199 protein-coding genes, 4 tRNA genes, 3 rRNA genes, 1 other RNA gene and 4 pseudogenes (2 of these 211 cut by a window edge) are annotated in these 230,686 nt (G+C 71.9%); 140 read left to right on the top strand and 71 right to left on the bottom strand.

The window, feature by feature from the left end; all coding sequences use genetic code 11:
• Positions 1-961: the 3' portion of a hypothetical protein gene (locus tag LCG91_RS10250; RefSeq protein WP_224441309.1), read on the top strand. 1,136 nt of this gene lie to the left of the window's left edge; 961 of the gene's 2,097 nt are visible here — the last part of the coding sequence; its start codon lies beyond the left edge, outside the window; its stop codon occupies positions 959-961.
• Between the two features lie 136 nt (positions 962-1,097).
• Positions 1,098-3,200 carry a hypothetical protein gene (locus tag LCG91_RS10245; RefSeq protein WP_224441308.1) on the top strand — a complete coding sequence of 701 codons (2,103 nt, stop codon included), beginning with the start codon at positions 1,098-1,100 and terminating at the stop codon, positions 3,198-3,200.
• Positions 3,201-3,284: 84 nt separating this feature from the next.
• Here LCG91_RS10245 and LCG91_RS10240 read toward each other — a convergent pair whose 3' ends face one another.
• Positions 3,285-3,602, bottom strand: a complete 318-nt coding sequence (locus LCG91_RS10240) for a GtrA family protein (RefSeq protein WP_263480160.1) — start codon at positions 3,600-3,602, stop codon at positions 3,285-3,287.
• Between the two features lie 282 nt (positions 3,603-3,884).
• On the opposite strand from LCG91_RS10240, the gene LCG91_RS10235 reads away from it, so the two are divergent.
• A complete protein-coding gene (locus LCG91_RS10235) occupies positions 3,885-4,925 on the top strand; it encodes a glycosyltransferase (RefSeq protein WP_082687755.1) in 1,041 nt (346 codons plus the stop codon).
• 93 nt (positions 4,926-5,018) lie between these two features.
• Here the strand turns inward: LCG91_RS10235 and LCG91_RS10230 are convergent, their stop codons facing one another.
• Both LCG91_RS10230 and LCG91_RS10225 read right to left on the bottom strand, forming a co-directional pair.
• Positions 5,019-6,869: a hypothetical protein gene (locus tag LCG91_RS10230; protein ID WP_224441306.1), complete on the bottom strand. Its 1,851-nt coding sequence runs from the start codon at positions 6,867-6,869 to the stop codon at positions 5,019-5,021.
• Between the two features lie 164 nt (positions 6,870-7,033).
• Positions 7,034-8,341 (bottom strand): hypothetical protein, encoded by a 1,308-nt coding sequence (locus LCG91_RS10225; protein WP_058729594.1) that lies wholly within the window; start codon positions 8,339-8,341, stop codon positions 7,034-7,036.
• 93 nt (positions 8,342-8,434) lie between these two features.
• Between LCG91_RS10225 and LCG91_RS10220 the strand changes: the two genes are divergently transcribed.
• The gene (locus tag LCG91_RS10220; RefSeq protein ID WP_224441305.1) at positions 8,435-9,892 is read left to right on the top strand and encodes a hypothetical protein; all 1,458 of its coding nucleotides are present in this window, start codon (positions 8,435-8,437) and stop codon (positions 9,890-9,892) included.
• An 83-nt stretch (positions 9,893-9,975) separates the two neighbouring features.
• Here LCG91_RS10220 and LCG91_RS10215 read toward each other — a convergent pair whose 3' ends face one another.
• Positions 9,976-11,355 (bottom strand): O-antigen ligase family protein, encoded by a 1,380-nt coding sequence (locus LCG91_RS10215; protein WP_224441304.1) that lies wholly within the window; start codon positions 11,353-11,355, stop codon positions 9,976-9,978.
• Positions 11,356-11,430: 75 nt separating this feature from the next.
• Here LCG91_RS10215 and manA point away from each other — a divergent pair, with 75 nt between their 5' ends.
• The 5 genes from manA (at position 11,431) to LCG91_RS10190 (ending at position 18,610) form a co-directional block, all read left to right on the top strand.
• Positions 11,431-12,639: a mannose-6-phosphate isomerase, class I gene (gene manA / locus LCG91_RS10210; protein WP_058750193.1), complete on the top strand. Its 1,209-nt coding sequence runs from the start codon at positions 11,431-11,433 to the stop codon at positions 12,637-12,639.
• 54 nt (positions 12,640-12,693) lie between these two features.
• The gene (galE, locus tag LCG91_RS10205) at positions 12,694-13,656 is read left to right on the top strand and encodes a UDP-glucose 4-epimerase GalE (RefSeq protein WP_058729607.1); all 963 of its coding nucleotides are present in this window, start codon (positions 12,694-12,696) and stop codon (positions 13,654-13,656) included.
• 190 nt (positions 13,657-13,846) lie between these two features.
• Positions 13,847-14,185, top strand: a complete 339-nt coding sequence (locus LCG91_RS10200) for a WhiB family transcriptional regulator (RefSeq protein WP_411955804.1) — start codon at positions 13,847-13,849, stop codon at positions 14,183-14,185.
• 145 nt (positions 14,186-14,330) lie between these two features.
• Positions 14,331-17,210, top strand: coding sequence for a glycosyltransferase family 2 protein (locus LCG91_RS10195; RefSeq protein WP_152999115.1), 2,880 nt, complete (start codon positions 14,331-14,333; stop codon positions 17,208-17,210).
• Complete coding sequence (locus LCG91_RS10190; protein ID WP_224441302.1) at positions 17,207-18,610, top strand: DUF5719 family protein; 1,404 nt, start codon at positions 17,207-17,209, stop codon at positions 18,608-18,610. The genes LCG91_RS10195 and LCG91_RS10190 overlap by 4 nt, the downstream gene beginning before the upstream one ends.
• A 33-nt stretch (positions 18,611-18,643) precedes the next feature.
• Here the strand turns inward: LCG91_RS10190 and LCG91_RS10185 are convergent, their stop codons facing one another.
• Positions 18,644-19,084 carry a metallopeptidase family protein gene (locus LCG91_RS10185; protein WP_058729600.1) on the bottom strand — a complete coding sequence of 147 codons (441 nt, stop codon included), beginning with the start codon at positions 19,082-19,084 and terminating at the stop codon, positions 18,644-18,646.
• Positions 19,085-19,175: 91 nt separating this feature from the next.
• Here LCG91_RS10185 and LCG91_RS10180 point away from each other — a divergent pair, with 91 nt between their 5' ends.
• Entirely contained in the window at positions 19,176-19,400 is a 225-nt protein-coding gene (locus LCG91_RS10180) for a DUF3499 family protein (protein ID WP_058729601.1), read from the top strand.
• A gap of 151 nt (positions 19,401-19,551) precedes the next feature.
• Positions 19,552-21,030 carry an adenosylhomocysteinase gene (gene ahcY, locus LCG91_RS10175; protein ID WP_224441301.1) on the top strand — a complete coding sequence of 493 codons (1,479 nt, stop codon included), beginning with the start codon at positions 19,552-19,554 and terminating at the stop codon, positions 21,028-21,030.
• A 123-nt stretch (positions 21,031-21,153) separates the two neighbouring features.
• Here the strand turns inward: ahcY and LCG91_RS10170 are convergent, their stop codons facing one another.
• A complete protein-coding gene (locus LCG91_RS10170) occupies positions 21,154-22,023 on the bottom strand; it encodes an RDD family protein (protein WP_058750197.1) in 870 nt (289 codons plus the stop codon).
• A gap of 61 nt (positions 22,024-22,084) precedes the next feature.
• Between LCG91_RS10170 and LCG91_RS10165 the strand changes: the two genes are divergently transcribed.
• Positions 22,085-23,080 (top strand): stage II sporulation protein M, encoded by a 996-nt coding sequence (locus LCG91_RS10165; protein ID WP_058729604.1) that lies wholly within the window; start codon positions 22,085-22,087, stop codon positions 23,078-23,080.
• A 15-nt stretch (positions 23,081-23,095) separates the two neighbouring features.
• Here LCG91_RS10165 and LCG91_RS10160 read toward each other — a convergent pair whose 3' ends face one another.
• The 5 genes from LCG91_RS10160 to LCG91_RS10140 are packed head-to-tail and all read right to left on the bottom strand — an operon-like array spanning position 23,096 to position 28,826.
• A complete protein-coding gene (locus tag LCG91_RS10160) occupies positions 23,096-24,454 on the bottom strand; it encodes a DUF58 domain-containing protein (protein WP_224441300.1) in 1,359 nt (452 codons plus the stop codon).
• Positions 24,454-25,491, bottom strand: coding sequence for an AAA family ATPase (locus LCG91_RS10155; protein ID WP_224441299.1), 1,038 nt, complete (start codon positions 25,489-25,491; stop codon positions 24,454-24,456). The genes LCG91_RS10160 and LCG91_RS10155 overlap by 1 nt, the downstream gene beginning before the upstream one ends.
• Entirely contained in the window at positions 25,488-26,741 is a 1,254-nt protein-coding gene (locus LCG91_RS10150; RefSeq protein ID WP_224441298.1) for a DUF4350 domain-containing protein, read from the bottom strand. The genes LCG91_RS10155 and LCG91_RS10150 overlap by 4 nt, the downstream gene beginning before the upstream one ends.
• Positions 26,738-27,007 carry a DUF4129 domain-containing protein gene (locus tag LCG91_RS10145; RefSeq protein ID WP_224441297.1) on the bottom strand — a complete coding sequence of 90 codons (270 nt, stop codon included), beginning with the start codon at positions 27,005-27,007 and terminating at the stop codon, positions 26,738-26,740. Before LCG91_RS10145 ends, LCG91_RS10150 begins: the two co-directional genes overlap by 4 nt.
• Before the next feature lie 13 nt (positions 27,008-27,020).
• Positions 27,021-28,826: a glycerophosphoryl diester phosphodiesterase membrane domain-containing protein gene (locus LCG91_RS10140; protein WP_224441296.1), complete on the bottom strand. Its 1,806-nt coding sequence runs from the start codon at positions 28,824-28,826 to the stop codon at positions 27,021-27,023.
• Positions 28,827-28,976: 150 nt separating this feature from the next.
• On the opposite strand from LCG91_RS10140, the gene mtrA reads away from it, so the two are divergent.
• From mtrA to secA, 6 genes are all read left to right on the top strand, one after another.
• The gene (mtrA, locus tag LCG91_RS10135) at positions 28,977-29,651 is read left to right on the top strand and encodes an MtrAB system response regulator MtrA (protein ID WP_058730147.1); all 675 of its coding nucleotides are present in this window, start codon (positions 28,977-28,979) and stop codon (positions 29,649-29,651) included.
• Between the two features lie 182 nt (positions 29,652-29,833).
• The gene (gene mtrB, locus LCG91_RS10130) at positions 29,834-31,555 is read left to right on the top strand and encodes an MtrAB system histidine kinase MtrB (protein WP_224441295.1); all 1,722 of its coding nucleotides are present in this window, start codon (positions 29,834-29,836) and stop codon (positions 31,553-31,555) included.
• The gene (locus LCG91_RS10125; protein WP_224441294.1) at positions 31,555-33,234 is read left to right on the top strand and encodes an LpqB family beta-propeller domain-containing protein; all 1,680 of its coding nucleotides are present in this window, start codon (positions 31,555-31,557) and stop codon (positions 33,232-33,234) included. The genes mtrB and LCG91_RS10125 overlap by 1 nt, the downstream gene beginning before the upstream one ends.
• A gap of 96 nt (positions 33,235-33,330) precedes the next feature.
• Positions 33,331-34,083, top strand: coding sequence for a ComF family protein (locus LCG91_RS10120; protein WP_224441293.1), 753 nt, complete (start codon positions 33,331-33,333; stop codon positions 34,081-34,083).
• A gap of 196 nt (positions 34,084-34,279) precedes the next feature.
• Positions 34,280-35,017, top strand: a complete 738-nt coding sequence (gene hpf / locus LCG91_RS10115) for a ribosome hibernation-promoting factor, HPF/YfiA family (RefSeq protein WP_224441292.1) — start codon at positions 34,280-34,282, stop codon at positions 35,015-35,017.
• 162 nt (positions 35,018-35,179) lie between these two features.
• Positions 35,180-37,966 carry a preprotein translocase subunit SecA gene (gene secA / locus LCG91_RS10110; RefSeq protein WP_058730031.1) on the top strand — a complete coding sequence of 929 codons (2,787 nt, stop codon included), beginning with the start codon at positions 35,180-35,182 and terminating at the stop codon, positions 37,964-37,966.
• A gap of 96 nt (positions 37,967-38,062) precedes the next feature.
• Here the strand turns inward: secA and LCG91_RS16515 are convergent, their stop codons facing one another.
• Positions 38,063-38,605, bottom strand: a complete 543-nt coding sequence (locus LCG91_RS16515; RefSeq protein ID WP_224441291.1) for an Rv3235 family protein — start codon at positions 38,603-38,605, stop codon at positions 38,063-38,065.
• Positions 38,606-38,714: 109 nt separating this feature from the next.
• Between LCG91_RS16515 and LCG91_RS10100 the strand changes: the two genes are divergently transcribed.
• The gene (locus tag LCG91_RS10100) at positions 38,715-40,220 is read left to right on the top strand and encodes a sensor histidine kinase (protein ID WP_058730029.1); all 1,506 of its coding nucleotides are present in this window, start codon (positions 38,715-38,717) and stop codon (positions 40,218-40,220) included.
• A 249-nt stretch (positions 40,221-40,469) separates the two neighbouring features.
• On the opposite strand, the gene LCG91_RS10095 is transcribed toward LCG91_RS10100, so the two are convergent.
• Positions 40,470-40,718: a WhiB family transcriptional regulator gene (locus tag LCG91_RS10095; protein ID WP_022904217.1), complete on the bottom strand. Its 249-nt coding sequence runs from the start codon at positions 40,716-40,718 to the stop codon at positions 40,470-40,472.
• A 257-nt stretch (positions 40,719-40,975) separates the two neighbouring features.
• Between LCG91_RS10095 and LCG91_RS10090 the strand changes: the two genes are divergently transcribed.
• Positions 40,976-41,407 (top strand): hypothetical protein, encoded by a 432-nt coding sequence (locus LCG91_RS10090; RefSeq protein ID WP_058730028.1) that lies wholly within the window; start codon positions 40,976-40,978, stop codon positions 41,405-41,407.
• A 73-nt stretch (positions 41,408-41,480) separates the two neighbouring features.
• Here the strand turns inward: LCG91_RS10090 and bcp are convergent, their stop codons facing one another.
• Positions 41,481-41,951 (bottom strand): thioredoxin-dependent thiol peroxidase, encoded by a 471-nt coding sequence (gene bcp, locus LCG91_RS10085; RefSeq protein ID WP_058730027.1) that lies wholly within the window; start codon positions 41,949-41,951, stop codon positions 41,481-41,483.
• A gap of 113 nt (positions 41,952-42,064) precedes the next feature.
• Between bcp and LCG91_RS10080 the strand changes: the two genes are divergently transcribed.
• Positions 42,065-42,140 (top strand) — tRNA-Lys (locus LCG91_RS10080).
• 162 nt (positions 42,141-42,302) lie between these two features.
• Here LCG91_RS10080 and LCG91_RS10075 read toward each other — a convergent pair.
• Entirely contained in the window at positions 42,303-42,953 is a 651-nt protein-coding gene (locus LCG91_RS10075) for a YigZ family protein (protein WP_318010433.1), read from the bottom strand.
• A gap of 520 nt (positions 42,954-43,473) precedes the next feature.
• On the opposite strand from LCG91_RS10075, the gene LCG91_RS10070 reads away from it, so the two are divergent.
• The 3 genes from LCG91_RS10070 to LCG91_RS10060 all read left to right on the top strand — a co-directional run bounded on the left by LCG91_RS10070 (position 43,474) and on the right by LCG91_RS10060 (position 45,319).
• A complete protein-coding gene (locus tag LCG91_RS10070) occupies positions 43,474-43,935 on the top strand; it encodes an ImmA/IrrE family metallo-endopeptidase (protein WP_058730025.1) in 462 nt (153 codons plus the stop codon).
• Positions 43,932-44,882, top strand: coding sequence for a hypothetical protein (locus LCG91_RS10065; protein ID WP_224441290.1), 951 nt, complete (start codon positions 43,932-43,934; stop codon positions 44,880-44,882). Before LCG91_RS10070 ends, LCG91_RS10065 begins: the two co-directional genes overlap by 4 nt.
• A 224-nt stretch (positions 44,883-45,106) precedes the next feature.
• Positions 45,107-45,319: an SCO4848 family membrane protein gene (locus tag LCG91_RS10060; protein WP_224441289.1), complete on the top strand. Its 213-nt coding sequence runs from the start codon at positions 45,107-45,109 to the stop codon at positions 45,317-45,319.
• 389 nt (positions 45,320-45,708) lie between these two features.
• Here the strand turns inward: LCG91_RS10060 and LCG91_RS10055 are convergent, their stop codons facing one another.
• Together LCG91_RS10055 and LCG91_RS10050 are read right to left on the bottom strand one after the other, a co-directional pair.
• Complete coding sequence (locus LCG91_RS10055) at positions 45,709-46,014, bottom strand: hypothetical protein (protein ID WP_058730022.1); 306 nt, start codon at positions 46,012-46,014, stop codon at positions 45,709-45,711.
• A gap of 46 nt (positions 46,015-46,060) precedes the next feature.
• Positions 46,061-47,608: an amino acid permease gene (locus LCG91_RS10050; RefSeq protein ID WP_058750016.1), complete on the bottom strand. Its 1,548-nt coding sequence runs from the start codon at positions 47,606-47,608 to the stop codon at positions 46,061-46,063.
• A gap of 115 nt (positions 47,609-47,723) precedes the next feature.
• Here LCG91_RS10050 and LCG91_RS10045 point away from each other — a divergent pair, with 115 nt between their 5' ends.
• On the top strand, positions 47,724-48,902 hold the full coding sequence (locus tag LCG91_RS10045; protein ID WP_058750017.1) for a mechanosensitive ion channel family protein: 1,179 nt from the start codon (positions 47,724-47,726) through the stop codon (positions 48,900-48,902).
• Positions 48,903-49,003: 101 nt separating this feature from the next.
• Here the strand turns inward: LCG91_RS10045 and LCG91_RS10040 are convergent, their stop codons facing one another.
• Entirely contained in the window at positions 49,004-49,195 is a 192-nt protein-coding gene (locus LCG91_RS10040) for a hypothetical protein (RefSeq protein ID WP_224441288.1), read from the bottom strand.
• A 93-nt stretch (positions 49,196-49,288) separates the two neighbouring features.
• Here LCG91_RS10040 and LCG91_RS10035 point away from each other — a divergent pair, with 93 nt between their 5' ends.
• A complete protein-coding gene (locus LCG91_RS10035) occupies positions 49,289-50,440 on the top strand; it encodes an SLC13 family permease (RefSeq protein WP_058728988.1) in 1,152 nt (383 codons plus the stop codon).
• A 70-nt stretch (positions 50,441-50,510) separates the two neighbouring features.
• Here the strand turns inward: LCG91_RS10035 and LCG91_RS10030 are convergent, their stop codons facing one another.
• Positions 50,511-51,485, bottom strand: coding sequence for a magnesium transporter CorA family protein (locus LCG91_RS10030; RefSeq protein ID WP_224441287.1), 975 nt, complete (start codon positions 51,483-51,485; stop codon positions 50,511-50,513).
• A 107-nt stretch (positions 51,486-51,592) separates the two neighbouring features.
• Here LCG91_RS10030 and otsA point away from each other — a divergent pair, with 107 nt between their 5' ends.
• The 19 genes from otsA to LCG91_RS09935 all read left to right on the top strand — a co-directional run bounded on the left by otsA (position 51,593) and on the right by LCG91_RS09935 (position 75,031).
• Positions 51,593-53,182 carry an alpha,alpha-trehalose-phosphate synthase (UDP-forming) gene (gene otsA / locus LCG91_RS10025; RefSeq protein ID WP_058728990.1) on the top strand — a complete coding sequence of 530 codons (1,590 nt, stop codon included), beginning with the start codon at positions 51,593-51,595 and terminating at the stop codon, positions 53,180-53,182.
• A gap of 4 nt (positions 53,183-53,186) precedes the next feature.
• Positions 53,187-53,957 carry a trehalose-phosphatase gene (otsB, locus tag LCG91_RS10020; RefSeq protein WP_224441286.1) on the top strand — a complete coding sequence of 257 codons (771 nt, stop codon included), beginning with the start codon at positions 53,187-53,189 and terminating at the stop codon, positions 53,955-53,957.
• A gap of 164 nt (positions 53,958-54,121) precedes the next feature.
• Positions 54,122-55,816, top strand: a complete 1,695-nt coding sequence (gene ilvD, locus LCG91_RS10015; RefSeq protein ID WP_224441285.1) for a dihydroxy-acid dehydratase — start codon at positions 54,122-54,124, stop codon at positions 55,814-55,816.
• Between the two features lie 45 nt (positions 55,817-55,861).
• Positions 55,862-57,682, top strand: coding sequence for an acetolactate synthase large subunit (locus LCG91_RS10010; RefSeq protein WP_224441284.1), 1,821 nt, complete (start codon positions 55,862-55,864; stop codon positions 57,680-57,682).
• A complete protein-coding gene (gene ilvN, locus LCG91_RS10005; protein ID WP_058728994.1) occupies positions 57,679-58,179 on the top strand; it encodes an acetolactate synthase small subunit in 501 nt (166 codons plus the stop codon). The genes LCG91_RS10010 and ilvN overlap by 4 nt, the downstream gene beginning before the upstream one ends.
• A gap of 95 nt (positions 58,180-58,274) precedes the next feature.
• Positions 58,275-59,300, top strand: coding sequence for a ketol-acid reductoisomerase (ilvC, locus tag LCG91_RS10000; protein ID WP_058728995.1), 1,026 nt, complete (start codon positions 58,275-58,277; stop codon positions 59,298-59,300).
• A 273-nt stretch (positions 59,301-59,573) separates the two neighbouring features.
• Complete coding sequence (locus LCG91_RS09995; protein ID WP_058750024.1) at positions 59,574-60,764, top strand: mannitol-1-phosphate 5-dehydrogenase; 1,191 nt, start codon at positions 59,574-59,576, stop codon at positions 60,762-60,764.
• A gap of 50 nt (positions 60,765-60,814) precedes the next feature.
• Positions 60,815-61,258 carry a hypothetical protein gene (locus tag LCG91_RS09990; RefSeq protein ID WP_058728997.1) on the top strand — a complete coding sequence of 148 codons (444 nt, stop codon included), beginning with the start codon at positions 60,815-60,817 and terminating at the stop codon, positions 61,256-61,258.
• Positions 61,255-61,635 carry a hypothetical protein gene (locus LCG91_RS09985; RefSeq protein ID WP_224441283.1) on the top strand — a complete coding sequence of 127 codons (381 nt, stop codon included), beginning with the start codon at positions 61,255-61,257 and terminating at the stop codon, positions 61,633-61,635. Before LCG91_RS09990 ends, LCG91_RS09985 begins: the two co-directional genes overlap by 4 nt.
• 235 nt (positions 61,636-61,870) lie before the next feature.
• Positions 61,871-63,460 (top strand): phosphoglycerate dehydrogenase, encoded by a 1,590-nt coding sequence (gene serA / locus LCG91_RS09980; protein WP_058750025.1) that lies wholly within the window; start codon positions 61,871-61,873, stop codon positions 63,458-63,460.
• An 11-nt stretch (positions 63,461-63,471) separates the two neighbouring features.
• Positions 63,472-64,539 (top strand): 3-isopropylmalate dehydrogenase, encoded by a 1,068-nt coding sequence (locus LCG91_RS09975; RefSeq protein ID WP_224441282.1) that lies wholly within the window; start codon positions 63,472-63,474, stop codon positions 64,537-64,539.
• Between the two features lie 15 nt (positions 64,540-64,554).
• Complete coding sequence (locus tag LCG91_RS09970) at positions 64,555-65,709, top strand: branched-chain amino acid aminotransferase (protein ID WP_058750026.1); 1,155 nt, start codon at positions 64,555-64,557, stop codon at positions 65,707-65,709.
• 24 nt (positions 65,710-65,733) lie between these two features.
• Positions 65,734-66,504, top strand: a complete 771-nt coding sequence (locus LCG91_RS09965; protein ID WP_058729002.1) for a fumarylacetoacetate hydrolase family protein — start codon at positions 65,734-65,736, stop codon at positions 66,502-66,504.
• A gap of 470 nt (positions 66,505-66,974) precedes the next feature.
• Positions 66,975-68,496, top strand: a 16S ribosomal RNA gene (locus LCG91_RS09960).
• A 425-nt stretch (positions 68,497-68,921) separates the two neighbouring features.
• A 23S ribosomal RNA gene (locus tag LCG91_RS09955) occupies positions 68,922-72,050 on the top strand.
• Between the two features lie 142 nt (positions 72,051-72,192).
• Positions 72,193-72,309: ribosomal RNA gene (gene rrf / locus LCG91_RS09950) — 5S ribosomal RNA — on the top strand.
• Together the 16S, 23S and 5S rRNA genes form the textbook arrangement of a ribosomal RNA operon.
• 143 nt (positions 72,310-72,452) lie before the next feature.
• Positions 72,453-73,940 (top strand): glutamate--tRNA ligase, encoded by a 1,488-nt coding sequence (gene gltX, locus LCG91_RS09945; RefSeq protein ID WP_224441281.1) that lies wholly within the window; start codon positions 72,453-72,455, stop codon positions 73,938-73,940.
• Positions 73,941-73,950: 10 nt separating this feature from the next.
• On the top strand, positions 73,951-74,913 hold the full coding sequence (locus LCG91_RS09940; RefSeq protein ID WP_224441280.1) for an NAD(P)/FAD-dependent oxidoreductase: 963 nt from the start codon (positions 73,951-73,953) through the stop codon (positions 74,911-74,913).
• Positions 74,914-74,959: 46 nt separating this feature from the next.
• Positions 74,960-75,031 (top strand) — tRNA-Gln (locus LCG91_RS09935).
• Positions 75,032-75,163: 132 nt separating this feature from the next.
• On the opposite strand, the gene LCG91_RS09930 is transcribed toward LCG91_RS09935, so the two are convergent.
• On the bottom strand, positions 75,164-76,042 hold the full coding sequence (locus tag LCG91_RS09930) for a glycoside hydrolase family 16 protein (protein WP_224441279.1): 879 nt from the start codon (positions 76,040-76,042) through the stop codon (positions 75,164-75,166).
• Positions 76,032-78,239: a hypothetical protein gene (locus LCG91_RS09925; RefSeq protein ID WP_224441278.1), complete on the bottom strand. Its 2,208-nt coding sequence runs from the start codon at positions 78,237-78,239 to the stop codon at positions 76,032-76,034. The genes LCG91_RS09930 and LCG91_RS09925 overlap by 11 nt, the downstream gene beginning before the upstream one ends.
• 230 nt (positions 78,240-78,469) lie before the next feature.
• Between LCG91_RS09925 and LCG91_RS09920 the strand changes: the two genes are divergently transcribed.
• Both LCG91_RS09920 and LCG91_RS16465 read left to right on the top strand, forming a co-directional pair.
• Complete coding sequence (locus LCG91_RS09920; RefSeq protein ID WP_224441277.1) at positions 78,470-79,810, top strand: glycosyltransferase family 2 protein; 1,341 nt, start codon at positions 78,470-78,472, stop codon at positions 79,808-79,810.
• 45 nt (positions 79,811-79,855) lie between these two features.
• A pseudogene (locus tag LCG91_RS16465) lies at positions 79,856-80,581 on the top strand (glycosyltransferase family 2 protein); the annotation flags it as partial.
• A gap of 131 nt (positions 80,582-80,712) precedes the next feature.
• On the opposite strand, the gene LCG91_RS09910 reads toward LCG91_RS16465, so the two are convergent.
• On the bottom strand, positions 80,713-80,946 hold the full coding sequence (locus tag LCG91_RS09910) for a hypothetical protein (RefSeq protein ID WP_224441276.1): 234 nt from the start codon (positions 80,944-80,946) through the stop codon (positions 80,713-80,715).
• Positions 80,947-81,059: 113 nt separating this feature from the next.
• Here LCG91_RS09910 and LCG91_RS09905 point away from each other — a divergent pair, with 113 nt between their 5' ends.
• Positions 81,060-82,037: a glycosyltransferase family 2 protein gene (locus LCG91_RS09905; RefSeq protein ID WP_224441275.1), complete on the top strand. Its 978-nt coding sequence runs from the start codon at positions 81,060-81,062 to the stop codon at positions 82,035-82,037.
• Positions 82,038-82,134: 97 nt separating this feature from the next.
• Here the strand turns inward: LCG91_RS09905 and LCG91_RS09900 are convergent, their stop codons facing one another.
• The 4 genes from LCG91_RS09900 to LCG91_RS09885 form a co-directional block, all read right to left on the bottom strand.
• A complete protein-coding gene (locus tag LCG91_RS09900) occupies positions 82,135-83,649 on the bottom strand; it encodes a lipopolysaccharide biosynthesis protein (RefSeq protein ID WP_224441274.1) in 1,515 nt (504 codons plus the stop codon).
• Positions 83,646-84,551: a beta-1,6-N-acetylglucosaminyltransferase gene (locus LCG91_RS09895; RefSeq protein ID WP_224441273.1), complete on the bottom strand. Its 906-nt coding sequence runs from the start codon at positions 84,549-84,551 to the stop codon at positions 83,646-83,648. Before LCG91_RS09895 ends, LCG91_RS09900 begins: the two co-directional genes overlap by 4 nt.
• A gap of 127 nt (positions 84,552-84,678) precedes the next feature.
• On the bottom strand, positions 84,679-84,900 hold the full coding sequence (locus LCG91_RS09890) for a hypothetical protein (RefSeq protein WP_224441272.1): 222 nt from the start codon (positions 84,898-84,900) through the stop codon (positions 84,679-84,681).
• A gap of 76 nt (positions 84,901-84,976) precedes the next feature.
• On the bottom strand, positions 84,977-86,299 hold the full coding sequence (locus tag LCG91_RS09885) for a glycosyltransferase (RefSeq protein ID WP_224441271.1): 1,323 nt from the start codon (positions 86,297-86,299) through the stop codon (positions 84,977-84,979).
• A gap of 125 nt (positions 86,300-86,424) precedes the next feature.
• Here LCG91_RS09885 and LCG91_RS09880 point away from each other — a divergent pair, with 125 nt between their 5' ends.
• The 3 genes from LCG91_RS09880 (at position 86,425) to LCG91_RS09870 (ending at position 87,365) form a co-directional block, all read left to right on the top strand.
• A complete protein-coding gene (locus tag LCG91_RS09880; RefSeq protein WP_058728182.1) occupies positions 86,425-87,057 on the top strand; it encodes an MBL fold metallo-hydrolase in 633 nt (210 codons plus the stop codon).
• 98 nt (positions 87,058-87,155) lie between these two features.
• Positions 87,156-87,231 (top strand) — tRNA-Glu (locus LCG91_RS09875).
• Between the two features lie 58 nt (positions 87,232-87,289).
• Positions 87,290-87,365: transfer RNA gene (locus tag LCG91_RS09870), tRNA-Glu, on the top strand.
• Positions 87,366-87,504: 139 nt separating this feature from the next.
• On the opposite strand, the gene LCG91_RS09865 is transcribed toward LCG91_RS09870, so the two are convergent.
• Positions 87,505-88,014: a MarR family winged helix-turn-helix transcriptional regulator gene (locus tag LCG91_RS09865; protein ID WP_224441270.1), complete on the bottom strand. Its 510-nt coding sequence runs from the start codon at positions 88,012-88,014 to the stop codon at positions 87,505-87,507.
• Between the two features lie 85 nt (positions 88,015-88,099).
• On the opposite strand from LCG91_RS09865, the gene LCG91_RS09860 reads away from it, so the two are divergent.
• Positions 88,100-89,305 carry an FAD-dependent monooxygenase gene (locus LCG91_RS09860; RefSeq protein ID WP_224441269.1) on the top strand — a complete coding sequence of 402 codons (1,206 nt, stop codon included), beginning with the start codon at positions 88,100-88,102 and terminating at the stop codon, positions 89,303-89,305.
• A 47-nt stretch (positions 89,306-89,352) separates the two neighbouring features.
• On the opposite strand, the gene LCG91_RS09855 is transcribed toward LCG91_RS09860, so the two are convergent.
• Positions 89,353-90,468, bottom strand: coding sequence for an NAD(P)-binding domain-containing protein (locus LCG91_RS09855; RefSeq protein ID WP_224441268.1), 1,116 nt, complete (start codon positions 90,466-90,468; stop codon positions 89,353-89,355).
• 103 nt (positions 90,469-90,571) lie between these two features.
• Between LCG91_RS09855 and LCG91_RS09850 the strand changes: the two genes are divergently transcribed.
• From LCG91_RS09850 to LCG91_RS09820, 7 genes are all read left to right on the top strand, one after another.
• A complete protein-coding gene (locus tag LCG91_RS09850; protein WP_224441267.1) occupies positions 90,572-92,065 on the top strand; it encodes a pyridoxal phosphate-dependent decarboxylase family protein in 1,494 nt (497 codons plus the stop codon).
• A complete protein-coding gene (locus LCG91_RS09845; protein WP_224441266.1) occupies positions 92,062-93,537 on the top strand; it encodes a lysine N(6)-hydroxylase/L-ornithine N(5)-oxygenase family protein in 1,476 nt (491 codons plus the stop codon). The genes LCG91_RS09850 and LCG91_RS09845 overlap by 4 nt, the downstream gene beginning before the upstream one ends.
• Positions 93,534-95,885 (top strand): GNAT family N-acetyltransferase, encoded by a 2,352-nt coding sequence (locus tag LCG91_RS09840; protein ID WP_224441265.1) that lies wholly within the window; start codon positions 93,534-93,536, stop codon positions 95,883-95,885. The genes LCG91_RS09845 and LCG91_RS09840 overlap by 4 nt, the downstream gene beginning before the upstream one ends.
• Positions 95,886-95,969: 84 nt before the next feature.
• Positions 95,970-96,377 carry a RidA family protein gene (locus tag LCG91_RS09835; RefSeq protein WP_058728166.1) on the top strand — a complete coding sequence of 136 codons (408 nt, stop codon included), beginning with the start codon at positions 95,970-95,972 and terminating at the stop codon, positions 96,375-96,377.
• A gap of 5 nt (positions 96,378-96,382) precedes the next feature.
• On the top strand, positions 96,383-96,841 hold the full coding sequence (locus tag LCG91_RS09830; protein WP_058728167.1) for a fluoride efflux transporter FluC: 459 nt from the start codon (positions 96,383-96,385) through the stop codon (positions 96,839-96,841).
• Entirely contained in the window at positions 96,838-97,227 is a 390-nt protein-coding gene (crcB, locus tag LCG91_RS09825) for a fluoride efflux transporter CrcB (RefSeq protein ID WP_224441264.1), read from the top strand. Before LCG91_RS09830 ends, crcB begins: the two co-directional genes overlap by 4 nt.
• A complete protein-coding gene (locus tag LCG91_RS09820) occupies positions 97,224-97,829 on the top strand; it encodes a histidine phosphatase family protein (protein ID WP_224441263.1) in 606 nt (201 codons plus the stop codon). Before crcB ends, LCG91_RS09820 begins: the two co-directional genes overlap by 4 nt.
• 271 nt (positions 97,830-98,100) lie before the next feature.
• Here LCG91_RS09820 and LCG91_RS09815 read toward each other — a convergent pair whose 3' ends face one another.
• A complete protein-coding gene (locus tag LCG91_RS09815; protein ID WP_058748744.1) occupies positions 98,101-99,168 on the bottom strand; it encodes an FUSC family protein in 1,068 nt (355 codons plus the stop codon).
• A gap of 215 nt (positions 99,169-99,383) precedes the next feature.
• Between LCG91_RS09815 and leuC the strand changes: the two genes are divergently transcribed.
• From leuC to LCG91_RS09785, 6 genes are all read left to right on the top strand, one after another.
• A complete protein-coding gene (gene leuC, locus LCG91_RS09810) occupies positions 99,384-100,841 on the top strand; it encodes a 3-isopropylmalate dehydratase large subunit (RefSeq protein WP_224441262.1) in 1,458 nt (485 codons plus the stop codon).
• On the top strand, positions 100,841-101,437 hold the full coding sequence (gene leuD, locus LCG91_RS09805; protein WP_224441261.1) for a 3-isopropylmalate dehydratase small subunit: 597 nt from the start codon (positions 100,841-100,843) through the stop codon (positions 101,435-101,437). Before leuC ends, leuD begins: the two co-directional genes overlap by 1 nt.
• The gene (murA, locus tag LCG91_RS09800) at positions 101,437-102,804 is read left to right on the top strand and encodes a UDP-N-acetylglucosamine 1-carboxyvinyltransferase (protein ID WP_058728173.1); all 1,368 of its coding nucleotides are present in this window, start codon (positions 101,437-101,439) and stop codon (positions 102,802-102,804) included. The genes leuD and murA overlap by 1 nt, the downstream gene beginning before the upstream one ends.
• A 4-nt stretch (positions 102,805-102,808) precedes the next feature.
• Positions 102,809-103,657 (top strand): lysophospholipid acyltransferase family protein, encoded by an 849-nt coding sequence (locus tag LCG91_RS09795; RefSeq protein WP_224441260.1) that lies wholly within the window; start codon positions 102,809-102,811, stop codon positions 103,655-103,657.
• Positions 103,658-103,748: 91 nt separating this feature from the next.
• Positions 103,749-104,762 carry an NAD(P)H-dependent glycerol-3-phosphate dehydrogenase gene (locus LCG91_RS09790; RefSeq protein WP_058728185.1) on the top strand — a complete coding sequence of 338 codons (1,014 nt, stop codon included), beginning with the start codon at positions 103,749-103,751 and terminating at the stop codon, positions 104,760-104,762.
• A gap of 32 nt (positions 104,763-104,794) precedes the next feature.
• Positions 104,795-105,892 (top strand): D-alanine--D-alanine ligase family protein, encoded by a 1,098-nt coding sequence (locus tag LCG91_RS09785; RefSeq protein WP_224441259.1) that lies wholly within the window; start codon positions 104,795-104,797, stop codon positions 105,890-105,892.
• A 33-nt stretch (positions 105,893-105,925) separates the two neighbouring features.
• Here the strand turns inward: LCG91_RS09785 and LCG91_RS09780 are convergent, their stop codons facing one another.
• Positions 105,926-106,411, bottom strand: coding sequence for a DUF3515 family protein (locus tag LCG91_RS09780; protein WP_224441258.1), 486 nt, complete (start codon positions 106,409-106,411; stop codon positions 105,926-105,928).
• A 34-nt stretch (positions 106,412-106,445) separates the two neighbouring features.
• Between LCG91_RS09780 and thiL the strand changes: the two are divergent.
• A pseudogene (gene thiL, locus LCG91_RS09775) lies at positions 106,446-107,431 on the top strand (thiamine-phosphate kinase).
• A 251-nt stretch (positions 107,432-107,682) separates the two neighbouring features.
• Here thiL and LCG91_RS09770 read toward each other — a convergent pair.
• The gene (locus LCG91_RS09770) at positions 107,683-108,243 is read right to left on the bottom strand and encodes an RsmD family RNA methyltransferase (protein WP_058728188.1); all 561 of its coding nucleotides are present in this window, start codon (positions 108,241-108,243) and stop codon (positions 107,683-107,685) included.
• 124 nt (positions 108,244-108,367) lie between these two features.
• On the opposite strand from LCG91_RS09770, the gene LCG91_RS09765 reads away from it, so the two are divergent.
• The 7 genes from LCG91_RS09765 (at position 108,368) to LCG91_RS09735 (ending at position 117,506) form a co-directional block, all read left to right on the top strand.
• Positions 108,368-110,560, top strand: a complete 2,193-nt coding sequence (locus LCG91_RS09765; protein ID WP_224443127.1) for an ATP-dependent DNA helicase RecG — start codon at positions 108,368-108,370, stop codon at positions 110,558-110,560.
• Positions 110,561-110,586: 26 nt separating this feature from the next.
• On the top strand, positions 110,587-111,081 hold the full coding sequence (coaD, locus tag LCG91_RS09760; protein ID WP_058728175.1) for a pantetheine-phosphate adenylyltransferase: 495 nt from the start codon (positions 110,587-110,589) through the stop codon (positions 111,079-111,081).
• A gap of 87 nt (positions 111,082-111,168) precedes the next feature.
• Positions 111,169-111,750, top strand: coding sequence for a YceD family protein (locus LCG91_RS09755; protein WP_058748739.1), 582 nt, complete (start codon positions 111,169-111,171; stop codon positions 111,748-111,750).
• 43 nt (positions 111,751-111,793) lie between these two features.
• Positions 111,794-111,997 (top strand): 50S ribosomal protein L32, encoded by a 204-nt coding sequence (rpmF, locus tag LCG91_RS09750; RefSeq protein WP_058728177.1) that lies wholly within the window; start codon positions 111,794-111,796, stop codon positions 111,995-111,997.
• A 13-nt stretch (positions 111,998-112,010) separates the two neighbouring features.
• A complete protein-coding gene (rnc, locus tag LCG91_RS09745; protein ID WP_082687375.1) occupies positions 112,011-112,736 on the top strand; it encodes a ribonuclease III in 726 nt (241 codons plus the stop codon).
• A 4-nt stretch (positions 112,737-112,740) separates the two neighbouring features.
• Positions 112,741-113,712, top strand: coding sequence for a bifunctional DNA-formamidopyrimidine glycosylase/DNA-(apurinic or apyrimidinic site) lyase (gene mutM, locus LCG91_RS09740; protein ID WP_224441257.1), 972 nt, complete (start codon positions 112,741-112,743; stop codon positions 113,710-113,712).
• A gap of 32 nt (positions 113,713-113,744) precedes the next feature.
• Positions 113,745-117,506 carry a chromosome segregation SMC family protein gene (locus tag LCG91_RS09735; protein ID WP_224441256.1) on the top strand — a complete coding sequence of 1,254 codons (3,762 nt, stop codon included), beginning with the start codon at positions 113,745-113,747 and terminating at the stop codon, positions 117,504-117,506.
• Positions 117,507-117,696: 190 nt separating this feature from the next.
• Here LCG91_RS09735 and LCG91_RS09730 read toward each other — a convergent pair whose 3' ends face one another.
• The gene (locus LCG91_RS09730; protein ID WP_224441255.1) at positions 117,697-118,722 is read right to left on the bottom strand and encodes a TerC family protein; all 1,026 of its coding nucleotides are present in this window, start codon (positions 118,720-118,722) and stop codon (positions 117,697-117,699) included.
• Between the two features lie 215 nt (positions 118,723-118,937).
• Between LCG91_RS09730 and ftsY the strand changes: the two genes are divergently transcribed.
• Both ftsY and LCG91_RS09720 read left to right on the top strand, forming a co-directional pair.
• The gene (ftsY, locus tag LCG91_RS09725; RefSeq protein ID WP_058748735.1) at positions 118,938-119,807 is read left to right on the top strand and encodes a signal recognition particle-docking protein FtsY; all 870 of its coding nucleotides are present in this window, start codon (positions 118,938-118,940) and stop codon (positions 119,805-119,807) included.
• 111 nt (positions 119,808-119,918) lie between these two features.
• Entirely contained in the window at positions 119,919-120,077 is a 159-nt protein-coding gene (locus tag LCG91_RS09720) for a DUF4175 domain-containing protein (RefSeq protein WP_137767577.1), read from the top strand.
• 79 nt (positions 120,078-120,156) lie between these two features.
• On the opposite strand, the gene lipA is transcribed toward LCG91_RS09720, so the two are convergent.
• A complete protein-coding gene (gene lipA, locus LCG91_RS09715; RefSeq protein ID WP_058748734.1) occupies positions 120,157-121,140 on the bottom strand; it encodes a lipoyl synthase in 984 nt (327 codons plus the stop codon).
• Entirely contained in the window at positions 121,137-121,826 is a 690-nt protein-coding gene (gene lipB, locus LCG91_RS09710; RefSeq protein WP_152999084.1) for a lipoyl(octanoyl) transferase LipB, read from the bottom strand. The genes lipA and lipB overlap by 4 nt, the downstream gene beginning before the upstream one ends.
• 95 nt (positions 121,827-121,921) lie before the next feature.
• Between lipB and ffh the strand changes: the two genes are divergently transcribed.
• Complete coding sequence (gene ffh / locus LCG91_RS09705; RefSeq protein ID WP_224441254.1) at positions 121,922-123,478, top strand: signal recognition particle protein; 1,557 nt, start codon at positions 121,922-121,924, stop codon at positions 123,476-123,478.
• A 72-nt stretch (positions 123,479-123,550) separates the two neighbouring features.
• Here ffh and LCG91_RS09700 read toward each other — a convergent pair whose 3' ends face one another.
• On the bottom strand, positions 123,551-124,681 hold the full coding sequence (locus tag LCG91_RS09700; protein WP_224441253.1) for a glutamate--cysteine ligase: 1,131 nt from the start codon (positions 124,679-124,681) through the stop codon (positions 123,551-123,553).
• Positions 124,682-124,759: 78 nt separating this feature from the next.
• Between LCG91_RS09700 and LCG91_RS09695 the strand changes: the two genes are divergently transcribed.
• The 5 genes from LCG91_RS09695 (at position 124,760) to trmD (ending at position 129,038) form a co-directional block, all read left to right on the top strand.
• Positions 124,760-126,922 carry an FAD-dependent oxidoreductase gene (locus LCG91_RS09695; RefSeq protein WP_224441252.1) on the top strand — a complete coding sequence of 721 codons (2,163 nt, stop codon included), beginning with the start codon at positions 124,760-124,762 and terminating at the stop codon, positions 126,920-126,922.
• Between the two features lie 183 nt (positions 126,923-127,105).
• Positions 127,106-127,522 carry a 30S ribosomal protein S16 gene (gene rpsP, locus LCG91_RS09690; RefSeq protein WP_058730105.1) on the top strand — a complete coding sequence of 139 codons (417 nt, stop codon included), beginning with the start codon at positions 127,106-127,108 and terminating at the stop codon, positions 127,520-127,522.
• Positions 127,523-127,526: 4 nt separating this feature from the next.
• Positions 127,527-127,763 carry an RNA-binding protein gene (locus LCG91_RS09685; RefSeq protein ID WP_058730104.1) on the top strand — a complete coding sequence of 79 codons (237 nt, stop codon included), beginning with the start codon at positions 127,527-127,529 and terminating at the stop codon, positions 127,761-127,763.
• A 19-nt stretch (positions 127,764-127,782) separates the two neighbouring features.
• Positions 127,783-128,343 carry a ribosome maturation factor RimM gene (gene rimM / locus LCG91_RS09680; RefSeq protein ID WP_318010431.1) on the top strand — a complete coding sequence of 187 codons (561 nt, stop codon included), beginning with the start codon at positions 127,783-127,785 and terminating at the stop codon, positions 128,341-128,343.
• A 2-nt stretch (positions 128,344-128,345) separates the two neighbouring features.
• On the top strand, positions 128,346-129,038 hold the full coding sequence (gene trmD, locus LCG91_RS09675; protein ID WP_224441251.1) for a tRNA (guanosine(37)-N1)-methyltransferase TrmD: 693 nt from the start codon (positions 128,346-128,348) through the stop codon (positions 129,036-129,038).
• 197 nt (positions 129,039-129,235) lie between these two features.
• On the opposite strand, the gene map is transcribed toward trmD, so the two are convergent.
• Entirely contained in the window at positions 129,236-130,027 is a 792-nt protein-coding gene (map, locus tag LCG91_RS09670) for a type I methionyl aminopeptidase (protein WP_224441250.1), read from the bottom strand.
• A 165-nt stretch (positions 130,028-130,192) separates the two neighbouring features.
• On the opposite strand from map, the gene rplS reads away from it, so the two are divergent.
• The 9 genes from rplS to LCG91_RS09625 all read left to right on the top strand — a co-directional run bounded on the left by rplS (position 130,193) and on the right by LCG91_RS09625 (position 137,319).
• Positions 130,193-130,546, top strand: a complete 354-nt coding sequence (gene rplS / locus LCG91_RS09665; RefSeq protein WP_058730094.1) for a 50S ribosomal protein L19 — start codon at positions 130,193-130,195, stop codon at positions 130,544-130,546.
• 182 nt (positions 130,547-130,728) lie between these two features.
• Positions 130,729-131,472: a signal peptidase I gene (gene lepB, locus LCG91_RS09660; RefSeq protein ID WP_058730093.1), complete on the top strand. Its 744-nt coding sequence runs from the start codon at positions 130,729-130,731 to the stop codon at positions 131,470-131,472.
• Positions 131,469-132,173: a ribonuclease HII gene (locus LCG91_RS09655; RefSeq protein WP_224441249.1), complete on the top strand. Its 705-nt coding sequence runs from the start codon at positions 131,469-131,471 to the stop codon at positions 132,171-132,173. The genes lepB and LCG91_RS09655 overlap by 4 nt, the downstream gene beginning before the upstream one ends.
• Positions 132,174-132,219: 46 nt before the next feature.
• Positions 132,220-132,543, top strand: coding sequence for a DUF2469 family protein (locus LCG91_RS09650; protein ID WP_058730091.1), 324 nt, complete (start codon positions 132,220-132,222; stop codon positions 132,541-132,543).
• 134 nt (positions 132,544-132,677) lie between these two features.
• Positions 132,678-133,034, top strand: a complete 357-nt coding sequence (locus LCG91_RS09645) for a histone-like nucleoid-structuring protein Lsr2 (protein WP_058730090.1) — start codon at positions 132,678-132,680, stop codon at positions 133,032-133,034.
• A 152-nt stretch (positions 133,035-133,186) separates the two neighbouring features.
• Positions 133,187-133,540: a YraN family protein gene (locus tag LCG91_RS09640; protein ID WP_058730089.1), complete on the top strand. Its 354-nt coding sequence runs from the start codon at positions 133,187-133,189 to the stop codon at positions 133,538-133,540.
• On the top strand, positions 133,537-135,057 hold the full coding sequence (locus tag LCG91_RS09635) for a YifB family Mg chelatase-like AAA ATPase (RefSeq protein ID WP_224441248.1): 1,521 nt from the start codon (positions 133,537-133,539) through the stop codon (positions 135,055-135,057). The genes LCG91_RS09640 and LCG91_RS09635 overlap by 4 nt, the downstream gene beginning before the upstream one ends.
• The gene (dprA, locus tag LCG91_RS09630; protein WP_224441247.1) at positions 135,054-136,325 is read left to right on the top strand and encodes a DNA-processing protein DprA; all 1,272 of its coding nucleotides are present in this window, start codon (positions 135,054-135,056) and stop codon (positions 136,323-136,325) included. The genes LCG91_RS09635 and dprA overlap by 4 nt, the downstream gene beginning before the upstream one ends.
• 25 nt (positions 136,326-136,350) lie before the next feature.
• Positions 136,351-137,319: a tyrosine recombinase XerC gene (locus LCG91_RS09625; protein WP_224441246.1), complete on the top strand. Its 969-nt coding sequence runs from the start codon at positions 136,351-136,353 to the stop codon at positions 137,317-137,319.
• A gap of 38 nt (positions 137,320-137,357) precedes the next feature.
• Here the strand turns inward: LCG91_RS09625 and LCG91_RS09620 are convergent, their stop codons facing one another.
• Positions 137,358-137,957: a M23 family metallopeptidase gene (locus LCG91_RS09620; RefSeq protein ID WP_224441245.1), complete on the bottom strand. Its 600-nt coding sequence runs from the start codon at positions 137,955-137,957 to the stop codon at positions 137,358-137,360.
• 381 nt (positions 137,958-138,338) lie between these two features.
• Here LCG91_RS09620 and LCG91_RS09615 point away from each other — a divergent pair, with 381 nt between their 5' ends.
• From LCG91_RS09615 to LCG91_RS09570, 10 genes are all read left to right on the top strand, one after another.
• Positions 138,339-139,778: a sugar porter family MFS transporter gene (locus tag LCG91_RS09615; protein WP_224441244.1), complete on the top strand. Its 1,440-nt coding sequence runs from the start codon at positions 138,339-138,341 to the stop codon at positions 139,776-139,778.
• A 344-nt stretch (positions 139,779-140,122) separates the two neighbouring features.
• Positions 140,123-141,025: a 30S ribosomal protein S2 gene (rpsB, locus tag LCG91_RS09610; protein ID WP_058750600.1), complete on the top strand. Its 903-nt coding sequence runs from the start codon at positions 140,123-140,125 to the stop codon at positions 141,023-141,025.
• A gap of 80 nt (positions 141,026-141,105) precedes the next feature.
• Entirely contained in the window at positions 141,106-141,933 is an 828-nt protein-coding gene (tsf, locus tag LCG91_RS09605) for a translation elongation factor Ts (RefSeq protein WP_058729968.1), read from the top strand.
• A gap of 155 nt (positions 141,934-142,088) precedes the next feature.
• Positions 142,089-142,808 carry a UMP kinase gene (pyrH, locus tag LCG91_RS09600; protein ID WP_058729969.1) on the top strand — a complete coding sequence of 240 codons (720 nt, stop codon included), beginning with the start codon at positions 142,089-142,091 and terminating at the stop codon, positions 142,806-142,808.
• 45 nt (positions 142,809-142,853) lie between these two features.
• On the top strand, positions 142,854-143,408 hold the full coding sequence (gene frr / locus LCG91_RS09595) for a ribosome recycling factor (protein WP_058750599.1): 555 nt from the start codon (positions 142,854-142,856) through the stop codon (positions 143,406-143,408).
• Positions 143,408-144,418, top strand: coding sequence for a phosphatidate cytidylyltransferase (locus LCG91_RS09590; protein WP_224441243.1), 1,011 nt, complete (start codon positions 143,408-143,410; stop codon positions 144,416-144,418). Before frr ends, LCG91_RS09590 begins: the two co-directional genes overlap by 1 nt.
• 67 nt (positions 144,419-144,485) lie before the next feature.
• A complete protein-coding gene (locus LCG91_RS09585; protein WP_202596870.1) occupies positions 144,486-145,034 on the top strand; it encodes a DivIVA domain-containing protein in 549 nt (182 codons plus the stop codon).
• A 60-nt stretch (positions 145,035-145,094) separates the two neighbouring features.
• Entirely contained in the window at positions 145,095-146,075 is a 981-nt protein-coding gene (locus tag LCG91_RS09580) for a transglycosylase SLT domain-containing protein (RefSeq protein ID WP_224441242.1), read from the top strand.
• A gap of 14 nt (positions 146,076-146,089) precedes the next feature.
• On the top strand, positions 146,090-146,395 hold the full coding sequence (locus LCG91_RS09575; RefSeq protein WP_411955803.1) for a hypothetical protein: 306 nt from the start codon (positions 146,090-146,092) through the stop codon (positions 146,393-146,395).
• Positions 146,392-147,120 carry an alpha/beta hydrolase gene (locus LCG91_RS09570; protein WP_058750596.1) on the top strand — a complete coding sequence of 243 codons (729 nt, stop codon included), beginning with the start codon at positions 146,392-146,394 and terminating at the stop codon, positions 147,118-147,120. The genes LCG91_RS09575 and LCG91_RS09570 overlap by 4 nt, the downstream gene beginning before the upstream one ends.
• 118 nt (positions 147,121-147,238) lie before the next feature.
• Here the strand turns inward: LCG91_RS09570 and LCG91_RS09565 are convergent, their stop codons facing one another.
• Positions 147,239-149,068, bottom strand: a complete 1,830-nt coding sequence (locus LCG91_RS09565; RefSeq protein WP_224441241.1) for a hypothetical protein — start codon at positions 149,066-149,068, stop codon at positions 147,239-147,241.
• 185 nt (positions 149,069-149,253) lie between these two features.
• Here LCG91_RS09565 and LCG91_RS09560 point away from each other — a divergent pair, with 185 nt between their 5' ends.
• From LCG91_RS09560 to LCG91_RS09550, 3 genes are read left to right on the top strand one after another with little or no spacing between them, the layout of a single operon-like run.
• Positions 149,254-150,516, top strand: a complete 1,263-nt coding sequence (locus tag LCG91_RS09560; protein WP_224441240.1) for a hypothetical protein — start codon at positions 149,254-149,256, stop codon at positions 150,514-150,516.
• Positions 150,401-150,994, top strand: a complete 594-nt coding sequence (locus LCG91_RS09555; RefSeq protein ID WP_224441239.1) for a hypothetical protein — start codon at positions 150,401-150,403, stop codon at positions 150,992-150,994. Before LCG91_RS09560 ends, LCG91_RS09555 begins: the two co-directional genes overlap by 116 nt.
• Positions 150,991-152,010: a tetratricopeptide repeat protein gene (locus LCG91_RS09550; protein WP_224441238.1), complete on the top strand. Its 1,020-nt coding sequence runs from the start codon at positions 150,991-150,993 to the stop codon at positions 152,008-152,010. The genes LCG91_RS09555 and LCG91_RS09550 overlap by 4 nt, the downstream gene beginning before the upstream one ends.
• A 262-nt stretch (positions 152,011-152,272) precedes the next feature.
• Here LCG91_RS09550 and glgB read toward each other — a convergent pair whose 3' ends face one another.
• The 3 genes from glgB to glgX all read right to left on the bottom strand — a co-directional run bounded on the left by glgB (position 152,273) and on the right by glgX (position 159,175).
• A complete protein-coding gene (glgB, locus tag LCG91_RS09545) occupies positions 152,273-154,960 on the bottom strand; it encodes a 1,4-alpha-glucan branching protein GlgB (protein ID WP_224443124.1) in 2,688 nt (895 codons plus the stop codon).
• 29 nt (positions 154,961-154,989) lie between these two features.
• Positions 154,990-156,990: an alpha-1,4-glucan--maltose-1-phosphate maltosyltransferase gene (locus LCG91_RS09540; protein WP_224441237.1), complete on the bottom strand. Its 2,001-nt coding sequence runs from the start codon at positions 156,988-156,990 to the stop codon at positions 154,990-154,992.
• A 115-nt stretch (positions 156,991-157,105) separates the two neighbouring features.
• A complete protein-coding gene (gene glgX, locus LCG91_RS09535; RefSeq protein WP_224441236.1) occupies positions 157,106-159,175 on the bottom strand; it encodes a glycogen debranching protein GlgX in 2,070 nt (689 codons plus the stop codon).
• 61 nt (positions 159,176-159,236) lie between these two features.
• On the opposite strand from glgX, the gene LCG91_RS09530 reads away from it, so the two are divergent.
• The 7 genes from LCG91_RS09530 to LCG91_RS09500 all read left to right on the top strand — a co-directional run bounded on the left by LCG91_RS09530 (position 159,237) and on the right by LCG91_RS09500 (position 165,544).
• A complete protein-coding gene (locus tag LCG91_RS09530) occupies positions 159,237-160,400 on the top strand; it encodes a cysteine desulfurase family protein (RefSeq protein WP_224441235.1) in 1,164 nt (387 codons plus the stop codon).
• 113 nt (positions 160,401-160,513) lie between these two features.
• Positions 160,514-161,623, top strand: a complete 1,110-nt coding sequence (gene prfB / locus LCG91_RS09525; RefSeq protein WP_224441234.1) for a peptide chain release factor 2 — start codon at positions 160,514-160,516, stop codon at positions 161,621-161,623.
• Between the two features lie 72 nt (positions 161,624-161,695).
• On the top strand, positions 161,696-162,454 hold the full coding sequence (gene ftsE / locus LCG91_RS09520; RefSeq protein ID WP_058729501.1) for a cell division ATP-binding protein FtsE: 759 nt from the start codon (positions 161,696-161,698) through the stop codon (positions 162,452-162,454).
• Complete coding sequence (gene ftsX / locus LCG91_RS09515) at positions 162,451-163,365, top strand: permease-like cell division protein FtsX (RefSeq protein WP_224441233.1); 915 nt, start codon at positions 162,451-162,453, stop codon at positions 163,363-163,365. The genes ftsE and ftsX overlap by 4 nt, the downstream gene beginning before the upstream one ends.
• 220 nt (positions 163,366-163,585) lie before the next feature.
• Positions 163,586-164,062 carry an SsrA-binding protein SmpB gene (smpB, locus tag LCG91_RS09510; RefSeq protein WP_058729499.1) on the top strand — a complete coding sequence of 159 codons (477 nt, stop codon included), beginning with the start codon at positions 163,586-163,588 and terminating at the stop codon, positions 164,060-164,062.
• 132 nt (positions 164,063-164,194) lie between these two features.
• Positions 164,195-164,571, top strand: a transfer-messenger RNA (tmRNA) gene (gene ssrA / locus LCG91_RS09505).
• Positions 164,572-164,797: 226 nt separating this feature from the next.
• Positions 164,798-165,544, top strand: a complete 747-nt coding sequence (locus LCG91_RS09500; RefSeq protein ID WP_224441232.1) for a hypothetical protein — start codon at positions 164,798-164,800, stop codon at positions 165,542-165,544.
• Between the two features lie 17 nt (positions 165,545-165,561).
• On the opposite strand, the gene LCG91_RS09495 is transcribed toward LCG91_RS09500, so the two are convergent.
• The 9 genes from LCG91_RS09495 to aroA form a co-directional block, all read right to left on the bottom strand.
• Positions 165,562-166,866, bottom strand: a complete 1,305-nt coding sequence (locus LCG91_RS09495; protein ID WP_058729497.1) for an LLM class flavin-dependent oxidoreductase — start codon at positions 166,864-166,866, stop codon at positions 165,562-165,564.
• Positions 166,867-166,868: 2 nt separating this feature from the next.
• Complete coding sequence (locus tag LCG91_RS09490; RefSeq protein ID WP_224441231.1) at positions 166,869-168,272, bottom strand: O-acetylhomoserine aminocarboxypropyltransferase/cysteine synthase family protein; 1,404 nt, start codon at positions 168,270-168,272, stop codon at positions 166,869-166,871.
• 288 nt (positions 168,273-168,560) lie between these two features.
• Positions 168,561-169,274, bottom strand: coding sequence for a M50 family metallopeptidase (locus LCG91_RS09485; RefSeq protein ID WP_058729495.1), 714 nt, complete (start codon positions 169,272-169,274; stop codon positions 168,561-168,563).
• Positions 169,275-169,424: 150 nt separating this feature from the next.
• Positions 169,425-171,290, bottom strand: a complete 1,866-nt coding sequence (gene glmS / locus LCG91_RS09480) for a glutamine--fructose-6-phosphate transaminase (isomerizing) (protein ID WP_224441230.1) — start codon at positions 171,288-171,290, stop codon at positions 169,425-169,427.
• A 422-nt stretch (positions 171,291-171,712) separates the two neighbouring features.
• Positions 171,713-174,430 carry an ATP-binding protein gene (locus LCG91_RS09475; RefSeq protein WP_224441229.1) on the bottom strand — a complete coding sequence of 906 codons (2,718 nt, stop codon included), beginning with the start codon at positions 174,428-174,430 and terminating at the stop codon, positions 171,713-171,715.
• Between the two features lie 509 nt (positions 174,431-174,939).
• Entirely contained in the window at positions 174,940-175,725 is a 786-nt protein-coding gene (locus tag LCG91_RS09470; RefSeq protein WP_175415983.1) for an inositol monophosphatase family protein, read from the bottom strand.
• An 18-nt stretch (positions 175,726-175,743) separates the two neighbouring features.
• On the bottom strand, positions 175,744-176,886 hold the full coding sequence (locus tag LCG91_RS09465; RefSeq protein ID WP_224441228.1) for a hypothetical protein: 1,143 nt from the start codon (positions 176,884-176,886) through the stop codon (positions 175,744-175,746).
• A 91-nt stretch (positions 176,887-176,977) separates the two neighbouring features.
• On the bottom strand, positions 176,978-178,036 hold the full coding sequence (rsgA, locus tag LCG91_RS09460; RefSeq protein WP_224441227.1) for a ribosome small subunit-dependent GTPase A: 1,059 nt from the start codon (positions 178,034-178,036) through the stop codon (positions 176,978-176,980).
• Positions 178,033-179,433: a 3-phosphoshikimate 1-carboxyvinyltransferase gene (aroA, locus tag LCG91_RS09455; protein WP_224441226.1), complete on the bottom strand. Its 1,401-nt coding sequence runs from the start codon at positions 179,431-179,433 to the stop codon at positions 178,033-178,035. The genes rsgA and aroA overlap by 4 nt, the downstream gene beginning before the upstream one ends.
• Before the next feature lie 120 nt (positions 179,434-179,553).
• Between aroA and LCG91_RS09450 the strand changes: the two genes are divergently transcribed.
• The 3 genes from LCG91_RS09450 to LCG91_RS09440 are packed head-to-tail and all read left to right on the top strand — an operon-like array spanning position 179,554 to position 181,059.
• On the top strand, positions 179,554-180,324 hold the full coding sequence (locus tag LCG91_RS09450; RefSeq protein WP_058750546.1) for a sigma-70 family RNA polymerase sigma factor: 771 nt from the start codon (positions 179,554-179,556) through the stop codon (positions 180,322-180,324).
• The gene (locus LCG91_RS09445) at positions 180,321-180,563 is read left to right on the top strand and encodes a zf-HC2 domain-containing protein (protein ID WP_058729987.1); all 243 of its coding nucleotides are present in this window, start codon (positions 180,321-180,323) and stop codon (positions 180,561-180,563) included. The genes LCG91_RS09450 and LCG91_RS09445 overlap by 4 nt, the downstream gene beginning before the upstream one ends.
• Positions 180,564-180,618: 55 nt before the next feature.
• Positions 180,619-181,059: a GNAT family N-acetyltransferase gene (locus LCG91_RS09440; protein ID WP_058729986.1), complete on the top strand. Its 441-nt coding sequence runs from the start codon at positions 180,619-180,621 to the stop codon at positions 181,057-181,059.
• 105 nt (positions 181,060-181,164) lie between these two features.
• Here the strand turns inward: LCG91_RS09440 and LCG91_RS09435 are convergent, their stop codons facing one another.
• Complete coding sequence (locus LCG91_RS09435) at positions 181,165-184,947, bottom strand: multifunctional oxoglutarate decarboxylase/oxoglutarate dehydrogenase thiamine pyrophosphate-binding subunit/dihydrolipoyllysine-residue succinyltransferase subunit (RefSeq protein ID WP_224441225.1); 3,783 nt, start codon at positions 184,945-184,947, stop codon at positions 181,165-181,167.
• A gap of 355 nt (positions 184,948-185,302) precedes the next feature.
• Between LCG91_RS09435 and LCG91_RS09430 the strand changes: the two genes are divergently transcribed.
• Positions 185,303-186,742 (top strand): GuaB1 family IMP dehydrogenase-related protein, encoded by a 1,440-nt coding sequence (locus tag LCG91_RS09430; RefSeq protein ID WP_058750754.1) that lies wholly within the window; start codon positions 185,303-185,305, stop codon positions 186,740-186,742.
• A gap of 204 nt (positions 186,743-186,946) precedes the next feature.
• Here LCG91_RS09430 and LCG91_RS09425 read toward each other — a convergent pair whose 3' ends face one another.
• From LCG91_RS09425 to LCG91_RS09410, 4 genes are all read right to left on the bottom strand, one after another.
• Positions 186,947-188,017: a hemolysin family protein gene (locus tag LCG91_RS09425; protein ID WP_058729955.1), complete on the bottom strand. Its 1,071-nt coding sequence runs from the start codon at positions 188,015-188,017 to the stop codon at positions 186,947-186,949.
• Positions 188,018-188,040: 23 nt separating this feature from the next.
• A complete protein-coding gene (locus LCG91_RS09420; RefSeq protein ID WP_224441224.1) occupies positions 188,041-189,444 on the bottom strand; it encodes a hemolysin family protein in 1,404 nt (467 codons plus the stop codon).
• Positions 189,445-189,660: 216 nt separating this feature from the next.
• Entirely contained in the window at positions 189,661-190,743 is a 1,083-nt protein-coding gene (locus tag LCG91_RS09415; RefSeq protein ID WP_224441223.1) for an NADH:flavin oxidoreductase/NADH oxidase, read from the bottom strand.
• Complete coding sequence (locus LCG91_RS09410) at positions 190,740-191,378, bottom strand: HAD family hydrolase (protein WP_224441222.1); 639 nt, start codon at positions 191,376-191,378, stop codon at positions 190,740-190,742. The genes LCG91_RS09415 and LCG91_RS09410 overlap by 4 nt, the downstream gene beginning before the upstream one ends.
• Positions 191,379-191,402: 24 nt before the next feature.
• On the opposite strand from LCG91_RS09410, the gene LCG91_RS09405 reads away from it, so the two are divergent.
• Positions 191,403-192,263: an NAD(P)H-hydrate dehydratase gene (locus LCG91_RS09405; RefSeq protein WP_224441221.1), complete on the top strand. Its 861-nt coding sequence runs from the start codon at positions 191,403-191,405 to the stop codon at positions 192,261-192,263.
• Between the two features lie 270 nt (positions 192,264-192,533).
• On the opposite strand, the gene LCG91_RS09400 is transcribed toward LCG91_RS09405, so the two are convergent.
• Complete coding sequence (locus tag LCG91_RS09400; RefSeq protein WP_224441220.1) at positions 192,534-193,250, bottom strand: YceI family protein; 717 nt, start codon at positions 193,248-193,250, stop codon at positions 192,534-192,536.
• A gap of 61 nt (positions 193,251-193,311) precedes the next feature.
• Between LCG91_RS09400 and LCG91_RS09395 the strand changes: the two genes are divergently transcribed.
• Together LCG91_RS09395 and LCG91_RS09390 are read left to right on the top strand one after the other, a co-directional pair.
• Complete coding sequence (locus LCG91_RS09395; protein WP_224441219.1) at positions 193,312-194,643, top strand: DUF2029 domain-containing protein; 1,332 nt, start codon at positions 193,312-193,314, stop codon at positions 194,641-194,643.
• Complete coding sequence (locus LCG91_RS09390) at positions 194,640-194,948, top strand: MTH1187 family thiamine-binding protein (protein WP_058750006.1); 309 nt, start codon at positions 194,640-194,642, stop codon at positions 194,946-194,948. Before LCG91_RS09395 ends, LCG91_RS09390 begins: the two co-directional genes overlap by 4 nt.
• Positions 194,949-194,958: 10 nt before the next feature.
• Here LCG91_RS09390 and LCG91_RS09385 read toward each other — a convergent pair whose 3' ends face one another.
• The gene (locus LCG91_RS09385; protein ID WP_137767535.1) at positions 194,959-195,138 is read right to left on the bottom strand and encodes a hypothetical protein; all 180 of its coding nucleotides are present in this window, start codon (positions 195,136-195,138) and stop codon (positions 194,959-194,961) included.
• A gap of 137 nt (positions 195,139-195,275) precedes the next feature.
• On the opposite strand from LCG91_RS09385, the gene LCG91_RS09380 reads away from it, so the two are divergent.
• Together LCG91_RS09380 and LCG91_RS09375 are read left to right on the top strand one after the other, a co-directional pair.
• A complete protein-coding gene (locus tag LCG91_RS09380; RefSeq protein WP_058729884.1) occupies positions 195,276-195,455 on the top strand; it encodes a hypothetical protein in 180 nt (59 codons plus the stop codon).
• A gap of 338 nt (positions 195,456-195,793) precedes the next feature.
• Positions 195,794-197,059, top strand: coding sequence for an MFS transporter (locus LCG91_RS09375; protein WP_058750003.1), 1,266 nt, complete (start codon positions 195,794-195,796; stop codon positions 197,057-197,059).
• Between the two features lie 55 nt (positions 197,060-197,114).
• On the opposite strand, the gene LCG91_RS09370 is transcribed toward LCG91_RS09375, so the two are convergent.
• The 6 genes from LCG91_RS09370 to LCG91_RS09345 form a co-directional block, all read right to left on the bottom strand.
• On the bottom strand, positions 197,115-197,684 hold the full coding sequence (locus LCG91_RS09370; protein WP_224441218.1) for a hypothetical protein: 570 nt from the start codon (positions 197,682-197,684) through the stop codon (positions 197,115-197,117).
• Between the two features lie 268 nt (positions 197,685-197,952).
• Complete coding sequence (locus tag LCG91_RS09365) at positions 197,953-198,624, bottom strand: response regulator (protein ID WP_058729881.1); 672 nt, start codon at positions 198,622-198,624, stop codon at positions 197,953-197,955.
• 96 nt (positions 198,625-198,720) lie between these two features.
• A complete protein-coding gene (locus LCG91_RS09360; RefSeq protein ID WP_224441217.1) occupies positions 198,721-200,043 on the bottom strand; it encodes a hypothetical protein in 1,323 nt (440 codons plus the stop codon).
• Positions 200,040-201,197: a sensor histidine kinase gene (locus tag LCG91_RS09355; RefSeq protein WP_224441216.1), complete on the bottom strand. Its 1,158-nt coding sequence runs from the start codon at positions 201,195-201,197 to the stop codon at positions 200,040-200,042. The genes LCG91_RS09360 and LCG91_RS09355 overlap by 4 nt, the downstream gene beginning before the upstream one ends.
• 225 nt (positions 201,198-201,422) lie before the next feature.
• Entirely contained in the window at positions 201,423-202,622 is a 1,200-nt protein-coding gene (gene metX / locus LCG91_RS09350) for a homoserine O-acetyltransferase MetX (RefSeq protein ID WP_224441215.1), read from the bottom strand.
• A 178-nt stretch (positions 202,623-202,800) separates the two neighbouring features.
• Positions 202,801-204,147, bottom strand: a complete 1,347-nt coding sequence (locus LCG91_RS09345) for a bifunctional o-acetylhomoserine/o-acetylserine sulfhydrylase (RefSeq protein ID WP_224441214.1) — start codon at positions 204,145-204,147, stop codon at positions 202,801-202,803.
• Between LCG91_RS09345 and LCG91_RS16510 the strand changes: the two are divergent.
• Both LCG91_RS16510 and LCG91_RS09335 read left to right on the top strand, forming a co-directional pair.
• Positions 204,087-204,521, top strand: a pseudogene (locus LCG91_RS16510) (DivIVA domain-containing protein); the annotation flags it as partial. The gene LCG91_RS09345 and the pseudogene LCG91_RS16510 overlap by 61 nt on opposite strands.
• Positions 204,522-204,587: 66 nt before the next feature.
• Positions 204,588-204,710 (top strand): annotated as a pseudogene (locus LCG91_RS09335) (DivIVA domain-containing protein); the annotation flags it as partial.
• Between the two features lie 22 nt (positions 204,711-204,732).
• Here LCG91_RS09335 and LCG91_RS09330 read toward each other — a convergent pair.
• Entirely contained in the window at positions 204,733-205,830 is a 1,098-nt protein-coding gene (locus LCG91_RS09330) for an acyltransferase family protein (RefSeq protein WP_224441213.1), read from the bottom strand.
• Between the two features lie 71 nt (positions 205,831-205,901).
• On the opposite strand from LCG91_RS09330, the gene LCG91_RS09325 reads away from it, so the two are divergent.
• The 5 genes from LCG91_RS09325 to LCG91_RS09305 all read left to right on the top strand — a co-directional run bounded on the left by LCG91_RS09325 (position 205,902) and on the right by LCG91_RS09305 (position 209,471).
• Complete coding sequence (locus LCG91_RS09325) at positions 205,902-206,741, top strand: SDR family oxidoreductase (protein WP_082687613.1); 840 nt, start codon at positions 205,902-205,904, stop codon at positions 206,739-206,741.
• 120 nt (positions 206,742-206,861) lie between these two features.
• Positions 206,862-207,395, top strand: a complete 534-nt coding sequence (locus LCG91_RS09320; protein WP_174234737.1) for a phosphoribosyltransferase — start codon at positions 206,862-206,864, stop codon at positions 207,393-207,395.
• Positions 207,392-208,111: a Type 1 glutamine amidotransferase-like domain-containing protein gene (locus LCG91_RS09315; protein ID WP_224441212.1), complete on the top strand. Its 720-nt coding sequence runs from the start codon at positions 207,392-207,394 to the stop codon at positions 208,109-208,111. The genes LCG91_RS09320 and LCG91_RS09315 overlap by 4 nt, the downstream gene beginning before the upstream one ends.
• A 5-nt stretch (positions 208,112-208,116) precedes the next feature.
• Positions 208,117-208,797 (top strand): uracil-DNA glycosylase, encoded by a 681-nt coding sequence (locus LCG91_RS09310; RefSeq protein WP_224441211.1) that lies wholly within the window; start codon positions 208,117-208,119, stop codon positions 208,795-208,797.
• 65 nt (positions 208,798-208,862) lie between these two features.
• The gene (locus LCG91_RS09305; RefSeq protein ID WP_058729872.1) at positions 208,863-209,471 is read left to right on the top strand and encodes a GNAT family N-acetyltransferase; all 609 of its coding nucleotides are present in this window, start codon (positions 208,863-208,865) and stop codon (positions 209,469-209,471) included.
• Between the two features lie 477 nt (positions 209,472-209,948).
• Here LCG91_RS09305 and LCG91_RS09300 read toward each other — a convergent pair whose 3' ends face one another.
• A complete protein-coding gene (locus LCG91_RS09300; RefSeq protein WP_224441210.1) occupies positions 209,949-210,659 on the bottom strand; it encodes a FadR/GntR family transcriptional regulator in 711 nt (236 codons plus the stop codon).
• Positions 210,660-210,913: 254 nt separating this feature from the next.
• Here LCG91_RS09300 and LCG91_RS09295 point away from each other — a divergent pair, with 254 nt between their 5' ends.
• Together LCG91_RS09295 and LCG91_RS09290 are read left to right on the top strand one after the other, a co-directional pair.
• The gene (locus LCG91_RS09295) at positions 210,914-212,473 is read left to right on the top strand and encodes a GntP family permease (protein WP_224441209.1); all 1,560 of its coding nucleotides are present in this window, start codon (positions 210,914-210,916) and stop codon (positions 212,471-212,473) included.
• Entirely contained in the window at positions 212,473-212,991 is a 519-nt protein-coding gene (locus LCG91_RS09290; RefSeq protein ID WP_224441208.1) for a gluconokinase, read from the top strand. Before LCG91_RS09295 ends, LCG91_RS09290 begins: the two co-directional genes overlap by 1 nt.
• A gap of 6 nt (positions 212,992-212,997) precedes the next feature.
• On the opposite strand, the gene LCG91_RS09285 is transcribed toward LCG91_RS09290, so the two are convergent.
• Positions 212,998-213,912 (bottom strand): L,D-transpeptidase, encoded by a 915-nt coding sequence (locus LCG91_RS09285; protein ID WP_224441207.1) that lies wholly within the window; start codon positions 213,910-213,912, stop codon positions 212,998-213,000.
• 72 nt (positions 213,913-213,984) lie between these two features.
• Between LCG91_RS09285 and LCG91_RS09280 the strand changes: the two genes are divergently transcribed.
• From LCG91_RS09280 to LCG91_RS09270, 3 genes are read left to right on the top strand one after another with little or no spacing between them, the layout of a single operon-like run.
• Positions 213,985-215,301, top strand: a complete 1,317-nt coding sequence (locus tag LCG91_RS09280) for a cytochrome P450 (RefSeq protein ID WP_224441206.1) — start codon at positions 213,985-213,987, stop codon at positions 215,299-215,301.
• Positions 215,302-215,359: 58 nt separating this feature from the next.
• Positions 215,360-215,938: a hypothetical protein gene (locus tag LCG91_RS09275; protein WP_224441205.1), complete on the top strand. Its 579-nt coding sequence runs from the start codon at positions 215,360-215,362 to the stop codon at positions 215,936-215,938.
• 19 nt (positions 215,939-215,957) lie between these two features.
• A complete protein-coding gene (locus LCG91_RS09270; protein ID WP_224441204.1) occupies positions 215,958-216,377 on the top strand; it encodes a DUF4304 domain-containing protein in 420 nt (139 codons plus the stop codon).
• 181 nt (positions 216,378-216,558) lie between these two features.
• On the opposite strand, the gene LCG91_RS09265 is transcribed toward LCG91_RS09270, so the two are convergent.
• The gene (locus tag LCG91_RS09265; protein ID WP_224441203.1) at positions 216,559-217,299 is read right to left on the bottom strand and encodes a hypothetical protein; all 741 of its coding nucleotides are present in this window, start codon (positions 217,297-217,299) and stop codon (positions 216,559-216,561) included.
• An 89-nt stretch (positions 217,300-217,388) separates the two neighbouring features.
• On the opposite strand from LCG91_RS09265, the gene LCG91_RS09260 reads away from it, so the two are divergent.
• Positions 217,389-218,105 carry a DUF6584 family protein gene (locus LCG91_RS09260; protein ID WP_224441202.1) on the top strand — a complete coding sequence of 239 codons (717 nt, stop codon included), beginning with the start codon at positions 217,389-217,391 and terminating at the stop codon, positions 218,103-218,105.
• 57 nt (positions 218,106-218,162) lie between these two features.
• Here the strand turns inward: LCG91_RS09260 and LCG91_RS09255 are convergent, their stop codons facing one another.
• The 3 genes from LCG91_RS09255 to LCG91_RS09245 all read right to left on the bottom strand — a co-directional run bounded on the left by LCG91_RS09255 (position 218,163) and on the right by LCG91_RS09245 (position 221,315).
• Positions 218,163-219,827: an ABC-F family ATP-binding cassette domain-containing protein gene (locus LCG91_RS09255; protein ID WP_224441201.1), complete on the bottom strand. Its 1,665-nt coding sequence runs from the start codon at positions 219,825-219,827 to the stop codon at positions 218,163-218,165.
• Positions 219,828-219,899: 72 nt separating this feature from the next.
• Positions 219,900-220,553 (bottom strand): TetR/AcrR family transcriptional regulator, encoded by a 654-nt coding sequence (locus LCG91_RS09250; protein WP_224441200.1) that lies wholly within the window; start codon positions 220,551-220,553, stop codon positions 219,900-219,902.
• Between the two features lie 9 nt (positions 220,554-220,562).
• Entirely contained in the window at positions 220,563-221,315 is a 753-nt protein-coding gene (locus LCG91_RS09245; protein ID WP_224441199.1) for an acetoacetate decarboxylase, read from the bottom strand.
• Between the two features lie 77 nt (positions 221,316-221,392).
• Here LCG91_RS09245 and LCG91_RS09240 point away from each other — a divergent pair, with 77 nt between their 5' ends.
• A complete protein-coding gene (locus LCG91_RS09240) occupies positions 221,393-222,256 on the top strand; it encodes a 3-hydroxyacyl-CoA dehydrogenase family protein (RefSeq protein ID WP_224441198.1) in 864 nt (287 codons plus the stop codon).
• Between the two features lie 367 nt (positions 222,257-222,623).
• Positions 222,624-223,085, top strand: a complete 462-nt coding sequence (locus LCG91_RS09235) for a hypothetical protein (RefSeq protein WP_224441197.1) — start codon at positions 222,624-222,626, stop codon at positions 223,083-223,085.
• A gap of 69 nt (positions 223,086-223,154) precedes the next feature.
• On the opposite strand, the gene LCG91_RS09230 is transcribed toward LCG91_RS09235, so the two are convergent.
• Positions 223,155-224,177, bottom strand: coding sequence for a LacI family DNA-binding transcriptional regulator (locus LCG91_RS09230; RefSeq protein ID WP_224441196.1), 1,023 nt, complete (start codon positions 224,175-224,177; stop codon positions 223,155-223,157).
• Positions 224,178-224,404: 227 nt separating this feature from the next.
• On the opposite strand from LCG91_RS09230, the gene LCG91_RS09225 reads away from it, so the two are divergent.
• The 6 genes from LCG91_RS09225 to LCG91_RS09200 all read left to right on the top strand — a co-directional run.
• Positions 224,405-225,397, top strand: a complete 993-nt coding sequence (locus tag LCG91_RS09225; protein WP_224441195.1) for a glycosyl hydrolase family 32 — start codon at positions 224,405-224,407, stop codon at positions 225,395-225,397.
• Between the two features lie 97 nt (positions 225,398-225,494).
• Positions 225,495-226,820: an ABC transporter substrate-binding protein gene (locus LCG91_RS09220; RefSeq protein WP_224441194.1), complete on the top strand. Its 1,326-nt coding sequence runs from the start codon at positions 225,495-225,497 to the stop codon at positions 226,818-226,820.
• A 66-nt stretch (positions 226,821-226,886) separates the two neighbouring features.
• Positions 226,887-227,873: a carbohydrate ABC transporter permease gene (locus LCG91_RS09215; RefSeq protein WP_224441193.1), complete on the top strand. Its 987-nt coding sequence runs from the start codon at positions 226,887-226,889 to the stop codon at positions 227,871-227,873.
• On the top strand, positions 227,870-228,718 hold the full coding sequence (locus LCG91_RS09210) for a carbohydrate ABC transporter permease (RefSeq protein ID WP_224441192.1): 849 nt from the start codon (positions 227,870-227,872) through the stop codon (positions 228,716-228,718). The genes LCG91_RS09215 and LCG91_RS09210 overlap by 4 nt, the downstream gene beginning before the upstream one ends.
• Entirely contained in the window at positions 228,715-229,695 is a 981-nt protein-coding gene (locus LCG91_RS09205; RefSeq protein WP_224441191.1) for an alpha/beta hydrolase, read from the top strand. The genes LCG91_RS09210 and LCG91_RS09205 overlap by 4 nt, the downstream gene beginning before the upstream one ends.
• A 323-nt stretch (positions 229,696-230,018) precedes the next feature.
• Positions 230,019-230,686 (top strand): IS3 family transposase gene (locus tag LCG91_RS09200; protein WP_411955802.1). Its coding sequence is split into 2 segments (ribosomal slippage): positions 230,019-230,310 and positions 230,310-230,686, totalling 1,173 coding nucleotides; it runs 504 nt beyond the window's last position; the frame shifts between segments, so codons are not numbered across the junction.

Genomic DNA, 230,686 nt, shown 5'->3' with positions numbered 1-230,686 from the left:
CGTCCGGACCGGGTCGCCGTTCGGCGGGATGGACGCCTCCTCCAACGCGGCTGGACAGGTCACCGTCCGGGGGTGGGCCATCGACCCCGACACGCAGCGGTCGGTCACGATCGACACCTACGTCGACGACGTGCTCGGCTCCCGCTCGGTCGCGAACGCCAGCCGTCCCGACGTCGGTCGTGCCTACCTCAACTACGGTGACCAGCACGGCATCGACACCACGTTCCAGGCCACGGGTGGCACGCACCGCGTCTGCGCCTACGCCCTCGACGAGGTCGCGCCGGGCGGTGTCACGGGCCTCGGGTGCGAGACGGTCACCGTCGCCGGCACCTCGCCCTTCGGCGGCATGGACGTCACGACGAACGGATCGACCGCGACGGTGAACGGCTGGACGATCGACCCGGACACGAAGAACGCCGTGCAGCTGCGCATGTCGATCGACGGCGTCCAGGTGGGCACCGCGACCGCGAACGCCCCGCGCGCCGACGTCGGCCGTGCCTACCCGGCCTTCGGCCCGAACCACGGCATCGCGACGAAGTACGACCTGACCGCCGGCTCGCACCGGATCTGCGTCACCGCGGTGAACGTCGGCGGTGGCACGGACACCGAGCTCGGCTGCCAGTCGTTCACGATCGCGGCCAACCCGTCGCCCTTCGGCGGGATGGACGCGTCGTCGCCCACGGCGGGTCGCGTGCAGGTGAACGGGTGGACGATCGACCCCGACCAGCAGCAGACCGCGATCCGGGTCGACACCTACCTCGACGGCGTGGGCGTCGCCTCCGGCCCGGCGAACCAGTCGCGGCCGGACGTCGGTCGTGCCTACCCGGCGGCCGGCGCGCTGCACGGCATCAACCAGTCGTTCGCCGCGCGAGCCGGTTCGCACACGGTCTGCTCCTATGGGATAAATGTCGGGGCCGGGACGAACGTCCTCCTCGGCTGCCAGGCCGTCACCGTCCGGTGACGCCGACGGCCGGACCGGGCCGCCTGGCCGTCACCGTCCGGTGACGCCGGCGGCCGGACCGGCCCGCCTGGCCGTCACCGTCCGGTGACGCCGGCGGCCGGAGCGGCCGTCCCACCCGATCCGAGAGAACCGCCGCGTGACCAGTCCCACCGCCGTCCGACCGCGACCCGAATCCCGAGCCACGGCAGCGTGGATCCGCGCCGGCGCCGCGTGGCAGCGGGCCGTCGCCCCCCGGCCGTCCGGGCTGCCGAACCTGCTCGTGCTGGTCGGCTTCCCGGTGGTCGCGCTGCTCGTCGTGGTGGTGCTCGTCGCACTCGGGATCTCCGGGAACTCGAGCGGCGTCTACTGGCAGTCGTTCGGCACCGGGGCGGACCCGGACCTGCTCGCCGGGCGACCGCAGGGCATCCGGAGCGACGAGTGGCTCGTCCAGTCGAGCTGGATCATCTCGCAGGTCCGCGAGGGCTTCCCCGTGGTCAACCAGTCCTTCCCCGGCGGGATGGACGCGACGATCCAGAACGACCTGCCGACGTGGGACTGGTCGAGCGTCTTCCGCCCGCACGTGGTCGGCTTCCTCTTCCTGCCGCTCGACCAGGGCATGGCCGTCCGCTGGTGGCTGCCCGTCCTCGCCGCGCTCGTCGCCGCCTACGTCTTCGCGGTCACCGTGATGCCTCGTCGCCCGGTCACGGCCGGTGCGCTCGCGATCGCGCTCTGCCTGTCCCCGATGATCCAGTGGTGGTTCCTGCCGACCACGATCTGGCCGGTCGCCTGGGCCTTCACCGGGCTCACCGCCGTGCTGTGGGCGTTCCGGTCGTCGCGGCGCTGGCCCGGCATCGTCGCAGCGGCGGCGACCGGCTACCTCACCGTGACGATGGTGATGAGCATCTACGTGCCGTACATGGTGCCGGCCGCCGTCGTGCTCGTCGCGATCGCGATCGGGTTCCTGGTCGAGCGCCTGCGCACGCCCGCGGTCCCGTGGCGGCGAACGCTGCTCCGCCTGGTGCCCCTCGCGGTCGCCGCAGTCGGCGCGGTCGCGGTGATCGGGGTGTGGGCGCTCACCCGGATCGACACCATCCGGGCCGTCCTCGGCACCGTCTACCCCGGGCAGCGGCTCGAGGCCACCGGGGCGTCCGACTTCGGGGCCGTCGTCTCGCTGTTCAGCGCGCCGTTCCAGCGGGCGTCCCAGTTCGGGGTCGTCCAGGGGCTCTCCGTCAACCAGTCCGAGGCGGCGGCGCCGCTGATGATCGCCCTGTTCCTCGTGCCGGCGCTGGTCTGGGTCTTCGTGGTGCAGCTCCGCCGCGAGCGCAGGACGGACTGGCCCGTGCTCGCGACCGGTGCGGTGCTCGTCGTGCTCTTCGCGTTCCTGCTCGTGCCGCACTGGGACGCCCTCGCGCACCTGCTGCTGCTCGACCGGAGCACCGACGCGCGGCTGCGGCTGGCGTTCGACCTGCTCGGGGTCGTCGCCGTCGCGCTCCTGGCCGCCCGCCTCGACGCCGGCGTCGGTCGGCGCAGGCCCCTGGGAGAGATGACCGTCGACGAGGTCCCGGCGCCGACCAGGGTGCCGTGGGTGGTCGCCGGGTACGGCGCGGCCCTGGTCCTCGGCTCGGTCGTGGTCGTCTACAGCAGCCTGCACGCGCAGTCCTCGCCGGTGCTCGGTGCCTCACACGCCTGGCGGTACGTCGCGGTGCTGCTCGCGGTCGCGGTCGTCGCCCTGGCCCGACGGTGGCTGGCGGCCGGAGCCGTCTTGGTGCTCGCCGCGGCGGTCGTCGTCGGCGGTGGCGTGAACCCGCTCTACCGCGGGGTCTTCGACCTCGCCACGCAGACGACGGCCGGTCGCGCCGTGTCCGACATCGTCGACGAGCACCCCGACGCACGGTGGGTGGGGATCGGCGGGTACGTCCCGACCGCGATGCTGCTCGAGACCGGCGCGCACTCCTACAACGGCGTGCAGACCTACCCGCCGGAGGAGATGTGGCAGGAGATCGACCCGAGCGGCTCCCAGGAGCAGATCTGGAACCGTCTCGCGAACGTCAACTGGCTCGACGGCGACGGGGACCCGAAGCTCTTCCTGCCGGTCCGCGACCAGATCCAGGTCGGGTTCGACGGCTGCAGCAGCTTCGCGCAGCGGAACGTGCAGTACGTGCTCGCCGACCAGCAGGTGACCGACCAGTGCCTCACCCAGGTGCGGAAGGTCACGCAGGGAGCGGAGTCGCTCTGGATCTACCAGGTGGAGCGGCGCTGACCGCGTCCCAACGTGACGGACGGGAGGCACGGTGCGGATCCGCACCGTGCCTCCCGTCCGTCGGGTGGTCCGTCAGGGGGTGGGTCAGCTGATCTCCGCAATCGCCTTCGCGCCGCCCTCGCGGTCGTCCTTGAACACGAACTTCCCGTAGGCGAAGTACCGGAAGACCGTCGCGACGGCCTGTCCGACCAGGGTGCCGGCGACGTTGTCGGCCAGCGGGGAGTCGAGGTGCAGGACGTAGCGCGAGAAGGCGAGACAGCCGAGCTGCAGCAGGATCGCGGCCACGTTGATGGCCGCGAACACCAGGAAGCTCCGCAGCGTCTGCGAGCCGGCGCGGTCGCGGAAGGTCCACAGTCGGCTGCCGAAGTAGGTGACGACGCTGGCCACCGCGATCGCGATCACCTTGCCGAGCAGGGGGGACCGCGAAGAGGGGGCCGGACCCGCCCCAGAACACCAGTGCGTTGTACACGGCGGCGTCGACGAGGAACCCGACGCCCCCGACGACGAGGAACGACCCCCGCGTCGGAGGTGTCCCAGGAACCAGCCGGTGGCGTTCGTCACGTGTCCTCTTCCCGGTCGCGGACGGCCTCGGCCGAGTCCGCGCACCTGTTAGCCTCTCGCAGGGGATTCGTGCTCACGTCCCCGCCGCTCGACGGATCCAAGACCACTGAAGGACCCTACCCCGTGACTCACGACGACCTCGTCATCGCCGCCATCGTGCCCTGCCACAACGAGGCACCGGCTATCCACAAGGTCGTCACCGACCTCAAGGCAGCCGTGCCCGGCATCCACGTGTACGTCTACGACAACAACAGCACGGACGGCACCGACGAGGTCGCGCGCCGGGCGGGGGCCGAGGTCCGGTACGAGCACACCAAGGGCAAGGGCAACGTCATCCGCCGTGCGTTCGGTGACATCGACGCGGACGTCTACCTGATGATCGACGGCGACGACACCTACGACACCGCAGCCGCGCCCGAGATGATCCGAACCCTGCTCGAGGGGCCGTACGACCACGTCCTCGGTGTCCGGCAGGACGACCCCGACGCGACCGCGTACCGGCCGGGGCACGAGGCCGGCAACCGGATGTTCAACCGGGTCGTGGGCAAGCTCTTCGGCACGCCGGTGTCCGACATGCTCAGCGGGTACCGCGTCATGTCCCGGCGCTTCGTGAAGTCCTTCCCCGCGCTGTCCCGGGAGTTCGAGACCGAGACCGAGCTCACGGTGCACGTGATGAACCTGCGCGTGCCGCACACCGAGGTCCCGGTCGGCTTCAAGGACCGGGCCGAGGGCACCGAGTCGAAGCTCAACACCTACAGCGACGGCTTCAAGATCCTGTCGCTCATCGCGCACCTCATCCGGTTCGAGCGTCCCGTGCTGTTCCACGGGATCATGGGCGCGATCTTCGCCGTGGTCGCGATCGTCCTCGCGATCCCGCTGTTCATCGAGTACGGACGCACCGGGCTGGTCCCGCGCTTCCCGACCGCGTTCCTCGCCGCATCGCTCATGGTGATCGCGTTCCTGACGTGGATCCTCGGCTTCATCCTCGAGGGCGTCACGCGGCTGCGTCGGGAGACGAGCCGGCTGAACTACCTGACCTACTCGGCGCCGGGCACGTCGACGCGGCGCCTGCCGGTCGACCACCCGAGCCAGGCGGTCGACCACCCCGCAGAGGCACCGCAGACGCTCCGTCACGAGCAGGGCGGCGACGCCACCGGGCGCTGATCCGCAGGGGGCCGGACGGCACCACACGACGACGGCGCGGGACCCGGTGGGTCCCGCGCCGTCGTCGTGTCGGGGTGTGTCCCGCCCGCCTGGTCAGACGCAGGACGCGTTGCGGTCGAACCCGCCGACGACGTACTGCGTCACCTCGATCCGGCCCCCGCCGGTGAGGGGTGTGCCGGAGCAGGCCTGCTGTGCGGCGGCCAGCGTCGGCGCACCGGTCGCGATCCAGCTCGGCAGCCGGTACAGCGGGCTCGACGTCGGGACGGACCCGACGATGGTGTTCCACTGGTAGGCGGTCGAGTACAGACCGACCTGCGCGCCACGCGAGGCCAGGTACGTCGCCATGCCCTCGAGGTCCGCGCGGTTCTGCGTGCGGTCCGCCTGCCACGTCCCCTCGGTCTCCACGTCGAGCCACCAGCGGTAGGCCGCCGGGTCGGAGATGCCGCGGACGGTCGCGTCCTCGACCGCGCGGGTCCAGCCGTACACGTAGGAGCAGGCCGCGTCGTACCCGCCGGTGCAGGTCCCGTACGGGTTCGGCACGGTCCCACCACCGTTCGGCAGCGTGTTGCTCGTCGGCCAGACCGAGGCCCGGCTCCCCGGGTTCGCGGTGTTCACGTAGAGCTGGACGGTCGGCTGGGAGGTCCCGCCCGATGCCTGCGCGGCCCAGTCAAGCTGCGACGACAGGCACGGGTTGGTGTTGTTGGCCAGTCCGCCGTTGACGCCGACGACCGCGAAGGCGGCGTCGCCGGGCAACGCGGACCCGCACTGCGGCCACGACACGTCGACGCCGGTGCCCGATGCCGAGGTGCCGTCGAGGAAGTACCCGGAGACGTCGACGTAGTCGACCGCGGTCCCGCGCGAGACCTTGGCCTGGAACGCGCGCGCGGCGGACGACCCGGTCACCTTCGTGATGACGGCGGCGGAGACCTCCTCGCCCGCCCGGAACACCTGGGCCGCGACGGACGCGTCCTGTCCCGCCGGCGTGACTCGGAGGTAGCCGTCGGACGACGTGGCCTGCACCTCGACGTTCGCGACGACCGCGGTGGCCGTCCCGGGGACGCCGCCGGTGCCCGTCGCACGCACCGTGCGCGGGGTGTTGCCCAGGGTGCCCGTCTCGATCCGCGTGGTGTCGATCGGGACGAACACGGAGCCGGTCGACGACGCGGAGTAGTAGCCGGCGACGTCCATGAACACGGTCGCCGTCCCACGCGACAGGCGGACCTGGGCGGAACCGTCGACGAGGCGCACGATGGCTAGGTTCGACACCGTGCGCCCGGCCGTGAACTCCTGGGTCGCCACCGACGCATCGCGGCCGAGCGGGGTCAGGCGGGTGTACCCGTCGGCGGTCGGGGCGTTCGTCTCGACGTTGACGACCACGGCGGTCGCGTCGTCCGGCACCCCGCCCCTGCCGGCGAGCTGCACGGGAACCGGCGTCGTGCCGACGGTCGGCGACGCGACGCGGACGGTCGGCAGCGGGGTGAAGGTCGATCCGCTGCCGGCGGCGTAGTACCCGGAGACGTCGAGGTAGACCCGCGCAGTACCCGCCGACACCTTCACCTGCACGCCGCCCGAGGCGAGCTTCACGGTCGCGAGGTTCGAGATCGTCCGGCCCGCGGGGAATTCCTGCAGGGCCACGCGGGCGTCGGTGCCGGCGGGCGTGATCCGAACGTAGCCGGCGGCCGTCGGCGCCTCGGTCTCGACGTTGACCACGACCGCGGTGGCGTCCGCCGGGACCCCGGCGCGGCCGCTGATCGGGACGACGACCGGGGTCGTGCCGACGGTCCCGGCGAACACCCGGGCGGTGTCGAGCGGTGTGTACCGGGAGCCGGACGCGGTCGCGGTCGGCGCGGCGCTCGCGGTGTCGGCCGGCACGAGGCCCACGGCGGCGGTGGTCAGGGCCGAGACCGCGAGCAGTGCGGTGACGACGCGGGAGACGAAGGGCATGCGAGCTCCTGTCGGTGACGGGCCGCCCCCTGCGACCCGAGGCGATGCTAGTGGCCGGGGCGTCACCACCGCGAGCCCCCGGGCCGTCGTCGCGGTCGGACCTGGTCGAGCCCTCAGACCCTGCAAGGGGTCGGGCCCCGTCGCGGGTCGGGCCTGGTCGCGGGTCAGGCCTGGTCGCGCGGCAGGTGCCGTCGCCACGACCGCCGTCGGGCCGCGACGACGATCACGGTCGCGAAGAGCATCAGGCCCGCACCGTGCAGCAGGTAGCTCTCCGCGGTGCTCGTGACCGCGAGGAGCACGAGCACCGCGGCCGGCCAGACGTAGGCGACACCGGGGAAGGTCGTCGCGGTCACCCAGGCGCGGGCGAACGCCAGCCCGCCCGCGACCGCGAGCAGGAGCGCGCCCGCGAGCCCGACCTGCAGGTACGCGTCGACGAAGGCGGAGAGGCCGGAGGTGAACCGCACCCCGGACGGGTCGACGAGGGTGGTGAAGGGGAAGACGTCCTCGGTCGGCCAGGTGCCGACCCAGCCGCGGCCCTGCATCGGGTCCTGTTCGCCGAGCAGCCGGATCTGCGACCAGAGGCCGAGCCGTGTCGCGGTCCCGCCGGCGGCACCGATCTCGGCGAGGACCCGGTGCCGGAACAGCACGGCCAGCACGAGCATGCCCAGGACCGCGCCGCCGAGCACGGTGTTGACGACGGGCCGCGTCGTCGGGGCCGCGTGCCGGAGCGCCCAGATCGCCAGGGCGGTCACGGCCAGCGCGATCATCGCGATCCCGGTGATGGGGGACTGCACGAGCATGAGCGCGATCACGGCCAGGGCGGTGGAGGCGACGGCCCGCCAGGTCGTCACCGAGCGGGTGAGGAACTCGACCACGAACGTGACCAGGGCGGTCGCGGCCACGAAGCCCATGAAGTTGCGGTTGCCGCCGATCCCCTGGATGGGTCCGCCGTAGGCGATGTTCCCCTGGATGCCGAACGCGGGGATCGGCACGTCGAGGACGAGCCCGGAGAGCACCTCGAGGCCGAGCGCCACGACGAGCAGGATGCGGAAGGCGTCGCCGGCCGCGCGGATGACCTGCACGAGGTCGCGGCCGAGCGCCAGGTAGAGCCCGAGTCCCACGAAGCAGAGCGTCTCGACCACGCCCCGGAGCGCGTACCAGGAGTACTCGCTCCAGACCACGCTGAGCGCGCAGAAGCCGACGAAGGCGAGCAGCGAGAGGGGCAGGACCCCGTGCCACTCGATCCGGTAGCGCTGCCCGAGCAGGCTGAGGCCGGCGAGGACCACGAGGGTGACGAGCGCGGCCCAGGTGCCGGCCGCACCGACCATCGCGTGGACGGCGGGCTCGCCGAAGGCGAAGAGCAGGATCGCCGTCGCGAGGGCCTGGCTGAACCGACCACCCGCCGAGAAGCCGATCCAGGCAGACAGGTAGCGCCGAGCGAGCGCCCGCCTGCTCACCCCGTGGTCCGTCACGCACCCATCCTCTCGCACCGTGCCGGGAGACTTCGACGTATCACGGAGCGTCGATATCGCGGAATGCGATGGTCCGGCTAGCTTCAACCGTCGATGGAGCGCCGAGCCGGCCGGTCACCGACGCCACCGTCGGGGCGCAGGTCGTCCGGACGGTCGGTCCGTCGTGCACCCGGGCCGCGCTGGTCCGAGCCGGTCCTCGCCCTGGTCGTGCTGATCGGTGCCGTCGCGACGACGTGGTGGCGGCTCGGTCCGGTGTCGCGGGGGACCGTCTGGGCCGAGGACGGGGGCGTGTTCCTGCGCGAGCGTCTCGCCTCCGGCGTCGACGGGACGCTCCTGCGGCCCTACGCCGGCTACCTGCACCTGGTCCCGCGCCTGGTCGTCGACGTCGCGGTGCACCGTCCCGTCGAGCAGTACGCGCTGACGGTGACCGCAGCGTGCTGCGTGGTCGTGGCCGCAGTCGCCGCGGCCGTGTTCCTGCTCTCCCGCGACGTCGTGCCGCGCCGGTGGTTGCGGCTGCTGCTCGCCGCGGTTCCGGTCGTCCTACCGATGGCCCCGGTCGAGATCGCGGGCAACGCGGCGAACCTGCACTGGTACGCGCTCGTGCTCGTCCCGTGGCTGTTCGCGCACCGGGTCCGGTCCTGGCCGGGCGCCGCGGTCGTCGCGGTGCTCGCCCTGGCGGCGACGCTCACCGAGCTCCAGTCCGTCGTCTTCCTGCCGCTCCTCGTGCTCGCCTGGCAGCCGCTCGCCTCGACGGGACCGGGGCGGCACGTCCGTCGCGTCCGATCGATCGGCGCGGCGGCGCGGTTGCGCGCCCTCCCGGTCACGGTCGCGGCGGTCGTCGGGTGCACGGCACAGGTGGTGACGGCGTCGACGACCGAGCGCCCGTCCGAGCGCGGGCACCCGTCCCCGGCCGACGTCGTCGCCGGGTACCTGCTCCAGCCGTTGGCCGGTCTGTGGGACCGACGGGTCGCGCCGGTGGGCGGGGCGGTCGCCGACCACGGCGGGTGGGTCCTGGTCGTGCCGGCGCTCGCCGTCCTCGTGGTGCTCGTACTCGCCTTCCTCGTCGGGCCGTGGCGTGCCCGGGCCCTGCTCGTCGCGTTCGCCGGCGGCTCGGTCGCGGTCTGGACGGCCGCCCTGCTCGCCAACCTGTCGGCGAACGGCCGGTGGGGCACACTCGACGCCGCCGGGCTCGCTGCCGTGGGGCCGAGCCGCTACGCCGCGGCAGCCGGCATGCTCCTGCTGTCCGCGCTGGTGGTGGCCGGCGCCCTGCTGGTCGAGCGTGGGACCGCTCGGTCGGGCGAGACGCGGCCGGGAGGCGCGGTGCACGTCCCCCGGTCGGCCCTCGGCAGGTGCGTGGTCGCGCTGGTGGTCACGACGAGCGTCACGAACGCCGCGCCCGGCGCGTCGACGCGGAGCGACGGTCCGGAGTGGGCGCCGCAGGTGCGGGACGCCGAGCCGGCGTGCCGCGCCGACCCGACGCGGGTGCTCGAGGTCCGGACGGCACCGTGGTCGGCCCAGGTGCCCTGCGTCCTGGTGCTGCGGGACCGCTGACGACGGAGCACGGGACGAGGATGTCGGCCCGGCAACGACGCACCGGCGCCCGGTCTGCTGCGGCGTCGGCGGTCGGTCCGGGGTCAGTCCGCGGTCGTGCCCCGGAACGCCCGGGCGGCGACGGGGATCCGCGGTCCGTCACCCGTCGACGCGGGCTCCTCGCCGACGAGCACCGTGCGTGTCTTGATGGCGACCACCGCGAAGAGGACCCAGTTGCCCTGGTAGAGCAGGCGGGACTCGGCGACCGCCTGCACGAGGAGCGCGACGACGACCAGGAGCGGGAAGAGCGACACCGGGTCGAATCCGCGGGGCCGCAGGTCGGGACCGTACGGGGTCCGCGTCGCGCACCACCAGGAGCGCACGAGCGTCGACACCACGTACAGGGCGAAGAGGACCAGCCCGACGACGCCGGTCTGCATGAGGACGTCGAGGGCGGCGTCGTGCGCCTGCAGGTACGTCACGCCGTTGCGGTGGGCGATGCCCGCGAGCGTCGGGATGTCCGGCCACCAGTAGCCGATCCAGCCCCAGCCGAGCACCGGGTGCCGGTCGACGAGCCCGAGCACCGCCGTCCAGATGTCGCCCCGTCCGGTGAGGTCGGACGACCTGCCGAGGAGCCCCGTCAACGTGCTGCGAGTCAGGACGCCGACGACCGCGACGACGACGGCGACGACCGCGACCGCCAGGTAGCGAGGAGCCCGCTGTCCGCTCGGCACGCGCCGGACCAGGACCGCGACCCCGGCCGCGAGGACGACCACGACGGCGGCGACGAGGACGGTCGACGATCGGGTGAGCGCCAGCACGAGGACACCGACCACGAGCCAGGCCACCGCACGGCCCCGGTGCAGCCGACCCTCGGCGAGCTGCACGGCGACCGCGACGAGTGCGAGCAGGGCGACCATCGCGAGCAGGTTCGCGTTGCCGGGGAGCCCCTGGATCCGACCACCGGTGAGCAGCTCGGCGCGCGAGAAGTAGAAGGCGTCCGGGATCTTCCGGTCGCCGTAGTCGGTCCAGATCGGTGCGATCGGGTGCCGCACGAGCACGGCGACGATCGCCTCGAACACCATCGAGAGCCCGAGCACCCACCGGAGTGCGGCCGACACGGCGTCGAGCAGGCGCCGCCAGCTCAGCGTCGAGGCGATCGCGAACGCGACGAGCACGCAGAGCAGCTGGGCGACCATGCTGGCCAGGGTCGCGGCACGCCAGTGCGACCACGTGACGCTGAGCAGGCACCAGGCGAGGAACAGCCAGAGCGCACGCGGCGTGCGGGTGAGCGGTGGACGGGCGCGCACCACGACCGCGATGCCCCATCCGGCCAGGGCCGCCCACACCGCGGCGGCGCCGTACCAGGTGATCGTGTTCGGCACGGCGTCGCCGGCGAACAGCACGCCGACGACCGCGGTCGCGAAGGCGAACGCCTCGCGCTCGGGCACGGTCCCGCGGGCCAGCGGCCAGGTGTTCGTCACGGCGTCCAGGCTACCGCCGGTCCGTGTCCGCGCGGGTCGGACGGGGCGGTCGGCCCGGGCCGGTACGCTCGCCCCATGTTCCTCGGCATCACGAACACCCCGCGCGACTACGCCTGGGGCTCGGTCACCGCGATCCCCGAACTGCTCGGCCGCACGGTCACCGGCGCGCCCCAGGCGGAGCTCTGGCTCGGTGCGCACGCGGGCAGCCCGAGCGTCGTCGTCAACCCGGCGATGGTGGGCGGCGCCGACACCCTGCGCGACTGGATCGAGGCCGAGCCCGAGGCCGCCCTCGGGCCGGACCGCTCCGGGCTGCCGTTCCTGCTCAAGCTCCTCGCGGCGGCAGCGCCCCTGTCGCTGCAGGCGCACCCGACCCCGGAGCAGGCCCGCGAGGGCTTCGCGCGTGAAGAGGCAGCGGGCATCCCGCTCGACGATCCCGCGCGGAACTACAAGGACCCGTTCCCGAAGCCCGAGCTCGTCGTCGCGCTGAGCGACCGCTTCGAGGCACTCAGCGGCTTCCGCCCGGTCACCGACACCGTGGCCGAGGTCGAGGCGCTCGACGCCGGGAGCGGACGACTCGGTCCGCTCCGGGCACACCTGGCGCAGGGGCTCGAGGACACCGTGCGCTGGCTGGAGACCGCCGACGCGTCGGCGCTCGCCGTGGTGCAGGCGGCGTCCGACCTCGCGGCCGCGGTGCCGGAGGACGACCGCACCCCGAACGTGCAGACCGTCGTCGACCTGGCCGACGCCTACCCGGGCGACCCCGGCGTGGTCGTGTCGCTGCTCATGCACCGCGTCACGCTCCGGACCGGCGAGGCGATGTACCTGCCCGCGGGCAACGTGCACGCCTACCTCGACGGGCTCGGCATCGAGCTCATGGCTCCCTCGGACAACGTGCTCCGGGGCGGCCTGACCGCGAAGCACGTCGACGTCCCCGAACTGCTCCGGGTGCTCGACTTCGCCGCGTACCCGGCCCCGGTCCTCGTGCCGGAGCACCTCGAGCCGGGCGTCGACCGCTTCGCGCCGGAGGGCGTCGGCTTCGCCCTCGTCCGCGTGACCGGAGACGGCCGCCCGGTCGGTCTCGGCACGGGCGGCGTCGCCCCGCTGCACGGCCCGAGCATCGCGGTCTGCACGACCGGAGCGGTGACCCTGGTCGGTGCGCACTCCGCGACCCTGCTGCGCCAGGGGGAGTCCTGCTACGTCACGCCGGACGAGGGTGACGTGACCGTCGAGGCCGACGCCGCGGCGGGGCTGACGTCCACGGTCTTCATCGCGACGGGTGCGTGAACACGCAGCAGGCCGCGCCCCGACGGGACGGTGCGGTCCGCTAGCGTGACGAGCATGAGTTGGCTGGTCACCGGCGGTGCCGGGTACATCGGGTCCCACGTCGTCCGCGCCCTGCGCGCCGCAGGGATCGACACCGTCGCGTTCGACGACCTGTCGAGCGGGTTCCGCGGGTTCGTGCCCGAGGACGTGCCGTTCGTCGAGGGCACGATCCTGGACGGCGAGCTGCTCGCGGCGACCCTGCGCGAGCACGCGGTGACCGGTGTCGTGCACGTCGCCGGCTTCAAGTACGCCGGGGTCTCGGTCGAGCGCCCGCTGCACACGTACGAGCAGAACGTCACCGGCACCGCGACCCTGCTCCGGGCCATGGCGGAGAACGGCGTCACGAAGGCCGTGTTCTCGTCGAGCGCGGCCGTGTACGGGACCCCGGACGTGGACGTCGTGGTCGAGGACACCCCGAAGGCGCCGGAGTCGCCCTACGGCGAGTCGAAGCTCATCGGCGAGTGGCTGCTCCGCGACATGGAGGTCGCCGCCGGCTTCGCCACCACCTCGCTCCGCTACTTCAACGTCGTCGGGTCGGGCGAGCCGGACCTCTACGACGCGAGCCCGCACAACCTGTTCCCGCTCGTGTTCGACGCGCTGCTCGCCGGTCGGGTCCCGCGGATCAACGGCGACGACTACGACACCCCGGACGGCACCTGCGTCCGCGACTACATCCACGTCGCCGACCTCGCGCACTCGCACGCCGTCGCGGCGCGGAAGCTCGAGGCGGGGGAGCAGCTCGAGCGCGCCTACAACCTCGGCAGCGGCGACGGCGTCAGCGTCCGGCAGATCATGGACGCCATGGCGTCGGGCACCGGCATCGCGTTCGAGCCCGAGGTTGCTCCGCGTCGCCCCGGCGACCCGGCTCGTATCGTCGCGACCGGCGAGGCTGCGGCGCGCGACCTCGAGTGGGCGATGCGGCACTCGCTCGACGAGATGGTCACCAGCGCGTGGGAGGCCCGTCGCCGCGTCGGCTGACGCTCCAGGCCGGCAGTCGGCGGGCTCGCCGTGTCCCCCGATAGGCCGACAGACGGCCTGCGACACGCCCGTACGGGGGACATGACACGCCGCACCGGTCAGCACCTCCTATGATCCGCGACTTGACGGAACGGAATCACACCGCTGTAATTACAGGCAGCGGCTTCGGTCGTTGCAGGCCGTCGTCGACATGTCAGGGGTGATCAGGGTGAACGGTTCCGACTTCCACGCCGGCGTGCCGGAGGACTGGCACGTCGATCCCGTGTCGCTCGGCGTCCCCGGCGTCCGTCGGCCCCAGGTCGACGAGGACGACCCGCTGTCGTGGCAGGTCGACTCGCTCTGCGCGCAGACCGACCCCGAGGCGTTCTTCCCCGAGAAGGGCGGCTCCACCCGCGAGGCCAAGAAGATCTGCGGCTCGTGCGAGGTCCGGTCGCAGTGCCTCGAGTACGCGCTCGAGAACGACGAGCGCTTCGGCATCTGGGGCGGGCTCTCCGAGCGCGAGCGCCGGAAGCTCCGCCGCCGCGCCTAGCGACCCGGCGCAGCGCCGTCGTGGCCCGGTCGGGAGGCACGCTGCACGCCCGGCGTGCACCGTGCGCTGATCGCTCGCACAGGTTCACGGCGCGCCGCTCCCGGAGCCGGGAGGCGCGCCTCCAGACCGTAGAGTGACGCGCGTCATGCAGCCCAGTCCCGCGCAGCCCCGGTCCGCCCAGCCCCGCGTCACCGCGGTCCTCGTGACCGCGAACGGCGGCGAGCACCTCGACCGGACCCTGGACGCCCTCGTCGCCCAGACCCGACACCCCGACAACCTGGTCGTCGTCGACGTCGGGTCCACCGACGGGTCGACCGCCGAGCTCGCCCTGGGTGGATCCGCCGGCCTCGTCCGCCTGCCCGCCGGCCGCCCCTTCGGCGAGGCCGTCGCGGCGGGGGAGCGCGAGGCGCCGACCGCCGAGGTCGGCGACGGCAGCGAGACAGCACCCGACGAGTGGCTCTGGCTGCTCGGACACGACAACGCACCGGCGCCGACCGCACTCGCCGAGATGCTCTCCGCGGTCGAGATCGCGCCCTCCGTCGTCGTCGCCGGTCCGAAGCTCGTGGACACCGACGACCCGTCGCGCATCCGCGCCTTCGGCGAGACCACGACGCGCGGCGGCCGCTCGCTCGCCCTGGTGCAGGACGAGCTCGACCAGGGCCAGCACGACCGGCACACCGACGTGATGGGTGTGTCGGCGGCCGGCATGCTCGTGCGTCGCTCGGTGTGGCGCGAGCTGCGCGGCTTCGACCCGGCGCTGCCGGACGTCGACGCCGCGCTCGACCTCTGCATCCGCGCGCGCCTGGCCGGACACCGCGTCGCCGTCGTGCCCGAGGCCCGCGTGACGAGTGCCGGTCCGATCGAGGAGTTCGGTCGCAAGCGGGTGTCCGAGGGCCGCCGTGTGCGCCTGCACCGCCAGGCCGAGCTGCACCGACGGCTCACCTACGCGCCCGCCGGACTGCTGTGGCTGCACTGGCTCCTGCTCGTGCCGACGGCCGTCGTGCGCGCCCTCGGCCACCTCGTCGCGAAGCACCCCGCCGCGGTGACCGGCGAGCTCGCCGCCGCCCTCGCCGTGGCCTTCGGCGGCGGCGTCCGCCGCGCCCGAGCGAACGCCGCTCGGACGCGACGCGTCGGCTGGGCCGCGATCGAGCCCCTGCGCGTCAGCTGGCGCCGGGTGCACGAGCACCGCACCACGTCACGCGACGTCGAGCTCGCCCGCGTCGAGGACGCCCCGATCGCACGCGCGTCGTTCCTGGGGGACGGCGGCGTGTGGGTCGTGCTCGCGGCCGCCGTGCTCAGCGTCGTCACGCTGTACCCGCTGCTCGGCAGCCCGGCGGTCACCGGCGGCGGTCTCCTGCCGCTGAGCACCTCCGTCGGGCGGCTGTGGCAGAACGTCGGCTACGGCTGGCACTCGATCGGCACCGGCTCCACCGGACCGAGCGACCCGTTCGCGGCCGTGCTCGCCGTGCTGGGGTCGATCACCGCCTGGTCGCCGTCCACGTCGGTGGTGGTCGTGCTCCTGCTCGCGTTCCCGCTGTCGGCGCTCGGCGCGTGGTTCGTGGTGCGCAAGGTCACCACCCGCACCTGGGTGCCCGTCGTCGGCGCAGCGCTGTACACGATCGCCCCGACGCTCGTCGGTGCCGTCACGACCGGCCACCTCGGGGCCGTCATCGCCCACGTGCTGCTCCCGTGGCTCGTGCTCGCGGTGCTCGAGGCGCACCGCTCGTGGGCCTGGGCGTCGGGCGCGTCGCTGCTCTTCGCGGTCGTCGCGGCCTCGGCTCCGTCGCTGCTGCCGGTGCTCCTGGTCGGGTGGGTCGTCTCCCTCGCCGTCGGTTGGCGGCGCGCGCACCGTCGGGTCTTCATCCCGGTGCCGGCCGCCGTGCTCTTCCTCCCGCTCGTCCTGGCGCAGGTCGCCCGGGGCAACCCCCTCGCGGTGTTCGCCGATCCGGGCGTCCCGTCGGCCACGCGCGCTCCCTCGGCACTGCAACTCGCGATCGGCCAGCCGCTGCCCGACTGGAGCGGCTGGCTCCCCGCGACCTCCCCCCTCGGGCTCGCCGCGACCGTGCTGCCGGTCGCGATGGCCGTGCTCGCGCTGCCGGTCGTCCTGCTGGCGGTGGGGGCGCTCCTCGGGCACCGCTGGGCCGTCGCCGGCGCGGCGCTCCTGCTGGCGCTCCTCGGCTACGCGACCGCCTTCGGTGCCACGCACCTCACCGTCACCGGGGTCGGGTCGACCTCGACGATCGTCTGGCCCGGCAGCGCACTCTCCGTGATGGCCCTCGGCATCGTGCTCGCCGCGTCGATCGGCATCGACGTCCTCCCGCGGACCGCCCCGGCCGCCGCACTCGTCGCCGCGGTGTTCGCCGGGGTCGCGGTCACGCCGGCCTTCGCCGCGTCCACCCTCGGCGACACCCTCCTGCAGCCCACCACGGGACGGGTCCTGAGCGCCTACGTGAACGCGGAGGCGCAGGCCAACCCGGACGTCGGCACGATCGTGGTCGAACCGCAGACCGACGGCTCGCTCGCGGTGTCGCTCGAGCGGGGGCAGGGCTCGACGCTCGACGACCAGACGACCCTCGACTCCACCGCGCTGCGTCTCAGTCGGTCGGGCGCGCAGCTGGCCACCCTGGCCGGCAACCTCGCCAGCCGCAGCGGCTACGACCCCGAGCCGGCGCTGCGCGAGCTCGGCATCTCGTTCGTGCTGCTCGACGACGGCCCGAGCGCCGACGCCGCGCAGCAGGTCCACGACCGGGCCGCCGGGGCGATCGGGCAGGACGCCCGCTTCACGAGCATCGGTGAGACCACGTCCGGCCGGCTCTTCCACTACGAGGGCGACGTCGACCGGGTGTCCACCGGCTCCGCCGCGACGCAGGCGACGCACGTGCTGTACCTCGTCGTGCTCGGCGTGGTCTTCGGCGCAGCGGCCCTGCTCGCCGTGCCCACCGCACCGCGCCGACGCCGCGCGACCTCGAACGTGATCGAGGCCGAGGAGCCCGCCACCACCTTCGACGAGGAGCGCGACGAATGAGCACCGAGCACCGGTCCGTCCGACGGTGGGTCGTCCGCGGCACCGCCACCGCGGTCGCCGTGGTGGTGGCCGCCGGCGCCGTGACCGCCGCGCACGCCATCGGGACCGAGAGCACCCCCGTGCGCCCGGCCGGTCGGCTCGTGACGCCCGTCCCCGCCGACGCCGAACGCGTGTGCGCCGGCAGCGCGCTGCGGTTGTCCGACGAGTCCGGCAACGACGCGACGACGGCGAGCACCGTCGGGTCGTCGCAGGTCGCGACGGGCACCACCGGCAGCACCGTCGACCGGTCGACGCTCGGACCGTCCACCACCGGTGGCAGCGACCCGCAGCTGCTCACCGCGCCGGCGGGCGACCGCACGCCGCAGGTGGCCGGCAGCACGTCGCAGAGCGTCTCCTCGGGCGATCTCGTCGGCTTCGGCGCGGCGTCCTGCGACGACCCGGGTCAGTCGACGTGGCTGGTCGGCGGTTCGACCGAGACCGGACGGACGAGCCTGGTCACGCTGTCGAACCCGACCGACGTCAACGCGACGGTGGACCTCGACGTCTTCGACGCTTCCGGCACCGTGCAGGCGCCCGGGACGACCGGCATCGTGGTGGCGCCGAACACGCAGAAGGTCGTGCCGCTGTCCGGGTTCGTCTCCGACCAGGGCTCGACGGTGGTGCACGTGACCTCGTCCGGCGGACAGATCGTCGCCCACATGCAGGAGAGCATCGTGCGGACGCTGACCCCGGGCGGCTACGACGTCGTCTCCGGCGGTGCCGCACCCTCGCGGACGCAGGTGATCCCCGCGGTCGTGCTGCGCGGTGCCGAGGAGGCGCAGCGCGGCGACGACACCGAGGACGCCGCTCCGGTGCTCCGCCTGTTCGTGCCGGGCGACCGCGCAGCGCGGGTGACCGTCGGGATCACGACCGCGGACGGCGGCGGGTCGACCGTCAACGCGACGGCCGAGCCGGGCGTCGTCACGGACGTCTCCCTCGACGACTTCCCGGACGGGCGGTACTCGTTCACGGTGACGTCGACCGAACCGCTCGTCGCCGGTGCCCGCACCACGAAGCCGACCGACGACGGCCGGAGCGACCTCGGCTGGTTCGCGTCGGCGGAGCCGCTCGGCGACCGGGTCGTCACGGCGGTCGCGCCGGGCGGCGGCGCGCGGATGAACCTGGTCAACCCGACCCGGACGGACGCGACCGTCACGATCACGTCCGGGGACCGCGAGCAGGAGGTCGACGTGGCCTCCGGCAGCACGGCCACCGTGCAGGTACCGGTGTCGACGCAGCTCGTGCTGACGGGCGCCGAGGGGCTCGTCGCGGGCGTCAGCTACGACGCGGACGACGGCATCGGCGGGTTCCCCGTCCGACCGGCGACCGAGGTGTCCACGCCGCTGCGCGTCTACCCCTGACGCTGGATCACCACCAGCGGGGGCAACGGTCGGTCACCAGTGGCGGTAGCGGTCCGGCGCCAGGTCCCACGGATCCTTGTCGATCAGCTCGCCCACCGCGCGGAACACCGCGGTCTCGACGATGACCCGGCGATCGGTGTCGTCCTTCTCCGGGCTCCGCGTGACCCGCTCGACGGGGACGCGGAACAGGGTGACCCGTCGACCGTCGCGGTCCACCCGCCACCGGGGCAGCCGGTCCGGCAGCGTCTGGTCGGTGGGCATGTCGGCCACCTGGAACACGACGCCCGCGAGCTCGTCCGGCCACAGCCCGACGAGGTAGTGCGCGGTGTCCCCGACGATCCGGTCGAAGGTCTCGGCGCGGGTGATCACCGGTGCCAGGTCCGGTCCGGTCACGCTCGAGCGGCCACCGCGTCCGTGCCGGGAACGACCGCGGGCACGGTCGACGGGGGTCACGGTGGGGTGCTTCCGGCGCATCCCGCCATCGTACGCGGCGGGCGCGCGACGGAGCGCGGCACCGGGCCCGTCCGGCGGCCGCGTCCCTCCGACCGGTAGGGTCGGTGCCGGTATGGACGTACGGATCTGCAGCAAGGTCGCCTGTGGCGCGAGCGCGTCGGCGACCCTGACGTACGACTACGGCGACTCGATGGTGGTCGTCGGGCCCCTGTCGACGCGGGTGGAGCCGCACGGCTACGACCTCTGCGCCCGGCACGCGGCCCGCCTGCGGGTGCCCCGTGGTTGGGACGTCGTCCGTCGCGAGCCGATCCGACGGGACGCGGCTCCGTCCGACTGACCGGGACCGCGATCGCACCCTGTCCGGGGCACGATCCGTCCGACGGGCGTGAGCCGGTCCGGTCGTCGGGACGCGGTGCGGTCTGGAGGCCCACCCCGCGTCCGTGACGTCGGCTGACGATCCGCGCCTCCCGGCGTGCGAGACTGGCGCCATGTCGACCGAGACCAGCACCGTCGCCCCGTTCCGCGTCGCCGACCTCGCCCTCGCCGAGGCGGGTCGCCACCAGATCCGCCTGGCCGAGAACGAGATGCCGGGGCTGATGGCCCTGCGTGAGGAGTTCGGTGCGTCGCAGCCGCTCGCCGGTGCGCGCATCGCTGGTTCCCTGCACATGACGGTGCAGACCGCGGTCCTCATCGAGACCCTCGTCGCCCTCGGGGCGCAGGTCCGCTGGGCGAGCTGCAACATCTTCTCCACGCAGGACGAGGCCGCCGCGGCCGTCGCAGTGGGTCCGACGGGGACGCCGGCGTCACCAGCGGGCGTGCCGGTCTTCGCGTGGAAGGGCGAGACGCTCGACGAGTACTGGTGGTGCACCGACCGCATCTTCGACTGGAGCGCCGAGGCCGCGGCCGCGGGGGAGTCGTGGACGGGACCGAACCTGATCCTGGACGACGGCGGTGACGCGACGATGCTGCTGCACACCGGTGCCGACGCCGAGGCGGCGGGCCGCGCGCCGGAGCCCGGTGCCGACGCGAGCGCCGAGTGGCGCATCGTGCTCGGGACCGTCGCCGCGTCGCTCGAGCGGTCCTCCGACCGGTGGACCCGCATCGCGGCCGAGGTGCAGGGCGTCACCGAGGAGACGACGACCGGCGTGCACCGCCTGTACGAGCTCGCGCGGAAGGGCGAGCTGCGCTTCCCGGCGATCAACGTGAACGACTCGGTGACGAAGTCGAAGTTCGACAACAAGTACGGCATCCGACACTCGCTGCCCGACGGCCTGAACCGTGCGACGGACGTGCTCATCGGGGGCAAGGTCGCGTTCGTCGTGGGGTACGGCGACGTCGGCAAGGGCGCGGCGGAGGCGCTGCGGGGTCAGGGAGCCCGGGTGATCGTGTCCGAGGTCGACCCGATCTGCGCACTGCAGGCGGCGATGGACGGCTACCAGGTGGCGCGCCTCGCGGACGTCGCCGGCGAGGTCGACGTGGTCGTGACCTGCACCGGCAACCTGGGGGTCGTCGGGGTTGACGAGGTGCTCGCGCTGAAGCACCTCGCGGTGGTCGCCAACGTCGGGCACTTCGACAACGAGATCGACATGGCGGGGCTCGAGACGCTGCCGGGGGTCGAGAAGGTCGAGATCAAGCCGCAGGTGCACGAGTGGCGACTGCCGAACGGCCGCTCCGTCCTGGTGCTCAGCGAGGGGCGGCTGATGAACCTCGGCAACGCGACCGGGCACCCGTCGTTCGTGATGAGCACCTCGTTCACGAACCAGGTGCTGGCGCAGATCGAGCTGCACACGAAGCGCGAGGAGTACCCGACGGGGGTGTCCGTGCTGCCGAAGCACCTGGACGAGAAGGTCGCACGTCTGCACCTCGACGCGCTCGGGGTGCGGCTGACCGCGCTCCGGCCGGAGCAGGCGGCGTACATCGGCGTCCCCGTCGAGGGCCCGTACAAGCCGGACCACTACCGCTACTGAGACGGCCGGGGGCGTCGAACCACGCTTCCGACACCGAACCAGGGCCGGGTGCCGGTTCGATGTCGGATCCCTGGTTCGTCGCCGTCGCCGTTGCCGTCGCTGCGGTGGGAGCGCGGCGGCGCGTCAGCGCGGGAAGCCCGGCGGCCGCGCCCCCGCGACCGCCGCCGCGCCGTCGAGCAGCGCCGCCCGGGCCCGCAGTGCCCGCACGTCGCGCTCCCGCCGTACCGCGACCACGCCGGCGAGGAACACCTCGGGGTGGACGTCGGGCACCGGCGACGCGTACTCCGCCGCGGCCGCAGCGAGCGTGCGCGCCGTGGCCTCGCGGGCCTCGGGACGCAGGTCGCCGACCGACCGGAAGAACGCGCCGAGCCGGTCCTCCAACCGCTGCGGGAGCGCCGACACGTCCGCCACCGCCGCCCACGGCACGAGCTCGACCGGCAGGAGCACCTCCACGTCCCGCCGCCGTGCTCCGCGTTCGTGCTGCACGAAGGTCCCGGCGAGCAGGTCGCCGAGACGCCGGGGCCGTGAACCGAAGAGCGCGACGACGAGCGCCACGGACCCCAGGGTGGACCAGAGCTCGAGCAGCCCGACCAGCGCGCGCGTGAAGGCGTGCCGGAAGCCGATCGCCCCGCCGTCCACCCGCACGACCCGGGTGCCGGCGGCCCAACGCCCGACGCTCTTGCCCCGCGTGACCGCCTCGACGCCCGCCGGGACGAGCACGAGCACGGTGACGCCGGAGACGATCCCGACGGGCAGGATCCACACCGCGTCGGTGCCGGCCGGCAACGAGCGCAGGAGCCCGAAGAGCAGCATGGCGAGCAGCACCACGAGGCACGCGCCGTCGAGCAGCGCCGCCGCGAGCCGCAGCGCGATGCCGGCCGGCTGCACGTCGAGCGCGACGGCCTCGCCGACGACGAGCTCGTCGGTGGTCTCGTCGAGCGCCCCGCCGAAGCGGGCGTCGGACAGGTCGCGTGGCACGCGCGTCTTCCCCATGGGATCATTCTGTCGTGACCGGGTCCCGACGGGGCGCGGTGTGCACGATCGGGGGAGGCACGTGGACCTGGAGGCCTACAGCGCGGTGCACGGCGACCGCTGGGACGAGGTCGACCGGCTCGCCCGGGCCCGGCACGGGTCGGGTGCGGACGCGGACCGGCTCGTCAGCGGCTACCAGGAGGTGGCGACCGACCTCGCGCGGATCCGCGGCGTGGCACCGGGCTCCCCGGCGGGCGACCGGCTGTCCCGCACGCTGTTCCGCGCGCGCCTCCGCTTCACCGGCACACCGGTCGACCCACTGACCGCCGTCACGACCTTCTTCGCACGGCACCTGCCGGCGGCGCTGTACCGCATCCGCTGGGTGACGATCTGGGTGGCGGCGGCGACCGTGGCGATCAGCGCGATCGTCGGCGTGTGGATCGCCTCGACCCCGGGCGCCGTCGCGACGTTCGGCACGCCCGAGGCCCTGCGGCAGTACGCGACCGAGGACTTCCAGGCGTACTACTCGGACCACGGCCTGGGAGCCTTCACCGCGCAGGTGTGGTCGAACAACGCGTTCATCGCCGCCCGCATGGTGGCCTTCGGCATCACCGGGCTCTACGTGCCCGTGTCGATCATCCAGAACGCGGTGAGCCTCGGGGTGTCCGCCGCGATCATGCACTCGCAGGGGCGGCTCGGCGACTTCTTCCTCTGGATCGCTCCGCACGGTCAGCTCGAGCTGTACTCGGTGTTCCTCGCCGGTGCCGCCGGGCTGATGATCTGCTGGTCGTGGATCGCCCCCGGTGCACGCACCCGGGCGCAGGCCCTGGCCGAGGACGGCCGGGCGCTCCTCACGGTCGCGGTCGGCCTCGCACTCACCCTGCTGCTCTCCGGCCTGGTCGAGGGCGTGGTGACCCGCCAGGACTGGCCGTGGCCGGTGAAGATCGGCATCGGCACGGTCGCACTGGCCGCGGTGCTCTGGTACCAGTGGGTGCTCGGCGGCCGCGCGTACCGCGCGGGTGAGCGGGGCGACGTTGAGGAGTTCGAGCGCGGCGCGACCGCCCTCACCGCCGGCTGAGCCGCCGCCCGCGATTCAGAGTCGCCCGCCGGCCTTGGCGCGGATGTAGGCGTCGGCGACGGCCGGCGGCACCGCCGTGGGGTCACCGCGGACGACCTCGGCACCGGCCCGGCGCGCGACGTCCCCGACGCCGTCGGCGTCGAGCAGGGTGCGTTCCGCGGCCGCCCGTCGGTACACGTCGCGTTCGGCACCCGATCCGACCGGGAGGCGTGACACCCGCCCGCCCCGCCGCTCCGGTCCGTCGTGGTCCGGCTCCGGCTTCCCGCTCGCCATCCGCTCGACGGCCGGATCGGCGATGCTCGTCACGACGACGGCGTGCCGCCGCGTCAGCCGGGGGAGCACCGCGAGCAGGTCGGCGGACGCCCCGACCGAGTCCAGGCTCGACAGGAGCACGACGAACGCTCGTGAGGTCGTCACCTGGTCGACGACGCCCGGCACCGCGGACCAGTCCGTCGCGGCGAGCCCGGGTTCGGCGAGCGCGAGCCGTTCACCGAAGCGCCGCACGACGTCGGTCCGCGTCGCGCCGTGCACCCGGTCGCGGACGGTGTCGTCGAGCACGACCAGGTCGACCCGGTCACCGGCGGCGGTGGCGAGGGCGCCGAGGAGCAGGGCGGACTCGATGGCGGTGTCGAGTCGCGGTTCGTCCTCCACGCGTCCGGCACCGGCACGCCCAGCGTCGACCACGACGACGACGCGCCGGTCGCGCTCGGGTCGCCAGGTCCGGACGACCAGGTCCTGCCGCCGGGCGGTCGCCCGCCAGTCGATCGAGCGGACGTCGTCGCCGCGCACGTAGTCGCGCAGGGAGTCGAACTCGGTACCGTGCCCGCGGAGCTGCAGGGTGGTCTCGCCGTCGAGCTCGCGGAGTCGGGCGAGCCGCGAGGGCAGGTGCCGCCGCGACCGGAAGGGCGGTGTGACGACCAGCTCGCCGGGCGCGACCAGGACGGCCTGCCGGGCGGCGAGCCCGAGCGGACCGGTGGAGCGGACGGCGACCCCGGTGCTGGCGCGACGACCGCGGCGGAAGGGCGTGAAGCGGACCCGGGCGACCCGGCGCTCCCCGGCCGGGACGGTCATCCGGATCCGGTTCGGCTCGTGACCGGCGGAGGGCTCCCACATGTCCCGGACGAGGGCGCGCAGCGGCCGCCGCCCCTCGTTCGCCAGGACGAGGGTCCCCTCGGTGGTGCTGCCCCGACGGGCCAGGTGCGGCATCCGTCGTTCGATGCGGACCGCTCGCGGGTCGGCGGCGAGCAGGACGTCGAGGCCGGCGGCGAGCACCACGACGACGACCCAGGCCACGCCGGCCCGGGCGCTGCCGAGCAGCACCGTGGGGACGATCGCGACGGCCAGGAGTGCGACGAACCTCCCGGAGACCGCCACTAGAACGGCACCCGGACCTGCTCGACGACCTGCTGCAGCACGCCGTCCGCCCCGACGCCCTCGAGCTCGGCGTCCGCGGCCACGCGCAGCCGGTGCCGCCAGACCGGCAGGAGTATCGCCTGCACGTGGTCGGGCGTGATCGCGTCGTAGCCGGTGAGCCACGCCCAGGCCTTCGCGGCGGCGAGGAGCGCCGTCGCACCGCGGGGGCTCACGCCGACACGGACGGACGGGGCCTGCCGGGTGGCGCGGGCGAGGTCGACCACGTAGGCCAGGACGTCGTCGCGTGCGCCCACCGCACGGACGGCCCGCTGCGCCGCCAGGACCTCGTCGACGCCGAGCACCGGTCGGACGCCGGCGGACCGGACGTCCCGCGGGACGAAGCCGTCCGCGTGGCGGCGGAGCACCTGCCACTCGACGTCCCGCGGGGGCACGTCGAGCGTGAGCTTCATCAGGAAGCGGTCGAGCTGCGCCTCCGGCAGCGTGTACGTGCCCTCGAACTCGATCGGGTTCATCGTCGCGGCGACGAAGAACGGGTCGGGCAGCGGGCGTGCCGCGCCGTCCACGCTGACCTGCCGTTCCTCCATGGCCTCGAGCAGGGCGGACTGCGTCTTCGGCGGCGTGCGGTTGACCTCGTCGGCGAGGAGCACGTTCGTGAAGATGGGGCCCTCGCGGAACGGGAACGTGCCGGTGGACGCGTCGAACACCAGCGACCCGGTGACGTCGCCGGGCATCAGGTCGGGGGTGAACTGGATGCGCTTGGTGTCGAGCGACATCGCCGCCGCGAGGCTGCGCACGAGCAGCGTCTTCGCGACGCCGGGGACGCCCTCCAGCAGCACGTGGCCCTGCGCGAGGATCCCGACGATCATGCCGGAGACGGCGCCCTCCTGACCGACGACGGCCTTGCCGACCTCGGCGCGGAGCCGACCGAAGGCGTCCCGGAGCGCGTCCGAGCTGCCGGTCGGCTGCGCCGTGCCGGTCGGGGCCGTCCCGTCCGGGTCGTGTCCGGTCGGTTCCTGAGCGGGTGACGGATCGGTCACGATCGTGCTCCTCGTCTGTTGCGGTGGGGCGTGCGGGTGGTGGGGTGCGGGTCGGGGGCGCCGGTCGCGGTGCGGACGGCCCGCTCCAGCTCGTCGAGGGCCGTCGCGCCGTCGCGGAGTGCCCGGTCGTCGGTCGTCGGACCGCCGACCAGGACGGCGCCGACGGCGGCGGGGGGACGGCCGGTCGCACGGGCCGCGGCGCGCACCACCTCGTCGACGTGGGTCCCGCGGGGGAGGCCGAGTCGGTGCCCGATCCGACGGAGTGCGGCGAGCCGGAGGGTGTCGAGCGCGTGGGTCCGGTCACGCGTCCTGGCGTAGAGCCGTGCGCGTCCCTCGGTCGTCTCGGAGGCACGGACGACGACGGGCATCCGCTCGACGACGAGCGGCCCGAGTCGACGCCCTCGCCAGACGCCGGCCGCGACCGCGACGAGGCCGAGCAGCAGCAGGGCGCCGGGCACCCACGGCGGGGCGAGCGAGCCGATGGTGGGCGCAGCGTCGGCCGAGGTGCGTGTCGGCGTGTACCAGACGAGCCGGTCACCGGACCCGAGCAGGTCGAGCGCGAAGGCGGCGTTGCCCGCGGTCGTGATGGTGTCGTTCCGCAGCGCGCCCGTCGTGCCGACCAGCGTGACGTCCCCGGCCGGGGTGGCGGTCCGGACGATGCCGGCGACGCGGTCGTCCCCGCTGCCGGTCGTCACGCAGAGGTCCGTGCCCGTCGGGGCCGGTCCGTCCGACGACGTCCGGTAGCCCTGGCCGGTCACGGTGAGGCGCCCCGCGGCGGCCACGGCCGGGACGGCGCACCCGCTCGTCGCTACGGTGGCGTCCCCGAGGACGGGCCCGGCGGGGACCACGTCGAGGCCCAGCGCGTCGAGCGCGGCCCGGTCGGTGGTCAGCAGCACGACGTGCTCGGCCGACCGACCGAGGCGACGTGCGACCGCGGCGTCGAGGGCGCCGGCCGAGTCGTCGACCAGGACCGTCGCACCGTCCAGCTCGGACCGGTCGAGGTCGTCGACGCGGTCGACCACGTCCACCCGGGTGCCGCGCTGCTCGAGCACGCGCACGAGTGCCCGCGCGCCGCTCGCTGTCGTCGACCCGGGATCGAGCGGCTCACGGGTCGGTCCGGTGGACGACTGCACCGCGGCCGTGAGCCCGGCGAGCAGCAGGCACACGAGGACGATGACGATCCAGAAGACCACGCGACCGGTGCGCCCGGGGGAGCGGACGACGGAGGTCGGGGTCGTGGCGGTGCTCACGTCGGGACCGCGGGCTCGGTCGCGGGACGTGTGGTGCGGACCGATGCCTCGGTGTCGAGGACCGAGCGGGCGGTGGTCTCGTCGGCCGCGGCTCCGAGGTACCGGACGTCGTCGAAGGACCGTGCCGCCCGGTCGATGCGGTCCGCGTGCTCCGGGAACCACGGGCCCGCGCGTCCGGCGACGGCGCGTGCGGTGGCACCGGGTACCTCGTGGACGAGATCGCGTTCGGCGAGTCCGCGAGCGATGGCACGGTAGCCGTCGAGCACCGCGGCGGACCACTCACCGGCGCGCAGGGCGGACCGGGCGGCGTCGCCGAGTTCGCGGGCGGAGCGCAGGTCGTCGTCGTCGAAGACGCTGCCGTCGTTCGACCGGGCGGTGCGGGCGCGCCGCCGGGGCAGCCCCCTGGCGACGACCACGACGACCACGACCGCGACGAGCACCACGACCGCGATCCAGAGCACGGACTGTCCGAACGCGGGGGAGTCCAGGCCGCCGCCCGGGCGGAACGACCCGAGCCACTCGAGCAGCTGTCGGGACGCCCGGTCCCACCAGGTCGCCCGCGCTCCGTCGTAGTCGGGGCGTTCGAGCTCGCGTTCGAGCAGCCGGCGTGCCTCGTCGGGGCCGAGCGTCACGAGCCGCCCGGCCACTGCTGCTGCCCGGGCCACTGCTGCTGCCCCGGCGACTCCTGCTGCGGCTGCCCGGGCCGCTGTCGGGGCTGCGCTGACCACTGCTGCTGGGGCTGCGCTGGCCACTGCTGCTGGGGCTGCGCTGGCCACTGCTGCTGCGTCGGCCACTGCTGACCGGGACCCGGTCGTCCCGGCCACGGAGCGCGGGGACCGCGGGTGCCGGTGCGAACGGGTCCGTCGGCTCGCCGGTCTCCAGGTGGGACGCGATGCGCTGGTCGAGCGCCTCGGTGCGGATGCGGCGGTCGACCGCGAGGAAGGTCAGGACCGAGGCGCTGAGCACGTCGGTGACGCACTGCACGGCGATCGACAGCAGCGCGCCGAGCACGACGGCGACGACGGCGCCGGCGCCGACACCGCCGGCGGTGCCGGTCTGCCCGAGTGGGTCGAAGGCGCCGACGGCGAGCGCGGTGCCGAACGTCAGCGGGATCGACGCGATCGAGCCCGCGATGCCGAAGGCGACCTGCACGAGCAGCACGATGCCGAACGTGCGCCAGAAGGTCCCGCGGGTGAGCCGCCACGACTGCGCGGCGGCGGAGAACACGCTGCGACCCTCGAGCGCGATCGTGGGGACTGTGAAGGCGAACCGTGTCCCGAGCCAGACGATCAGGACGAGGGCACCGAGTGCGAACAGGAAGAACGCGCCGACGTACCCGCCGACGCCGGCGCGACCCGCGGCCAGGCCGACCACCATGCCGACGGCGATCGACACGAAGACCGCCCCGAGGACCAGACCCGCGGCGAGCTGCAGCAGGATCCACGCCAGGACGGGCCACCGACGACCGGCGAGGAGCGCCCAGAGGCCGCGGAGGCTCGCCCGCCGTCCGAGGATGCGCTGCCCGGTGTCGGCCGCGACCGGCGCGACGAGGAACGCCCGACCCAGGTACGCGAGGAAGGGCAGTCCGACGGAGAGGACGACGAAGAGCGTGACGGACCCGGCGACGACGTCCTCGGCACCGCTGCCGCCAGCGTCGACCGCCGACGTCAGTCGGCCCTGCAGCGCCTGCTGGCCGAAGGTGCTCGCCAGCGTCGCGAGGAGTCCGAGCACACCGCTGAGGAGCAGGCTCCAGAGGAGCAGGACGCGCGGGTTGCGGCGGAACACCGTGAAGGCGCCGGCGAGCACGTCCCCGAGGCCGAGCGGTCGGAGCGGCACGACCGGACGCTGCGGACCGGACCCGGGACGCCCCGGACCGGCCTGCTGCTGCCACCCCTGCTGCGACCAGCCCTGCGGAGCCGGACCGTCCTGCGGACCCGGACCGGCCTGCGGACCCGGACCGGCCTGCGCACCCGGCCACGGCTGCTGGGCCGGCCACCCACCGGGCGACGGCTGCCCCGTGGGGTGGGACGGGCCTCCCGTCCGGTCGTCGCCCCCGCCGGAACCCGGAACCTGCCAGTCGGCCATCGCCGCCCCCCTCGATCGTGCTCGGGCCGCGCAGCGGAACGCGCGACCACCCCCATCATGGCGCACGGACCCTGCTCGACGGGTGCTCGGCTATCGTGACCAGTGGGTGCCGGTCCGGCACCTCCCGCCCGCCACACGGAGTCCACGCACATGACACCGCGCATCCTCGTCGTCGACGACGACCAGGCCCTCGCCGAGATGATCGGCATCGTCCTCCGTTCCGAGGGCTACGAGCCGGAGTTCAGCGCCGACGGCAACGACGCCGTCGAGACGTTCCACAGCACGAAGCCCGACCTCGTGCTGCTCGACGTGATGCTCCCCGGGATCGACGGCATCGAGGTGTGCAAGCGGATCCGTGCGGACAGCGGTACCCCGATCATCATGCTGACGGCGAAGGGCGACACCGCCGACGTCGTCGCGGGCCTCGAGAACGGTGCCGACGACTACGTCGTGAAGCCGTTCAACCCGAAGGAGCTCGTCGCGCGCATCAAGACGCGACTCCGTCCGACGGCCGGCGACGCCTCGGTGCTGCACGCGGGCGACCTGACCGTCGACGTCGCCGCGCACGAGGTCCGTCGCGGTGACACCGTGATCGCGCTCACGCCGCTCGAGTTCGACCTGCTCCGCGCGCTCGCCGAGAAGCCGAACCAGGTGTTCACGCGGGAGATGCTGCTCGACCAGGTCTGGGGCTACCACTACAAGGCGGACACCCGGCTCGTGAACGTGCACGTGCAGCGGCTCCGCGCCAAGATCGAGCACGACCCGGACAACCCGAAGATCGTCACGACCGTGCGCGGTGTCGGCTACCGGGCCGGAGGGGCCTGAGCACCGTGCCGCCGGTGTCGTCGGACCCGGACGCCACCGGGCCGGACCCGGACGCGACCGGGCTGGATCCGGCCGTGACCGGGTCGGATGCGGCTGCCACGCGGCCCGGGGACGGCGGCCGGTCGGACGGCGACCGGTCGGACGGCCCGTCGGTCCGTCCGTCGGCTGCGCAGGAGCGGTCGGTGCACGGTTCCTCCGTACAGGGTTCGTCGGCGCAGGTCCCGACCTCGAAGGGGTCGTCCGGCCGGCGCCGCCCGTACGGTCGTGCCGCCTGGCTCCGGCGTCGGCTCCGCCGGTGGATCCGTCGCGGCTGGTACGCCGTCGCGTGGCTGTGGCGCCGATCGCTCATGGTCCGGAGCGTCGCGATCACGGTCGCGACGACCGGCCTGGCGGTCGCGGTCATCGGGACCGCGGTCATGATCAGCATCTCGAACAACGTCTACGCGCAGCGTCGCGACCAGATCGAGTCGGAGTCAGCACGGGCGACCATCGTCGCGCAGGGCATCTTCGACGCCGCGACCGCGGCCGAGGACAACAACCAGACCGAGCTCGAGACCCTGCAGAGCGAGGCGCAGCAGGCGATCCTGTCGAACACGACGAGCCCGGGCGGCACGAGCATCGCCATCGAGCGGACACCGGGTCAGTCGACGCCGCAGACGCTGCAGAACCTGGCGAGCCAGGGCTTCCCGGACGCCGTCATCACCGACGACCTCCGGCGCGAGGTCGCGAAGGACACCGGCCGGCTCAGCCTGCAGCCCGTGCAGCTCGACGACGGGGGCCGACGCGAGCCCGGCCTGGCGGTGGGGTCCGTGCTCCAGGTGCCGAGCGCCGGCCAGTACGAGCTCTACATCGTGTACGACCTGTCCGACGCGCAGCAGACCCTCGACTTCGTGTCGCAGACGCTCTCGGTCGGTGGCGTCGCCCTCATCGTCCTCATCGCGCTCGTCACCTCGCTCGTGGTGCGGCTCGTCGTCGTGCCCATCCGCGGCGCCGCCGAGACCAGTCGCAAGATCGCCGCCGGACGGCTCGACGAACGCATCCCGGTCCGCGGTCACGACGACATCGCGATCCTGGCGCGCAGCTTCAACGACATGGCGGACGCCGTCAGTCGGCAGATCACCCAGCTCGCCGAGCTCTCGCGCGTGCAGCAGCGCTTCGTGTCCGACGTCTCCCACGAGCTCCGCACCCCGCTCACCACGATCCGGCTCGCCGGCGACATGCTCTACGACTCGCGGCACGCCTTCGAGCCGTCGGTGAGCCGGTCCGCCGAGCTCCTGCACACCCAGGTCGAACGTTTCGAGCTGCTGCTCGCCGACCTGCTCGAGATCTCCCGCTACGACGCCCAGGCCGTGCAGCTCGACACCGAGCCGGTCGTGCCCGCCGCGCTCGCCGCCGACATCGTCGAGGAGTTCCGCCCGCTCGCCGAGCGCGCCGGCGTCGACCTGCAGCTCGTCACCCCCGGCGGGCACACCACGATGCAGCTCGACGCGAAGCGCATCCGGCGGATCCTCCGCAACCTGGTCGGCAACGCGATCGAGCACGGTGACGCGAAGCCCGTCCAGGTCGTCGTCGACAGCGACTCACGCTCCGTCGCGATCGCCGTGCGCGACCAGGGCGTCGGCATGCCGCCGGAGGACGCTGCGCGAGTCTTCGACCGCTTCTGGCGTGCCGACCCCAGCCGCAAGCGCACCATCGGCGGGACCGGGCTGGGTCTCGCGATCTCCCTCGGCGACGCCAACCTGCACGGCGGGCGGATCGACGTCTGGTCGCGGCCGGGCGAGGGCTCGACCTTCGTGCTGACGCTCCCTCGCGGCGAGTCGCTCGGCACCGCGACCTCGGCGATCCCGCTGCCCGAACTCGACGAGACCTACGACGGACCACGGGCCGTGCGGGAGGACCACTGATGCGTGCACGACTGCGGACCCTCGTCGCGACGACGCTCGCGGCCCTCACCGTCGTCGCCCTGACGGCCTGCGCGGCGATCCCCACCGGCGGCGGCGTGCGCACCGGGCAGTCGGTGAAGGACGAGGCGATCTCCGGCTTCGAGCTCCGCCCGGACCGTCCGGTCGCCGGCGCCGACCAGACCGCGATCCTGCGCGGCTTCGTCGCGGCCGGCACGGGAGCACAGGACGACTACGGCACCGCCCGGGAGTTCCTGGCGAAGGGCTTCGCGCAGAAGTGGAACCCCCGGCGCGGCGTCACCGTCCTGCAGGGGAGCGGTGCGATCGACCGCGTCGCCGACCGCGAGCTCACCTACACGCTGACCGCCAGCGCGACCGTCGACGCCGACGGCGAGTACACCCAGGCGGTCCGGCCGACGACGTCGACCCTGACCTTCCAGTTCGTCCGCGAGGACGGCGAGTGGCGCATCGCCTACGCCCCCGACGGCATCATCCTCACGCCCGTGAGCTTCGAGTCGCAGTTCCAGCAGCACGCGCTCTACTTCTTCGACCCCACGTACCGGTACCTCGTGCCGGACGAGCGCTGGTTCCTCGCCCGGTCCTCCACGAGCACGCGCATCGCGAGCGCGCTGCTCGCCGGGCCGTCCGACTGGCTCAAGGGCGCCGTCGTGTCCGCCTTCCCGGAGGGCACGCAGCTCTCGCTCAACGCGGTCACGATCGAGAACGGCTCGGCGCTCGTCGACCTGTCGAGCGACGCCCTGCGCGCCAGCAACGACGACCGGCTGCGCATGCGCGAGCAGCTGACCCGCTCCCTCGCGTCGGTCGCCTCCGTGTCGTCCGTCTCGATCACCATCGAGGGCGCCACGTTCTCCCTGCCGGAGCAGCAGGGCACGCAGGCTCGGCTCAACCCCGACGTCGACCCGCGGCCGCTCGTCGACCGCGACGACGAGGTCGGGTACGCGACCTCGAACGGGCGGGTCGCCGAGCTCGGCGGGGACGCGAGCGCGACGATCGCCGCGCTCGACCCGCAGTCGTTCTCGCTGTCCGCCTCGGGCGCGGTCGCCGCGGTCGGCAACGCCAGCGGTGTGGTCGTCGTCCGGGGTCGGGACGCACTGCGCGTCGATGCGACCGAGGGGCTCGTCCCGCCGACCCTGGACGACCTCGGGTTCGTCTGGGTCGGTCAGGGCGGTGACACCAGCCGGGTCACCGCGTACGGACTCGGCGGGGACCCGCACCAGGTCACCACGACGCTGCCGCGCGGTCGCCTGGTCGCGTTCCAGGTCTCCCGCGACTCCACCCGGGCACTCGCGCTCATCGACACGTCCGACGGGCCGGCCCTGTACGTGATGGCGATCGTCCGCAGCGGTGACCGCACGCCCACCGGGCTCGGTCCACCGGTCCGCGTGCAGGCTGCCACCGGCGACGCCGTCGGCGCCGCTTGGGTCAACGACAGCGACGTGGTGTCGGTCGGGCAGACGGAGACCGGTCCCGAGGTCGTCCGGTCGACGGTCGGCGGCCAGTCCACGACGCTGCCGAAGCCCGACGGGACGGCCGCGTCCGTCACCGGCGGCAGCGGCGGATCGGTGCTGCTGCGGATGTCGGACGGCACGGTCCTGCAGTCCACCGGCGGCCGCTGGGACACCACGGGGGTCACCGCGGACGTGCTCGGAACGCAGCGCTGACCGCACGTCCCTGCACAGGCGGCCCGGCCTGGAGGCTCCTCCACCGCCCGCCCCGTCGGCCCACCCCGGACGACGGCCGGTCCCGAGGATGGACGCATGTCCCCGACGAGCCCCCGGTCCCCGTGCCCCGCACCTCCGACGCAGGGGTGGGCGGACGCCCTCCTCACCCTGCTCGGGCTCGTGCTCCCGGTCGCCTGCGTCGGGTGCGGCGCACCGGACCGTGCGGTGTGCCTGCGCTGTCGTTCGGCCCTCGCCGCGGAACCCCAGCGGCGACGGCTGGTCGCCGGGGTCAGGCTCGACGCGGCCTTCGCCTACCGCGACACGGTCCGGGCACTCGTCCTCGAGCTGAAGCTGCGGGGCCGGACCGACCTCGTCCCCGTGCTCGCGCCCCGTTTCGGCGCGCTCGTCGACCGCGCCCTGGCCGACGTACCGGGCGCGCTGCTCGTCCGGGTGCCCCCGTCGCGGACCGGTGCCCGGCGACGCGGGTTCGACCCGGTCGTCCTGCTGCTGCGCCGGGCACACGGGGCCGACTCGGCAGACCGGGCACGACGGCGGTCCTGCCGTGCACCCCGCGGAGCGCTCCGTCGGGTCCGCGCGCCGACACGGGCGACCGGACTCCCGGGGCCCGCCGCCGGGCACCGTGCCCACGGGCAGAAGGAACGGACCGCGCTCGAACGGGTCGAGGCCACGGTGGGCACCCTCCGCGCCGCACACGTCACGGGCCGCGAGGTGGTGGTGGTCGACGACGTCGTGACGACCGGCGTCACGATGGCCGAGGCCATGCGGGCGGTCCGGGCGGCCGGCGGACGTGTGGTGCGCTGCGTCGCGCTCGCCGAGGTCGAGGAGTGACACCCGCGACCGGGTCGACGACCGGTGCACGTGGCCGCCGGGTGGACGGGCGGTGACGCCTGAGCGTCCGGTGGGTGTCCGGTGCGACCCGCCGGTCGGTCGTGACGCCGCCCGGGTCGGGGGTCTAGCCTCGCGGCAAGGCGTTCGGGATCGCCGGATGGAGGCGACGCGCCGAAGTACGGATGGGAGCCGCCACATGGACGTGACGATCACGGGCCGGAACGTCGGGGTCACCGATCGATTCCGCACCTACGTCGAACAGAAGTCCGAGAAGATCGACGTGCTCGCCGACCGCGCCCTCGCCTTCGAGGTGCGCCTCAGCCGCCACAACGAGAAGTCCGGCGGTGCCCAGGGCGAGGACCGCGTCGAGCTCACCCTGATCGGCCCCGGACCCCTGGTGCGAGCCGAGTCCGCGGCGTCGGACAAGTACGCGGCGTTCGACCTCGCCTTCGCCCGCATCACCGAACGGCTGCGCCGGGCCCGCGACCGCCGCAAGGTGCACCGCGGACGCCACCGCCCGACGTCGGTGGCCGAGGCCGCCGGGACCGGGTTCGAGCACATGGGCGTGACACCGGCCGACGGACGGCTGATCGAGACCGTCGCGACCGGAGCGGTCCCCGTGGTCGAGGAGGCGCACGACGACGACACCGAGGTGTACTCGCCCGTGGTCATCCGGCACAAGGTCTTCGCCGAGGCGCCGATGACCGTCGACGACGCGCTCTACCGGATGGAGCTCGTCGGCCACGACTTCTACCTGTTCGTCGACGCCGAGACGAAGCGTCCGAGCGTCGTCTACCGCCGCAAGGGCTGGGACTACGGCGTGATCGGCATCGACGAGGGCGGTGCGGACGGCAGCGACGCCGGAGCAGCAGCTGTCGACACCGCGAACGCGGGTGCCGACGACGAGCGCAGTCGCTCGGCCGCAGTAGCGTGACCTGCCGCGTGACCAGCCCCGAGGCCTGATGCGCGGGTGTGCGCGGTCCGGTGGACCGCGCACGCCCGTCGGCCTCCCAGCGCACGGCTCCGCCGGGTTGCTAGCATGACTGGCTGTTCGGATCGCGCAGGTCGCGCGCGACGACCCCCGTAAGGAGCTCACGTGGCAAACGTGCTGGAGAAGGTCCTCCGCATCGGCGAAGGACGCACCCTCCGACGGCTGAAGGCGTACGCCTCGGCCATCAACGACCTCGAGGACGACTTCGCGAGCCTCACGGACGAGGAGCTCCAGGACGAGACGAAGGAACTCCGCGAGCGCTACGCCAACGGGGAGTCCCTCGACGACCTGCTGCCGGAGGCGTTCGCCGCCGTCCGCGAGGCAGCCAAGCGCACCCTCGGCATGCGGCACTTCGACGTGCAGCTGATGGGTGGCGCGGCCCTGCACCTCGGCAACATCGCCGAGATGAAGACCGGTGAGGGCAAGACCCTCGTCGCGACGACCGCCGCGTACCTCAACGCGATCCCGTCGCGCGGCGTGCACGTCATCACCGTCAACGACTTCCTCGCGTCGTACCAGTCCGAGATCATGGGCCGCGTCTTCCGTGCGCTCGGCATGACCACCGGCTGCATCATCGCGAACCAGTCGCCGGCCGAGCGCCGCGAGCAGTACGCGGCAGACATCACGTACGGCACGAACAACGAGTTCGGCTTCGACTACCTGCGCGACAACATGGCGTGGCAGGCGTCGGACATGGTGCAGCGCGGTCACTACTTCGCGATCGTCGACGAGGTCGACTCGATCCTCATCGACGAGGCACGCACGCCGCTCATCATCTCCGGGCCGTCCTCGGGCGAGGCGAACCGCTGGTTCACCGAGTTCGCGTCGATCGCCACCCGCCTGATCCCGGGCGAGGACTACGAGGTCGACGAGAAGAAGCGCACCGTGGGTGTCCTCGAGCCCGGCATCGAGAAGGTCGAGGACTACCTCGGCATCGACAACCTGTACGAGTCGGCGAACACGCCGCTGATCTCCTTCCTGAACAACTCGATCAAGGCCGTGGCCCTGTTCAAGAAGGACAAGGACTACGTCGTGATGAACGGCGAGGTGCTCATCGTCGACGAGCACACCGGCCGCATCCTCATGGGTCGTCGCTACAACGAGGGCATCCACCAGGCGATCGAGGCGAAGGAGGGCGTCGAGGTCAAGGCCGAGAACCAGACGCTCGCGACCGTCACGCTGCAGAACTACTTCCGCCTGTACCAGAAGCTCTCCGGCATGACCGGTACCGCCGAGACCGAGGCGGCCGAGTTCATGTCGACCTACAAGCTCGGCGTCGTCCCGATCCCGACGAACAAGCCGATGCAGCGCATCGACCAGACCGACCTCGTCTACAAGAACGAGAAGGCGAAGTTCGAGCAGGTCGCGGTCGACATCGCCGAGCGCCACGAGAAGGGTCAGCCCGTCCTCGTCGGCACCACGAGCGTCGAGAAGTCCGAGTACCTGTCGAAGCTCCTCGCGAAGAAGGGCGTCAAGCACGAGGTCCTCAACGCGAAGAACCACGCGCGTGAAGCCGCGATCGTCGCCCAGGCCGGTCGACTCGGCGCGGTGACCGTCGCCACGAACATGGCCGGCCGCGGTACCGACATCATGCTCGGCGGCAACTCCGAGTTCCTCGCCGTGCAGGAGATGCACGACAAGGGCCTGTCCCCGACGGAGACGCCGGAGGAGTACGAGGCCGCGTGGGACGATGTCTTCGCCGCGGTCAAGAAGAAGGTCGAGGAAGAGGGCGACAAGGTCCGCGAGGCCGGTGGGCTCTACGTCCTCGGCACCGAGCGCCACGAGTCCCGCCGCATCGACAACCAGCTCCGCGGTCGGTCCGGCCGTCAGGGCGACCCCGGCGAGAGCCGCTTCTACCTGTCGCTGACCGACGACCTCATGCGCCTGTTCAACTCCGGTGCCGCCGAGAGCCTGATGGGCCGCTCGAACGTGCCGGACGACATGGCGATCGAGAACAAGCTCGTCAGCCGCGCGATCCGCTCGGCCCAGGCGCAGGTCGAGGGCCGCAACGCCGAGATCCGCAAGAACGTCCTGAAGTACGACGACGTCCTGAACCGCCAGCGCGAGGCGATCTACAGCGACCGTCGCCACATCCTCGAGGGCGACGACATCAACGACCGCGCACAGTCGTTCCTCAAGGCCGTCATCGACGACGTGATCGACACCCACACCGGCGAGGGCTCCCCGGACGACTGGGACCTCGATGCCATGTGGACCGAGCTCGGCACGCTGTACCCGATCTCGATCTCCATCGACGAGGTCATCACCGAGGCCGGGTCGAAGGGCAAGGCGACGCGGGAGTTCCTCGGGCGCGAGATCCTCTCCGACGCCAAGCTCGCGTACCAGAAGCGCGAGGAGGTGCTCGGTGACGAGGCCATGCGCGAGCTCGAGCGCCGTGTGGTCCTGTCGGTGATCGACCGCCGCTGGCGGGACCACCTGTACGAGATGGACTACCTGAAGGACGGCATCGGCCTCCGTGCCATGGCGCAGCGCGACCCGCTGGTCGAGTACCAGCGCGAGGGCTACGCGCTCTTCCAGAGCATGATGGGCCAGATCCGCGAGGAGTCGGTCGGCTACCTGTTCAACCTCGAGGTCCAGGTGCAGTCGGACGGCGACAACGCGGTCATCGAGGCGAAGGGGCTCGGCGAGTCCGAGGCCACCGGGCTCGAGTACTCGGCACCGTCCATCGACGGCGAGGTCGAGGTGCGCGACGAGCGTGGTCGCCTCGAGCAGGCGGCCACGGCGCGGGCGCAGCGCGCGCAGGCCGAGGCCGAGGCAGAAGCCACCGGACCGGAGCAGGGCTCCGCCTTCGGCAACGCGGCGACGGCGTCCGGCCAGGCCGCGGCCGCGGGCAACCGGGCCGAGCGTCGTCAGGCCGCCAAGAAGGGCTGATCCACCGTCACGACGGACGGGAGGCGCGGTGCCGGCTGGCACCGCGCCTCCCGTCCGTCGTCGGCCCTCCGTCCACCGTCCGTCCGTCGTCGGCCGTCATCCGCCGTCCGTACGCCGACCCGACGTCCTCGTCGCTCGGTCAGAGCACGCCGACCGCGGTCGCGCGCCAGCGCCCTGCCGGAGCTCCAGTCGCAGCGCGACGGCGCGCGCGTGACTGCGGGTGTGTACCACCACCGCCGCCTCCGCGACGCCGGGCGCCGGTTCGCAGATCCGGACGCTCCCGACCTGCACGAGCGGCCGGGCCCGAGAGCGTCTCCCGACGGATCGTGCGCGTGCCGCCACCGCGGCGCGGTGCAGCAGGTGCCGCTGCACGTCCTCGGTGATCCACCGCGCGATGCTGTCGACCTCGCGTCCGCCGGTCAGGACCTCGACCACGCACAGCCCGAGCGCGCGTGCGGTGTCGGCCGCGTCCGGCACGGGCGCCGGAGCAGCGTCGTCCCCGGTCACGCCCGCCGACCCGGGCGCGCTCACGGTGCTCGGTGGGGTGCACGGTGTGACCCCCGCCACGGGGACGAGTGCCCTCCGGACCGGCTCGTCCTGCTCGTCGTCCGTCGCCGGACGCGCTTCTCCTGCCGCCATGTCCCCTCCGCCCCCGAGCGTACGGACGAATGGAACATCTGAAATGTTCATGACTCACTGCTGTGGAGGAGCGTCGTTCTCCACACATCGGCGCACCTAGACTGGCCGGGTGTCGACCCTCAGTGACCTCGTCCTCGCGCAAGGCCGATCCTCGGAAGCGGACGTGGAGTGGCTCCACCTGCTCGTGGGGGACTGGCAGCTCCTCGCCGACCTCTCCTTCGCGGACATGGTCCTCTGGGTGCCGACCGCCGAGGACGGCTCGTTCGTCGCCGTCGCCCACGCCCGCCCGAGTTCGGCGGCGACGCTGTTCTACCGCGACATCGTCGGGCAGGAGATGCGCGAGGAGTGGCGTGACCAGGTCACCCAGTGCTTCGCGAGCGCCACGGTCGTCGACTCGGCCGAGCCGGACTGGTACGAGGACACCCCGACCCGCGTCCGCGCGATCCCGGTGCTCCGCCGACTGAACACGAACAGCACCGAGACGACCGACCGGCCGATCGCCGTCGTCACGCGCCACTCGAACCAGGACGAGATGCGGACGCCGAGCCGCCAGGAGCTCAACTTCACGGCGAGCGCGAACGACCTGTTCGGCATGATCGCCACCGGGGACTTCCCGGACCTCGGCGCACCCGCGGGCCCGCGTCGAGGAGCGCCCCGCGCCAGCGACGGTCTGCTGCGCCTCGACACCAACGGCACCGTGACCTTCGCCAGCCCGAACGGTCTCAGCGCCTTCAACCGGATGGGCTTCGAGGGGGAGCTCGAGCGCAAGTCCCTCGCCGAGGTCACCACCGAGCTCATCGGCTCGAAGCTCGACGTCGACGAGTCCCTCCCGCTCGTCGTGACCGGTCGTGCGCCGTGGCGTGCCGACGTCGAGGCGAAGGGGGTGACCGTGTCGCTCCGGTCCATCCCGCTGCGCGACCACGGTGAGCGCATCGGTGCCATCGTGCTCTGCCGCGACGTGACCGAGCTGCGCCACCAGGAGCGCGAACTCATCACCAAGGACGCGACGATCCGCGAGATCCACCACCGCGTCAAGAACAACCTGCAGACGGTCGCGTCGCTGCTCCGGATCCAGGCGCGTCGGACCCACTCCGACGAGGCCCGCACCTCGCTGCAGAACGCCATGCGCCGCGTCGCCGCGATCGCCGTCGTGCACGACACGCTGTCGACCGGGCTCAGCCAGAACGTCGACTTCGACGAGGTGTTCGACTCCGTGCTCAAGCTCGTCACCGAGGTCGCCGCGTCGCACAACACGACCGTGCGCCCGAAGAAGACCGGCGAGTTCGGCGTGCTGCCCTCCGAGGCCGCGACGCCCCTCGCGCTCGGACTCACCGAGCTCGTCACGAACGCGGTGGAGCACGGGCTCGACGGCCGTGACGGCGAGGTCGAGATCGTCGCGAACCGCGGTGACGACCACCTCGACATCGAGGTCCGCGACAACGGGGTCGGCTTGCCGGAGGGCAAGGTCGGCTCGGGCCTCGGCACGCAGATCGTCCGCACCCTCATCCAGGGCGAGCTCGGCGGCACCATCGACTGGCACACGCTCACCGGCAGCGGGACCGAGGTCACGATCACGATCCCGTTCCGCTGGCTGACCGCGTCCGGCGCCGCCTGACCGGACCCGTCGCCGGCGGCAGCGCCGCACCGAACCACGGATCCGACATCGAACCAGCCCGAGGTGCTGGTTCGGTGTCGGATCGCTGGTTCGACACCGGGCGGGCACCGCACCGACGGCCACGGGCGGGCACCGCACCGACGCCGACCGGTGGGCGCCGCTCCGACGCACCGTGCCGCCCGCCGCGCACACGACGACGCCCGCCGCTCCACGGGGAGCGACGGGCGTCGTCGTGTCAGCGGTGCTGCGTCAGGAGGCGCGGCGGGCGCGCGCGGCGCGACGCTTCAGCGCACGGCGCTCGTCCTCGCTGAGGCCGCCCCAGACACCGGAGTCCTGGTTGTTCTCGAGCGCGTACTGCAGGCACATCTCGGTGACGGTGCAGCGCGCGCACACCGACTTCGCCTTCTCGATCTGGTCGACGGCCGGTCCGGTGTTCCCAACGGGGAAGAAGAGCTCGGGGTCCGCGGTGAGGCAGGCTGCCTGGTCACGCCAGTCCATGTGTGGTGCTCCTTGATGTCGATGCTCGAACGGCAGGCCGGGGCCGCGGCTCGGGGATCGGAACGCTGGCATGCACAGGGCACGAGGGGAACCTGTGGGGGAGGCTTCCGCTGGGAGCGAGTCTGACGCCCGCTGGACGCTCGGGGGAGAAGCGTCGAACCGCGGGAGACGCACACCACATCGTGCCGTCCAAACGACCTCGAATATCGTTCCATACTGGGATGGCCAAATCAAGGGTCCCGATCTGGAGGCTTGCTGTGCCCGACACCACCCCGACCGCTCCGGACCGCACCCCGGATCGCCCGCCCGCCGTCACGACCCTGCTCGTCGTCGTGGGGCTCGAGGCGCTCGCGCTCGTCGTCACCACCGTCGTCCTGCTCGTGGAGTCGATCGTCGCCCCGTCGTCGAGCATCGCCTCGGCGATCGCGCTCACGCTGCTCTGCGCGGTCGCCGCACTCTGGCTGGTCTCGCTCGTCGTCGGCCTCCGCAACCGGCGCGCGTGGGTGCGCGCCGGCATCCTCGTCTGGCAGGTGATGCAGGGCGCCCTGGCCATCGGCGCGTTCCAGGGTGTCTTCCGCGTCGCCTGGGTCGGCTGGGTGCTCCTGATCCCCGCGCTGCTGGGGCTCACCCTGGTGCTGTCCCGCGCGGTGACGGGCTGGCTCGTCCCGCGCGACGCACGCGACGAGTAGACGCGACCCCACGACGGACGGGAGGCGCGGTGCCAGCTGGCACCGCGCCTCCCGTCCGTCCCGGGGCCGGGTCTCAGACCAGGCCGAGCTTCTTCCGCAGGCTCGCGACGTGGCCGGTCGCCTTGACGTTGTAGAGCGGCAGCTGCACGACGCCGTCCTCGTCGACGACGATCGTGGACCGGATCGTCCCGGTGACGATCTTCCCGTAGTTGTTCTTCTCGCCCCAGGCGGCGTACGCCCGGTGGACGGCGAGGTCGGGGTCGCTGAGCAGGGGGAAGGTGAGCGCCTGCTCGTGCTGGAAGGTCTTGAGCTTCGCAGGCTCGTCCTTCGAGATGCCGAGCACCTCGTAGCCGGCCGCCTGCAGCGACGACATGTTGTCGCGGAAGTCGCATGCCTCCGTCGTGCAGCCCGGGGTCGACGCGGCCGGGTAGAAGTACACGATCACCTTGCGGCCACGGAGGTCGGCGAGGCTGTGCTGCACGCCGTCCTGGTCCGGGAGGGTGAAGTCGGGGGCGGTGTCGCCGGCTGCGAGACGGTCGGTCATGGTGCTCCTGTTCGATCGCGGTGCCCGAGTGGTCGTGAGCACCCGAAAGTCATGCTAATGTTGTTTCCCGTTGCAGCACGGAAGTGCGAGAGCGACAGACAACTGAACAGCATGCGCCTCTAGCTCAATTGGCAGAGCAACTGACTCTTAATCAGTGGGTTCTCGGTTCAAGTCCGAGGGGGCGCACCAGCAAGGCCCGGTCGGATCACTCCGACCGGGCCTTCGTCGTTCCCCGCGCGTGGGCCTCGGCAGGTCGATCGCGGCTCCGGAGCGGCGACACGCGCGAGGTGCGAGCGTGCCCCGGATCCGTCGGACGGATCTGGTTCGCCGACCGCGGCGCACGAGGAGCCGTCAGGCGACCGGCACGTCGACCACCCGGGTCCCGCCGACCACCGGTGCCAGCGCGCCACCCGACGTCGCTGCCAGCTCCGCGCGCAGGAGGTCGACGGCGTCCTCGGGGACCCAGAGCGTGAAGCCCACCGCCTCGCCGTACTCCGGGTCGTCGAACGTCGCCCCGTGGTGCTGCGCCCACTGCCGCAGCGCGTTGTCGATCCGGCCGGCGTCCGCGTGCGGCGCGCTGACGTCCACACGGGTCAGTTCCGCACGGTGCACGAGGGTGGCGCGGTCGAGCGTCTCGGACACCGAGGTCGAGTACGCGCGGACGAGCCCGCCCGCGCCGAGCTTCACGCCGCCGAAGTACCGCGTCACCACGACCACCACGTCGGTCAGGTCCCGACGACGCAGGACCTCGAGCATCGGCACCCCGGCGGTACCGGACGGCTCCCCGTCGTCGGAGGACCGCGCCTGGTCGCCGAGCACCCCCGTGACCATCGCGGAGCAGTTGTGCCTGGCGTCCCAGTAGCGCCGCCGCACGTCGGCGACGATGCGCTCCGCGTCCGCGACCCCGGTCACGGGGGCGACGGTCGTGATGAAGCGCGACCGCGTGACGACCATCTCGTGCTCGACGGTGCCGGCGACGGTCGACGGGAAGTGGCGGGGCACGTCGTCGAGGGTAGCCGCGTGTCGTCGGCCGCCCGCGCTAGCATGGCAGTGCACAACCGACGACTGGGGAGGAGTCCGATCGACATGACGACCGTGGATCCCAGGGGTGGCGCGCTCGACGCAGCCGAGCTCGCCCGTCGGCTCAACCTGCTGCTCGACTTCGAGGAGTCGCAGCGCGGCGCTCCGGTGCCCTTCGCGGCGATCGAGGAGTACGTCGCGGCACAGGGCGGTTCGCTCTCCCGCGCGAAGTGGACCTACATGCTCTCCGGCGACGGCCGCCGCAACCGCGACACCGACCTGCTGCGCCTGCTCGCCGGGTTCTTCGAGGTCGACGAGCGGTTCCTGCTCGAGGACAGCGCCGTGCCCGAGCGCATCGGCGCACAGATCGAGCTCGTCCGTGCGCTCCGGTCGGCACGCGTGAGCGGGTTCGCCGCCCGGACCTTCCCGGGGAGCTCTCGCCCGAGGCGCTGCGGCGCATCGCCCGTGTGCTGGAAGAGGAGTCGGCACGAGGGGGTGTCGCGTGACGGACGCCTCGGTCGAGGCCTTCTGGGCCCGCGGGGCGGCCGAGGGCTGGTCGGACATCGACCAGGCCGTCGCCGCTGCCGCCGACCACGTCGGCAAGCCGGTCGTCGTGCGCGAGGAGTCGTTCCTCAGCGCCGAACCGGTCTGCGGCTTCGTGGCGACGCTCGAGCACCAGCACCTGGTGATGATCTCGCCGACGAACTCGGCGACGTTCCGCTCGTTCGTCATCGGCCACGAGCTCGGGCACGTGCTGCACCGGCACTCGGAGCACGCGGCGCAGTCGGCGTACGTGCGTGACGTGATCCCGGACGTGCCCGAGTACAAGGTCGAGCGTGCCCTCGCCCGGGGGCTGTTCTCGAACGTCTACGAGCACGAGGCCGAGCTCTTCGCCGACCGCCTCGCCGCGCTGATCCGGTCGAACCGCGGCCGTCCGAGCGCCTTCCGCGGGGTCTTCGGGTGATCGTCTCCGTCGCGATGGCGGTGGTGCTCGTCGTCGGGACGGTGGTGTTGTTCCGGCTGCAGCGCGGCCAGGACCGCACGCTCGCGGTGACGTTCCTGCTCTTCACCGCGACGATCGTCACCAACGTCGATCCGCTCTACCGCTGGCTGGACCCGCTCGTCGGCGGCCGCAACGTCGTCACGGTGGTCAGCGACTGCCTGATGGTCGCCGGGACGAGCACGCTCCTGTGGGGGGTCGCGAAGGCCGTCGGCGCTGCGTGGCGGTGGCTCCGGACGGCGATCGTCGTCGCGTTCGTGGTCGTGGTGGTGGTGGTCGTGGCGGCCTTCCTCGCGCTCGAGAAGCCGTCGACGACCACGACGTTCATGCTCGTCGCGGGGGACCAGCCGGCAGCGGCGGTGTACTCGATCGCGCAGACCACGTACCTCGGCACCGCGGTCGGCGCGACGGGCGTGATCTGCACCATGCGCCTCCGCGAGGCCCGCACGGCCGCCGACCTGGTCGGCCTCTGGGTGATCGTGCTCGGCGGTGTGCTCGGGGTCGTGCGCATGGTCGTCGTCGCCGTGATGGACGTCGCGCACGTCGTCGGCCGCCTCGACGTCACCCGTGCGCTCACGCCGCCGTACGACGTCACGACGCCGGGTGCGGTGCTCTGCATGGCATCGGGGATGCTGCTGCTCGTCATCGGCCACCAGCTCGCACGCCGGCGCCGTGCACGTCGACTGGACGCCGCGCTCGCGTCGCTGGTGCACCTGCACGACCGGATCGGCACCGACAACGCGTACCCGGCCACCGAGGACACGGCGACACGGCTCAGCCGCACGATCGTGGAGATCAACGACGGTGCGCGGCGTTCACGTCGGCCGCTGGACGCCGACGAGCGCGCGGTGCTCGCGGATGCGGAGTCGGCGCTCGACGACGTGCTCGACACCTCCGCCGACCGAGCCTGAGGTCCGCTCGACTACATCGGTCCGATCACGTTCCCGAGCAGCGCTCGACGTTCTGCCGTGGTCCCGTGTAAGGTCTGTAGCACGTGCTACACGAGGGGTGCCTCGTGCTCGGCACGCCGGGGAGGTCTCGGCCGCGTTGGGGGCGGCCGAGCACCCCCGGGTCCTCCGGTCGCAGGCACCGGCTCGGGACGGGCCGACTCGCCGCCGCTGTCTAGAATTCTGGTGTGACCGTCTTCGCCGCCATCGTCCTGTTCGTCGCCGCCGTCTTCAACGTCATCACCTGGCCGCGCTTCTTCCAGCGGGTCGCGAAGGACAGCCGGGCGCGCGACGCCGCGGGGAAGCCGACGACGTTCTACACGGTGCACCTGGTGCTGCTGCTCATCGCGCTGGTGATCGCCCTCGCGGCCGTGGTGGCGGGGATCCTGCTGCTGCTCTGACGCGCGCCGCGCACGACCACCGGACGGGAGGCGCGGTGCCGGCTGGCGCCGCGCCTCCCGTCCGTCCGTGGTCACCACGTGCCCGTCCGCGCGACCGCGAGACGCCGCCGTGCCGGTGAGACGCCGCCGTGCCGGTGAGACGCCCCCGGATCCGGCGGCGTCTCGGCTCGGAGACGGCGTCTCGCGCCGACGCCGGCGTCTCGCCCGCTCCGCTCGACCCCGGAACGGCGGCGTCCCGCATCGACGCCGGCGTCTCGATCGCCAGGGCGACGCAGCGCCGTCCGCCGTCCGCCGTCCGCCGTTCGCGCCCGCTGCGTCGCAGACCCGAAGGTTTGCCCTGGGAAGCCGACGCCCGCGCCCGCCGGCACGGCGACCGTGACGGGCCCGCCTCAGGAAGCCGGCGGCAGCGGCGCCCCGAGCGCCCGCTCGAGCCCGAGCCGCGCGACCTGCTCGTCACCGGTGTCGAGCAGCACGCGGAAGGTCTCGTCGGCGCACACGAACTCCACGCACACGGCGTCGAAGTCGCACGGCTCGATGCGCCATCCGGAGACGCGCTCCATCGGCACCGACGTCAGTCCGTCGCGCTCGAAGCTCGTCTCCGCCCGGACCGTGCCGTCGTAGACCCGGATCCGGCCGACGGTCCCGCGCCAGGTCAGGCGCAGGTCGAGCGTGGGGGAGACAGAAGGGTCCGGCACGCGCCGATCGTACCGGCGCGCACCGGACCCTGTCCGGAAGGCGCGATCAGCCGCGGGTGCTGCCCGAGCCGTCCTGCCCGTCGCGGCGCACCTGGTTCCCGGGGTCACGGACGCCGATCGGGAACGGCCCGGTGACGCCCTCGCGGAGTGCTGCGATGCGCAGGATCCGGTCGCGCTGCAGGAACCAGCCGACGATCAGCAGCGGGATGATCACCACGAGCGAGGCGATCGTCCACGTGCCGACCGGGTAGTCGATCGCCATGAGCACGACCACCGACGCCAGGAACGCCAGCGTCAGCCACGAGGTCACCGGAGCGCCGGGCAGCTTGAACGACGGCTCCTTCGCGAGCCCCTGCTTCGCCCACTGCCGCAGCTTCATCTGACAGAGGATGATCGTTCCCCAGGCGGTGATGATGCCGAGGCTCGCGACGTTCAGCGCGATCTCGAACGCCTGCGCCGGGACGAAGTAGTTGAGCGCCACACCCGCGACGGTGAACGCCGCGGTCAGCAGGATGCCCGCGTAGGGCACGCCGCCCTTCGACATCTTCGTGGTCCACTTCGGGGCGGACCCGTTCATGCCCATCGAGTGCAGCGCGCGACCGGTCGAGTAGAGGCCGGCGTTGAGCGACGAGAGCGCTGCGGTGAGCACCACGAAGTTCATGATCGATCCGGCGACGACACCGACCTGCGGGTTGCCGAGCGACGAGAAGAACGTCACGAACGGGCTCTCGCCCTCCTTGTACGAGGTGTACGGCAGGAGCAGGGAGAGCAGGACGACCGAGCCGACGTAGAAGACCGCGATGCGGAAGACGACGGAGTTGATGGCGCGGGGGATGACCTTCTCGGTGTCCTGGGTCTCGCCGGACGCGGTGCCGACGAGCTCGATCGCGGCGTAGGCGAAGACGACGCCCTGGATCACGAGGACCGCGGGCAGCACGCCGTTCGGGATGAGCCCGCCGTTGTCCGCCCAGATCGAGAAGCCCGTGCGGACCGCCTCGCCGCCGGTCTCCACCGGGAACGCGAAGACCAGCCAGACGAGCGCGATCACGAGGAACGCGACGAGCGCGGCCACCTTGATGAGGGCGAACCAGAACTCGAGCTCGCCGAACACCTTGACGGCGACCATGTTGGCGGCGAGCACGACGACGAGCGCGATGAGCGCGAGGAGCCACTGCGGTGCCGCAGTGAACGCCTTCCAGTACTGCAGGTAGAGCGCGACGGCGGTGGTGTCGACGATCGAGGTCATCGCCCAGTTCAGGAAGTACATCCAGCCGGCGGCGTAGGCGAACTTCTCGCCGTAGAACTCGCGGGCGTAGGAGATGAACGACCCGGAGGAGGGGCGGTGCAGCACGAGCTCGCCGAGGGCACGCAGGATGAAGAACGCGAAGACGCCGGCGACCAGGTACGTGACCGCGAGCGCCGGCCCGGCGGTGTGGAGGCGTCCACCCGCGCCGAGGAAGAGCCCGGTGCCGATGGCCCCGCCGATCGCGATCATCTGCAGTTGCCGGGGCTTCAGACCGTGCTGGTAGCCCTCCTGCTCGTGCGAGAAGTCGTTCGCGGGCTTCGCAACACCCGTGTCGTTCTGCGCTGTCATGCGCGCCAACCTACATGCGCTGACGCTCCGGGGCGGAACGGAACCCCTCCCTGAACGACACCACAGGTGTGTCGACGCTGAACGTCCGGACGGACGGCTCCGACAGCATGGACGGATGGACACCCTCCTCCGACTCCTCGTCGCGATCGGGATCGCCCTGCTCGTGACCGCAGCCGCAGCGCTCGTCCTGCACCTGGTGCTCCGGACGATCGCGCGCCGAGAACGCTGGGCCGCGGTGCTCTCGCGCCGCACGAAGCACCCGGCGCGCACGATGCTCCTCGTCGCGTTGCTCTGGGCCGCGTTCGCGTCGAGCGTCCCGCACGACACCGAGGCGTACCCGTGGCGGGACGAGGTCTCGCACGCCTTCCTCATCGCGACGATCGCCGTGGGCTGCTGGTTGGCGTGCCAGATCGCGATCTTCCTCGAGGACCTCGGCCTGCACCGCTACCGGGTCGACGTCCCCGACAACCGGGTCGCGCGACGGATCCGCACGCAGGTCCTCATCATCCGGCGACTCACGGTCGCCGTGCTCGTCATCATCGCCGTCGGCGCGATCCTGCTCACGTTCCCCGGTGTCGAGGCCGCCGGCGCCAGCGTCCTGGCATCGGCCGGGCTGATCTCCGTCGTCGCGGGTCTCGCGGCGCAGTCGACCCTCGGCAACGTCTTCGCGGGCATGCAGCTCGCGTTCTCGGGCTCCATCCGCGTGGACGACGTCGTCGTGGTGGAACAGCAGTGGGGTCGCATCGAGGAGATCACGCTGACCTACGTCGTCGTGCACCTGTGGGACGACCGGCGCTTCGTGCTCCCGTCGACGTACTTCACGTCGACCCCCTTCGAGAACTGGACGAGGACCGGCAGCGAACTGCTCGGCGCCGTCGAGTTCGACCTGGACTGGCGGATCAGCCCGACCGAGATGCGCGACGAGCTCGACCGTATCCTGTCGACCTCGACCATCTGGGACGGCCGCACCAAGGTCCTGCAGGTCACGGACGCGGTGAGCGGTCTCGTGCGGGTCCGCATCCTGGTCTCCGCCCCGGACGCCGGCGGGCTCTTCGACCTGCGCTGCTACGTGCGCGAGGAGATGGTCGAGTGGGTGCAGCGGGAGCACCCCGACGCCCTGCCCCGGCAGCGCGTGCAGGTCACGCAGGGCACCGAGCGGGTCGGCAAGCGCCGTCCGCGCACCGACGAGCAGGACGCCGCGCTCTTCCGCGAGGGCGACGAGCGCACCGCGCTCTTCACCGGTCCGATCCAGACGTCCGGGATCCGGCCGGAGGAGGTCCCGCCCGAGCGGTGAGCCGTCGCGACGCGACCACACGACGGACGGGAGGCCCGGTGCCAGCTGGCACCGGGCCTCCCGTCCGTCGACCGGTCACCACCGTGACCGCGACGAGCGTCCTAGCGCTGACGCGCCTTCACGGCGCGGTCGTCCTCGACGACCGTGCCGATCGCGACGATCGTCGTCGCGAGCCACGCGATCCACGTGAGGGCCAGTCGCCAGTCACGCGGTCCCTGCCGGGTGGTCTGCACGACGCTGTAGCCGCTGATGATCGAACTCCACACCGCACCGCTGAACATGAACTTCCGCACGGGTTCCTCCTCCTGGTCGTCCCCGCCACGCTACCGGCCGCTACATTGGAGCGCCGCCGGTGGCCCTGCCGGTCCGCAGAGCGAGGAGTCACCGTGCGTCAGGCCGTCATCGGGGGAGTGCTGCTGGTCGTCGGCGCCGTGTGCGTCGCGCTCGGGCTGCTGCCCCTGTCCGACCTCGGCGTGCTCGCCGACCGGGTCGTCCCGGTGCTCGCGTTCGTGCTCGGGCTGACGATCGTGTCCGAGCTCGCGGCCGACGCGGGCGTCTTCGACCGGCTCGCGGACGTCGCGGCGCGGATCGGCGGCGGACGCACCATCGGGCTCTGGGCCGCGGTCGTCGTGCTCGCCGTGGTGTGCACCGTCTTCCTGAGCATCGACACCACCGCGGTGCTCCTCACCCCGATCGTCATCACGCTCGCGCGCCGGGTCGGGCTGCCGCCGATGCCGTTCGCGCTCACGACCGTCTGGCTCGCCAACACGGCGTCGCTGCTGCTGCCCGTGTCGAACCTGACGAACCTGCTCGCCGTCGACAAGATCGGCCTCGACGGTCCGATCCCGTTCGCCGGACTCATGGTGTGGGCAGCGCTCGCCGGGGTCGTCGTGCCGTGCGCGGTGCTCCTCGTGGTGTTCCGCGGCAGGCTCTTCGGCCGGTACACGCCCGTCGACGTCCGACGGCCGCGCGACCCGCTGTTCTTCTGGGCGGCCTCGGCCGTGCTCGTGCTGCTCGTCGTCGCGCTGACCGCCGGGGTGACGGTGTGGATCGCGGCGCTCGTCGCGGCGGCGCTGCTCGTCGTGGTCGCCGCCTTCCGGGCCCCGTCCGAGCTCCGGCCGTCCCGCGTGCCGTGGTCGACGCTGGTGTTCGCGGCCGGGCTCTTCGTCGTCGTCGAGACCCTGCACACGACGGGCCTGACCGACCCGATCGTGCAGGCGCTGTCCGGCGGCACCGACACCGGGTCGCTCCTGCTGCTCGGCGGGGCCGGCGGGGTCGCGGCGAACGCGATCGACAACCTGCCCGCCTACCTGGTGCTCGAACCGGCCGCCGGGCACGAGGCCCTGCGGTACGCCGCGCTCCTGGTCGGCGTGAACGCGGGCTGCCTCATCACGCCGTGGGCCTCGCTGGCGACGCTGCTGTGGCACGCGCGGCTGTCGGCGGAGGGCGTGCACCTGTCGTGGGGTCGCTACATGGCGCTCGGGTGCATCGCGGCGCCGCTCACGGTCGTCGCGGGCGTGCTGGCACTGCAACTCTGAGGCGGCCGGGTCGCCGCCCAGCGGGCGGGGTGCCGTCCGGCGGGCGGGCCCGTGCGCAGCGAGCGGGTGGCTACAACCAGTCCTTGCTCTTGAAGACCCGGTAGAGCACGAGCGACGTCGCGACGATCAGGGACACCGAGGCGAGCAGGCCGCTCCAGTGCCCCTCGCCCGGGAACGTCACGTTCTGCCCGAAGAACCCCGTGATGGCGGTCGGGATCGCGATGATCGCGGCCCAGCTCGTCACCTTCTTCATCACGGTGTTCTGCCGGTTCGACGCCAGGTTCAGGTTCGTGTCGAGGACGCTCGACACCGAGTCGCGGAGCTGCTCGACGGAGTCGGCGATCGTCACCAGGTGGTCCTCGACGTCGCGGAAGTACGGCCGGATGCCATCGGCGATGGTCTCGGCGTCGCCGTGCAGCAGGGCCCCGACGCTGTCCCTGGTCGGCACCACCTGGCGGCGGAGCACCCCGAGGGCCTTCCGCAGCCGGAACGACCGGCGCTGGATCTGCTGCTCGCGCGGGTTGCCGTGCTCGAAGAGGTCGTCCTCGAGGTCGTCGATGCGCGCCTCGATGTCCTCGACCGCCGAGGTGGCGTGGTCGACCACCGCGTCGAGGAGCCCCCAGACCAGCCACGGCACCCCGCGGTCGGACAGGTCGGCGTTGGCGTCGAGGCGTCGCTCGACGGAGCGCAGGTCGACGTCGGACCCGTGGATCGTGACGAGGGCGTGCTGCGTGACGAAGGCCTTCACCTCGTGGGTCACGAGGTCGCCGTCGGCGTCGAGACCGTCGACGTCGTAGACCACCAGGAAGAGGCTGTCGCGGTAGCGGTCGAGCTTCGGACGCTGCCCCTGCTCGAGGGCGTCCTCGACCGCGAGTGCGTGCACGCCGAGCTCGTCCTCGACCTGGGCCAGCTCGTCGGGTGACGGGTCCACGTGGTCGACCCAGACGAAGGTCCCGTCGTGCCGGTCGAGCAGGTCCGACACCCGCTCGACGGGGAAGTCCCGCTCCACCGCGGTGCCGTCCCGCCACGCCCGTGTCATGACCATGCCGACGAGCCTAGTGACGACGGGCCGAGAGCCCGGTGTCGCTCCGCTGGTACCGTCGGCCTCGATCCCGGCGCCTCGGCCGGGGGGAACGGAGACACCACCACCCCATGGCAGCAGACACCGACCCGGACCGCTACGCCTTCGTCGTCGCCTCGAACCGCCTCCCGGTGGACCGCGTCGTCGACGAGGACGGCAACGAGGGCTGGCGGCACTCGCCCGGCGGGCTGGTGACGGCGCTCGAGCCGGTCATGCGCGCCAACGACGGTGCCTGGGTCGGGTGGGTCGGCCAGCCGGACGTCGAGGTCGCCCCGTTCGACAACGAGGGCATCCACATCGTCCCGGTGCCGCTGAGCGCCGACGACGTGGAGGAGTACTACGAGGGCTTCAGCAACGACACGCTGTGGCCGCTGTACCACGACGTCATCGAGCACCCGAGCTACCACCGCGACTGGTGGAACGCCTACCGCCGTGTCAACGCCCGCTTCGCCGACCAGATCGCCGAGATCGTCGAGCAGGACGGCATCGTCTGGGTGCAGGACTACCAGCTGCAGCTCCTGCCGGCGATGCTCCGCGAGCGTCGACCCGACCTGACCATCGGGTTCTTCAACCACATCCCGTTCCCGCCGGTCGGCATCTACGCGCAGCTGCCGTGGCGCGCGCAGATCCTCGACGGGCTGCTCGGCGCCGACGTCATCGGCTTCCAGCGCCAGGACGACGCGAGCGACTTCCTCCGTGCCGTCCGGCACATCAAGGGCTACACGACCAAGGGCTCGACGATCGACGTCCCCGTCGACGACCCGGCCGCGCCGCGGAGCCGCAAGGGCATCACCGTGCGCCACGTCGAGGCCCGCCACTTCCCGATCTCGATCGACGCCGAGAGCTTCGAGGAGATCGCCCACCGACCCGAGGTGCAGGAGCGCGCGCGGGAGATCCGCGAGAGCCTGGGCAACCCGACGACGGTGCTGCTCGGCGTCGACCGGCTCGACTACACGAAGGGGATCCGGCACCGCATCAAGGCGTTCGGCGAGCTCATCGAGGACGGCCGCGTCAAGGTCGAGGACGCCACGCTGGTGCAGGTCGCCAGCCCGAGCCGCGAGCGCGTGGACACCTACGCGGCGCTCCGCGACGAGATCGAGCTGACGGTCGGCCGCATCAACGGCGACCTCGGCGTGATCGGGCACCAGCCGATCGCGTACCTGCACCACGGGTACCCGCGCGAGGAGATGGTTGCGCTCTACCTCGCCGCGGACATCATGCTCGTCACCGCCCTGCGCGACGGCATGAACCTGGTCGCGAAGGAGTACGTCGCCGCCCGCTTCGACAACGACGGCGTGCTGATCCTGTCCGAGTTCGCCGGTGCCGCCGACGAGCTGAAGCAGGCCGTCATCGTCAACCCGCACGACATCGGCGCACTCAAGGACTCGATCCAGCGCGCCGTCGAGATGCCCCGACGGGAGCGCTCGACGCGCATGCGCGCGCTCCGGAAGCGCGTCCGCGACAACGACGTGGCCCGCTGGTCGCGCTCGTTCCTCGAGGCGCTCGACCGGCACGCCCCGAACCGCGCCAAGCTCGACCCGTCGGCGTCGGACCCGGGCGACCAGCACGTCGAGGAGCTGCAGGACACGACGTCGATCTTCGACCAGGACGCGCAGACGGCACGTGCCGCCGAGGACACCCGGGAGGCCCGTGGTGCCTGAGACCGTGACCGATCCGTCCGCCCTGTCGTCGGCCCTCGAGACGCTCGCGGCTGCGCCGCGACTGCTCGTCGCGCTCGACTTCGACGGCACCCTCGCACCCTTCGCCGACGACCCGGCACAGGTCGGGGCACTGCCCGGCTCCTGGGCCGCGGTGCTCACCCTGCAGCGTGCCCGCGACACCGAGGTGGTCCTCGTCTCCGGGCGTCCGCTCGAGGGGCTCGCCCGGGTGTCGCACGCGCCAGAGGGCATGGCGCTCGTCGGGTCGCACGGCGTCGAGTGGCGCGTCGACGGCCACGACGAGGCCGCGCTGGACGAGGACGAGCGCGCACGGGTCGACCGCGTCGGCGCCGCCCTCGACGAGGTCGGCGCCCGGTTCCCCGGCGTCGTCGTCGAGCACAAGCCCGCCGGGCACGGGCTGCACACCCGCCGGGTGGGTGCCGAGGTCGCGGCCGAGGCGAACGCCGCCGCGAGCCGGGCCGCGCACGACGCCGACCCCGACGTGCTCGAGCGCGGGGGCAAGGACATCGTCGAGTTCGCGGTGCGCCACGTCACGAAGGGCGACGCGATCGACCGGCTCCGCGAGCTGCGCGGTGCCGACGCCGTGTTCTTCGCCGGCGACGACGTCACCGACGAGGACGCCTTCCGGGTGCTCCGGGACGGCGACGTCGGCGTCAAGGTGGGGGAGGGCGACACGCTCGCGGCGCACCGCGTCGCCGACCCGACGGCGCTCACCGACGTCCTGAAGCAGCTGGCCCGGGCGCGGTTTGCTCGGTGAACCGCGCCAGCGATTCGCGACGCGCCCCGAAGGAGCCTGCGACTGAGGTCGCGTGAGTCCACGCGCTGACGACCCGGCCCCGCGCCTCCCGTCCGCCCGTCCGTCCCGCGGGGGAGTGCGGCGACGTGTCCGGTTGGTATCCCAACTGGTCCTAGACTGCCTGCATGCCTGACATCGACGTGAAGCCGCGCAGCCGGGTCGTCACCGACGGGATCGAAGCGACCACCTCGCGTGGCATGCTCCGGGCCGTCGGCATGGGCGACGCAGACTGGGACAAGCCGCAGATCGGGATCGCCTCGTCCTGGAACGAGATCACCCCGTGCAACCTCTCGCTCGACCGACTCGCGCAGGGCGCGAAGGAGGGCGTGCACTCCGGCGGCGGGTACCCGCTGCAGTTCGGCACCATCTCCGTCTCGGACGGCATCTCCATGGGCCACGAGGGCATGCACTTCTCGCTCGTCTCGCGTGAGGTCATCGCCGACAGTGTCGAGACCGTCGTGAACGCCGAGCGCCTCGACGGCACCGTGCTGCTGGCCGGCTGCGACAAGTCGCTCCCCGGCATGCTCATGGCAGCCGCGCGCCTCGACCTCGCGAGCGTCTTCCTCTACGCGGGCTCGGTGATGCCGGGCTACGTGAAGCAGGCCGACGGCTCCTTCAAGGAGGTCACGATCATCGACTCCTTCGAGGGTGTCGGTGCGTGCAAGGCCGGCACCATGAGCGAGGCCGAGCTCAAGGAGATCGAGTGCGCGATCGTCCCGGGCGAGGGTGCCTGCGGCGGGATGTACACCGCGAACACGATGGCCAGCGTGGCCGAGGCCCTCGGCATGTCGCTGCCGGGCTCCGCCGCCCCGCCGAGCGCCGACCGCCGACGTGACTACTACGCGCGCCGCTCCGGCGAGGCCGTGGTGAACATGCTGCGCCTCGGACTGACCGCTCGCCAGATCCTGACGAAGGAGGCGTTCGAGAACGCCATCGCCGTCGCGATGGCCCTCGGAGGCTCGACCAACGTCGTGCTGCACCTGCTCGCGATCGCGCACGAGGCCGAGGTCGAGCTGACCCTCGACGACTTCAACCGCATCGGCTCGAAGGTCCCGCACCTGGCCGACATGAAGCCGTTCGGCAAGTACGTCATGGTCGACGTGGACCGCAACGGCGGCATCCCGGTGATCATGAAGGCACTGCTCGAGGCCGGTCTGCTGCACGGCGACGTGATGACCGTCACCGGCAAGACCCTGGCGGAGAACCTCGCCGAGATCGACCCGCCGGAGCTCGACGGCGAGGTCTTCCGGAAGCTCGACAACCCGATCCACACCACCGGCGGCCTGACGATCCTCAAAGGCTCGTTCGCGCCCGAGGGCGCCGTCGTGAAGACCGCCGGCTTCGACGCCGCCGTGTTCGAGGGCCCCGCCCGCGTGTTCGACCGCGAGCGCGCCGCGATGGACGCCCTCACCGAGGGGCAGATCCAGAAGGGCGACGTGGTGGTCATCCGCTACGAGGGCCCGAAGGGCGGACCGGGCATGCGCGAGATGCTCGCCATCACCGCGGCCATCAAGGGCGCGGGACTCGGCAAGGATGTACTACTGTTGACGGACGGACGATTCTCAGGCGGCACAACCGGCCTGTGCATCGGCCACATCGCACCGGAAGCCGTGGACGCAGGTCCAGTGGCGTTCGTGCGCGATGGCGACCGCATCCGTGTCGACATCGCGGCTCGCTCGCTCGACCTACTGGTCGACGACGCCGAGCTGGAGGCCCGCCGAGAAGGCTGGGCCCCGCTGCCCCCGCGTTACACCCGCGGAGTCCTCGCGAAGTTCGCGAAGCTCGTCCAGTCCGCCGCCAAGGGCGCGGTCACGGGCTAGCGTCGACACGTTCGAACCGCCATCTCTCCAGGCAAGGACCACCTCATGCCCACGGAAGCCACTCCGCTGTCCGCTGCAGCCGGTGCACGCCGGTCGCCGGAGATCCTGACCGGCTCGGGAGCCGTCCTCCGGACGCTCGAGCACCTCGGGATCACCGACGTCTTCGGCCTGCCCGGCGGCGCCATCATCCCGTTCTACGACGAGCTCATGGCGTCCACCACCATCCGGCACGTCCTCGTCCGGCACGAGCAGGGCGCCGGCCACGCGGCCGAGGGCTACGCCTCGGCCTCCGGCAAGGTCGGAGTCGCCATCGCGACGTCCGGCCCCGGCGCGACGAACCTCGTCACGGCGATCGCCGACGCCTACATGGACTCGGTGCCGTTCATCGCGATCACCGGCCAGGTGTTCTCGACCCTGATGGGGACGGACGCCTTCCAGGAAGCCGACATCGTCGGCATCACGATGCCCATCACGAAGCACTCCTTCCTGGTCACCGACCCGGCCGACATCCCGGCCACGCTGGCGGCGGCGCACCAGATCGCCACCACGGGTCGCCCGGGCCCGGTGCTCGTCGACATCACGAAGGACGCCCAGCAGAAGTCGGCGCCGTACGTGTGGCCGCCGAAGATCGACCTGCCCGGCTACCGCCCGGTGACGAAGGCGCACGGCAAGCAGATCACCGCGGCCGCGCAGCTGCTCGCCGCGGCCGAGCGTCCCGTCCTCTACGTCGGCGGCGGCGTGGTCCGGTCCGGTGCGTCGGCCGAGCTCCTGCGCTTCGCCGAGGCCACCGGCGCACCGGTCGTCACGACGCTCATGGCCCGCGGGGCGTTCCCGGACTCGCACCCGCAGCACCTCGGCATGCCCGGCATGCACGGCACGGTGCCCGCGGTGCTCGGCCTGCAGGACAGCGACCTCATCATCGCGCTCGGCGCCCGCTTCGACGACCGCGTGACCGGCAAGGCCGACGAGTTCGCGCCCGACGCCAAGGTCGTGCACGTCGACATCGACCCGGCCGAGATCTCGAAGATCCGGTACGCCGACGTCCCGATCGTGGGCGACGCCCGCGAGGTCCTCGTCGACCTGCTCGACGCCTGGGACGACGTCGCAGCGGAGCGTGCGGACACGAGTGCCTGGTGGGCCAAGCTCGACCAGCTGCGCACCGACTTCCCGCTCGGGTACGTCGAACCGACCGACGGCCTGCTCGCACCGCAGGCGATCATCCGCCGCATCGGCGAGCTGAGCGGACCCGAGGCCGTGTACGCCTCGGGCGTCGGCCAGCACCAGATGTGGTCCGCGCAGTTCATCAAGTACGAGCGCCCCCACGCCTGGCTCAACTCCGGCGGCGCCGGGACGATGGGCTACTCGGTCCCCGCCGCGATGGGCGCGAAGGTCGCCGAGCCCGACCGCGTGGTGTGGGCGATCGACGGCGACGGCTGCTTCCAGATGACGAACCAGGAGCTCGCGACCTGCGTCATCAACGACATCCCGATCAAGGTCGCGGTGATCAACAACTCGTCGCTCGGCATGGTGCGGCAGTGGCAGACGCTGTTCTACGACGGCCGCCACTCGTTCACCGACCTCGAGACGGGGCACCAGAGCCGTCGCGTGCCGGACTTCGTGAAGCTCGCCGACGCGTACGGTGCCCTCGGCATCCGCGTCGAGCGCGCCGACCAGGTGGACGACGCCATCACGCTCGCCCTCGAGACGAACGACCGTCCGGTCGTGATCGACTTCGTGGTGAGCCGCGACTCCATGGTGTGGCCGATGGTCCCGCAGGGCGTCGGCAACTCGTCCATCCAGTACGCCCGCGACCACGCGCCCAGCTGGGACGTCGAGGACGCCGACATGACCGGAGACCCCGCATGAGCCACGTCCTCTCCCTGCTCGTCGAGGACAAGCCGGGTCTGCTGACGCGCGTCGCCGGCCTGTTCGCCCGCCGCGGCTTCAACATCGAGTCGCTCGCCGTCGGCGGTACCGAGGTGGAGGGCCTGTCCCGGATCACGGTCGTCGTCGACGTCGAGGACCTGCCGCTGGAGCAGGTCACGAAGCAGCTCAACAAGCTCGTCAACGTGATCAAGATCGTCGAGCTCGACTTCTCCCAGTCGGTGCAGCGCGAGCACATGCTCGTCAAGGTGCGGGTCGACAACCAGACCCGGTCCGCGGTGCTCGAGGCCGTGAGCCTGTTCCGCGCGCAGGTCGTCGACGTGGCGACCGACTCGCTGATCGTCGAGGTGACGGGCGACCCCGGCAAGATCCAGGCGATCCTGCGGGTGCTCGAGCCCTACGGCGTCAAGGAACTCGCCCGCGCCGGCCTGCTCGGCATGGGCCGCGGGCCGAAGAGCATCACCGACCGCGTGCGCTGAGCGCACCCCACTTCCGGACAGGAGGCGCGCGGCGGCCCCGCCACGCGCCTCCCGTCCCTCACCACAAGCCACCAGAACCAAGGAGACAGACCCTCGTGACTGACATCGTGTACGACGCCGACGCCGACCTGACGCTCATCCAGGGCAAGAAGGTCGCCGTCATCGGCTACGGCTCCCAGGGCCACGCCCACGCGCTCAACCTCCGCGACTCCGGCGTCGAGGTCGTCATCGGCCTCAAGGAGGGCTCGAAGAGCCGCGACAAGGCGACCGAGGCCGGCTTCCAGGTGCTCACCCCGGCCGAGGCCACGAAGGACGCCGACGTCGTCGTGATCCTCGCGCCGGACCAGGTGCAGCGCATCGTCTACGCCGAGGACATCAAGCCGAACCTGAAGGACGGCGCCACGCTCGTCTTCGGCCACGGCTTCAACATCCGCTACGGCTACATCGAGGCGCCCGAGGGCGTCGACGTGTCGCTCGTCGCCCCGAAGGGCCCGGGTCACACCGTCCGCCGCGAGTACGAGGCCGGCCGCGGTGTCCCCGTGATCGTCGCCGTCGAGGTCGACGCCTCGGGCAGCGCGTGGGACCTCGCGTGGTCGTACGCCAAGGCGATCGGCGGCCTGCGCTCGGGTGGCATCAAGACCACCTTCACCGAGGAGACCGAGACCGACCTGTTCGGCGAGCAGGCCGTCCTCTGCGGTGGCACCTCGCAGCTCATCCAGTACGGCTTCGAGACCCTGGTCGAGGCGGGCTACCAGCCGCAGATCGCCTACTTCGAGGTCCTGCACGAGCTCAAGCTGATCGTGGACCTGATCTGGGAGGGCGGCCTCACCAAGCAGCGCTGGTCGATCTCCGACACCGCTGAGTTCGGTGACTACGTCTCCGGTCCGCGCGTGATCTCGCCCGAGGTCAAGGAGAACATGAAGGCCGTGCTCTCCGACATCCAGGACGGCACCTTCGCCAAGCGCTTCATCGAGGACCAGGACGCCGGCGCGCCGGAGTTCAAGGAGCTCCGTGCGAAGGGCGAGGGCCACCCGATCGAGGCCACCGGCCGCGAGCTCCGCGCGCTGTTCGCGTGGAAGTCGAACGACGCCGACTACGTCGACGGCTCGGCCGCGCGGTAGTCTGCGCAGCGACCACTCGATGACGAGGCGGCGGTGCGTGTGCACCGCCGCCTCGCGACGTGACCCGAACCACATGCACCTGTACTCCTCAAGCTCCAGCGCACCCCGCGACCACAGCGCCAGCGCACCCCGCGACCACAGCGCCAGCACCGGGCGCGTCATCGGCGTCCCCGTGCCCGGACGCGCCGCTCCTGCGACCCGTCCCACGGTGCTGCTCCGCGACGTCACGAGGAGTGGTCACGACCGGGTGCTCCGACGTGGGAGGATCGTCGGATGGCGGTGACGAAGCGAGCGGTCCACATCGGCGCCGGCAAGATCGGGCGCGGGTTCGTGGGTCAGTTCCTGGTCGCGAGCGGCTACGAGCTCACCTTCGTCGACGTCGACGACCGTGTGGTCTCGGCCCTCAACGACGCCGGCCGCTTCGTGGTGCACGAGGTCGGCGAGCAGCCCGTCGAGCACCTGGTGTACGGGTTCCGGGCGCTCAGCAGCAAGACCGACCGCGAGCGCGTCGTCCGGGCGATCGCCGAGGCCGACGTCGTCACGACCGCGGTCGGCGCACGCACCCTGCCGCTCGTCGCCCCGGTCATCGCCGAGGGGCTCGCCGCACGTGCGCCCGAGCGCGGGGACGTCACCGTCGTCGCGTGCGAGAACGCCTTCAACGCGACCGACTCCCTGCACGCCAGCATCCGTCGCGCACCGATCCTCGAGGACCGGGACGTCGCGGCGGTCTTCGCGAACTGCGCGATCGACCGCATCGTGCCGGACCAGTCCGGGGTCCTCGGCCAGTCCGGCGGGCTCGACGTCGTGCTCGAGCCCTTCTACGAGTGGGTCATCGAGCGCACCCCGTTCGCCGACTCGCGGGCCGAACCGCCGCAGATCGACGGCGTGACCTGGGTCGACGACCTGCAGCCGTTCGTCGAGCGGAAGCTCTACACGGTGAACACCGCGCACGCCACCGCGGCCTACCACGGCTTCGTCCGGGGCATCCGCCTCATCCGCGAGGCCCTCGAGGACCGCGAGGTCCGCGCCGAGGTCGACGGCGTCCTCGCCGAGACGACCGCGCTGCTCGTCGCGAAGCACGGCTTCGACCCGGCCGAGCACGCCCGGTACGTCGCCGCGAACCTCACCCGCATCGCGAACCCACTGCTGCCCGACACGACGGCACGCGTCGGGCGCAACCCGCTGCGCAAGCTCGGTCGGCGGGAGCGCTTCATCGGCCCGGCCGCGCAACTGGCCGAGCGCGGGATGCCCGTCGGACACCTGCTCGGTGCCGTGCGCGTCGCGCTGGCGTTCGACGACGAGAACGATCCCGAGTCGATCGAGCTGCACGCCCTGCTCCGTTCCGGCGCCACGGCGCACGCGCTCACCGAGATCCTCACAGGGCTCGTCGAGAGCCACCCGCTGTTCCCCGCGGTGCGCGGCGTCGTCGCCGAGGTGCTCGAGACCCAGCCGGCCGACGTCTGACCGACCCGTCGTGGAGCCGGCTCCGGTGATCGGCTCGTAGAATCGTCCCCATGACGACGGCAGCATCCCCGCCCGACGGCTCGGTCGACCACGACGACGAGGACGCGCTCAGCTGGGGTGACGCGGACGACGCGACCCACGTGGACGCGGCTCACAACCCGGTCGCCGTGCACGACCGCGGCGGACGCGACCCGGAACGCCCGGAGACCTCCGGCGCGCTCATCGGCTTCGGCGTCTTCGGCGGGCTCTACCTGCTCTACACGGTGGCGTGGCTGCTCACCGCGTCGACGTCGTACGTCGCGAACGTCGACACCGTGCTGACCGTCTTCGTCGAGGTGCTGCGGTTCCTCTCGATCGTCGCGCCGGCGCTCTGGTTCACCGTGGTGCTCTGGGCCGGCCGCGGTCGTCGGACCCGCACGCGCCTGCTGTGGATGCTGCTCGGCGCCGCCGTGCTGTTCCCCTGGCCGTTCCTCATGACCAGGAGCTTCGGGTGACCGCCACGACGCCGGCGGTCCGCCGGACCCCGTCCCCGCTCGTCGCCCGCATCGTCGTCTGGGTGGTCTTCGGCGCGCTCTTCGCGTACATGACCGTGCAGAGCGTCGGGAACCTCGTCACCGTCTCGCAGTCGGTGCGCGCCTTCAACACGTTCCTCGAGACGACCTCGGGCGGTTCGTCGCTGCAGCGCAGCACGCCGTGGGGTTGGCTCGTCCTCGACATCGCGATCGCGCCCGTCGCGTTCGTCGTCGCCCTCTGGGTGACGCGCCGCTCGCGGCTGGCGGTGACCGTCGGCGTCTTCCTCGTCGCGTTCGCCGCGGCGGGCGCCCTCTGGCTGGACCTGCAGCTCTTCGTGCCGCGTCTGCTCGACTTCTGACACGCGACGCGGTCGTCCGGCGACCGGTCGACGGCCTGGAGGCGCGGCGCGGCCGTGCACCGACCTCCCTCGCAGGCTCGGTCGGCGCGGCCCGCGCGATGCTGCGCATCGCCGCCGAGCGGACCGCGCCAGACCGTCGTGTGGTCCCGTGAGGGACCGACGGTGCGGTCGTAACCGGGTCCGCGCGTCGATACGATGGTGGGATACCGCCCGTCTCGTGTGAGGAACTGCAGCTGTGCCGAAGCCGGTCGTCCTGATCGCCGAAGAACTCTCGCCCGCCACCGTCGACGCCCTCGGGCCCGACTTCGAGATCCGGAACGTGGACGGTACCGACCGCGCCGCGCTCCTGTCCTCCCTCGCCGACGCGCACGCCGTGCTGGTGCGGTCCGCCACGAAGATCGACGCGGAGGCCATCGCCGCCGCGCCGCAGCTCAAGGTCGTCGCCCGCGCCGGCGTCGGCCTCGACAACGTCGACATCAAGGCAGCGACCACCGCCGGCGTGATGGTCGTCAACGCACCGACGTCGAACATCATCTCGGCCGCCGAGCTCACGGTCGGCCACATCCTGTCGCTCGCACGGCACATCCCAGCGGCGCACGCGTCGCTGGCGGCCGGTGCCTGGAAGCGCTCGTCGTACACCGGTGTCGAGCTCTACGAGAAGACCGTCGGCATCATCGGCCTCGGTCGCATCGGCGCGCTCATCACGCAGCGTCTGCAGGCGTTCGGCGTCTCCGTCATCGCGTACGACCCGTACGTCACCACCGCCCGGGCGCAGCAGCTCGGCGTCGAGCTCGTCTCGCTCGAGGACCTCCTCCGTCGCGCGGACTTCACGACGATCCACATGCCGAAGACCCCGGAGACGGTGGGCATGATCTCGGACGAGCAGTTCGCGCTCATGAAGCCGAGCGCGTTCGTCGTGAACGTCGCCCGCGGCGGCCTGATCGACGAGGACGCCCTGCACCGTGCGCTCACGTCCGGCACGATCGCCGGCGCTGGCCTCGACGTGTTCGTGTCCGAGCCGCCGAAGGACTCGCCGCTCCTCGCGCTGCCGAACGTCGTCGTCACGCCGCACCTCGGGGCGTCGACGGACGAGGCCCAGGAGAAGGCCGGCGTCTCCGTCGCCAAGTCGGTGCGCCTCGCCCTCGGCGGCGAGCTCGTGCCGGACGCGGTGAACGTCGCCGGCGGCGTCATCGACCCGTACGTCCGACCCGGGATCCCGCTCATGGAGAAGCTCGGTCAGGTCTTCACCGGCCTGGCGACCTCGCCCGTGACGAGCATCGACGTCGAGGTGCACGGCGAACTCGCGCAGTACGACGTCAGCGTGCTGAAGCTCGCGGCGCTCAAGGGCGTCTTCACCGACGTCGTCAGCGACCAGGTCTCCTACGTCAACGCCCCGCTCATCGCCGAGCAGCGCGGCGTGAGCGTCCGGCTCATCACCGACGCCGACAGCCCCGAGTACCGCAACGTGCTCACGATCCGCGGCGCGCAGTCGGACGGTCCGGCGATCAGCGTGTCCGGCACGCTCACCGGTGCGAAGCAGGTCGAGAAGCTCGTCGAGATCAACGGCCACGACGTCGAGGTCGCCCTCGACGCCCACCACGTCGTGATGGTCTACACCGACCGGCCCGGCATCGTCGCGGTCTACGGCAAGGAGTTCGGCGACGCGGGCATCAACATCGCGGCGATGCAGATCTCGCGGCAGGAGGCCGGCGGCCAGGCGCTCAGCGTGCTCACGGTCGACTCGCCGGTGCCCGCGGAGATCCTCGAGCACGTGCGCTCCACCATCGACGCGACCTCGCTCCGCGAGATCGACATCACCCTGTAGGGACACCGGACATGGCACAGACGGTCAAGCTCGCGGTCGTCCGCGGTGACGGCATCGGGCCCGAGGTCGTCGACGAGGCCCTGAAGGTCCTGCACGCCGTGCTGCCGGACGACCTCGTCGTGCAGGAGACCGCCTTCTCGCTCGGTGCCACGCGGTACCTGGAGACAGGCGACATCCTGAGCGACGCCGACACGGCGGCCCTGGCCGAGCACGACGCGATCCTGCTCGGTGCCGTCGGTGGCGACCCGCGCGACCCGCGTCTCGCCGGGGGGATCATCGAGCGCGGCCTCCTGCTGAAGCTGCGCTTCGCCTTCGACCACTACGTCAACCTGCGACCCACGACCGTGTACTCCTCGGTCGCGAGTCCGCTCGCAGACCCGGGCGCGGTGGACTTCGTGGTCGTGCGCGAGGGCACCGAGGGGCCGTACGTCGGCAACGGCGGTGCGATCCGAGTCGGCACGCCCCACGAGATCGCCACCGAGGTGTCCCTCAACACGGCCCACGGGGTCGAGCGCGTCGTCCGCTACGCCTTCGACCTCGCGTCGCGCCGCCCGCGGAAGCACCTGACGCTCGTGCACAAGAGCAACGTCCTCGTGCACGCGGGGGCGCTCTGGCAGCGGACGGTCGCCGCGGTCGCCGAGGAACACCCGGACGTGACGGTCGACTACCAGCACGTCGACGCGGTGACGATCCACATGGTCCGCGAGCCCGGCCGGTTCGACGTCATCGTCACCGACAACCTGTTCGGGGACATCATCACCGACCTGGCCGGCGCGATCAGCGGCGGCATCGGTCTGGCGGCCTCGGGGAACATCAACCCGGACGGCACCTTCCCCAGCATGTTCGAGCCGGTCCACGGTTCCGCGCCGGACATCGCAGGCCAGCAGGTCGCCGACCCGACCGCCGCCGTCCTGTCCGTCGCCCTGCTGCTCGACCACCTCGGTCGGGCAGACCTGACGTCGGCCGTGACGCAGGCGGTCGAGGCCGACCTCGCGAGCCGGGGCACCACGCCGCGCAGCACGGCCGAGGTCGGCGACGCCATCGCCGCCGCGGTCGCAGCACGCACCACCACCGCCTGACAGGAGTCACCCCCGATGAGCCACGACAGCGCGAGCACCGACAGCGCGAGCACCGACACCGCCAGCACCGACGGCGACTTCGCCCTCGAGTTCGCGAGCACGCCGTCGCCCGAGCGCCGGGCCGCAGCCGAGCGCGAGGAGATCCTCGCCGACCCGGGCTTCGGCAAGCACTTCACCGACCACATGGCCACCGTCGAGTGGTCGCTCGACGGCGGCTGGCACAGCGCCTCGATCCACCCGTACGGGCCGCTGACCCTCGACCCCAGCGCCAGCGTGTTCCACTACGCGCAGGAGATCTTCGAGGGCATGAAGGCCTACCGCCACGCGGACGGGTCGGTGTGGTCGTTCCGCCCGGACGCCAACGCCCGTCGCTTCCAGCGGTCGGCCCGTCGGCTCGCGCTCCCGGAGCTGCCGGTCGAGGTGTTCGTCGAGTCGGTCCGGCAGCTCGTCCGCGCCGACGTCGACTGGGTGCCCTCGGCGCCGGAGACCAGCCTGTACCTGCGCCCCTTCATGATCGCGACGGAGTCGTTCCTCGGCGTCCGGGCCGCGCAGGAGGTCGCGTACCACTGCATCGCCAGCCCGGCCGGAGCGTACTTCACGTCCGGGCCGAAGCCGGTGAGCATCTGGCTGTCGACGAAGTACGCGCGTGCCGCCCGCGGCGGGACGGGTGCGGCGAAGACCGGCGGCAACTACGCGGCGTCCCTGCTCCCGCAGCAGGAGGCGTACGAGCAGGGCTGCCAGCAGGTGATGTTCCTCGACTCCGAGGAGGGCAGGTACCTCGAGGAGCTCGGCGGCATGAACGTCGTGCTCGTCAAGTCCGACGGCACCCTCGTCACCCCCGACTCGGAGTCCATCCTCGAGGGCATCACGCGGGACTCCATCCTGCAGCTCGCCGAGGACCGTGGGCTCCGGGTGGAGCGACGTCGGGTCACCCTCGACGAGTGGCGCGATGGCGTCGCCGACGGGTCGATCACCGAGGCGTTCGCCTGCGGCACGGCCGCCGTCGTCACGCCGATCGCCGAACTCCGCGGCGAGGGCTTCACGATCGGGTCGCCGACCGTCGGGGCCGGCGAGCTGACGATGTCGCTGCGCCAGGAGCTGACCGACATCCAGTACGGCCGTCGCCCCGACCCGCACGGGTGGATGACGCGCCTGACGGACCCGGCCTGAGCCGCGGATCGGTAGGGTCGAACGGTGAAGATCGCACGGTTCAGCAGCACGGGTGAAGACCCGCGGTACGGCATCCTCGACGAGCGCGACCTGGTCGTCCTCGCGGGGGACCCGATGTACCAGGGGTTCGAGACGACGGGGGAGCGGGTGCCGCTCGCCGACGCCAAGCTCCTCGCGCCGGTGATCCCGCGCTCGAAGGTGATCGGTGTGGGCCTGAACTACGCCGAGCACGCATCGGAGATGGACGAGCGGTCCGGCGACGACCCCGTGGTCTTCCTCAAGCCGAACACCGCGGTCATCGGTCCGGACGACCCGATCCGACTGCCGGCCGAGGTCGGTCGTGTCGACCACGAGGGTGAACTCGCCATCGTGATCGGGTCGCTCGCGAAGAACGTGCGGCGGGAGGACTTCGCCAGCGTCGTGCTCGGCTACACGATCGCCAACGACGTGACGGCGCGGGACCTGCAGGCGCGCGACGGACAGTGGACCCGCGCGAAGGGCTTCGACACCTTCTGCCCGCTCGGTCCGGTCATCGAGACCGAGATCGACCCGTCGGACATCCGGCTCGAGACCCGCGTGGACGGCGAGCTGCGCCAGGCGGCATCCACCAGCGAGATGGTGCACGACATCCCGTCGCTGATCGAGTTCGTCTCGTCGATCTGGACCCTCCTGCCCGGGGACGTCATCCTCACCGGGACCCCGGCCGGCGTCGGCGCGATCCGCGACGGCGAGGTCGTCGAGGTGCTCATCGAGGGGATCGGTTCGCTCAAGAACCCGGTCATCGCTCGACACTGACCCCGTCCGCCCGCCAGCCGACCGGCCCGTTCCCGCAGGGGAGCGGGCCGTTCGTCGTTCCTGCGTCGATCGGTGTCGGCAGGCGCGACACGCCCGGGCGGTGGGCTGGTTGGCTGAGGTGGTGGGGCGTGTGTAGAGTAATCACTCGTTGCCGCTGAGGCGGAGAACGGAACGGCCGAGACGGTCACCGGGTTCACCTGGGGATCTTGTCCGCCACGGTTCTTCCCCGGCAACGAACTTCCAGCCCCTCTGATGAGGTACCACGTTGTGGTGCTGAGTGGGGGGTGCGTCTGGTCCTTGAGAACTCAACAGCGTGCACATTGTCAATGCCAATTATTTTGACCCCGTGCCTGGTCGGTTTGCTGACCGGGTCGGAGACAATTCCTTTTGGATTGAATTGATTGTCAGTAGACAGTCTTTACAGTCAAGATCAACTCGGCCTGCTGCTTCGGTGGTGGGTTGGTAATTTTTTTACGGAGAGTTTGATCCTGGCTCAGGACGAACGCTGGCGGCGTGCTTAACACATGCAAGTCGAACGATGATGCCCAGCTTGCTGGGTGGATTAGTGGCGAACGGGTGAGTAACACGTGAGTAACCTGCCCCTGACTCTGGGATAAGCGTTGGAAACGACGTCTAATACTGGATACGACTGCCGGCCGCATGGTCTGGTGGTGGAAAGATTTTTTGGTTGGGGATGGACTCGCGGCCTATCAGCTTGTTGGTGAGGTAATGGCTCACCAAGGCGACGACGGGTAGCCGGCCTGAGAGGGTGACCGGCCACACTGGGACTGAGACACGGCCCAGACTCCTACGGGAGGCAGCAGTGGGGAATATTGCACAATGGGCGAAAGCCTGATGCAGCAACGCCGCGTGAGGGATGACGGCCTTCGGGTTGTAAACCTCTTTTAGTAGGGAAGAAGCGAAAGTGACGGTACCTGCAGAAAAAGCACCGGCTAACTACGTGCCAGCAGCCGCGGTAATACGTAGGGTGCAAGCGTTGTCCGGAATTATTGGGCGTAAAGAGCTCGTAGGCGGTTTGTCGCGTCTGCTGTGAAATCCCGAGGCTCAACCTCGGGCTTGCAGTGGGTACGGGCAGACTAGAGTGCGGTAGGGGAGATTGGAATTCCTGGTGTAGCGGTGGAATGCGCAGATATCAGGAGGAACACCGATGGCGAAGGCAGATCTCTGGGCCGTAACTGACGCTGAGGAGCGAAAGCGTGGGGAGCGAACAGGATTAGATACCCTGGTAGTCCACGCCGTAAACGTTGGGCGCTAGATGTAGGGACCTTTCCACGGTTTCTGTGTCGTAGCTAACGCATTAAGCGCCCCGCCTGGGGAGTACGGCCGCAAGGCTAAAACTCAAAGGAATTGACGGGGGCCCGCACAAGCGGCGGAGCATGCGGATTAATTCGATGCAACGCGAAGAACCTTACCAAGGCTTGACATACACCGGAAACGGCCAGAGATGGTCGCCCCCTTGTGGTCGGTGTACAGGTGGTGCATGGTTGTCGTCAGCTCGTGTCGTGAGATGTTGGGTTAAGTCCCGCAACGAGCGCAACCCTCGTTCTATGTTGCCAGCGCGTTATGGCGGGGACTCATAGGAGACTGCCGGGGTCAACTCGGAGGAAGGTGGGGATGACGTCAAATCATCATGCCCCTTATGTCTTGGGCTTCACGCATGCTACAATGGCCGGTACAAAGGGCTGCGATACCGTAAGGTGGAGCGAATCCCAAAAAGCCGGTCTCAGTTCGGATTGAGGTCTGCAACTCGACCTCATGAAGTCGGAGTCGCTAGTAATCGCAGATCAGCAACGCTGCGGTGAATACGTTCCCGGGCCTTGTACACACCGCCCGTCAAGTCATGAAAGTCGGTAACACCCGAAGCCGGTGGCCTAACCCTTGTGGAAGGAGCCGTCGAAGGTGGGATCGGTGATTAGGACTAAGTCGTAACAAGGTAGCCGTACCGGAAGGTGCGGCTGGATCACCTCCTTTCTAAGGAGCATCTGATCGGCCCTGCTTGCAGGTGTTCGGTTCAGGCGCCGATGCAACCCGAGTGTGGTTGCCGGTAGCTCATGGGTGGAACATTGACAGTGCAGTCGGAAGCGTAGCTTCCGGCCTGAGTACGCCAGCTTGCTGGTTGGAACGGGTCGGGGTGAGCGGGTCGGCTGGTGCACGTTGTTGGGTCCTGAGGGACCAGGCTTCCCGGTCGTGATGATCGGGGGTTGAGCCGGCGGACAGATGTTCGCTTGGTTCTTCGAGTGGGCTGCATGAAGCGAACTGGTTGGTTCGGGGAGTGTGGTGCCGATCGTATGTTGAGAACTACACAGTGGACGCGAGCATCTTAGATCGCTCGAGACGATGATCATCTCCTTTCGGGGGTGGTCGGGTGTCGAGTCGATCGCAATTTTAATCTTTGTGGTCAAGTTTCTAAGAGCAAACGGTGGATGCCTTGGCATCTGGAGCCGAAGAAGGACGTAGAAATCTGCGATAAGCCTCGGGGAGCTGATAATCGAGCTGTGAGCCGAGGATTTCCGAATGGGGAAACCCCGCCAGGCGACTTGTCGACCTGGTGACTCCCGCCTGAATATATAGGGCGGGTAGAGGGAACGTGGGGAAGTGAAACATCTCAGTACCCACAGGAAGAGAAAACAACATGTGATTCCGTGAGTAGTGGCGAGCGAAAGCGGATGAGGCTAAACCGATCATGTGTGATAGCCGGCGGGCGTTGCATGGTCGGGGTTGTGGGACACGTCGCTCAGTTCTGCCGGACTGGGGCGGTTACAGCGCATCATAGTCGAACCGGTTTGAAAGCCGGGCCGTAGTGGGTGCCAGCCCCGTAGACGAAATGGTGTTATGGCCGGATGTGTATCCCAAGTAGCACGGGGCCCGAGAAATCCCGTGTGAATCTGTCAGGACCACCTGATAAGCCTAAATACTCCCAGATGACCGATAGCGGACAAGTACCGTGAGGGAAAGGTGAAAAGTACCCCGGGAGGGGAGTGAAATAGTACCTGAAACCGTTTGCTTACAAACCGTCGGAGCCTCCTTGTAGGGGTGACGGCGTGCCTTTTGAAGAATGAGCCTGCGAGTTAGTGATATGTGGCGAGGTTAACCCGTGTGGGGCAGCCGTAGCGAAAGCGAGTCTGAATAGGGCGGTTCAGTCGCATGTCCTAGACCCGAAGCGAAGTGATCTATCCATGGCCAGGTTGAAGCGACGGTAAGACGTCGTGGAGGACCGAACCCACTTCAGTTGAAAATGGAGGGGATGAGCTGTGGATAGGGGTGAAAGGCCAATCAAACTTCGTGATAGCTGGTTCTCTCCGAAATGCATTTAGGTGCAGCGTTGCGTGTTTCTCGCCGGAGGTAGAGCTACTGGATGGCCGATGGGCCTCAACAGGTTACTGACGTCAGCCAAACTCCGAATGCCGGTGAGTGAGAGCGCAGCAGTGAGACGGTGGGGGATAAGCTTCATCGTCGAGAGGGAAACAACCCAGACTACCAACTAAGGCCCCTAAGCGTGTGCTAAGTGGGAAAGGATGTGGAGTTGCACAGACAACCAGGAGGTTGGCTTAGAAGCAGCCACCCTTGAAAGAGTGCGTAATAGCTCACTGGTCAAGTGATTCCGCGCCGACAATGTAACGGGGCTCAAGCACACCGCCGAAGTTGTAGATTTCGCACACAGACAAGCCTTCGTGGTTCAGTCGTGCGGAGTGGTAGGAGAGCGTCGTGTGGCGAGTGAAGCGGCGGAGTAATCCAGCCGTGGACGCCACACGAGTGAGAATGCAGGCATGAGTAGCGAAAGACGGGTGAGAAACCCGTCCTCCGAAAGACCAAGGGTTCCAGGGCCAGGTTAATCCGCCCTGGGTAAGTCGGGACCTAAGGCGAGGCCGACAGGCGTAGTCGATGGACAACGGGTTGATATTCCCGTACCGGCGAACAACCGCCCAAGCTAATCCAGTGGTGCTAAGAGTCCTAACCCGGATTACCGGATCCCTTCGGGGTGATGGTGTCCGGTCTAACGCTCGACCCCATGCTGGTGCGGCTAGCGTATGAACAGGTGTGACGCAGGAAGGTAGCTGAGCCAGGCGATGGTATCCGTAAGGTGAACCTGGTGTAAGGATGTAGGGCTGACGATAGGCAAATCCGTCGTCTGCATGCCTGAGATCCGACGCGTACCCGTCAAGGGGAAATCAGTGATCCTATGCTGCCGAGAAAAGCATCGACGCGAGGTTGCAGCCGCCCGTACCCGAAACCGACTCAGGTGGTCAGGTAGAGAATACCAAGGAGATCGAGAGAATCGTGGTTAAGGAACTCGGCAAAATGCCCCCGTAACTTCGGGAGAAGGGGGGCCGGACACGTGATACGACTTCTCGTTGTTGAGCGTTGAAGGCCGCAGAGACCAGTGGGAAGCGACTGTTTACTAAAAACACAGGTCCGTGCGAAGTCGCAAGACGATGTATACGGACTGACGCCTGCCCGGTGCTGGAAGGTTAAGAGGAAGGGTTAGCCCTCGGGCGAAGCTCTGAATTTAAGCCCCAGTAAACGGCGGTGGTAACTATAACCATCCTAAGGTAGCGAAATTCCTTGTCGGGTAAGTTCCGACCTGCACGAATGGCGTAACGACTTCCCAGCTGTCTCAACCGCGAACTCGGCGAAATTGCACTACGAGTAAAGATGCTCGTTACGCGCAGCAGGACGGAAAGACCCCGTGACCTTTACTACAGTTTGGTATTGGTGTTCGGAGTGGCTTGTGTAGGATAGGTGGGAGACTGTGAAGCGGGCACGCTAGTGTTCGTGGAGTCATTGTTGAAATACCACTCTGGTCACTTTGGATGTCTAACGTAGGACCCTGATCGGGTTCATGGACAGTGCCTGATGGGTAGTTTAACTGGGGCGGTTGCCTCCCAAAGAGTAACGGAGGCGCCCAAAGGTTCCCTCAACCTGGTTGGCAATCAGGTGGCGAGTGTAAGTGCACAAGGGAGCTTGACTGTGAGACTGACAGGTCGAGCAGGGACGAAAGTCGGGACTAGTGATCCGGCAGTGGCTTGTGGAAGCGCTGTCGCTCAACGGATAAAAGGTACCTCGGGGATAACAGGCTGATCTTGCCCAAGAGTCCATATCGACGGCATGGTTTGGCACCTCGATGTCGGCTCGTCGCATCCTGGGGCTGGAGTAGGTCCCAAGGGTTGGGCTGTTCGCCCATTAAAGCGGTACGCGAGCTGGGTTTAGAACGTCGTGAGACAGTTCGGTCCCTATCCGCTGCGCGCGTTGGAAATTTGAGAAGATCTATCCCTAGTACGAGAGGACCGGGATGGACGAACCTCTGGTGTGTCAGTTGTTCTGCCAAGGGCACCGCTGATTAGCTACGTTCGGACCGGATAACCGCTGAAAGCATCTAAGCGGGAAGCCGTCTTCGAGATGAGATTTCCATGCACCTTGAGTGTGAGAGGCTCCCAGCAGACTACTGGGTTGATAGGCCGGATGTGGAAGCGGGGACTAACGACCCGTGGAGCTGACCGGTACTAATAAGCCGAAGACTTGACAACACAACTATTACCGTCACCCCTTCGTGGGTGGGGGGCTCGCGTCCACTTTGTGGTTCCCGACAGACGATCGGGAATCAAACTGAATACTTCAGCAATGCTCTGAAGGAACAATGGTTTGATCCAGGATCTGGGTCGACAGTGTTCCGGTGGTCATAGCGAGAGGGAAACGCCCGGTCACATTCCGAACCCGGAAGCTAAGCCTCTCAGCGCCGATGGTACTGCAAGGGGGACCTTGTGGGAGAGTAGGACGCCGCCGGACTCAACGTTCAGCAACACCAGGAAACCCCTGACCGTGACCGGTCAGGGGTTTCCTGCGTTCCCAGACCGTTCACCCGCATCAGCGGGCCGCTCGTCCCCGGCGACACGATCCGACAGGGGCCGCGCCGGTAGAATCAATCCGTCATGACTGCGCCATTCACCACTGCCTCCGGCTCCGACGTCCGAGTCCGTTTCTGCCCGAGTCCGACCGGGACCCCGCACGTGGGGCTCATCCGGACGGCCCTGTTCAACTGGGCGTACGCGCGCCACACCGGCGGCAAGCTCGTCTTCCGCATCGAGGACACCGACGCCGCCCGTGACAGCGAAGAGTCCTACGAGCAGATCCTCGACGCACTCCGGTGGCTCCGTCTTGACTGGGACGAGGGCGTCGAGGTGGGCGGGCCCCACGGTCCGTACCGCCAGTCCGAGCGCTCGGACGTGTACGAGGACGTCGTCGCGAAGCTGCGCGCGTCCGGCCACGTCTACGAGTCGTACGTCACCCCGGAGGAGATGGAGGCCCGGAACCGGGCCGCCGGTCGCGACCCGAAGCAGGGCTACGACAACCACGAGCGGGACCTGACCGAGGCCGAGCGCCAGGCGTTCCGGGACGAGGGTCGCCAGCCGGCGCTGCGGCTCCGTGTGCCCGACCGCGACCTGAGCTTCGACGACCTGGTGCGGGGGGAGATCACGTTCAAGCAGGGCACGTTCCCGGACTTCGTGGTCGTCCGACCGAACGGCAAGCCGCTGTACACGTTCACGAACCCCGTGGACGACGCCCTGATGGGCATCACGCACGTCCTCCGCGGTGAGGACCTGCTCTCGTCGACCCCGCGGCAGATCGCCCTGTACGAGGCGCTCGTCGAGGTGGGGATCACCGACTCCGTCCCGGTGTTCGGACACCTGCCGTACGTGATGGGGGAGGGCAACAAGAAGCTGTCGAAGCGCGACCCCGAGTCGAACCTGTTCCACCACCGCGCCGCGGGCATGGTCCCGGAGGGGCTCCTCAACTACCTGGCGCTGCTCGGCTGGTCGATCGGTCCGGACCGCGACGTGTTCTCGTCGGACGAGATGGTCGCGGCCTTCGACGTCGCCGACGTCAACCCCAACCCGGCGCGGTTCGACCACAAGAAGGCCGAGGCCATCAACGGCGACCACATCCGCCTGCTCGACGCCGACGACTTCCGCGCGCGCCTGCTGCCCTACCTGTCGGACTTCGTCTCGACGCCTCCGACCGCCGAGCAGGAGCGGGTGCTCACCGCTGCGGCACCGCTGGTCCAGGAGCGCATGCAGCTCCTCGGTGAGGCTCCGGGCATGCTCGGCTTCCTGTTCACCGCGGACGACGAGCTCGTGGTCGAGGACGACGCGGAAGCCACGCTCAAGGACGATGCCGGTGACGTGCTCCGTGCCGGCGTGACCGCGCTCGAGGGAGTCGAGGACTGGACGACCGCGTCGATCGAGGCAGCGCTGCGCGAGGCGCTCATCGACGGCATGGGCCTGAAGCCGCGGGTGGCCTTCGGACCGCTGCGGGTCGCGGTGTCCGGGCGTCGGATCAGCCCCCCGCTCTTCGAGTCCATGGAGATCCTCGGCAAGGACTCCACGCTGGCACGACTCCGCCGGCTCGCGGACCGCTGACGCCGCCGTGGTGACGAACCCGGTCGGGCAGGACACCGCCGACGTCCTGTCCGTGGACGTCGCGGTGATCGGTGCCGGGCCGGCCGGGCTGAGCGCTGCGCTCAACCTGGTCCGCGCCCGGCGCACGGTGCTGCTCGTCGACGCGAACCGGCCGCGCAACGCGGCCACCCTGCGGTCGCACGGCTTCGTCACGCGGGACGGGATCTCACCGTTGGAGCTCCGGAAGCTCGGCCGGGTCGAGGTGGAGTCGTACCCGGAGGCCACCGTGGTGCAGTCGGTCGTCGACCGTGTGGCGCGCGAAGCGGACGGGTGGAGCGTGCGCGGCGCCCTCCGTGGGGCCGAGCTGCGGGCCCGTGCGCGCGCCGTGGTGATCGCGACCGGGCTCCGCGAGGAGTTCCCGCCGTTGCCGTCCCTGCGGGCGTTCTACGGCACCTCCGTGCACAGCTGCGTCGAGTGCGACGGGTACGAGCACGCCGGGCAGTCCCTGGCGTTCCTGTGCGAGACGGCCGACGTGGTCGACCGCGCGCTGCTCGTCGGCTCGTGGACGGACGACCTCGTGGTCTACACGAACGGTGCAGCGGTGCTCGACGACCGTGGTCGGACACGCCTGTCGGCCGCCGGCGTCGCGGTCGACGAGCGGCCGGTCGCGGACCTCGAGGGCGGTCGGGACGGGCTGACCGGTGTCCGTCTGTCGGACGGCGACGTGCGGCCGCACACGGGTGCGTTCGTGCGGCCGCTGTGGCACGCCGACCTCGACTGGCTCGAGGCGCCCGTCGAGCGAGACGACGAGGGGCTCGTCCGCGTGGACCGTCTCGGTCGGACCGGGGTGCCGGGGCTGTACGCCGTCGGTGACGTGACCCCGCCCGGCCCGGAGCAGCTGGTCGTCGCGGCGGGTCACGGGGCCTCGACGGCCGCCGCGGTGCACCGCGACCTGGTGGGTGGTCTCGAGGACCTCCGGGATGCTGTACAGTAGTTGATCGTGCCCCGGACAACGGGGAACGAGAGGCCAGCAGGCTTCTTGGGGTATGGTGTAATTGGCAACACAGCGGTTTCTGGTACCGTCGTTCTTGGTTCGAGTCCAGGTACCCCAGCTCGAAGGAAAAGCCCCCGGGAGATCCCGGGGGCTTTTCCCGTTCCACGGCCGGACGACGGCCTCCCAGCGGTCCTGGGACCGGCAACGAGTCCGGACACGCCCGACCTGCGCCGGAACCCGATATCCGTGGTCAGCCTGCCGGGTGGTACGCCACGACCCAGTCGACGAGCACGTGCCCGTCCGAGTCGGCAGGGACGTGCGCGTCGTCGAGCGTGGTCTCTGCCTGCAGCGTCACGCGCATCGGGACCGTCGGCACCGCGCCCGTCGTCGTGGCCACGAGCGCCCCGTCCCACCAGAAGCGCACCGCCCGGGCGGTCCACTCGACCGTGGCCACGTGCCAGTCCTCCTGCCCGCCGGGCACGGTCGGGGCGTGCTCCGGCAGGAACCGCATCGTCCGGGTCGACGCGTCGTAGCTGCCCGGCACGGCCGACACCGGGCGGACGTCGCCGCCGAGGTCACCCTCCGGCCAGTCGATCTCACCGTCGTCCCACCGTCCCGACAGCGGCCACAGGATCATCACGAACTTGTAGCCGGGTGCGTCGTCCGCCCGGTACCGGATCGAGACGCGCTGGTGCGTGTACGACCGGTAGCCAGCGGGGAGGACGGTCGCCACGAGCGGCTGGCCGCCCTCGGAGCGCAGGTGGAGGTCGAGGACGGAGTCGTGCACCGAGACGACCTCGTCCGGGTGGTAGACGCCCTTGCCGGAGGTGTCGCGGAAGCCGCGGTACTCGGCCATCTCCGGGTAGACGTCGAGCAGTTCGCCGCGTGCGGCGTCGCGGTCGAAGTCCTGCTCCAGGTACGGCACCCAGCGGACGCCGTCGGACTCGACGTCGCCCGAGGGCATCTCCGCGGCCGCGGCCCGGTCGACCCTGCGGATCGAGGTCGGCAGGACGACGGCGACGGTACCGGTGAGCGCGGCGGCGCCGACGAGTCCGGCGACGACGGCTCCTCGACGCAGGACGTCGCGACGCGAGGGGCGCGACGCGAGCGGTCCGGGTTCAGGCCCCATGCGCGACCTCGTAGACCCGGACGCCGTCGCGGTCGTAGCGCAGCGTCCCCTGTCGGGCGGTTGCACGCTCGAGGGCGTCGACCTCCGGACCCGTCGCGGTGCCGCGCTCGACGACCTCGGCTCGCTCGGTGTCGGAGAACACGAGCCACGCGACACCGCCGTGCGCGCGGTCCGCGAGCGACTCGTCGAGGTCGGTCGGGGAGATGCCGCGCGGGTACCACTCGGTCAGGTCCTCGAGCGACTGCACCTGGCCCCATCGCTCCAGGTACGCCGGGTAGTCGGCGCCGACGATCGCGGGGAAGCTGCCGACCGTGGTCAGGGTGTCGTCGCCCGTGAAGCGCGTGTCGAGCCAGCGGGCCGCGGCGACCTCGCCGGCAGGCGTGCGGTTCGACTGCTCCGCCTGGAAGGTGGTCGTCACGAACAGCACTGTCGTGACGACGACCAGGGCGGCCGTGGCGACGAGCCGGACGCGTCGCCCGTGCACGGCGTGGACGGCGGCGATCGCCAGGAAGGGCGCCGAGAACAGCACGACGCGGAGCCGTCCCTCGCCGCCGTAGCTCTGTCCGAGCACGAGCACCGCGGGGCTGGCGGCGAGCCACAGCACGAGCAGCGCCTGGTGGCCGTGACCGGCACGGACCATCCGCACGACGCCGACCAGCGCGACGATCGCGACCAGGGCCGTGAGGACGAGCACGCCGCGGCTCTGCAGGGTGGTCGCGAGCGAGGGGATCGCGATCGAGGTCGTCGCCGCCGTCGCGTTGCTCAGCGGGTCGAAGCCGGTGACGAGTCCGAACTTCTCCTGCACGTAGTCGAGGTTCGGCAGGAGGTAGAGCAACGGCGCGACGGTCACGGGCACCGCGGTCCACCACGGACGGACCACCCCGACGGCGACGAGTGGGACGAACGCGGCGACGAGCACGTAGGGCGTCAGCTGGTGGGACGCCGAGATGACGGCCTGCAGCAGCACGACCAGGACGACGGCGGTGACGGTCGCGGTACCGCCCCGGCTCCCCGCGGCAGCGACCCCTGCGGTCGGCGCGATCGGGTCACGCCGGGCCCGGAGCAACCGGGACGCGACACCGACGATCCCGCGCCCGAGCGCGTTCGGGGAGCGGCGCAGCGCGGTCAGCACGACGAGGACGACGGCGAGGAAGAGCGCGAACGCGAACGCCTGCGGCGAGTAGTAGTCCTGTCCGACCCAGTTCGCGGCGCTGAAGACCACGGCGGCCGTGACGGCCCAGCGTCCCCGGAGCCCCAGGGCCCTGGCGATGCCGAGGACCAGCGCGGCGTCGACCAGGGCGAACGCGACCTCGACGAAGCGCACCGGTGCCAGGGCGTCGGCGGTGGACGTCGCCGACCCGAGGAAGGCGCTCACCGCGAAGAAGCCCGGCCAGCGGTTGTAGATGTCGATCGCCGGGTCGACGGTGCCGTGCTGCTGGATGTACGCGGTCACCGCGACGTGCTTGAAGACCCACGGCGGACGGGGCTCGGCGGCGGTCAGGTTCGCCGTGCCGTAGACGACCACGACGAGCACCGCGGCTGCCGCGACGCGGAGTGCGGCGGGGAAGCGGCGGTCGACCAGGGCGACGACGGTGACCGCGAGCACCGCGCCGGCACCGACCCACCACGTCGGGGTGACGGCGGTGAGCAGCCCCCACTCGCCGAGCACGCCCGTGGTGGTCTGCGCGGTACCGACGGCCCAGGTCGCGACCCCCGCGACGAGGACGCCGCCGCCGACGGCGAGCCGGACCACCGTGCCCTCGCGACGGGCTGCCCAGGCGGCACCGACGGCGCGCCGCAGCGACACCCGGTCGGTCGACCGCGCTGCGACGATGCCGTGCGCGAGCGTCGCCCAGCCGCTCACGACGAGGACGAGCCCCGCCGCCGGGACGGGCGTCCAGTGCCCGGTCCAGACCATGACGAGGGCCACGACGGTGTCGACGGCCGCACTGGTCACGACGACGAGCGCCGCCCGACCGATCGGCTCGGTCAGCCGGAGCGGACGGACCACGGCGGTCCCGGGGACCACGAGGAGCGCCGTCAGGACCACGGCGGTCTGCACCGCACCGGTCGTCCCGGTGAGCAGGACGGCCGTCGCCCCGAACGCCAGCACCGCGGCGGCGAGCGTCGGCACGGGGGAGTGGTGCACCCGCTCGGCCTGCCGGAGCACCACGCGGGTGGGCGTCGTCGCGGTCACGGAGCGACCACCGGGGTCGTGCGGGGCATGGGGTGTTCCTTCGGTCGGGTACCGTCTGTCCAGGCACGGTACCGAGCGCCGAGGACGGCCGACGAGGGGCCCCACGGCGTTCTGCGGGTGCCCTGCGGCATTGCGGCATCGCGCAGGGCCCGCCCGTCCGGGCGAGGGGAACCGCACGCTCCCGGCGACCGCGTTGACGCGCTCCGGCATCGCCGGGGACGGTGGTCTGCGTGACCCCCACTCCGCCGCGATCGCCGTCGTCCCCCCTCGTGCTCGAGCGACCGATGGTCAGCCCCGAGCCGCCGACGTGGCACGGGGCCGTGTGGGTCGGCGCGGTCGACGTGCGCGAGGTCCCGGAGGGCGACCTCGCCATCCCGCTCGCCGCCGCGGGCGGGTACTGCACCGCGCGCCTCCTCGTCCGCGACGGCACGGCGCCGCGCGGGTTCGTCGACCTGCCCGTGACCGACGGTGCGGTCGACGCGGGCTCACTGCGGGAGGCCGTCGCCGCGCTGCCCCCCGCCGCGCACCCGCCCGTCCCGTCCCGGCTGCCGCGCACGTCGGTCGTGTTGTGCACCCGCGACCGCGCGGACCAGCTCGCCGACGCGCTGCGGTCGGTCCTCGCGCTCGACCACCCCGACCTCGAGGTCGTCGTGGTCGACAACGCCCCGTCCGACGACGCGACGCGCCGGCTCGTCACCGCGCCGGGCACCGACCCCCGCGTCCGCTACGTGCTCGAGCCCACGCCCGGGCTGTCGCGCGCCCGCAACGCCGGTGTCCGGGCCGCCCGAGGCGAGGTGGTCGCGTTCACCGACGACGACGTCGTGGTCGACCCCGGGTGGCTCCGCGCCGTCGCGTCCGGCTTCGCCCGCGGCGAGGACGTCGTGTGCGTCAGCGGACTCGTCGCCAGCGGCGAGCTCCGTACACCGGCGCAGCGCTGGTTCGACGAACGGGTGACCTGGTCGCGGAACCTGGTGCCGCGGGTGTTCCGGCTCGCCGCGCCGCCGGCGGACCGGCCGCTCTTCCCGTTCTCGGTGGGCGACTACGGCACCGGCGCGAACTTCGCGGTCCGCCGCGACGCACTGCTGGCACTCGGTGGCTTCGACGAGGCGCTCGGCGTCGGCACCGTGACCGGCGGCGGCGAGGACATCGACCTCTTCGCCCGCGTCGTGCTCTCCGGGGCCGCGCTCGTGGTGGAGCCCTCCGCACTGGTCTGGCACCGGCACCGCGCGGACGTCACGGCCCTCCGCACCCAGGCGGTGGGCTACGGCACCGGGCTCGGGGCCTGGCTCACGAAGACCGCGCTGCGACCGCGCACGCTCGGGATGGCGCTCGTGCGAGCGCCCGGAGCACTCCGGCACCTGCTGGCAGGCCCCGCCGCGCCCGCGGCGGTCGGGACGGACGGCGCAGCTCGACCGGTCGCCGTCCCCGCCGCGGGTGACGCAGCCTTCGACCGCGAGGTGGCCGCCGTCAGGGGCGTCGAGCTCCGCGCGGTGCTGCGCGGCGTCGGCCGGTACGCGCGGTCACGGTGGACCGTCCGTGCCCGCACGACCGCCCGCCGCCGGCCGTCCTGACCCAGAACGGGGCACGACGGCACGGACGGGCCACTCCCGACCCGGATGCTGCGGCCCGGCCGTGCACCGGACGGGAGGCGTCGTGTGCGTCCCGACCGGACGCTGCGGCCCGGCCGTGCACCGGACGGGAGGCGCGCTACGGCTCCGTCCCGCGCCTCCCGGCCGTCCGTGCCCCGCTGCGGGCCCGCGCACGCTTGCGGGAACCCGTACGGGGCGTGGGCGCCCCGCAACCCGCCCCGTGCCGCGTTGACCGGTGCCCCGGCGCAGGACGAAGGTTGGATCGCCCGGGAACGGCGTACCCCCGTCCCCACGGCGAGGCAGCCCTGGCCCCGCCCGCGGAGCACCTCACCCCCACCCCCACTCGTCCCGCCGGCGCCCACCCAGCGCCGGACCCGCGGGACCACACCGCAGCCTGAACCCGACAGGAGCACCATGAGCACCACCGTCCGCCCGCGAGACCCCCGCGTCTCGGTCGTCATCCCCGCGCGGAACGAGGCGCGCAACCTCGAGATCGTCCTGCCGATGCTGCCGCCCGTGCACGAGGTGATCCTCGTCGACGGGAACTCCGTCGACGACACCGTCGCCACCGCGCGACGCGTGCTGCCGTCGATCCGGGTCGTGCAGCAGACCCGCAAGGGCAAGGGCAACGCCCTCGCGTGCGGCTTCGAGGCGGTCACCGGCGACGTCGTCGTCATGTTCGACGCCGACTGCTCCGCGGACGCTGCGGAGATCCCGCGGTTCGTCGACGCCCTCGTCGCAGGTGCCGACGTCGCCAAGGGCTCCCGCTACGCGCCCGGCGGCGGCAGCGACGACATCACCGTCGTCCGGAGCCTCGGCAACAGGGGGCTCAACCTGATCTCCAACCTGCTGCTCGGCGCCGCGTACACGGACCTCTGCTACGGCTACAACGCGTTCTGGACGGACACCCTCCCGACCGTGGGGCTGCTGCCCTCGACGCTGCCGCAGCCCGACGACGGCTCGATGCGCTGGGGTGACGGGTTCGAGATCGAGACGATCCTGACCTGCCGCTGGTCCGCCGCCGGGTTCGCGATCACCGAGGTGCCGAGCCACGAGAAGCTCCGCGTGCACGGCGTGAGCAACCTCAACGCCGTGAGCGACGGCATCCGCGTGCTCACGTCGATCGTGCACGAGCGTCGGCGCGCCCGGGGGTCGCGGACCGCGCCCGACTCGCGCCCGTCGCCGGTCGTGTCGGCGCGGGCCCCGTGGCCGTCCTCGACGAGGAAGCGGCGTGACGCTCCCCACGGTCGCGGTCGTCATCTGCGCGTACACGCAGCAGCGCTGGGGCGACCTGCAGGCCGCCGTCGAGTCCGCGAAGCGGCAGCCCGAGGCGACCGAGGTCGTCGTCGTGATCGACCACGAGCCGGAGCTGCTGCTGCGCGCCGCAGCGCGCTGGCCCGAGCTGCGCGTCGTCCCGAACACCGAGGACCGCGGGTTGTCCGGCGCACGGAACACCGGCGTGGCGCTCGCCGACTCGGACGTCGTCGCGTTCCTCGACGACGATGCCGCTGCCGACCCGGACTGGCTGATGCACCTCGTCGAGGCGCTCGAGCTGCCAGACGTCGTCGGCGTCGGGGGCCGGGCGATCCCGTCGTGGCCGGACGCCACCGGCGCCGGACCGTTCCCCGACGAGCTCCTCTGGATCGTCGGCTGCAGCTACACCGGGCTGCCGACCGAGGCCGGCGACGTCCGGAACGTGATCGGGTCGAGCATGGCCTTCCGACGGGACGTGCTGCTCGCCGCGGGCGGCTTCCGGTCCGGCATCGGCCGGGTCGGCAACCAGCCGCTCGGCTGCGAGGAGACGGAGCTCTGCATCCGGATCGCGCAGATGCGTCCGGAGTCCCGCATCCGCTACGAACCGCGTTCGACCGTGTCGCACCGGGTGTCGCCCGACCGGGTGTCGATGCGCTACGTCCGGCGTCGCAGCTACTACGAGGGCATCTCGAAGGCCGTCCTGAGCCGGCGGGTCGGTGCACGGGACTCGCTCTCGAGCGAGGGCACCTACCTGACCCGGGTGCTCCCGGGGGCGCTGCTGCGCGAGCTCGGTGCCCTCGGCCGTGGTGGTGGCACGCGTGCGCTGGCGATCGTGACGAGCGTCGCGGCGACGGTCACCGGGTACGCGGTCGGCCGGACGCTCGGGACCGTCGTGGTCCGGACGGCTGCGCCGGCCCCGGCCCCGGCCCCGGCCCGGGAGCGTGTGGTGGTCTGACCGCGGTCCCTCCCGGCGTGCGGAGGCCCCGGTGCCCGAGCGGGTGCCGGGGCCGTTCCGTGCGCCGTGCTGGGGCGCTCGTGCGCGCGGGCGCTGCTCAGCGCGAGCCGCCGCGGGCCGCCCGGAGCCGCTGCAGGAACCACGGCAGGCAGGCGAGCACCCCGACGACGCGCACGACGTCCCAGACGGTGTCCTGCGGCGCGACCAGGGACGCCGCGGCCAGGAGCACGGCGGGCACCACGACGAGGGGGACCCGGCGACCGGGACCCCGCCAGTCGCGCCGGTCCGGAAGCGCTGCCTGCTGGAGCACGGCGAGCAGCGCGTACGACAGCACCGTCGACAGTGCGGCGCCGGTGATGCCGAGCGGCGGGACGAGCAGCAGGTTCGCGCCGATGTTCACCACGGCGGCGGTGGCCGCGATCACGCCGACGGTGACGCCCCGGCGCTCCACGACGAGCAACCGTCCGGTGGCGCCGCTGGCGACCACCGGGAAGGCGGTCAGGGCGACGACGAACACCACGACGGAGAGCTCGTCGACACGGTACGACGCGGGGGCGAGCACCGGGAGGGCGACCGGCGACACGAGCGTCACGGCGAGGAGCACCGGCGCGAGGAGCAGGTAGAGCTCGTCACGGGCGTGCATCGCGAGGCGTCGGCGCTCGGCCGCGTCGCGGAGCGCGGCGAAGTGCGGCGCCCAGGCGCTGTTCGTGAAGGTCAGGAGCAGGACGACGGCCGATCCGACGACGTAGGCGATCTGGTAGCGGGCGACCTCGTCGGGCCCGAGGAGGCGCTGCACGACGATGCGGTCCCCGGCGTTCAGGACGAAGTACGACAGGTTGCCCAGCGCGATCGGCACGCCGAGCCGGAATGCCCGGGCCGTGGTCGCACGGTCGACCAGCCCGCGGATCCGCGGTCGGACGGCGACGACGCCGATGACCATCGCGACGCCCTGGGCGACGACGCCGCCCCAGGCGTAGGTGGTCGCGTCGGCGTGCACGACGAGGAGCAGGCCGAGGCCGATGACCGACCCGCCGACCGAGGACAGCAGGCTCGTCACCGCGAAGACACGGATCCGGTCCTGCGCGACGAGCAGCGCCAGAGACGTCTGCACGACCGCGGCCGGCAGGGTCCAGAGCACGGCGACCAGCAGCAGCGGGTGCGCTCCGACGAAGCCGGCTGCGTCGCCCCACGCCGGGATCGACCCGAGCGCGGTGAGCGTGACCAGGGTCGCGAGGACCGCACCGACGGAGACGAGACCGCGGGCCCTCCGGTCGTCGCCGTCCTCGGCGCGCTGCAGGACGGCTGCCTGGTCGATGCCCGCGACGGCGAGCACGCTGAGGGCCTGGTAGAGCGCGATCGCGGAGGCGAGCACGCCGAACTCGGCGGGCGGGAGCAGGTGCGCGAGGACGGGGGAGACGAGGGAGCTGACGACGAGCTGCATCGACCAGACGACGACGTAGAGCATGCCGCGGCCGAAGAGCGTCGAGGCGCCCCTGCGGACGGCGGTGCTGCCGGTGTCGGTGCCCGTGTCGCGCGCGGCGTCGGCGACGTGCCGTCCCGAGCGCCGTGCCGTCGTCCGCGTGGTGTCCCGGGCGTCGGACGGAGCGCTCACGAGGTGGTGACCTCGACCGGTCGCTGTCCGCGCAGGCCGACCGCGGCGTCGACGAGGTCGAGCAGGTCGGTGCTGCGGCTCGTCGAGAACTTCCGGGCGAACAGGTACGGCGGGTGCTCGGACGGCACGGTCCAGCGCTCGAGCAGTCGCCCGGCGTCCGAGGTGCCCAGCCACGGCGGGCTCTTCATCCGCGTGCCGTCCCACCCGATCCACCAGAGCGAGTGCTCGAGGTGCTCCTCGGCGAAGCCCGGCACCAGTGCGGGGGAGCCGAGGACCGACGGGACGAACGACTCGTCCGCGATCCAGGCGCGACGCCAGAAGCGCACGAGGTCCGGGCGGCGGTCGACGACGTCGAGGACGGCGCGGGCGTGCTCCCGGCTGACCACCTTCATCTGCGAACCACCGGTCAGGACGACGTCCTGCGGCAGCCGTCGCGGCACCGGCAGCCGGAGCATGTGCTTGCGCCAGGCCCAGTGCCGGTAGCGGAACCGCGACCACCCTCCGCCCCGCCAGTCCGGGTGCGGCAGCGGGTGCGTGACGAGGAACGAGCGACCGGGGTGGGCCGCGAGCTCCGCACGGATCTCGTCCGCGGTGGCGAGCGGGTAGTCGCTGCCCGTCAGGACCGCGACGTGGGTCGCGTCCGTCTCGGCCAGGGCAGCTCGGTACCCGGCGATCTCCGCCTCGGCGTTCTCCCACCGCGCCCATCCGGTGCGGAGCCGGTCGAGCAGGCGGACACGGGACGGCAGCCCTTCGGTCATCGCGTCGTGCACGCGGTCCGGGGTGCGGGCGTCGCAGTGCAGGAACACGGGGAAGGGGTCGAGTGCCGCGACGAGTCGGCGGACCTGGGTCGGGTCCTCGTGGGCGAGGACGACGCAGGCGAGTGCCGCGGTGGGGGTGGGCATGGCAGCGACGCTAACTCCGGCCCGGAGGACCGGACAAGGAGCCCCGGGGCGCCTGCGGGGATGCGGCGGTTTCCCGCACGGGCCCCCTGCGACCCGCCCGAGCAGCCCGCGCCGGGAGCGCGGACCGTCAGCGCCGGCGCCGGAAGCGCGGACAGTCGCAGAGTGCGCAGTCCGAGCCGGGCCGGTAGTGCTCGTGCGCGTCCTGCTGGTGGCCGCACGCGCACGTGGCGGTGTCGGTCGCGCTCGACGCGACGACGGGCAGCAGCGACACGGTCGCCACGGGAGCCGCTGCCCCCGTGCGGTCGGTCGGACGGACGCCACGGCGGGTGGTGTCGGTGCCCAGCAGCATGCGTCCTCCTCGCGCCCGACGCGCCGCCGTCGGGACGTGCTCGATCCTACGGCCGCGTGCGGTCGTGGGACCCGGATCATCCGCCGACGGAGCGTCCCGCCTGCACCCGGCGCCAGCGTCGACGGCTCCGGAACCACGCCGACGGGCCGGCGGGGAACCCCCGGAGCTCGTGGAGCGCCAGCGACCGCGGCACCGGCGTGCTCGGCGCCGCCGGGACCGTCGGGGTCGCCGCCTGCCGGTGGTCGGCGCCCCGCCCTCGGAACAGCGCGTCCGCCGCACCCCGGGCCTTCGCCGTCGCGGCGAGCGGCACCAGCCGTGCGAGGACGGCGAGGTGCCGCCGGTCCCCGGCCACCAGCGCGCAGAGCAGGGCCGAGAACCCGACCCCGTTGCCGTGCAGCTGCGCGTGCAGCTCGGCGACGGTCCGGCGGTGCCGGTGGTGCACGACCGCGCGGGGCTCGAAGCCGATGCGTCCGCCGCGCCAGAGGGTCTCGACGAACATCGCCAGGTCCTCGCCGCCGCGAGCGGGGGACCCGGCGCCGAGCGTCGGGTCGAAGCCGCCGACCGCCTCGAGCAGCGTCCGGCGGAACGCCATGTTCGCGCCGGCACCGTACGCGCCGATGCCGTACACCGGGAAGCGTCGACGGACCGTGCCGTCCGGGGAGACCGCGGCGGCACGGGCGAACCGCATCGCACCGGGCACGTCGTCAGGCGTGATGGTCACCGGCTCGAAAGAGCGCTCGCCGCTGAACCCTCCGTAGTAGGCCTCGTACCAGACCTGCGCGGGCGTCTCGAGCTCGGTCGGCAGGATCACGCCGCTGACCGCGTCCAGCCCGGGCTCCCGGACGAAGCGTTCGCCGAGGGCCCGGAGCCAGCGCTGGTCGACCCGGACGTCGTCGTCGGTGAACGCCACGACCTCGCCGCGAGCCGCCGCGATCCCGGCGTTCCGGCCGGCGGACAGTCCCGGTCGCCGTTCCTCGACGAGCCGGACCGCCCGCTCCGCGAGCAGGGCGGGCAGCGGGTCGTCGGCGGGCACCCGCACGCGGTTGTCGACCACCAGGACCTCGTGCTCCGGGTAGTCGAGGTGCTCGAGCACGTCGAGCAGTCGGCCGAGGTCCTCGACGCGGTCGACCACCGTGGACACGACCACGGAGACGGACGGCAGGTCGTGGTCGTCGACGGGCGCCGGCGCGGGTGCGGCGGACCCCTGCGACGTGGCAGCGAGTGCGGTCAGGACCATCGCGGCGTCGGACGGGTCGTCCGTCAGCGTCAGTGCGGCCGTGCAGACCGGGTACCCGTCACGGTGACCGACGACGAGTGCGTCCGCGCCGGTCGCGTCGGCGACGAGTGCCGGCAGGGCGGCGTCCAGGTCGACGTGCAGGACGCGCCGGGGACCGGGCACGACGGCGGCGGGGGAGTGGCCATGCCACCGGACGCTACGGGCAGCGCCACGGCCCGGCCAACCGTGGGGCGGACGGTGGCGGGAGCCGTGCGGAACACCGCAGGCGCACGCGTAGGGTCACCGGCATGGAGGTCACCAAGCTGGAGCACGCGTGCCAGGTCGTCACGAAGGACGGGGCGCGGCTCGTGATCGACCCCGGCGGCTTCACGCGCCCGGTCGACGTGACCGGCGTCGTGGCCGTCGTCGTCACCCACGAGCACCCGGACCACGGGACCCCGGAGCAGCTGCGGGGGATCCTCGAGCGGAACCCGGACGCGGTGGTCCTCGGACCGTCGGGGGTGCGCGCGGCGCTCGCCGACGCGGGCATCGCGGTCGAGGTGGTCGGTGACGGCGACCACCGCGAGCTCGGCCCCTTCACGCTCGACTTCCACGGCACCCGGCACCAGCGCATCCACTCCTCGGTGCCCGTCGTCGACAACACCGGCGTCATGGTCGACGGGCGGCTCTTCCACCCCGGCGACGCGTACACGGTGCCCGGCGTCCCCGTCGAGGTCCTCGCCGCCCCGGTCGGCGCGCCGTGGCTCAAGGTCGAGGAGATGATGGACTGGATCGCCGCCGTCCGCCCGCGGCGGGCGTACCCGGTGCACGAGGCGACCCTGTCCGAGATCGGCTTCGCGATGCACACGGGCCGGCAGCGCGAGGCGCTCGGGGACGGGGAACTCGTCGTGCTCCGGCCCGGCGAGTCGCTCACGATCTGAGCCCCGCAGCGTCGGCCCGGAGGCGCGGCACACCCGGGCGACACGCCTCGTTTTGGCAGCGTGCGCGCCTTGTGCCATACTTATCGGGTTGTCGGAACGGCCCCATCGTATAGCGGCCTAGTACGTCGCCCTCTCACGGCGGTAACGCGGGTTCGAATCCCGCTGGGGTCACCACTGGTGGCTAGCCTCCGAGTCCGACAACGAGTGTGTCCCGCTCCCGAGCGGGACGTGCGGCCCCATCGTATAGCGGCCTAGTACGTCGCCCTCTCACGGCGGTAACGCGGGTTCGAATCCCGCTGGGGTCACCACACCGCAGAACCCCCTCCGAGCTCCGGCCCGGAGGGGGTTCCGTCGTTCCGGGCTGCTGGTCTCCGGATGCTGGTTCCGGGGCGCTCGGCCCGAGTCGCTGCTGTTCGGGGGTCTCCGGCTGTCCGGTGCCGGACCGTGTCAGGCTCGCCCGCCGCGCTCGTGTCCCGAGAGTCGGCCGTTGGCGGCGGTCGCCGCGGTCGTCATCCGGTCGAGGAACGCCAGTGCCGAGCGGACCTCGTCGTCGTCGGACGCACGCAGGGCACCGGCGACCTCGCGTCCGGCGAACCCGAGGAACGCCTCGTTCGCCGCCCGCGCGGCCTCGGTGGTCCGGAGGGTCACGCGGCGACGGTCGGTGCTCTCCCGGTGCCGCGTGACGTGACCCGCGGTCTCCAGCCGGTCGACGAGCACCGACGTCGCCCCGGACGTCATGCCGATCTGCCGTGCGAGCTGCGCGGGGGACAGCGGCGTCCCCGCCCGTTCCGCCCACAGCACCTGCCCGAGAGCGTTTGCGTCGGTGGGGGACAGTCCCACCCACGTGCCGAGGTGCCGGTTCAGCTCGTCGAACGCCACCGCCCAGTCGCGGAGTCGGTGCATCACGGCGACCTCGTCCTCGTTCCATGCGGTCTCGAGCGGGTCGACGTCCGGCATCCAGGTTCCTCCACAGTCAAGTCGCTTCACTGTAAAGCACGAGCAGGCGTCACGGTCGCCGGCCGTCGCACACGAGGAGCAGGACATGTCCGCACCACACGCAGTGATCTCCGGAGCGAGCATCGCAGGTCTGTCCGCCGCCTGGTGGCTGCGGCACACCGGTTGGCAGGTCACCGTCGTCGAACGCGCCCCCGCCTTCCGCGACGGCGGCCAGAACGTCGACGTCCGCGGTGTCGCGAAGCAGGTGCTCGAGCGCATGGGACTGACGGAGGCCATCCGTGCCGCGAACACCACCGAGACCGGGACGGTCCTGGTCGACACCGACGGACGGGTCACCGCGACGCTGCCCGAGGGCCCGGACGGCGCGACCGCCGAGCTCGAGGTGCTCCGCGGCGACCTGGCCCGGACGGTCCTCGACGCGCTGCCCGACGGCGTGACCCTCGTGTTCGGGGAGCGGATCACCGACGTCGACGACACCGTCCCCGACCGTGTCACCGTCACGACCGACCGCGGTCGGGTCCTCCGGGCAGACCTGCTCGTCGTCGCCGAGGGGGTCCGCTCGACCACCCGGGCGCTCGTGTTCGACCACCCGGGCGACGTCGACGAACGGGACCTCGGGGTCACGATGGCGTTCGGCACGATCCCGCGCACGGACTCCGACGATCGCCGGTGGCGCTGGTATAACGCAGCCGGTGGACGGCAGGTGCACCTCCGTCCCGACCCGTACGACACCACCCGCGCGATCCTGGCCTGGGCCGGTGACGACGACGGGGCGACCGGCGCCGATCGCGAGCGGGTGCAGGAGCGGCTCGAGGAACGCTTCGCCGACGCCGGGTGGGAGGCGCGTCGCGTGCTCGACGGCTTCGCGACGTCGGACGACGTGTACGTCGACCGGCTCACCCAGGTCCGGATGCCCGTCTGGCGCCGGAGCCGGGTCGCCGTCGTCGGGGACGCGGCGTGGTGCGTCACGCCCATGGGCGGTGGCGGCGCGTCGCTCGCGTTGACGAGCGGGTACGTCCTCGCGGCGTCGGTGGCAGGTCGTTCCTCGGACCGCGACGAGCTCGACCGGGCACTCGCGGCGTTCGACGACTGGATGCGGCCGCTCGTCGACGACGTGCAGGGCATCCCGCGCGGGATCGTCCGGTTCGCCTACCCCCGCACGCGCTTCGGCCTCGCACTCCGTCACGTCGCAGACAAGGTGCTGCTCGAAGGGCCGTTGCAGGGCCTCGCGGCGAAGGCAACCCGCGTCGCGGAGACCGATCGCGAGCTGCCGCGCGTCCCTGCTGCCTGAGGCTGCGGACCGGCGCAGCGCGGCGGTCAGCGGTCAGTGGTCAGCGCTCAGCCGGGGTGTTCACCGAGCCACCGGTCCAGTTCGCGGGCTGCGGCCCGTCCCGCCCGGTTCGCCCCGACGGTCGACTGCGACGGGCCGTACCCGATGAGGTGCACGCGCGGCTCGCCGGCCACCCTGGTCCCCACCACCGGGACGCCGCCGAGCGGACCGCGCAGGTGCATCGGCTCCAGGTGGTCGAGGTCCGCGCGGTACCCGGTGGCCCAGAGCAGGACGTCGACCGAGGTGTCGGAGCCGTCGGCTTCGACGACACCGTACGGACGGATCCGGGTGAACATCGGCCGCCGCTCGAGCACACCGCGTCGGGCGGCGGCACGCAGGGCGTCGGTCCAGATCAGGCCCGTGTAGGACACGATGCTCGCGGGCGGCCGTCCGGCCCGGACGTCGTCAGCGACCCGGCGCTCGACGTCCACCCCGTCGACCTCGTGCACGAAGGCACCCGGCAGGAAGACCGGCTCGCGGCGGGTGTACCAGACGGTCGACGTGACGAGGCTGATCTCGTCGAGGAGCTGCACGGCGGAGATGCCGCCGCCGACGACGGCCACGCGCTTGCCGCGGAAGTGCTCGGCGTCGACGTACCCACGGCTGTGGAGCTGCTCGCCGAGGAACGAAGCGGCGCCGGGGACGTCCGGCACGACCGGTGTGTTCCACGTCCCGGTGGCGTTGACGACCGCCCGGACGTGCCACCGGCCGTGGTCGGTCGTCACCGTGAGTGGTCCGTCGGGTCGGTCGTCGACAGGGGTCACCGACCCGACCCGCACGGGACGCAGCACCGGGAGGTCCTCGTTCGCCTCGTAGGCGGCGAAGTAGCGGGGGACCGCGGAGCGGGCCGCCTCGGTGGGGTCGACGGGTGGGAGCGGCATGCCCGGCAGGTCGTGGATGCCGTTCACCGTCGCCATCCGCAGTGACGCCCACCGGTGCTGCCACGCTCCTCCCGGCCGTGCGTTCGCGTCGAGGACGACCACGGAGCGCTCGCCGGCCGCGTCCTCGGGGCCCGGCAGTGCCCGGAAGCCCCGACGGCGCAGGTGGTGGGCGGCGGAGAGACCGGCCTGACCGGCGCCGATCACGGCGACGGTCGCGCTCCCCGCCGCGGTGCTGACGTGCATCGGTCGAGCGTACCGGCGTGGGTGACCCGAACGAGGTGGAACGACCGGTCTCCCCCCGTCCGGGGTTCCTGTCGGGGTGCTGCTTAGGTTAGCCTCACCTAACGTGAACAGCGAAACACCACTGCTCGAGATCCTCACGTCAGCCACCGCCGGGCGGTACCGCAGCATCGTCCACGGAGCGGTCGACCGCACCGCCGAACGGCTCGGAGCGGCCGAGACCCCGACCACCGACACCCCGGCGTCCGTGCTGCGCGACCGGGTCGCGGCGATCGACCTCGCGCGACCCCTCGGCTCGGCCGAGGCCGCCGTCGTCGAGGTCGACGAGCTCTTCGCCGCCGAAGCCGTCTGGTTCCACGCCCCCGGTCACCTGGCCCACCTCAACTGCCCGGTCGCGGTGCCCGCGGTCGCCGCCGAGGCGGTCCTCGCGGCCGTGAACCCCTCGGTCGACACGTGGGACCAGTCCCGCATCGGCACCGAGATCGAACGCCGTGTCGTGACCTGGGTCACCGCGACGATCGGGTTCGCGGCCGGGGACGGCGTCTTCACCTCGGGCGGGACGCAGTCGAACCTGCACGCGCTCCTGCTGGCACGTCAGGCCGCGACGACCGCGCGACGCGGGGCCGCCCGCCGTGCTCCGGCACTCGACGACCTCGTCGTGTTCGCCACCGCGTCGAGCCACTTCAGCGTCCGGAAGTCCGCGATGCTGCTCGGCCTGCCGGAGCGTGCCGTCGTCGACGTCGCGGCCGACGCCGCCGGGCGGATGCGACCGGACGCCCTCGCGCACGCGATCGCCGACGCCCGCCGCGAGGGACGGACCCCGATGGCCGTGGTCGCGACCGCGGGCACGACCGACCGGGGCTGCATCGACCCGCTCGTACCGATCGCCGACGTGTGCGACCTCGAGGACGTCTGGCTCCACGTGGACGCCGCCTACGGGTGCGGGCTGCTCGTCTCCCCGACCCGCCGACATCTGCTCGCGGGCATCGAGCGGGCGCGGAGCGTCACGGCGGACTTCCACAAGTCGTTCTTCCAACCGGTGTCCTCGAGCGCGCTGCTCGTCCGCGACCCCGAGGACCTGCGCCGGGCGTCGTGGCACGCGGACTACCTCAACCCCGAGGACGCCGACGAGCCGAACCAGGTCGACAAGTCCCTGCAGACGACGCGGCGGTTCGACGCCCTCAAGCTCTGGGCGACGCTCCGGGCGAGCGGCGCCGAGGCGATCGGACGAGCCTTCGACACGGTGCTCGACGTCGCTGGGCGCGTGCACGAGCACGTCGCGGCGCACCCCGACCTGGTGCTCGTCGCGCCGACGCAGCTGAGCACGGTGCTGTTCCGCTGGCAGCCGGACGGGGTGACCGACGCCGAGGCCGACGCCCTCGTCGGCCCGCTCCGGGCCGCACTGCTCGCCGAGGGGCGGGTCCTCGTCGCGAAGACGGTGATCGACGGCCGACCGTGCAGCAAGCTCACCCTGCTGAACCCCACCACGAGCACGGAGCAGGTCGTCGCGTCGCTCGACCACGTGGTCCGCACCGCGGCGCGTCTGCACGCCGACGGTGTCCAGGGCCACGCCGACACCACGACGGGAGCGACCCGATGACCAGCACCAGCACCAGCACCAGCACCGCCAGCACCACCAGCACCACCAGCACGAGCGCCGGGGCCGACCGCGTCCACGACCTCGTCGGCATCGGCACCGGCCCGTTCAACCTCGGGCTCGCCTGCCTGACCGACCCGCTCGACGACGTCGACGCCGTGTTCCTCGACCAGGCAGACGGCTTCGCCTGGCACCACGGCATGATGCTCGACGACGCCACGATCCAGGTGCCGTTCCTCGCCGACCTCGTCACCATGGCGGACCCGACGTCGCCGTTCTCGTTCCTCGCGTGGCTCAAGGAGACCGGGCGGCTCTACCCCTTCTACATCCGCGAGGACTTCCACCCCCTGCGCTCCGAGTACGACGCCTACTGCCGGTGGGCCGCCGGACGGCTCGACACCCTGCGCTGGGGTCGCCGGGTCGTCGCCGTCGAGCACGACGAGGACACCGACCTGTTCACCGTGCACGCCGAGACCGCGCACGGACCGGAGCAGTACGTCGCCCGGCACGTCGTGCTCGGCATCGGCACCGAACCGGCCGTCCCCGAGGCGCTCCGGGACCTCGACGGACCGGTGGTGCACTCCGCCGGCTACCTGCCGGCCCGCGACGCGCTCCGGCATGCCGACTCGATCGCCGTCATCGGCAGCGGGCAGTCCGCCGCCGAGGTCTACCGCGACCTGCTCGAGGGCATCCGCGACGGCGGGTACCGCCTCGACTGGATCACACGCTCGCCGCGGTTCTTCCCGATGGAGGACACCAAGCTCACGCTCGAGATGACGAGCCCGGAGTACACCGACCACTTCCACGCCCTGCCGACGGACGTCCGCGACCGCCTCGGCCGCGAGCAGCGGGGGCTCTACAAGGGCATCAGCGCCGACCTGGTCGACGAGGTCTACGACGCCCTGTACCGGATCAGCGCCCGGGGGCCGGTCCCGACGACGCTCCGGACCGACACGAGCGTCGTCGCCGCCGAGTGGCTGCCCGACCGGGACCGCTTCCGCCTGACCCTCCGACACGCGCAGCTCGGCACCGAGGCGACCCACGAGGTCGCCCGGCTCGTCCTCGCCACCGGGTACCGACCCCGGACCCCGGACTTCCTCGCGCCGGTCGAGCACCTCGTGGCCCGCGACGACCGCGGCCGCTTCGCCGTCGCCCGTGACCTGCACGTCGACACGATCGGCGGCCGGATCTGGGTGCAGAACGCCGAGGAGCACACGCACGGCCTGACCGCGCCCGACCTCGGGATGGGCGCGTGGCGGAACGCGTCGATCATCCGGTCCGTCACGGGGCGCTCCGTGTACGGCCTGGAGGAACGGATCGCCTTCCAGGAGTTCGGCCTGCCCGGCGGACGACCGGCTCCGGATCCTGCGGCCGGCACCGACGCGGCCGCTGCGGCGAGCGCCGGGGCGGTCGCCGCGCCCGGTGGCCCCGACCAGGGAGAACGCCGGACCGCGACCGTCGGAGCCCGGTCGTGAGCGCCCCGGAGACGGTCGCCGTGTCGGCGGACGCGGCCACGGGCCTCCCGTCCGTCCACCCCGTCGACCCGGACCGCGACGCCGCCGTCGTGCAGTCCTGGCTCGCGCACCCGGCGTCCTCGTGGTGGGGGATGCCCGACCAGGACGTCGACGGCGTCCGGTCGTACCTGCGGTCCGTGCAGGACGACCCCGCGCAGGCGGGCTGGCTGCTCCGCCGGTTCGGCGAGCCGATCGCGTACGCGGAGACGTACGACCCCGCGGCGGTGCTGCTCACCGACGTCTGGGACGCCGGAGCCGGGGACGTCGGCATGCACCTGCTCGTCGCCCCGCCGCCGGCTGCCGGGTCGTCGACAGGCGGCCGCGTGCACGGACTGACGAGCGCCGTGATGCGGGCCGTGGTCGAGCACTGCCGCGACGCCCTCGGTGCACGGCGGGTCGTCGTCGAGCCGGACGTGCGGAACACCGCGGTGCAGCGGAAGAACGCCGAGGTGGGGTTCCGGGCGCTCCGCGAGGTCGACGTCGACGGCAAGCGGGCGCTGCTCTCGGTCCTCGACACCGGGCGGATCGGGGTGCCCGACGACGACGGTCCCGCGGCGCACCTGCGGCCGGAGCACCTCGAGCCGGCCGAGCGGCACCTCGTCGCCAAGGCCATCGCCGAGTTCACCCACGAGCGGTTGGTCTTCCCTCGGGCGGACGGCGCCCGGTGGGTGCTCGACGCGGGGGACTCGACCTACCGGTTCCGCGCACGGGTCCACACGCTCGAGCACTGGGTGGTCGACGAGGCCTCGCTCACCCGCGACCGTGCCGGTGTCCCGGCGCCGCTCGACGCGCAGGACCTCGTGCTCGCGCTGCACGAGCAGCTCGGGATCCCGGACGCCCTGCTCGGCACGTACCTGGAGGAGATCGCCTCGACGCTCGCCAGCGCCGCGGCGAAGCACCGTCGGGGTGGACCCTCCGCCGCGCAGCTCGCCCGCGGACGGACCGACGGCGACGTCGTCGCGGGGTTCCAGGACGCCGAGGCGGCGATGACCGAGGGACACCCCGCCTTCGTCGCCGCGAACGGGCGGATCGGGTTCGGGCTCGACGAGTACCGCGCGTACGCCCCGGAGTGCGGCGGGCGCTTCCGGTACCGGTGGCTCGCCGCCCGTCGGGAGCACACCCACCTGGCGCTCGCCGCGGACCGGACCGAGGCGCAGCACTGGGACGCCGAACTCGATGCGTCGACGGTCGCGCACTTCCACGGGGTGCTCGCCCGGCGCGGCCTCGACCCGGCCGAGTACACGTGGTTCCCGGTGCACCCCTGGCAGTGGCAGCACCGGATCGCGGTGACCTTCGCACCGGACCTCGGCCGGCAGGACCTCGTCGACCTCGGCGAGGGGCCCGACGACCACCAGCCGCAGCAGTCGATCCGCACCGCGTTCAACCGCTCGCGTCCGGACCGTTCGTACGTGAAGACGGCGCTCGCCGTGCAGAACATGGGGTTCCTGCGCGGCATGTCGCCCGCGTACATGCGGACCGCGCCCGCGGTGAACGACTGGGTGGCGGGGCTCGTCGAGGCCGACCCGGTGCTCGCCGACACCGGGTTCGGGGTGCTCCGCGAGCACGCCGCGATCGGGTACACCGGGGACGTCTGGCACCGGATCGGGCCGGTGCCCGCGCAGCAGGGTGCGCCGCAGCGGAAGATGCTCGCGGCGCTCTGGCGGGAGAGCCCGGTGCCGCGGCTGCAGCCGGGTGAGCGGCCGGTCACGATGGCCGCGCTGCTGCACCGGGACGCCCGGGGACGCTCGGTCGCGGCGGCGCTCGTGGCGGAGTCGGGACTCGACGCCACGTCGTGGGTCGAGCGGTACCTCGACGCCTACCTCCGCCCCGTCGTGCACTGCCTGACCGAGCACCAGCTGCTGTTCATGCCGCACGGCGAGAACCTCGTCCTCGTGCTGCGCGACGGAGCGGTGTCCCGCGTGTTCATGAAGGACATCGGGGAGGAGGTCGCGGTGGTCGGGGACGTCCCGGTGCCGGCCGGGATCGAGCGCATCGTGCACCCGGTCGACGACGACGAGGCGGCGCTCGGCGTCTTCACCGACGTGTTCGACGGAGTGCTGCGGTACCTCGCGGCGATCCTCGACGAGGACGGGATCCTGCCGAGCCACGTGTTCTGGCGGCTCGTCGGGGAGTGCGTGGACGGTGCGGCTGCGGGACGGAGCCGAGCGATCGACCTCCGGGCGCCGGACTTCGAGCACTCGTGCCTGAACCGGCTGCAGCTCCGGAACACCCTGCAGATGGTCGACCTGTCGGCGCAGAGCGACTCGCTCATCCGGGCCGGGCGCATGCCGAACCCGATCGCACGCTGAGGGTCCGCTCACCTGGTCCGACACGGACCGGGTCCACGGGTGGCGAGCACGCTCCCGCGGGCCCGGCCGTGCCAGGCTGGCCGGGTGACCCGTACCGTGCAGCTCATCCGCTCCGACCGACTCAGCGACGTCGCCGAGTACGCGTACGCCGCCACCGCGCCCGCCGACGCCCGGCTCGTGTTCCTCGCCGGGGCGTGTCCCCTCGACGAGGACGGTCGGACCGTCGCCGTCGGCGACCATCGTGCGCAGGCGGCGCAGTGCATGGCGAACCTCGAGGCGGCACTCGCCGCAGCCGGTGCCGGGCTCGACGACCTCCTGCACACCCGTGTGCTCGTGGCGTCGTCCGACCAGGCGGACCTCGTCGCCGCCTGGGAGGTCGTCCGGGCGGCCACGGGAGAGCACGACGTGCCCAGCACCCTGATGGGCGTGACCGTCCTCGGTTACGACGACCAGCTCGTCGAGGTCGAGGGTGTCGCCGCGGTGCGGGACTGAGCGCCGTGTCCGAGACACCGTCCACCCCGCCCCCGCACCTGCGCTGGCGGTTCCTCGGGCTGGTCGCGCTCGGCGGGGCGATCGGCACCGGCGTGCGTGCGGCGCTCGCCGCTGCCCTGCCGTCCGTCGACGGGATCAGCTGGACCATCCTCGCCATCAACGTCGTCGGGGCGTTCTGCCTGGGGCTGCTCCTCGAGACGCTGGCGCACGCGGGTCCGGACACCGGTCGGCGCCGCGCGCTCCGGCTGTTCGTCGGCACGGGGGTCCTCGGCGGCTTCACGACGTACTCGACGCTCGCGGACGACACCGCACGGCTGCTCGACGTCGGACGGTGGGGCGCGGGCACCGGGTACGCGCTGCTCTCGGTCGTGCTCGGGCTCGTCGCCGCGGCAGCGGGTGCGTGGATCGCCGGTGCCCGGCGCTCCCGTGGTGCCCGCGATCCCCGGACCGGAGGAGCGCGGTGAGCCCGCTCGACCTGCTGCTGGTCTCGCTCGGCGGTGGCGTCGGTGCCACGCTGCGGTTCTGGCTCGACGGACTCCTGAAGGGCCGGGTCCGCGGCACCGCACTCGCGGGCTTCCCGCTCGGCACGCTCGTCATCAACGTGTCCGGGTCGCTCGTCCTCGGGCTCCTCACCGGCGCCGGCGAGTCCGGGGCGCTGCCCGTGCCGATGGTCGCCGTGCTCGGGACGGGCATGATGGGCGGGTACACGACGTTCTCGACGGCGAGCGTCGAGACCGTGCAGCTCCTCCGATCCGGCAAGACCCGGACCGCCGTCCTGAACGGCCTCGGGATGCTCGTCGTCTCGGTCGGCGCAGCCGCGCTCGGCCTGCTCATCGGAAGGAACACATGACCTCGGAACGCCCCGGCGAACTCGTCCTCGTCCGCCACGGAGAGACGGAGTGGTCGAAGAGCGGTCAGCACACCGGCCGCACGGACATCCCGCTCACCGAGAACGGCATCGAGCAGGCGGAGCGCGCCGGCCGGTACCTCGCCGACCGCACGTTCGCACTCGCGCTCTCGAGCCCGCTGCAGCGTGCCCGCGACACCGCCGAGCTCGTCGGCGTCGACCCGGAGCTCGACGAGGACCTGTACGAGTGGGACTACGGCGCGTACGAAGGCCTGACCACCCCGCAGATCAAGGTCAAGCGACACGGGCCGTGGGACCTCTGGACCGACGGCGTGCCGGCGGGTGACACCCCGGGGGAGAACGCCGCCGAGGTCCGTGTCCGCGTCGAGCGGGTCCTGGACCGCGTCCGGCCGGTGCTCGCCGAGGGCGACGACGCGATCGTGGTCGCGCACGGCCACGTGCTCCGCGCCCTCGGTGCCGCGTGGATCCGTCTCGCGCCGCAGGACGGCGCCGTGCTGAAGCTCGGCACCGCCACCGTGAGCTCCCTCGGCTACGAGCACGGCCGCCCGGTGATCGACTCCTGGAACGTCACGCCGCGCGACTGACGCGACCGGTGCGACGTGCCCCCGCACCGCTTCGGGCACGTCGCGCCACGTGGTTCCGCGGCGCGACGTGCTCGCGATCGTGCGCGTTGCTGTCGACCTCGCAGCGGTCGGGAGGCACGGGGCGGGCTGGCTCCGCGCCTCCCGTCCGACGGCTGTCCGCTGGTGCGCCGTGCTGCCGCACCACTCGGGACACGTCGCGCCACGCGTTTCCGCGGCGCGACGTGCTCGCGGTTGTGCGCGCGCCAGAGTGCCGCGCGCCGCGCGCCGCGCGTCAGACGGTGCGGATCGCGCTCGTCGCACCGAGCGCACGGCCCCGCCGCCGCTCGATCGCCCGCCCCACGACGAGCAGCGCCACGCTGACGAGCGCGCCGAGCAGCGTCTGCGCGATGCGGTCCACCGCCAGGAGCTCCGGGGCCTCGGGGACGCTCAGCCACGACACCGCGAGCGCGAGCGGCGTGAGGAAGAGCAGCGTCACGGCGTAGTGCCGCGCGACGAAGATCTCCGCGAAGAACTGGCCGACCACGGCGATCACCACGATCCACCACACCGAGGGCTCGAGCAGCAGGATGCCGACGGCGATCACCGTGCCGCCGATGGTGCCGACGAACCGCTGGACCGCGCGCACCACGGTGTGCCGCTGTCGGATCGCCGGCAGCGTGGAGACCAGTGCGATGACCGCCCAGTACGGGTGTCCGAGCCAGGGGACCGTCTCGGCGACGGCTCCGGCGACCAGGGCACCGACCACGTTGAGCCCGACCGTCTCCCAGAGCGCCGCGCTGCGCAGGACCGCGAACGAGCGGTGCTTCCGCGGTGCGATCGGGCGGAAGACGTGGGGTGCTCGCGGGTGCAGGACGAGCCGGATCAGCGCGCCGGACATCGCGACGAGCCAGGCCCACACCACCGAGCCGACGACGATCGTCGCGACGAGGGGCAGGTCGGCGGGCCGGACGGGCACGAGCGCCGAGACGCAGAACGCGAAGACGGGGAAGATCGGCTGCGCCGGGATCGTCTGCAGCGTGCTCAGCGTGCAGACCGCGACCACCAGGACGACCACGAGCCCGACGCCCTGCAGCCACAGCGGTGCTCCGGACAGCGACACCGCGACTCCGGCGAACATGCACGACGCCTGCAGGACGCCCGCGACACCGGTCGTCACCATCCGCTGTCGGTACGGCTCGGTCGCGCCGAAGATCGCGGTGAACCCGGCGAACATCGCGAAGGCCGCGTAGCCCGGCATCCCCAGGGCGATGAGCAGCGCGAGCGGTGCGCCGCCGGCGATCGCGGCGCGGGCTGCGCCCTCGAGGTTGGTGGTCCGGGTCGAGTGCGCAGGCGTCGTCATGTCCCTGGCATCCTCCCACCGCGACGGGTGTCGCCGAGACGCGTCGCGTCGCCAGGGTGAGCTGCTGTCGGACGGGAGGCGCGTGGCGGACCCGCCACGAGCCTCCCGTCCGACGTCCGGCCGCGGTGCACACGCGTTGGTATACCAACCTGCTAGACTCGCCGGACCGAACCGCGAGAGCGGTACCGCAACGTCGATGAGGAAGGGTCGGGCCGATGGGAAAGACGCTCGCCGAGAAGGTGTGGGACGACCACGTCGTGGTCAAGGGCGAGGACGGGAACCCGGACCTCCTCTACATCGACCTCCACCTCGTGCACGAGGTCACGAGCCCGCAGGCGTTCGACGGTCTCCGCCAGGCCGGCCGTCCCGTGCGTCGCCTGGACCTCACCATCGCGACCGAGGACCACAACACCCCGACGCTCGCGATCGACCGGCCGATCGCCGACCCGACGAGCCGCACCCAGATCGAGACCCTGCGGCGCAACTGCGCGGAGTTCGGCGTCCGTCTGCACTCGCTGGGTGACAAGGAGCAGGGCATCGTCCACGTGGTCGGCCCCCAGCTCGGCCTGACCATGCCCGGCATCACGGTCGTCTGCGGCGACTCCCACACGAGCACCCACGGCGCGTTCGGCGCGATGGCGTTCGGCATCGGCACGAGCGAGGTCGAGCACGTCCTGGCGACGCAGACCCTGCCGCTGAAGCCCTTCAAGACCATGGCGATCACGGTCGAGGGCACGCTGCGCCCCGGTGTCACCGCGAAGGACATCATCCTCGCCGTGATCGCGAAGATCGGTACCGGCGGCGGGCAGGGCTACGTGCTCGAGTACCGCGGGTCGGCGATCCGCTCCCTCTCGATGGAGGGCCGGATGACGATCTGCAACATGTCGATCGAGGCCGGTGCCCGCGCCGGTATGGTCGCCCCCGACCAGACGACGTACGACTACGTCCAGGGCCGCGACCACGCCCCGACGGGTCAGGACTGGGACGACGCCGTCGCCTACTGGGACACGCTGGCGACCGACGACGACGCCGTGTTCGACGCCGAGGTCTTCATCGACGCGGACGAGCTCGAGCCCTTCGTCACCTGGGGCACGAACCCCGGCCAGGGCGTGTCGCTCTCCGAGACGGTCCCCTCGCCCTCGGACTACACCGACCCGAACGACCAGGCCGCCGCGCAGCGTGCGCTCGAGTACATGGACCTGGAGGCGGGCACCCCGATGAAGGACATCGCGGTCGACGCGGTCTTCATGGGGTCGTGCACGAACTCGCGGATCGAGGACCTCCGCGCCTTCGCGTCGATCATCAAGGGTCGCAAGAAGGCCGACGGCGTCCGGGTGATGGTCGTTCCGGGGTCCGCCCGGGTGCGGCTCGAGGCCGAGGCCGAGGGGCTCGACAAGGTCTTCACCGAGTTCGGCGCGGAGTGGCGGTTCGCCGGCTGCTCGATGTGCCTCGGCATGAACCCCGACCAGCTCGCGCCGGGGGAGCGCTGTGCCAGCACCTCGAACCGCAACTTCGAGGGCCGCCAGGGCAAGGGCGGCCGCACCCACCTGGTGTCCCCGCTCGTCGCCGCGGCCACCGCCGTGCGCGGGACGCTGTCGAGCCCGTGGGACCTGGCGACCGACGACGAGATCGCCGCGGCGACGTCCGCCACCGCAACCGAGGGGAAGTTCTGATGGAGAAGATCACCACCGTCACCGGGATCGCCGCGCCGCTCGAGCGGTCGAACGTCGACACCGACCAGATCATCCCCGCGGTCTACCTCAAGCGCGTCACGAAGACCGGCTTCGAGGACGCCCTGTTCGCCGGGTGGCGCCAGGACCCCGACTTCGTGCTCAACAAGCCCGAGTACCAGGGCGCGCAGGTGCTCGTCGCCGGCCCGGACTTCGGCACCGGGTCGAGTCGTGAGCACGCCGTCTGGGCGCTCCGCGACTTCGGGTTCCGCGTGGTCGTCTCGAGTCGCTTCGCGGACATCTTCAAGGGCAACGCGGGCAAGCAGGGCCTGGTCACCGCGATCGTGACCGAACCGGAAGTCGAGGCGCTCTGGGCCGAGATCGAGCGGGATCCGGGGGTGCAGGCGACGGTCGACCTGGTCACGCAGCGCGTGTCGCTCGGCGCGGTGGACGTCCCCTTCGAGATCGACGCCTACACTCGTTGGCGGTTGATGGAAGGGCTCGACGACATCGGGCTCACCCTCCGTGACGAGTCCTCGATCACGGAGTTCGAATCCCGCCGCTCCCGATGGCGGCCGAAGACATTGCCGGTGAAGTAGTGAACTCCCTCGTACAGGACGCAGCAGCAGCAGGGGCCCGCGTCGGCCTCAAGTCGGACGAGATCGTCATCCGGGGCGGCAAGCCGCTCGTGGGACGCATCGAGGTCCGTGGCGCGAAGAACCTCGCGACCAAGGCGATGGTCGCCTCGCTGCTCGGCGACACCCCGTCGATCCTCAAGGACGTCCCGGACATCTCCGACGTGAAGGTCGTCCGCGGCCTGCTCGAGGTGCACGGCGTGCGGATCACGGACCCTGCACGAGGCGAGCTCATCCTCGATCCGTCGAACGTCGAGTCGGCGCACTTCGCCGAGATCGACGCCCACGCCGGGTCGAGCCGCATCCCGATCCTGTTCTGCGGTCCGCTGCTGCACAAGCTCGGCGAGGCGTTCATCCCCGACCTCGGCGGCTGCCGCATCGGCGACCGTCCGATCGACTTCCACCTCGACGCCCTGCGCGCCATGGGGGCGGTGGTCGACAAGCAGCTGAACGGCATCCACCTGACGGCACCGAACGGCCTGAAGGGCGCGGAGATCGAGCTGCCGTACCCGAGCGTCGGCGCGACCGAGCAGGTCCTGCTCTCGTCGGTCCTGGCCGAGGGCGTCACCGAGCTGCGCAACGCCGCGATCGAGCCCGAGATCATGGACCTCATCGCGATCCTGCAGAAGATGGGCGCGATCGTCACGGTCGAACCGAGCCGCACGATCTTCATCGAGGGCGTCGAGTCGCTCCGCGGGTACACGCACCGTGCGATCAACGACCGCAACGAGGCCGCGAGCTGGGCCTCCGCCGCGCTCGCCACGAACGGCGACATCTTCGTCGAGGGCGCGGACCAGCAGGACCTCATGACGTTCCTCAACGTCTTCCGCAAGGTCGGCGGCGGGTTCGACGTGCAAGAGGACGGCATCCGCTTCTACCGCGAGCGCGAGACCCTGCGCCCTGTCGTCGTCGAGACCGACGTCCACCCCGGCTTCATGACGGACTGGCAGCAGCCGCTCGTCGTCGCGCTGACCCAGGCCGAGGGCACGAGCGTCGTGCACGAGACGGTCTACGAGAACCGCTTCGGCTTCACGGACGCGCTGAACGAGATGGGCGCCGACATCGTCGTGCACAAGGAGGGGCTGCCCGGCCACGACCGCCGTGTCGCCCGCCGTCCGTTCGAGCAGGCCGCCGTCATCACCGGCCCGACGACGCTGCACGCCGCGAACGTCCGCGTCCCGGACCTGCGCGGCGGCTTCAGCCACCTCATCGCGGCCCTGACGGCCGAGGGCGAGTCGCACATCACGAACGTCGGCATCATCAGCCGTGGCTACGAGCACTTCATCCCGAAGCTGCGCAAGCTCGGCGCTGACTTCGACTTCGCGGGCTAGGCGCGTGGACGGCACGACGGGCGGTGACCGCCCGGCGGACGGCGCGGGCGACGGCCTGGAGGCACGACGCGCGTCCGCCTCGGACGTCACCACGGGCCTCCCGAACCCGGGGCGCCGGTGGCGGCGCGGCGAGCTGAACGCGGCCTTCCGCATCACCGCGTCCGTGGTGATCCCGGTGTTCCGGTTCACCGCCCGGTACCACTGGCACGGACCGAAGCGCCTGCCCGAGGGCGGCGCCTTCGTGCTCGCCCCGAACCACTTCACGAACATCGACCCGCTCGTGGTCGGCACGGCCGTCTGGCTGTCCCGCCGCGCGCCGCGGTTCCTCGCGAAGGCGTCGATCTTCCGGGTCCCCGTCGTCGGCAAGCTGATGGCCGGCATGGGGCAGATCCCGGTCGAGCGCTCCGGGCGGACGCGCCTGAACGACCCGCTCGGCGGCGGGAAGTCCGTCATCGAGCAGGGCGGGGCGATCATCGTCTACCCCGAGGGCACGCTCACCCGCGATCCCGACCTCTGGCCGATGCGCGGCAAGACCGGTGCCGTGCGGATCGCGCTCGAGAACGACGTGCCGCTCATCCCGATGGCGCACTGGGGCACACAGCGGATCATGGCGCGGTACTCCAAGAAGCTCCGGTTGTTCCCGCCGTCGCGCGTCGACGTGATCGTCGGCGACCCGATCGACCTGTCGGCGTTCCGCGGGAAGCCGCTGGACCAGAAGACCCTGCTCGCGGCGACCGACCTGCTCATGCAGCGGATCACCGAGCTGCTCGAGGAGCTGCGCGGCGAGCAGGCCCCCGCGACCCGGTGGGACCCCGCCGCCAACAACCAGAAGGAGACCGGGAAGTTTGAGTGACGAGCGCACGGGCCTGCGCCCGCACGACGACCACCCGGACCCCGCCGTCGCCGCTCCCGGCGCCGTCGACACCGCGGCCATCCGCGTGGTCATGCAGTCCACCGAGAAGCCGCGCGTCGCCGTCATCGGCGCGGGCAGCTGGGGGACCACCTTCGCGAAGGTCCTGGCCGAGGGCGGTGCCGACACGGTCGTCTGGGCCCGTCGACCCGAGGTCGCGCGCGAGATCACCGAGACGAAGCGCAACTCCGACTACCTGCCCGGCATCAACCTGCCGCGCACACTGACCGCGTCGACGTCGCTGTCCGCGGTGCTCGACGGCGCCGAGCAGGTCTACGTGTCGGTGCCGTCCCAGTCGCTCCGCTCGAACCTGTCCGCGATCGCGCCGCTGCTGCCCGAGGGCGTCCCCGTCGTCAGCCTGATGAAGGGCGTCGAGAAGGCGACCGGCCTGCGGATGAGCGAGGTCCTGCACCAGGGCCTCGGCATCGAGCGCGACCGCATCGCCGTCGCGAGCGGACCGAACCTGGCGCTCGAGATCGCCCGTCGCCAGCCGACCGCCGCGGTCGTGTCCTCGACGTCGCTCGAGACCGCGACCGCCGTTGCCGCCGTCGCCACGAACCCGTACTTCCGGTCGTTCACGAACACCGACGTCATCGGCACCGAGTTCGGCGGCGTGCTGAAGAACCTCATCGCGGTGGCGATCGGCATCGTCGACGGCGTCGGCTACGGCGAGAACACCAAGGCATCGATCATCACGCGGGGTCTCGCCGAGATGACCGACTTCGCGGTGTCGCTCGGAGCGCAGCCGTCGACCCTGTCCGGGCTCGCGGGCCTCGGTGACCTCATCGCGACCTGCCAGTCGCCGCTGTCGCGCAACAACACGGCCGGCCGGCTGCTCGGGCAGGGCTACCGCTTCGACGAGGTCGTGCGACAGATGGACCAGACCGCCGAGGGTCTGGCGTCGGTCGCCCCGATCCTCGAGCTGGCGGCGGCGAACGGCGTCGACATGCCCATCGTCGGGCAGGTGGCCGAGGTCCTCGCCGGTAGGCTCGACCCGCGCAACATCGCGCCGCACCTCACCGAGACCGACGAGCCCCAGGGCGAGTGACCGGTCCGCTCCCGACCTCCGAGGGGACTCCCATGCCCACGATCGCTCCCGCCCCCACGACCGTCGCCGTGCTGTTCGGCGGCCGGTCCAGCGAGCACGAGATCAGCTGCGTGACGGCCGGCGGCATCATGGACGTCGTCGACCGGTCGGCCTACGCGGTGGTGCCGATCGGCATCACGAAGGAGGGGGCGTTCACGCTCCAGGCCGACGACCCCGCGCAGTGGGCGCTCCGCGACGGGGCACTCCCGGTCGTGCCGGACAACGGCACGCGCGTGGCGTTCCCGACGTCGCCCGCGACGAACGAGCTCGTCGTGTCGCACCCGGACGGCTCGGTCACGACGATCGCGGTCGACGTGGTGTTCCCGATCCTGCACGGCCCGTTCGGCGAGGACGGCACGGTGCAGGGGCTCCTCGAGGTCGCCGGCCTGCCGTACGTCGGCGACGGCGTCCTGGCGAGCGCGCTGGCGATGGACAAGCACACCGCGAAGGCCGTGCTCGAGCACGCCGGGCTGCGGGTGGCGCCCTGGACGACGGTGCTCCGCCGCGAGTGGGTGACCGACCCCGACGCGGTCGCCGGATCCGTCGCCGTGCACGGCTGGCCGCTCTTCGTGAAGCCCGCCCGCGCCGGGTCGAGCATGGGGGTGTCTCGGGTCGACGACCCGACGCAGCTCGCCGCCGCGATGGACCTGGCGTTCGAGCACGACGCGAAGGTGATCGTCGAGCCGCGCGTGGTCGGCCGCGAGGTCGAGGTGGCGGTCCTCGAGGGCCGCGACGGCGTCCCGCGCACGAGCCTGCCCGGCGAGATCGTCGTCGCCGAGGACGGCTTCTACGACTTCGCTTCGAAGTACCTCGGCGGTGACGAGGCGCTCCTCTGCCCCGCACCCCTGACCGACGACGAGACCGCCGCGATCCGCTCGATCGGTGCCCGCGCGTTCGAGGCGATCGGCGGTGCCGGTCTGGCGCGCGTCGACTGCTTCCTGACCGACGACGGCTTCGTGGTGAACGAGGTCAACACCATGCCGGGGTTCACCCCGCTGTCGATGTACCCGCGCTGCTGGGCGGCGTCCGGGGTCTCCTACGGCGAGCTCGTCACGGAGCTCATCGAGCTGGGACGCGTCGCCGTCCGCTGAGGCTAGGGTCGGCCTGCGTCACGGGCGTGGCCGTCAGCCCTGCACGTCCGAGGGGTCGAGGCAGCGGTGCCCGTCCTTCGGCAGCGTCGACACGACGTCGGACAGGTCCTGCACGACCTGGTCGGTGGTCTTCGTCGAGTCGATGACGACCTGCACCGCGGGGGACCGGCCGAACGTCGTGTAGACGACCTGGGCGCCGCGGTCGTCGCGGATCCAGTCGACGCCGCCCTTGCTGAAGCAGGGCAGGTCGGAGACCGTGGGCACGGCGACACCGCAGTGGTAGAGCGCCGCGGCCGGGTCGCCCCACGCCGCGGTGGACTGCGCGTCCGTGTTCCGCAACGACAGGTCGTTCCCGACGGTCGTGGGCAGCCGGACCTGCACGGCGGCGCACGCAGCGGTGTCCGCCGACGGTGCGGGGGCCATCGACACGGCGTTCGTGCACCCGGTCAGCCCGGCGGCGAGTGCCACGGCGACGCCCGCGATCGCGGTCCAGCGGAGGGGTCGGCGCACGGTGTCCATCGCGGTCCAGGCTACCGTTGCGGACGTGGACGAGATGGACGACCCCTGGACCGGACCGACCGTGGGACAGGTGGGGGAGCTGGCCGTCCTCGACCGCATCGTCCGCCGGCTGCCCGCGGGCGCTCCGGTACTCGGCCCGGGCGACGACTGCGCCGTTGTCGCGGCGCCGGACGGCCGTTTCGTCGTCACGACGGACATGATGGTGCACGGCCCGGACTTCCGATGGGCGTGGTCGTCCCCGGAGGACGTCGGGTGGAAGGCCGCCGCGACGAACCTGTCCGACGTCGCAGCGATGGGCGCGGTGCCGAGCGGGCTCGTGATCGCCCTCGCCGCGCCGCAGGACACCCCGGTCGCGGTGCTCGAGTCGTTCGCCGACGGGGTGCGCGCGGCGGTGGACGCGCTCGCACCGGGGTGCGGCGTGGTCGGCGGGGACCTGTCGACCTCGGCCACCTTCACGGTCTCGGTGACGGCGTTCGGCGACCTGGGCGGACGAGCGCCGGTGCTGCGCTCGGGCGCCCGGGTCGGGGACGTCCTCGCGGTCTCGGGGATCTCGGCCGCGCCGCCCGGGGACTCGCCCGGCTGTTCCGCGACGGTGTCGACACCGACGGGGAGCCCGCGCGCTCGGCGGTGGTCGCGAGTGGCGCGGACGCGGACCCGGACGTCGACCGGCAGCGACGCCCGGTCCCGCCGATCGCTGACGGCGTGCACGCGGCGACGGCGGGGGCGACCGCGATGCTCGACCTGTCCGACGGCCTGGCGATCGACGCCGGACGACTGGCCCGAGCCAGTGGGGTGACGCTCGACCTCGACCCGGAGCCCCGGCTCGACGACCTCGCGCTGCACGGCGGCGAGGACCACGGCCTGCTCGCGACCTTCCCGCCGGAGGTGGCGCTGCCCGGTGGCTTCCGGCGCCTCGGTGCGGTCGTCGCCCGGGGCGACGCGGACGTGGTCCGTGGTGGCGAGCCGGTCCCGACGACCGGGTGGGACCCGTACGCCGACTGGGACGGCGCCGCGGGCTGACCGCCGGGGCCGCGCGGAGCCTCCCGGCCGCTGGTCGGTGTCCTGCTGTCCGCTCGTCGACGTCGCCTGCCGTCCGCCGTCCGCCGTCCCCGGTCCGCCGTCCGCGACGTCGCACGCGTCGATCGACGAGCGCGGTGTCGCACGATGCGCGCGCATCCGGTGCGCGTGTATGTTCCGACGTTGCACGCGTCGATCGACGCGCGTGGTGTCGGAGAACGGTGCGCCCGCCACCCGCACCAGCCGCGCCCGCGTCAGGACGGGGTGACGGCCTCCCACGCCACGGTCTCGCCGTAGCTGCGCTTGCTGAACGGCTCGAGCCCCGCCGGCCAGGTCGGCTCCGGCGACCGCTTGCTCCGCTCGACGACGACCACCGCGCCCGGCGTGAGCCGCGGCACGAGCGCCTCGAGCACGGCGGCGATCTCCTGCTCGGCCACGTCGTAGGGCGGGTCGATGAACACCAGGTCGAACGTCCGGACCGTGCTGCGCAGGTACCCGAGCGCCGGCTGCGGCTGCACGTCGACGCGCACGCCCGGCACCCGCTGCTGCACGGCCTTCGCGTTCGCGCGGCACGCCTGCGCGGCGGCGGACGCCCGGTCGACGAGCACGACCTCCGCGGCGCCGCGCGACGCCGCCTCGAGCCCGAGCGCGCCGGTCCCCGCGTAGAGGTCCGCGACCGAGGTGCCCTCCACGAGCCCGCGCGCACCGAGCGACGAGAACAGGGCCTCGCGCACGCGGTCGCTCGTCGGCCGCGTGCCGGACTTCGGCACCCGGAGCGTCGTGGACCCGGCGGCGCCGGCGATGATGCGCGTCATGCTGCCACCGTAGCGGCGTGCGCGGGTGTCCACAGGTCGGCCGGGAGGCGCGCAGCACGTCGGACCCGCCCGGTACCGTGGTCGCGTGGTCACCTCCGACACCCCCGACACCGCGGCACCGCCGGTGCGGCCCGACCTCGGTCCCGCGCCCCTCGACGCGAAGCTGAGCGGTGTCCTCGGCGGCCGGACCGCGACGGCGATCGAGAAGGCGTTCGGACACCGCACCGTGGGGGAGTTCCTCGAGCACGCACCCCGGCGGTACGCGGAGCGCGGGGCACTGACGGCGCTCGACTCGCTCGCGATCGGCGAGTCGGTGACGATCGTGGCCGAGGTCATCGACGTCCGCGAGCGGACCATGCGGGCGCGTCGCGGCTCGATCCTCGAGGCGAAGATCGGCGACGGCAAGGGCCTGCTCACGCTGACGTTCTTCAACCAGGGTTGGCGGACGAAGGACCTCGTCCCGGGGGCCCGCGGGATCTTCGCCGGGAAGGTCAGCGACTACCGCGGTGCCAGGCAGCTGGCCCACCCGGACTACGAGCTGTTCGACCGCGACGACCCGCGTGCGACCGCCGACCCCGAGGACGAGGAGGCGATCCGCTGGTCGCGCCAGCCGATCCCGATCTACCCGGCGACGGCGTCGCTGACCTCGTGGCAGATCGCGAAGGCGATCGCGGTCGTCCTCGACACCCTGCCCGACCTGCCGGACCCGATCCCGGCTCCCGCACGGACGCGGCTCGGTCTCGTGCCCTTCCGCCGCGCGCTCGAGTTGCTGCACCGTCCCGAGAAGGTCGCCGACTTCAAGCGGGCGCAAGACGCGCTGCGCTACCGCGAGGCGTTCGTGCTGCAGACCGCCCTGGTGCAGCGACGCATCGCCGCCCGGGCGACCGCAGCGACCCCGCGGACGGCCGCCGCAGGCGGGATCCTCGAGCGCTTCGACGCCTCGCTGCCGTTCACCCTGACCGACGACCAGCAGGCCGTCGGTGCCGAGATCGCGCACGACCTGGCGGGGGACTGGCCGATGCACCGGCTGGTGCAGGGCGAGGTCGGCTCCGGCAAGACGCTGGTGGCGATCCGGGCGATGCTCACGGTCGCCGAGTCCGGCGGGCAGTCGGCCCTCATCGCCCCGACCGAGGTGCTCGCCGCCCAGCACCTCCGCTCGATCGTGAGGTTCCTCGGCCCCGACCTGGCGGCCGAGCTCCGGCCGGTCATCCTCACCGGGTCGCAGTCGACCGACGAACGCCGCCGGGCCCTGCTCGCCGCGGCGTCCGGCAGCTCGCGGCTCGTCGTCGGGACGCACGCGCTCCTCGGCGACCGGGTCGACTTCGCCGAGCTCGGCCTGGTCGTCGTCGACGAGCAGCACCGGTTCGGCGTCGAGCAGCGCGAGGCCCTGCGGACCAAGGGCGCGACCCCGCCGCACGTGCTCGTCCTCACCGCGACACCGATCCCGCGCACGGTCGCGATGACGGTGTTCGGCGACCTCGACGTCTCCACCATCACCGGGCTGCCGTCCGGCCGTGCCGGGGTCGAGACCTTCGCCGTCGGGCTGGCCGAGCACCCCGGGTGGGAGGGGCGGATCTGGACCCGGATGGCCGAGGAACTCGCCGACGGGCGCCAGGCGTTCGTGGTGTGCCCGGCGATCGACGACGCACACGCCGAGGACGACGCCGGCCCCGAACCCGCGGATGACGACACCCCGAAGCGCGCACCGGCCACGGTCCTCGCGACGGCCGAGCGGATGCGTGCCATGCCCGTCCTGCAGGGCCGACGGATCGAGGTGCTGCACGGACGGATGACCGCGGACGAGAAGGACCGCGTGATGACGTCCTTCGCGGCCGGCGCCGTGGACGTGCTCGTGGCGACGACCGTCATCGAGGTCGGCGTCGACGTGCCGAACGCGTCGATGATGGCGGTGCTCGACGCCGATCGCTTCGGCGTCTCCCAGCTCCACCAGCTGCGCGGACGCATCGGTCGTGGGCAGTACGCCGGCGTGTGCCTCCTCGTCACCACCGCCGAGGCCGAGACCACCGCACGCGAACGCGTCGACGCGGTGGCGGCGTCCGACGACGGCTTCGAGCTCGCCCGCGTCGACCTGGAGCTCCGGCGCGAGGGCGACGTGCTCGGCGAACGGCAGTCCGGCGGCAGGTCCTCGCTGAACCTGCTCCGGGTCGTCGAGCACGCGGACCTGATCGTCGACGCCCGGGGCGAGGCCGAGCGCGTGCTCGAGCCCGACCCCGAGCTGCGGGACCACCCCGCCCTGCGCGAGGCCCTGGCGCGGCGGCTCGACGAGTCCGACGCCGCGTTCCTCGGGAAGAACTGACCCGGACGGCCGGTAGCGTGGCGGTCATGGCCCAGATCGCCGTCGTCCCCGGATCCTTCGACCCCGTGACCCTGGGGCACCTCGACGTCATCGGACGCGCCGCGCGGCTGTTCGACGAGGTCCACGTGCTCGTCGTGCACAACCCGGACAAGCAGCCGGCGATGTTCGCCGCCGCCGACCGGGTGCGGCTCATCGAGCAGTCCCTCGTCGAGACCGGTGTCCCGGACACGGTGCGGGTCGGGGAATGGACCTCCGGGCTGCTCGTCGACTACTGCCGCCAGGTCGGGGCCGGCGTGCTCGTCAAGGGGGTGCGCTCGGGCGAGGACGTCGCCTACGAGACGCCCATGGCGATCATGAACCGCCACCTGGCCGACGTCGAGACGGTCTTCCTGCTCCCCGAGGCGTCGCGGGCGCACGTGTCGAGCTCGCTCATCCGCCAGGTCGCGACGCTCGGTGGCGACGTCACGCCGTACGTGCCGGGCGTCGTGGCCGAGGCGCTGGCGCAGCACCTCGACCGCTGACGCGCTGCGACCGCTGACACGCCGCGCTCCGGGCCTCCTCGACGTGCGCACGAGTTCGCGCTAGGCTTGTCGATCGTGTCTTCCCCCGTGAACAGCCCCTTCGCCCTGCGCGTGCGCGACCTCGCGCACCGGCCGGGCGAGATGCGCGAGCACTCGCTCGACGTCGAGGTGCCGGACGCGATGGGTGCCGGCGTCATCGCCGTGCGCGAGGGCACCACGCTGCACCTCGACGTGAAGCTCGAGGGCCTGCACGAGGGCGTCCTGGTCTCCGGACACGCCTCCGCCGAGGCAACGGGCGAGTGCTCGCGCTGCCTCATCGACATCAGCGAACCGGTCGAGGTCGATTTCGCCGAGCTCTTCGCGTACGATGTCTCGGAGGATTTCGACTTCTTCGTTCACGATGACCACGTGGATTGTGAACCGGTCGTTCGAGATGCGGTGGTGCTGTCGCTGCCGTTCCAGCCGGTCTGCCGACCGGACTGCCCCGGCCTCGACCCCGTCACGGGTGAGCGGCTGGCCGACCTCGGCGAGGTCTCCCCGCGCGAGGTCCTGGACCCGCGCTGGGCCGCGCTGAGCGGCTTCCAGGGCGCCGGTACCGACGCAGAGCGTGTCGGCACCGACGACAGCACCCCCCACCAGAGCCCCGAGGGCGACGGCCGCACGGCCTGACGCACCTCGACACCGACCACCGACCAACCGAAAGAGAACCACCATGGCCGTTCCCAAGCGCAAGCAGTCCCGTGCCAACACGCACGCCCGTCGTTCGCAGTGGAAGGCCGCGCCGGTCCAGCTCGTGAAGACGATCGAGAACGGCAAGGTCACCTACAGCCTCCCGCACCGCGCGAAGGTCGTCGAGGACTCGGCCGGCACCGCCCTGTACATGGAGTACAAGGGCCGCAAGGTCGCCGACGTCTGATCGGACTCGACTGATGACCACGACGTCCGGCGCCACGGGGTCCCGCCCCGTGGGGCCGGACGTCGTTCGTCTGCAGGGCATCCTCGACGTCGAGATCGACGCCGAGCTCCTGCAGCTCGCCCTCACGCACCGCTCCTACGCGTACGAGCACGGGGGCATCAAGCACAACGAGCGCCTCGAGTTCCTCGGGGACTCCATCCTCGGCCAGGCCGTGACTGTGAAGCTGTTCCGGTCCTTCCCCGACCTCGACGAGGGCGAGCTCGCCAAGCGGCGTGCCAGTCTCGTCTCGACGGTCGCCCTGGCCGAGATCGCCCGCATGATCGGGCTCGGCTCCTACCTGCGCCTCGGCAAGGGCGAGGAGCAGACCGGCGGTCGCGACAAGGCGTCGATCCTGGCCGACACGGTCGAGGCCGTCATCGGTGCGACCTACCTGTCCGCCGGCCCCGACGCCGCGACGGACCTGGTGCTGCGCCTGGTCGAGCCGCTGCTCGTGGACCCGGACCGCTTCGGCGCCGCGATGGACCCGAAGACGAGCCTGCAGGAGCTCGCGGCCAGCCTGTCCCTCGGCAACCCCGCCTACCGGGTGACCGAGGAAGGCCCCGACCACGACAAGACCTTCCACGCGACGGTCGTGCTCCAGGGCGAGGACGTGTCGACGGGGTCCGGCACGAGTAAGAAGACCGCCGAGATGGCCGCCGCGCTGCAGGCCTGGACGCGGCTCTCCGGCCGGGCGGCCTGACCGCGTGCCCGAACTCCCCGAGGTCGAGGTCGTCCGCGCCGGCCTCGAACCCGCCGTCAGCGGCGCCCGCGTGCTGCACGTCGACGTCGTCGACGACCGCGCACTCACCCGGCACGACGGCCCGGCGGAGGACTTCGCCGAACGGTTGACCGGCAGGACGATCGCCGCTGCCGTGCGGCGGGGCAAGTTCATGTGGTTCCCTCTGGTCCCCGAGCACGAGGGCGACCGCCCCGAGGCGCTCGTCACGCACCTGGGGATGTCCGGTCAGGTCCTGCTCGGTCGCGACCGCCCGGCCGCGAGGCACCGACGCATCCTGATCGACGTGCAGCCGGCGGGGACGGACCGCGACGGCCGTGCCGAGCCCCCGGTGGAGCTCGAGTTCGTCGACCAGCGGACCTTCGGGTCGATGGCGATCGACGCCATGGTGCCGACGGTGGACGGCGCCCCGGCCGGGTCCGCCGGAGCGGTCGACGCCCGCGAGCCGGACGCCCCGTGGCGACGGAGCATCCCGACGCAGGTGTCGCACATCGCGCGGGACCCGCTCGACCCGGCGTTCGACGACGACCGGTTCGTCGCGATGGCCCGGAAGCGCGCGAGCGGCATCAAGCGCGTCCTGCTCGACCAGGGCGTCGTGAGCGGCATCGGGAACATCTACGCCGACGAGTCGCTCTGGGCCGCGGAGCTGCACTTCGACCGTCCGGCCGACCGGCTGCCCCGGGCCGACCTGCACCGGCTCCTCACCGAGGTGCGCAGTGTCCTCGCCCGTGCGCTCGAGGACGGCGGCACGAGCTTCGACGCGCAGTACGTGAACGTGAACGGGCAGTCCGGGTACTTCTCGCAGCGCCTCGCGGTGTACGGGCAGCAGGGGAAGCCCTGCCCGCGGTGCGGGACGACGATCGTGCGCGAGGCGTTCATGAACCGGTCCAGCCACCGGTGCCCCGTGTGCCAACCCGCTCCGCGGCGCCGGACGCGTTAGCCTGACGCGCAACCGAGCACCCGGAGACCCGCATGTACTTGAAGAGCCTCACCATCAAGGGGTTCAAGTCATTCGCGCAACCGACGACCTTCGCGTTCGAGCCCGGGGTCACCTGCATCGTCGGTCCGAACGGCTCCGGCAAGTCGAACGTGGTGGACGCCCTCGCCTGGGTGATGGGGGAGCAGGGTGCGAAGACCCTCCGCGGCGGCAAGATGGAGGACGTCATCTTCGCCGGCACCTCGACGCGCGGGCCGCTCGGTCGCGCGCAGGTGCTCCTGACGATCGACAACACCGACGGCCTGCTGCCGATCGAGTACTCCGAGGTGACGATCTCCCGCACGCTGTTCCGCAACGGTGGCAGCGAGTACGCCATCAACGGCGAGAACTGCCGCCTGCTCGACGTGCAGGAGCTCCTGAGCGACACCGGCCTCGGCCGCGAGATGCACGTCATCGTCGGCCAGGGCCAGCTCGACAAGGTGCTGCACGCCACCCCGGAGGACCGCCGCGGCTTCATCGAGGAGGCCGCCGGCATCCTCAAGCACCGGCGCCGCAAGGAGAAGACCCTCCGCAAGCTCGACGCCATGCAGACGAACCTGACACGGCTCTCGGACCTGGCGGGCGAGATCCGCCGGCAGCTGAAGCCCCTGGGTCGACAGGCCGAGGTCGCGCGCAAGGCGCAGTCCGTCGCCGCGGTGGCGCGCGACGCGAAGGCCCGGATCCTCGCCGACGACGTGGTCCGCCTGCGCCGCGAGCTCCACGAGCACCAGGAGGTCGAGGCCGGTCGGAAGTCCGAGCGCATCGTGCTGCAGGAGCGGCTCGACCAGACCCGTGTCCGGCAGCAGCAGGTCGAGCAGAGCATGGTCGGCGACGCCGTCGACCGTGCCCGGACCGTGGTGCACCAGTTGGAGAGCGTGCAGGAGCGACTCCGCGGGCTGTCGAGCCTGGCGAACCAGCGGCTGATGTTCCTCGCCCAGCAGGCCGATGCGCCGCAGCAGGGACCGACGATCACCCCGGAGCGCGTGCAGGGCGTCCGCGCCGAGGCCGAACGGCTCGAGGCCCGCGCGGCGGAGATGGCAGCGGGCTCCGGGGCAGCGGCGGCCGCGGTCGAGCAGGCCCGGGCCCACCTGGACGCCCTCGACGAGCAGATCGCCGCGCAGGCCGCCCTCGTCTCGCAGCACGACCTCGAGGCACAGCGCCTCCGGAACGCCGTCGACGCGCAGCGGTCGCGTCGCACCGCCGTCGCAGCCGACCGTGACCGTCGGACCCGCTCGCTCGCCGAGGCCGAGGACCGCGCTGCCCGCGCGACCGCGGCCCTGCGGGAGATCGGCGACGACCCTTCCGACGGTGTGGACGCGGACGCCCTCGCCGCCGCGCACGACGCCGCGCGTCAGCGGCTCGAGGCAGCGCAGAGCGCGCGTGACGCCCTGCGCGACCGGCTGCACGCCCTCGAACGCGAACGGGACGCCCTCGAGGCCCGGGTCGCGGCACTCGGCATGTCGATCGACGTCCGCGACGGGTCGCAGGCCGTCATCGACGCCCGGCGTGCCGGTGTGCTCGGTCGGCTCGCCGACGCCCTGACCGTCGAGGCCGGCTTCGAGGCGTCCGTCGCGGCCGCGCTCGACGGGCTGGCGGACGCGGTGCTCGCCGCCGACCGCGACACGGCCCTCGCCACGGTCGCGCACGCGCGGGAGGCCGACCTGGGGCGCGTCGACGTCGTCGTTGCGGACGCCGAGCTCGACGGGCCGGGGCTCCCCGGCTCGCTGCCGCCGGGCGTGCGACCGGCACTCGACGTGGTGCAGGGGCCGCCCGCGGTCACCGCGGTGCTCCGCACGACGCTGGTCGCGGTGACGGACGACGTCGACCTGGAGGCCGTGCTCGCCGCCGCCCCGCACGCCACGGTCGTGACGCGGTCGGGTGACCTCGTCCGCACCGTCCGGGTGACCGGTGGCGGCGCGCGCACGGTGTCCCGCATCGAGCTCGTCGTGGAGCGGGACGACGCACAGGGCCGCCGCGACGCGGTGGCGGACGACGCGGCGGACGCAGCCACGGGCCTCCAGACCGCGCGTCAGGACGTCGAGGAGGCGCGCCGCGTGGCGGACGACGCCGACCGCACCCTGCGCGCGCACACCGCGGCGGTCGCCGAGTACGACCGCTCGAGTGCGGCGGTGCGCGCCGGCGCCGACAACGCCGCGGCCGAGGTGGAGCGCCTCCGCGCCGCGCTGGCCGAGACGGACGGCGCGGTCGAGGCCGCAGACGGTGCGCTGGCGGAGGCCGAGGAGGCCCTGCGGGTGTTCGAGCGACGACCCCGGCCCGTGGTCGACGCGTCCGGCCGTCCGGCGCTGCAGGACGCCGTCGAGGCGGCACGCGCCGCGGAGATCGAGCAGCGCATCCAGGTCGAGACCGTGCGGGAGCGCGCCCGCTCGGAGCGGAACCGTGCGGCGGGGCTGCAGCGGCAGCTCGAGGCCGAGCGTGCGGCTGCGGAGGAGGCAGCACGGCTCGCGGTGATCCGCCGCGGGCAGATCGCGGTGGCGGAGGGCGTCCTCGCGGACCTGCCGGGCGTGCTGGGTGCGGTCGATCGGTCGCTCGCCGAGGCCCGGGTGCGGCTCGCGACGGAGGAGGCCGAGCGCACGAAGCGCAACACCGAGCTGCAGGTCGTCCGGAACGAGGAACGCGAGCTCCGCGAGCGGCTGCAGACCGTCACCGACGGGGTGCACTCGCTCGAGATGGAGATCTACGAGAAGAAGCTGCACGTGTCCGGCGTGCTCGACCGGGCGCAGAGCGACCTCGGGCTGAACGAGGCAGTGCTCGTCGCGGAGTACGGGCCCGACGTCCCGGTGCCGGTCGACGTCCTGGTGGACCCGCGGGTGCTCGCCCGGCGGCACCGCGAGGCCGAGCGGGCCCGGGCTGTGGCGTCGGGGGAGGCAGCGGTCGCGGGACCGGACGGCGCCGGTGCCGCGCCGGCCAGCGCAGCCGACGTCGCCGACGCCGACGTCGCCGCCGCTGACGGCGACGTGCCGGAGCTCGTCGACGCCGAGTCGACCCTGCCCGGTGGCCCGGCGCTGCCCGAGCTGGACGCCACCGACGAGGTCGACCCGGCCGACGTCGAGACGGTGCCGTACGTCCGCGCCGAGCAGGAGCAGCGGCTCGCGGCGGCGGAGCGGGACCTCGGCCGGCTCGGCAAGGTCAACCCCCTCGCGCTCGAGGAGTTCCAGGCGCTCGAGCAGCGGCACGCGTTCCTCGCCGAGCAGCTCGACGACCTGCAGAAGACCCGCGCCGACCTCCTCACCATCATCGAGGAGCTCGACACGAAGATGCAGACGATCTTCGAGGCGGCGTTCGAGGACACGAAGGCCGCGTTCGACGTGATCTTCCCGATCCTGTTCCCGGGCGGGACGGGGTCGATCACCCTGACGAACCCGGACGACCTGCTCACGACCGGGCTCGACGTCCAGGTGAAGCCCGCGGGCAAGAAGATCGACCGGCTGACGCTGCTGTCCGGCGGCGAGCGGTCCCTGGCGGCCGTGGCGTTGCTCGTGGCGATCTTCACCGCTCGGCCGTCGCCGTTCTACATCATGGACGAGGTCGAGGCGGCGCTCGACGACGCCAACCTCGGACGGCTGCTGACCGTGTTCGAGCGGCTTCGGGAGTCGTCGCAGCTCATCGTGATCACGCACCAGAAGCGCACGATGGAGATCGCCGACGCGCTCTACGGCGTCTCGATGCGCCAGGACGGTGTCTCCGCCGTGGTGGGCCAGCGGGTGCAGCGGCGCGAGCCCGCCGACGCGGTCGCGTAGCGCGCCCGCGCCCGCGCCAGCGCCAGCAGCCCGACCGCCACCGGATCGTTCCGCGGAAGCGACAGTGTGCCGCCGACGGTTCGCGGCTGACTGTCGCCCTCGCGGAACGCAACGGGACGGTCACCGCCCGCAGACGCACGGGAGGCGCGGTGCCAGCTGGCACCGCGCCTCCCGTCGTCGGACCTCGCGACTACTTCGCGTCGGCCTCCACGGTCTCCCTCGGCTGACCGGTCGGGGTCAGGCCGCGCTCCTGGCGCTTCTTCGACACGATGAGCGACGCGGCGGTGGCCACGGCGATCGTCAGCGCGATGAAGCTCAGCGAGAACCAGATCGGGATCTCCGGGGCCCACTCGATGTGCTCGCCGCCGTTGATGAAGGGCAGCTCGTTGACGTGCATGGCGTGGAAGACGAGCTTCACGCCGATGAAGGCGAGGATGACCGCCAGGCCCTGACCGAGGTAGATCAGGCGCTCGAGCAGTCCGGCGATGAGGAAGTACAGCTGGCGCAGACCGAGGAGTGAGAACGCGTTCGCGGTGAACACGATGAAGGCGTCCTGCGTCAGACCGAAGATCGCGGGGATCGAGTCGAGGGCGAACAGCACGTCCGTCAGGCCGATCGCGACCATGACGAGCAGCATCGGGGTGAACAAACGCTTGCCGTCGACGCGCGCCGTGAGCTTGTCGCCGTGGTAGTCGTCGGTCGTCGGGATGACCCGGCGCAGGGCGCGGATCAGCTTCGAGTCGCCCTCGGTCTCGTCGTGGCCGCCGCCCTTCGCCTGCGACCAGGCGAGCCAGAACAGCAGTGCGCCGAACAGGTAGAAGACCCACGAGAAGTTCTCGATGATCGTGACACCCAGGGCGATGAAGACACCGCGGGCGACGAGGGCGATGGCGACGCCGACCAGCAGGACCTTCTGCTGGAACTCCTTCGGCACCGCGAAGCTCGACATGATGATGAGGAAGACGAACAGGTTGTCGACCGACAACGCCTTCTCGGTCAACCACCCGGCGAAGTACTCACCGCCGGCCTGTCCGCCGCCGAAGACCAGGATGCCGACACCGAACAGGATCGCGAGACCGACGTAGAACGCCGACCAGAACGCGGACTCCTTGATGTGCGGGACGTGCGGCGTGCGCACGTGCGAGTAGAAGTCGAACACCAGCAGCGCGAGGATGCCCGCGATGGTGATGAGCCAGACGTAGAGAGGGACGTCCACCGGATTCCTTCAGGTTGGGGGCGCCCCGCGGTCTGCGGGTACGCCGATGCCTGAAGGTCTCCTCCGCCGTGTCGACCTGGTGGTCGGACACGACCGGCGTCCCGGGTCTGGATCGTCCCAGACCGTACTGACGGGTGCGCCGCGCGGGAGTACTCCCCTTCAGGAACCGAGGATACCGGGCGCCGCCTCCATGCGGTGCGCCCTAAGCTGGGAGCATGGCGAGTTCCTGGTCACTGTCCACCCGTCTCCGCGGCCTGTTCCAGCGGAAGACCATCGACGAGACCACGTGGGACGACCTCGAGACCGCGTTGATCGGTGCGGATTTCGGCCCGGACATCGCGGACGAGGTCATCGAGGACCTGCACGCCCGGGTCGACCGGTACGGCACGACGGACCCCGCCGACCTGCAGCGCATGCTCCGCGAGGTGCTCGAGGAGCGCCTGTCGAAGCTCGACACGACGCTCAAGCTCAGCAACCGCCCGGCGGTCGTGCTCGTCGTCGGCGTCAACGGCGTCGGTAAGACCACCACGATCGGCAAGTTCGCGAAGTTCCTCAAGACCTACGACCGCACGGTCGTGGTCGGCGCGGCGGACACCTTCCGTGCGGCAGCGGTCGAGCAGGTGGCGACATGGGCGCAGCGCGCCGGGGTCGAGGTCGTGCGGCCCGCGCAGCCCGGTCAGGACCCCGCGTCGGTGGCGTACCAGACGGTCGAGAAGGCCATGCGCGACGGCACCGAGATCGTCGTCATCGACACCGCAGGCCGCCTGCACACCAAGGCCGGCCTGATGGACGAGCTCGGCAAGATCAAGCGCGTCGTCGAGAAGCAGACCGAGATCGCCGAGGTGCTGCTCGTCCTCGACGCCACGACCGGGCAGAACGGTCTCGCCCAGGCGCAGGCCTTCATCGAGGGCGCCGGCGTCACCGGGCTCGTGATCACGAAGCTCGACGGGTCGGCGAAGGCCGGGTTCGTCCTCAGCGTGCAGGAGAAGACCGGCATCCCGATCAAGCTCATCGGCCAGGGCGAGGGCATCAACGACCTCACCGGCTTCACGCCGCACGTCTTCGTCCAGAACCTCGTCGGCTGACTGTCGCAGCGCCTCCGTCACGCTCCCGGCGAACGCGTCCATGCCGCGGGGAGTAGCGTCCCTGACGGTCCGGGCATCCGCTCGGTCTCGTTCCAGGGATTGGAGACCCTCATGCCCGCACTGCTGATCATCGCGATCATCGTCGGCCTCGTCCTGCTCTTCAGCGGCATCTTCGTCGGTGCCCTGAAGTTCCTGCTGTGGGTCGGCATCGTCCTCATCCTGCTGGCCGTCATCGGCTGGCTGCTGCGGAGCATCCGCGGTCGCGCCTGACGCGACACACTGACGGACGGGAGGCGCGGTGCCAGCTGGCACCGCGCCTCCCGTCCGTCCGTCCGTCGCCGGGGCTGCGCTACACGGCCTGGCGACCCGGCGTCGCCTCGAGCAGGTGGGCGAGGTGCGGCGGGACCGTCCCCCCGCGCGCGACCGTCGCTCGCGCCCACAGCCGTCCCGCCCGGTAGGACGACCGGACGAGCGGCCCGGCGAGCACGCCGGAGAAGCCGATGTCCTCGGCGATCTCGCGCAGGTCGACGAACTCCTCCGGCTTCACCCAGCGCGCGACGGGCAGGTGCCTCGGCGACGGACGGAGGTACTGCGTCAGCGTGATGATGTCGGTGCCGGCCTCGTGCAGCTGCTCGAGTGCGTCGATCACCTCGTGACGTTCCTCGCCCATCCCGAGGATGAGGTTCGACTTCGTCACGAGTCCGGCGTCACGGCCCTGGGTGATGACGTCGAGGGAGCGCTCGAAGCGGAAGGCGGGACGGATGCGCTTGAAGATGCGCGGCACCGTCTCGACGTTGTGCGCGAAGACCTCCGGCCGGGCGTCGAACACCTGCCCGAGCTGGTCGGGGCGGCCGTTGAAGTCCGGCACGAGGATCTCGACACCGGTGCCGGGGGAGTGCTCGTGGATCTGCCGGATGGTCTCCGCGTAGAGCCAGGCGCCGCCGTCGTCGAGGTCGTCGCGCGCCACCCCGGTCACGGTCGCGTACTTCAGGCCCATCGACACGACGGAGTCCGCCACGCGCCGGGGTTCGCCGCGGTCGAGCGGACTGGGCTTGCCGGTGTCGATCTGGCAGAAGTCGCAGCGCCGGGTGCACTGCGAGCCGCCGATCAGGAAGGTCGCCTCGCGGTCCTCCCAGCACTCGAAGATGTTCGGGCAGCCGGCCTCCTGGCAGACGGTGTGCAGCTGCTTGTCCCGGACCAGCGCGGACAGGTCGCGGAACTCCGGTCCCTGGGTCGCGCGGGTCTTGATCCACGCGGGCTTGGTCTCGATGGGCGTCTCGGCGTTCCGGGCCTCGACGCGGAGCATGCGGCGGCCTTCGGGGGCGAGGGTCATGCGGCGACCTCCTGTCGCGTGGTGCTGGTGGCGCTGATCCGACGACCGGCGTGCATGCCGTCGACGGCCTGCTGGATGCGTGGCCCGACGAGGGCGGCGACCTCGTCGACGGTGACGGGTCGGCCCGCCGCGCGGCTCAGGGTGGTGACGCCCGCGTCGGCGATGCCGCAGGGCACGATCGCGCCGTACGGGGTGAGGTCGTTGTCGCAGTTGACCGCGATGCCGTGGCTCGAGACGTGCTCGGCGACGTGCAGGCCGATCGCGCCGACCTTGTCGTGCGGGCCACCGCCCGGTCGGGGCACCCAGACGCCGCTGCGCCCGGCGACCCGCTCGGCGGTGACCCCCACCGATGCTGCGGCGTCGAGGACGACCTGCTCGAGGTCGCGGACCCACGCGACGACGTCGAGCGGGTCGGCGAGCCGGACGATCGGGTAGGCCACGAGCTGTCCCGGCCCGTGCCAGGTGATCCGCCCGCCCCGGTCGACCTCGACCACCGGGGAGCCGTCGGTCGGCAGGTCCGTGGACTCGGTCCGTCGCCCGGCCGTGTAGACGCCCGGGTGCTCGCACAGCACGACGACGCCGGGGGAGCGGCCGGCGACGACGTCGGCGTGGTACGCCCGCTGGACGGTGAGGCCCTCCTCGTAGTCGAGGAGGCCGGGCCAGCGGATGATCTCGAGCTGCGGCACGTCGAGCACGCTACCCCTGTTCCTGGACGCAGTCCAACAACCTGTCCGTCGGCGGTCCGGGGTGGTCGGGGGCGGGCCTGTAGAATCGTCGGACCATGGCACAATTCGGCTCACTCTCCGATCGGCTGACCGAGACCTTCCGCAACCTGCGGAGCAAGGGTCGTCTGTCCCCGTCCGACGTCGACGGCACCGTCCGCGAGATCCGCCGGGCCCTGCTCGACGCGGACGTCGCGCTCGAGGTCGTCAAGGCCTTCACCGCCTCGGTGCGGGAACGCGCGCTCTCGGACGAGGTCAACAAGGCGCTCAACCCGGCGCAGCAGGTCGTCCAGATCGTCAACGAGGAACTCGTCGGCATCCTCGGTGGGCAGCAGCGACGCCTCGAGTTCGCGAAGCGGCCGCCGACCGTGATCATGCTCGCTGGCCTCCAGGGCGCCGGCAAGACCACGCTCGCGGGCAAGCTCGGCAAGTGGCTCAAGAAGGACGGCCACACCCCGATGCTCGTCGCGGCGGACCTCCAGCGTCCGAACGCCGTGCAGCAGCTCCAGGTCGTGGGCGAGCAGGCCGGCGTGCACGTGTTCGCCCCCGAGCCGGGCAACGGCGTCGGCGACCCGGTCAAGGTCGCGAAGAACGCGGTCAAGGCCGCGGTCGACCAGCAGTACGACACCGTGATCGTGGACACCGCCGGTCGACTCGGTGTCGACGCCGAGCTCATGAAGCAGGCGGCGAACATCCGCAAGGCCGTCGACCCGGACGAGGTCCTCTTCGTCATCGACGCGATGATCGGTCAGGACGCCGTCGCGACCGCTCGTGCCTTCCAGGAGGGCGTGGACTTCACCGGGGTCGTCCTGTCGAAGCTCGACGGCGACGCCCGCGGTGGTGCGGCCCTGTCGGTCGCCAGTGTCACCGGTCGACCGATCATGTTCGCGTCCACGGGCGAGGGGCTCGACGACTTCGAGCCGTTCCACCCGGACCGGATGGCGAGCCGCATCCTCGACCTCGGCGACATCCTGTCGCTCATCGAGCAGGCGCAGTCCGCGTTCGACGAGGACGAGGCCCGCAAGGTCGCCGAGAAGATCGCGACCGACTCCTTCACGCTGAACGACTTCCTCGCGCAGATGCAGCAGCTGCGCAAGGCCGGCTCGATCAAGGGCATGCTCGGCATGCTCCCCGGCGCGAAGGGCATGCGCGAGGCGCTCGACAACTTCGACGAGAGCGAGATCGTCCGGACCGAGGCGATCATCCAGTCGATGACGAAGCAGGAGCGCGAGCTCCCGAAGCTCCTCAACGGCTCGCGACGCCTCCGCATCGCGAAGGGCTCCGGCACCACCGTGACCGAGGTCAACGCCCTCGTGAACCGCTTCGAGCAGGCCGCCAAGATGATGAAGACCGTCGCGCGCGGTGGCGTCCCGCAGATGCCCGGCATGGGTCCCGTCCCCGGCATGCACGGCGGCAAGAAGAAGCAGCAGCAGGGCGGCGCGAAGAAGAAGAAGGTCGGCAACCCCGCCAAGCGCGCGGCGCTCGCGTCGGGTGCGGCGGCGCAGCCGCAGCAGCAGGCCCCGACCGGCTCGGGCTTCGGGTTCGGTGGCGGCAAGGGCGGCAAGGCGCCGACCGAGGAAGAGCTGGCCAGCCTGCAGAAGTTCCTGGGTCGCTAGTCGCGACCGGACGACGGACAGGAGGCCCGTGGCGATCCCGCCACGGGCCTCCTGTCCGTTCGTGGGCCGCGTCTAGAGCGACTCGCGCAGCTCGGTGACCAGGTGGCGGACCACCGCGCGGAGGTCCCCGCCGTTCTCCTGCGCCACCCGCAGCTGCCGCTGGTACGAGGCACCCTCGGCGATCATCGTGTCGAGGTGGTGCAGCTCCTGCTGGCACCCGAGACGCTCCGCGATCGGATCGAGCCGTGTCACCAGGTCGTGCACCTCGTCGGTGACCAGGCGCTCGTCGCCGGCGGCGTTCGTGATGATCTCCGCCTCCATGCCGTAGCGGGCCGCGCGCCACTTGTTCTCACGGATGAACCACGGCTGCATCGACGGCAGGGTCTCGCCCCGGTCGAGCCGGTCGGACAGCGCGGTGACCAGGCACTGGACGAAGGCGGTGACGGCGCCGACCTCGTGCAGCGTGGAGATGCCGTCGGACACCCGGTTCTCGAGCGTGCCCCAACCCGGCGAGGGGCGGATGTCCCACCGCAGGTCCTTGAAGCCGTCGATCACCCCGGTCTTCGTCAGGTCGTCGACGACGGTCTCGAAGCCGCGCCAGTCGTCGATGCCCGGCGGGAGGCCGCCGGTGGGGAGCTGCTGGAACATGAGCGCACGGTTCGAGGCGTAGCCGGTGTCGGTGCCGCCCCAGAACGGACTCGACGCGGTGAACGCCTGCAGGTGCGGCACGTACGCGAGCATCGCGTTCATGATCGGCACCGCCTTGTCCCGGTCGTCGATGCCGACGTGCACGTGCACGCCCCAGATGAGCATCTGCCGGCCCCACCACCGCGTGCGGTCGATGAGCGTGGTGTAGTGCTCGCTGTCGGCCGTGATCTCCTGCTGGTCCCACTGCGCGAACGGGTGGGTGCCGGAGCACATCACCTGGGCGTCGAGCGGCTCGGCGGCGTCGATCACCTCGCCGATGATGCCCGCGAGCTCGCTCGTCGCGCCGCCCACCGTCTCGTGTACACCCGTGACGACCTCGACCGTGTTCGTCAGGAGCTCCTCGGTCACCCGGTCGTGGTCGACGAGCCGTTCCTGCACGGCGGCGATCACGGCGGGGGCACGGGGCGCGAGGTCGCCGGTGCCGCGGTCGACCAGCGGGAGCTCCCACTCGACGCCGATGGTCGACGGGCGGGACTCGGTGAAGCGGATGTCCATGGGGCCATCCTGCCCGTCGGGTTGGAGGGTCGGTACAAGGAACTCCGTCCCGGGCACGTCGTCCGGCAGAGTGGTCCCATGAGCAGCGTTGCCGTCACCGACCTCGCCGTCCTCTCGTCGCCGTGGAGCCTCGGGCCGCTCCGGTTGCGGAACCGGGTCGTCATGGGGTCGATGCACACCGGGCTCGAGGTCCTCGACGACGGGGGCGCCGCGATGGCCGCGTTCTACCGCGAGCGCGCGGCCGGCGGGGTCGGGTGCATCGTCACCGGCGGGATCGCGGTCAGCGACGAGGCTCGCGGCGGCCCGGACTTCGCGGTGTTCGGCGTCGGGGGAGCGGACGAGCGGTTCCGGGTCGCGGTCGACGCGGTGCACGACGAGGGTGGTGCGGTGCTCGCGCAGCTCTTCCACGCGGGCCGCTACGCGCTGGCGAACGGCATGGTGGACCGCCACGGCCGACCGCAGCGCGTCGTGGCGCCCTCGGCGCTGCCCTGGGCGGCTGCACGCGGTGTGCAGCCGGTCGCGCTCACCGACGCCGAGGTGCGCAGCACGATCGACGACTTCGCCGCGGCAGCTCGGTCCGCTGCCGCGATCGGCTTCGACGGCGTGGAGATCATGGCGTCCGAGGGCTACCTGGTCAACCAGTTCCAGTCGCCGCTGACCAACCTCCGCGACGACGAGTGGGGCGGGGACGCCGAGCGCCGCCGTCGCTTCGCGGTCGAGGTCGTCCGTGCCGTCCGGGCGGCGGTCCCGGACCTGGCGGTGACAATCCGGTTGTCCGGCGCGGACCTCGTGCCCGGGTCGACGACCGACGACGAGGTCGACGCGCTGGTGCACGACCTGCTGCCGCTCGGTCTCGACGCGGTGTCGGTCGGCATCGGCTGGCACGAGTCGCGGACGCCCACCGTCCAGGCCTCGGTGCCGCACGGGGCCTGGCTCGCCCACGCCGAGCGGATCGCGCGCGTGGTCCGGGCTTCCGCGCACCCCGAGGTGCAGGTGATCGCCTCGAACCGGATGACCGACCTGCGCGACGGTGAGGCGGTGCTCCGCGACCGACAGGTCGACGCCGTGGCGCTCGCCCGCCCGTTGCTCGCCGATCCGGACATCGTCCGCCGGTCGCTCGACGGGCGCTTCGACCTCGTGAACACCTGCATCGGCTGCAACCAGGCCTGCCTCGACCGCTCGATCGTCGGACAGCCCGTGTCGTGCCTCGTGAACCCGCGGGCCGGGCGTGAGCTCGCCCTGCCGCTGCGCCCCACGACCGACCCGAAGCGCGTCGACGTCGTCGGCGGTGGTCCCGCGGGGCTCGCCGCCGCGGTGGACGCCGCACGGCGGGGACACGAGGTGACGCTCTGGGAGGCCTCGGACACGCTCGGCGGGCAGTTCGCGCTGGCCGCGGTCGTCCCCGGGAAGGAGGACTACGCCGCGACGGTCCGGGCTGCCCGCGCCGAACTCGAGGACCGAGGGGCAACCGTGCACCTCGGTCGCACGGCCACCGCGGCGGACCTGCTCGACAGCGACGCCGTGGTGCTCGCACCCGGTGTCGTCCCGCGCCGGATCGCCGTGCCGGGCGCCGAGCTGCCGCACGTGGTGACCTACGAGGACGCCCTGCGCGACGGGGTCCCGCCGGGGACCGTGGCGGTGATCGGCGGCGGCGGCATCGGCGTCGACACCGCGGCCTTCCTGGTCGAGTCGCCCGACGAGTCCGTGCGTGCTGCGGAGTTCGCCGCCCGCTGGGGCGTCACCGTGGCCGACGACCTGGTCGGCGACCTCCCGCAACGGCAGCCCGTGGCGGGACGGACGCTCCGGCCCGGGAGCGACGTGACGGTGCTCCGACGGTCCGGGAAGTTCGGGCAGGGCATCGGCATCACGTCGCGCTGGGTGGCCGTCGGGCGGCTCCGTGACGCCGGGGTGTGGATGATCGGCGGCGTGCAGGAGTACCTGCGCATCGAGCCGGGCACGCTGTGGATCCGGGACGAGGACGGTCGGGAGACCGCGGTGCCGGCCGACCACGTCGTCGTGTGCGCCGGACAGGAGCGCTCGCCCGTGGTCGAGGGCGGTCCGGACGCCCCGGGTGGTGCCGAGCGCCCCGGCGCCGCCGTCGCGGGAGCGGGACTCGCCGCTGGTCTGGCCGCCGCCGGGGTGCCGTACGCGGTCGTCGGTGGTGCCCGGGACGCCAGGAGCGTCGACGCAGTCCGGGCCACGAGCGAGGCGATCGACGCCGTCCGGGTGCTCGCTCCCTGATCCCGGTCCGGCGTCGGCGCGTCCCGACTCGCTTCTCGGGCGGAAACCTGCAAGAATGAACGGTCGAATCGCGTCTGCTCGACCCTCTATCCAGCAGGTCGCGACTCCCTTCGAGCTTCCACCGCGCGTGCCCCCACGCCCGCGGTTCCGGTTCAACCACAACAACACGCAACAGGAGCAATTGTGGCTGTCAAGATCCGTCTCAAGCGTCTCGGTAAGATCCGTGCGCCGTACTACCGTGTCGTCGTCGCCGACTCGCGCACCAAGCGCGACGGTCGTGTCATCGAGGAGATCGGCAAGTACCACCCCACCGAGGAGCCCTCGGTCATCGAGATCAACTCGGACCGTGCCCAGTACTGGCTCGGCGTCGGCGCGCAGCCGACCGAGCAGGTCGCGGCGCTCCTCAAGCTGACCGGCGACTGGGGCAAGTTCAAGGGCGAGGGCAACACCGAGTCCACCGTCAAGGTCGCCGAGCCGAAGCAGGCCTTCGTCGCGGACACCGCCAAGAAGGCCGTGCTGAAGCCGAAGTCGGAGAAGACGGCCCCCGCCGCTGCTCCGGCCGAGTCGGCCGACGACGCCGCCGAGACGACCGAGGCCTGATTCCTTGCTCGACTCTGCGCTGACGCACCTCGTCAAGGGGATCGTCGATCACCCGGACGACGTCCGCGTCGCCAGTTCCACCTCTGCACGTGGCGAGGTCCTCGAGGTGCGTGTGCACCCCGAGGACCTCGGTCGCGTGATCGGTCGCGCCGGACGGACCGCAAAGGCGCTCCGCACCCTCGTCTCGGCACTCGCCGACGGCAAGCGGGTGCGGGTCGACGTGGTCGACACCGATTCCTAGGGAGACGACCCAGCTCCGGGTGGGTCGCATCACGAAGGCGCACGGGCTCAAGGGCGGCATCAAGCTCGAGCTCTACACCGACGACCCGGATCGTCGGTTCACACCGGGGGCGGAGTTCACGCTCCAGGTCCCCTCGGACTCGCCGTGGTCGGGCAAGACCCTGACCATCGACGAGCTCCGCTGGTACAACGGCCACCCGGTCGCCTTCTTCGAGGGCGTCTCGGACCGCACCGCTGCTGAGTCACTCGCGCGGGCGATCCTCTGGGTGGAGCAGGACGCCGACGCCGAGACCGGCGAGGACGACGCCTGGTACGACCACCAGCTGGTCGGCCTGCGTGTGCTCCGTGACGGCGTCGAGGTCGGGACGGTCGCACGCGTGGACCACCTGCCCGCGCAGGACCTGCTCGCGATCGACACCCCCTCGCGCGGCGAGGTCCTGGTGCCGTTCGTCTCGGCGATCGTGCCGACGGTCGACATCACGGCGGGGACGGTCACGGTGACGCCCCCGACGGGGCTGTTCGAGGACCCCGAGGACACCTCGCGGCCCGAGACCGTCACGCCGACCGAACCGGAAGGCTGATCGTGCGGATCGACATCGTCACGATCTTCCCGGAGTTCTTCTCCGTGCTCGACGTCTCGCTGCTCGGCAAGGCCCGTGTCGACGGACTGCTCGACGTGCACGTGCACGACCTGCGGCACTGGACGACGGACCGGCACCGCACCGTCGACGACACCCCCTACGGCGGTGGTGCCGGCATGGTGATGAAGCCCGAGCCGTGGGCACAGGCGCTGTCGTCGATCCTCCGAGAGGACGGGTCGTCGACACTCGTCGTCCCCACGCCCGCCGGGACCCCCTTCCGCCAGTCGATCGCCCGGTCGCTGGCCGCCGAGCACGATCACCTCGTCTTCGCCTGCGGGCGCTACGAGGGCATCGACGCACGGGTGTTCGCCTGGGCGGCCTCGCGCTGCTCCGTGGTCGAGCTGTCCCTCGGCGACTACGTGCTGAACGGCGGCGAGGTCGCGGCGATGGCGATGATCGAGGCGGTCGGTCGACTCGTCCCCGGTGTCGTCGGCAACCCCGAGTCCCTCGTCGAGGAGTCGCACGAGGACGGCCTGCTCGAGTACCCCTCGTACACGAAGCCCGCCGTCTGGCGGGACCTCGAGGTGCCGGACGTCCTGCTCAGCGGACACCACGCCCGCGTCGCCGCCTGGCGGCACGAGCAGCAGGTGGAGCGGACCCGTCGGGTCCGTCCGGACCTGCTGCCCGACGCGTAGCGCGCGCCGTCTACAGGCTGCCGAGCCCGTCTGTCCGGCTGCCCGCCAGCCTGACGGGCCATCTGTCTGTCCGTCGGTCCGTCCGTCTGTTCCGCCGGAGCGACAGGCTGCCGCCGACCGTCGGCGGTGATCTGTCGCCTTCGCGGATGTGCGCGGACGGGAGGCGCGGGGCGGGGGTGCGCCGCGCCTCCCGTCCGTCAGGCGGTCGCGTCGGCGCGCTGGGCGCGACGCAGGGTGAGGACCTCGGGACCGTCCTCGGTCACCGCGACCGTGTGTTCGACGTGCGCGGCGCGTGATCTGTCGACGCTCTTCAGCGTCCAGCCGTCCTCGTCCTGCACGAGCTCGTCGGTGCCCTGCATGAGCCACGGCTCGATCGCGACGACCAGGCCGGGCCGGAGCTTCAGCCCGCGCCCCGGGCGGCCGTCGTTCGGCACGTGCGGGTCTCCGTGCATGGTGCGTCCGACACCGTGTCCACCGAACTGCGTGTTGACGGTGAAACCGGCGTCCTTCGCGACCCGGCCGATGGCGTAGGAGACGTCGCCGAGCTTGTTGCCTGGCCGGAACTGTTCGATGCCGGCGACCAGTGCGCGCTCGACCGTGTCGACGAGCCGCTGGTCCTCGTCCCGTGCGGTGCCCACCTGCACCGTGACGGCGGAGTCCGCCACCCAGCCGTCGACGCTCGCGGCGAAGTCGAGGCTCACGAGGTCGCCGTCGACGAGCGTGCGGTCGTGGGGCAGGCCGTGCAGGGCGGCGTCGTTGACCGACGTGCACAGGTTCTTGCCGAAGGGTGAGTTGCCGAACGAGGGGTGGTAGTCGACGTAGCAGCTCACCGCGCCGCGGTCGGCGATCATCCTCGCAGCGACGCGGTCGAGGTCGAGGAGGTTCACGCCCACGTCGACGGTCTCGAGCAGCTCGTCGAGCACGTCGGCAACGAACCGGCCGGCGGCGCGCAGGCCCTCCAGCTCGGCGGGGGTGCGGAGTTCGATCATGGTCCCATCCTGCACCGGTTGGCGGGAGTGCCCGTTCTGTGGCAGGATTGGACGCTGTGCCCTGGCTGGACTCTGCCACGGGGGAGTCGCCGATTCCGGGCACGGACACTTCTTTCCAGAACCGATCCGCGGCGACCCGTGCGCGTCCGCAGAGAGTGAACGAACATGCAGCTCCTCGACCACGTCGACGCAGCGTCCCTGCGCACCGACGTCCCGGACTTCCGCCCCGGCGACACCATCAAGGTGCACGTCAACATCATCGAGGGCACGCGCTCGCGCGTCCAGGTGTTCCAGGGTGTCGTCATCGCCCGCCAGGGCCACGGCCTCGGCGAGACCTTCAAGGTCCGCAAGGTGAGCTTCCAGGTCGGCGTCGAGCGCTGGTTCCCGGTGCACTCGCCGATCATCGACCACATCGAGGTCGTCACCCGCGGTGACGTCCGTCGCGCGAAGCTCTACTACCTGCGCGAGCTCCGCGGCAAGGCGGCCCGCCGCAAGATCAAGGAGAAGCGCGACGCCTGATCGCCTTCACAGTGAGGGCCCGCGAGCCGGGTTCCACTGGACGCCCCCCGCCGATGTACGGTTGTGCATCGACGGGGGGCTTTCCCGCTGAGCGCGCTCCACGGGGCGCCGGGTCTTCCACGCCCGACCAGTGCGGGCGTGGGTCGGCACGCCGGTCGGCGTGCTCCTGAACGAGAGCGGACATGACGGACACCACCCAAGGATCGGGGCGCCGCCCACGGGCCGAGAAGCAGGGCAACGGTGTCCTGACGTTCTTGCGGGACCTCGTCATCATCTTCCTCGCGGCGTTGCTCGTCTCGTTCCTCGTGAAGACGTTCCTGATCCGCTCGTTCTACATCCCGTCGGAGTCGATGGAGAACACGCTGCAGGTCAACGACCGGGTGATCGTCAACGAGCTGGTGCCCGACGTGGTGTCGCTGAAGCGCGGTGACGTCGTCGTGTTCAAGGACCCGGGCGGGTGGTTGAGCGGCGCGGACGTCCCGAGCGTCGCTCCCACCACGCAGCCGGCGAAGGCCATCGACTGGCTCCTCACCCAGGTCGGCCTGGGGACCGGTGACAGTGACGACCACCTCATCAAGCGCGTCATCGGCCTGCCGGGCGACAAGGTGACGTGCTGCAACGACCTCGGGCAGATGTCCGTGAACGGCGTCCCGCTCAAGGAGCCGTACACGCTGCTGCCCAGCGGTGCCCCGGCGTCGGCCGACCCGTTCTCGGTCACCGTGCCCGAGGGGACGATCTGGGTGATGGGTGACAACCGGAACGACTCGAAGGACTCCCGGTACAACCGTGACACGCCGTCGAAGGGGTTCGTGCCGCTCTCGGACGTGACCGGCAGGGCCTTCGTCATCTCCTGGCCCACCAGCCGGTGGACGTGGCTCGACGACTACCCCGACGTGTTCGCGGGCGTGGAGGAGAAGGACCGGTGACCCCGGTCCGGCCCTCGCTGCGGGTCGAGAAGAAGCTGCTCGGTTCCGGTCGGCTGACCGTGATCGGCATGGACGAGGTCGGCCGCGGCGCCATCGCCGGTCCGGTGGCCGTCGGAGTCGCGGCGGTGACGCTCGACATCGGACGTGTGCCCCAGGGGCTCGCCGACTCGAAGCTGCTCTCCGCTGCCCGTCGGACCGAGTTGGTGCCGGTCGTCCGGCGGTGGGCGCGGACCGCCGTGGGGATGGCGTCGGCGGACGTGGTGGACCGGCAGGGGATCGTGCCCGCGCTCGGTCAGGCGGGTGCGGCGGCCCTCGGCGCGCTCGTCCGCGACGGGGTGTCCCTCGACGACACGGTCGTGGTGCTCGACGGGTCGTTCGACTGGTTGTCGCGTGCCGTGCCGGCCGACCTCGCCCCCTCAGGCGGTCCGCTCGACGTCCTGGTGCGCGTGAAGGCCGACCGGGACTGCGCCTCGGTCGCCGCGGCGTCCGTCGTCGCGAAGGTGGAGCGGGATGCGCTGATGATCGCCGCGCACGAGGACGCTCCCCACTACGGGTGGTCGTCGAACAAGGGGTACGGGTCCACCGCCCACTACGACGGCATCCGTGCAGCAGGTGCCCACCCGCTGCACCGGAAGAGCTGGCTGCACCAGGCCTCGAGCGTCGCGCTCGACGGCTTCGACGAGCTCTCCGTCGCCGGCTGACCGACTGCGTCCACGGTCGCCGGTCTCGCCGTAGACTGTGCGGGCGATGGATGACGACGAATTCGACGACTACGACCGCGAGGTCGAACTTGCCCTGTACCGCGAGTACCGCGACGTCGTGTCGCAGTTCCGGTACGTGGTCGAGACCGAGCGGCGGTTCTACCTGGCGAACGAGGTCGACCTCGTCCGCCGTGACACCGAGCACGACTTCTACTTCGAACTCACGATGAACGACGTGTGGGTCTGGGACGTCTACCGTTCCGACCGGTTCGTGAAGTCCGTCCGGGTGCTCACCTTCAAGGACGTGAACGTCGAGGAACTCACCTCGCGAGAACTCGAACTGCCCAAGGAACTCGCACTCGACGAGTGATCCACAGTTTCTGGAATTGCGACTCAGCCGCTTTTCCGGACACATTCCTGCAATTGTCGCGCTACGGTGGTGGAGAAGCTTTCCCCAGGACTCGTCGTCGTGGGGACCACACCTCTTCCGAACAGGAGCACGACATGGCACAGAAGGTCACCGTCCAGCTCGTCGACGACCTCGACGACTCGCCGATCGCCGCAGGTGAAGGCCGGACCGTCGAGTTCGCATTCGACGGATCGAACTACGAGATCGACCTCTCCGACGACAACGTCGACAAGTTCCGCGAAGCGATCTCCGACTACGTCGCAGCGGCCCGCAAGGTGTCCGGTCGTCGTTCCGGTGGGAACGGCGGCTCCGCGCCGAAGTCCGCGCCGAAGCGCGGGAACTCCGAGGAACTCGCGAAGATCCGCGAGTGGGCGAAGGAGAACGGGTACGAGGTCTCGAGCCGCGGCCGCATCTCGACCCAGGTGCAGGAAGCGTACGCAGCCGCACACTGACGCACAGAACACGAGACCCCGGATGTCCTGACGGCATCCGGGGTCTCGTCATTCCTGCACAACATTCTCATCGCAAGTGCTCGTCCACAGATCTGCCGTCCGGCGGATTGCACCCGTTGCATTGCCGCATCGTCGTCGGTGGAGGCAACGACATGGAACGACGAACACTCGGCACGTACGGCGAGGACCGTGCGGTGGAATGGCTCACGGCGCGCGGGTACCGGTTGGTGGAGCGGAACTGGCGGTGCGCCCGCGGCGAGGTCGACGTCATCGCCTGGCACGGACAGACCCTGGTCTTCGTCGAGGTCAAGACGCGCGCGGGGACGGGCACGGGGCACCCGTTCGAAGCGATCACCGCGACGAAGACCGCGCGGCTCCGTCAGCTGGTGCCGATGTGGTTCGCGGCGCACCCGGAGACGCACGCTGCGGCCGTCCGCCTCGATGCGGTGGCGGTGCACGTCGCCGGTGACCGGTTCGGCGTCGAGCACCTGCCGGGGATCCTGTGACCAGCATCGGTCGGTCCGCCGCGGTCGCCCTGCTCGGCGTGACCGGGCGACGGATCGAGGTCGAGGCGCACCTGACGAGCCAGCTGCCCGCCTTCAGCATCATCGGCCTGCCGGACACCTCGTTGGGTGAGGCCCGCGAGCGGGTGCGAGCAGCGGCGGCGAACGCCGGAGCGCCGCTGCCTGCCAGGCGGATCACCGTGAACCTGACGCCGGCGGCGATCCCGAAGCGGGGGTCCGGATTCGACCTCGCGATCGCCATGGCGGTGCTCGCCGGTGCCGACGTCGCGCCCCGGGTCAGCGAGCGCGTGGTGTACATCGGGGAGCTCGGGCTCGACGGACGGCTCCGGCCCGTGCCCGGCGTCGTCCCGATGGTCCTCGCGGCGCGGGACGCCGGCGCCGAGCGGGTGGTGCTGCCCACCGGCAACGCGGACGAGGCACGGTTCGTGCGCGGCGTGGAGATCAGAGCGGTGGACTCCCTCCGGGCGGCGGCGATCGACGCCGGGGCGCTCCTCCCACCGGTGGACGTCGACCCGGTCGCCGCGCCGCCGGTGCTCCCCGAGCGGACGCCCGTCGCCGAGCTGTCGGAGGTCGTGGGCAACCCGACCGGTGTCCGGGCGATCGTGGCCGCGGCCGCCGGCGGGCACCACGCCCTGCTCGTCGGGCCGCCCGGCGCCGGGAAGACCATGCTCGCCGAGCGACTCCCGGGCCTGCTCCCGGACCTCGACGACGACGCGGCGCTCGAGGTCGCGGCGGTGCGGTCGGTCGCCGGGCACGGTGTCGCCTCGTGGACCACCAGACCACCGTGGGAGGCTCCGCACCACTCGGCTTCCGCCGTGTCCCTGATCGGCGGCGGTTCGGGGACGGTGCGGCCGGGTGCCGTGTCCCGCGCGACCCGGGGCGTGCTGTTCCTCGACGAAGCACCCGAGTTCCCGCGTGCGGTGCTCGACGCGCTCCGGCAGCCGCTGGAGTCCGGCCGGATCACCGTGCACCGCGCTGCCGGCGCCGCCGAGTTCCCCGCACGCTGTCAGGTCGTGCTCGCGGCGAACCCCTGTCCGTGCGGCAACGCGGGGTCGCCACGGCAGCCCTGCGAGTGCCCGCCGGCGACCGTCCGTCGGTACCTCGGTCGCATGTCCGGGCCACTGCTCGACCGGATCGACATCCGGGTGCGCGTGCCGCGGGTGACCACCGGACTGATCCGGGGCGAGGACGGGACGACGCCCACGACGGCGCAGGCGCGGGCGACCGTCGAGGCGGCGCGGCAAGCGATGTGCATGCGGCTCGCCGGCACGGAGTGGACGCGCAACGCCGAGGTGTCCGGGGCGTGGCTGCGCGGCCCCGGTCGGGCGGAGCCCGGTGCGACCACGATGCTGGACCGGGCACTCGACCTCGGCACGCTGACGATGCGCGGCTGGGACCGGACCATGCGCCTCGCGTGGACGCTCGCCGACCTGCAGGGCGACGACCGGCCGGGCGGGCGGCACGTGCGTGAGGCCCTCGCACTCCGGGGTGCGCTGTGAACGAGGCGCAGGACCTGCTCGGCGCGACCGCAGCTGCCCTGGGTCGGGGTGGTGCGGATGCCGTCGACCTGGTCGAGACAGCAGCGCGCGTGGCGTGGTCGGCGGTGGTGGAGCCCGGTGACTCGGTCGCCGGGCTGCTCGTGCAGGCGCTCGGAGCCGAACGCTCCTTCGCGCTGGTGCGAGCAGCCCTGGACGACGGGCTGCAGGGCCTGCTCGACACGTGCACGGACGAAGCGGTCCCCGGCGCCGAGTCCACGGCGGCCTTCGCCGAGACGGTGCGGGTGGCCCTCGAGCGGTGGGGGCCGCGGCTCGGGAGGGTCGACGTCCTGGCGACGCTCGATGCGGCACGCTCCGTCGGCGCGCGGCTCGTCGTCCCCGGGACCGCATGGTGGCCGCGTGCCGTCGACGACCTCGGCCCGCACGCGCCGGTCGTGCTGTGGACGCGCTCGGGACGGCGAGCCTCCGGGCCGGCGCTGGCGGTGGTCGGGTCACGCGCGAACACCGTGGCCGGGGCGGAGGCGACGGCGGAGATCGCCTCGACCGCTGCCGACGCCGGCTGCACGGTGGTCAGCGGCGGGGCGTACGGCATCGACGCCACCGCGCACCGGGTCGCCGTCGCTGCGGGCACCCCGACCGTGGCGGTCCTGGCGGGCGGGATCGACCAGCTCTACCCGACCGGCAACGTCGAGCTGCTGCGCAACGTGGCTCGTCAGGGGACGCTGTTGGCGGAGTCGCCGCCGGGGACCCGACCGACGCGGTGGCGGTTCCTGGCTCGCAACCGGCTCATCGCGGCGCTCGGCGCGGCGACCGTCGTGGTCGAGGCGGGCGCTCGGTCGGGCGCGCTGAACACCGCGCACCACGCCGCACAGCTCGGACGGCCCGTGTTCGCCGTCCCGGGTGCGTTCTCGTCGTCCGCCTCGGTCGGGTGCCACCGACTCGTCGCCGATGGGCGTGCGCAGATCGTGGTGGGGGCGGGTGATCCCGTCGACGCCGTGCTCGGGGCACAGGGGCGCTCCGTGCGGGGTCGGTCGACCCCTCGTGGTGGCGAGCCGCACGGCGACGAGTCGCGCGGCGATGAGCCGCTCGGCGGTGGGCGGCAGGACCCCGAGGTGGTCCGGGTGCTCGACGCTCTGGGTCGGCGGGCGCTCGGCGAACAGGAGATCGCCGTCCGCTCGGGCATGTCCACCGGAGCGGTGGTGGACGCGCTCGCGCTGGCCGAGCTGCAGGGACTCGTCCGGCACACCGTCGGCGGGTGGGCCAGGTCGTGACCGGGAACGCACCTAGCCTGGGGTCGTGGAGGCGCAGGCGGACGGACGGCTCGTGGCGGCGGTGGAGTCGTTCCTCGACCACGTCCGGGGCGCACGCGGGCTCAGCGAGCAGACCGTGCGCGCCTACGCCAACGATCTCGACCAGCTGGTGCAGTTCACCGCCGAACGGGGGATCGACGCCGCCCGTGGCCTCGGCCTCGAGGTCCTGCGCGACTGGCTCTGGGACGCCGACCAGCGGGGGCTCGCCCGGTCGACCATCGCCCGCAGGTCGTCCTCGGTCCGTGCCTTCACCCGCTGGGCGAGCGAGAGCGGACTGCTCGACACCGACCCTGCCGTGCGGCTCCGAGCGCCGAAGGGGGCCGGACACCTGCCGCGGGTCGTCTCGACGGACCAGGTCCGGACGGTGCTCGACGGACTCGCCGCCCGCGCGGAGACGGACGACCCCGGGGCACTGCGGGACCTGGCGGTCGTCGAGCTGCTCTACGCCGCGGGCATCCGGGTCAGCGAACTCGTCGGGATCGACGTCGACGACCTCGACCGCTCCCGACTGACGGTCCGGGTGCTCGGCAAGGGTGGGAAGGAGCGTGTGGTGCCCTTCGGTGTTCCGGCACGGGACGCGCTCGAGGGGTGGCTCGACCGGGGGCGCCCGGTCCTGGCGGCCCGAGCCGCGGGAACCGCCGGAGCCGCGGGAACCGCCGGAGCCGCCGGAGCCGCTGACGACGCGCTGTTCCTCGGTGATCGGGGCGGCCGACTCGGCGTCCGGAGCGTGTACCGCGTGGTCGCGCGGGCGCTCGAGGACCTGCCCGGCGCGGGGCCGAGCGGGCCGCACACCTTCCGGCACACCGCGGCCACGCACCTGCTCGACGGGGGAGCGGACCTCCGCGCCGTGCAGGAGCTGCTCGGGCACGCGAGCCTCGGGACGACGCAGGTCTACACGCACGTGTCATCGGCACGTCTCCGCGAGGTGTACCGGACCGCGCACCCCCGCGCCTGACCGTCGTCGGCTCACGGCAGCCGGGCCCCGTCGCGGGGTCATCCCGGCCACGCCGACTCGGGGAGCAGCACCGGCCAGGCAGCCGGTGACAGGAACGGCAGCGGATCGACGTACCGACCGTCGACCCGGGCACCGAGGTGCACGCACGGGTCGGTGGCTGGACAGTGGCCGACGGCGACGACCCCGACCGCCGCGCCCTGCTGGACCGTCTCGCCCGTCGACACCGAGGGCTCGACCGAGTCCAGCGTGCTCACCAGGCCGTCACCGTGGTCGATCGTCACGACGCCCCGACCGGCGACCTGTCCGGCGAAGGACACCGTGCCGTCCGCCACCGCGACCGCGGGCGCCCCGAGGGGTGCTGGAAGGTCGATGCCGCGGTGCCCCGCCGCGTACTCGTCCGCGGGTGCCTCCCACGGCCGGACCACCTCGTGCGTCCCCGTCGGCCACACCCACGGGGACGCAGGGTCGTCCTCGGCAGCGACCGTTCCCTCCGTCCGGATGGTCTTCGCCCGGATGGTTTCCGCCCCGACTGCAGCCGGTCGCGCCGGCAGGAGCGGACCGGCGAGCGCGACGACGAGTGCGACCAGCAGGACGAGGAACCCGACCTGCCGGCGGGGGAGGAGCGGTGACCGACGCATGTGTCGAGCGTGTCGGAGTCAGCCGGGCGCGCGGGTGGCGGTGGGCCGACCTGGGGACGGTGACCGCTGCCCCCCGGACTGTGCAGGAACGTCGGTCATCGGTGCGGCGCCGCGCTCGTGTCCGCCCCCGACCGACGAACGCGACACCACGCGTGACGATCGACACGCAGAACGTCGAAGAACGCGCGCGATCACGCAACCCCGCCGTACGCACGACCCACCGCCCCGCCGCGCCACCGCCGCGCCCCGATGTGCCCCGCGAGCCGCCAGCGAGTACAGTCGGGGCCGCTCCGGAACACGCAACGCCGCTCGGACGGCGAACCAGCCGACCGCCGGGGCACCGTGCGCCACCCAGCACGGCGGCAAGAAACCTGGAGCACCGTGTCGAACACGTCCACCCAGCACGGCGAGGACCGTGCGTTCAAGGGGAAGGTCACCCTGTTCGCCATCGCGGCGGCAGTCGGCGGCTTCCTCTTCGGATTCGACTCCTCCGTCATCAACGGAGCCGTCGACGCGATCAAGGGCGAGTTCGGCCTGTCCGAGGCCGCCAGCGGCTTCGCCGTCGCCTCCGCGCTCGTCGGCTGTGCCTTCGGTGCCTACTTCGCCGGTCGCCTGGCCGACCGGTGGGGCCGCACCCGTGTGATGTTCTGGGCCGCGGTGCTGTTCTTCGTCAGCTCGATCGGCTCGGCCTTCGCGTTCGCGACCTGGGACCTCGTCATCTGGCGTCTGGTCGGCGGACTCGGCATCGGAACCGCCTCGGTCATCGCCCCCGCGTACATCTCCGAGGTCTCCCCGAAGGCGATCCGCGGCCGCCTGGCATCGTTCCAGCAGCTCGCCATCACGCTCGGCATCTTCGCCGCGCTGCTCTCCGACCAGATCTTCGCGGTGACCGCCGGCGGCGCCTCCGAGCAGGTCCTCGGCCTCGCCGCCTGGCGCTGGATGTTCCTGGTCGGCGTCGTGCCGTCGGTCGTCTACGGCGTGCTCGCGATCACGCTGCCGGAGTCCCCGCGCTTCCTGCTCGCCAAGGGCCGCACCGACGACGCCCGTGACGTGATGGGCAAGATCGTCCCGCGCGACACCGTGAACACGAGCCTGGAGGAGATCCAGGACGGCATCAAGAAGGAAGCGAACGAGAAGAAGGGCTCCATCCGGGGCAACCGCTTCGGCCTGCAGCCCATCGTCTGGGTCGGCATCATCCTCGCCGTGCTGCAGCAGTTCGTCGGCATCAACGTGATCTTCTACTACTCGACGACGCTCTGGCAGGCGGTCGGCTTCAAGGAGGACCAGTCCTTCCTGATCTCGACCATCACCTCGGTCGTGAACGTCGCGGTGACCTTCATCGCGATCTTCACGGTGGACAAGCTCGGCCGGAAGCCGCTGCTCGTCGCCGGTTCGACGGGCATGTTCGTCTCGCTGACCATGGTCGCGATCGCGTTCTCGCAGGCCACCATCGTCGACGGCGCGCCGCAGCTGCCCGGCGCCTGGGGCCTCATCGCGCTGATCTTCGCGAACCTCTTCGTGGTGTCCTTCGGTGCCACCTGGGGACCGCTCATGTGGGTCCTGCTCGGCGAGATGTTCCCGAACCGCATCCGTGCGACCGCGCTCGGCGTGGGCTCGGCGGCCAACTGGGTCGCGAACTTCGTCGTCACGATCTCCTTCCCGGTGCTGTCCGGCTTCAACCTGACCGTGACGTACGGCATCTACGCCCTGTTCGCCCTGCTCTCGCTGTTCTTCGTCATCGCGAAGATCCCGGAGACCAAGGGCCGCTCCCTCGAGGAGATGGGCATCACGGCGGAGGGCGACACGGTCTCCGCCAAGTAGGCGGTTCCAGCGTCACCACCTGACGGGAGGCGCGGTGCGGGTCGGTCCCGCACCGCGCCTCCCGTCCGTCCACGGTCTCCTCCCGCACCTGCGTCGGTCGGGGCGTCAGGACCTGCTAGCATTACCACCGCAGCGCGCTCCGGCGCGCTGACTTCGCGCGTCCACTGCGACAGTCGAACGACAGCGTTCCTTCGACGACGCGTCCCGCGGCCACCGGTCCTGCTCTCACGAGCGGGCGGCCGCGCGGGCAGGACGCCAGGGGCCACGACCACCGGTCGTGACCGACACAACCGCAACCGTGCGCACGGCCGAACAGCCGTGCGCCGAGAACAAGGAGGGACGGCATGGCCGTCGTCACCATCCGCCAGCTGCTCGACAGCGGCGTCCACTTCGGACACCAGACCCGTCGGTGGAACCCGAAGGTGAAGCGCTTCATCCTCGCCGAGCGCTCGGGCATCCACATCATCGACCTGCAGCAGTCGCTGGCCTACATCGACCGTGCGTACGACTTCGTCAAGGAGACGGTCGCGCACGGTGGCACGATCCTCTTCGTGGGCACCAAGAAGCAGGCGCAGGGCTCCATCGCCGAGCAGGCGACCCGCGTCGGCCAGCCGTACGTCAACCAGCGTTGGCTCGGCGGTCTGCTCACGAACTTCCAGACGGTCTCCAAGCGCCTCGCGCGCATGAAGGAGCTCGAGGAGATCGACTTCGACGACACGACGAAGGGCTTCACCAAGAAGGAGCTCCTCATCAAGAAGCGCGAGCTGGACAAGCTCCACAAGACCCTCGGTGGTATCCGCAACCTCACGCGGACCCCGAGCGCGCTCTGGGTCGTCGACACCAAGAAGGAGCACCTCGCGATCGACGAGGCGCAGAAGCTCGGGATCCCGGTCATCGGCATCCTCGACACCAACTGCGACCCCGACGAGATCACGTACCCGATCCCGGGCAACGACGACGCGATCCGCTCCGTCGGTCTCCTGACCCGCATCGTCGCCGACGCCGCGGCCGAGGGCCTGAAGACCCGCCACAACGGTGGCGACGAGGAAGCGGCCGAGCCGCTGGCCGAGTGGGAGCAGGAGCTCCTCGCCGGTCAGACCCAGGGCGAGGGCGCGACCGTCGAGGAGAACGACGCCGACGCGCAGGTCGCCGCCAAGGAGATCGGCGAGCCGATCGCCGAGGGTGACAAGAACGCGGAGCCGACGGCCGAGGCCGAGGCTGCGGCGGAGACCACCCCCGCCGAGTGACCAGTGGGGGCGCCGGGCCGGTCGGCTCGGCGCCCCTTCCTTCTCTCCCCACCACCACAGTCCAGAAAGGACTCCAGTCAATGGCCAACTACAGCCTTGCTGACGTGAAGAAGCTCCGTGAGGACCTCGGGGCCGGCATGATGGACGCGAAGAACGCGCTCGTCGAGGCCGACGGCGACTACGACAAGGCCGTCGAGCTGCTCCGCATCAAGGGCGCGAAGGCCGTCGCCAAGCGCGACGACCGTGCGACCTCCGAGGGTGTCGTCGTCGCGACGACCGAGGGTGGCGCCGCCACCGTCGTCGAGCTCGCGAGCGAGACCGACTTCGTCGCGAAGAACGAGAAGTTCACCACCCTCGCCGACAAGGTCGTCGCCGCGGTCGCCGCCGCCGGTGCGTCCGACGTCGAGGCCGGCAACGCCGCGCCGCTGGACGGCAAGACGGTCGCCGAGGCGATCGACGAGGCCGCCGCCGCACTGGGCGAGAAGCTCGCGCTGCGCACGGTCGTCCGTGTCGAGGGCGACGCCTTCGAGGTCTACCTCCACAAGACCAGCCAGGACCTGCCGCCGCAGATCGCCGTCGTCATCGCCTACGCGGGCTCCGACGCCGCCGAGGCGCGCTCGATCGCCCAGCACGTCGCGTTCGCGAACCCGACGTACCTGACCCGCGACGAGATCCCGGCCGAGGCCATCGAGAAGGAGCGCGCGACCGTCGAGGCGATCACGCGCGAGGAGGGCAAGCCGGAGGCCGCCCTGCCGAAGATCGTCGAGGGTCGCCTCAACGCGTACCGCAAGCAGGTCGCGCTCCTCGAGCAGGACTACGCGAAGGACAACAAGCTGTCCGTCGCGAAGGCCGCCGAGAACGCAGGTCTGACGATCCAGGGCTTCGCCCGCGTCAAGGTCGGCGCGTAACGAACCCGTGACGGGGCTCGGAACCACATCGGTTCCGGGCCCCGTTTTCTGCGCGCTGCGACACGCGCGGACCCGGCCCGGAGGCACGACCTCCTCCGCCGGACCGGCTGCGGCCGGGTAGATTCCCACGAGACATTCGACGAAGGGTGCGCCACATGACGAACGAGAAGACCGGACGCCGCCGGGTCCTGCTGAAGCTGTCGGGGGAGGCGTTCGGGGCCGGGTCCCTCGGGGTGAACCCCGACGTCATCAGCACCATCGCCAAGGAGATCGCGCAGGCCGCGCAGGACGTCGAGGTGGCCATCGTGGTCGGCGGCGGCAACTTCTTCCGCGGGGCGGAGCTCTCGCAGCGCGGCATGGACCGCGGTCGCGCCGACTACATGGGCATGCTCGGCACGGTGATGAACGCGCTCGCGCTCCAGGACTTCCTCGAGCAGGCCGGCGCGGCGACGCGGGTGCAGTCTGCGATCAGCATGACCCAGGTCGCCGAGCCGTACATCCCGCGGCGTGCGGAGCGCCACCTCGAGAAGGGGCGCATCGTCATCTTCGGTGCCGGGGCGGGCCTGCCGTACTTCTCGACCGACACGGTCGCGGCGCAGCGGGCGCTCGAGATCGACGCGCACGAGGTGCTCGTCGCCAAGAACGGCGTGGACGGCGTGTACACCGCCGACCCGAAGAAGGACGCCACCGCCGAGAAGCTGCACCACGTCACCTACCAGGACGCGCTGCTGCAGGGCCTCAAGGTCGTCGACGCCACCGCGTTCTCGCTCTGCATGGACAACGGCATGCCGATGCACGTCTTCGGCATGGAGGGCGAGGGCAACGTCGCTGCTGCCATCCGCGGGGAGCGGATCGGCACCGTCGTCAGCAACTGACCCGCACGCTGACTAGACTCGACGCAGTACCGAAGGAGAACCACCGTGATCAGTGATGTCCTGACCGAAGCCACCGAGAAGATGGCGAAGGCCGTCGACGTCGCCAAGGACGACTTCGCGACCGTCCGTACCGGACGCATCAACGCCGCCCTCTTCCAGAAGATCCCGGTCGACTACTACGGCACCCCGACGCCGCTCGCGCAGCTCGCGTCCCTCCAGACGCCCGAGGCGCGCACGCTCATCGTCACGCCGTACGACAAGTCGGCGCTCAAGGAGATCGAGCGCGCCATCGCGACGTTCCCGAACCTCGGCGCCAGCCCGTCGAACGACGGCGAGATCGTCCGCGTGACGATCCCGGAGCTCACGCAGGACCGCCGCAAGGAGTTCGTGAAGCTCGTCCGCGGCAAGGGTGAGGACCACAAGGTCGTCATCCGCAACATCCGCCGCCGTGCGAAGGACGACCTCGACGCGCTGAAGGGCGAGATCTCGGACGACGAGATCGCCCGCGGCGACAAGGACCTCGAGACCCTGACGAAGAAGCACGTCGACCAGATCGACGACGCGCTGAAGAAGAAGGAAGCCGAACTCCTCGAGGTCTGATGCGTCTCCCCGAGCCGGGCGGCGATCGCCCCACAGAACCGCGCCCGCCGGAACCGGTCCCGTCCGCCAAGAAGGGGCTCCGACAGGACTTCGACGCCCGTGCCCGCGCGGCGCGCGCCGACTTCGAAGCGCAGCTGAAGCAGCGCAAGGCGGAGTTCGGCGCGCGCAACGAGGCACTGACCGCCCGGACGGGTCGGAACCTGCCGGCCGCGATCGCGATCGCCCTGGCGTTTGCCGTCGTGATGCTCGCCGCCCTCCTCATCTGGAAGCCGGCGTTCATGGTCGTCGCGGCGTTCCTGCTCGGCGTCGCGGTCTACGAACTCGCGAGTGCGATGCGCTTCGCGGGTCGCGACGTGCCCCGCGTGCCCAGCGTCCTGGCGGCCGTCGGCATGGTGCCGGCGGCGTTCCTCGGCGGGCAGGTCGCGGCGCTGTTCGCGATCATCGGCGGCATCGTCCTCATCGCGGTGTGGCGGCTCGTCGAGGTCGCGCTCGCGCGTGAGAAGCCCCCTGCCGGTCACGTCGTCCGCGACCTGACGAACGGGCTCTTCGTCCAGGCGTACATCACCCTGCTCGGTGCCTGCATCGTGCTGCTCTCCGCGCAGCCCCGGGGTGAGCTGTGGGTGATCGCGTTCATCCTCGTGGTCGTCGCCGTCGACACGGGGGCGTACGCGACCGGGCTGAACCTCGGCAAGCACCCGATGGCGCCGCGGATCAGCCCGAAGAAGACGTGGGAGGGGTTCGCGGGGTCCGTTGCGGCGAGCATCCTGGTCGGCATCGTCGTGACCTGGCTCATGCTCGGCCTGCCGTGGTGGACGGGCATCGTGCTCGGCGTGCTCATCTCGGGGTCGGCAACGCTCGGTGACCTGACCGAGTCGATGATCAAGCGCGACCTCGGCATCAAGGACATCTCGTCGTTCCTGCCCGGGCACGGCGGCCTGCTCGACCGCATCGACAGCATCCTGCCGTCCGCCGCCGTCGCGTACGTGCTGTTCCTCGTCGTCGTGCACTGAGACCGCGGCCAGCGCCGTGGCCGCGCGTCCAGCTGGCGCCATGGTCCGGTGCTGGCAGAATGTCGCCGTGGCCACCACCTTCCCCTCCGCAGACCGCAAGTCCCTCGGGTACGACGTCGACGAGGTCGAGCGGTTCCTCGAGGACGCCCGTCGTGCCTACACAGCGGGCGACACCGCGCCGGGCATCGAGGCCGCCAAGATCCGCGCAACCGCGTTCTCGATGCGCAAGGGCGGCTACTCCACGGCGCACGTCGACGCGGCGCTCGAACGGCTCGAGGACGCCTTCGCCGCCCGCGAGCGTGAGCGGGAGATCGCCGACGCGGGGCAGAAGGCCTGGTACGCCGAGGCCCGCACCAAGGCCTCGGACGTCGTCGCACGGCTCGAACGCCCGGCCGGGCAGCGGTTCGCCCGCACCAGCCCGCTCGGCACCGGCTACCACCCGAAGGACGTCGATGCCTTCGCGGAGCGGCTCGCCGGCTACTTCCGCGACGGCAAGCCCCTGAGCCTGACCGAGGTCCGGTCGGTGGTGTTCCGGCCGAAGCACGGCGGCTACCGCGAGGCGCAGGTCGACGCGCTGCTCGACGCCGTCGTCGAGGTCATGCTCGCCGTCCGCTGACGACGCGCTGATCGCGGGTGCTTCTCATCCCGTGACCGTTCCGTTATCCTGTTCCTACTCATGGGCAGGCACACGGCAGACTCCAGCTCCGACCGCGGTACCCGCGAGCACCTCGACCGTCCGGTCGTCGGTGAGCGCCGCGCGGCACGCGACCGACTCCGCACGACGGGACACTCGGTGCTCCACGCGACCCCGCGGGTCGAGACGGCGGCACTCCCGTCGACCCCGCTGGGCGCACCCGCGACGGCTCCGACGCCGGTCGCCCAGGCCACCGCTCCGGACGCGACCGGACCGGTCCTCGTCCGCGGTCCGATCGCGCCCACGGGTGCCGCCGACCCGCGCATCGTCAAGCAGCGCCGTGCGGTCGCCGCGCCCGCGAAGCCGAAGGCCGCCCGGACGCTCAACTCCTTCATGCGTCGACGCGCGACGATCCCCACGCTGTCCTTCTTCGCCGTGTTCGGGTTCGTCGGTGGCTCGCTCTTCAACCCGATGCAGCCCGACGTGGCCCAGGCGGCCGTCGTCGCCCCGGTGCTCGTCAAGGCGCCGGTCGAACCGCAGCAGTTCACTGCGCACGGCACCTACGCCGCGTTCGACGTGACGCGCGACGGCTACGGTGTCACGCTGCCGAAGCCGAAGGTCGTCGAGCAGCCGGCCGAGACGGACGACCAGGCCGGCACCGACACGAAGAGCAAGGCCGTCACGCCGTCGAACACCCTCGCCGCGACGGCCGCCACGCCGAACCCCGGCAGCGCGCAGGCGATCGCCCAGCAGATGGTCGCCGCACGCGGGTGGGGCAGTGAGCAGTTCAACTGCCTCGTCTCACTGTGGAACAAGGAGTCGGGCTGGCGCGTCAACGCCTACAACCCGAGCGGTGCGTACGGCATCCCGCAGGCACTCCCGGGCAGCAAGATGGCGACCGCCGGTGCGGACTGGCAGACGAACCCGGCGACGCAGATCACCTGGGGCCTCAACTACATCTCCGGCGTGTACGGCACCCCCTGCGGCGCATGGGGACACAGCCAGTCCTACAACTGGTACTGATCGGCAGTACCGGGGTGCCGCGCAGCAACCGGCCGCGGCGACCCCGCGGCCGTGGTCCCGAGCCGACCGAGGACGAGACCGGCCTCGACCGGCTGATGAGTTCGTGGAAGCGGACCGAGGTCCGTCGAGGTCGGACGTTCACCGTGCAGCCGGTGTCCGCGGCGTCCGCGCAGAAGGAGTACGTCTGCCCGGGCTGCGGGCTCGCGGTGCTGCCGGGGGTCGCGCACGTCGTGGTCTGGCGTGCGGACGGTGTGCTCGGGGACGAGGCCGACCTGGCATCGCGCCGACACTGGCACAACCACTGCTGGAGCATTGCATGAGCACGGAGATCCGCTCGAACACCGAGCTGCCCGCACGGCGGACCGACGTCGAGCTGGTCACGGACGACCACCTCACCCTCGTCGGGGAGCTGGCCGAGCCGCTCGACCGACCCGCGCGGGGCACGCTCGTGACGCTCCACCCGTTGCCGACGGCGCAGGGCTTCATGGACTCGCACGTGCTCAAGAAGGCCGCGGCGCGGCTGCCCGCCCTGGCCGACATCGCCGTGCTCCGGTTCAACTTCCGCTCGGTCACCTCGCCCAGGGGCACCTCGGAGGGCGTGTTCGGTGACGGCGAGTCCGAGGGCTTCGACCTGCGGGCCGCCGTGCACGAGACCGTCGAGCGAGGCCTGCCGACCCCGTGGCTGCTGGGCTGGTCGTTCGGCACCGAGGTCGCGCTCAAGCACGGGCTCGAGCACGTGGCCGCCGGGACGGTCGCCGGCGTGGTCCTGCTGTCGCCCCCGCTGCACCGGACGACGGACGACGAACTCCGCCGGTGGGCCGACGTGGACGTTCCCGTCGTCGCTCTCGTCCCCGAGCACGACGACTTCCTGCAGCCGGACGAGGCAGCACGACGGTTCGCCGTCGCACCGAACGTGCGCGTGGTGCCGGTCGCCGGCGCGAAGCACCTGTGGGTGGGGGAGCGGTACGTGCGGACGGTGCTCGACGCCGTCGCAGACCTGGTCGTCCCGGGCAGCGCACCGCTGCCCACGCACCTCCCGGACTGACCACCGGCCGGCGCTCCGAGCTGATCGGTTCGTCTCACCGGACACCGCGGACGACGTGACCCGGCCCGGAGGCGCGTGGTGCGCCTCCAGACCGGGTTACCGGTCCGCGGGACCGTCGTCAGCGGGTGGTGGCGTCCTCGTCCGCCGGTCGGTCGGCCGACGGCGGGGCGTCGAACAGCCCGGTCGCGTGCGTGAGCACGCCGCGCAGGTTCTCCAGGTACCCGGCGACGGCGTCGCGCTCGGTGCGGATGGCGGCGAGCCGGTCCTCGGACTCGGCGACGACCGCGGCGGTCCGCTCCTCGGCCTCGGCGATCATCCGGTGGACGCGCTCCTGCGCGTCGCTGACGATCGTGCGGGCGCGCTCCTGGGCCTGCGCCGTGCTCGTGCGCTCGAGGTCGTCGGCCTCCTGCTGGAGCCGCTCCGCACGCTCCCGCGCCTCGGATGCGCGGCGGGTGGCCTCGGCGAGCTGGAGGTTCGCCTCGTCGAGGTACTTCTGGGTCTCGGTCACCGTCTCGTGGTGCTTCTGCAGGTAGTCCTGCTCGGCGTCGTCGCGGCGTGCGGCGAGCTCCGACTCGAGCGCGGCGCGGGCCTCGTCCCGTTCACGGGCGATCGCCGCACGCACCTCGTCCTGCTCCTTCGCGAGGTCCGCGCGCACCGTGGCGACCTCCTGCTGCAACGCGGTGCGCTCCGCCTCGAGGTCGGCGAGCTCTGCCGTGCGACGATCGGCGATCTCGGTGTCGACCTCGGCGTGCTCGCGTTCGCGGCGGGCCGCTAGCTCGTCGGTGTGCTCGCGCACGGCGCGCTCGGCCGCGGCGTCGGCCTCGGCGCGCTCACGCTCGATCCGGGCACGGTGCTCCTCGAGCTCCGCGGCGATGCGTGCCGTGGTCTCCTCGACGAGTCGGGCGTTCTCGGCACGGGTCTGTTCCTCGTCGACCCGCAGCTGGGCGCGGGCGGCCTCGAGCTCCTGCTCGAGGGCGGCGCGGGCCTCGGCGGCCTCGCGTTCCCACCGTGCACGGGCGGCGCCGAGCTCGGCGTCGAGCTCGCGTCGGCGGTCGCTGGTCTCCGCCTCGAACGCGGCGCGACCACGCTCGAGCTCGGACTCGAGCTCGGCCAGGCCGGTCTCGAGCGCGAGCTCGTGGGCGCGTCGCTGTCCGTCGCGCTCGCGCTCCCACGCCGCACGGCCCTCGGCGAGCTCGCGTTCGAGCTCGGCGCGACGCGTCGTCTCCTCGCGGTCGAGGTCCTCGGTGCGGCGGGCGTGCTCGGCCTCGAAGACGCTGCGGCGGTGCTCCGTCTCGCGGTCCAGGTCGGCCGCGGCACGACGGGCGTCCGCAGCGGCGCGCTGAGCGTCCTCGCGGAGCTCGGTCGTCTCGCGCTCGACCCGGGCACGCAGCGCGTCGGTCTCGCGGATGGCGACGGACCGGACCTCGGCCGCCTCGGTGACGGCGGCACCGCGGACGGCCGCGGCCTCGTTGCGGGCGTCCTGCGTGAGCAGGCCGGCCTCGGCCCGGGCGCGCTCGATCGTGTCCGAGGACTCGGCGCGGGCGCGGGTCAGCTCGTCGGTGGCGCGGGACCGGGCGTCCTCGAGGGTCTCGGAGGCCTCTTGTCGGGCTTCGCGCAGCAGGCGCTCGGCCTCGTTGCGGCTCGACGCGCGGAGCCGCTGGGCGTCGATGTCCGCCTGGCTGATCAGCCGGGTGGACTGCTCCTCGGCGACGCGGAGGGTCGACTCGAGGCGGGTGCCGAGACCGCTGTACGTCGGGGTGCCGGCCTCGTCGAGCTCACCCTGCAGGTCGGCGACGCGGGCCTGGAGGAGGCGGATCTCCTTCGCGGCCTCGGCGCGGTCGGTGTTCGACTTGATGAGCTCCCGGCGGAGCTCGTTCACCGAGCGGTCCACCTCGTCGCGGCGGTACCCGCGCAGCTCGGTCCCGAACTCGGCCTCGTCGTTCGCCACGTGTTGCTCCTGGGGGTCGGCGGAGGGCCAGCCCTTGGCCCGCGGACGAGTCTAGTGGCGGCCCGGTGGCGCCGACTGAGCCGGTGGACAGCGGTGGGGGATGCGACGTCCAGGGTGCCTCGCTATCCTGGAGCGCTGATTCGCGCGCCGATCCCCCCACCCCCGGCGCGGTAGGGAGAAGATCCGTGCGATTCGTCCTGGCGATCGTCAGTTTCGTCATCGGTCTGCTGCTCGTCGGTCTCGCGGTCGGGCAGCGCACCGTGTTCGCCCCACCGTCGTCGCTCGTCGCGCAGTCGTCGAGCACGGCGTCCGCTCCGGTGACCGTGATCCCGGGGTCGACGCTCACCGCGAACCCCGGCTACCAGCGCATCAACGTCGCCGGTTCCGGCACGGTGTTCGCCGCGTACGGCAAGACGGCCGACGTCGACGCCTGGATCGGTGACGCGAAGCACACCACGCTGCGCTTCGACGCCGAGCAGGACCGCCTGGTCGGGCGGACGACCGGTTCCGGGGACTCGGTGCCCGACCCGAAGGGGAGCGACCTCTGGTACCAGGAGTGGGACGGCCCGGGGCAGTTCACCGTGCGCCTGCCCGCGGACGTCTCCGTCGTCGTGCTCGCCGACGGGTCGGACGCCGCACCGACCGACGTGTCGGTGACCTGGCCGCGCGACACCGCGACGCCGTCCGTGGGACCGCTCCTCGTGGTCGGCGGACTCTTCCTGGCCGGTGGGGTGGCACTGCTCGTCTGGGCCTTCCTGCACCAGCGGCGTGGTCGCGGACCGCGTCGTCGGAGCGGTGGGACGCGTCCGCCCCGCGTGCGGGCGTCGCGCCGTGCCGCCGCCGCGGGTGCGCAGGTGCCGGTGCGCGGTCGTCGCGGCCGCCGTTCTCTGGTCGCCGTCCCGATCGTGCTGGTCGGCGCGCTCGGCCTGGCCGGGTGCTCGTCGGACTACTGGCCGCAGGGCGGGGGCTCCGGCGCGACCCCGACGCCGACCGCCTCGGCCACGGGTGCGGCGGACTCGACCGAGCCCACCGCCGCGACCGAGCAGCAGATCCGCCGCATCGTCGAGCGGGTCGCGGAGGTCGCCTCCAAGGCTGACGCCGACCGGGACACCTCGCTGCTCGAGTCCCGCTTCACCGGGGCCGCGCTCGACTTCCGCAAGGCCAACTACGCGATCCGCGAGAAGGACGCCGACGTCGACGCGCCGCCGGCGATCTCCGCGGGCGAGGTCTGCGTCGCGCTCCCGCAGCAGACCGGATCCTGGCCGCGCACGATCTTCACCGTCGTCGCCGAGGACTGCTCCGCCAAGACCGCGCCGCAGGCCCTCACCCCTGGTGCAGGACAGCGCCCGCGACGACTACAAGGTCGCCTACGACGTGTCGCTCGAGGCGGCGGCGGAGATCCCGAGCCTCGCTCCGACGTCGCTCGGCGCAGCACGGCTCGCCGGTGACACCAAGCTCCTGCGCATCGCGCCCGACGACATCGCCGCCGCGTACGGCGACGTCCTGGCGAAGGACTCCGAGAGCGACAAGGCCTCGCTGTTCGCCTCCGACGGTGACGGGCTCCGCTCGACCATCGGCAAGGCCTACAAGGACAAGAAGGCCGACTCGCTGCCGGACACCGCGAAGATCGAGTACTCGTCCGAGGTGCCCGAGGACAGCCCGGTCGCGATCGCGACGGACGGCGCGGGTGCGCTCGTGTCGGCGTCGCTCGACGAGATCGAGAAGGTGACGCCGACCGCGGCCGGCGCCGAGGTGAACACCGAGGGGGCGGTCAAGGCCCTCTCCGGCGTCGACTCGAGCACGAAGGGGATCAGCGCGACGTACAGCGTCCAGCTCCTGTTCTCCGTGCCGCCGGTCGGCAGTGATGAGAAGGTGGTCCTGCTCGGGTTCACGCAGGGCCTGACCGCAGCGAGTGAGGTGCAATGACCAACGTCCCCCCGACCCCGTCCGGTCTCCGCGGAGCCGTCGACCTGTCGTCCCTCGTCGACCGCGCACAGCGGCCGGCGCAGCCCGGTGGCGTTCCCGCCGACACCCAGGGCGCTGCAACCGCAGCACCGGCTGCTGCCCAGGGCGGCGTCCCGGCGGCCGGTCCCGGTCCCGAGGGCGACCTGACCGTCCCGTCGCTCGTCATCGACGTCACCGACCAGACCTTCCAGGACGTCCTGCAGCTGTCGTCGGTCGTCCCGGTGATCGTCGACATCTGGGCGGAGTGGTGCGGGCCGTGCAAGCAGCTGTCGCCGATCCTCGAGCGGCTCACGGCGGAGTACGACGGTCGCGTGGTGCTCGCCAAGGTCGACGCCGACACGAACCCGCAGCTGGTGCAGGCCTTCCAGGCGCAGTCGATCCCGACCGTCGCCGCGGTCATCGGCGGGCGTCCGCTCGGTCTCTTCGTCGGCGCGCTGCCCGAGACGCAGGTGCGTGACGTGTTCGAGCAGGTCGTCGCCGCCGCCGAGCAGAACGGCGTGACCGGCCGGGTGACGGTCGACGGTGCCACCGGGGAGCCCCAGGGCGAGCCGGAGCCGGAGCCGCTGCCCCCGCACCACCAGGCCGCCTACGACGCGATCGAGCGCGGCGACTACGCCGCTGCCGTGCAGGAGTACAAGACGGCGATCGCGCAGGACCCGAACGACCAGATGGCCGTCGCCGGGCTCGCGCAGGTGTCGCTGCTCGACCGCTTGAACGGGCGCACGGCCGACGAACTCCGCAGCGCTGCGGCCGCCGCGCCGCAGGACGTCGAGGCGCAGATGGCCGTCGCTGACCTGGACGTCAGCGGCGGGCACGTCGAGGACGCCTTCGGTCGGCTGCTCGACCTGGTGCCGACGGTGTTCGGCGCGGAACGTGAGGCGCTGCGTGTCCGGCTCGTCGAGTACTTCGAGCTGATCGGGGTCGACGACCCGCGCGTGGTCGCGGCACGACGCCGGTTGGCGAGCGCGCTGTACTGACGCCGACGGTGCTCCCGCCGGCACGGGACGCCGGTGTTCTTGCGAGACGCCGGTGTGTGTGTGAGACGCCGGTGTGCGTGTAAGACGCGGTGAAGACTGCGAGACGCCCCCGGGGACGGGGGCGTCTCGCGTGCTCCGGGGCGCTCCGCGTTGACGAGGGCGTCTCGCGGCCGGGCGGTGTGGCTGGCGCTGACCGGTGCGCCGTCTCGTGGTCGCGACCGTTCTGGGTCGCGCCCGTCCTGGGTCGCGACTGCGGGCTCGGTCAGCCGGCCAGCCGCAGCCAGACCGCGCCGAGCGGCGGGACCACCAGGTGCGCCGACGCCGGACGCCCGGCCCACGGCGTCTCCTCGGCCGTGACCGCGCCCAGGTTCCCCACACCGGAGCCGCCGTACTCCGCGGCGTCGGTGTTCAGGACCTCGTGCCAGGTGCCGGCCGCCGGCAGCCCGAAGCGCCGCTCGACCGGGACACCGGAGAAGTTCACGAAGACCGCGAGCTTGTCGTCGCCGTCCTTCCGGAGGAACCCGAGTGTGGAGTGCGGGGCGTCACCGCCCTCGATCCACTCGAAGCCCTCGGGGGAGGAGTCCTGCGTCCACAGCGCCGGGGTGTCCTTGTACACGCGGTTGAGCGCCGCCACGAGGTCCTGCACACCGAGGTGTCCGGGGTCGTCGAGGAGCCACCAGTCGAGCCCGCGGGCCTCGGACCACTCGGACGGCTGGGCGAACTCCTGGCCCATGAACAGCAGCTGCTTGCCGGGGTGCGCCCACATGAACGCGAGGTAGGCCCGCACGTTCGCGAGCTTCTGCCACTCGTCGCCGGGCATCTTGCCGTAGAGCGAGCCCTTGCCGTGGACGACCTCGTCGTGGCTGATCGGCAGGGTGAACTGCTCGCTGAAGGCGTAGACGAGCGAGAACGTGATCTCGTCGTGGTGGTAGGCGCGGTACGCCGGGTCACGCTCGACGTACTGCAGCGAGTCGTGCATCCACCCCATGTTCCACTTCTGGCCGAACCCGAGGCCACCGGCGCTCGTCGGCTGGGTGACCCCCGGCCACGAGGTGCTCTCCTCGGCGATCATCACGATGCCCGGGTAGCGCTTGTACGCCGTGGCGTTCGTCTCCTGCAGGAACGAGATCGCCTCGAGGTTCTCGCGGCCGCCGTGGATGTTCGGCAGCCACTCGGTCCGGGAGTAGTCGAGGTACAGCATCGAGGCCACGGCGTCGACCCGGAGGCCGTCGATGTGGAACTCCTCGAGCCAGTACAGCGCGTTCGCCACCAGGAAGTTGCGGACCTGCGGGTGCCCGAAGTCGAACACGTAGGTGCCCCAGTCGAGCTGCTCGCCACGCCGAGGGTCCGGGTGCTCGAAGAGCGCGTAGCCGTCGAACTTCGCGAGCGCCCACTCGTCCTTCGGGAAGTGGCCCGGCACCCAGTCCATGATCACGCCGATGCCTGCGGAGTGCAGGCGGTCGATCAGGTAGCGCAGGTCGTCCGGCGTGCCGAAGCGGGCGGTCGGGGCGTAGTACCCGGTGACCTGGTAGCCCCACGAACCGCCGAACGGGTGCTCGGCGAGCGGCAGGAACTCGACGTGGGTGAACCCGAGGTGCTGCACGTGCCCGATGAGCTGGTCGGCCGCCTCGCGGTAGGACAGCCCGGGCCGCCACGAGCCGAGGTGCACCTCGTAGACGCTCATCGGCGCGTCGTGGGTCGTGGTCTGCGCCCGGCGCTCCATCCAGGCGGTGTCGCCGTCCGACCACGTGTACTCGGACGCCGTGATGACGGACGCGGTCGCCGGTGGGACCTCGGTCCGACGGGCGAACGGGTCCGCCCGCTCGACCCAGCCCGAGTCCGTGAGGATCTGGAACTTGTACCGCTGGCCGACGAGGGCGCCGGGCCAGAAGAGCTCCCACACGCCGAGGTCGTTGAGGCGGCGCATCGCGGTGGTGCGGCCCTCCCAGCCCTCGAAGTCACCGATCACGCGGACCGCGGTGGCCCGCGGTGCCCAGACGGTGAACGCGACACCGTCCACACCGTCGATGGTGCGGACGTGGGCGCCGAGGTGCTGCCAGAGCTGCTCGTCGCGGCCCTCGCCGAACAGGTGGAGGTCGAGCTCGCCGATGGTCGGTGCGAAGCGGTAGGCGTCGTCCGTGGTCCACGTCGCGTCGTCGGCGTCGGTGGACTCGTCGAGGTCGTACTCGGCCTCGACGCGGTAGCGACCGAGCGCACCGGTCGTGGCGCCCGCCCAGAGGCCGTCGCCCTCGTGCGTGAGTTCGACGTCGTCACCGTCGGGACGGACGATGCGGACGGCGGAGGCGAGGTGGCGGACCACCCGCACGCTCGTGCCGCCGTCGACCGGGTGCGGCCCGAGCACGTCGTGCGGCTGGGACCAGCGGCCCTCGGCGACCTGCTGACGGAGCCAGTCCTCGACCGGTGCGGGTCGGGGAGCGACCGTCGACGTCGGGGCGGTGTCGGTCGTCGCGGCAGGAGCGACGGGGGCGGTGGTCTCCGGCGTTGCGACGAGATCCGCAGCGGTCGCGGTCGTGCTCGACGCTGTCGGGTCCTGGGCGTTCGGGTGCCCGCCCTCGGGGAGCGGTGCATCCGCGCCGTCCGCCGGTGCACTGGTCGCAGCGGCATCGTCAGCGGAAGCGTCCGGTGCGCCCGCGCTCGCGGCCGCAGGCGCCGTCGTCGGTGCCGGGGCGTCGTCGCGGGCGGCACCGGCGAGCGTCGCGGACTCGGGGACACCGCGGTCCGGGGTCTCCGGCGCCGCCGACGCCGCGCCGGGCAGGTCCTCGTGCGGTGCCGAGACACGGGGTTCGTAGCGCGGGGTCGGCTCGTCGACGCGCGGCACGGCCCCCGGCGCGCGGGTGCGGGTCACGGGCGGCGGGGGCGGCGGCACCGGTGGGACGCTCGGCCCCTGGCCTCGGTCCGGCGTGGCAGGGGTGGATCGGTCGGAGCCCATCGGCGGGGTCCCCTTCGGGTCGCGGTCGGTCATCGGACGGGTCCTTCCACCACGAGCAGGTGCACCGGCTCCTGGAAGGCGTCGAGGCGGACGTAGTTCGACGAGCCCCACTCCCACCGCTGGCCCGTGACGACGTCGCGGACCACGAACGGCTGCTCGTTCGGCAGGCCGAGCGCGGCGAGGTCGAGGTGCACGGTGGTCTCGCGGACGGAGTGCGGGTCGACGTTCGCGACGACGATCACGGTGTCCGAGCGGCCGGAGCGGATGAACTCCCCGGACAGGTGCTTCGAGTAGACCACGATCGCCGGGTCCTCGGCGTCGTGCACGTGCAGGTTGCGGAGCTGTCGCAGCGCGGGGTGTGCCTGTCGGAAGCGGTTGAGCATCGTGACGTACGGAGCGAGGCTCGCGCCCTCGGCCTCGGCCAGGGCGAAGTCGCGAGGCTTGTACTCGTACTTCTCGTTGTCGATGTTCTCCTCGGAACCCGGACGGGCGACGTCCTCGAAGAGCTCGTACCCGGCGTACATGCCCCAGGTCGGCGCACCGGTCGCGGCGAGCGCGGCGCGCACCTTGTAGCCGGCACGGCCGCCGAACTGCAGGTACTCGGTCAGGATGTCCGGCGTGTTCACGAAGAGGTTCGGGCGCAGGTAGGCGCTCGTCTCGTGGCTGAGCTCGGAGAAGTACTCCTCGATCTCCTCCTTCGTGTTCCGCCACGTGAAGTACGTGTAGGACTGCTGGAACCCGGCCTCGGCCAGGGCGCGCATCATCGCCGGACGGGTGAACGCCTCGGCGAGGAACACGGTGTCCGGGTGCTGGTCGCGGACCTCGCGGATGACGCGCTCCCAGAACCAGAGCGGCTTCGTGTGCGGGTTGTCGACGCGGAAGATGCGGATGCCGAACGCGATCCAGTGATCGAGGACCCGCAGGACCTCGGCGACGATGCCCTCCGGGTCGCTGTCGAACTGGATCGGGTAGATGTCCTGGTACCGCTTCGGCGGGTTCTCGGCCGTGGCGATCGAACCGTCGGCGCGGACCGTGAACCACTCCGGGTGCTGCTCGACCCAGGGGTGGTCGGGGGAGCACTGGAGCGCGAAGTCGAGGGCGACCTCCATCCCGCTGTTCTTCGCCGTCTCGACGAAGTCGCGGAAGTCGTCCTCGGTGCCGAGGTCCGGGTGGATCGCGTCGTGCCCACCCTCGGGAGCACCGATCGCCCACGGGCTGCCCGGGTCGTGCGGTCCCGGGGTCAGGGTGTTGTTGGGCCCCTTGCGGGCGGTCGTGCCGATGGGGTGGATCGGTGGGAGGTAGACCACGTCGAAGCCCATGCGTGCCACGGCCGGCAGTCGTCGGGCAGCGGTGCGGAAGTCACCGCTCCTCCACGAGCCGTCCGGGTTCTTCTTCGCGCCTTCGCTGCGCGGGAAGAACTCGTACCAGGCGCCGACACCCGCGCGCTGACGCTCGACGTCGAGGAGCTGCGTGGGGGAGTGCGTCCGGAGGGAGGTCAGCGGGGAGTCCTCGACCTCGCCCGTGATGCGCGGGTCGTCGACGACTGCCAGGCGCTCCGTCGGCTCGAGGTCGGTGTCGCGCAGCTGCTCGGCGGCGCGGACTGCGGCGCTCGAGTCGGTCTCGGCCGCCAGTCGGTCGAGCAGGACGGCGCCGTCGAGGAGCGTCGCCTCGGTGTCGACTCCGGCGGCGATCTTGAGCCGGGCGGCGTGCAACCAGGTCGCCCAGTCGTCGGAGAACGACTCGACGTGCCACGTCCAGACGCCGACGTGGTCGACCTGCACGGTCGCCTCGTACCGGTCGGTGCCCGGGGCGCCGAGCAGCATCGGGACCGTACGCGTGCCGCCGTCCGGGCGTTCGAGCACGAGGTCGGCGCCGATGATGCCGTGGCCCTCGCGGAAGACGGTCGCGCCGAACGTGATCACCTCGCCGTCGAACGCCTTGCCCGGGAACCCGTTCGGGGTCGTCGGCGCGAGCTGGGTGATCGGGATGCGTCCGATCTTCGGTCGGCGGGGTCGATCTGCGGTGGCCACGGAGCCGACGCTACCCGGCTGGAGCGTCCGCGTTCCCCGGAACGCGCTCCTGTGCACTGTCGGGCGCGTCCGACGGCCTGTGCAGGAGGAGACCGACGAGCGGGAGCGGCGCGCCCTACGCGACCTCGAAGACGTGGATGCCCGGTCCGTACGCCGTGAAGACCTGACCACCCGGGCGGAGCCGCTCGTGGTCCCGGTGCTTCTCGCTCGACCACGCGAGTCGGTAGCCGAGCACGTCCTGGCGTGCGGGCAGCGTCAGGTCCCGCGTCCGCCCGCTGCCGTGCACCACCACGAGCACCCGGTCGAACGGTTCGTGCTCCGGCGTCGACTCGACGAAGTACTGCACGACCCGGTGGATCGGCTGGTCCCACCCCTCGGACGTCATCGCCTGCCCGTCCGGCCCGTACCAGGCCATCCGTGAGGCACCCGGGGTCTCACGACCCTCCACCCCGAAGCGCGTCGGCCGGAGCGCCGGGTGCGCCGCACGGAGCCGCGCGAGTGCCGCGACGGCCTCGGTCATGGCCTCGGCGTCCTCGTCGTCCGTCCAGTCGACGGCGGTCAGGTCGTCCGAGACGACGTAGGCGTTGTTGTTGCCGTGCTGCGTCCGGCTGCGCTCGTCGCCCGCGGTGAGCATCGGCACGCCGGCGGAGAGCATCAGGGTGCCGACGAGGTTCCGCATCGAGCGGCCCCGTGCTGCCCGGACGCCCCGGTCGGCCGTGTCGCCCTCGATCCCGTGGTTGAACGACCGGTTGTCGTCGGAGCCGTCCCGGCCGTCCTCGCCGTTCGCCGCGTTGTGCTTCCGGTCGTGCGAGACCAGGTCGAGCAGCGTGAAGCCGTCGTGTGCGGTGACGAAGTTGATGCTCGCGAGCGGCCCGCGCTCCTGCCCGAAGGTGCCGCGGGACCCGGTCAGGGCCCCGGCGAGCCGGCCGATGCCCGCGTGCGGGGTGCCGTTCCGTCGCTCCTCGGCGATGTCGGTGAGCCAGAACTGCCGGACGGTGTCGCGGAACCCGTCGTTCCACTCGCTCGTCCCGACGCCGAAGGCCCCCGTCCGCCACCCGTCCGGCCCGACGTCCCACGGCTCGGCGACGAGCAGGACGTCCTGCAGGTCCGGGTGCCGGCGGATGCGCTGGAGCAACGGGTGCTCCGGGTCGAACACGTGGTGCTCGTCGCGGGCCAGCGCCGCCATCAGGTCGAAGCGGAAGCCGTCGACCTGCACCTCGCGCGCCCAGTAGCGCAGGCTGTCGACGACCAGGTCGGCGGTCGCCTCGACCGATGTGTCGAGGGTGTTCCCGCAACCCGTGGTGTCGTAGTGGGCGGTGTCGTCGGCGGTCCAGCGGTAGCGGTTCGCCCCGTCGATCCCGCGGAGCGAGCTGGTCGGCCCGCCGAGGCCCTCCTCGGCGGTGTGGTTGTACACCACGTCGAGGACCACCTGGATGCCGGCCTCGTGCAGCAGCCGGACCATCCCCTTGAACTCGCGGAGCACCGCGGACGCGCCGGCGGCTCGGGCCTCGGCCGAGGCAAACGCGGCGTGCGGGGCGAAGAACCCGAGGGTGTTGTACCCCCAGGCGTTCTCCCGCCCGGCGTCGCGCAGCCAGGCCTCGGTGTCGAAGGCGTGCACGGGGAGCAGCTCGACCGTGGTCACCCCGATGCGCCGCAGGTGCGCGATGGTGCTCGGGTGCGCCACGCCGGCGTACGTCCCGCGCAGGCGCTCGGGGACGTCCGGGTTCGCCGCGGTGAGCGTGCGGACGTTCGCCTCGTACACGACGGCCCGGTCCAGGGGCACGTCCGGCTTCGTCACGCCGCCCCAGTCGAACGCGTCGTCGACCACCACGCCGGTCCACCGCGGGCCGCCGCCCTCGACGTCACCGCCGTCGCCCGCCGCACTCGACGGGACGATGCCGCGCGCGTACGGGTCGAGCAGCGGCCGCTCGGGGTCGAACTCCTGGCGCGGTCCCTGCGGACCGTCGACGAGCAGGTGGTAGCGGTCGCCGGGACGCACGCCCGGCGTCTCCGCGGCCCACCGGTCGGTGCCGTCTGCCCGGGTCAGGACGTGCCGGGTCTCCTCGCCGGCGCCGTCGACGACCACGAGGGTCACCGCCGTCGCCGAGGCGGAGCGCACCGAGAACCGGGGTGCGCCGTCACCGAGGCGGAAGCCGGGGGTCTCGTCGATCGCGGTGCGGTGCATGACGACCAGGGTACGAGGGGCCGCGGGTATCCTGTGAACGCACACGGAAGGAGCGTGCTCCATGCCGGTCTACCTCGACCACGCGGCGACGACGCCCATCCTGCCCGCGGCGCTCGCCGCGTTCACCGAGGCGCTCGCCACGGTGGGCAACCCGTCGTCGATCCACAGCGCCGGGCAGCACGCGAAGATGCTGCTCGAGGACGGCCGCGCGGCCGTCGCCCGGTCGCTCGACGCCGAGCCGGTCGAGGTCGTGTTCACCTCCGGCGGCACCGAGAGCATCAACCTCGCGCTCAAGGGCCTGTACTGGGCCCGGCAGCAGGACCGCCCCCGGCCGCGGATCGTCGTGCCCGCTGGCGAGCACCACGCCACCGTCGACACGGTCGAGTGGCTCGAGCGCCACGAGGGCGCCGTCGTCGACGTGGTCCCGCTGGACGCGCAGGGTCGCGTCGACGTGGCCGGTCTGGAGGCGCGGCTCGCCGACGCCTCGGACGTCGCGCTGGTCACGTTCCTCTGGGCGAACAACGAGGTCGGGACCTTGCAGCCGGTCACCCGGATCGTCGCGGCCGCGCACGCCGCCGGCGTGCCCGTGCACAGTGACGCTGTCGCCGCCTACGGGCAGGTGCCGGTCTCCTTCGCGGCCTCCGGCCTCGACGCGCTCAGCGTGTCGGCGCACAAGATCGGCGGGCCGGTCGGCATCGGTGCACTGGTGCTCGGCCGCCGTGCGACCGTCGAGCCGCTCATCCACGGCGGGGGCCAGCAGCGGCAGGTCCGCAGCGGCACGCTGGACGCCCCCGCCGCATCGGCCTTCGGGGTGGCCGCCGCGGCCGGCCTGCACGACGCCTCGGCGCTGCGCGACCGACTCGTCGCCGGGGTGCTCGAGGCGGTGCCCTCGGCCGTGCTCATGGGCGACCCCGTCGACCGGCTGCCGGGCAACGCCCACTTCACCTTCCCCGGGTGCGAGGGGGACTCGCTGCTGTTCCTGCTCGACGCGGCCGGGGTCGCGGTGTCGACCGGGTCGGCGTGCCAGGCCGGCGTCCCCGAGGCCTCGCACGTGCTCCTCGGCATGGGCCTGACCGAGGACGAGGCACGCGGTGCGCTCCGCATCACGCTCGGGCACACCTCGACCGACGCCGACGTCGACGCCTTCCTCGCCGCGCTGCCCGACGCGGTCGCACGGGCGAGCCGAGCGGGCATGGCGTCGCGCGCGCCGTCGCTCGGGCGGTGACCCCGCGGCGGGGCGACCGCGCTGGCGGGTGACCGACGAGGCGGGCGTGCACCGCGCCTCCAGGCCGTCGGTCGGTCGGCTGCGCACGACGTGCGCCGCTAGGATCGGTGACCATGGTCGAACTTGACTTCACCGAGCAGCTGTCCGCCCTCCGCGAGACCTTCGGCAACATCCGCTCGGTCGTCGACGTCGACCGGCTGCAGCGCGAGATCGCCGAGCTGAGCGAGCAGGCTGGTGCCCAGGACCTCTGGGACGACGTCGAGCACGCGCAGCAGGTGACCAGCGCGCTCTCGCACAAGCAGGCCGAACTGCGGAAGATCACCGACACCGAGCAGCGCATCGACGACCTCGAGGTCCTGGTCGAGATGGCCAACGAGGCCGACGACGCCGACTCCGCGGCCGAGGCGCAGGACGAGCTCAAGGCGATCCAGAAGACCATGGGCGACCTCGAGGTGCAGACGCTCCTCGACGGCGAGTACGACGAGCGCCCCGCGGTGATCACGATCCGCGCCGGTGCGGGCGGTGTCGACGCCGCGGACTTCGCCGAGATGCTCCTCCGCATGTACCTGCGCTACGCCGAGCAGCACGGCTACAAGACCACCGTCATGGACACGTCCTACGCCGAAGAGGCGGGCATCAAGTCGGCGACCTTCGAGGTCGACGCGCCCTACGCCTTCGGCACGCTCTCGGTCGAGGCCGGCACGCACCGCCTCGTCCGCATGTCGCCGTTCGGTGCCGCGGGCAAGCGGCAGACGTCCTTCGCCGCGGTCGAGGTCATCCCGCTGATGCCGGAGACCGAGGCCATCGACATCCCCGAGAACGAGATCCGCGTCGACGTGTTCCGCTCGTCCGGCCCCGGTGGGCAGTCCGTCAACACGACCGACTCCGCCGTCCGCCTGACCCACCTGCCGACCGGCACCGTGGTGTCGATGCAGAACGAGAAGTCGCAGATCCAGAACCGCGCCGCCGCGATGCGCGTGCTGCAGTCGCGCCTGCTGCTCCTGAAGAAGGAGGAGGAGAACGCGAAGAAGAAGGAGCTCGCCGGCAACATCACGGCGAGCTGGGGCGACCAGATCCGCTCGTACGTCCTCGCGCCGTACCAGATGGTCAAGGACCTCCGCAGCGAGCACGAGGTCAACAACCCGTCCTCGGTGTTCGACGGCGACCTGGACGGCTTCATCAACGCGGGCATCCGCTGGCGCAAGCAGGGCGACGATTCCTGAGCGTCCTCGCGGCGGAGTCGAGCCGCGCGCCTCGGTTGACTTCCGGCCGGGCCGACCTACCCTGATCCGGTCATGATCAAATTCGACCAGGTCACCAAGGTCTACTCGGGCAACCCGAGTCCCGCGCTCGACGACCTCTCCCTCGAGATCCTCAAGGGTGAGTTCGTCTTCCTCGTCGGCGCGTCCGGCTCCGGCAAGTCGAGCTTCCTGCGCCTCGTGCTCAAGGAGGAGAAGCCGACCCGCGGGCAGATCCACGTGCTCGGCCAGCGGCTCGGCGCCCTGTCGTCGCGCAAGGTCCCGTACTTCCGCCGCAACCTCGGTGTGGTCTTCCAGGACTTCCGGCTCCTGCCGAACAAGAACGTCTTCGACAACGTCGCGTTCTCGCTCCAGGTGATCGGCAAGAGCAAGGGCTTCATCAGCGAGGCCGTCACCGACGTGCTCAAGCTCGTCGGTCTCGCTGGCAAGGCGACCCGCATGCCGCACGAGCTCTCCGGCGGTGAGCAGCAGCGCGTGGCGATCGCCCGCGCCGTCGTCAACAAGCCGGCGATCCTGCTGGCCGACGAGCCCACCGGCAACCTCGACCCGACCACCTCGGCCGGCATCATGGCGCTCCTCGAACGCATCAACCAGGGAGGCACCACCGTGCTCATGGCGACGCACGACGCCAGCATCGTGAACCAGATGCAGCGGCGGGTCATCGAGCTCTCGAACGGCAGCGTCCTGCGCGACGAGCAGTCCGGCGGGTACCAGACCCAGGCGCTCCCGATCCAGCGCGGCTCGGGCGTCTCGAACACGACCGGCATCCAGACGATCCCGGGGCTCATCCGATGAGGCTCGGGCTCGTCGTGTCCGAGGTCGGCTCGGGCCTGCGACGCAACGCGTCGATGGTGGTCTCGGTCGTCCTGGTGACCTTCATCTCGCTCACCTTCGTCGGCACGGCGATCCTGCTCCAGATGCAGATCAACCAGATGAAGGGGTACTGGTACGACCGGGCGCAGGTCGCGGTCTACCTGTGCACCGACACCGACACCACCGGGAACTGCACCGGCGCCAAGGCCACCGAGGACCAGCGCGAGCAGGTCCAGGCGCAGCTCGACTCGTCCACCCTCAAGCCGTACATCGAGAAGACGTACTACGAGGACCAGGACCAGGCGTTCACCCGGTTCAAGGAGCAGTTCAAGGACTCGCCGGCGACCGAGTTCGTGAAGCCGGAGTACCTCAACGAGACCTTCTGGGTGAACCTGAAGAACCCGTCGCAGGCGGACGTCCTCGTCGAGAGCCTGTCGAAGGTCGCCGGCGTGCAGAGCGTGGTGGACCAGCGCGGGTACCTCCAGCCGATCTTCAACCTGCTCAACGCCTCGTCCTACACGGCGATCGGCATCGCGTCGCTCATGCTCGTCGCCGCCGTGCTGCTCATCGCGACGACGATCCGACTGTCCGCGTTCAGTCGTCGACGAGAGCTCGGCATCATGCGCCTGGTCGGTGCGTCGAACCGGTTCATCCAGACCCCGTTCGTGCTCGAGGGCGTGATCGCCGCGGCGATCGGTGCCGTCCTGGCGGGCGGGGCCATCACCGCCGTGGTGTGGTTCTTCGTGCGGAACTACCTGGCGCAGCGCTTCTCCGGCACGGCGTTCATCGGCATGGGGGACGCGGCCGTGGTCGTACCCGCGGTGATCGTGATCGGTGTGCTGCTCGCCGGGGTCTCGGCGCTCATCGCGATCCGTCGGTACCTGCGCGTCTGACCCCGCCGGGCCTGCCCGTCCGGCGACCTGCGCGGGACTCCACGGGCTGAGCGACAGCTCACGGGTGCTGTCCGGCGTGGAGTGTCGCTCAGCCTGTGAAGTCGTACGTCGCGACGGACCTCGGCGCGCCGGGAAGGTGCGCCGCGGCCGTCGTGTTCACTAGGCTGTAGGGCTGCGCAGCAGCACCGGGGACCGTTCCCGGTCACCGAAGGGAGTCACCATGGCGAAGGAACGCGGCGAGAAGATCGTGGCGACCAACCGTCGCGCGCGCCACGACTACCTCATCGAGGACACGTACGAGGCGGGCATGGTGCTGTCCGGCACCGAGGTGAAGTCCCTCCGCGAGGGGCGTGCATCGCTCGTCGACGGGTACGCCTTCATCGACGGCGGCGAAGCGTGGCTCGACTCCGTGCACATCCCCGAGTACACCGAGGGCACGTGGAACAACCACGCGCCCCGGCGGAAGCGCAAGTTGCTCCTGCACAAGCAGCAGATCGTGAAGATCTCGCACAAGACGGCGCAGGGCGGGTACACGCTCGTCCCGATGAAGATCTACTTCCACGACGGTCGGGCGAAGGTCGAGATCGCGGTCGCGAAGGGCAAGCGCGAGTTCGACAAGCGCCAAGCCCTGCGCGAGAAGACCGACAAGCGCGAGGCCGAGCGTGCCATGCGCTCGCGCAACCGCATGGGGGAGTGAGCCCGGGGAGTGAGCCCACGGCGAACGCCGCTGGCATCGTCCAGCGGACCCCGCTAGGCTGGGGTACCGCTCCTCCCGAGGAGCATTGGCAACTCAACAGCGTGACAGCGGCTCGCACGTCACGGCCCGTACGGGGATGATCGGTTTCGACATTGCCTGTGTGCCGACGGGAAGCGGGCCGAGGACCCACGGTCATCTCGTGAACGATCCGTGGAAAACAACAAGTGCCAATTCCAAGCGCACTGACTTCGCTCTCGCTGCGTAAGCAGCCCAGCACATGAAGTCCGTCGGCCAGGTGACCGTCCCCTAACCTGATCCCGGCGTCATCCAGAGGACTTGCTGCACGGTTGCGCCTCAGGGCCGTGCGGGACTTGCACTGAGACTGGGCCCGTCGTCCTAGAAGCCGGTAGCAAAGGACGGGGCCGAGCAGAACGACTCATCCGGATACGCCCGTAGAAGACGTCGAATTGCAGCGATGGACGGGGGTTCGATTCCCCCCATCTCCACCAACGCCGTGCCGTCGAGCCGCTGTCATGCTGATCACCGAGGTCGCCACCTGAACGCCCCGTTGTCGTCCCCTGGACGTCGACGGGGCGTTCGTCGTGCGCGGAGCAGGCGAGGACTACTGTCCGGGCCAGGCACGGGGCTCGCTCGTGTCGGTCCCGAACGAGAGGTCTGCGCGTGGTGCAGGAGATCGCGATCCGAGTCCGTCTACGAGAGCAGGTCCGTCTGCGATTGACGGAGTACGAGCGGATCGTCGGGTCCGTCGCGACCGTCGCCGCCGTGGTCGCCTGGCTGCCCACGCCGGACGCCCGACTCGTCGTGCGGGGTCGCGGTGCCGAGCCCGTGCGGCTCGAGACGGTGTCCTACGGCGGGGTGTTCGAGATGCTCGTCGTGCTCGATCAGCGCTCGGCAGCCGTCGAGCGTGCGGCGTCAGCGGTGGCGGCGCTCATCGCCTCGGTGCGGGACGAGCGCGTCGAGGACGACGTCGCGGGAGTCGCCGGTGAGCTCGACCGTCTCGATCGCTCGGCGCCTCGTGGCCGTTCGGCGGTGGAGCGGGCGCTGCGCGGCTTCCTCGAGGGTGCCCGGGCCGACGTGTTCGCACGGAGGACCACGACGCGGGTGCGTGCCGCCCAGGCGCTGCTGCGCCTCGCCGAGGACGGGGCGGAGCTCGTGGTCGAGCGGGTGGAGGACGCGTTCGTCCCGGTGATGGAGGAGCAGGAGGTCGACGTGCTGGCGGACACCGGTACCGCGGTGGTCGTGGAGCCCGTCGACGGCCTCGGCCCCGCCGGCGTGCGTGCGCCCCGTGCGGAGGACGAGGACGAGTCCGTCGTCGAGCAGCCCACGAAGCAGGACACGAGCAAGAAGAAGGACAAGAAGAAGAAGGGCAAGAAGAAGTCCGACAAGAAGAAGGACAAGAAGAAGAAGGACAAGAAGAAGTCGGGCGGTAAGAAGTCCGACAAGAAGGACAAGAAGAAGTAAGTCCGCGAGGGAGGGCGTCAGAAGTCGAAGAGGTTGGCGCGCAGACCCCCGCCGCCGTACTCCCGGCGCAGCAGCCCCCGACGGCGCAGCACCGGGACGAGGTCGCCCGTCATCCGGTAGACCTGCGCCGGGTGCAGGTCCCCGGACAGGATGAACCCGTCGTTGTCCGCGTCCGCGCCGAGCTCCTCGACGAAGTCCGCGAACTCCTCGGCCGTGCCGACGAAGCCCTCGTGTGCGCTGATCCGCCCGAGCCGGGCCTTCCGCGTCAACAGCTCGCGCAGGGGTGCGTCCGGCGTGTCACCGACCAGCCCCCGGATCGTCCCGGCGGACACGTGGTCGCCGAACGTGCCCGCGGGGATCGGCGCGTCGAGGTCGAGCGCGAGCAGGTCCGTCTCCGAGTCGCTCGACCACGCGACCGCCGCCGCTCGGAGGTCGCCGTCGGACGGGTGTCGTGACGCCGTGACGATGCGGTCGGCCTCGTCGACGGACGGCACGAGCACGGGCTTGAGGACGAAGAGCACCCGCAGGTCGTCCGCGCTCCGCCCGGCGTCGGCGGCGGCGGTCAGCACCCGTGACCGGTACGTGCGCACCGCCTCGGCCGTCAGCGGCGCCAGGGCGAGCTGCACGTCCGAGTGCGTCCCCGCGAAGCCGAGCCCGCGCCCGGATCCGCCGGGGGAGACCACGACCGGGTCGGAGTGGAGCGGCAGGGCGTTGAGCGGCCCGTCCGCGGTGAAGTACGCGCCCTCGTGGTGGAACGCGTCGAGGGCGTCCCCGTCGGCGAAGTGCCAGTCGGACGGGTCGCCGACGTAGCCCTCGCCCCACGAGCGCCACAGCCGTCGGAGCAGCGTGATCCACTCCTCGGCGCGGTCGTAGGCGGCGTCGTGCGGCAGCGGCGCCGCCCCGACGTGCCGTGCACTGCCGGTGTCGGTCACGACGTTGAGCCCGAACCGGTCCGACGACAGGTGCGCGAGCGTCGCGGCCTGCCGTGCGGCCAGGTACGGCGGTGTGATGCCTGCGTTCACCGTCGGCGCGATGCCGATGTGCTCCGTCACGGCGAACAGGTAGGGCGCGAGCAGCAGCGGGTCGTGCTTCGGGCCGCCGTACGCCTGCCGGATCCGTAGGTCCAGGGTCGCCGGACTGCCGAGCGAGATCGCGTCCTCGGCGATGACGAGGTCCATCCCAGCCTGCTCGAGCGCCCGGACGGACTGCTGGTACAGGTCCGGCTTCGTCCAGTCGAGGCCCCAGTCCCAGTCGGCGCGACCCCAGGCCTGCGGCCCGAACCCGCGCGAGAAGAAGTACCCGAAGTGCTGCAGGTCGCCCACCGTCAGACCTCCTGCGCGACGACGTGGACCTGCTGGACGGTGTGAGTGAGCACGGTGGCCTCCGTGGCGGAGGTGGGCCGTGCCTCCCGGCCGACGCCGTCCGGTCCGACCGCCGCGCGGACCGCTGCCAGACCGCGTTCCACGTCGGCGAGCAGGTCGGCCACGTCCTCGATGCCGACGGACAGGCGGACCAGGCCGTCGCCGATGCCGAGCTCGGCCCGCTCGGTCGCGGTGCGGCCGGCGTGGGTGGTGGTCGCGGGGTGCAGCACGAGCGAGCGGACGTCACCCAGGTGGGTCATCCGGCTGAACAGCTGTACCGCGTCGATGAACGCACGGGCGGCCGGCTCGCCGCCGGCGAGGGTGAAGGCGAAGACGGAGCCGGCTCCTCGGGGCAGGTAGCGCTGGGCGAGGTCGTGGTACGGACTGGAGGCGAGACCCGCGTGGTCGACGCTGGTCACCTCCGGCTGGCGCTCCAGGAAGGACGCCACGGCGAGCGCGTTCTCGACGTGGCGCTCCACGCGGAGCGACAGCGTCTCGATGCCCTGGCGCAGCAGGAAGGCGTTGAACGGCGACGGCGACGGACCGATGCGTGCGGCGACGACGTCGCGGGCGAACACGACGAACGCCCGGTTGCCGTACCGCTCGACGTAGCTCTGTCCGCCGAGGGCGCGGTCCGGGGTGGTCAGGTGCGGGAACCGCTCCGGCGTGCGGCCCCAGTCGAAGCGGCCGCCGTCGACCACGAGCCCGCCGAGGCCGGCGCCGTGCCCGGACAGGAACTTCGACGCGGAGTGCACCACGACGTCCGCGCCGTGCTCGATCGGACGCACGAGGTACGGCGTCGCCAGGGTGTTGTCGACGACGAGCGGCACGCCCGCACGGTGCGCGGTGTCGGCGACGCCCTGGATGTCGAGCACGTCGTTCTTGGGGTTCGGGATCGTCTCGGCGAAGAAGGCCTTCGTGTTCGGGCGCACCGCGGCGGCCCACGCGTCGAGGTCGCGCTGGTCGGCGATGAAGTCCACCTCGATGCCGAGTCGCGCCAGGTTCTGCAGGAGCAGCCCCTTCGTGCCCTCGTAGATGCTCCGCGCGCTGACGACGTGGTCGCCGGCCTGCAGGAGCCCGAGGAGCGCCACCGTGACCGCTGCCTGGCCGCTGCCGACGAGGATCGCCTCGGCGCTCCGTTCGAGCAGGGCGACCCGGCGCTCGACGTCGGCGTTCGTCGGGTTGCCGAGGCGCGTGTACGTGTAGCCGTCGTCGGTGCCGGCGAAGCGCTCGCGTGCCTGGTCGAAGTCGTCGAAGAGGAAGCCCGAGGTCATGTGGATCGCGGGCACCCGTGCGCCGTGCGCGGTGTCGGGCAGGAACCCGCCGTGCACCTGTTCCGTGGCGAAGCCGTGGCCGTCGTCCGACATGGGGTCCTCCTGCTGTGTCCGTCGTGCGGGTACTCTCGCAGGTCGGCCCGGCCCGCGGGGCATTGCAACGTCGGGTTACGGTCCGCCGGCACCCGTCGGCGCGGTGTCCCTCTCGGCGCTGGGCCGGTGTGCGACGTGACGCGTGTCGATCGACGCGTGCGACGTCGGATCGTGCGCCTGCATCGAGTGCGTCCGCATCGTTCGACATCGCTCCTGTCGATCGACGCGTGCGATGTCGCGGAAGCGCGACCCGCCCGGCGTGCCGCGCCCGTCGTGCAGCGCCCGACGTCAGAACAGCGCGCGCACCCCGGCGGCGACGGTGTCCCACGTGGCGAGCAGCGGCTCCCGGGCGAGCCACACGACGAACCCGTTGACGACCACGAACAGCACGAACCACAGCACCGGCGGCACCCGCATCTCGGCTGCGGCGATGTGGAAGTCGGTCTGCACCCGTGCGCCGGTGAGCAGCCAGCGCGCGACGTGCACGAGGGACCGGAGCCCGTCGACGACGAACGCCGCACCCACCGCCGCGACGACCAGCACGGTGGCCTCCGACGGACGGACGGCCACCCAGAGCGCGAGCGCGTCGAAGCCGACCACGACGAGCAGCCCGAACCAGTTCCGCACGAACGCGAGGGCCACGAGCCCGACCACGGCGAGCACGGCCACGGGCAGCCACCGCGACCCGTGCAGCACCCCGGTGACGAGCAGCACGCCGGCCCACACCGGCGCGCTGTACCCGGCGAACAGGTTGAGCACGCGCACGAGCCAGCGGATCGTCCCGGGCACGCGCCCGAGCCGGACCCAGGCCTCGCCGGAGCCGTCGGGGTGCAGGTCGATCCGCTCGATCCGTCCACCGAAGGGCACGACGACGACGCAGTGGCCGACCTCGTGCACGATCGTGGCCGCGATCCGGGCGACGCGTCCGACCAGGGGCACGAACGGCAGGACGACGCCCACCAGGACGGCGACGAAGACGAGGGGCGGGGCTGCTGCGGTCAAGCCGACAGGATGACAGCACCGGCCAAGAGGAGCCTGACCGCCGCGGGGGTCGGCTGCGACCCGGTCAGCGGACGGCGTCCACGGCGACGAGCACCACCACGACGACCGTCGCGACGACGGCGAGCCCGGTCAGGACGGCGAGGAACACCGTCACCCGGCTGCGCTGCGTGTGCCTGGCCATCCGACCGCCGTCGACCCCACCGGGACGCGGGGCTTGTCGACCGCGCAGCCGAGCTGCACGGCGAGCTCCCGGGCGAGCATCTGCAGGGGCACGACCGCTTCGATCGGTCCCCAGGGCGCGACGGACCGTCCCCACGCGAGGTCGGTCGCCTCCGCGCGCCCGGCGATCACCGGCAGGTCGGAGCCGGCCCCGCCGATCGTGACGACGAACCCGCCGCGGGCACGCACCTCGGACACGGCGGCCGTGATCCGTGGGTCCCCGTGGTCGACCACCACGACCGGGGTGCCCTCGTCCACGAGCGCGAGCGGCCCGTGCCCGAGCTCGCCGACCGCGCAGGACCGTGCCCACCGGTACGCGAGCTCCTCCACCTTCAACGCGCCCTCCGCCGCGTACGGCAACCCGGGTCCGCGACCGACGAACAGGGACCCGGGAGCGTCGCGCACCATCGCGGCGAGCAGCGGGACACGCTCGGCCGCGACCACGGCGGCCGCCGCCATCCGCTCGGGCAGCTCCGAGAGCTCGTCGACCAGGGCGGCGGCGCGGGTCGGCTCGAGCCTGCCCGAGGCGACCAGGGCGGACACGACCGCGGTCACGCCGACGACCACCTGCGCGGTGAAGCTCTTCGTCGCGGCGAGCCCGCCCTCGGGCCCGGCGTGGCAGTCGAGCACGGCGTCGGCCCGGCGTGCGAGCGACGAGTGGACGTCGTTGGTCAGGGCCAGCACCGGGAAGCGGTCGTCGAGCCGGTCCAGTGCACGCAGGACGTCCGCGGTCTCCCCGGACTGGCTGATGGCGACGACGAGGGTCCCCGGACCGAGGACGACCTGGTCCACCTCGCTGGCGGCGACGACGTCGGTGGGCACCCCGCCGAGGGTGCGCGCGGTGCCCGCGACGACCTGCCCGGCGTGGAGCGAGCTGCCGCAGGCGACGACGGCGAGCCGCTCGAACGCCGGGAGCCCGAGACCGGTCCAGGTGCTGCCGTCCGCGGTGCGGTGCCGGACGCGGTGGAGGACGTCGGCGACGACCCCCGGCTGCTCCGCGATCTCCTTCGCCGTGTGGTCCGGGTGGTCCCCGAGGTCGACGTCGAGTGCGTTCGCGGCGAACGGCGCCGCGGTGGGGAAGGGCACGGGCACGGCGATGCCCTCCGACGACCAGCTCCACGCCTCGCCCAGCTCCACGACGTCACCGTCCCGCAGCGGCACGAAGGTCTCGCACCACGCCGCGATCGTGCCGACGTCGCTCGCGACGAAGTCACCGCGGGCCGAGCGCGCCACGACGAGCGGCGAGCGGTGGGCGGCAGCGACCATGCGGCCGTCGCGGGCGTCCAGCACGACGATCGCCCACGAACCGCGGAGCTGCGCGGTGGCGATCTGCACCGCGAGCACCAGGTCCGGGTCCACCCGCAGTGCCCGCTCGACGAGGTGCCCGATCACCTCGGAGTCCACCTCGGAGCGGAACACGTGCCCCTGCTGTTCGAGTGTGGTCCGCAGGGTCGCCGCGTTGTCGATCGTCCCGTTGTGCACGACGCTGATCCGCCCCGAGCAGTCGGTGTGCGGGTGCGCGTTCTCCTCGCGCACGGTCCCGCAGGTCGCCCAGCGGGTGTGCCCGATCCCGACCCCCGTCGCGGCGTCCGCGGGCGCGCCCGCTGCCGCACGCGCCGCGAGGTCCGCCCGCAGGTCCGCGACGCGGGACACCGACCGGACCGTGGCGATGCGGCCCGCGGCGGTCCGCACCGCGACCCCCACGGAGTCGTACCCGCGGTACTCGAGCCGCTCGAGTCCGTCGAGCAGGAAGGGGGTCACGTCGTCGCTCACGCGGGCCGCGATGATGCCGCACATACGGTGTCCGTTCGGGTGGGGGACCGGCCGTCAGCCGGGGGCGCGGCACCGACCGCCGCCGGGTCTGCCGCGGGTCCGGGGCCGTCGACCGGTCGTGCCCACCCGCGGATCAGGCGGGGGCGGGCACGGTCGGTCGGCGGGTCGGGTACCGGACGGTCGGGGGTCGCGGACGGGCCCTCCCGGGGAGGGCACGGCGGTCGGTGCACCACGAGCCTCGTCCCGTGGCACCGCCGCGACAACACCGGGGACCGCCTCTTGCGGTTCACCGCGCGAGCGGTGCGACCCGCCCGCCGACGGGTGCGGACTCGCGCAAGGCGCCCCGGTGTCCGAGCACGGGGACGACGGGACGGGAGGCCCGGTACCAGCCGGTACCGGGCCTCCCGTCCCGTGGGGTGGTCGCCGAGCGACCGCGGACCGCGCGATCAGGTGAGCAGCGCCACCAGGTGCGAGCGCGAGCGCGCACCCACCTTGCGGTAGATCTGCGTGAGCCGGAGCTCGACCGTGCGCTGCGACATGAACAGCGACGAGGCGATCTCGCGGTTCCGGTAGCCCTCGGTCACCTTCTGCACGACGGCCCGCTCCTCGGCGGTGAGCTGGGTGAGCACCACCGACGCGTCCGGCGCACTCCGCGGGGAGCCCGGGACCGGAGCGGACAGCACCGGGCCGGACCGCAGCGACGTCGGCACGCCGAAGGCGGGCATGACGGCCGTCGGGGCGGGCGTCGCGAGCGGACGCCGGAGGCCCGCCGCCTCGTACGCGGCAGCCGCTGCGGCAGCCAGTCGGGGCCGCTCGGTGTCCGTGCCCACCGCCGCCAGCGCGGCGAACGTGCGAGCGCGCTCGTACTGCGAGTCGTGCGGCTGGAACAGCTCGAGCGCGCGACGACGCGCCGTCTCGCGGGTGGCGTCGTCGGCGACGAGCGCCAGGCTCCGCGCGAGCACGAGCGCACCCCAGCGGGACGGCCGGGCGTGGTGGTCCGCCGCGAGGCGGGCGGTCGCGTTCCGTGCGTCGTCGATCCGACCGAGGCGTACGTAGCCCTCGACCATGTCGCCGAGGTGCCGGAGCACGGTCGGGTTGCGGAGCGACCGCCCCACGGCGTCCGCCGCCTCGAGCGCGGTCACCGCCTCGTCCACCCGGCCGTCGAGCAGCAGGACGCGTCCGCGCAGCGCGTGCAGCCGGGCGGTGGTGCCCCAGAGCAGCACCGTCGAGCGGAGCGCCAGGCAGCGGTCGACCACCTCGAGTGCCTCGTGCGTGCGGCCCTCGGCGAAGTGCCGCCACGCGACCGCCACCGCCCGGGACGGCTCGCGCAGCCGCTGCGCCGAGAGGGCACTCCCCGCCTCCCAGGCGTCGATCGCGCGCAGGGCCTGCCGGAAGTTGCCGGAGCGGAGCTCGTTCTCGGCGGACAGGTAGCGGGCACCCTCGACCCAGACGGCCTCGGTGTCCTGCCCGCGGGCGACGACGAGTGCGAAGACGCGACGCGAGCTCCGGTACCGCTCGGCGATGCTCAGGGCGTGTGCCACGAGCAGGAGCGCCGGGTCGGACATCGCCATCAGCCGCGCCGTCGCGAGCCCGTCGTAGAGCTCGGTGTCGGCGGGCAGCGACCCGTCGAGCGCGGCGACCAGGCACTGCACGGCGCCGGCGATCTCCGCGGTGCGCGGGGTGATCACCGGACCGAGCTGCTCGACGCGGGCGAGCAGGTCACGGGCCTGCTCCAGGTCCCACGTCTCCGCCCGGAAGCTCGCGACCATCGCCAGGAGCCCGGCGGTGGCGGGGGCTTCGGGTGCCTCCGCCTCCACGGGCACGAGGAGCTCGTCGGCGTGCACGGTCTCGCCGCGCAGGTACTGCACCGAGTACAGGACCCGCAGGCGCCGGACCTCGTCCGACGCGCGCCGGAAGGGACGCATCGCGGTGAGGTACCGCGCGGCGAGCCCCAGCAGGCGCTGGGCGAACAGGGCCTCCGTGACGGCCAGCAGTGCCGCTCGTTCGTCCTCGCCGCCGGAACCGACGTGCAGGGCACGCTCGGCCAGGGCCACCGCGGCGTGCGGCGCCCCGTCGGTGACGTAGCCCGCGGCGGCGTCGAGCAGCGCGACCACGTCGGGGACGTCGTCGACGAAGCTGCGGTGCCACGCGGCGGCACGCGGGTCCGCGTCGGCGCTCGCCGCGGCGAGCTCCCGGTGCAGGGCGCGGCGCGTCCGCGCCGACATCCGCCAGTACAGGGCCGAGCGGAGCAGGGGGTCGCGGACCGCGACGGTCTGCCCGCGTACGGCGACGAGTCCGGCGTCGGCGAGGTCGTCGACGGCGTCGCGGTCCCAGCCGGCGATCCGCGCCACGGGGACGAGGGCGAGGCGCGCGAGGACGTCCAGACCACGCCCCGCGTCGGTGTCCGTGCCGGCGTCGTCGGTGCCCTCGACGGTGTCGAGCGACAGGGCCGCGAGAGCCTCCGTCGTGGCGGTCGGGCGCAACGGCAGCACGAGCGGCTCGGTGCCGGCCAGCTGGGCGTGCGAGAGCGCGTCGAACTGCTCGCGGAGCGCGCCGGGGTTGCCGCCCGTCGCGTCAGCGAGGATCGCGAGCACACCGTCGTTCGCGCCCTCCGGCGCCATCGAGCGGGCGAGCGCCAGGGACTCGTCGACCGTGAGCGGCTCGAGCCGCAGCACCGGGAGCGCCGCGAGCGGCCCGTCCGACGGGACGGTCCGGACCGTCGCGACCAGGCGCAGTGCCGTGCCCGCGAGACGACCCGCGAGGAACGCGATGAGCTCCTGGCTCTCGACGTCCATCCGGTCGAGGTCGTCGATCAGGACGACCGTCGGCGGCAGGGTCAGGGTCTGCACGGCCTCGAGGAAGTCGTGCGCCGCGGCCAGACCGCTCGTCGCGCCGCCGGCCTGCAGCAGGTGCGCGATGTGGGCGGTGGCCCGCGGGTCGTCGAGTGCGGTGAACAGGGAGGTCACGCCGGCCAGTGGCCAACGGGACTCGCTCCCGTTGACCCCGACCCGCACGACGGGGAGGGGGACGCGGTCCGCGACCGCGCCGAGGACGCTGCTGCGCCCGGAACCAGGGTCGCCGACGACGACCATCGCGGACTCACGAGGGAGTGCTGCGAGGGTCGCGATCCGGTCGACCTCGAGACGGCGACCGGTGAGTGCCATGACTCACCGGCCTCCGGGTCCGGAGGCGAGGACTGCGGAGGACGTCCGGTCGGCAGCGCGGCGGGTGACCACGGCGACGGACGGGATCCGGACGGCGTCACGGGCAGGGGCCGTGGCGACGGACGGACGCGAGGCGGCGACGGAGCGCACGCCAGGGCTGTCGGTGAGATAGCGCGGACGACGAGTGAGGGTGCACTCGGTTCCGCCTGGGAACGATGAAGTCATCGTCTGGACCACCCCTCGGGTCAGGGTTTTCGGACGAGTAATGGACGACTGGCCCGACACGGGCCGGGTCTAGGGAACCCGGTGCGCCAGATCAGCCGTGAGCACGATAACCCGGCCATCGGACGCGTCGGGAGGGCCGTCAGCAGAGTGTCCGACTCGCCTGGCCCCAGTCCGGGGGGTCACCGCCCCCGTCCGGGGGTCCGACGCCGGGGTGTCGGCCTCGCCCAGGGGACAAGCGGGGTACACCGCCCGGACGGTCCGACACCCGGGCGGCCCTGTTCGGGCTACGAGCGACGGATGACGTCGACCACGGCGTCGTGCACGAGGCCGTTCGTGGCGAGCGCGCTGCCGTGCCACGGGCCCGGGTCGCCGTCGAGGGAGGTGAAGCGACCACCGGCCTCCTCGACGATCGGCACGAGGGCCGCGATGTCCCACGGCTTCAGGTCCGGTTCGCCAGCGACGTCGAGGACCCCCTCGGCGACGAGCATGTACGACCACATGTCGCCGTACGCGCGGGTGCGCCAGACCTTCCGCGACAGCGCGACGAGGGTGTCGAGCCGGTCGTCCTCGTCCCACTGCTGGATGCTGTTGTAGCTCAGGCTGGCGTCGGACAGCGCCGCGACACCGGAGACCCGCAGGGGACCGTCCGTGGAGTGTGCGCCGAGGCCCTCGGCGGCCCACCACCGCTTGCCGAGCGCCGGGGCGCTGACCACGCCGAGCACCGGGCGGCCGTCGACGGCCAGGGCGATGAGCGTCGCCCAGACCGGGACGCCGCGCAGGTAGTTCGCGGTCCCGTCGATCGGGTCCACGACCCACTGACGGTGTCCCTCGCTCAGGGCGTCCGCGCCGGTGTCCGCCGTCGTCTCCTCGCCGAGGAACGCGTCGTCCGGGCGCTCGGTCGCCAGGCGCTCGCGCAGCGCTCGTTCGACCGCCTGGTCGGCGTCGGTGACGTGCGTGCTGTCGGCCTTCGTCGTGACGTGCAGGTCGGCGGCGCGGAACCGTTCGAGGCTGATCGCGTCGGCGGTGTCGGCGAGGGAGCGGGCGAAGTCCAGGTCGGCGCTGAGGTCCACGGAGGTCAGGGTAGCGCCCTACGCGGCGACGACCTGCTCCTCCTCGGAGCGCGAGACCGCGCGTTCCCGGGCGATGCGCGTGCGGCGCCCGGCGAGCCCGTGCACGAGGACGCCGAGCAGCACCGCGACGACGAGCCACAGCACGAGCACGACCACCGATCGGGTCAGCGACGCCTCGGGGAAGTACACGAGGTCCTGCGCGGCGCCGAGCCACGCGGCGCCGCTCCAGAACGTGTTGAGCGCCGCGAAGAAGCCGGGCTGGAACGACGGCTGGAAGATCCCGCCGGAGCTCGTGAAGTTGAGCATGACGAAGAGCATGGTGAGGATCGGGGTGGTCCACCGGCCGAGCAGCGGGTGCAGGCCGACGCCGAGGGCCACGATGACCGCGTCGTACAGCCACGCGAACAGGAAGACCTGCCACCGGTGGTCCGGGATGACGCCGTAGAGCGGTCCGGCGACCAGGATCCCGATGCCGGCGACGACCCCGGCCGTGACCGCGCCGACGACGACCGTCCAGAGCGCGCGGAGCTTCGCGGCCGCCGCGGCGACGGCGATCGCCGAGGCGTACCCGCCGACGCTCAGGCCGACGAGCAGGAAGAAGAGCCCCTGGCCGGTGGGGTCCTCGTCGCCGGTGGGGACGACGTCGTGCACGCTGAACGGCAGGTGCTGCTCGAACGCGATCGGCAGGAACACCTTCTGCGCTGCCGTCGCGGTGGTCTCGCTCGCAGCCGTGGAGACGTAGAGCACCGCACCGTCGGTCCCGGGGGCGTACACGGCGGCGAGGTCGCGGTCCCGCACCTGCTGTTCTGCCTCGTCCGTCGACCCGACCACGTGCGCGACCAGCTTGCCGTCCGAGCCGTCGGTGACCGTCTGGGCGAACACCTGGGCGCTCGGACCCTGGCCGACGATGCCGACGGGCAGCTCGTGCGGGGTCGGGGCGTGGAAGGCGCCGAGGTAGGCCAGGCTCATCCCGACCGCGAGGAACAGCGGGACGAGGATGTGCGATCCGAAGGAGCGCAGCGTCCGACCGAGGTGCTCGGGGCGCAGGACCGTCGCCGCGAGCGCAACCGGACGGGTGCTCCGCTGGAGGTGCAGCGCTGCGTGGTCCCCGTGGTGGACCGGTTCCGGACGGGCTGTGTTGTGTTCTGCAACTTCGGGCACGAGGACCAACGGTACACCCGCGTGCACCGAGCCGGCACCGCTGCGCACGGCAGCGCGACCGGGCCGAGCGGTCGGCCCGGTGTCGGGCTGCTCAGTCCGCGCCGGGGTCGTCCGCACCCATGCCGGTGAGCAGTGCTCGGAAGGAGTCGAGCCGCTCGACGCCGGTCGGCCCGAGCTCCCCGTCGTGCACCCGGTCGACGATCTCCCAGTCGTGCGCCTGGGAGAGCGGGATGCCGTCCGCGGGCTCGCGCACCGCGACGGCGTGGGCGGCGAAGGCCCGGAAGACGTTCTCGGGCTGCACGTGGCCGAGTCCGAACGACCGCACGCCCGGGGTGTCGATGATCCAGCCGCCGTCGCGGACGCGCAGCGCGATCGACGACGACGAGGTGTGCCGCCCGCGGCCCGTCACCGCGTTCACGACGCCGGTGGCGCGGGTGGACCCGGTGATGGCGTTCACGAGCGTCGACTTCCCGACGCCCGAGTGGCCGACGGTGACGGTGACCTGGTCGTCGAGCACCTCGTGCAGCGCGTCGAAGGGCACGTCGTCGGACCGGCTCGTGACGATCCGCAGGTCCAGGCAGGCGAAGTGCGCGAGGAACGGTGTCGGGTCGGCGAGGTCGGTCTTCGTGATGCAGAGCACCGGGTCGAGTCCGGCGTCGAACGCTGCGACGAGGTACCGGTCGATGAGCCGCGGGCGCGGTTCCGGGTCGGCGGCGGCGACGACGATCAGCATCTGGTCGGCGTTCGCCACGATCACGCGCTCGACCTCGTCGCTGTCGTCGGCGCTCCGCCGCAGCAGGGTCGACCGCTCGGCGACCTTGACGATGCGCGCGAGCGAGCCGGCGTCGCCCGAGACGTCGCCGGCGAGGGACACGTGGTCGCCGGTGACGACCGACTTCTTGCCGAGCTCCCGGGCCTTCGTCGCGGTGATGACCCGCTCGTCGTCCTGTCCGGCGGACACCAGCACGCCGAAGCGCCCGCGGTCGACGTTGGTCACCCAGCCCACGGGCGCGCCGTCGTAGCTCGGACGGGTCTTCGTGCGGGGCCGGTTCCCCTTCGGGTTCGGTCGGATCCGCACCTTCGACTCGTACTGCCCGTACGGCTCGTCCTCGTCGCCGTCGTCCCCGTCGACGTCGTCCCACCAGCTCACGACGTCACGCTCCCGTCGGACGGAGCACCGTCCGTGTCGGCGCCCGGGTCCGAGCCGGTCGCCACGAGGTCCGCCCAGAGCTCGGGGAACTGCGGCAGCGTCTTCGCGGTGCAGCCGACGTCGTCGACGGCGACGCCGTCGACGACGAGGCCCACGAGGGCGCCCGCGGTCGCCATCCGGTGGTCGTCGTACGCGGCCCAGCCACCCCCGTGGAGCGGCGCCGGCGTGATCCGCAGGCCGTCGTCGAGCTCCTGCACCGAGCCTCCCGACCGGTTCACGTCCGCCGCCAACGCGGCCAGGCGGTCCGTCTCGTGGCCCCGCAGGTGGCCGATCCCGGTGATCTCGCTCGGGCCGTCGGCCAGGGCCGACAGCGCGACGAGCGCCGGTGCGAGCTCGCCACCGCGCGTCAGGTCGAGGGTGACACCCGGCAGGGAGGCTCCACCCGCCACCCCGACGCCGCCGTCGAACACCAGGTCGTCGCCGTCCCGCGTGACGGTCGCTCCCCACAGGGGCAGGAGCGTCTCGAGGTCGGCACCCACCTGCGTGGTGTCGGTCGGCCAGGTGCGGATCCGGACGGTACCGCCCGCGACCAGCGCGGCCGCCGCGAAGGGTGCGGCGTTCGACAGGTCGGGCTCGATCACGACGTCACGCGCGGCGATCGGGCCCGGCTGCACGACCCACTCGCCGAGCGACGGCTGGTCCACCCGGACCCCGCGTGCACGGAGCGCCGCGACCGTCATGTCGATGTGCGGCAGGCTCGGCAGGCGGTCGCCGACGTGGGTGAGGTGCAGGCCCTCGTCGAAGCGCGGGGCGGAGAGCAGCAGCCCGGAGACGAACTGCGACGACGCCGACGCGTCGATCTCGAGCCGACCCCCGCGGACCGCGCCGGTGCCGGTGAAGGAGAAGGGCATGGCACCGTCGCCGTCGTCCGTCACGTCCACGCCGAGGTCCACGAGCGCGCGGATGATCGCGCCCATCGGGCGCTTCCGGGCGTAGGGGTCGCCGTCGACGGTCACCGGGCCGGTGGCGAGCGCCGCGAGCGGCGGCAGGAAGCGCATCACGGTGCCCGCCAGGCCGCAGTCGACGGCGACGTCGCCGTGCATCGGTGCGGGCGTGATGCGCAGGTCCGGGCCGTAGGGGTTCGGTGCCGCGCCGTCCGCGGGGTCCACCTCGTCGATCCCGACCCCGAGCTGGCGGAGCGCCGCGACCATCAGCGCGGAGTCGCGGGAGTGCAGGGGGAGCCGGATGGTCGAGGGGCCGTCCGCCAGTGCCGCGAGCACGAGCTCCCGGTTCGTCAACGACTTGGAACCGGGCAGGGCGACGTCGCCGCGCAGGGGCCCGCGGGCGAGGGGGGCGATCCAGGGACCGGGCTGCTGGGAATGCGTCGACTCTGCCATCGGTTCACCAGGGTACTGAACGCACCGGGAGGACCATTGGCGACAGTCACACTCGAACGCAACCGGACGGCGCTGCCGGCCGTGCGGACGACGATCGGCCTCGGCCTAGACTCGTCCGTGATGACGACCGACGAACCGCAGGCAGCACCGCACGACCTGGTCGAGGAGACCGAGGCGCAGCTCGACGCGGTGTCCGGGGAAGCGGACGCCCTCGAGCCCGAGCCCGCCGACGAGAAGACCGTCTCCGAGGCCGAGCTGCGGTCGCTGTTCGAGGACCAGGCGCTCCCGTTCATGGACCAGCTGTACGGCGCCGCGATGCGGATGACCCGCAACCCGGCCGACGCGTCGGACCTCGTCCAGGAGACCTTCGTCAAGGCGTACGCGGCGTTCCGACAGTTCCGGCAGGGCACGAACCTCAAGGCGTGGCTCTACCGCATCCTGACGAACACGTTCATCAACACGTACCGCAAGAACCAGCGGAACCCGTACCAGGGCACGATCGACGAGCTCGAGGACTGGCAGCTCGGCGGCGCCGAGAGCGTCACGCAGTCCGTCTCCGCGCGTTCCGCCGAGGCCGACGCGATCGACCACCTGCCGTCCTCCGCCGTGAAGGACGCGCTCCAGTCGATCCCCGAGGACTTCCGGATGGCCGTGTACTTCGCGGACGTCGAGGGCTTCTCCTACCAGGAGATCGCCGACATCATGAAGACCCCCGTGGGGACGGTCATGAGCCGTCTCCACCGTGGTCGCCGGCTCCTCCGGGGGCTCCTGGCCGACCACGCACGCGAGACCGGCATCGTCCCGGACGCAGCGTCGACGGCGACGATGCGCGGGCGGGGCCGGGGCACGACTGCGGCCGCTGGTCGCACCGACGGGAAGGACGCACGATGAGCGGCTGCGACTGCTCGAAGGCCAAGGCCGAGCTCGAGGAGTTCCTGCACGACGAGCTCTGCCGCGAGGACGCCGCGGACATCCGCGAGCACATGGAGTCCTGCGAGGACTGCACGAGCGAGCACCGGGTGGGCGTCGTCCTCATGGAGACGGTGAAGCGTGCCTGCGCCGAGACCGCGCCGGAGCAGCTCCGGACGGAGATCCTGGCGCGCATCCGCGTGGAGCAGTCGACGCACTGACGTCCGGGTCGGCGGCGCGTCGTCACACGACGCCCGTCCTGGGTAGGGTCGCCCCATGACCCTCACCGCCGAGTCGATCACCACCTGGTCCGACACGGACGTCGCCGACGTCACCGCCCTCGTCCGTCTGCTCGGGCACGTCGTCGACGAGCCCGCGATGCGGGCCCGACTGGAGCGGCTGGTCCCCGAGGCCGGGCACCGCACGTGGCTGGTCCGCGGCGAGGACGGCCGTGCGGTGGCGGTTGCGGGCGCGCAGGTGACCTGGTCGTACGCGAGCGACGAGCCGACCGCGCAGCTCCTGCTGCTGGTCGTGGACCCGTCGGCCAGGAGGCACGGAACCGGTTCCGCGCTCATCGACGTGTTCGAGACGTGGGCCACCGAGCAAGGGGCCCACCGGCTCAGCGCGGTGTCGGCCGCGGCGACCGACAGTGCGCACCGCTTCTACCAGAAGCGCGGGTACCACGAGGCCGGCGTCCGCTACACGAAGCTCCGGTAGCCGCGCCCGCGCGCCGCGCCCGCGACCGGACGCGAGTTCGCGTTCCCGGACGACCGATGCGCCCCGGAGGACCGGGGCGCATCGTCCGTCAGGGGGTGCGTCGGGTCAGCCGAGCGCCTTCCGCACCACGTCGGCGGCCTCGCCCGCGGAGCGCTTCGACGAGCCCGTCGCCGGTGCGGCACTCGCCGGGCGGGAGGCCACGGAGAGCGGGCGGCCGTCGAGGTGCGGCGAGAGGTTCATGCAGACGAACGGCCAGGCGCCCTGGTTCTCCGGTTCCTCCTGCGCCCAGACGACCTCGGCCTGTGGGTAGCCCGCGAGCACCTGCAGCAGCTCCTCGAGGGGGAGCGGCGCGAGCTGCTCGAGCCGGACCAGGGCGACGTCGGTCGCACCGGACTTGTCGAGCTCGGCGCGGAGGTCGTGGTGCACCTTGCCCGAGTGCAGCACGACGCGGCGGACGGCGCCCTTGTCGGTCACGCGGTCGTCGTCGAGCACCTCGCGGAAGGACCCGCTGGTGAACGCCTCGACCGGGCTCGTCGCCTGGCGCAGACGCAGCATCGCCTTCGGCGTGAACACGACGAGCGGCTTCTGCGGGCGCGCCCACGCCTGGCGACGGAGCAGGTGGAACCACGACGCCGGGGTGGAGGGCCGCGCGACGATCATGTTGTCCTCGGCGCAGAGCTGCAGGTAGCGCTCGATGCGGGCCGACGAGTGGTCCGGCCCCTGGCCCTCGTAGCCGTGGGGGAGCAGGAGCACCAGTCCGGAGCGCTGGCCCCACTTCTGCTCGGCGGACGAGATGAACTCGTCGATGACGGTCTGTGCGCCGTTCGCGAAGTCGCCGAACTGCGCCTCCCAGAGCACGAGCGCCTCGGGACGCTCGACCGAGTAGCCGTACTCGAACGCCATCGCCGCGTACTCGCTGAGCAGCGAGTCGTAGATGTACAGGCGCGCCTGGTCCTCGGCGACGTTGGCGAGCGGCAGCCACTCCTGGCCGTTCACCCGGTCGTGGAAGACCGCCTGGCGCTGCACGAAGGTGCCGCGTCGGGCGTCCTGTCCGGCGAGTCGGACGGGCTTGCCCTCGACCAGCACGGACCCGATCGCCATGAGCTCCGCCATGGCCCAGTCGATGCCGCCGGAGCGGGTCATCTCGGTGCGCTTGGTGAGCAGCTGCTGCAGCTTCGGGTGGATCGAGAAGCCCGCGGGCGGGTTGCTGTGCGCGTCGCCGATGGCCCGGACGAGCTCCTCGGAGATCGCCGTGTCGTGCACCTCGACCTCGGCGTCGTCGCGCTGTGCGGTCGGGCGCTCGAGGCCGTCCACGGCGCCGTCGTCGTCCGTCGTGATGACGGGCATCGTGCCGGTCTGCGCCTCGTGGGTCTCGGCGAAGGCACGCTCGAGGCGGTCCTGGAAGTCGCGGTGCGCCTCGTCGTACTCCTCCTGCGTGATGTCGCCGCGGCCGACGAGTGCCTCGGTGTACAGGGTGCGGACGGAGCGCTTCGCCTCGATGAGGTTGTACATGAGCGGCTGGGTCATCGAGGGGTCGTCGCCCTCGTTGTGGCCGCGGCGGCGGTAGCAGACGAGGTCGATCACGACGTCGCGGTGGAACTCCTCGCGGTAGGCGAAGGCGAGCTCGGCGACGCGGGCGACGGCCTCGGGGTCGTCCCCGTTGACGTGGAAGATCGGCGCCTGGATCGTCTTCGCGACGTCGGTGGAGTAGACCGAGCTGCGCGCGGACTCGGGGGGCGTGGTGAAGCCGACCTGGTTGTTGATCACGAGGTGCACCGTGCCGCCCGTGCGGTAGCCGCGGAGCTGCGACATCTGCAGGGTCTCGACGACGACGCCCTGGCCGGCCATGGCCGCGTCACCGTGCACGAGCACCGGCAGCACGCCGAACGTGCCGGGCGGGGTGCGGTCCTGCTTGGCCCGGACGATGCCCTCGAGCACGCCGTCGACCGCCTCGAGGTGCGAGGGGTTCGCCGCGATCGTGACCGGGATGCTCGAGCCGTCCGACGCGCGGAACACGCCCTCGGTGCCGACGTGGTACTTCACGTCGCCGGAGCCCTGACCCGACACGGAGCCCGGCAGCGACGAGCCCTCGAACTCGCGGAAGATCTGTCCGTAGGTCTTGCCGGCGATGTTCGTCAGCACGTTGAGGCGGCCGCGGTGGGCCATGCCGATCGCGACCTCGTCGAGGCCGGCGCCGGCGGCGTGCTGGATGAGGGTGTCGAGGAACGCGATGGTCGACTCGCCGCCCTCGAGCGAGAAGCGCTTCTGGCCGACGTACTTCGTCTGCAGGAAGGTCTCGAACGCCTCGGCCTCGTTGAGCTTGCCGAGGACGCGGAGCTGCTCGTCCTTCGACGGCTTCGAGTACGGCACCTCGATGTGGCCCTGCACCCAGCGGCGCTGCTCCGGGTCCTGGATGTGCATGTACTCGACACCGACGGTGCGGCAGTACGCGTCACGCAGGATGCCCAGCACGTCGCGGAGCGGTGCCGTCGTGGTGCCGGCCAGGCCGCCGGTGACGAACTCGCGGTCGAGGTCCCAGAACGTCAGCCCGTGGTTCTCGAGCTCGAGGTCCGGGTGCGTGCGCTGCCGGTACTCGAGCGGGTCGATGTCCGCCATCAGGTGTCCGCGCACCCGGAAGCTGTTGATGAGCTCCTGCACGCGGGACGTCTTGTTGACGCGGTGGGCCAGGTCGACGTTGATGTCGTTCGCCCACTGGATCGGCTTGTAGGGGATGCGCAGCGCCGAGAAGATGCCCTCGTAGAAGCCGTGCTCGCCGATGAGCCGCTCGTGGACCTTCTTCAGGTACTCGCCCGAGCCGGCGCCCTGGATGACGCGGTGGTCGTAGGTGCTCGTCAGCGTGATGGTCTTGCCGACGCCGAGCTCCACCAGGGTCTTCGTCGCCGAGCCCTGGAACTGCGCCGGGTACTCGAGCGCGCCGGCGCCGATGATCGACCCCTGGCCCTTCGTCAGGCGCGGGACCGAGTGCACGGTCCCGATGCCGCCCGGGTTGGTCAGCGAGATCGTCGTGCCCTGGAAGTCCGCCGGCGTGAGCTTGTTGTCACGTGCGCGCTTGACGAGGTCCTCGTAGGCGGCGAGGAACTGGCCGAAGGTCAGGGTCTCGGCACGCTTGATGCTCGGGACGAGGAGCGAGCGGGTGCCGTCCTTCTTCGGGACGTCGATCGCGATGCCGAGGTTCACGTGCGCGGGCTCGACCACGAAGGGCTTGCCGTCGCGCTCCTCGTAGAAGACGTTCTGGCTCGGGAAGTCCTGCAGCGCCTGCACCATCGCCCACCCGATCAGGTGCGTGAAGGAGATCTTGCCGCCGCGGGCTCGACGCAGGTGGTTGTTGATGACGATGCGGTTGTCGATCATCAGCTTCGCCGGGATCGTCCGGACGCTGGTCGCCGTGGGGACCGTGAGCGAGGCGTCCATGTTCGAGGCGAGGGTCTTCGCCATGCCCCGGAGCGGGGTCGCCACGTCCTCGTGGGTCTCCTCGTGGTCGTCGGCCTGGTCGTTGGCCTCGGCCGGGATCGGCTGCGGGGTGGGCTGGCGCGAGGTCGTCTTCGCCTGGATCGGACCGCCCGACCTCGCCTCCGCCGGGGCGTCACCCGTGGCGGGCTGCTGCGTGGTCGACTGGCCCGACTGCGCCGGAGCGGGGGTCGACGACTGCGCGGGGACGGGGGAGCCGGAGGGGGCGGAGCCGGACGGGGCGGAGCCACCGGCGGCCGAGCCGGTCTGGGAGCGGTGGTAGCTCTCGAGCACGGGCCACCACGACTTGTCGACGGACTCCTTGTCGGCGACGAACTGCTCGTAGAGCTCGTCGACCAGCCACTCGTTCGCCCCGAATTCGCCCGCGGTCTCGTCCGTACCCGTCAGATGGCTCGACACAGCCGATCGCCCACTCTCCGTCGATAGATGCTCGTGTGTGTCGTGCGGGGCAACCCTGCTCCGCACTGGCCGCAAGCCTAGCCGTTCCGCGCCGACCGTTCGGTGACCGTCGGACGCGCGCCGCGCCTCCCGGCCGCGTCCGCGCGTGTCGGACCGGAGCGGTCCGCCGGACCGGAGCAGCGGGCGACGGGTGTCGCGCAGCGGTGCACCCCGGAGCCTCGCCGGAGCGGTCCGACGGGGACAGCGGAGCCTCGCCGGAGCGGCCCGGCGGCACCCGCGGAGCCGCGACCGAGCGGGCCTGCGGCGGCACGGCCGTGACGTGTCGGCGCGGCTGCGGAGCCGTACAGTGGCACCCATGAGGTTCTACGAGACGCGGCCGACGCACGACCTGACCTACTCCGACGTCTTCCTCGTCCCGAGCCGGTCCGGGGTGACGAGCCGCTTCGACGTGGACCTCGCCACGAACGACGGCACCGGCGCGACGATCCCGATCGTCAGCGCCAACATGAACTCGGTCACGGGTCCGCGCCTCGCGGCGACCCTGGCCCGCCGCGGCGGTCTCGGCGTGCTGCCGCAGGACATGCACCTGCAGGACCTCGACGCGGCGATCCGCTGGGTCAAGGAGCAGCCGGTCGACTTCGACACCGCCTACGACATGCGCGCTGACACCACCGTCGCCGAGGCGCTCGAGCAGCTCCTGCCCGTCGCCGGTCGCGGGGTGGTCGTGCGCGACGACGCGGGGGAGTACCTCGGCTGCGTGCCGGCAGCCCGGCTCGGCACCGCCGGAGCGGACGCCACGATCGGTGACCTGCTGCACGGGCCGTCGACGGCGATCGACGCCGAGGACGCCGGCACCCCGCGGCACGTGTACGACGTGCTCTCGGCAGCCGAGGTCGACTTCGCACCCGTCGTCCGGCACGGCCGCGTCGTGGGTACCACCAGTCAGACGAGCGCGATCCGCCAGGACATCTACACGCCGGCCGTCGACGGTGCAGGCCGACTCCGGGTCGCCGCGGCGGTCGGCATCAACGGCGACGTCGCCGCGAAGGCGAAGGCCCTCGCGGCTGCCGGGGTCGACGTGCTCGTGCTCGACACCGCGCACGGACACCAGGAGGGCATGCTCCGGGCGCTCCGCACCGTGTCGGCGCTCGGCCTCGGCCTGCCGATCGTCGCGGGCAACGTCGTCACCGCCGACGCGGTCGCGCACCTGGTCGACGCCGGGGCGACGATCATCAAGGTCGGTGTCGGGCCGGGCGCCATGTGCACCACCCGCATGATGACGGCCGTCGGTCGTCCGCAGTTCTCCGCCGTGCTCGAGACCGCCGCGGCCGCCCGGTCGCTCGGCGCGCACGTCTGGGCCGACGGCGGGGTCCGCTACCCGCGCGACGTCGCGCTCGCCCTGGCAGCCGGTGCATCGAGCGTGATGATCGGCTCGTGGTTCGCCGGCACGCTCGAGGCGCCGGGCGTGCTCCGTCGCGACGCCGCGGGCAAGGCCTACAAGGAGAGCTGGGGCATGGCGTCGGCGAAGGCGGTGCGGGAGCGCTTCGAGCGCCTCGACCCGTACGAGCGCGCACGCAAGGCGCTCTTCGCCGAGGGCATCTCGTCGTCGACGATCTACCTCGACCCGGAGCGTCCGAGCGTCGAGGACCTCCTCGACATGATCACCACGGGCATCCGCAGCTCCGCGACGTACGCGGGGGCGTCCTCGCTCGCCGAGTTCGCCGACCGGGCCCTCGTCGGCATCCAGTCGGCCGCCGGCTACGAGGAGGGCAAGCCGCTCCCCGTGAGCTGGTAGCGGGGCGCGGCTGCGGTCGCGGCTGCGGCTCGGCTGCTCGCGCCAGCGCCTGGACCGTTCCGCAAGAGCGACAGATCGGCGCGAACCGTCAGCGGTGGTCTGTCGCTCTCGCGGAAGGGACCGAGCAGACGGGACGCGACCAACCGACGGACGGGAGGCGCGGTGCCAGCTGGCACCGTCCTCCCGTCCGTCAGTCGGCCGCGTCTAGCGCCGTCGGGTCGCGTCCTCGACCTCGCCGACGAGTTCCTCGAGGATGTCCTCGAGGAACAGCACGCCGATCGTGCGCCCCTCGGCGTCGAACGCCCGCGCCACGTGGCGGCCGGCGGCGCGCATGGTCGCGAGGGCGTCCTCGAGGTCCATGTCCGTGTACAGCGAGATGAGCTGCCGGATCCGCTTCGGGGGCACCGGCACGTCGAACTCGTCCGGGCGCAGGTCGATGACGTCCTTCACGTGCACGTAGCCCGTCGGGTCGCCGTCGTCGCCGACGAGCACGTACCGCGAGAAGCCGCGCTGGGCGACCGCCCGCTCGACGTCCTCGGGGGTGGCGTCCTCGGGGAGCGTGACCAGGTCGGACATCGGCACGGCGACGTCCTTGACCTTCTTCTCCGTGAACTCGAACGCCATGGCGAGCTTGCCGTCGTCGGTCAGGGTGCCCTCGCGACGGGACTGCTCGACGATCGTCTGGACCTCTTCGACGGTGAAGGCGCTGACGGCCTCGTCCTTCGGTTCCACCTTGAACAACCGGAGCACGGCGTTCGCGGTCTCGTTCAGGCCGACGATCACCCAGTGCAGGGCGTGACCGATGTACCAGAGCGTCGGGACCAGCAGCAGCGCGGCGCGGTCGGGCATCGAGAACGAGATGTTCTTCGGGACCATCTCGCCGAACACCACGTGCAGGAAGGAGACGAGCAGCAGGGTGAAGACGAACGCCACGGTGCCGATCACCTCGACGCTCCAGCCGGTCAGCCCGAGCGGGACCTCGAGCAGGTGGTGGATCGCCGGCTCGGACACGTTGAGGATGAGGAGCGAGCACACCGTGATGCCGAGCTGCGTGGTCGCGAGCATGCGGGTGGCGTGCTCCATCGCGGCGAGCGTCATCTGGGCTGCCTTGGAGCCGGCCTCGGCGCGCGGTTCGATCTGCGAGCGGCGGGCGGAGATGACGGCGAACTCGGCGGCGACGAAGTAGGCGTTGCCGAGCAGCAGGACGACGAGCCAGAAGATGCCCCACCAGTCGGAGCTGCTCGACGCGGACTCACCGGCGGCGAGGACGACCATGCCGTCGTGCACGGACGCGGCGCTCATCGGGAGCCCTCCTTCGTGACGGGGATGATGATCCCGGTGGCCGGGCGCTGCGCGTCGGCGGTGCTGCCGGTCGTGCTGTTCCCCGACGTCGGGACGGGGTCGGGGTGGTTCGGGGTCCAGCGGACGCGGTCGACCCGGCGGCCGTCCAGCCGCTCGACACGGAAGACACCGTCGTCGAGCGCGACCTCGTCACCGACCGCGGGCAGGCGCCCGAGCGAGGACATGATGAACCCGCCGACGGTCTCGTACGGGCCGTCCTCGGGGACCGTCACGCCCGCGCGGTCCTCGAGCTCGTCGGGCCGGAGCAGACCGGGGAAGGTCAGCCAGCCGCGGGAGCGCACGACGTCGATCCGTGCCCGGTCGTGCTCGTCGGACACCTCGCCGACGATCTCCTCGACGAGGTCCTCGAGCGTCACGACGCCGGCGGTGCCGCCGTACTCGTCGACGACGATCACCATCTGGTAGCCACGGCTCCGGACCTCGGCGAGCAGGGTGTCGCCGGGCATGGTCTCCGGCACGCGCTCGGCCTCGGTCATCAGGGCACCGACCGGCACCTCGGGGCGCTTCTCGCGCGGGACCGCGACGGCCTGCTTGACGTGCACGATGCCGACGACGTCGTCCGCGTCCTCCTCGATGACGGGGAAGCGGCTGAAGCCGGTGCGACGGGCGAGCGCGATGACGTCGTCGGCGGACTCCGAGACGCGGATGGTCGACAGGCGCGGCCGCGGCGTCATGACGTCGCTCGCGCTGAGCTCCGAGAAGGCGATGGTGCGTTGGAGCAGCGTCGCGGTGTCCTGCTCGAGCGAGCCCTCGGACGCCGAACGGCGGAGCAGGGAGCTGAGCTCCTCGGCGCTCCGGGCACCTGAGAGTTCTTCTTGCGGTTCGATGCCGATCGAGCGCAGGACGGCGTTCGCGGTGCCGTTCAGCACGGCGACCGCGGGCTTGAACACCGTGGTGAAGGCGACCTGGATCGGCACGACGAGCTTCGCGGTCTGCAGCGGCAGCGCGAGCGCGAAGTTCTTCGGGACGAGCTCGCCGAGGATCATCGACAGCAGCGTCGCGATGACGAGCGCGACGATCGACCCGACGGTCTCGACGACCGCCTCGGGGAGCTGCATCGCCAGGAACGGCGCCTCGAGCAGCGTCGCGATCGACGGCTCGAGCAGGTAGCCCGTCAGCAGCGTCGTCAGCGTGATGCCGAGCTGTGCGCTCGACAGGTGCGTCGAGGTGACCTTCAGCGCCGCGATCACCGGCGCCAGGCCGGACTCGCCGCGGTCACGCCGGGCCTCGACCTCGGCGCGGTCGAGGTTCACGAGCGCGAACTCGGAAGCGACGAAGACGCCGGTACCGAGGGTCAGCAGGATGCCGCCGACCAGCATGACGATGTCGAGGGGACTCATTCTCCGCCCCCTGGCACAGGGGAAGCGGGGCTGCTCACCGAGTGAGCGCCGGATGAGTGGGAAGGCGAAGAAGGATTCGGAGGATCGTCCACAGTGGTCAACATCGTAGTGGGTGAGCGGTGGCGGAGCCGAGAGGACGTACAGGAAGGGTGCCGCGCCTCCCGACCGGTGCGAGGTGACCGGACGGGAGGCGCGACCCGCGTCGCGCGGACCGGCCTACGCCGTGACGCGCGCGCGGTGGTACTGCTGCGGTTCGTAGTCGAGCGTCAGGCCGAGCTCGGCGGCGGCCCGCAGGGCGAAGGCGGGGTCGCGGAGGAACTCGCGCCCGACCATCACGACGTCCGCCTGGCCGGTGGCGACGACCTGCTCGGCCTGGAACGCGGTGGAGATCATGCCGACCGCGATCGTGCCGATGCCGGCGTCGCGCTTCACCCGCTCGGCGAACGGCACCTGGTAGCCGGGACCGACCGGGATCGGCGCCTTCGCGACGTTGCCGCCGGTGGAGACGTCCGCCAGGTCGGCGCCGTGCTCGGCGGCCCAGCGGGCGACCTGCACGGTGTCCTCGACGGTCAGGCCGCCGTCGACCCAGTCGGTGGCCGAGAACCGGACGACCACGGGGAAGCCCTCGCCGACCTCGGCGCGGACGGCGTCGATCGTCTCGAGCAGCGCCCGGGCACGGTTCTCGAGCGACCCGCCGTACGTGTCCGTGCGGTGGTTGCTCAGCGGCGAGAGGAACTGGTGCAGCAGGTAGCCGTGGGCCGCGTGCAGCTCGACCAGGTCGAAGCCGGCCTCGACCGCGCGTCGGGCGGCAGCCGCGAAGGCGAGCGCGACGACGCGGATGTCCTCGGCCTCCAGCTCGCGCGGCTCCGCGTACCCGTCGAAGGCCACGGCGGACGGGGCGACCGTCGCCCAGCCGCCCTCGGACTCCGGCACGCTGCCCGAGGTCTCGGACCAGGGGCGGTACGTCGAGGCCTTGCGACCGGCGTGGGCGAGCTGGATGCCCGCTGCGGCGCCCTGCGTGTGCAGGAAGTCCACGATCGGTCGGAAGGCGTCGCGCTGCTCGTCGTTCCACAGTCCGACGTCCTGCGGGCTGATCCGGCCCTCGGGCACGACGCCCGCGGCCTCGACGACGACCGCGCCGGCACCGCCCTTGGCGAAGCCGCCGAGGTGCACGAGGTGCCACTGCGTCGGGACGCCGTCCTGCTGCTCGACCGAGTACTGGCACATCGGGGAGACCCAGAGCCGGTTGCGGACGGTCAGGTCGCGGACGGTGATCGGGTCGAACAGGGCGTGCGTCACGCGGGTGCTCCTTCGGTGGTCCGTGCCGCCAGGTCCTGCAGGAAGGCCCGCAGTCCTGACGGCGACGTGAAGTGGTGACCGACCGCCCCGATCGCGTCTGCGCCGGCGGCGTTCTCGGCCCTGTTGTCCACGAACACCATCTGTCCGGGCGTGATTCCCAGGCGCTCGCACGTCGTGCGGTAGACGGATGCGTCGGGCTTGAGGACGTGCTCCTCCGCGCTCACCACGACCGTCTCGAACATCGACCCCATCGGGGACCACCGGTACGGGTCGCCGAAGTCGCGTCCGGCGTTCGAGAGCAGGGCGAGGCGTGTGCCGGCGTCGTGCAGCTCCTCGACGATCGCCAAGGTCTCGGGGTCGACCTCGAACCACCCGGTGAAGTCCACCGCCCAGAACCGGTGGACGTCCGCGACGCTCCAGCTCCGTCCGGTCCTGGCGGCGATCGCGCGCCAGTACTCGAGCACCGTGAGGTCGCCGCGGTCGAGGTCGTGCCGGAGCTCCTGGTAGACCGGCAGCAGCTCGTCCGCGGGTACGCCGGTCATCGCGACGAGGGCGTCCCACGCGCCGTGCGGCGTCCGGCTGATCACCTCGCCGTAGTCGAAGACCACCACGCGACCGGGCAGGAACAGGCTCATGCCCTCCACCGTAACGTGGCGGTCGTGAACGACTTCGTCCCCTTCGCCCCGACCGACGCCGCCGCCTGGACCACCGCCCCGCACGGCGAGTCGACCAAGTACCGCCGGGGTGTGCTCGGCGTCGCGACCGGCTCCGACCGGTACCCGGGCGCCGCCGTGATGGGCGTGGACGCCGCGGTGCACAGCGGTGTCGGCATGGTCCGCTACGTCGGTCCGGCGCGGGCGACCGACCACGTGCTCACCCGTCGCCCCGAGGTCGTCTCGGGCGTCGGTCGGGTGCAGGCCTGGCTCGTCGGCTCGGGGATCTCCGCCGATTCCCTCGGTGCGCTCGACCCCGCGACCGCGGACGCGTTCGGGCACGCGTCGGACGACGGCGTCCCGGTCGTGGTGGACGCCGGGGCGATCCCGCTCGTCGACCTCGGTCCGCTCGCGGTCCTGACGCCGCACGCGGGGGAGCTCGCGCCGGTGCTCGAGACCTCGCGCGAGACCGTCGAACGAGACCCGGCCGTGGCTGCGCTGCGTGCCGCGGAGCGGACCGGGAGCGTGGTGCTGCTCAAGGGGTCGGACACGCACGTGGCCACGCCGGACGGGTCGGTCCGGCTCGTGGCGTCGTCGGCGACCCCGTGGCTCGCGGCCGCCGGCGCCGGGGACGTGCTCGGCGGGGTGCTCGGCGCGCTGGTCGCCACCAGGCAGGGCGCTGCCGAGGCCTCCGGCTCGTCGCTCTCGCCGTCGGACCTCGCGCACCTGGCGGCGACGGCGGCGGTGGTGCACGGGGTCGCGGCGCGGCGGGCGTCGCAGGGTGGTCCGTTCACGATGACGGCGTTGATCGAGCAGCTGGGCGGCGTGGTGCGGGACCTGGTCGTCGACGGCGACGCGCGGGGGTAGGCGCGCGGTGCGTCGCGCTGAGGAGGACGCTGGGCCGGCCGTCGGCTGCGTGTGCGGGTCTGCGACGAGGCACCCGTCGATCGACGCGTGGGGTGTCGCAGTGTGCGCCCGCATCCCGTGCGGGGGCGTCTTCCGGCGTGACGCGTGTCGATCGACGCGCGTGACGTCGTGGACGTGACCGATGGCGGACGGGAGGCGCGGGGCGGGCCGACCGCGCGCCTCCCGTCCGGTGCGGGGTCGCGTCAGGACGTGAGGGCCGTTCCCGCCGCGTCAGGACGCGGGCGTCGCGTGCACCAGGAACTCGACGGCGCCGGCGTCGTCCACCTTGACGAAGCCGAGGTCGGGGGCCTGCACCCCGAAGTCCGAGAACGTGATCGGGACCGTGCCGGAGATCGCGACGCCGTCGCCGTCGAGCCCGATCTGCAGGTCCGCCCGGACCGTCTTCGTGACGCCGTGCAGCGTGAGCTCGCCGTCGGCTCGGACCTCGGTCGTGCCGGAGCCGCTCGGGACCGCGTCGGCGACCGGCTCGGTGAGGGTGAACGTCGCCTGCGGGAAGGCCGAGACGTCGAGGGCGGAGTCGCGGAAGTACGAGTCGCGCTGTGCGGAGTCGGTCGCGATGTCGGCGACCTGCACCGTCACGGTCGCCTCGGTGATCGACGTCCCCTCGACCCGCGCGGAACCGGTGACGCTGTCGGTCCGGCCCGTCACGGTGACGTCGGAGCCGTTGAGGACCTCGTGAACGCGGTACCCGGCCACGGAGTCCCCGCCCACCGTCCAGTCGCCGGCGAGGTCGGCCGTGTCGAGCGTGGAGGGAGTCCGACTCGCAGCGACGGAGGGTGCGGCCGAAGCCTTCGCGTTCTCGCCCGATGTGTAGACGTTCGTGCCGACGGCGACACCGACGACGGCGAGCACCGCGACGAGCAGGACGATCCCGGCCCAGACGAGGGGCGTGCGGGTGGCGTGGCGACGGCGGGGATCGGGACTCACCCGGGAACGGTGACACGTCCTCCTCAGGGGAGCCTGTGGGTCCGCCCGCTACGCTCGCACGGTGCAGCAGCGGTTCCGGTGGGTCGAGGGCGTCTCGCTCGCCGTGGTGTTCGTGCTCGTCCACGCCGTGCTGTGGTGGCTCGCCACGACCGTGCCGAACCAGCCGCTGGGCGACGTCACCATCACCTACCGGCGGTGGATCGAGGTCGGGCGGATCGACCACTCGTGGGTCGGCGTCGACACCGACTGGGTCTACCCGGTGTTCGCCCTCGTGCCGATGGCCGCGGCGACGCTCGGCGGTACGGCCGCGATCGCGACGGGCTGGCTCGCCCTCATGGTGCTGCTCGATGCGGTCGCCTGCGCCTTCCTCTGGCGGTTCCGCGCGTTCGGCGTGCGGGTCGTCTGGTGGTGGCTCGTGTTCCTGCTCGCGCTCGGCCCGATCGCGCTCGGACGGATCGACACCGTGGCCACCGCGCTCGCCCTGGTCGGTGTCGCCTTCGTCGTGACCCGCCCTGCGGTCGCGTCGGCGCTCTTCACCGCTGCGGCGTGGACGAAGGTGTGGCCGGCTGCGCTCGTCGGCGTCCTCGTGCTGCTGCGTCGGGGACACCGGGGTGCGGTCGTGACCGGGGCCCTCGTCGTGACCGGGCTGATCGTGCTCGTCGACGTGCTCTACGGGGGAGCGTCGCACCTGCTGTCCTTCGTGGGCGAGCAGAGCGACCGGGCACTGCAGATCGAGGCGCCGCTCGCGACGCCCTTCATGTGGGCTGCGGCGCTCGGAGTGCCCGGAGCGGCGGTGTACTACGACCGCGAGATCCTGACGTTCGAGGTGTCCGGCGCGGGCACCCACGCGGCCGCGGCCCTGTCGACGCCGCTGATGGCGCTGCTCGTGACCGGCGGCGTGCTCCTCGCGCTGCTCGCGGTCCGGCGGGGCGCCCGACGGACCGAGGTGGCGCCGGTCCTCGCACTGCTGTTCGTCGCGACGCTGATCGCGGTGAACAAGGTCGGGTCGCCGCAGTACGTAGGGTGGTACGCGGTCCCCGTCGTGTGGGGACTCGTCGCCGGGTACCCGAGCGCACGGCGCTTCCTGCCGGTCGCGATCGGGCTGCTGCCCCTGGCGCTGCTGACGCAGGTCATATACCCGGGGTTCTACGACCAGCTGCTCGCGGTGCGCCCGTGGATGGTGTCCGTGCTCACGGTGCGGAACGTGCTCGAGGTCGTCGTGCTCGTGTGGGCGGTCGTCGTGCTGGTGCGGCTCGCCCGGCGGTCGTCGGTCCCGGCGCCCGGCGGTCCGGCGGTGCGTCCCCCGGCTGCGCGTCCGTCCGGGCGTCCTTCGGCGTCGACGGTCGAGCCGCCAGTGCACGGGGGAGTCGACCGGGGCAGGATGGACGCATGATCGTCGCGTTCTCCGTCGCTCCGTCCGGTGGTCCCTCGGCATCGTCGGACGGGTCCGTGCACGACGCGGTCGCCGCAGCGGTGCGGGTCGTCCGCGAGTCCGGGCTGCCGAACCGCACCTCGTCGATGTTCACCGAGATCGAGGGGGAGTGGGACGAGGTCATGGACGTCGTCAAGCGCGCGACCGAAGCCGTCGGCGCCCACGGCACGCGGGTGTCGCTCGTGCTCAAGGCCGACATCCGCCCCGGGCACACCGGGGAGATCGACGGGAAGCTCGAGCGGCTCGAGGCGGCACTCGGCGACTAGGCGACCGTCCTCAGGGGTACATGCGGCCGGCGTTGCGGTCGCGCTCGGCCTGCCGGAGCGCCTCGGCGATCTCGGGGTCGCTGCCCTCGTACTGCCGCGAGCGGGAACCGAGGTCGGTCAGGTGGTGCATCCACAGCCACAGCCCGACCGCCGCGAGCAGGACGACACCGGTCACGATCCACCACCCCATGCCGCCATCGTACTCCCGCTGGGAGCTGCAGGACACGCCGAGCGGCTCCCGGTGTTGTCGGTGGTCGGGTGTCTCATGGGAGCCGTCGAGCCGCAACGGCGGTTCGAGCTGGACCGGACGACGACGAGGAGCGCGTGATGATGCACGACGGCTGGTGCCCCGACTGCGACCTGCAGACGGTCGTCATCGACAGCGACGAGCAGGGCGGCAACGCCTGGGCGAGCTGCACCGAGTGCGGGTCCGGGTGGGTCCACCGCGACGAGCTGCCCGAGCCCGTGTCGGCCGGGTCCGTGGACGAGGAGCGCCGCGCGGCCTGAGGTCCGCCCATCGTGGCGACGCCCTGATCGCCAGTCGGCCGTCCTGCGCCGATGTCGAATCGATTCGGACCGGCGTCTTCCGTCGGTCGTTTGGAGCGGTCTACACTGCTGGGACCGGGCCACTGCAGGTGCGCTCGGGACGTTCGACGCCGAACACGGACCGACCCCGCCGCTGATCCCGCCGCCGTGCGGCTGCTGCACCACCGCCGTGCGCAGTCCGAGAGCAGCGGGACCGCTCCGGTGCTCACTGAGACGTGACGGCCCGGCCGAGGTCCTGGCGCGCGTCGGGACCACCGGCCCTCGCCCAATCAACGCCCCTCCCGATCCAGACAGGTCGCATGACGCTCACCACGCCGACGCAGCGCGCGTTCGCCCTCATCGCCCTCGCCCTCGGTGGCTTCGCCATCGGGTCCACCGAGTTCGTCGCGATGGGGTTGCTGCCGAACATCGCCGAAGCGCTGCTGCCCGCGCAGTACGCGGCTGATCCCGCCGCCGGGGTCGCGCACGCCGGTTGGCTCGTCAGCGCCTACGCCCTCGGCGTGGTGGTCGGGGCGCCGACGATCGCGGCGGTCTCCGCCACGTTCCCGCGCAAGGGTCTGATCCTCGTGCTGCTCGTCGGCTTCGTGGTCGCCACGGTCGCGAGCGCGGTCCTGCCGAACTTCGGGCTCGTGCTCGTCGCGCGCTTCGTCGCCGGTCTGCCCCACGGTGCCTACTTCGGCATCGCCTCCATCGTCGCCGGCGAGATCATGGGCCCGGGCAAGCGTGGCAAGGGCATCGCGATGGTGATGCTCGGCCTGTCGATCGCCAACGTGGTCGGTGTGCCCGCGATCACCTGGATCGGGCAGAACGCCGGTTGGCGCATCGCCTACGGCGTGGTCTCGCTGCTGTTCGCCCTGACCTTCCTGGCCGTTGCAGCGTTCGTCCCGCGCAGCGCCGCCGACGAGCACGCGACCATCGGACGCGAGCTCCGGGCGTTCCGCTCGCCGCAGCTCTGGATCGTGATGGGCCTCGGGGCCGTGGGTTTCGGCGGGTTCTTCGCCGTCTACTCGTACATCTCGCCACTCGTGCAGAACGTCACCGGGCTGCCCGAGTCCGCCGTGCCGCTCGTGCTCGTGGTCGTCGGTCTCGGCATGGTCGTCGGTGGGGTGCTCGGCGGGCACCTGGCCGACCACAGCGTCAAGCGCACGATCTACATCGGCATGCTCGCGCTCATCGGTGCGCTCCTCGTGACGGTCTTCACGGCGCAGTGGGTGTGGGGCGTGTTCCTCGGTGCGTTCCTGCTCGGGGCGACCTCGTCGGCGATCCCGCCGGCCGTCCAGTCGCGCCTCATGGACGTCGCCGGCGACGCCCGAACGATCGCCGCAGCCCTGAACCACTCGGCGTTCAACATCGGCAACTCGCTCGGCGCAGCACTCGGCGGGGCGGTCATCGCCGCCGGCTTCGGGTTCCTCGCCCCGGCGTGGCTCGGCATCGTCCTGGCACTGCTCGGCCTGCTCGTGACGATGGTCAGCTACGGCGTCGAGCGGCGGACGGACCGTCGCGCCGCGCTGCGGTCGCCATCGCCGTCGACCGGACCGATCACTGCGCCGGTGCCGACGGCCTGACACACCGCCGTGCCCGGGCGAGGCGCCGCTCGCGTCCATCGGGATCGCTGCCCGATCACCGTCCGGACTCCGCCCTGCGACGCTGCCACCACCGTCGCAGTCGTCCGGCATCGCCCCAGTCGAAGACCAGGAACGTCAGCAGCAGGGCGCATACCCCGGCGACGATGGCGGGGGTGACCCAGGTCGAGTCGATGTCGTCTGCGTTCCACACGGTGCCCGGCTCGGCGTCGAGCAGGTCGCTGTCGCGGTAGCCGGTCCGGACGTCCCCGACGGGTGGGTCCTCCGGGTCCAGGGATCCTCCGTCGTACTGGACGTCGCGGATCGGACGCGACCCGTCGTCCGGAGTCCACGTGCCGTACCAGAGGCAGGACACCTTCCCGCTCCGGTCCCGTGAACAGTCGGGCTCGGTCAGACGGAAGCTGCCCCAGTGCACCGGCTCGTCGCGCCCGGAGTAGCGCGACACCGCCACGGTGGCCGTCCCGATCACGAGCACGAGCAGGACGACGTACGTCGCCAGCGCCAGGACGGTGAGCACGAGGGGACGTCGACCCGTGGAGCGGCGCGCGTGCCGTCCGACCCCACGTGCGCGACGGGCTGCTGCGCGCGGGCGAGTGAGATCGGACACGAGCACATCTTGCCGTGCCGACGCAGTTGCATGCGCCGACGCTCCGCTGGGGCCCGCCGAGCGCGGCTCCAGCGGCCGTACGGCGATCAGCGACACCGGGAGAGCGACAGGCTTCCGTGGATCGTCCGCGGGAGCCTGTCGCTTTCGCGGAGGGGTCGCGGCGCACTGACGGATCAAGAGCCCGACCCGCGACGACGACGCGCCCACACGACGGACGGGAGGCCCGTGGCGGTGTCGCCACGGGCCTCCCGTCCGTCGTGTGGTGCGGTCAGAGCCCGACCGGGCTGCCGTCCTGCACGATGATGCCGTCGGTGATCGCGCGCTTCCGCAGCGCGACCTTCGTGCCGACGTCGAAGCCCGCCACGCGGTACTTCTCGCGGATGCGCTTGAGGTAGCTCTTCGCCGTCTCCTCGGAGATGCCGAGCTGGTACGCGACGCTCTTCACCGGTTCGCCACCGCCGTACAGCGCCATCACGCGGCGCTCCTGCGCGCTGAGCTTCGGCACGCCGCCGACGTCGCCGCTGTTGATGGCCAGGTCGAGCTCGGCGGAGACGTACTGCTCACCGCGCTGCGCCGCGCGGATCGCCTCGACGATCATGTTCGCGTCCTCGCTCTTCACGAGGTAGCCGAGGGCACCGGAACCGAGGGCTTCGCGGACGACGTTCGGCTCCGAGTAGGTGCTCATCACGACGGTCTTCACGCCGGCGGTCTTGAGCGTCGAGATCTTCAGCGAGACCGGGATGGAGTCCTTGAGGTCCAGGTCGAGCAGCACGACGTCGACCGGGAACGCCGGGCTCGTGAGGAGCTCCGGCCAGGTCGTGACGGCGGCGACGAGCGTGATGTCGTCGGCGGCGCTGCGGATCCACTCCGTCAGTGCGCCGAGCAGCATCCGGTGGTCGTCGACCAGTGCGAGTCGGATCGGTTCCTCTGGAGTCGCCATCAGGCGTCCTTTCTCGAAGGCGGTGCACGCCGATCCTAGGTGTCGGGACCGTCCGGGCTGGGGAGGTGGGCCGGGTGTCCGGCGGGTCGCGCGCGACTACATCGACGGGTGTCGGTCGACGACGCAGTGCGAGACGACCCGGAGCACGCCGTCACGGAACGTCTCGGTGTACGGGCCGATGCGCTGGAGGGCGCTCCAGGCGGTCGGGCCGAGTCGACGTCGGGGTACCCCGCGGGACTCGAACACGATCGGGACGTCCATGCGCTCGTCGGAGACGGGGTGTCCGTCGGAGCCGATCGGGCCGAGCGTCACCGAGACGACGGGGACACCGGGCTGCGCCGGGCGGCCGTCACCCACCATCTGCCACAGGGCCTGGAGCAGACCGTCCCGCTGGGCAGGGCTCAGGTGGCCGGCGAGGGACTGCGGGTCGGCCACGCTCACCGAGCGACCGAGGTGGTCCGACTCCGTGATCGCGTGGTACAGCCAGGTCTCGCGGCGCCCCTCGATGAGGTGCAGGCGGAGCTCCGTCGCGAGCGAGGCGGCGACCGACGCCGAGGCGTCCGAGAGCGGCAGCGGGTCCGAGCCGTTCGCGACGGCGTCGAGGAGCTTCTCGGCAGCCAGGTCGAGCCGGGCGAGCTCGTCGGAGGCGAGCATGCCGACGGCGAACTGCGGTGCCTGGACGTTGCTCTGTACGAGCACCCGGTCGAGCTCGCGCTGGACGAGCTGGCGGAAGCGGTGCACCACGAACAGGGCGATCGACGGCGGGACCACGACCAGCGCCAGCAGCGAGACGATGCCCGGCAGGGTCGCCGGGGTGATCGGCGTGGACACGAGCGCCATCACGGCGAAGCCGAGGCCGAGCACCGTGATGGCGGCGGCGACCTCGCGGGCGGGGCGCAGTGTGGCCACCGGGAGCAGGGCGAACCCGGCGGCGACGGAGGCGCTGGCGGTGTGTGCGATGTCGTGGTCCGGGAAGATCCCGACGAAGTCGAGCGTCACGACGCACGCCAGCACCGCGCAGATCAGGGCGAACGCGGTCCCCGTGAGTCGCTCGCCGTAGGTCATCAGGCTGAGCCCGACACCGATCGCGGCGACGAGGTAGAGCGCCCAGGCGGCTGCGGGCAGCCACGGGTCAGAGTAGTCGGGCAGCCGGACGAGGAAGAAGACGATGCCCGCGACGGCCTCGATCGCGGTGAGGACCGCGGCACCGAGACCGAGGTAGCCGGCTCCGAGCGACGCGCCGGGCTTGGCCGCCTGCCGGAGCGATCGCGCACCGGTCGACGTGGAGGGGAGCCCGCGGGCCTGCCGTCGCTCGCTGCCCCGGTAGCGCTCGCGGGCCTCCCGGCGGGTGCGGGGTGCGGGCTGCACCGTCTCGCCGGGCAGCCCGCGGCTGATGGTGTCCTCGGGGAGGCGGGTCATCGTGGAGCCTCCAGGACGACGGTGGTGCCCGAGCCCGGGGCGGAGAACAGCTTGGCGTCGCCGCCGACCTCGCGGAGCCGGTTGACGACGCTCTCCTTGAAGCCGAGGCGTTCGGCGCTCACCGCCTCGAGGTCGAACCCGACACCGGCGTCGGTCACCATCGCGCGGACGGTCTCCTGGTCGTGGACGATCGTGACGTGGGCCTCGCCGACCCCCGCGTGGCGGCGGACGTTCTCGAGGCACTCGCCGAGCGCGAGCAGGAACGCGTCGAGGACGTTCGACGGCAGCAGGACCTGCCCGGTGCCGTGCCAGCTGACCTCGAGCCCCATCCGGCCGAAGCGCTGCTTCACCGACTCGAGCGTCTGGCCGAGCGGGGACTCCTCGACGCGGGTGAGCGAGTAGTCGCCGGACTGCTGCGGCTGCGGGGTGGCCCCGAGTCGGAGGTGGCGGAGGAGCCGGGCGTCCTCGGCGGCCTGCTCACGCATGGCCTGTTCGGACACGCCGACCCCGGAATGCGCCAGGAGGGTGAGGGTCGCGAGCACCGTGTCGTGCAGCAGGCGGGCTCCCTGGCGGCGCTGCGCCTCGGTCTCGCTGGCCTGTCGTTCCGCGCGGTGAGCCGTGCCGATGCTCTGGATGCGGCGGGCCACGCGCGGGATGCTCCGGGCGATCCACACCGCCACCACGGCGACGAGCACCCAGCCGAGGACGACTCCGGCGGTCGGCCCCGAGAGCGGACCACCGGACGCCCACACGACGGCGCTGACGGCTAGCACCCCCGCGACGATCGTCATCGCGAGGCCGACGGGGGCGCCGCGCTGCGCCATCAGCGGGGCGGACAACGATCCGGCCGCCAGCGGGACCACGGCGCTCGCGACGACCGCGCGGACGTCGGGGTCGGACCCGAACAGCAGCAGGGCGAGTGCGCCGAGGCCGGACGCGAGCGCGAGGGCCGTCCACCACGTCGAGCCGTTCGTCCCGAAGACGAGCAGCGCGGCGATGAGCACGGCGATGCAGGCGAGTGCGCCGAGCAGCGGGACGAGCGGCACCGCGAGCGAGGCGACGATGCCGACGACCGAGACCAGTGCGCAGGTGACGCCGACGACACGGGTCGTCGACCGCAGCAAGCGGTCGCGTTCCTGTGCGATGAAGTCCATCGGTGTCCTGGTGGTGACGTCGGTTCGGTCGGGTCCGGTGGTTCGCCGGAGACCCTGTGGGCGGGAGACCCGCCGCCATCATTCCACGCAGGCCACCCGTTGGGGGGTGTTCGGCGCGCCCGTGTGGACAGATCGGTCCGCCGGGCGCCTCGGCGGCTGGCAGACAACCGGGCAGCGGCGGGCACGTGACCGGGCGGCGGCGGGCGGCGGCGGGCCCGCGTCCGGTCAGTCGAGCAGCCGGCGCAGGTGCGCCCCGACCGCCTCGTGCTCGATGAGGAAGCCGTCGTGCCCGAACTCGCTGTCGAGCACCGCCGCACGGTCGCCGTCCAGCGTGTCGCGGATCCCCGCCGCGATCCGGTGCTGGTCCTCGAGTGGGAACAACCGGTCGCTGGACACCCCGACGACGAGCGTCCTGGCGGTCACCGACGCCAGCGCCGCCGACACACCCCCGCGACCGGCTCCGACGTCGTGGGAGTCCATCGCGTGCGTCAGTGCCACGTACGACGAGGCGTCGAACCGCCGCGTGAACCGGTTGCCGTGGAAGTCGAGGTAGCTCTCCACCGAGAAACGGCCGTCGTCGCCGAGCGGGGAGACGTCGCTCTGCCACGACCGGGCGAACCGGCCGTTGAGCTCGTCGGGGGCGCGGTAGGTCATGAGCGCCATCCGCCGGGCGAGCGACAGGCCGCGGTGCGGTCCCTCGCCGGCATCGGCCTCGTAGTAGTCGCCGCCGTTGTACGCGGGGTCGGTCTGGATCGCCGCACGCTGCAGCGAGTTCGCCGCGATCTGGTCGGCCGTCGTCTGCGCGGTCGACGCCAGGACGGCGAGCCGGGCGACCCGCGACGGGTGCGCCACGGCGAACTCGAGCGCGTGCATCCCGCCCATCGATCCGCCGACGACGGCGGCGAAGACGTCGATGCCGAGCGTGTCGGCGAGCTGGGCCTGTACGGTTACCTGGTCGCGCACGGTCACGAACGGGAAGCGCGAGCCCCACTCGACACCGTCGGGCGCGACCGACGAGGGACCGGTCGTGCCCTGGCACCCGCCGAGCATGTTCGGTGCGACGACGAACCACCGGTCGGTGTCGATCGCCAGGCCCGGTCCCACGACGTCGCCCCACCAGCCCGCCGTGCGGTGGCCCGGGCCGGCGGGACCGGCGACGTGCGAGTCGCCGGTCATCGCGTGCAGGAGCAACACGGCGTTGTCGCGCGCGCCGTTCAGCTCGCCCCACGTCTCGTAGGCCACGCGGACGGAGGGGATGCGGCCGCCGCGCACCCACTGCTCGCCGAGCGCGGCGAACTGCCGGGCACCGGGGTGGTCGCCGGGTCGCCAGGCACCGGTCACCGGCGGCTTGCCGAGCGTGCCGAGTTCGGTCCCGGGCACGAGGGTGGACGGGACCGAGTCCTCGGGGATCGTCTGCCAGTCCATCGTGTCCAGTCTGCCGGGAGGCGCGCCCCGCCATCGCCGTGTTACGTCACCTCGGGCGCGTGGCCGGCCCTCCCCGCTCCGTGCCACGCAACGTCGGCGACTGCTCGCAGCGGGACAGCACTGCGAGCAGTCGTCGACGTTGCGTTCTGGGGGCGGACGGGAGGACGGGAGGGCAGGCTCAGCGGGCGGGGCGCTCGGCGCGCTGGCCCTCCTGCGAAACGGCCCGCGCCGCCGCGAGCCCCGCCTCGAGGTCCGCACGCAGGTCCTCGACGTTCTCGATGCCGACCGAGAGCCGCACGAGCCCCGGGGTGACCCCGGTGGTCAGCTGCTGCTCGGGCGTGAGCTGCGAGTGCGTGGTCGACGCCGGGTGGATGACGAGCGAGCGCACGTCGCCGATGTTGGCCAGGTGCGAGAACAGCTGCAGCTCGTCCACGAACGCCTTGCCGGCCGGCACCCCGCCCTTGAGCTCGAACGACAGCACCGCTCCGACCCCGCGCGGCGCGTACTTGTTCGCCGCGGCGTACCAGGGCGACGTCGGCAGGCCGGCGTAGGACACCGACGCCACCTCCGGGTGCCGGTCGAGCCACTCCGCGATCTCCTGCGCGTTCGACACGTGCCGCTCCATGCGCAGCGACAGCGTCTCGATGCCCTGGAGCAGCGCGAAGGCCGTGTCCGCCGAGTTCGACGCGCCGAGGTCGCGGAGCAGCTGCACCCGCGCCTTGACGACGTACGCGAGCTCGTTGCCGACGGCCTGGGCGAACACCGCGCCGTGGTACGACGGGTCGGGGGAGTTGAACTCGGGGAAGCCGTCGGCGTGCTCCGACCAGGCGAACCGGCCGCCGTCGACGATCACGCCACCGATCACGGTGCCGTGGCCGCCGAGGAACTTCGTCGCCGAGTGCACCACGACGTCGGCGCCGTGCTCGAACGGGCGGATCAGGAACGGCGTCGCGATCGTGTTGTCGACGATGAGCGGCAGGCCGGCCTCGTGCGCGACGCTGCTGACGCCCGCGATGTCGAGCACGTTGATCCGCGGGTTGCCGATCGTCTCGGCGAAGAACAGCTTCGTGTTCGGGCGGACGGCGCGGCGCCACTCCTCGAGATCGTCCTGGTCCTCGACGAAGGTCGTCTCGATGCCGAGCTTCGCCAGCGTGTACTTGAACAGGTTGTACGTGCCGCCGTAGATCGACGACGACGACACGATGTGGTCGCCGGCCCCGGCGATGTTCAGCACGGCGTAGGTCTCGGCCGCCTGTCCGCTGGACACCAGCAGCGCGCCCGTGCCGCCCTCGAGCGCGGCGATGCGCTGCTCGACGACGTCGTTCGTCGGGTTCATGATCCGCGAGTAGATGTTGCCGGGCTGCGCCAGCGCGAACAGGTCGCGGGCATGGTCCGAGTTCTCGAACACGTACGACGTCGTCTTGTAGATCGGCGTGGCCCGCGCCCCGGTGGTCGGGTCCGGCTGTGCGCCGGCGTGCACCTGCGTGGTCTCGAACCGCCAGGCGGCTGCGTCGTTCGTGCTCATCGGGGCTCCTGTCGGGTCCGGTCCGTCAACGGGTCGCGGCGGTCCGGCCGGGAGGCCCGGGGCGTCGTCGCGACGACCGTCACGCTACGCAGGTGGCGGGGCGGGCACCAGCGGGGCCGCCTCGCGACGTAACGCGCGAGCACCGCGCGCCCGGCGGCGCCGACGCGACCGGCCGACCGACGGAGGCGGCGCGGCGGGGTGGGGTCGCGCCTCCCGGCCGCTGTCGGCGGTCCCGGACGCGGCGTGCGAGGACTGGCAGGATCGGACGGGACGAGAGGGGGAGCGTCGTGCGCGCTCAGGACGTGGCGGAGAAGCGGTTCCAGCCGACGAAGTTCCGCAGGGGGTACTCGCAGGACGACGTCGACGACCTGCTGGACCGGGTGCAGTCGACCCTCACCGCCGCCGAGCGGGGCGGACGCCCGGTGCCCGGGGACCGGACGATCACACCGGAGGAGGTGGCCGCCGTCCGCTTCCGCGCGACGAAGTGGCAGGAGGGCTACGACCAGGACGAGGTGGACGACTTCCTCGACGAGGTCGTCGTCGCGCTCCGGGCACTCGGCCGCTGACCCCGGGGCGAGTCGCCCCTCAGCGCTCGACGGGCTCGCGACGGAACAGCCAGTCGACCTTCGGCTCGAGCAGCCACCGCATGCCGCGGCGCACGAACGGCTGGGCGAGGAACAGGCTCACCGCGCAGGCCACGACGACCATGAGCAGCACGTACGGCCACGCCGAGTGCTCCCCGGCCAGGATCCCGGACTCGCGGATCGGGTAGAGCACGAACGTGTGCAGCAGGTAGACGGACATCGTCGCTGCCCCGAACCGGGTGATCCACACCGTCCGGCGCGGCACGAGCAGCAGGAACGACGCCGTCAGCACGGTGGCGAGCAGCACCAGGCCGAGCCGGACGCCGCCCGCCCACCAGGCGTCCTCGCCGAGCCCCGAGTACGAGTCGTCGTAGAAGAACCAGTGGTGCAGGTCGAAGCCCTTGAACTGCGGGATGAACAGCAGGCACGCGACCGCCCACGACGCGAACACCCCGACCGCGGCCGCGCGGATGCGGACCACGACCCGGCGGGGTGCCTCGTACCAGCGGTCGAACACGCCCCACCGCTTCACCTGCCACCCGAGCAGGAAGAACGGCAGCAGGCTGATGGCCCGACCGAGCGAGAAGGTCGAGTCCACGTTGTCGAGGTACCCGACGCCGACGCTCAGCACGACGGCCCAGAGGAGTGGCCACCGCAGGATCGCCAGGTACGGCAGGATCAGCCGGAAGATCCCCAGGGCCAGCAGGAACCACAGCGTCCACGTCGGCTTCGTCGGGTTGAACTCCTTGCCGCCCTCGACGACGGCCTGCACCACCGTCCAGATCGTCTGCATGACGATGTACGGCACCACGATGTCCGTGAAGGTGCGGCGCATCCGCTCGGCCGTCGGCGTCGCGGCGGACGAGAAGTACCCGCTGATCACGCCGAACGCCGGCATGTGGAACGCGTAGATGAACGTGTAGAGCGCCAGGGCGTGCTCGCTGCCGGCCGTCTGCCGCTGGATCGCGTGCCCGATCACCACGAGCGTGACGGCGACGAACCGAGCGGTGTCCCACATCGGGATCCGTCCCGGCGACCGGCCCGGCTCGAGCGGCGTCGTCGGGACCGAGGGCGCTGGGGGAGCGGCGTCCGTCGTCATGGCCGGTCACGCTACCCGATCGCGGTCCGTCGTCCTCGGTACGGTGGTGGCCCGACCACCAGGAGGACTCCATGGCAGCACGTCCCGACACCGAGCGTCCCGACACCGGGCGGTCCGGTACCGCCGACCGACGCGCGGACGACCGTCTCGCCGTCGTCACCGGCGCGAGCTCGGGCATCGGCGCGGCGACCGTCCGGCTGTTCCGCGAGCACGGCTGGCAGGTGCTCGCCGTCGCCCGGCGTCAGGAGAAGCTCGAGGCGCTCGCCGCGGAGACCGGCGCCTCGTTCCTGGTCGCCGACGTGACCGACGCCGACGCGGTCGCGGCGCTCGCCGCACGGGTGGACGGACTCGGCGGCGCGGACGTGCTCGTGAACAACGCCGGTGGTGCCCTCGGCTCCGCGAGCGTCGAGGAGTCCGACGTCGAGGACTGGCGCGCGATGTTCGAGGTGAACGTCATCGGTACGAAGCGCGTCACGGCCGCCCTGCTCCCGCAGCTCCGGCGTCGTGCGGCCACGGCGGGGGTCGCGGACGTCGTGACGGTCACGAGCACGGCGGGGCACGTGGCGTACGAGAACGGCGGCGGGTACAACGCCGCGAAGTTCGCCGAGCACGCGCTGGTCGGCGCCCTGCGGCTCGAGCTGAACGGCGAGCCGCTGCGCGTGGTCGAGATCGCTCCCGGACTGGTCAAGACCGACGAGTTCGCGTTGACGCGGTTCCGGGGCGACCGTGCGAAGGCCGACGCGGTGTACGCGGACGTGCCGGACCCGCTCGTCGCCGAGGACGTCGCCGAGGCGATCGTGCACGCGGTCGAGCTGCCGGCGCACGTCAACCTCGACCTGGTGACGGTGCGGCCGGTCGCGCAGTCCGCGCAGCACAAGCTCGCCCGCGGGCCGCTGACGCCCAGGAGCTGACGCGCTGCGGGCCGGTCGCCCGCTCCCGGCCCACGCGGTCGAGGCTGCGCACCGACCCCGGCGCGCGCGGTGTCGGCGCACGGGTCGCGGCGGGCGGCTCCCTGCCGGTACCGTGGGCAGATGCCGATCAGCAGCGAACCCGGGCACGCCGAGCAGGCGCCCTCGACCGTGACCGTGACGAGCGGGCCCGAGGTGCTCGGTTGGCTGGAGTTCGGCGATGCGGCACGGCTGCTCGCCAAGGACGTCCTGTCGTCCGGCTTCGAGCCGGAGGTCGTCGTCGCGGTCGCACGCGGCGGACTGATCATCGCCGGAGCCGTGGCCTACGCGCTCGGTACGAAGGAGTGCGGCTCGATCAACGTCGAGTTCTACACCGACGTCGAGCAGCGCCTGGACGAGCCCGTCATCCTGTCGCCCGCCCTCGACGCGCCGAGCCTGTCGGGCAAGCGCGTCCTGGTCGTCGACGACGTGTCCGACTCCGGTCGCACCCTGCGCCTGGTGGTCGACATCATCCGGAACGCCGGTGCGGACGTCCGGAGCGCATGCCTGTACTCGAAGCCCGGCACCGTGCTCGAGCCCGACCACGTCTGGCGTCGTGTCGACGGGTGGATCACCTTCCCGTGGAGCGCCCTCGCCCCGGTGACGGCCGAGTCGTGAGCATCCACCTCGTCGGCGGGGGTCCCCTCGTCGCGGCGGACGTCGCCGCACCGTTCCTGGCCGAGGCCACCGCGCGTTCCGCGGCCGTCGGCCGGAGCGTGCCCCGCATCGCCCTGCTCTCCGTGACCGGTCCGACCGGAGCCACGCCGTCGTCGACCCCGGACATCGCCGAGGTGCTCGGCGGCGCGCGGCAGGCCGAGGTCCTGGTGACCGAGGTCGCAGCGGGCGAGGTCTTCACAACCACCGTCCTCAGCGACGTGGACGCGCTCGTGATCGGCGGCGGGGTCACCCCGGCCTACCTCGACGCGATCCAGCCGCTCGTCGACCAGATCCGGCTCCTGGCCTCCGACGGGCTGCCGTACCTCGGCTTCTCGGCCGGCGCGATGGTCGCGGCCGACCGCGCACTCGTCGGCGGCTGGCGCATCGGCGGCGTCGAGGTCTGCCCGGAGGAGTCGTCCGAGGGCCTGGACGAGGTGGAGCTCCGTGAGGGGCTCGGGCTCGTCGACCTGACGATCGACGTGCACGCCGTGCAGGCCGGCACGCTCGCCCGGCTGATCGCCGCGGCCGAGGCCGAGTTCGTCACGGCCGGGCTCGCGATCGACGAGGACACCGCGCTGGTCGTCGGCGAGGGTGCGCTCGAGGTCCGCGGGACGGGCAGCGTCTGGCGCGTGGTCGCCGGCGACGAGTCCGTCTCCGTCGCGACCATGGGCGCCTGAGCCCCGTGCGGCCGCACCCGCTGCGGGACCTGGTGGACCCCGGGTGGGCCGAGGCCCTCGCGCCGGTGGAGGACGACGTGCACCGGATGGGGGACTGGCTCCGGGACGAGGTCGCCGCCGGTCGTCACTACCTGCCCGCCGGCGACGTCGTCCTGCGTGCCTTCACGCAGCCCTTCGACGACGTGAAGGTGCTCGTCGTGGGCCAGGACCCGTACCCGACCCCCGGTCACCCGATCGGGCTGTCCTTCGCGGTCGACCCGCACGTGCGGCCCGTCCCGCGGAGCCTGGCGAACATCTACCGCGAGCTCCACGACGACCTCGGCGTGACCCCGCCGCAGCACGGCGACCTGCGGGCGTGGTCGGAGCAGGGCGTCCTGCTGCTCAACCGGGTGCTGACCGTCGAGGCCGGTGCCGCCGGCAGCCACCGCGGCAAGGGCTGGGAGGCCGTCACCGACCAGGCCGTCCGAGCGCTCGTCGCCCGGCGGAAGCCCCTGGTCGCCGTGCTGTGGGGCGCGCAGGCCGCGTCGGTCCGCCCGCTGCTCGGCGACACCCCGGTGGTGGCGTCCGCACACCCGTCACCGCTCAGCGCGTCCCGGGGCTTCTTCGGCAGCAGGCCGTTCTCGCAGGTCGACGCGTTGCTCCGCGACCAGGGCGCGGACCCGGTCGACTGGACGCTCCCCGCCTGAACGTCGCCGCCTGATCGTCCGCGGCGCAGCGTCCCCGGCCGGACCGCACCCCGTAGGCTCGGACCGTGCTCGAGGAGGAATACCAGCGCCGCCGTGTCCTGCCGCGACACCTGCGCGCGCCCGTGCCCGCCGAGGCGTCGTTCTCGTACACGATCCGGGCCGCAGAACCGCGGGACCTGCCCGACGTCCGTGAGATCCACACGCACTACGTCCGGAACTCGTCGGTGACGTTCGACCCGTCGGCCTTCACCTTCGCCCGGTGGAAGCAGCGCTACGACGAGGTCCGTCGCCGCGGGCTGCCGTTCCTCGTCGCGGAGAACCCGTCGGGGCAGATCCTCGGGTACGCCCTGGTCGACCCCTGGAACCCCCGCGACCGGTCGAACCACGTCGTCGAGGACTCGATCTACCTCGGTGCCGCGTCGGGCGGCAAGGGGCTCGGACGGGCGCTCATGGAGGCACTGCTCGAGGAGTGCCGCGCCGCCGGCGTCCGCGAGGTCATCGCCGTGATCGCCGACCGGCAGGCCGAGGCCTCGATCCGCCTGCACGAGCGGCTCGGCTTCGAGGAGGTCGGTCGCATGGGCAAGGTCGGCTTCAAGTACGACCGGTGGCTCGGCACGGTGACGATGCGGCTCCGCCTGCGCGGGCCGCGGCTGTTCGCCCGCGCGCGGCGCTGACGCGCGCGCGCCGGGCGCCGGCGTGGGCGTGTGAGGTGCCCGTCGCCGCCGCTGCCGCAAGACGCCGGCGTCGCCCCGAGACCCCACCGGTGTGCACGAGACGCCGGCGTCGCCCCGAGACCCCACCGGTGTGCACGAGACGCCGTCTGGATCGCGGCGTCTCGCCGCTCGGGCGGCGTCTCGCGCCGCGTCGCGTCCCGCGCGGGGCGAGCTCGGTGGCCGAGGCGGGGCGACGGTGGATGCGGGGCTGCGCCGGACGGGAGGCGCGTGGCGGACCCGCCACGAGCCTCCCGTCCGCCCGTTCCTTCCCATCACGCGTGCGATGCCTGGTCGTTCCGGGCGTACCTGGTGCTTCGGGAACGTCAGGTACGCCCGGTACCGCCCGGTGTGCCCGGTTCCGCCCGGTGTGCCCGGTTCTGCCAGGTACGCCCGGTTCCGCTGGGTGCGCGTGCCTGCACCAGCGCACCAGCGCGCCCGTCAGGTGCCCGGCGCCTCGGCGATGAACTCGTCGCGCGTGACGCGCAGCAGCGCCGTCGCTGCCTCCCCAGCCGCGGCGGCGTCCCCCGCGACGACCGCCAGCGCGACCGCCTCGTGCCGGACGGCGGCGTCGCGGGTCCAGCGGGAGATGGTGTCGCGCGACTCCGAGGTCCGGGTCCGCAGCAGTGCCTCGACGGTGCCCGCGAAGTGGGTGAAGACGGCGTTGCCCGACCCGGTCAGCAGCGCGCGGTGGAAGCGCACGTCGGCCTCGAGGTAGGCGTGGCTGTCCTCGCGTCCGCAGGCGTCGAGCATGTCCCGGGCGGCGAGCAGGACCGCCTCGCCCGACGGACCCGGGCCCGCCGCGCCCGCGACGAGCGCCGCCGCCACGGGTTCCACGCCGAGTCGGAGTTCGAGGAGCTCCCGCTGCTGCACGAAGTAGGCGGGTGAGGCGCCGCGCCACCGGATGACGGTCGGCGCGAGGAGCTCCCACGAGGTCAGGGGGAGCACCTGGGTGCCGACACGCTGCCGTGGCTCGACGAGGCCGAGGGACTGCAGGACGCGCAGGGCCTCGCGCACGACGGACCGGGACACGCCGAACTCGCCCGCGACGAGCTCCGGTCGGACGACCGTGCCGGCGGGCAGGACCCCGTCGGCGATGCGCTGCCCGAGGGTCTCGAGCACGTGGGCGTGGAGCCCGCGGGCCGTGGTCATCGTTCCTCCGGGGTGCGGTTGGGGTGGACGCGCGCCGTGGGGTGCTCCTGTGACGCGATCTCCATCGAAGCGGCAGACTGCGCCGCAGGGCGGGTGCCGCGCGGCAGATCGTTGTACAGTCTGATTTATCAGATTATTGGGCGGCTACGGAGCCGCCCGGGTGGTCACCCCGAACGGCCACCCGCGCGTCACCACCAGCAGACGCACACGAAGGCGACGGAGCCGCGAGGCAGCGGCTCCAGGAAGGGGCACAGATGCCTCACGCACCCACCGGAGGAACGGCGCCGGCCGACGCGTTGCACGGGCTCACGGTCCTGGCCGCCGAGGGTGGCGGGACGCAGACGGTCGATCCGTCCGGCCCGATCGGGCAGCTGATCGTCGCCGCCCTGCTCGGCATCGTGGTCATCATCGTGCTCATCACGTGGCTCAAGGTGCACCCGTTCGTCGCGCTGACGATCGGCGCGCTCGGCGTCGGCATCGGCGCCGGGCTCGCCCCGGACAAGACGGTGACGAGCTTCGGCAACGGCTTCGGTGCGACGATGACGAGCGTCGGCATCCTGGTCGGCCTCGGCTCGATGTTCGGGCGGATGCTCGTCGACTCCGGCGCCGCGGACCGCGTGGTCGACACCCTGGTCCGTCGATCGTCGAAGGCCGCGCTGCCGTGGACGATGGCGCTCATCGGCGCACTGATCGGCCTGCCGATGTTCTTCGAGGTCGGCCTGGTGCTCCTCATCCCGATCATCGTGCTCGTCGCGAAGCGCAGCGGTGTCCCGATCATGAAGATCGCGGTCCCCGCGCTGGTCGGTCTCTCCACGATGCACGCGTTCGTCCCGCCGCACCCCGGCCCGCTCGTCGCGGTCTCCACGGTCGGCGCGAACCTCGGCACGACGCTCGCGTTCGGCATCGTGCTGGCGATCCCGGTGATCATCCTCGCCGGTCCCGTCTTCGCGCGCTTCGCCGCTCGCTGGGTCGACATCCCGGCGCCCGACATGTTCGGCTCGCGCGGCTCCGTTCCGTCCGGCGGATCCGGCCCGTCGGACCCCGCGCACGCCGGCCGGGAGGCACGCCGCGGCCCCGCCACGCAGGACACCGCGTCCCTGCCGAACGGCAAGAGCGACTTCACCCGCGTGATCAGCGAACCGCGCAGCCCGTCGTTCACCGTTGCGCTCGTCGGCATCCTGCTGCCGGTCGTGCTCATGCTCGCCCAGGCCGTCCGCGAAGCGGTCGCACCCGACGCCGCCGGCGGCTGGGTGTCGCTGCTCGACTTCCTCGGCACCCCGATGATCGCGATCGGCATCGCGACCGTCTTCGCGATGGTCTTCTTCGCCATCGGCGGCGGGATGGACCGCAGCGCCGTCGCGAAGTCCCTCGAGGACGCGCTGCCCCCGGTCGCCGGCGTGCTGCTCATCGTGGGCGCCGGTGGCGGGTTCAAGCAGGTGCTCATCGACACCGGCATCGGCGGCGTGATCGCCGACGCGGTGCAGGAGTCCGGCATCTCGGTGCTGCTCGTCGCCTGGGTGGTGTCCGCCCTGGTGCGCGTCGCCACGGGGTCGGCGACGGTCGCGACGGTCACGGCCGCGGGCATCATGGCCCCGATCGCGGCCGACCTGTCCACGCCCGAGACGTCGCTGCTGGTGCTCGCGATCGGTGCCGGCTCGGTGTTCCTGTCGCACGTCAACGACGCCGGCTTCTGGCTCGTGAAGGGGTACCTCGGCACCACGGTCGGACAGACGTTCAAGACGTGGACGGTGCTCGAGTGCCTCATCTCGGTGATCGGTCTCGTCGGCGTCCTCATCGCGGGGGTGTTCTTCTGATGGCGGGCACCGCTCCGAGCGTCCTCGTCGTCATGGGCGTCTCGGGTTCCGGCAAGTCGACGCTCGCGGCGACCGTGGCCGACCGCCTCGGGTGGGAGTTCGCCGAGGGCGACGACATGCACCCGGCCGCCAACGTCGCGAAGATGGAGGCCGGCACCCCGCTCACCGACGAGGACCGCTGGCCGTGGCTCGGGACGATCGCGGAGTGGATCCGGTCGCACCTGGCCGACGGGGTCCCGGGCGTCGTGACGTGCTCCGCGCTGAAGCGCTCCTACCGCGACGTCCTGCGGGCTCCCGGGGTGGTGTTCGTGCACGTCGCCGGCGATCCCGCGCTCGTCGAGCAGCGGATGGCCGCCCGGGCGGGACACTTCATGCCGACGTCGCTGCTCGCCTCGCAGCTGGCGACGCTCGAGCCGCCCCAGCCGGACGAGGCGCACCTGACGGTCTCGTCCGAGCGCTCGCCGGACGAGGAGAGCGCGGACGTCGTGGCCCGGCTGGGGCTCGGAGCCGTCCGCTGAAGGCCGTCAGCTGAACCAGATCGCGGTGCCGACCGGTAGCTCGGACAGGGTCTTCGTCATCGCGGCGGAGATCCGGACGCACCCGTGCGAGCTGCCGTTGCGGTCCGGGTAGTAGTGCAGCGCGGTGAGCGCCGCGTTGCCGCCGTACTGCGGGATCCGGGACGAGTGGGCGCCGGTCAGGATGATCGGGTTGCCCTGCGTGTACGTCACCCGGGTGTCGACGTAGGCGGCCTCGACGTACGTGGCGGTGCTGGTCGGCGTCGGGTCGTCCGGGGTGCCGAGCCGTGCGGGTTCGGACGCCGCCACGGAACCGTCCCGGTGCACCACGGACACCGTCGACGCGGCCACGTCGACCTGGATCATCCGGTCGGTCGCCGCGATCGTGAAGTCGGCGGCACGCGCCCAGGCGAAGGTGGCGCTCGGGGCGGTCGGGTCGCCGCCGTCACCGGGCGTGCGGTTGCGGGCGGGGGTCGAGACGAGCACCATCCCGCCGTCCTCCCCGTCCGAGCGGCCCCACACTGCGGTCGCGGCGGGCGTCTCGATCGTGGACACCGTCGAGGCGAGGGTGGCGACCGGTCGGGCATTCGGCGAGGGGTCGGCGTAGAGCGCGACGAGGCGCTGCTTCGGCGTGGCGATCTCCCACCGGTTGTCCGGGCGCACCCGGCTGCCGTCGAGCAGCTCCGGGACGACGGCGTCGTGGTAGGCCAGGGGGAGTGCGGCCAGCTCGGCCTCGGACGCCGCTGCCGGGATCGCCGGCAGTGTCGGCGTCGGCGTCGGCGTGGTCGTCCGCGTCGGCGCCGGGGCTTGCGCGACGGTCGTGGCCACGGGCTCCGACTGCTGCACGGCCGCGCCGATCCCCACCGCGGCGAGCGTCGCTGCCGCCACCGCACCGATCGTGATGCCCCAGGTCCTGCGTCGCATGTCCCCTCCTGCGCACAGTCCACCAGATCCCGGCCGTGAGGGCACCTCGGGATGCGCTGGCAGCATGGCGACATGGCGATCGACGACTCCCTCGGACTCCTCACCCGCGGCTACGGCTTCGGTGCCCACCTGTGGCGGCGCACCACCCCCGGCGCCCGCGCGGTGCCGTTCCGGCTGCTCGGCCGACCTGCGCTGCTCGTGCGGGGCAGGGAGGGTGTCGATCTCTTCTACGATCGCTCCCGCACCCGGCGGCACGGTGCGATGCCCGCCCTGGTGCAGCGGACCCTGTTCGGCGTCGGGTCGGTGCACTCGCTCGACGGCGCGGAACACCGGCACCGCAAGGCGACCTTCGTCGACGTCGCGTACGAGGACGAGCAGGTCCGTCGCCTCGCACCGTTCCTCGCCGAGGAATGGGCACGCGAGCTCGACGCCTGGCTCGCCGGTGGACGGCTGTCGGCGTACGACGCCGCGGTCGGCGCGATCGGGCGGGCGGTCATGCGCTGGGCCGGACTCCCTGGCACCCCGGCTGCGAAGACCCGGTGGGCTGCGAAGCTCGCGCAGGTCGTCGACGGGTTCGGCGTGCCGTACTCGCCGGAGTACCTCCTCGCCGTGCTGAACCGGTACTGGTCGGACCGACACGCCGCCCGGCTCGTCGAGGCGGTCCGCGGCGGACGGCTGCACCCCGCCGAGGGCACGGCACTGCACGAGTGGGCTTGGCACCGTGACCAGGAGGGCGCCCTGCTCCCACCGCGGACCGCGGGCATCGAACTGCAGAACTCGATCCGTCCCGCGATCGCCGTCGCCCGGTTCGTGGCCTTCGCGGCGAAGGAGCTCCACGACCGGCCCGAGTGGCGCGTCCGGATCGCCGAGGAGACCCGGTCCCGCGGCTCGCTCGTCGACGGGCCCGTCGCTGTCGCGTTCGCGCAGGAGATCCGCCGCACCGCCCCCTTCGTCCCCGTGCTCCCGGCATGGGCGACCGAGGACGTCGAGCTCGACGGCGAGCACCTCCGCAAGGGCGGCCGGGTGGTGCTCGACATCCTCGGCACGGACACCGACGAGCGCTCCTGGCCCGACGCCGACCGGTTCGACCCAGCAAGGTGGCTCGACGTCACGAGCTGGGACGACGTCGAGGCCGTGGCGACCTTCGTGCCGCACGGTGGAGCGGACGTCGCCACCGGGCACCGGTGCCCGGGGGAGAAGGTCGCGGTCGCGGCCCTCGCCACCGCCGTCGCCGTGCTGAGCGACCCGCGGATCGAGGTGCATGACGAGGGGCTCGGCGTCGACCGACGCCGGATGCCGACGAAGCCCGCCTCGAGTGGTCGGGTGACGCGCCGCGACGCGGGCACCGCACGGGCCGGCGGCTGCCCCTTCCACCGGGCGGCGCACTGACCGACTCGCCGAGGCCCGGTCAGCGCGGAGACGGTGCCCGTTCGTGCACCATGAGGACGTGCGTTTCGACACCGTCCTGGCCGCGACCGACGTCCCGATCCTCCGGGGAGAAGTCGCAGCGCTGCGGCGACCTGCTCGACGATTCGCTCGCGGGGTGACCGCGGCCCGGAGCGGCTCGTCGCAGCCGCGGCAGTTCCAGCTCGTCGTGGACGAGAGCGACGAGAGCTGGACGTTCGATCGGCAGGGCGACCGTCACCGAGACCGGTACGCGGACGGCGTCCTCCACTCGGTCGACGGACCGGTGGAGGTCAGCTTCGCCCGCAGCGGCACGGTTGCTCCGGCGGTCCGGATGCTCACCCCGGAGCTCCTGCCGATGTGGGGCTCGCCCGCGAGCTTCGCTCCGGTCCTGGTGCAGCGGCTCCGCGGCCACTGGCTGCTCGTGACGTGCGAGCACGAGCACGACCCCGCGGACCGGATGACGGCGGTCATCGACGAGCGGGACGGTGTCGTCCGCCGCTGGTACGGCACGAGCGAGGTCGTGGTGCTCACGGAGGTCCGAGTGATGGCGGATGATGAGCCCGAGCCGTCACGCCCTCGCTTCTCGCGCCTGTCCACGTGGCCGGCGCTCGCGTACTGAGGGCTGCGGAGATGACGAGATGATCACAGCTGAGGTGGTGCTGCGGGATCGCCTGCGAGCGGCGGGGTTCCGGAAGGCGAGGAACCGGCGGTGGTTCATCGACCAGCAAGGGCTCTGGGTGGAGCTCGAGCTCCAACGGTCCCGGTACGGCGGACGGAGCTTCATCAACATCGGGCTCCACCTCGACGACCCCGACGGGAGTGGCAGACGAGACGTCTACACCCGTCTCGACGTCTGGGTGGACCGTGACGACATGGAGGACATGCTGCTGGACGAGAACCCGGAACTCGAGCGGCAACTCGCTGCACTGACGGAAGACGTGATCATCCCGTTCGTCCGGACGTTGACCGTTCCCTTCATGCGTTCGCCCCAGGGGCACGAGCTGCTCGGCCTCGCGCAGATCTCCGAGGAGGCGGCGCACACCTTCCACTACGCATGACGCGGTGACTGGGGTGGCGCCGTCCTCGGCGCGCCGACCGTGGGCTGCCGTCGGCTGGGGCGCGGCGTGTCTCGCGCTCTTCGTCGGCGTGCTCCGCCTCCTCGCGCTCACGACCGAGCACGACGGCGCGATCCGTTCCGCGTGGGAGCACGGCTTCGGCGCCCAGCTCTACGTTCAGCGCTCAGTCGTCGGGACCGCCCTCGACCCAGTGGTGGCTTTCGTCCCAGTCGTGTTGCTCGGTGATCACCATGGCAACACCAGGGACCGCCCATTCGAGATCCAGCAACGTCGGGCGCATGTCCGAGGCAGTCGCGATGCTGATGCGATCGACGTGCTGCAGGCGGAGGATCGGTGACCAGTCGCGGTTGACGGGTTCGACACCGAAGTGGACTTCGCGCAGCAGCGGAAGTTCCGCGAGGAAGTCCAGGCTCGGGGTGGTCGACCGTCCACGCTCGGTACCCGGGAAGACGGCGAGGTACTCAAGGCGTTTGCAGGCGCCGATGGCGCTGTAGTCCCGCGCGCGGAAGGTGCCGGTCAGCACGAGCCTCCGGAGCGAGGGCACGTCGGCAAGGGGAGCCAAGTCGATCAGAGCTGGTGCGTCGTGGAGCTCCAGCGTCTCGAGCGATCGCATGCCGATCAACGGGCGGAGGTCGTCGTAGTCACCCCACTTGGTGATGAGGGTCTCGAGTTGTGTCTGCCCCTCGAGTGACGCGAAGAGCCGTTTGGGGGTCCTGCTCGTGAACTCCAACTCGCGGATCTGGCTCGGACCGGCGCCGAAGAAGTCGCACCACTCTGCGACGATCCGCGTGGCCATCGATCGCGGAACGTCGAGCTGCGTGGCCTGCACCGAGACGGCGAGATCGTCGTCGTAGTCCTCGGGCCGTTGCAGGACCACCCTCCCGTCATGGCCGATCGATCGCATTGCGTCATCTTTGCAGAGCGGTGACCGGAGATGATGAGGGGCGGGCGACGTGGACGACATCGAGCGCGCTCATGCTCCAGGATGAGCGGGTGCAGGATCACGAAGTCATCGACCGCGCCGCTGAACGGTGGGCGAGTGGCGAACGCGCTGAAGCGCTCGCGTCGTTGCGCACCCGCGTCCGGGCAGCGCCGGCAGCGCTCGACGTGCGGCTCGCGCTGGTCGAGCGGTACCGCGAGCTCGGCGCACCCGACCAGGCCGGTCGCTGGGGTCTCGCGGTCCCCGGACTCACGACGCCCGAGGAGCAGGACCGGGCCGCCCGGCTCTTTGCGGCCTCCGGTGTCGACGCCTCGGAACTGGCGATGTTTCTGGTGCTGCCCGAGGGAACGGCCCTGCCGGCTGAGGCTGCTGCGCTGCTGCCGGAGATCGACCGCTACCGGGAGGTCTTCCAGCAGAAGGCGTACGCGCGGTGGCGCGGTGTGGATCTGTCCGCGGACCGTCTCGGCAACGTGATCGAGGGCGCGCTCATCGTCGCCCTGTGCTCGTGGCTCGTGACGCTGGCGATCGTCTGGGGCGGCAGCATCCTCGGCGCGCAGATGACCGGCTTCGCACGGTGGGCGGCCGTGCTGTCGCTGACGTTCTGCGGGCTCTTCAGCGGCCTGATGGCCTTCCGGCGGGGCTCCGCAGGTCGACCGTGGGTCGCGGTCGCCTGGGGTGCCGCGTGTCTCGCGCTGTTCGTCGGCGTGCTCCGCCTCCTCACGCTCGCCTCCGAGCACGACGGCGTGATCCGTTTCGCCTGGGAGCACTGACCGGTCCGGGGACGGACGGGAGGCCCGTGGCGCGCCCGCCACGGGCCTCCCGTCCGGTCACACCTCCGTGACGCGACCCGCCTCGACCCGCCAGCGGCGGTGCAGCCGGACGGTGTCGAGCATCCGTCGGTCGTGCGTGACGAGCAGCAGGGTGCCGTCGTAGGACTCCAGGGCCTGCTCGAGCTGCTCGATCGCGGGCAGGTCCAGGTGGTTCGTCGGTTCGTCGAGGACGAGCACGTTCACCCCTCGGGCCTGCAGCAGCGCGAGGCCGGCACGGGTGCGCTCACCGGGCGAGAGCGCCGAGGAGGGCCGGCCGACGTGGTCCGCCTTCAACCCGAACTTCGCGAGCAGGGTGCGGACGTCCGCAGTGGTCATCTCGGGGACGAGCTCCTCGAAGGCCGCGGCCAGGGGTTGCTCACCGGTGAACGCCGCGCGCGCCTGGTCCACCTCGCCGATGGCGACGCTGGACCCCAGCGATGCGGATCCGCTGGTCGGCTCGGTGCGGCCGAGCAGGGCACGGAGCAGGGTCGACTTGCCGGCACCGTTCGGGCCGGTGATGCCGATGCGGTCACCGCCGGAGACCTGCAGGGAGACCGGGCCGAGCGTGAAGTCGCCCTGCTCGTAGACGGCGTCGGACAGGGTCGCGACGACCGCCGACGAGCGTGGGGCGCTGCCGATGGTGAAGGCGAGCTGCCACTCCTTGCGGGGCTCCTCGACCTCGTCGAGCCGGGCGATGCGCGACTCCATCTGCCGGACCTTCTGCGCCTGCTTCTCGCTCGACTCGCTGGCTGCCCGCCGACGGATCTTGTCGTTGTCCGGGTTCTTCTTCATCGCGTTCCGCACGCCCTGGCTCGACCACTCGCGCTGCGTCCGTGCACGGGAGACGAGGTCGGCCTTCGTCGCGGCGTACTCGTCGTAGGCGTCGCGCTTGTGCTGCCGGGCGATCTCGCGTTCCTCGAGGTACGACTCGTACCCGCCGCCGAACAGCCGGTGCGACGACTGCGCCAGGTCGAGCTCGAGGACGGCCGTCACCGAGCGGGCGAGGAACTCGCGGTCGTGGCTGACCAGGACGGCGCCGCCGCGCAGCCCCGTGACGAACTGCTCGAGCCGGTCGAGCCCGTCCAGGTCGAGGTCGTTCGTCGGCTCGTCGAGCAGGACGACGTCGAACCGTGAGAGCAGCAGTGCGGCCAGGCCAACCCGGGCCGCCTGCCCGCCGGACAGTGCGGTCATGTGCGAATCCGGACCGACGCCGGCGCCGTCCGGGGTCGCCTCGAGCCCGAGCTCGGCGAGCACGACCGGCAGGCGCTCGTCGAGGTCGGCGGCACCGGACGCCAGCCAGCGCTCGAGCGCGGCCGAGTAGCGGTCGGCCGCGGCGTCACCGGCGTCCGGATCGCCGAGGGCCTCCGCGGCGCGGTCCATGTCGGCGGTGGCGTCGGCGCACCCCGTGCGGCGGGCGACGTACGCCGCGACGGTCTCGCCGGCGATCCGCTCGTGCTCCTGGGGGAGCCATCCGACGAAGGCGTCCGGCGGGTTCGTCGACACCGTCCCGGCGAGGGGTTCGTCGACGCCGGCGAGCAGGCGGAGGAGCGTGGACTTGCCCGCACCGTTCACGCCGACCAGGCCGATGACGTCGCCCGGGGCGACGGTGAGGTCGAGGCCCTCGAAGAGCGTGCGGGCGGCGTAGCCGCCGGCGAGGTCCTTTGCGACGAGCGTGGCGGTCATCCGGCAATCGTCCCACGGGCGGGACCAGGGTCGGGCCGGTCGGGACGGCGCTCGGGCCGGGCAGTCGGCGGCTCAGGCCGGGCGGTCGGCCTCGTCGACCTCACCGACCACGTCGTCCGTCCGCCGCGTGAGTCCGAGGATGCACCCCTCGACCGCCGCGACCCGTACCTCGTCCGTCCCGTCGAACAGCACGCTCTGGCTGACCGCGCCGACGTGCGCCGCGACCACCGCCCGCGTGTAGAGCGCCGGGTCGACGGTGGGGACCCGACCGGCCCGTTCGAGCGCGGCGACGAGCAGCGGCTGGAGCGTCGCGTGGAACCGGTCGGTGTGTGCACGGAGCAGGGCGTTCACCTCGGGGTCGTGTCGCGCCCGCGTGGTGAGCACCGATCGGATCGCGTACCAGCGGTCCTCGGGGGGCAGGCCGTGCACGACGCCCTGCACGACCCCGTCGACCGTCGGGTGCCCGTCGAGCGCCGCCCCGAGCTCGTGTTCGAGCACGGCGAAGACGGCCTCGGCCTGCTGCTCGTAGACCGCGAAGAACAGCTCGTCGACCGTGCGGAAGTTCGAGTAGAACGCCCCGCGCGTGTAGCCGGCGCGGGCGACGACGGCCTCGACGCTCACCGAGGTCGACCCGGTCTCCCGGAAGATCGCGTCGGCGGCCGCGATGAGCGTCGCCCGGGTGCTGCTCCGCCGTCGGACGGTGCGCGGTGCGGCTGGTTCGGTCACGGCACCAGGCTAGGCCGAGGGTCGGTCGGCCAGGTAGTCGTGCACGGTTCGGACGGGGGCGAGCGTCAGGTCCGTCACGATGTGTGACGCCCGGACGACCTCGAGCACCGGCAGGTCCGCCATCGGCGCGAGCGCGTGCGCGAACAGCTGGAGCCGGGCGGGGCCGGTCCACGCCGACTTCACGGTCACGTCGGTGATCTCGGTGCGCACGAGGTCGGCCACCAGGTGGCGCTGGGTGCGCAGGTCCGGGACGAGCTTCACCATGAAGGTCGGCACGGTGATCTCCGCCAGGGCGGCGTCGTGGTCGAGCGGCTCCCACTCGTACGCCATGGTCGCGGTGGCCACGCGCTCGGTCCCGCGGTCGAGCGTGCCCACGAGTGCGCCCTGGTCGACCCGGAGCGCCGGGGTGCCGAGCACCTTCGGGTAGGCGCTGAGCTCGCGGCCGGCGAGCGTCGCGGCCGAGTTGTCGAGGTACATGGCGTGCAGGTACTCGCCGCGCTCGCCCTCGTGCTCGACCTGGATCGCCTGCCCCGACTCGACGTAGGGGCCGTACCCGTCGACCTCGCCCATCTTCATGACCTCGAACCGGACGAGCGGCTCGGTCACCTCGAGCGGCTCCGGGACCACGGCGCGCAGCGCGTCGGGGTCGGTGCGGTACACGATGTTGAAGTACTCGCGGTCCGTGAAGCGGGTCGGCCGGAGCGGGTACACCGGCGCGGCGAGTGGGGTGGTCAGGTGCTGGAGGACGTCGTCGGCGCGCATGCGCATCTCCTTCTCAACTCGGATACGATCTGTATCGAATACGAACTGTACCGAACTCGACCGAGAGCAGGAACCCCGTGCCCTACCAGCCGCCCCGCGACACCGCCGACCGCCCCGTGACCGTGATCGGCGGTGGGACCCTCGGCCGACGGATCGCCCTGATGTTCGCCAGCGGCGGGGCCGAGGTCCGGATCCACGACCTGTCCGACGAGGTCCGGGCCGCCGCGGTCGCGTACGTCGAGGAGACCCTGCCCGGGGTCGTGGCCGCGCGGGACGGTGCCAGCGCTGGCACGGTCCGCGGCGAGACCGACCTCGAGGCCGCCGTGGCTGGCGCGTGGCTCGTCGTCGAGGCGATCCCCGAGCGGCTCGACTTGAAGACGCCGCTGTTCGGACGGCTCGACGCCATCGTCGCGGCGGACACGATCCTCGCGTCGAACTCGTCCTCGTACGCCAGCCGCCTGGTCATCGACGAGGTCGAGCACCCCGAGCGCGTCCTCAACGTGCACTTCTACATGCCGCCGCAGCAGAACGCCGTCGACCTGATGAGCGATGGCCAGACCGATCCCGCCGTCATCGACCTGCTGCTCGATGTCCTACCCCGCTACGGCGTGCACCCGTTCCTCGCCCGCCGCGAGTCGACCGGGTTCATCTTCAACCGCATCTGGGCCGCCATCAAGCGCGAGGCCCTCGCGGTCGTCGCCGACGGCGTCTCGACCCCCGAGGACGTCGACGCCATGTGGCAGGTGAACAGCGGCGCACCGGCAGGGCCCTTCCGGATGATGGACCAGGTCGGCCTCGACGTCGTCCTCGACATCGAGGAGCACTACGCGGCCGAGGACCCGCACCTGCCCGAGGGGCCACGTCGGCTGCTGCGCGGGTACGTGGACGCCGGCCACCTCGGCGTGAAGACCGGACGCGGTTTCTACCGCTACGACGACTGACGTCGTCACCACCCGCCGGACGGGAGGCACGGTGCCGGGCCGTCCCGTGCCTCCCCTCCGGCCCTCGGTCGCGGTGTCCGTGCACCCGCTGCCGGCTGGATCGAGCCGTGTCGACGCTGATCGAGACCGTCCACCCGGAACCGCTGACGCTCGGCGGGTCACGGGAAGTCCTCCACCTGCTCTCGGCCCATCGCCCTCAGCGGTACCGGTGGTCCGGGTCCCGGCGCGGAGGTTCCGCGACCGGCGTGCAACTCCGGGAGCACTCTCGGTGCTCACCAGGTCGGTGGATGCGCAATGCCTCTGTGAGTGACTATCGGGTCTGCCTGGAACGTATGAGACGTTGTGCCTTTGAGAAGCACCGGATTCCTTGCGCCTCGGCTACATCGCAACAATTCAGTTTTTCCGTATCTGTTCGGTGCTACTGAGTGGGCGGGCGCAGGCGATGGCGGGTGACGATCTGCGTCCCGGAGCGCTCGCCCCGTTCGGCGCGGGGGTCGTGGCGTCCGCCGTCGGATTCGCGGTCCTCGTCCTCAGCGGGGTGACTTGGTTTGGTGATGTCGAGCCTGAAATCAAAGCTTCCGCTATGGCGCAAGAGTTTGGAAATGAGTCTGAGCACCTTGTGTTCGTCATTCCCGATCACATGAAAAGTGACGAGTGGCAAGAAATTGCGGACATGCCAGAGACGTTTGAATCGCAGATTCGGACCTTGTTCATGCATGCATGGGCTGAGCCGCAGCATGACCTGGGTTACAAGGGGGACCCTGACCCTGAGGTCAAGCGTGAACTGGCCTGGATTGCCGCTTCAGCGTGGGGGCCGATAGGACGTTGAACGAGGTCGCGAGAAAGCTGTCCGCAGAGAACTCGGGAGAACTGACATAAGAGCCAGATATCGGCCTGTTCAACGGGGTCGGTCGAAGGTTCGAATCGCTTGGGGCACAGCCGCTACCGATCCGCGCACTCGCACCGGCATCGGGACGAGGTGCTCGGCAGGCACCAAGTTGGGCTGCAGTAGTAGACGGACTGCCATTGCGCCCATCGCCTCGTAGGGGAGTGCGGCCGTCGTCAGGGTCGGCTCCAAGTAGAGCGCGATGTCGTCGTCGTCGAATGACACGATCGAGACTTGGTCCGGTACCGACAGGCCCACCTCGGCCAGTGCGCGGTACACGCCGAACGCGAGCCGGTCGTTTAGTGCGATCACAGCCGCGGGGCGTCGACCGGCGGCGAGCAGCTCTCGCATCGCGGCGTATCCGTGGTCAGGATCCCAGGGATGGCAGTCGACCTCGGCAAGCGGGACGACCCCGTGCGCCTCGAGTGCGGTCGTGATGCCGTCGAGACGTCGTTCGATCGCGGCGGTGCTCCACTCGACGGTGCTCGCACGGTCGCGGCCGATCACGACGACGTCGTCGGTGTGCCCGGCGTCGAGCAGTAGTCGCACGATCTCCTCGCCGCCGGCGCGCTCGTCGGCGAGCACGGTCGCCGTCGGCCGGGTCGCCACGGCGTTGAGCATCACCGTCGGGATGCCCCCGCCGACGTCGGGCAGGTCGACGGGGTGCGGGCGGATCGACGCGTAGACCAGGCCGTCGACTTGGTGGTCGATGAGGACGCCGAACGCCGCGGCCATCGCGTCCTGCTGGTCCTCGGTCTCGGTGATGAACAGCACGTGGCCCTGTCGCTTCGCCTCGGCTAGGGCGCCGCGGATCATCCCGCTGCCGAACCGGTCGGTGGTGATCGCCTCGGACACCAGCCCGATGACTCCGGAGCGACGGGTCGTCAGCGACCGTGCGGTCAGGTTCGGGCGGTATCCGAGCTCGCCCGCCGCGGCACGGATGCGCGCGGCGGCGTCCGCCGACACCCGGGAGGCGGGGTGGTCGTTGAGCACCTGCGAGACGGCCGCCTTCGACAGGCCGACCTGCTGCGCCACGTCGGAGAGCGTGACGCGCCGCGCGCTCACGGCAACTCCGCGGACTGTTTGCGCATCTGCTCATCATACGGGCTTGACAGGAGGTGATGAACCGGTACACCATTCGTGATTAACCGGTGCACCAATGCGGGTGCGACCGAAGACGACCTCGATGAAGAGTGGTGCCGAGCAGTGCGTGACCTCCTCCTGACCGACCCTGACCGTCTGTGCGGTGCACCGTGCTGAGAGTGCCCGATCACTGGGTGTGGGACTTCTGGTTCGCCGACGACGGTGCGCGCCACCACGTGTTTTTCTTGCAGGCGCCGACCGCCCTCGGCGACGAGGGCCGACGCCACCGCGCCGCCCGCATCGGCCACGCGGTGAGTGACGACCTTGTCCACTGGGAGCCGGCGGAGCAGCCGTTCGGACCCGGTTCCGGCGACGACTACGATGCGACGACGACGTGGACCGGCAGTGTCGTCCGCGGCGACGACGGCCTGTGGCGGATGTTTTACACGGGCACCCGGTTCGTCGCTGACGAGCCCGACCACACGAACGTCGAGACCGTCGGTGTTGCCGTGTCCGAGGACCTCCGCACCTGGGTCAAGCGCCCGGGCCCGGTGACCCGGGCCGACGCCCGCTGGTACGAGACGCTCGGCGCCGCACCGGACGCCGACGGCGCGGTCTTCCGCGAAGAAGCGTGGCGCGACCCCTGGGTGTTCCGGGACCCGGCGGGGGACGGCTGGCACATGCTCGTCACCGCGCGCACGAACTCGGGCACACTTGACGAGCGCGGGGTGATCGGCCACGCGGTGTCCACGGATCTCGAGCACTGGGAGGTCCGACCGCCGCTCAGCAGCCCGGGCTCCGGCTTCGTCCACCTCGAAGTCCCGCAGGTCGTCCAGGTGCAGGGCTGCTGGTTCCTGCTCTTCTCGTGCCCGGCCGAGGCGCTGAGCCCCGCGCACCCCGCCGCGGACACCACCCCCGGGACGTGGGTGATGCCGATCGACGACCCGACCGGCCCCTTCGACGTCACCCGCGCGCTCCCGCTCACCGACGCCACCCGGTACTCGGGCCGACTCGTGCAGCGCCGCGACGGCTCGTGGGCCCTGATGACCTTCAAGAACGGCGCCCCGGGCGAACCGCTACCCGGCGTACTCACCGACCCGGTCGACGTCGACGTTGTGGACGGACAGCTCGTCCTGCGTGCGACCACGTCCGCGGGCGCGGTCGCGCGCTGACCCCGACCCCTTCCTTCCCCTCCACACCCCTCCGGCTCCACAGCGCAGCGCTAGCGACCCGGAGGTCCCGACCGAAGAACCCCTCCAGAGGAGAACCATGAACACCAAGCACATCGCCCGTCGATCGGGGGTGGCCATCGCGGTGCTCGCGGTCGCCGCCGCCGCACTCACCGGTTGCTCGGCCGGTTCCGGATCCGGCAGCGCTGCCGGCGACGGCACCGGCGACATCACCGTCTGGGGCCACCAGGGCCAGACGAGCGAGGTCACCGCGATCCAGGACACCGTGAAGTCCTTCAACGCGTCGCAGAAGAAGGTGCACGTCACGCTCAAGCTGATCTCGGGCGATACGTACACGAGCACCGTCACGAACACCCCGACGAACAAGCTCCCCGACGTGCTCGAGATGGACGGCCCGACGCTCGCGAGCTACGCCTACAACGGCAAGCTCGCTCCGCTGACCGACTCCGTGTCGAAGTCGACCGTGTCGAACGCCACCGACGGTTCGATCGCCGAGGGCACGTACGACGGCAAGCTCTACGGCCTCGCCCAGTACAGCTCGGCGATGGGGTTGTACGGCAACAAGAAGCTGCTCGAGGCCGCCGGGGTGTCGATCCCGTCGTCCCCGTCCGAGGCCTGGACGCCGGAGCAGTTCTCCGACGCGCTCAAGAAGCTCGCCGCCGCGAACTCGTCGGGCAAGTCGCTCGACCTGTCCGAGTCGGCGCTCAACGGCGAGTGGGGCACCTACGGTTTCTCGCCGATGCTGCAGTCCGCCGGCGGCAACCTGATCAAGGGTGACAAGGCGTCCGGCGTGCTCGACTCGTCCGACTCGGTGAAGGCCCTCGAGGACATCGCGTCCTGGAAGCCCTACGTCGACTCGAACACCGACGGCAACGCGTTCCCGAACGGCCGCGTCGCGCTGAGCCTCAGCGGCCACTGGAACTACCCGACCTACTCCAAGGCGATCGGGAGCGACCTGGTCGCCCTGCCGCTGCCGAACTTCGGCGACGGCGAGAAGGTCGGCGCCGGCTCGTGGACGTGGGGCATCGGCTCGTCGACCAAGCACGGCAAGGCTGCCGGCGCGTTCCTCGACTACCTGCTCAACGACGCCAACGTGAAGGCCATCACCGAGGCGAACGGCGCCCCGGCGGCGACCAAGTCGGCGTTCTCCGCGCAGAGCGTCTACCAGTCCGGCGGCGGTCTCGCCCTCTGGGGCCAGCAGCTGGAGCAGTCGTGCCCGGCGACCGCGATCACGAAGAGCTGCATCGCCGTCTACCGCCCGGTGACCCCGGGGTACCCGGTGATCACGTCGAAGTTCGCCAGCGCGCTGTCCGCGGTCTGGGGCGGCGCCGACGCGAAGGAGCAGCTGACCGCGGCTGCGAAGTCGATCGACCAGGCCTACTCGGACAACAACGACTACAAGTGATCGGCCGTGGGGGCGTCGGAGTTCGACGCCCCCACCCCCGGTCACCCCGCAGAACCAGGAGTCCTCGTGACCAGCACGACCACCCCGCCGCCGGCCGCGCCGGCCGCACCGATCGCCGAACGGCGTCGCCGGGCGCCCCGGCAGCTCCGTCGGCAGCGCAGCGACCTCGTCGCGGGGCCGCTCATGGCCCTGCCCGCGATGGCCGGCATCGTCCTCTTCATCGCCGTCCCGTTCGTCGCGGCCATCGGGCTGTCGTTCTTCAACGTGCAGCTCGGCTCGCCGCGCCCGCCGACCTTCGTAGGCTTCAGCCAGTACGTCCGGCTGTTCACAGACCCGGTCGAGGCGCCGCAGTTCCTCCGCGCGCTCGGGAACAACCTGTTCTTCGCGGTGGTCGTCATCCCGCTGCAGACCGGCCTGGCGCTCGTCTTCGCGGTCCTGCTCAACCAGCAGCTCAAGGGCATCCGGTTCTTCCGCACGTTCTTCTTCATGCCGGTCGTCTTCCCGATGGCCCTCGTCGCCGTGATCTGGCGCGTGATCCTCGACCGGAGCGGCAGCGGTCTGCTCAACAGCGCGGTCGAGACCGTCACCGGGGGAGCGGTCGGCCCGCACGACTGGCTCGGCTCCGGCGCCACCGCGATGCTGTCCGTCATCGCGCTGTCGATCTGGCAGGGCGTCGGGTTCCAGATGGTCATCATCCTGGCCGCGCTGCAGGAGATCCCCGAGGAGCGCTACGAGGCGGCGCGGCTGGACCGGGCGAACCGGTTCCAGCAGTTCGTGCACATCACCGTGCCGGGCGTCCGCAACACCCTGATCTTCGTGGTGCTGCTCACCACCATCTTCGCCTTCCGCGTCTACGACCAGGTGTACATCCTGATCACCACCGCCGGGGGCAACGAGAACGCCCTCCGCACCGTCCTGTACCAGGCCACGAACGCGATCATCACCGAGAACAGCGTCGGCCGCGCCACCGCGATCTCCGTCGTGCTCTTCGTGATCATCGTCGTCGTCGCGCTGGTGCAGCGCGCGGTGCTCCGTCAGAGGAGTGAGAGTTGACCACCATCCGCCCCCGCCGTGTGGCGTCCAAGGCCGGGTCGTACGCGATCCTCATTGTGCTGTCGGCGCTCATGTTCGCGCCCGTCTACTACCTGCTGCTCGGTAGCTTCAAGCCGAGCGGCGAGGTGCTCGACGGCTTCACCGGCTTCCTGCCGATCCACCTGTCGCTCGACAACTACCGCGGGGTCTTCCAGGCACTCGACTCGGACGCCACGGGGTACTTCTGGCAGTTCATGACGAATTCGGTACTCATCTCGCTCGTGGTCGTCGTCGGCGGACTCGTCGTCAACGCCATGGCCGGCTACTCGTTCGCGCGGCTGCAGTGGAAGGGCAAGAACCTGGTGTTCCTGCTCGTCGTGCTGCTCGTCATCGTGCCGTTCGAGTCCGTCGCGGTCCCGCTGCTGTACCTGCTCAACGGGCAGCGGGACACCCTGGTGGTGCAGATGATCCCGTTCATCGCGAACGCCTTCTCAATTTTCCTGTTCTACACGTTCTTCCTCAACCTGCCGAAGAGCGTCGAGGAGGCCGCACGGCTTGATGGCCTCGGCGCCTTCGGCACGTTCGTGCGGGTGGTCGTCCCCAACGCCCGTCCGGTGTTCGCGACCGTCGCGATCCTGACGTTCCTGAGCTCCTGGGGGTCGTACCTCTGGCCATCGATCGTGACATCGGACCCGACCGCTCGCCCACTGCCACTGGAGATCAGTGTGTTCTCCGGGCAAGAGCCGGTCGACTGGGGACAGACGTTCGCGTTCGGGACCCTGCTCGTGTTGCCCGTTCTGATCGTCTTCCTCGCGTTCCAGCGGTACTTCATCCAGAGCGTCGCGGGATCGGCCGTCAAGGGATGACGCTCGACCCGCAGGTCCGCGAACTCCTCGCGCGCCTGGCGGACGAGGGCGGAGCTGACGGTGCCGGTGGCCCCGCCACCGTCGCCGGCCAGCGGGCGCAGGCCGCCCGGTTCGCGGCCCTCGCAGGGCCGACGGTCCAGGTCGGCCGGATCGATGACCGGACCCTACCGACCGCACAGGGCCCGCAGCCGGTCCGGGTATACACCCCGCCGGAGCCGGACCAGGTCCCCGACCCGAACAGGGACCAGGACCGCGCACTGCCCGTCACCGTGTTCCTGCACGGTGGCGGGTGGGTGCTCGGCGACCTCGATAGCCAGGACCACCTCGCCCGCGTCGTGTGCGCACGGGCGCGCTGCTTGGTGGTGTCCGTCGACTACCGTCTCGCACCCGAGCATCCCTTCCCCGCAGCGGTCGACGATGCGGAGGCCGTGACCGCCTGGGTCCTCGACCACGCTGGGGAGCTCGGTGGAGACCCTGACCGGGTGGCGCTGTTCGGGGAGAGCGCGGGAGGAAACCTCGCCGCGGTCGTCGCGCAGACCATCCGAGATCGCGGAGGGCCGCAGCCCGTGCTCCAGGTCCTCGTGCATCCGGTGACCGATCATGCCGACGACAGTCCATCGATGGCCGAGTTTGCCGACGGTCCGGTCCTAACCGCGGCGCAGATGGAATGGTTCTGGGACACCTACCTCGGTGCCGATGGCGACGGGTCCGACCCGAGGGCCTCCCCATTGCGGGCACCCGACGTACGCGGCGTCGCGCCGGCACTGGTGGTCTCAGCAGCGGTGGACCCGCTGCTCGGCCAAGGGAGCCGCTATGTTGAAGCGCTTCGCGCTGCCGCAGTCGACGTCGACCACGTCATTGTTGCCGGGGTTCCGCACGCTTTCCTGTCGTTCACTGGGCATGTAGACAGCTCGCGTTCAGTGCTCAACGGCATAGCCGACGCTTTTGCGGCAGCATTCAACCGTCGATACCCGTGACGTCGAATGCGATCGAGCAACAGTGGCTGGCACAGCCAGTAACGTCGACGTTGCTGCGGTTCACATCACCGGCGACGATGTCGTCTACGCTCCGGAAGTGTTCATTGAGTCAGGGTCCGGCCGAAGCGATGGGCTGGCCCGAACACCGCTCCGCGCACCAATTGAGAGTTCGACGATGCTCCTCGGTCGTGCACACCCTCGCACTAAAAACGTCAAACGCATTGTTTGCGCGTACGCCCCATCATCATCCGTCCCAAGCAGACGGGACTGCTGCAGGTTCGGTTGACTCCTGACAGGGAGGGCCGTTGGCTCCTGCTGGAAGGATGTGCGCCGTGGTGAAGGCGTATCCGGAAGAGTTCCGCCGTGACGTGATCGCGGTCGCCCGGAAGGGCGAGGCTTCGGTGCGGCAGGTCGCGAAGGACTTCGGGGTGTCAGAGTCTTGTCTGGCCCGCTGGCTGCGCCTCGCGGACCGTGACGACGGCATCAATGTCGCAGCGTCGCCGTCGGCGAAAGCCGTTGAGCAAGCCGAGCTGCGGGAGGCGCAGAAACGGATTCGTCTGCTTGAGCAGGAGAACGAGATCCTCCGTCGGGCGGCCGCGTACTTCGCCCGGTCGCATCTCCCGAAATGATCTACCCGCTGGTCCTCGAACTCGCCGCAGACCGGATTCCCGTCGGGGTGGCCTGCCGGGTGTTGGGTTTCTCGGAGCAGGCGTTCTATCGGTGGCGCGCCGACCCGGTCTCTCAGCGGGACTGGGAGGATGCGCATCTGACCAATGCCGCGGTCGACGCGCACCGCGACGACCCGACGTTCGGCTATCGGTTCATCGCCGACGACCTTCATGCAGCCGGCCATACGACGTCCGAGCGGCGGGTATGGCGGTTGTGCTCGCAGCAGCGGCTGTGGTCGCTGCATGCGAAGAAGCGCGGCCTGCACCGCAAGGCGGGACCACCAGTGCACGACGACCGGGTCCGACGGGCGTTCACGGCGCCG

The sequence above is a fragment of the Curtobacterium sp. TXMA1 genome, from assembly GCF_020162095.1.
Lineage (GTDB): Bacteria > Actinomycetota > Actinomycetes > Actinomycetales > Microbacteriaceae > Curtobacterium.
Note: the sequence above shows the minus strand (reverse complement) of the source record. Positions and strands in the feature narration are given on the sequence as shown.

What these genes read in the sequence shown, in the direction of transcription:
- leuC (WP_224441262.1), top strand. Translation starts at nt 99,384, where the DNA reads ATGGGAAAGACGCTCGCCGAGAAGGTGTGGGACGACCACGTCGTGGTC.
- LCG91_RS09570 (WP_058750596.1), top strand. Translation starts at nt 146,392, where the DNA reads ATGAGCACGGAGATCCGCTCGAACACCGAGCTGCCCGCACGGCGGACC.
- rplS (WP_058730094.1), top strand. Translation starts at nt 130,193, where the DNA reads ATGCAGCTCCTCGACCACGTCGACGCAGCGTCCCTGCGCACCGACGTC.
- LCG91_RS09550 (WP_224441238.1), top strand. Translation starts at nt 150,991, where the DNA reads ATGACCAACGTCCCCCCGACCCCGTCCGGTCTCCGCGGAGCCGTCGAC.
- LCG91_RS10125 (WP_224441294.1), top strand. Translation starts at nt 31,555, where the DNA reads ATGCGTGCACGACTGCGGACCCTCGTCGCGACGACGCTCGCGGCCCTC.
- LCG91_RS09735 (WP_224441256.1), top strand. Translation starts at nt 113,745, where the DNA reads ATGTACTTGAAGAGCCTCACCATCAAGGGGTTCAAGTCATTCGCGCAA.
- hpf (WP_224441292.1), top strand. Translation starts at nt 34,280, where the DNA reads ATGGACGTGACGATCACGGGCCGGAACGTCGGGGTCACCGATCGATTC.
- LCG91_RS09815 (WP_058748744.1), bottom strand. Translation starts at nt 99,168, where the DNA reads ATGACGACGCCTGCGCACTCGACCCGGACCACCAACCTCGAGGGCGCA.
- rpsB (WP_058750600.1), top strand. Translation starts at nt 140,123, where the DNA reads ATGGCCGTCGTCACCATCCGCCAGCTGCTCGACAGCGGCGTCCACTTC.
- ftsY (WP_058748735.1), top strand. Translation starts at nt 118,938, where the DNA reads ATGGCGAGTTCCTGGTCACTGTCCACCCGTCTCCGCGGCCTGTTCCAG.
- manA (WP_058750193.1), top strand. Translation starts at nt 11,431, where the DNA reads ATGTTCCTCGGCATCACGAACACCCCGCGCGACTACGCCTGGGGCTCG.
- ffh (WP_224441254.1), top strand. Translation starts at nt 121,922, where the DNA reads ATGGCACAATTCGGCTCACTCTCCGATCGGCTGACCGAGACCTTCCGC.
- LCG91_RS09445 (WP_058729987.1), top strand. Translation starts at nt 180,321, where the DNA reads ATGAGCGGCTGCGACTGCTCGAAGGCCAAGGCCGAGCTCGAGGAGTTC.
- LCG91_RS09355 (WP_224441216.1), bottom strand. Translation starts at nt 201,197, where the DNA reads ATGGACTTCATCGCACAGGAACGCGACCGCTTGCTGCGGTCGACGACC.
- otsA (WP_058728990.1), top strand. Translation starts at nt 51,593, where the DNA reads ATGGCAGCAGACACCGACCCGGACCGCTACGCCTTCGTCGTCGCCTCG.
- galE (WP_058729607.1), top strand. Translation starts at nt 12,694, where the DNA reads ATGAGTTGGCTGGTCACCGGCGGTGCCGGGTACATCGGGTCCCACGTC.
- LCG91_RS10230 (WP_224441306.1), bottom strand. Translation starts at nt 6,869, where the DNA reads ATGCCCTTCGTCTCCCGCGTCGTCACCGCACTGCTCGCGGTCTCGGCC.
- LCG91_RS10185 (WP_058729600.1), bottom strand. Translation starts at nt 19,084, where the DNA reads ATGCGCCGGAAGCACCCCACCGTGACCCCCGTCGACCGTGCCCGCGGT.
- LCG91_RS09290 (WP_224441208.1), top strand. Translation starts at nt 212,473, where the DNA reads ATGGCGGGCACCGCTCCGAGCGTCCTCGTCGTCATGGGCGTCTCGGGT.
- LCG91_RS09530 (WP_224441235.1), top strand. Translation starts at nt 159,237, where the DNA reads ATGCCGGTCTACCTCGACCACGCGGCGACGACGCCCATCCTGCCCGCG.
- LCG91_RS09855 (WP_224441268.1), bottom strand. Translation starts at nt 90,468, where the DNA reads ATGCACGTCAGCACCGCGGCGGGGAGCGCGACCGTCGCCGTGATCGGC.
- LCG91_RS10030 (WP_224441287.1), bottom strand. Translation starts at nt 51,485, where the DNA reads ATGGTCATGACACGGGCGTGGCGGGACGGCACCGCGGTGGAGCGGGAC.
- LCG91_RS09205 (WP_224441191.1), top strand. Translation starts at nt 228,715, where the DNA reads ATGACGCTCGACCCGCAGGTCCGCGAACTCCTCGCGCGCCTGGCGGAC.
- LCG91_RS09720 (WP_137767577.1), top strand. Translation starts at nt 119,919, where the DNA reads ATGCCCGCACTGCTGATCATCGCGATCATCGTCGGCCTCGTCCTGCTC.
- LCG91_RS09890 (WP_224441272.1), bottom strand. Translation starts at nt 84,900, where the DNA reads ATGCTGCTGGGCACCGACACCACCCGCCGTGGCGTCCGTCCGACCGAC.
- LCG91_RS10050 (WP_058750016.1), bottom strand. Translation starts at nt 47,608, where the DNA reads ATGACAGCGCAGAACGACACGGGTGTTGCGAAGCCCGCGAACGACTTC.
- LCG91_RS09440 (WP_058729986.1), top strand. Translation starts at nt 180,619, where the DNA reads ATGACCCTCACCGCCGAGTCGATCACCACCTGGTCCGACACGGACGTC.
- LCG91_RS09220 (WP_224441194.1), top strand. Translation starts at nt 225,495, where the DNA reads ATGAACACCAAGCACATCGCCCGTCGATCGGGGGTGGCCATCGCGGTG.
- glgX (WP_224441236.1), bottom strand. Translation starts at nt 159,175, where the DNA reads ATGCACCGCACCGCGATCGACGAGACCCCCGGCTTCCGCCTCGGTGAC.
- LCG91_RS09845 (WP_224441266.1), top strand. Translation starts at nt 92,062, where the DNA reads ATGACCAGCACCAGCACCAGCACCAGCACCGCCAGCACCACCAGCACC.
- mtrA (WP_058730147.1), top strand. Translation starts at nt 28,977, where the DNA reads ATGACACCGCGCATCCTCGTCGTCGACGACGACCAGGCCCTCGCCGAG.
- metX (WP_224441215.1), bottom strand. Translation starts at nt 202,622, where the DNA reads ATGGACTGGCAGACGATCCCCGAGGACTCGGTCCCGTCCACCCTCGTG.
- lipA (WP_058748734.1), bottom strand. Translation starts at nt 121,140, where the DNA reads ATGACCCTCGCCCCCGAAGGCCGCCGCATGCTCCGCGTCGAGGCCCGG.
- LCG91_RS09785 (WP_224441259.1), top strand. Translation starts at nt 104,795, where the DNA reads ATGCCCACGATCGCTCCCGCCCCCACGACCGTCGCCGTGCTGTTCGGC.
- LCG91_RS09270 (WP_224441204.1), top strand. Translation starts at nt 215,958, where the DNA reads ATGATCACAGCTGAGGTGGTGCTGCGGGATCGCCTGCGAGCGGCGGGG.
- LCG91_RS09620 (WP_224441245.1), bottom strand. Translation starts at nt 137,957, where the DNA reads ATGCGTCGGTCACCGCTCCTCCCCCGCCGGCAGGTCGGGTTCCTCGTC.
- LCG91_RS09580 (WP_224441242.1), top strand. Translation starts at nt 145,095, where the DNA reads ATGGGCAGGCACACGGCAGACTCCAGCTCCGACCGCGGTACCCGCGAG.
- LCG91_RS09820 (WP_224441263.1), top strand. Translation starts at nt 97,224, where the DNA reads ATGACCTCGGAACGCCCCGGCGAACTCGTCCTCGTCCGCCACGGAGAG.
- tsf (WP_058729968.1), top strand. Translation starts at nt 141,106, where the DNA reads ATGGCCAACTACAGCCTTGCTGACGTGAAGAAGCTCCGTGAGGACCTC.
- LCG91_RS09280 (WP_224441206.1), top strand. Translation starts at nt 213,985, where the DNA reads ATGGCGATCGACGACTCCCTCGGACTCCTCACCCGCGGCTACGGCTTC.
- LCG91_RS10190 (WP_224441302.1), top strand. Translation starts at nt 17,207, where the DNA reads ATGAGCACCGAGCACCGGTCCGTCCGACGGTGGGTCGTCCGCGGCACC.
- LCG91_RS10045 (WP_058750017.1), top strand. Translation starts at nt 47,724, where the DNA reads ATGGACACCCTCCTCCGACTCCTCGTCGCGATCGGGATCGCCCTGCTC.
- ahcY (WP_224441301.1), top strand. Translation starts at nt 19,552, where the DNA reads ATGTCGACCGAGACCAGCACCGTCGCCCCGTTCCGCGTCGCCGACCTC.
- LCG91_RS09590 (WP_224441243.1), top strand. Translation starts at nt 143,408, where the DNA reads ATGCGTCTCCCCGAGCCGGGCGGCGATCGCCCCACAGAACCGCGCCCG.
- LCG91_RS09865 (WP_224441270.1), bottom strand. Translation starts at nt 88,014, where the DNA reads ATGCCGGACGTCGACCCGCTCGAGACCGCATGGAACGAGGACGAGGTC.
- LCG91_RS10140 (WP_224441296.1), bottom strand. Translation starts at nt 28,826, where the DNA reads ATGGCCGACTGGCAGGTTCCGGGTTCCGGCGGGGGCGACGACCGGACG.
- LCG91_RS09695 (WP_224441252.1), top strand. Translation starts at nt 124,760, where the DNA reads ATGAGCAGCGTTGCCGTCACCGACCTCGCCGTCCTCTCGTCGCCGTGG.
- LCG91_RS10220 (WP_224441305.1), top strand. Translation starts at nt 8,435, where the DNA reads ATGGAGCGCCGAGCCGGCCGGTCACCGACGCCACCGTCGGGGCGCAGG.
- LCG91_RS10180 (WP_058729601.1), top strand. Translation starts at nt 19,176, where the DNA reads ATGGACGTACGGATCTGCAGCAAGGTCGCCTGTGGCGCGAGCGCGTCG.
- rnc (WP_082687375.1), top strand. Translation starts at nt 112,011, where the DNA reads ATGACCACGACGTCCGGCGCCACGGGGTCCCGCCCCGTGGGGCCGGAC.
- LCG91_RS09895 (WP_224441273.1), bottom strand. Translation starts at nt 84,551, where the DNA reads ATGCCCACCCCCACCGCGGCACTCGCCTGCGTCGTCCTCGCCCACGAG.
- LCG91_RS09420 (WP_224441224.1), bottom strand. Translation starts at nt 189,444, where the DNA reads ATGAGTCCCCTCGACATCGTCATGCTGGTCGGCGGCATCCTGCTGACC.
- bcp (WP_058730027.1), bottom strand. Translation starts at nt 41,951, where the DNA reads ATGACCGACCGTCTCGCAGCCGGCGACACCGCCCCCGACTTCACCCTC.
- LCG91_RS09285 (WP_224441207.1), bottom strand. Translation starts at nt 213,912, where the DNA reads ATGCGACGCAGGACCTGGGGCATCACGATCGGTGCGGTGGCGGCAGCG.
- LCG91_RS10200 (WP_411955804.1), top strand. Translation starts at nt 13,847, where the DNA reads ATGTCAGGGGTGATCAGGGTGAACGGTTCCGACTTCCACGCCGGCGTG.
- LCG91_RS09425 (WP_058729955.1), bottom strand. Translation starts at nt 188,017, where the DNA reads ATGGTCGTCCTCGCCGCCGGTGAGTCCGCGTCGAGCAGCTCCGACTGG.
- LCG91_RS09640 (WP_058730089.1), top strand. Translation starts at nt 133,187, where the DNA reads ATGGAACGACGAACACTCGGCACGTACGGCGAGGACCGTGCGGTGGAA.
- prfB (WP_224441234.1), top strand. Translation starts at nt 160,514, where the DNA reads ATGGTCGAACTTGACTTCACCGAGCAGCTGTCCGCCCTCCGCGAGACC.
- LCG91_RS09430 (WP_058750754.1), top strand. Translation starts at nt 185,303, where the DNA reads ATGAGGTTCTACGAGACGCGGCCGACGCACGACCTGACCTACTCCGAC.
- LCG91_RS09325 (WP_082687613.1), top strand. Translation starts at nt 205,902, where the DNA reads ATGGCAGCACGTCCCGACACCGAGCGTCCCGACACCGGGCGGTCCGGT.
- LCG91_RS09650 (WP_058730091.1), top strand. Translation starts at nt 132,220, where the DNA reads ATGGATGACGACGAATTCGACGACTACGACCGCGAGGTCGAACTTGCC.
- LCG91_RS09975 (WP_224441282.1), top strand. Translation starts at nt 63,472, where the DNA reads ATGGCACAGACGGTCAAGCTCGCGGTCGTCCGCGGTGACGGCATCGGG.
- LCG91_RS09255 (WP_224441201.1), bottom strand. Translation starts at nt 219,827, where the DNA reads ATGACCGCCACGCTCGTCGCAAAGGACCTCGCCGGCGGCTACGCCGCC.
- LCG91_RS09990 (WP_058728997.1), top strand. Translation starts at nt 60,815, where the DNA reads ATGACGACGGCAGCATCCCCGCCCGACGGCTCGGTCGACCACGACGAC.
- LCG91_RS09450 (WP_058750546.1), top strand. Translation starts at nt 179,554, where the DNA reads ATGACGACCGACGAACCGCAGGCAGCACCGCACGACCTGGTCGAGGAG.
- LCG91_RS09930 (WP_224441279.1), bottom strand. Translation starts at nt 76,042, where the DNA reads ATGGGGCCTGAACCCGGACCGCTCGCGTCGCGCCCCTCGCGTCGCGAC.
- map (WP_224441250.1), bottom strand. Translation starts at nt 130,027, where the DNA reads ATGATCGAACTCCGCACCCCCGCCGAGCTGGAGGGCCTGCGCGCCGCC.
- LCG91_RS09475 (WP_224441229.1), bottom strand. Translation starts at nt 174,430, where the DNA reads ATGGCACTCACCGGTCGCCGTCTCGAGGTCGACCGGATCGCGACCCTC.
- LCG91_RS09880 (WP_058728182.1), top strand. Translation starts at nt 86,425, where the DNA reads ATGGAGGTCACCAAGCTGGAGCACGCGTGCCAGGTCGTCACGAAGGAC.
- glmS (WP_224441230.1), bottom strand. Translation starts at nt 171,290, where the DNA reads ATGTGCGGCATCATCGCGGCCCGCGTGAGCGACGACGTGACCCCCTTC.
- LCG91_RS09790 (WP_058728185.1), top strand. Translation starts at nt 103,749, where the DNA reads ATGCAGTCCACCGAGAAGCCGCGCGTCGCCGTCATCGGCGCGGGCAGC.
- glgB (WP_224443124.1), bottom strand. Translation starts at nt 154,960, where the DNA reads ATGGGCTCCGACCGATCCACCCCTGCCACGCCGGACCGAGGCCAGGGG.
- pyrH (WP_058729969.1), top strand. Translation starts at nt 142,089, where the DNA reads ATGACGAACGAGAAGACCGGACGCCGCCGGGTCCTGCTGAAGCTGTCG.
- LCG91_RS09860 (WP_224441269.1), top strand. Translation starts at nt 88,100, where the DNA reads ATGTCCGCACCACACGCAGTGATCTCCGGAGCGAGCATCGCAGGTCTG.
- LCG91_RS09970 (WP_058750026.1), top strand. Translation starts at nt 64,555, where the DNA reads ATGAGCCACGACAGCGCGAGCACCGACAGCGCGAGCACCGACACCGCC.
- LCG91_RS09385 (WP_137767535.1), bottom strand. Translation starts at nt 195,138, where the DNA reads ATGGGGTGGTGGATCGTGACCGGTGTCGTCCTGCTCGCGGCGGTCGGG.
- LCG91_RS09360 (WP_224441217.1), bottom strand. Translation starts at nt 200,043, where the DNA reads ATGACCCGCCTCCCCGAGGACACCATCAGCCGCGGGCTGCCCGGCGAG.
- LCG91_RS09645 (WP_058730090.1), top strand. Translation starts at nt 132,678, where the DNA reads ATGGCACAGAAGGTCACCGTCCAGCTCGTCGACGACCTCGACGACTCG.
- LCG91_RS09700 (WP_224441253.1), bottom strand. Translation starts at nt 124,681, where the DNA reads ATGGACATCCGCTTCACCGAGTCCCGCCCGTCGACCATCGGCGTCGAG.
- LCG91_RS09300 (WP_224441210.1), bottom strand. Translation starts at nt 210,659, where the DNA reads ATGACCACGGCCCGCGGGCTCCACGCCCACGTGCTCGAGACCCTCGGG.
- LCG91_RS09320 (WP_174234737.1), top strand. Translation starts at nt 206,862, where the DNA reads ATGCCGATCAGCAGCGAACCCGGGCACGCCGAGCAGGCGCCCTCGACC.
- LCG91_RS09295 (WP_224441209.1), top strand. Translation starts at nt 210,914, where the DNA reads ATGCCTCACGCACCCACCGGAGGAACGGCGCCGGCCGACGCGTTGCAC.
- lepB (WP_058730093.1), top strand. Translation starts at nt 130,729, where the DNA reads ATGACGGACACCACCCAAGGATCGGGGCGCCGCCCACGGGCCGAGAAG.
- LCG91_RS09375 (WP_058750003.1), top strand. Translation starts at nt 195,794, where the DNA reads ATGACGCTCACCACGCCGACGCAGCGCGCGTTCGCCCTCATCGCCCTC.
- ftsX (WP_224441233.1), top strand. Translation starts at nt 162,451, where the DNA reads ATGAGGCTCGGGCTCGTCGTGTCCGAGGTCGGCTCGGGCCTGCGACGC.
- smpB (WP_058729499.1), top strand. Translation starts at nt 163,586, where the DNA reads ATGGCGAAGGAACGCGGCGAGAAGATCGTGGCGACCAACCGTCGCGCG.
- LCG91_RS09780 (WP_224441258.1), bottom strand. Translation starts at nt 106,411, where the DNA reads ATGGACACCGTGCGCCGACCCCTCCGCTGGACCGCGATCGCGGGCGTC.
- LCG91_RS09365 (WP_058729881.1), bottom strand. Translation starts at nt 198,624, where the DNA reads ATGGCGACTCCAGAGGAACCGATCCGACTCGCACTGGTCGACGACCAC.
- coaD (WP_058728175.1), top strand. Translation starts at nt 110,587, where the DNA reads ATGGCCCAGATCGCCGTCGTCCCCGGATCCTTCGACCCCGTGACCCTG.
- aroA (WP_224441226.1), bottom strand. Translation starts at nt 179,433, where the DNA reads ATGGCAGAGTCGACGCATTCCCAGCAGCCCGGTCCCTGGATCGCCCCC.
- ilvN (WP_058728994.1), top strand. Translation starts at nt 57,679, where the DNA reads ATGAGCCACGTCCTCTCCCTGCTCGTCGAGGACAAGCCGGGTCTGCTG.
- LCG91_RS09390 (WP_058750006.1), top strand. Translation starts at nt 194,640, where the DNA reads ATGATCGTCGCGTTCTCCGTCGCTCCGTCCGGTGGTCCCTCGGCATCG.
- LCG91_RS09410 (WP_224441222.1), bottom strand. Translation starts at nt 191,378, where the DNA reads ATGAGCCTGTTCCTGCCCGGTCGCGTGGTGGTCTTCGACTACGGCGAG.
- LCG91_RS10170 (WP_058750197.1), bottom strand. Translation starts at nt 22,023, where the DNA reads ATGGGGAAGACGCGCGTGCCACGCGACCTGTCCGACGCCCGCTTCGGC.
- LCG91_RS10095 (WP_022904217.1), bottom strand. Translation starts at nt 40,718, where the DNA reads ATGGACTGGCGTGACCAGGCAGCCTGCCTCACCGCGGACCCCGAGCTC.
- LCG91_RS09490 (WP_224441231.1), bottom strand. Translation starts at nt 168,272, where the DNA reads ATGTCGGACGACGGCCACGGCTTCGCCACGGAACAGGTGCACGGCGGG.
- LCG91_RS09380 (WP_058729884.1), top strand. Translation starts at nt 195,276, where the DNA reads ATGATGCACGACGGCTGGTGCCCCGACTGCGACCTGCAGACGGTCGTC.
- ftsE (WP_058729501.1), top strand. Translation starts at nt 161,696, where the DNA reads ATGATCAAATTCGACCAGGTCACCAAGGTCTACTCGGGCAACCCGAGT.
- LCG91_RS09345 (WP_224441214.1), bottom strand. Translation starts at nt 204,147, where the DNA reads ATGAGCACGAACGACGCAGCCGCCTGGCGGTTCGAGACCACGCAGGTG.
- LCG91_RS09770 (WP_058728188.1), bottom strand. Translation starts at nt 108,243, where the DNA reads ATGACGCGCATCATCGCCGGCGCCGCCGGGTCCACGACGCTCCGGGTG.
- gltX (WP_224441281.1), top strand. Translation starts at nt 72,453, where the DNA reads ATGACTGCGCCATTCACCACTGCCTCCGGCTCCGACGTCCGAGTCCGT.
- LCG91_RS09265 (WP_224441203.1), bottom strand. Translation starts at nt 217,299, where the DNA reads ATGCGATCGATCGGCCATGACGGGAGGGTGGTCCTGCAACGGCCCGAG.
- LCG91_RS09995 (WP_058750024.1), top strand. Translation starts at nt 59,574, where the DNA reads ATGGCGGTGACGAAGCGAGCGGTCCACATCGGCGCCGGCAAGATCGGG.
- LCG91_RS10120 (WP_224441293.1), top strand. Translation starts at nt 33,331, where the DNA reads ATGTCCCCGACGAGCCCCCGGTCCCCGTGCCCCGCACCTCCGACGCAG.
- LCG91_RS10195 (WP_152999115.1), top strand. Translation starts at nt 14,331, where the DNA reads ATGCAGCCCAGTCCCGCGCAGCCCCGGTCCGCCCAGCCCCGCGTCACC.
- LCG91_RS10010 (WP_224441284.1), top strand. Translation starts at nt 55,862, where the DNA reads ATGCCCACGGAAGCCACTCCGCTGTCCGCTGCAGCCGGTGCACGCCGG.
- LCG91_RS09245 (WP_224441199.1), bottom strand. Translation starts at nt 221,315, where the DNA reads ATGCGCGCCGACGACGTCCTCCAGCACCTGACCACCCCACTCGCCGCG.
- rpmF (WP_058728177.1), top strand. Translation starts at nt 111,794, where the DNA reads ATGGCCGTTCCCAAGCGCAAGCAGTCCCGTGCCAACACGCACGCCCGT.
- LCG91_RS09330 (WP_224441213.1), bottom strand. Translation starts at nt 205,830, where the DNA reads ATGACGACGGACGCCGCTCCCCCAGCGCCCTCGGTCCCGACGACGCCG.
- ilvD (WP_224441285.1), top strand. Translation starts at nt 54,122, where the DNA reads ATGCCTGACATCGACGTGAAGCCGCGCAGCCGGGTCGTCACCGACGGG.
- leuD (WP_224441261.1), top strand. Translation starts at nt 100,841, where the DNA reads ATGGAGAAGATCACCACCGTCACCGGGATCGCCGCGCCGCTCGAGCGG.
- LCG91_RS16515 (WP_224441291.1), bottom strand. Translation starts at nt 38,605, where the DNA reads ATGGCGGCAGGAGAAGCGCGTCCGGCGACGGACGACGAGCAGGACGAG.